Source organism: Caldalkalibacillus uzonensis (assembly GCF_030814135.1).
GTDB classification, from domain to species: Bacteria; Bacillota; Bacilli; order Caldalkalibacillales; family Caldalkalibacillaceae; genus Caldalkalibacillus; species Caldalkalibacillus uzonensis.
This window is the reverse complement of record NZ_JAUSUQ010000004.1, coordinates 1-230686: the sequence shown is the minus strand read 5'-3', so window position 1 is coordinate 230686 and position 230686 is coordinate 1. Positions and strand designations below refer to the sequence as shown.

At 44.5% G+C, this 230686-nt stretch carries 188 protein-coding genes and 6 pseudogenes (1 of these 194 cut by a window edge); 144 read left to right on the top strand and 50 right to left on the bottom strand.

The features are described from left to right. Positions 1–252 carry the 3' end of a DeoR/GlpR family DNA-binding transcription regulator gene (locus J2S00_RS07255; RefSeq protein WP_307337439.1) on the top strand. 534 nt of this gene lie to the left of the window's left edge, so 252 of the gene's 786 nt are visible here — the last part of the coding sequence; its start codon lies off the left edge, out of view; the stop codon is at positions 250–252. A 175-nt stretch (positions 253–427) separates the two neighbouring features. On the opposite strand, the gene J2S00_RS07250 is transcribed toward J2S00_RS07255, so the two are convergent. The 7 genes from J2S00_RS07250 to J2S00_RS07220 all read right to left on the bottom strand — a co-directional run bounded on the left by J2S00_RS07250 (position 428) and on the right by J2S00_RS07220 (position 7630). Further along, positions 428–2032 (bottom strand): amidohydrolase, encoded by a 1605-nt coding sequence (locus tag J2S00_RS07250; RefSeq protein WP_307337436.1) that lies wholly within the window; start codon positions 2030–2032, stop codon positions 428–430. Positions 2033–2064: 32 nt separating this feature from the next. Then, on the bottom strand, positions 2065–3570 hold the full coding sequence (locus tag J2S00_RS07245) for a sodium:solute symporter family protein (RefSeq protein WP_307337433.1): 1506 nt from the start codon (positions 3568–3570) through the stop codon (positions 2065–2067). 4 nt (positions 3571–3574) lie between these two features. Continuing rightward, complete coding sequence (locus J2S00_RS07240; RefSeq protein WP_307337430.1) at positions 3575–3787, bottom strand: hypothetical protein; 213 nt, start codon at positions 3785–3787, stop codon at positions 3575–3577. 193 nt (positions 3788–3980) lie between these two features. Continuing rightward, positions 3981–4466 (bottom strand): hypothetical protein, encoded by a 486-nt coding sequence (locus tag J2S00_RS07235; protein ID WP_307337427.1) that lies wholly within the window; start codon positions 4464–4466, stop codon positions 3981–3983. Further along, positions 4435–5997: a sodium/proline symporter gene (locus J2S00_RS07230; protein ID WP_307337424.1), complete on the bottom strand. Its 1563-nt coding sequence runs from the start codon at positions 5995–5997 to the stop codon at positions 4435–4437. Before J2S00_RS07230 ends, J2S00_RS07235 begins: the two co-directional genes overlap by 32 nt. Positions 5998–6031: 34 nt before the next feature. Further along, on the bottom strand, positions 6032–6199 hold the full coding sequence (locus J2S00_RS07225) for a hypothetical protein (RefSeq protein ID WP_307337421.1): 168 nt from the start codon (positions 6197–6199) through the stop codon (positions 6032–6034). A 171-nt stretch (positions 6200–6370) separates the two neighbouring features. Then, a complete protein-coding gene (locus J2S00_RS07220; RefSeq protein WP_307337418.1) occupies positions 6371–7630 on the bottom strand; it encodes a PucR family transcriptional regulator in 1260 nt (419 codons plus the stop codon). 164 nt (positions 7631–7794) lie between these two features. On the opposite strand from J2S00_RS07220, the gene J2S00_RS07215 reads away from it, so the two are divergent. The 13 genes from J2S00_RS07215 (at position 7795) to J2S00_RS07155 (ending at position 26253) form a co-directional block, all read left to right on the top strand. Beyond that, positions 7795–9255 carry a CoA-acylating methylmalonate-semialdehyde dehydrogenase gene (locus J2S00_RS07215; protein ID WP_307337415.1) on the top strand — a complete coding sequence of 487 codons (1461 nt, stop codon included), beginning with the start codon at positions 7795–7797 and terminating at the stop codon, positions 9253–9255. Between the two features lie 100 nt (positions 9256–9355). After that, positions 9356–10690, top strand: coding sequence for an aspartate aminotransferase family protein (locus J2S00_RS07210; protein ID WP_307337413.1), 1335 nt, complete (start codon positions 9356–9358; stop codon positions 10688–10690). A gap of 346 nt (positions 10691–11036) precedes the next feature. Then, on the top strand, positions 11037–12131 hold the full coding sequence (locus J2S00_RS07205; protein WP_307337410.1) for a Fic family protein: 1095 nt from the start codon (positions 11037–11039) through the stop codon (positions 12129–12131). 295 nt (positions 12132–12426) lie between these two features. Continuing rightward, positions 12427–13632, top strand: a complete 1206-nt coding sequence (locus J2S00_RS07200) for an ROK family transcriptional regulator (RefSeq protein ID WP_307337407.1) — start codon at positions 12427–12429, stop codon at positions 13630–13632. 136 nt (positions 13633–13768) lie between these two features. Beyond that, positions 13769–15088, top strand: coding sequence for an extracellular solute-binding protein (locus J2S00_RS07195; protein WP_307337405.1), 1320 nt, complete (start codon positions 13769–13771; stop codon positions 15086–15088). Positions 15089–15126: 38 nt separating this feature from the next. Further along, positions 15127–16062: a carbohydrate ABC transporter permease gene (locus tag J2S00_RS07190; protein WP_307337402.1), complete on the top strand. Its 936-nt coding sequence runs from the start codon at positions 15127–15129 to the stop codon at positions 16060–16062. A gap of 1 nt (position 16063) precedes the next feature. Continuing rightward, complete coding sequence (locus tag J2S00_RS07185) at positions 16064–16906, top strand: carbohydrate ABC transporter permease (RefSeq protein WP_307337399.1); 843 nt, start codon at positions 16064–16066, stop codon at positions 16904–16906. Positions 16907–16942: 36 nt separating this feature from the next. After that, the gene (locus J2S00_RS07180) at positions 16943–17752 is read left to right on the top strand and encodes a carbon-nitrogen hydrolase family protein (RefSeq protein WP_307337397.1); all 810 of its coding nucleotides are present in this window, start codon (positions 16943–16945) and stop codon (positions 17750–17752) included. Positions 17753–17833: 81 nt separating this feature from the next. Then, positions 17834–19897: a glycoside hydrolase family 125 protein gene (locus J2S00_RS07175; RefSeq protein WP_307337394.1), complete on the top strand. Its 2064-nt coding sequence runs from the start codon at positions 17834–17836 to the stop codon at positions 19895–19897. 47 nt (positions 19898–19944) lie between these two features. Next, positions 19945–20874 (top strand): ROK family protein, encoded by a 930-nt coding sequence (locus J2S00_RS07170; protein ID WP_307337391.1) that lies wholly within the window; start codon positions 19945–19947, stop codon positions 20872–20874. Further along, a complete protein-coding gene (locus tag J2S00_RS07165) occupies positions 20871–21848 on the top strand; it encodes a type I phosphomannose isomerase catalytic subunit (protein WP_307337388.1) in 978 nt (325 codons plus the stop codon). The genes J2S00_RS07170 and J2S00_RS07165 overlap by 4 nt, the downstream gene beginning before the upstream one ends. 32 nt (positions 21849–21880) lie before the next feature. After that, positions 21881–25024: an alpha-mannosidase gene (locus J2S00_RS07160; RefSeq protein WP_307337385.1), complete on the top strand. Its 3144-nt coding sequence runs from the start codon at positions 21881–21883 to the stop codon at positions 25022–25024. A gap of 314 nt (positions 25025–25338) precedes the next feature. Further along, positions 25339–26253 carry an ROK family protein gene (locus tag J2S00_RS07155; RefSeq protein WP_307337382.1) on the top strand — a complete coding sequence of 305 codons (915 nt, stop codon included), beginning with the start codon at positions 25339–25341 and terminating at the stop codon, positions 26251–26253. A 128-nt stretch (positions 26254–26381) separates the two neighbouring features. Here J2S00_RS07155 and J2S00_RS07150 read toward each other — a convergent pair whose 3' ends face one another. Continuing rightward, positions 26382–27752 (bottom strand): glucoamylase family protein, encoded by a 1371-nt coding sequence (locus J2S00_RS07150; RefSeq protein ID WP_307337379.1) that lies wholly within the window; start codon positions 27750–27752, stop codon positions 26382–26384. A 296-nt stretch (positions 27753–28048) separates the two neighbouring features. Here J2S00_RS07150 and J2S00_RS07145 point away from each other — a divergent pair, with 296 nt between their 5' ends. The 8 genes from J2S00_RS07145 to J2S00_RS07110 all read left to right on the top strand — a co-directional run bounded on the left by J2S00_RS07145 (position 28049) and on the right by J2S00_RS07110 (position 38011). Beyond that, a complete protein-coding gene (locus J2S00_RS07145; protein WP_307337377.1) occupies positions 28049–29050 on the top strand; it encodes a LacI family DNA-binding transcriptional regulator in 1002 nt (333 codons plus the stop codon). An 82-nt stretch (positions 29051–29132) separates the two neighbouring features. Then, positions 29133–30476 carry an extracellular solute-binding protein gene (locus tag J2S00_RS07140; RefSeq protein ID WP_307337373.1) on the top strand — a complete coding sequence of 448 codons (1344 nt, stop codon included), beginning with the start codon at positions 29133–29135 and terminating at the stop codon, positions 30474–30476. Positions 30477–30695: 219 nt separating this feature from the next. Further along, entirely contained in the window at positions 30696–31478 is a 783-nt protein-coding gene (locus J2S00_RS07135) for a carbohydrate ABC transporter permease (protein ID WP_307337370.1), read from the top strand. 11 nt (positions 31479–31489) lie between these two features. Next, the gene (locus tag J2S00_RS07130) at positions 31490–32311 is read left to right on the top strand and encodes a carbohydrate ABC transporter permease (protein ID WP_307337366.1); all 822 of its coding nucleotides are present in this window, start codon (positions 31490–31492) and stop codon (positions 32309–32311) included. 12 nt (positions 32312–32323) lie between these two features. Next, complete coding sequence (locus J2S00_RS07125; protein WP_307337364.1) at positions 32324–32854, top strand: hypothetical protein; 531 nt, start codon at positions 32324–32326, stop codon at positions 32852–32854. 21 nt (positions 32855–32875) lie between these two features. Beyond that, positions 32876–35239 carry a beta-galactosidase gene (locus tag J2S00_RS07120; RefSeq protein WP_307337362.1) on the top strand — a complete coding sequence of 788 codons (2364 nt, stop codon included), beginning with the start codon at positions 32876–32878 and terminating at the stop codon, positions 35237–35239. 2 nt (positions 35240–35241) lie between these two features. Then, entirely contained in the window at positions 35242–37350 is a 2109-nt protein-coding gene (locus J2S00_RS07115) for a glycoside hydrolase family 2 protein (RefSeq protein WP_307337359.1), read from the top strand. A gap of 49 nt (positions 37351–37399) precedes the next feature. Then, positions 37400–38011, top strand: coding sequence for a DUF624 domain-containing protein (locus tag J2S00_RS07110; RefSeq protein ID WP_307337356.1), 612 nt, complete (start codon positions 37400–37402; stop codon positions 38009–38011). An 88-nt stretch (positions 38012–38099) separates the two neighbouring features. Here J2S00_RS07110 and J2S00_RS07105 read toward each other — a convergent pair whose 3' ends face one another. From J2S00_RS07105 to J2S00_RS07095, 3 genes are all read right to left on the bottom strand, one after another. Beyond that, the gene (locus J2S00_RS07105; protein WP_370875850.1) at positions 38100–38870 is read right to left on the bottom strand and encodes a carbohydrate ABC transporter permease; all 771 of its coding nucleotides are present in this window, start codon (positions 38868–38870) and stop codon (positions 38100–38102) included. A 54-nt stretch (positions 38871–38924) separates the two neighbouring features. After that, positions 38925–39812 carry a carbohydrate ABC transporter permease gene (locus J2S00_RS07100; RefSeq protein ID WP_370875849.1) on the bottom strand — a complete coding sequence of 296 codons (888 nt, stop codon included), beginning with the start codon at positions 39810–39812 and terminating at the stop codon, positions 38925–38927. A 222-nt stretch (positions 39813–40034) separates the two neighbouring features. Continuing rightward, the gene (locus tag J2S00_RS07095; RefSeq protein ID WP_370875845.1) at positions 40035–41369 is read right to left on the bottom strand and encodes an ABC transporter substrate-binding protein; all 1335 of its coding nucleotides are present in this window, start codon (positions 41367–41369) and stop codon (positions 40035–40037) included. 506 nt (positions 41370–41875) lie between these two features. Between J2S00_RS07095 and J2S00_RS07090 the strand changes: the two genes are divergently transcribed. Then, on the top strand, positions 41876–42295 hold the full coding sequence (locus tag J2S00_RS07090) for an IS110 family transposase (RefSeq protein WP_307337350.1): 420 nt from the start codon (positions 41876–41878) through the stop codon (positions 42293–42295). After that, on the top strand, positions 42255–42635 hold the full coding sequence (locus tag J2S00_RS07085; protein WP_307337347.1) for a transposase: 381 nt from the start codon (positions 42255–42257) through the stop codon (positions 42633–42635). The genes J2S00_RS07090 and J2S00_RS07085 overlap by 41 nt, the downstream gene beginning before the upstream one ends. A gap of 375 nt (positions 42636–43010) precedes the next feature. Here the strand turns inward: J2S00_RS07085 and J2S00_RS07080 are convergent, their stop codons facing one another. Beyond that, positions 43011–44603: a response regulator gene (locus J2S00_RS07080; RefSeq protein WP_307337343.1), complete on the bottom strand. Its 1593-nt coding sequence runs from the start codon at positions 44601–44603 to the stop codon at positions 43011–43013. Further along, positions 44567–46093 carry a sensor histidine kinase gene (locus tag J2S00_RS07075; RefSeq protein WP_307337340.1) on the bottom strand — a complete coding sequence of 509 codons (1527 nt, stop codon included), beginning with the start codon at positions 46091–46093 and terminating at the stop codon, positions 44567–44569. Before J2S00_RS07075 ends, J2S00_RS07080 begins: the two co-directional genes overlap by 37 nt. Before the next feature lie 387 nt (positions 46094–46480). On the opposite strand from J2S00_RS07075, the gene J2S00_RS07070 reads away from it, so the two are divergent. The 20 genes from J2S00_RS07070 (at position 46481) to J2S00_RS06975 (ending at position 73962) form a co-directional block, all read left to right on the top strand. Continuing rightward, complete coding sequence (locus J2S00_RS07070; RefSeq protein WP_307337337.1) at positions 46481–47809, top strand: ABC transporter substrate-binding protein; 1329 nt, start codon at positions 46481–46483, stop codon at positions 47807–47809. Positions 47810–47842: 33 nt separating this feature from the next. Beyond that, complete coding sequence (locus tag J2S00_RS07065) at positions 47843–48730, top strand: carbohydrate ABC transporter permease (protein ID WP_307337336.1); 888 nt, start codon at positions 47843–47845, stop codon at positions 48728–48730. 20 nt (positions 48731–48750) lie between these two features. After that, positions 48751–49566, top strand: a complete 816-nt coding sequence (locus J2S00_RS07060; protein ID WP_307337334.1) for a carbohydrate ABC transporter permease — start codon at positions 48751–48753, stop codon at positions 49564–49566. Positions 49567–49609: 43 nt separating this feature from the next. Then, positions 49610–50911, top strand: coding sequence for an alpha-glucosidase/alpha-galactosidase (locus J2S00_RS07055; RefSeq protein ID WP_307337331.1), 1302 nt, complete (start codon positions 49610–49612; stop codon positions 50909–50911). Positions 50912–51036: 125 nt separating this feature from the next. Continuing rightward, complete coding sequence (gene galT, locus J2S00_RS07050; protein WP_307337328.1) at positions 51037–52017, top strand: galactose-1-phosphate uridylyltransferase; 981 nt, start codon at positions 51037–51039, stop codon at positions 52015–52017. Beyond that, entirely contained in the window at positions 52014–53243 is a 1230-nt protein-coding gene (locus tag J2S00_RS07045; RefSeq protein ID WP_307337325.1) for a galactokinase, read from the top strand. The genes galT and J2S00_RS07045 overlap by 4 nt, the downstream gene beginning before the upstream one ends. Continuing rightward, positions 53228–54214, top strand: coding sequence for a UDP-glucose 4-epimerase GalE (galE, locus tag J2S00_RS07040; RefSeq protein ID WP_307337322.1), 987 nt, complete (start codon positions 53228–53230; stop codon positions 54212–54214). Before J2S00_RS07045 ends, galE begins: the two co-directional genes overlap by 16 nt. Before the next feature lie 133 nt (positions 54215–54347). Next, positions 54348–55568 (top strand): ROK family transcriptional regulator, encoded by a 1221-nt coding sequence (locus J2S00_RS07035; protein WP_307337320.1) that lies wholly within the window; start codon positions 54348–54350, stop codon positions 55566–55568. 15 nt (positions 55569–55583) lie between these two features. Next, positions 55584–56666 (top strand): M24 family metallopeptidase, encoded by a 1083-nt coding sequence (locus tag J2S00_RS07030; protein ID WP_307337317.1) that lies wholly within the window; start codon positions 55584–55586, stop codon positions 56664–56666. A 193-nt stretch (positions 56667–56859) separates the two neighbouring features. Then, on the top strand, positions 56860–58875 hold the full coding sequence (locus J2S00_RS07025; protein WP_307337314.1) for a beta-galactosidase: 2016 nt from the start codon (positions 56860–56862) through the stop codon (positions 58873–58875). Between the two features lie 130 nt (positions 58876–59005). Further along, positions 59006–60325 (top strand): ABC transporter substrate-binding protein, encoded by a 1320-nt coding sequence (locus tag J2S00_RS07020; RefSeq protein ID WP_307337311.1) that lies wholly within the window; start codon positions 59006–59008, stop codon positions 60323–60325. Between the two features lie 55 nt (positions 60326–60380). Continuing rightward, positions 60381–61277, top strand: coding sequence for a carbohydrate ABC transporter permease (locus J2S00_RS07015; protein WP_307337308.1), 897 nt, complete (start codon positions 60381–60383; stop codon positions 61275–61277). A gap of 1 nt (position 61278) precedes the next feature. Continuing rightward, a complete protein-coding gene (locus J2S00_RS07010; RefSeq protein WP_307337304.1) occupies positions 61279–62109 on the top strand; it encodes a carbohydrate ABC transporter permease in 831 nt (276 codons plus the stop codon). Between the two features lie 61 nt (positions 62110–62170). Then, a complete protein-coding gene (gene ebgA / locus J2S00_RS07005; protein ID WP_307337301.1) occupies positions 62171–65344 on the top strand; it encodes a beta-galactosidase subunit alpha in 3174 nt (1057 codons plus the stop codon). A gap of 89 nt (positions 65345–65433) precedes the next feature. Then, positions 65434–66582: a galactonate dehydratase gene (gene dgoD / locus J2S00_RS07000; protein WP_307337298.1), complete on the top strand. Its 1149-nt coding sequence runs from the start codon at positions 65434–65436 to the stop codon at positions 66580–66582. An 83-nt stretch (positions 66583–66665) separates the two neighbouring features. Further along, positions 66666–67613 carry an aldo/keto reductase family protein gene (locus J2S00_RS06995; RefSeq protein ID WP_307337295.1) on the top strand — a complete coding sequence of 316 codons (948 nt, stop codon included), beginning with the start codon at positions 66666–66668 and terminating at the stop codon, positions 67611–67613. A 276-nt stretch (positions 67614–67889) separates the two neighbouring features. Beyond that, on the top strand, positions 67890–69260 hold the full coding sequence (locus J2S00_RS06990) for an MATE family efflux transporter (protein ID WP_307337292.1): 1371 nt from the start codon (positions 67890–67892) through the stop codon (positions 69258–69260). A gap of 273 nt (positions 69261–69533) precedes the next feature. Further along, on the top strand, positions 69534–71036 hold the full coding sequence (locus tag J2S00_RS06985) for an alpha-N-arabinofuranosidase (RefSeq protein ID WP_307337288.1): 1503 nt from the start codon (positions 69534–69536) through the stop codon (positions 71034–71036). A 103-nt stretch (positions 71037–71139) separates the two neighbouring features. Next, a complete protein-coding gene (gene arfA / locus J2S00_RS06980; protein WP_307337285.1) occupies positions 71140–72657 on the top strand; it encodes an arabinosylfuranosidase ArfA in 1518 nt (505 codons plus the stop codon). Positions 72658–72723: 66 nt separating this feature from the next. Next, positions 72724–73962, top strand: coding sequence for a sn-glycerol-1-phosphate dehydrogenase (locus tag J2S00_RS06975; RefSeq protein WP_307337283.1), 1239 nt, complete (start codon positions 72724–72726; stop codon positions 73960–73962). Here J2S00_RS06975 and J2S00_RS06970 read toward each other — a convergent pair. Beyond that, entirely contained in the window at positions 73957–74898 is a 942-nt protein-coding gene (locus J2S00_RS06970; RefSeq protein WP_307337280.1) for an ArsR/SmtB family transcription factor, read from the bottom strand. The two genes, J2S00_RS06975 and J2S00_RS06970, sit on opposite strands and share 6 nt — an antisense overlap. Positions 74899–75335: 437 nt before the next feature. On the opposite strand from J2S00_RS06970, the gene J2S00_RS06965 reads away from it, so the two are divergent. The 4 genes from J2S00_RS06965 (at position 75336) to J2S00_RS06950 (ending at position 80504) form a co-directional block, all read left to right on the top strand. Beyond that, entirely contained in the window at positions 75336–76655 is a 1320-nt protein-coding gene (locus J2S00_RS06965) for an ABC transporter substrate-binding protein (protein ID WP_307337276.1), read from the top strand. 82 nt (positions 76656–76737) lie between these two features. Beyond that, positions 76738–77676: a carbohydrate ABC transporter permease gene (locus tag J2S00_RS06960; RefSeq protein WP_307337273.1), complete on the top strand. Its 939-nt coding sequence runs from the start codon at positions 76738–76740 to the stop codon at positions 77674–77676. Between the two features lie 4 nt (positions 77677–77680). Beyond that, positions 77681–78523: a carbohydrate ABC transporter permease gene (locus J2S00_RS06955; RefSeq protein WP_307337270.1), complete on the top strand. Its 843-nt coding sequence runs from the start codon at positions 77681–77683 to the stop codon at positions 78521–78523. A gap of 55 nt (positions 78524–78578) precedes the next feature. Further along, entirely contained in the window at positions 78579–80504 is a 1926-nt protein-coding gene (locus tag J2S00_RS06950) for a glycoside hydrolase family 127 protein (protein ID WP_307337656.1), read from the top strand. 62 nt (positions 80505–80566) lie between these two features. On the opposite strand, the pseudogene J2S00_RS06945 reads toward J2S00_RS06950, so the two are convergent. Continuing rightward, positions 80567–80917, bottom strand: a pseudogene (locus J2S00_RS06945) (HAD family hydrolase); the annotation flags it as partial. Between the two features lie 308 nt (positions 80918–81225). On the opposite strand from J2S00_RS06945, the gene J2S00_RS06940 reads away from it, so the two are divergent. The 4 genes from J2S00_RS06940 to araA all read left to right on the top strand — a co-directional run bounded on the left by J2S00_RS06940 (position 81226) and on the right by araA (position 86327). After that, positions 81226–82323, top strand: a complete 1098-nt coding sequence (locus tag J2S00_RS06940; RefSeq protein ID WP_307337268.1) for a GntR family transcriptional regulator — start codon at positions 81226–81228, stop codon at positions 82321–82323. A 73-nt stretch (positions 82324–82396) separates the two neighbouring features. Continuing rightward, positions 82397–83083 (top strand): L-ribulose-5-phosphate 4-epimerase, encoded by a 687-nt coding sequence (araD, locus tag J2S00_RS06935; protein ID WP_307337265.1) that lies wholly within the window; start codon positions 82397–82399, stop codon positions 83081–83083. Between the two features lie 23 nt (positions 83084–83106). Continuing rightward, the gene (locus J2S00_RS06930; protein WP_307337262.1) at positions 83107–84786 is read left to right on the top strand and encodes a ribulokinase; all 1680 of its coding nucleotides are present in this window, start codon (positions 83107–83109) and stop codon (positions 84784–84786) included. Positions 84787–84836: 50 nt separating this feature from the next. After that, positions 84837–86327 carry an L-arabinose isomerase gene (gene araA / locus J2S00_RS06925; protein WP_307337257.1) on the top strand — a complete coding sequence of 497 codons (1491 nt, stop codon included), beginning with the start codon at positions 84837–84839 and terminating at the stop codon, positions 86325–86327. Positions 86328–86402: 75 nt separating this feature from the next. Here the strand turns inward: araA and J2S00_RS06920 are convergent, their stop codons facing one another. Next, entirely contained in the window at positions 86403–87035 is a 633-nt protein-coding gene (locus J2S00_RS06920) for a YesL family protein (protein ID WP_307337254.1), read from the bottom strand. 121 nt (positions 87036–87156) lie between these two features. Here J2S00_RS06920 and J2S00_RS19890 point away from each other — a divergent pair, with 121 nt between their 5' ends. The 18 genes and pseudogenes from J2S00_RS19890 to J2S00_RS06830 form a co-directional block, all read left to right on the top strand. Then, the gene (locus J2S00_RS19890) at positions 87157–87324 is read left to right on the top strand and encodes a sugar-binding protein (protein WP_370875848.1); all 168 of its coding nucleotides are present in this window, start codon (positions 87157–87159) and stop codon (positions 87322–87324) included. 238 nt (positions 87325–87562) lie between these two features. Beyond that, positions 87563–88897 carry an extracellular solute-binding protein gene (locus tag J2S00_RS06915; protein ID WP_307337250.1) on the top strand — a complete coding sequence of 445 codons (1335 nt, stop codon included), beginning with the start codon at positions 87563–87565 and terminating at the stop codon, positions 88895–88897. 85 nt (positions 88898–88982) lie between these two features. Next, the gene (locus tag J2S00_RS06910) at positions 88983–89864 is read left to right on the top strand and encodes a carbohydrate ABC transporter permease (protein WP_307337247.1); all 882 of its coding nucleotides are present in this window, start codon (positions 88983–88985) and stop codon (positions 89862–89864) included. A gap of 90 nt (positions 89865–89954) precedes the next feature. After that, the gene (locus J2S00_RS06905; RefSeq protein WP_370875847.1) at positions 89955–90746 is read left to right on the top strand and encodes a carbohydrate ABC transporter permease; all 792 of its coding nucleotides are present in this window, start codon (positions 89955–89957) and stop codon (positions 90744–90746) included. A 123-nt stretch (positions 90747–90869) separates the two neighbouring features. Next, positions 90870–91967 (top strand): Gfo/Idh/MocA family protein, encoded by a 1098-nt coding sequence (locus tag J2S00_RS06900; RefSeq protein ID WP_307337245.1) that lies wholly within the window; start codon positions 90870–90872, stop codon positions 91965–91967. 43 nt (positions 91968–92010) lie between these two features. Further along, positions 92011–92421: a VOC family protein gene (locus J2S00_RS06895; RefSeq protein ID WP_307337242.1), complete on the top strand. Its 411-nt coding sequence runs from the start codon at positions 92011–92013 to the stop codon at positions 92419–92421. Between the two features lie 128 nt (positions 92422–92549). Continuing rightward, positions 92550–93704, top strand: coding sequence for a Gfo/Idh/MocA family protein (locus J2S00_RS06890; protein ID WP_307337240.1), 1155 nt, complete (start codon positions 92550–92552; stop codon positions 93702–93704). A gap of 83 nt (positions 93705–93787) precedes the next feature. Continuing rightward, the gene (locus tag J2S00_RS06885) at positions 93788–94873 is read left to right on the top strand and encodes a Gfo/Idh/MocA family protein (protein ID WP_307337651.1); all 1086 of its coding nucleotides are present in this window, start codon (positions 93788–93790) and stop codon (positions 94871–94873) included. A gap of 12 nt (positions 94874–94885) precedes the next feature. After that, a complete protein-coding gene (locus J2S00_RS06880; RefSeq protein ID WP_307337237.1) occupies positions 94886–96001 on the top strand; it encodes a M24 family metallopeptidase in 1116 nt (371 codons plus the stop codon). A gap of 23 nt (positions 96002–96024) precedes the next feature. Next, positions 96025–98094, top strand: a complete 2070-nt coding sequence (locus tag J2S00_RS06875; RefSeq protein WP_307337234.1) for an alpha-glucuronidase family glycosyl hydrolase — start codon at positions 96025–96027, stop codon at positions 98092–98094. A 43-nt stretch (positions 98095–98137) separates the two neighbouring features. After that, positions 98138–98821 (top strand): GntR family transcriptional regulator, encoded by a 684-nt coding sequence (locus tag J2S00_RS06870; protein ID WP_307337231.1) that lies wholly within the window; start codon positions 98138–98140, stop codon positions 98819–98821. A 352-nt stretch (positions 98822–99173) separates the two neighbouring features. Continuing rightward, entirely contained in the window at positions 99174–100514 is a 1341-nt protein-coding gene (locus J2S00_RS06860; protein WP_307337228.1) for an extracellular solute-binding protein, read from the top strand. A 77-nt stretch (positions 100515–100591) separates the two neighbouring features. After that, positions 100592–101758: an ABC transporter ATP-binding protein gene (locus J2S00_RS06855; protein WP_307337226.1), complete on the top strand. Its 1167-nt coding sequence runs from the start codon at positions 100592–100594 to the stop codon at positions 101756–101758. Next, the gene (locus J2S00_RS06850) at positions 101755–102618 is read left to right on the top strand and encodes an ABC transporter permease (protein ID WP_307337221.1); all 864 of its coding nucleotides are present in this window, start codon (positions 101755–101757) and stop codon (positions 102616–102618) included. Before J2S00_RS06855 ends, J2S00_RS06850 begins: the two co-directional genes overlap by 4 nt. A 17-nt stretch (positions 102619–102635) precedes the next feature. Further along, entirely contained in the window at positions 102636–103511 is an 876-nt protein-coding gene (locus tag J2S00_RS06845; RefSeq protein ID WP_307337220.1) for an ABC transporter permease, read from the top strand. A gap of 34 nt (positions 103512–103545) precedes the next feature. Next, positions 103546–104808, top strand: a complete 1263-nt coding sequence (locus J2S00_RS06840; protein ID WP_307337217.1) for a glucuronate isomerase — start codon at positions 103546–103548, stop codon at positions 104806–104808. 17 nt (positions 104809–104825) lie between these two features. Further along, a pseudogene (locus J2S00_RS06835) lies at positions 104826–105020 on the top strand (mannonate dehydratase); the annotation flags it as partial. A gap of 9 nt (positions 105021–105029) precedes the next feature. Further along, positions 105030–105341 (top strand): annotated as a pseudogene (locus J2S00_RS06830) (SDR family NAD(P)-dependent oxidoreductase); the annotation flags it as partial. A gap of 63 nt (positions 105342–105404) precedes the next feature. Here the strand turns inward: J2S00_RS06830 and J2S00_RS06825 are convergent. Then, on the bottom strand, positions 105405–106610 hold the full coding sequence (locus J2S00_RS06825; protein WP_307337215.1) for an ROK family transcriptional regulator: 1206 nt from the start codon (positions 106608–106610) through the stop codon (positions 105405–105407). 261 nt (positions 106611–106871) lie between these two features. Here J2S00_RS06825 and xylA point away from each other — a divergent pair, with 261 nt between their 5' ends. From xylA to J2S00_RS06740, 17 genes are all read left to right on the top strand, one after another. Then, the gene (gene xylA / locus J2S00_RS06820; protein WP_307337212.1) at positions 106872–108185 is read left to right on the top strand and encodes a xylose isomerase; all 1314 of its coding nucleotides are present in this window, start codon (positions 106872–106874) and stop codon (positions 108183–108185) included. 90 nt (positions 108186–108275) lie between these two features. Continuing rightward, positions 108276–109766, top strand: coding sequence for a xylulokinase (gene xylB, locus J2S00_RS06815; RefSeq protein WP_307337210.1), 1491 nt, complete (start codon positions 108276–108278; stop codon positions 109764–109766). A 44-nt stretch (positions 109767–109810) separates the two neighbouring features. Then, positions 109811–112159 (top strand): glycoside hydrolase family 3 N-terminal domain-containing protein, encoded by a 2349-nt coding sequence (locus J2S00_RS06810; RefSeq protein ID WP_307337207.1) that lies wholly within the window; start codon positions 109811–109813, stop codon positions 112157–112159. Positions 112160–112246: 87 nt separating this feature from the next. Next, on the top strand, positions 112247–112768 hold the full coding sequence (locus J2S00_RS06805) for a D-lyxose/D-mannose family sugar isomerase (RefSeq protein WP_307337205.1): 522 nt from the start codon (positions 112247–112249) through the stop codon (positions 112766–112768). 98 nt (positions 112769–112866) lie between these two features. Beyond that, positions 112867–113841, top strand: a complete 975-nt coding sequence (locus J2S00_RS06800) for a Gfo/Idh/MocA family protein (RefSeq protein ID WP_307337202.1) — start codon at positions 112867–112869, stop codon at positions 113839–113841. Positions 113842–114199: 358 nt separating this feature from the next. Then, positions 114200–115264, top strand: a complete 1065-nt coding sequence (xylF, locus tag J2S00_RS06795; RefSeq protein ID WP_307337648.1) for a D-xylose ABC transporter substrate-binding protein — start codon at positions 114200–114202, stop codon at positions 115262–115264. Between the two features lie 80 nt (positions 115265–115344). Next, positions 115345–116856 (top strand): xylose ABC transporter ATP-binding protein, encoded by a 1512-nt coding sequence (locus tag J2S00_RS06790; protein ID WP_307337200.1) that lies wholly within the window; start codon positions 115345–115347, stop codon positions 116854–116856. A gap of 1 nt (position 116857) precedes the next feature. Then, positions 116858–118039: a sugar ABC transporter permease gene (locus tag J2S00_RS06785; protein WP_307337198.1), complete on the top strand. Its 1182-nt coding sequence runs from the start codon at positions 116858–116860 to the stop codon at positions 118037–118039. 236 nt (positions 118040–118275) lie between these two features. Then, entirely contained in the window at positions 118276–119409 is a 1134-nt protein-coding gene (locus J2S00_RS06780) for a response regulator transcription factor (protein ID WP_307337196.1), read from the top strand. Between the two features lie 8 nt (positions 119410–119417). Further along, a complete protein-coding gene (locus tag J2S00_RS06775; RefSeq protein ID WP_307337194.1) occupies positions 119418–121163 on the top strand; it encodes a cache domain-containing sensor histidine kinase in 1746 nt (581 codons plus the stop codon). 124 nt (positions 121164–121287) lie between these two features. Next, positions 121288–122976 (top strand): ABC transporter substrate-binding protein, encoded by a 1689-nt coding sequence (locus J2S00_RS06770; protein WP_307337191.1) that lies wholly within the window; start codon positions 121288–121290, stop codon positions 122974–122976. Between the two features lie 126 nt (positions 122977–123102). Continuing rightward, positions 123103–124086: an ABC transporter permease gene (locus J2S00_RS06765; RefSeq protein ID WP_307337190.1), complete on the top strand. Its 984-nt coding sequence runs from the start codon at positions 123103–123105 to the stop codon at positions 124084–124086. An 11-nt stretch (positions 124087–124097) separates the two neighbouring features. Continuing rightward, positions 124098–125048 carry a carbohydrate ABC transporter permease gene (locus J2S00_RS06760; RefSeq protein ID WP_370875843.1) on the top strand — a complete coding sequence of 317 codons (951 nt, stop codon included), beginning with the start codon at positions 124098–124100 and terminating at the stop codon, positions 125046–125048. Further along, positions 125045–125698, top strand: coding sequence for a YesL family protein (locus J2S00_RS06755; protein WP_307337187.1), 654 nt, complete (start codon positions 125045–125047; stop codon positions 125696–125698). The genes J2S00_RS06760 and J2S00_RS06755 overlap by 4 nt, the downstream gene beginning before the upstream one ends. A 64-nt stretch (positions 125699–125762) precedes the next feature. Further along, the gene (locus tag J2S00_RS06750; RefSeq protein ID WP_307337184.1) at positions 125763–127274 is read left to right on the top strand and encodes a GH39 family glycosyl hydrolase; all 1512 of its coding nucleotides are present in this window, start codon (positions 125763–125765) and stop codon (positions 127272–127274) included. A gap of 51 nt (positions 127275–127325) precedes the next feature. Next, on the top strand, positions 127326–128504 hold the full coding sequence (locus tag J2S00_RS06745; protein WP_307337181.1) for a family 8 glycosyl hydrolase: 1179 nt from the start codon (positions 127326–127328) through the stop codon (positions 128502–128504). A gap of 44 nt (positions 128505–128548) precedes the next feature. Continuing rightward, on the top strand, positions 128549–129067 hold the full coding sequence (locus J2S00_RS06740; protein WP_307337178.1) for a hypothetical protein: 519 nt from the start codon (positions 128549–128551) through the stop codon (positions 129065–129067). A gap of 120 nt (positions 129068–129187) precedes the next feature. Here J2S00_RS06740 and J2S00_RS06735 read toward each other — a convergent pair whose 3' ends face one another. Then, positions 129188–130366 (bottom strand): ROK family transcriptional regulator, encoded by a 1179-nt coding sequence (locus J2S00_RS06735; protein ID WP_307337176.1) that lies wholly within the window; start codon positions 130364–130366, stop codon positions 129188–129190. Between the two features lie 367 nt (positions 130367–130733). Between J2S00_RS06735 and J2S00_RS06730 the strand changes: the two genes are divergently transcribed. From J2S00_RS06730 to J2S00_RS06695, 7 genes and pseudogenes are all read left to right on the top strand, one after another. Next, complete coding sequence (locus J2S00_RS06730; protein ID WP_370875842.1) at positions 130734–131984, top strand: ABC transporter substrate-binding protein; 1251 nt, start codon at positions 130734–130736, stop codon at positions 131982–131984. 78 nt (positions 131985–132062) lie between these two features. Then, on the top strand, positions 132063–132947 hold the full coding sequence (locus tag J2S00_RS06725) for a carbohydrate ABC transporter permease (protein ID WP_307337172.1): 885 nt from the start codon (positions 132063–132065) through the stop codon (positions 132945–132947). 1 nt (position 132948) lies between these two features. Then, the gene (locus tag J2S00_RS06720; RefSeq protein ID WP_307337169.1) at positions 132949–133767 is read left to right on the top strand and encodes a carbohydrate ABC transporter permease; all 819 of its coding nucleotides are present in this window, start codon (positions 132949–132951) and stop codon (positions 133765–133767) included. A 57-nt stretch (positions 133768–133824) separates the two neighbouring features. Next, the gene (gene yicI, locus J2S00_RS06715; protein ID WP_307337166.1) at positions 133825–136146 is read left to right on the top strand and encodes an alpha-xylosidase; all 2322 of its coding nucleotides are present in this window, start codon (positions 133825–133827) and stop codon (positions 136144–136146) included. 634 nt (positions 136147–136780) lie between these two features. Continuing rightward, positions 136781–137393: pseudogene (locus J2S00_RS06710) on the top strand (mannonate dehydratase); the annotation flags it as partial. 230 nt (positions 137394–137623) lie between these two features. After that, positions 137624–139855, top strand: a complete 2232-nt coding sequence (locus J2S00_RS06700) for an FIMAH domain-containing protein (protein ID WP_307337163.1) — start codon at positions 137624–137626, stop codon at positions 139853–139855. Between the two features lie 97 nt (positions 139856–139952). After that, entirely contained in the window at positions 139953–141206 is a 1254-nt protein-coding gene (locus J2S00_RS06695) for an Nramp family divalent metal transporter (protein ID WP_307337161.1), read from the top strand. 67 nt (positions 141207–141273) lie between these two features. Here the strand turns inward: J2S00_RS06695 and J2S00_RS06690 are convergent, their stop codons facing one another. Further along, a complete protein-coding gene (locus tag J2S00_RS06690) occupies positions 141274–142671 on the bottom strand; it encodes a GGDEF domain-containing protein (protein ID WP_307337158.1) in 1398 nt (465 codons plus the stop codon). Between the two features lie 551 nt (positions 142672–143222). Here J2S00_RS06690 and J2S00_RS06685 point away from each other — a divergent pair. The 7 genes from J2S00_RS06685 to J2S00_RS06655 all read left to right on the top strand — a co-directional run bounded on the left by J2S00_RS06685 (position 143223) and on the right by J2S00_RS06655 (position 150489). Next, complete coding sequence (locus tag J2S00_RS06685) at positions 143223–144239, top strand: NAD-dependent epimerase/dehydratase family protein (RefSeq protein WP_307337156.1); 1017 nt, start codon at positions 143223–143225, stop codon at positions 144237–144239. Between the two features lie 3 nt (positions 144240–144242). Continuing rightward, positions 144243–145316, top strand: coding sequence for a dihydrodipicolinate synthase family protein (locus J2S00_RS06680; RefSeq protein ID WP_307337153.1), 1074 nt, complete (start codon positions 144243–144245; stop codon positions 145314–145316). 54 nt (positions 145317–145370) lie between these two features. After that, complete coding sequence (locus tag J2S00_RS06675) at positions 145371–146645, top strand: AGE family epimerase/isomerase (protein ID WP_307337150.1); 1275 nt, start codon at positions 145371–145373, stop codon at positions 146643–146645. 643 nt (positions 146646–147288) lie between these two features. Then, complete coding sequence (locus J2S00_RS06670) at positions 147289–148578, top strand: sugar ABC transporter substrate-binding protein (RefSeq protein WP_307337149.1); 1290 nt, start codon at positions 147289–147291, stop codon at positions 148576–148578. Positions 148579–148665: 87 nt separating this feature from the next. After that, the gene (locus tag J2S00_RS06665; protein WP_307337672.1) at positions 148666–148857 is read left to right on the top strand and encodes a hypothetical protein; all 192 of its coding nucleotides are present in this window, start codon (positions 148666–148668) and stop codon (positions 148855–148857) included. Positions 148858–148873: 16 nt separating this feature from the next. Continuing rightward, positions 148874–149638: a carbohydrate ABC transporter permease gene (locus J2S00_RS06660; RefSeq protein ID WP_370875841.1), complete on the top strand. Its 765-nt coding sequence runs from the start codon at positions 148874–148876 to the stop codon at positions 149636–149638. 239 nt (positions 149639–149877) lie between these two features. Continuing rightward, complete coding sequence (locus J2S00_RS06655; RefSeq protein ID WP_307337145.1) at positions 149878–150489, top strand: carbohydrate ABC transporter permease; 612 nt, start codon at positions 149878–149880, stop codon at positions 150487–150489. Here the strand turns inward: J2S00_RS06655 and J2S00_RS06650 are convergent. Next, positions 150479–151894: an extracellular solute-binding protein gene (locus J2S00_RS06650; protein WP_307337142.1), complete on the bottom strand. Its 1416-nt coding sequence runs from the start codon at positions 151892–151894 to the stop codon at positions 150479–150481. The two genes, J2S00_RS06655 and J2S00_RS06650, sit on opposite strands and share 11 nt — an antisense overlap. Before the next feature lie 130 nt (positions 151895–152024). Between J2S00_RS06650 and J2S00_RS06645 the strand changes: the two genes are divergently transcribed. The 16 genes from J2S00_RS06645 to J2S00_RS06570 all read left to right on the top strand — a co-directional run bounded on the left by J2S00_RS06645 (position 152025) and on the right by J2S00_RS06570 (position 171549). Then, on the top strand, positions 152025–153056 hold the full coding sequence (locus J2S00_RS06645) for a Gfo/Idh/MocA family protein (RefSeq protein ID WP_307337138.1): 1032 nt from the start codon (positions 152025–152027) through the stop codon (positions 153054–153056). Positions 153057–153123: 67 nt separating this feature from the next. Further along, a complete protein-coding gene (locus J2S00_RS06640; RefSeq protein ID WP_307337136.1) occupies positions 153124–154032 on the top strand; it encodes a Gfo/Idh/MocA family protein in 909 nt (302 codons plus the stop codon). Positions 154033–154079: 47 nt separating this feature from the next. Next, positions 154080–154955 (top strand): sugar phosphate isomerase/epimerase family protein, encoded by an 876-nt coding sequence (locus J2S00_RS06635; RefSeq protein WP_307337134.1) that lies wholly within the window; start codon positions 154080–154082, stop codon positions 154953–154955. Between the two features lie 16 nt (positions 154956–154971). Further along, on the top strand, positions 154972–155766 hold the full coding sequence (locus J2S00_RS06630) for a glucosamine-6-phosphate deaminase (RefSeq protein WP_307337131.1): 795 nt from the start codon (positions 154972–154974) through the stop codon (positions 155764–155766). Further along, positions 155750–157012: an N-acetylglucosamine-6-phosphate deacetylase gene (locus tag J2S00_RS06625; RefSeq protein ID WP_307337128.1), complete on the top strand. Its 1263-nt coding sequence runs from the start codon at positions 155750–155752 to the stop codon at positions 157010–157012. The genes J2S00_RS06630 and J2S00_RS06625 overlap by 17 nt, the downstream gene beginning before the upstream one ends. Further along, the gene (locus J2S00_RS06620; RefSeq protein ID WP_307337125.1) at positions 156984–157994 is read left to right on the top strand and encodes a zinc-dependent alcohol dehydrogenase; all 1011 of its coding nucleotides are present in this window, start codon (positions 156984–156986) and stop codon (positions 157992–157994) included. The genes J2S00_RS06625 and J2S00_RS06620 overlap by 29 nt, the downstream gene beginning before the upstream one ends. A gap of 134 nt (positions 157995–158128) precedes the next feature. Then, positions 158129–160891 carry an FIMAH domain-containing protein gene (locus J2S00_RS06615; RefSeq protein WP_307337123.1) on the top strand — a complete coding sequence of 921 codons (2763 nt, stop codon included), beginning with the start codon at positions 158129–158131 and terminating at the stop codon, positions 160889–160891. A 605-nt stretch (positions 160892–161496) separates the two neighbouring features. Then, the gene (locus J2S00_RS06610; protein WP_307337120.1) at positions 161497–162903 is read left to right on the top strand and encodes a sugar ABC transporter substrate-binding protein; all 1407 of its coding nucleotides are present in this window, start codon (positions 161497–161499) and stop codon (positions 162901–162903) included. A gap of 76 nt (positions 162904–162979) precedes the next feature. Next, positions 162980–163894, top strand: coding sequence for a carbohydrate ABC transporter permease (locus J2S00_RS06605; protein WP_307337117.1), 915 nt, complete (start codon positions 162980–162982; stop codon positions 163892–163894). A 19-nt stretch (positions 163895–163913) separates the two neighbouring features. Then, complete coding sequence (locus J2S00_RS06600) at positions 163914–164813, top strand: carbohydrate ABC transporter permease (RefSeq protein WP_307337114.1); 900 nt, start codon at positions 163914–163916, stop codon at positions 164811–164813. After that, complete coding sequence (locus J2S00_RS06595; protein ID WP_307337111.1) at positions 164810–165946, top strand: ABC transporter ATP-binding protein; 1137 nt, start codon at positions 164810–164812, stop codon at positions 165944–165946. Before J2S00_RS06600 ends, J2S00_RS06595 begins: the two co-directional genes overlap by 4 nt. Positions 165947–166074: 128 nt before the next feature. Further along, positions 166075–166515, top strand: a complete 441-nt coding sequence (locus tag J2S00_RS06590; RefSeq protein WP_307337108.1) for a MarR family winged helix-turn-helix transcriptional regulator — start codon at positions 166075–166077, stop codon at positions 166513–166515. A 21-nt stretch (positions 166516–166536) separates the two neighbouring features. After that, entirely contained in the window at positions 166537–167970 is a 1434-nt protein-coding gene (locus J2S00_RS06585; protein ID WP_307337105.1) for an MATE family efflux transporter, read from the top strand. 164 nt (positions 167971–168134) lie between these two features. Continuing rightward, a complete protein-coding gene (gene pdhA / locus J2S00_RS06580; RefSeq protein ID WP_307337102.1) occupies positions 168135–169220 on the top strand; it encodes a pyruvate dehydrogenase (acetyl-transferring) E1 component subunit alpha in 1086 nt (361 codons plus the stop codon). Further along, entirely contained in the window at positions 169208–170188 is a 981-nt protein-coding gene (locus tag J2S00_RS06575) for an alpha-ketoacid dehydrogenase subunit beta (RefSeq protein ID WP_307337098.1), read from the top strand. Before pdhA ends, J2S00_RS06575 begins: the two co-directional genes overlap by 13 nt. 26 nt (positions 170189–170214) lie before the next feature. After that, the gene (locus J2S00_RS06570; protein WP_307337095.1) at positions 170215–171549 is read left to right on the top strand and encodes a dihydrolipoamide acetyltransferase family protein; all 1335 of its coding nucleotides are present in this window, start codon (positions 170215–170217) and stop codon (positions 171547–171549) included. A 109-nt stretch (positions 171550–171658) separates the two neighbouring features. On the opposite strand, the gene J2S00_RS06565 is transcribed toward J2S00_RS06570, so the two are convergent. After that, the gene (locus J2S00_RS06565) at positions 171659–172759 is read right to left on the bottom strand and encodes an SEC-C domain-containing protein (RefSeq protein ID WP_307337092.1); all 1101 of its coding nucleotides are present in this window, start codon (positions 172757–172759) and stop codon (positions 171659–171661) included. A gap of 247 nt (positions 172760–173006) precedes the next feature. Between J2S00_RS06565 and J2S00_RS06560 the strand changes: the two genes are divergently transcribed. After that, positions 173007–173498: a MarR family winged helix-turn-helix transcriptional regulator gene (locus J2S00_RS06560; protein WP_370875840.1), complete on the top strand. Its 492-nt coding sequence runs from the start codon at positions 173007–173009 to the stop codon at positions 173496–173498. A gap of 24 nt (positions 173499–173522) precedes the next feature. Continuing rightward, positions 173523–175697: pseudogene (locus tag J2S00_RS06555) on the top strand (MMPL family transporter); the annotation flags it as partial. Here J2S00_RS06555 and J2S00_RS06550 read toward each other — a convergent pair. The 6 genes from J2S00_RS06550 to J2S00_RS06525 form a co-directional block, all read right to left on the bottom strand. After that, entirely contained in the window at positions 175694–176269 is a 576-nt protein-coding gene (locus J2S00_RS06550) for a Uma2 family endonuclease (RefSeq protein WP_307337637.1), read from the bottom strand. The pseudogene J2S00_RS06555 and the gene J2S00_RS06550 overlap by 4 nt on opposite strands. 35 nt (positions 176270–176304) lie before the next feature. Further along, a complete protein-coding gene (locus tag J2S00_RS06545) occupies positions 176305–177276 on the bottom strand; it encodes a carbohydrate kinase family protein (protein ID WP_307337089.1) in 972 nt (323 codons plus the stop codon). 38 nt (positions 177277–177314) lie between these two features. After that, positions 177315–178817, bottom strand: a complete 1503-nt coding sequence (locus J2S00_RS06540; RefSeq protein WP_307337085.1) for a glycoside hydrolase family 32 protein — start codon at positions 178815–178817, stop codon at positions 177315–177317. A 47-nt stretch (positions 178818–178864) separates the two neighbouring features. Then, complete coding sequence (locus J2S00_RS06535) at positions 178865–179749, bottom strand: carbohydrate ABC transporter permease (protein ID WP_307337081.1); 885 nt, start codon at positions 179747–179749, stop codon at positions 178865–178867. Continuing rightward, positions 179749–180633, bottom strand: coding sequence for a carbohydrate ABC transporter permease (locus J2S00_RS06530; RefSeq protein WP_307337079.1), 885 nt, complete (start codon positions 180631–180633; stop codon positions 179749–179751). Before J2S00_RS06530 ends, J2S00_RS06535 begins: the two co-directional genes overlap by 1 nt. Positions 180634–180699: 66 nt before the next feature. Further along, complete coding sequence (locus tag J2S00_RS06525) at positions 180700–182016, bottom strand: ABC transporter substrate-binding protein (protein ID WP_307337076.1); 1317 nt, start codon at positions 182014–182016, stop codon at positions 180700–180702. Between the two features lie 321 nt (positions 182017–182337). Here J2S00_RS06525 and J2S00_RS06520 point away from each other — a divergent pair, with 321 nt between their 5' ends. Continuing rightward, the gene (locus tag J2S00_RS06520; protein WP_307337073.1) at positions 182338–183327 is read left to right on the top strand and encodes a LacI family DNA-binding transcriptional regulator; all 990 of its coding nucleotides are present in this window, start codon (positions 182338–182340) and stop codon (positions 183325–183327) included. 202 nt (positions 183328–183529) lie between these two features. Here the strand turns inward: J2S00_RS06520 and J2S00_RS06515 are convergent, their stop codons facing one another. Beyond that, positions 183530–184762, bottom strand: a complete 1233-nt coding sequence (locus J2S00_RS06515) for a dicarboxylate/amino acid:cation symporter (RefSeq protein ID WP_307337070.1) — start codon at positions 184760–184762, stop codon at positions 183530–183532. Positions 184763–184999: 237 nt separating this feature from the next. Between J2S00_RS06515 and J2S00_RS06510 the strand changes: the two genes are divergently transcribed. Beyond that, on the top strand, positions 185000–185740 hold the full coding sequence (locus J2S00_RS06510; protein ID WP_307337068.1) for a metallophosphoesterase family protein: 741 nt from the start codon (positions 185000–185002) through the stop codon (positions 185738–185740). 235 nt (positions 185741–185975) lie between these two features. Then, the gene (locus J2S00_RS06505) at positions 185976–187589 is read left to right on the top strand and encodes a gamma-glutamyltransferase family protein (protein WP_307337066.1); all 1614 of its coding nucleotides are present in this window, start codon (positions 185976–185978) and stop codon (positions 187587–187589) included. Positions 187590–187639: 50 nt separating this feature from the next. Here the strand turns inward: J2S00_RS06505 and J2S00_RS06500 are convergent, their stop codons facing one another. Then, the gene (locus J2S00_RS06500) at positions 187640–188089 is read right to left on the bottom strand and encodes an Lrp/AsnC family transcriptional regulator (protein WP_307337063.1); all 450 of its coding nucleotides are present in this window, start codon (positions 188087–188089) and stop codon (positions 187640–187642) included. Positions 188090–188338: 249 nt separating this feature from the next. Between J2S00_RS06500 and J2S00_RS06495 the strand changes: the two genes are divergently transcribed. From J2S00_RS06495 to J2S00_RS06460, 8 genes are all read left to right on the top strand, one after another. Then, complete coding sequence (locus tag J2S00_RS06495) at positions 188339–188974, top strand: chromate transporter (RefSeq protein ID WP_307337061.1); 636 nt, start codon at positions 188339–188341, stop codon at positions 188972–188974. A 56-nt stretch (positions 188975–189030) separates the two neighbouring features. Continuing rightward, a complete protein-coding gene (locus J2S00_RS06490; protein WP_307337058.1) occupies positions 189031–189561 on the top strand; it encodes a chromate transporter in 531 nt (176 codons plus the stop codon). A gap of 304 nt (positions 189562–189865) precedes the next feature. Further along, on the top strand, positions 189866–191428 hold the full coding sequence (locus J2S00_RS06485) for an ABC transporter substrate-binding protein (RefSeq protein ID WP_307337055.1): 1563 nt from the start codon (positions 189866–189868) through the stop codon (positions 191426–191428). Positions 191429–191587: 159 nt separating this feature from the next. After that, a complete protein-coding gene (gene nikB / locus J2S00_RS06480) occupies positions 191588–192541 on the top strand; it encodes a nickel ABC transporter permease (RefSeq protein ID WP_307337053.1) in 954 nt (317 codons plus the stop codon). A gap of 1 nt (position 192542) precedes the next feature. Beyond that, positions 192543–193445 (top strand): ABC transporter permease, encoded by a 903-nt coding sequence (locus J2S00_RS06475; RefSeq protein WP_307337050.1) that lies wholly within the window; start codon positions 192543–192545, stop codon positions 193443–193445. Positions 193446–193462: 17 nt separating this feature from the next. Further along, the gene (locus J2S00_RS06470) at positions 193463–194503 is read left to right on the top strand and encodes an ABC transporter ATP-binding protein (protein WP_307337047.1); all 1041 of its coding nucleotides are present in this window, start codon (positions 193463–193465) and stop codon (positions 194501–194503) included. Then, positions 194460–195452 (top strand): ABC transporter ATP-binding protein, encoded by a 993-nt coding sequence (locus J2S00_RS06465; RefSeq protein WP_307337044.1) that lies wholly within the window; start codon positions 194460–194462, stop codon positions 195450–195452. The genes J2S00_RS06470 and J2S00_RS06465 overlap by 44 nt, the downstream gene beginning before the upstream one ends. A gap of 87 nt (positions 195453–195539) precedes the next feature. Continuing rightward, positions 195540–196475 (top strand): acetamidase/formamidase family protein, encoded by a 936-nt coding sequence (locus J2S00_RS06460; RefSeq protein WP_307337040.1) that lies wholly within the window; start codon positions 195540–195542, stop codon positions 196473–196475. Between the two features lie 199 nt (positions 196476–196674). Here the strand turns inward: J2S00_RS06460 and J2S00_RS06455 are convergent, their stop codons facing one another. Further along, on the bottom strand, positions 196675–197226 hold the full coding sequence (locus tag J2S00_RS06455) for a GNAT family N-acetyltransferase (protein WP_307337037.1): 552 nt from the start codon (positions 197224–197226) through the stop codon (positions 196675–196677). Between the two features lie 158 nt (positions 197227–197384). Between J2S00_RS06455 and J2S00_RS06450 the strand changes: the two genes are divergently transcribed. Both J2S00_RS06450 and J2S00_RS06445 read left to right on the top strand, forming a co-directional pair. After that, positions 197385–197645, top strand: a complete 261-nt coding sequence (locus J2S00_RS06450) for a hypothetical protein (RefSeq protein ID WP_307337033.1) — start codon at positions 197385–197387, stop codon at positions 197643–197645. After that, on the top strand, positions 197623–197922 hold the full coding sequence (locus J2S00_RS06445) for a hypothetical protein (protein WP_307337030.1): 300 nt from the start codon (positions 197623–197625) through the stop codon (positions 197920–197922). Before J2S00_RS06450 ends, J2S00_RS06445 begins: the two co-directional genes overlap by 23 nt. Before the next feature lie 148 nt (positions 197923–198070). On the opposite strand, the gene J2S00_RS06440 is transcribed toward J2S00_RS06445, so the two are convergent. The 5 genes from J2S00_RS06440 to J2S00_RS06420 all read right to left on the bottom strand — a co-directional run bounded on the left by J2S00_RS06440 (position 198071) and on the right by J2S00_RS06420 (position 200280). Beyond that, positions 198071–198280, bottom strand: coding sequence for a YvrJ family protein (locus J2S00_RS06440; protein ID WP_307337028.1), 210 nt, complete (start codon positions 198278–198280; stop codon positions 198071–198073). Between the two features lie 102 nt (positions 198281–198382). Beyond that, positions 198383–198601: a DUF2922 domain-containing protein gene (locus J2S00_RS06435; RefSeq protein ID WP_307337025.1), complete on the bottom strand. Its 219-nt coding sequence runs from the start codon at positions 198599–198601 to the stop codon at positions 198383–198385. Positions 198602–198621: 20 nt separating this feature from the next. Further along, the gene (locus tag J2S00_RS06430) at positions 198622–198849 is read right to left on the bottom strand and encodes a DUF1659 domain-containing protein (RefSeq protein ID WP_307337023.1); all 228 of its coding nucleotides are present in this window, start codon (positions 198847–198849) and stop codon (positions 198622–198624) included. A gap of 72 nt (positions 198850–198921) precedes the next feature. Continuing rightward, complete coding sequence (locus tag J2S00_RS06425; protein WP_307337020.1) at positions 198922–199470, bottom strand: sigma-70 family RNA polymerase sigma factor; 549 nt, start codon at positions 199468–199470, stop codon at positions 198922–198924. 264 nt (positions 199471–199734) lie between these two features. Continuing rightward, positions 199735–200280: a hypothetical protein gene (locus J2S00_RS06420; RefSeq protein ID WP_307337017.1), complete on the bottom strand. Its 546-nt coding sequence runs from the start codon at positions 200278–200280 to the stop codon at positions 199735–199737. Between the two features lie 560 nt (positions 200281–200840). Between J2S00_RS06420 and pgsB the strand changes: the two are divergent. From pgsB to J2S00_RS06390, 6 genes and pseudogenes are all read left to right on the top strand, one after another. Beyond that, positions 200841–201974 (top strand): annotated as a pseudogene (gene pgsB, locus J2S00_RS06415) (poly-gamma-glutamate synthase PgsB); the annotation flags it as partial. Between the two features lie 203 nt (positions 201975–202177). Beyond that, positions 202178–202630 (top strand): poly-gamma-glutamate biosynthesis protein PgsC, encoded by a 453-nt coding sequence (gene pgsC, locus J2S00_RS06410; RefSeq protein ID WP_307337015.1) that lies wholly within the window; start codon positions 202178–202180, stop codon positions 202628–202630. Between the two features lie 13 nt (positions 202631–202643). Beyond that, positions 202644–203822 carry a CapA family protein gene (locus tag J2S00_RS06405; RefSeq protein ID WP_307337013.1) on the top strand — a complete coding sequence of 393 codons (1179 nt, stop codon included), beginning with the start codon at positions 202644–202646 and terminating at the stop codon, positions 203820–203822. Continuing rightward, on the top strand, positions 203815–205521 hold the full coding sequence (ggt, locus tag J2S00_RS06400; protein WP_307337008.1) for a gamma-glutamyltransferase: 1707 nt from the start codon (positions 203815–203817) through the stop codon (positions 205519–205521). Before J2S00_RS06405 ends, ggt begins: the two co-directional genes overlap by 8 nt. Positions 205522–205540: 19 nt before the next feature. After that, complete coding sequence (locus tag J2S00_RS06395; protein ID WP_307337007.1) at positions 205541–205765, top strand: hypothetical protein; 225 nt, start codon at positions 205541–205543, stop codon at positions 205763–205765. 147 nt (positions 205766–205912) lie between these two features. Then, positions 205913–207475, top strand: a complete 1563-nt coding sequence (locus J2S00_RS06390) for an SGNH/GDSL hydrolase family protein (protein ID WP_307337004.1) — start codon at positions 205913–205915, stop codon at positions 207473–207475. 42 nt (positions 207476–207517) lie between these two features. On the opposite strand, the gene J2S00_RS06385 is transcribed toward J2S00_RS06390, so the two are convergent. After that, the gene (locus J2S00_RS06385; protein WP_307337001.1) at positions 207518–208423 is read right to left on the bottom strand and encodes an LCP family glycopolymer transferase; all 906 of its coding nucleotides are present in this window, start codon (positions 208421–208423) and stop codon (positions 207518–207520) included. Between the two features lie 168 nt (positions 208424–208591). Between J2S00_RS06385 and J2S00_RS06380 the strand changes: the two genes are divergently transcribed. Continuing rightward, positions 208592–210802: a S8 family serine peptidase gene (locus tag J2S00_RS06380; RefSeq protein WP_307336998.1), complete on the top strand. Its 2211-nt coding sequence runs from the start codon at positions 208592–208594 to the stop codon at positions 210800–210802. 48 nt (positions 210803–210850) lie between these two features. On the opposite strand, the gene J2S00_RS06375 is transcribed toward J2S00_RS06380, so the two are convergent. Genes J2S00_RS06375 through J2S00_RS06340 form a run of 8 tightly spaced genes read right to left on the bottom strand, consistent with a single transcriptional unit; the run spans position 210851 to position 217783 of the window. Next, entirely contained in the window at positions 210851–211570 is a 720-nt protein-coding gene (locus J2S00_RS06375; protein ID WP_307336995.1) for a glycerophosphodiester phosphodiesterase, read from the bottom strand. Between the two features lie 55 nt (positions 211571–211625). Continuing rightward, positions 211626–212624: a CDP-alcohol phosphatidyltransferase family protein gene (locus J2S00_RS06370; RefSeq protein ID WP_307336993.1), complete on the bottom strand. Its 999-nt coding sequence runs from the start codon at positions 212622–212624 to the stop codon at positions 211626–211628. A 28-nt stretch (positions 212625–212652) separates the two neighbouring features. Beyond that, on the bottom strand, positions 212653–213381 hold the full coding sequence (locus tag J2S00_RS06365; RefSeq protein WP_307336990.1) for an ABC transporter ATP-binding protein: 729 nt from the start codon (positions 213379–213381) through the stop codon (positions 212653–212655). Next, positions 213382–214152, bottom strand: coding sequence for an ABC transporter permease (locus J2S00_RS06360; protein WP_307336985.1), 771 nt, complete (start codon positions 214150–214152; stop codon positions 213382–213384). Positions 214153–214163: 11 nt separating this feature from the next. Beyond that, on the bottom strand, positions 214164–215261 hold the full coding sequence (locus tag J2S00_RS06355) for an iron-containing alcohol dehydrogenase family protein (RefSeq protein ID WP_307336982.1): 1098 nt from the start codon (positions 215259–215261) through the stop codon (positions 214164–214166). A 20-nt stretch (positions 215262–215281) separates the two neighbouring features. Next, positions 215282–215992, bottom strand: coding sequence for a phosphocholine cytidylyltransferase family protein (locus J2S00_RS06350; protein WP_307336979.1), 711 nt, complete (start codon positions 215990–215992; stop codon positions 215282–215284). Between the two features lie 22 nt (positions 215993–216014). Beyond that, positions 216015–216770 carry a CDP-alcohol phosphatidyltransferase family protein gene (locus J2S00_RS06345; RefSeq protein ID WP_307336976.1) on the bottom strand — a complete coding sequence of 252 codons (756 nt, stop codon included), beginning with the start codon at positions 216768–216770 and terminating at the stop codon, positions 216015–216017. After that, the gene (locus J2S00_RS06340; RefSeq protein WP_307336973.1) at positions 216770–217783 is read right to left on the bottom strand and encodes a glycosyltransferase family 2 protein; all 1014 of its coding nucleotides are present in this window, start codon (positions 217781–217783) and stop codon (positions 216770–216772) included. Before J2S00_RS06340 ends, J2S00_RS06345 begins: the two co-directional genes overlap by 1 nt. 190 nt (positions 217784–217973) lie before the next feature. Here J2S00_RS06340 and J2S00_RS06335 point away from each other — a divergent pair, with 190 nt between their 5' ends. From J2S00_RS06335 to J2S00_RS06320, 4 genes are all read left to right on the top strand, one after another. Then, positions 217974–219353 (top strand): sugar transferase, encoded by a 1380-nt coding sequence (locus J2S00_RS06335; RefSeq protein WP_307336969.1) that lies wholly within the window; start codon positions 217974–217976, stop codon positions 219351–219353. A 23-nt stretch (positions 219354–219376) separates the two neighbouring features. Further along, positions 219377–220300, top strand: a complete 924-nt coding sequence (locus tag J2S00_RS06330) for an NAD-dependent epimerase/dehydratase family protein (protein WP_307336966.1) — start codon at positions 219377–219379, stop codon at positions 220298–220300. 70 nt (positions 220301–220370) lie between these two features. After that, complete coding sequence (locus J2S00_RS06325; protein WP_307336963.1) at positions 220371–221309, top strand: LCP family protein; 939 nt, start codon at positions 220371–220373, stop codon at positions 221307–221309. Positions 221310–221570: 261 nt separating this feature from the next. Then, positions 221571–222860 (top strand): nucleotide sugar dehydrogenase, encoded by a 1290-nt coding sequence (locus J2S00_RS06320; protein WP_307337634.1) that lies wholly within the window; start codon positions 221571–221573, stop codon positions 222858–222860. 59 nt (positions 222861–222919) lie between these two features. On the opposite strand, the gene J2S00_RS06315 is transcribed toward J2S00_RS06320, so the two are convergent. The 6 genes from J2S00_RS06315 to J2S00_RS06290 are packed head-to-tail and all read right to left on the bottom strand — an operon-like array spanning position 222920 to position 229943. Further along, positions 222920–223663: a WecB/TagA/CpsF family glycosyltransferase gene (locus J2S00_RS06315; protein WP_307336960.1), complete on the bottom strand. Its 744-nt coding sequence runs from the start codon at positions 223661–223663 to the stop codon at positions 222920–222922. Between the two features lie 15 nt (positions 223664–223678). Next, positions 223679–224794 carry a polysaccharide pyruvyl transferase CsaB gene (gene csaB, locus J2S00_RS06310; RefSeq protein ID WP_307336956.1) on the bottom strand — a complete coding sequence of 372 codons (1116 nt, stop codon included), beginning with the start codon at positions 224792–224794 and terminating at the stop codon, positions 223679–223681. Position 224795: 1 nt separating this feature from the next. Next, positions 224796–225938: a glycosyltransferase family 4 protein gene (locus J2S00_RS06305; protein WP_307336954.1), complete on the bottom strand. Its 1143-nt coding sequence runs from the start codon at positions 225936–225938 to the stop codon at positions 224796–224798. Beyond that, a complete protein-coding gene (locus tag J2S00_RS06300; RefSeq protein WP_307336951.1) occupies positions 225938–227158 on the bottom strand; it encodes an O-antigen ligase family protein in 1221 nt (406 codons plus the stop codon). Before J2S00_RS06300 ends, J2S00_RS06305 begins: the two co-directional genes overlap by 1 nt. Before the next feature lie 37 nt (positions 227159–227195). Continuing rightward, positions 227196–228776 (bottom strand): murein biosynthesis integral membrane protein MurJ, encoded by a 1581-nt coding sequence (gene murJ / locus J2S00_RS06295; RefSeq protein WP_307336948.1) that lies wholly within the window; start codon positions 228774–228776, stop codon positions 227196–227198. A 12-nt stretch (positions 228777–228788) separates the two neighbouring features. Next, the gene (locus tag J2S00_RS06290) at positions 228789–229943 is read right to left on the bottom strand and encodes a glycosyltransferase (protein ID WP_307336945.1); all 1155 of its coding nucleotides are present in this window, start codon (positions 229941–229943) and stop codon (positions 228789–228791) included. 505 nt (positions 229944–230448) lie between these two features. On the opposite strand from J2S00_RS06290, the gene J2S00_RS06285 reads away from it, so the two are divergent. Then, positions 230449–230649, top strand: a complete 201-nt coding sequence (locus J2S00_RS06285) for a hypothetical protein (RefSeq protein ID WP_307336942.1) — start codon at positions 230449–230451, stop codon at positions 230647–230649. Positions 230650–230686 lie beyond the last annotated feature (37 nt).

Genomic DNA, 230686 nt, shown 5'->3' with positions numbered 1-230686 from the left:
GGCATCAGTGAATCTAACGAGTTGCAGGCCCTGGTCAAAAGGAAAATGATTGATATTGCTGACCGGGTTTATCTATTGGCCGATTACAGTAAATTTGGGGTTCAGGCTTTCACCCTCTTGTGCGACCTTGACAAGATAGAAATGATCATCACTGATTCCAAAACAGACCAGGCGCTTATTCAACAATTTGAAGATGTATCTGTACAAGTGACACGTGCCAAAGAAGTATATCGTAAGCAGGAAGGAGAGTGAAAGCATTTAGTTATTGGCCATGATCAATTGAACCTGTGCTGGGCCAGTAGCCCATGTAGGAATGGTCAGATGGTGCTGATACAGAATCCTAATCTAGGGTACAAACGGTTCAACGAGGGGGTAGCCACGTAAGTGGTTACCTCCTCTACTTTTTTAACAATTTTGACTCTGATTATCAATCAGCGTGATAAACAATCTCCCCATCCACCATGGTCATATCTACTCCAACATCCTTAATTTCCTCAGGTGGCACATCGAGAATAGGTTGATGAAGAACCACCAGATCTGCTAGTTTGCCCGGTTCTATACTGCCTTTGATATGTTCGTCAAAACTGGCATAGGCGCCGTTCCAGGTATACATACGGATCGCCTCCATCACACTGACAGCCTGATTTTCTCCGGCTTTTACCCCTGACTGGGTCACCCGGTTGACGGCGGAAAAGATGCCCATCAGCGGGTTATAATCAGTGACAGGACAATCTGAACTGCCGGCGGCGATGATGCCCTGATCAATAAAATCACGGGCCGGAAACATGTGGTTTACCCTCGCTCCATAGTTGGTGATGTATCCATCGCCGTATTCATAGATGAACGGAGGATTGGGAATAGGGACCACGTTCAGCTTTTTCATGCGCTGGATCAGGTCAGGCGTTGACACTCCGGCATGTTCAATGCGGTGACGGTGGTTTGTGCGCAGATGCTTCTTCAAGGCTTGCTCAATGCAGTTCAGCAGCATCTCGATCGCGCGGTCTCCCTGGGCATGGGCTGTGATTTGATATCCTTTTTCATGGGCCGTGCCCAAAATCTCATTCAGTTCTTCCTGGGAATAATAAAGGATACCGTAGTTATCCGGATCACTGGTATACCCTTCCCGGGTAGCAATGGTCGGTCCGCTGCTGCTGCCATCAATAAACACTTTGGCTGGTCCGATCTTAAACCGTTCATCTCCGCAACCGGTCAGGATTCCTGCGTCAATCATGCGCTGCACAAATAGGTCAGAATTGTTAAGGGAACAGATCATGGCGTAGACACGGACTTTTACGTCCCCGTCTTGGATGGCCTGCTGTAAAACACGCATGTTTTCCGGCCCATAGCCGCCGGCATCATGCACACTGGTGATGCCGGCGGCAATAAAAGCGTCAGAGGCCAGTTTCATGCCTTGGCGTAGCTCTGCTTCTGTGTACTGGGCTTTTTCAAACATAGCCATATGGGCTGTTTCGACTAACACCCCAGTTGGAATGCCACTGGCATCCCGTTCAATTTTTCCTCCGTCTGGGTCAGGTGTATGTTCATTGATTCCGGCGATCTCCAACGCTTTACTGTTCACAGCAGAGATATGGCCGCAGGTACGGATAATCATGATAGGGTGCTCAGTGGAGATCTGATCCAATTCCCAGCGGGTCGGATAACGCTTCTCTTTGATCTTGGTGTTGTTAAAGCCCCAGGCTCTTACCCATTGGCCGGGAGGAGTCTGAGCCGCTTTTTGCTTTAAGGCGGTAAGCAGGTCGCCAATTGATTCGATGTGGGGATCCTTGCAGCTGACAGCCAGTTGGTTTGTCCCGTGCAAGGTCAGATGCAAATGGGCGTCAATGAAACCGGGGAGCAGACTGCGCCCGTTAAGATCGATCACTTCAGTGTGTGGTCCAATGAAGGTTTTGATGTTGGCAGTGCTTCCAGCGGCCAGGATACGGTTGCCTTTCACAGCGACTGCCTCAACAACGGTGTTGCGCTGATCCACAGTGATCACTTGACCATTGATAAAAACAAAGTCTGCTGACAATATGATCACCCTCCCTCGATGGTTACATTGGTTTAAATTTTGACCACTTTCCCTCCGTCAGTGTATACCTCTTTTTCGGCATCCACATACTCATTGACCAAGTCTGCTGACTGTGGTTTGGTTAAATAACTGACCGTTATCAAAACGGCAACATTGACGATCAGCCCGAGAATACCTGCATGGATATCTAAGGGTGTGACGGGATTAATGATTTGGTAGTAAAAATTCACAACGAATCCTGCTGCCATCCCCGCAACAACACCTGTGGGAGTTGCCCTCTTCCAGTACATTGCGCTATAGACGGCTGGTGCAAACTGGACAATGGAACCATACGCCCCGGCCAGAAGGGCAATCAGTCCTTGTCCTCCAAAAACGGCGACAAGATAAGCCAATGCACCGATGACAACGACAGCAGTACGCATCACAATCAAAACCGTTTTTTCCGACAGTTTGGTCCAAATATTTTTGATCACCCCATCTGTAAACTCAAGTGAGGCACTGTGGGTGATCACGTCTGCGGTCGACATAGCCGCAGCCAGTGCACCGGCCCCAACGAGACCATACAACCAACCCGGCATCTGCAGTACCGTTGTAATGAGGTAAGGCAAGATGGTATCCGGTTCATTCAGTTGCCCCGGGTCCACTAAACTGATCCCGGCAAAACCGACCAACAATAAAGGTACGACAAATAAGGCAAACAGCGGATAGGCGATCACTGTTCTTTTGATGGTCAATGCATTGGAGGAATAAGATCTGGAAAACAGATGCGGCCACATGAGGAAGCCAATGGCTGATACTAAGATCAGGGTGGTGTAAGCCATTTTGGACATTGTCGAGCCTTCATTTCCAATTTCCAAAAAGCCCGGATTGGCTTGGGCAATGTTTTGAAACATTTCAGCTATGCTGCCGTGGATTTGGAAAACAATTGCCAGTCCAACCGCCCATGAAATCACAAGCATTAACATGCCTTGGAACACGTCTGACCAGGCAGCAGCTCTGAGTCCCCCTGTGGCAACGTAGATGACAACGATAGCATAGGCCATGAGTGCACCTAACCACAAAGGTATGCGTCCTTCGGTCATAATATTGAAGATGATGGCCATGCCCTTCAGCTGTGTAGCCAGGTATTGAATGGATGCAAAAAAGACGATTAATCCAACCAAAATGGCCAGGGATTTGATTGGATAACGCCCTTGTAAAAATCCGACGAGAGAGTAAAGCCCTCGTTTACGGCCAATGCGGCCAATTTTTGGTCCAATCACATACCAGGGCAAAATAGCGAAAGCGGTATAGGCAGTGATGTAAAATGCGGGGGCACCGCGGGAATAAGCCCAACCTGGTGCGCCTAAGAAGGTAAAGGCGCTGAATATGGCCCCACCCATAAGAAACCAGGTCACGAACAAACCTAAGTTTCTGCCTGCTACTGTAAATTCATCAAGGGAAAGCTTTCCTCTTCCTCGTCCGGCTAGGATACCGATCAAGAGTGCCACGCCTAAATAAGCGATCATCATAACCATTGCAATTTGCCAGTCAAGCATGCTTCTACTCCTCCTTTTTATCAGGGTCAAGACGGTGCAGGATAAAGACGATGAGGAAGGTAATCACGATCCACATAATCACCCAAAAGAAGCTGAAAGGTAAGCCAAGAGTGATTGGGTAAGCTTTATTGCCTAGTTGGAAAACGGGAAATAAGACAGTTAAAAACAACACAATGATTGAAAGGAAATAAATTTTTCGAAATTTACTTTTATCCAAGGCTTTACACCTCCTTTGTCATGGCACCGTGCGATGAATAAAGCACCAAGAGGGCGCAAGCGGCCGCCTGCGCCAAAGGACACTTTGCTAATGCCTCAATCCGATTTTGCAGACGGTCCGGATTAATATGCAATCCTTTTTCACCTCTTGCTCATCATAAGGTTGGTATGACAGCTCATACCTTATGAATGGATTATAACGGGTGATATTTACCCGTAATAGCGTCCACAATAAGATGATGCTCTTTGCACTTGGTGTGATGGCGAACGATCCAATAAGGACGATGAAACAATTTACAACTTAAACGCTTCAATTTAGGTGTGGTAAAATATTTGACTTTTTGAATGGCGGTGTTGTACACAAAGCTTTCCGCTTGTTTAATGGCCTCATCTTCCATAAGACGAACCGGTAATGTTTTCAGGGGTTCAGGGGGCGCCTGTCTCCATTCCGGAGGAGCATCCACCAGCGCCCCTTGGCCACTGATCCCATCAATGGTACAGGCCACTTTCCCTGTGAGACGTAAGAGCGCCTTTGCGTTAAGTTGATATTGTAAAAAATAGTAGGGGTAATAGACAAGTTCTTCGGGAATAACACGTGCTTTTGGGTCTAATTTAGTCAGGAGTTGGATCACCCCTGAGTGGTTGAGTTTATGTGGCTGGATAAGGGGCTGAGTGGTCATCAGTTTCCCCCTTTTGAGCATTCGGTTTAAGAGAGTGGAAGTAGTAGGTTGAAATATTCTTGGCTTCTGGTGCAAGATCCTGGGAAATGTTTTTCTCCATGGCACTGGTGAAAGAGCGCAACCCTTTTGCTTCGTCAAAAGCTTCCTGGATACGTTGGGATGGTGTTTGCCCAAATTGATTGCCGATTACCATGCCCAAGATGGAAACGAGCAAACCAGCAATGAAGGGATGAATGGCCGTTGCGCTTTCCAGTTCCAAAGAGGTCCACAGAATGTTGGTTACGGCGCCACCGATCATGGCACATAAGGCACCCATGGCATTGGCTTTTTTCCAATAGACAGAAGCCACGTAGGGGACAATAAAGCTGTTGCCCAGAACCCCAAAGGCGAAAATGACAAGGGCAAAGACGGTAGGGGGTTCAAAGACAGCAACAATGATCCCCACGACCCCGCCGATCAGAATGCACAACCGGGACACTAACACCATTTGTTTCGGACTGGCATTGGGGTTGATAAAACGCTGATAGACATCGCGGGACAGCGTTGTACCAGCTTGCATGAGCAGGGAGTCTGACGTAGACATGATGGCAGCCATCACAGCAGAGAGAAAGATGGCAGCTAACACGGCCGGGAAGAACGTAAAGGCCAGTTCCGGGATCACCATCTCTGGATCAGACAAATTAGGGAGAAGCACGATACCGATCAAGCCCAGCAGGTAAGGAGTGAATACGAAAAACTGGTTCCAGGTGGCGGCCACCAAAATCGCATTTTTTACTGTCTTGGTGCTTCTCATTGACATATGGCGAACCACGATATGCGGCAGGCCCATATAACCGATGGCATAAATGAGAATGGCACCAAGTACGACACCCCACTGACCATAGTAGGCGAGATCTTTCCCCCATAAGCTCAGGTAGGTGGGATCAATGGAGGAAAGTTCCGCATTGAGACCGGAAAGTCCTCCCACATAAGAAAAGGCCATGATTCCAATCAGCACGACACAGACAACCATAATAATCCCCTGGACAAAATCGGTGTAGACGACGGCTAGATAACCCCCTGCCACTGTATAGGCAACAATAACACCTACACCAATGATCAAGGCCCATTCATAAGAAAAACCGGTCAGAGTAGCCAATGCTTTACCTGAGGCAATAAACTGGGCAAAGACATAGGAAAAGAGAAAGATGATGGAAATGACGGAGCCCACAATTCTGACAGCGGCACTCTCATACCGTTTCTCCAAATATTCTATGGGGGACAGGGCACCTAAGATTTCAGACAACCGCCGCATTCGTTTTCCGAGTACGGAAAGATTAATAATTGCTCCGCCTGCGTCCCCGATGGCATACCATAAAGCGTACCAACCTTGTTGAAAGGCAAAAGCAGGCCCTCCCATAAACATATAACCGCTCATTGAACTGCTTTGCATGGTCATAGCCGTGACAGCAGCCCCAAAACGTCTGCCGCCTAGGAGATACTGATCAGTCGATTGGGAAGCAGTCCGGGTGTACCACATCCCAATGATCAATAATATAAGTAAGTAAATAACAAATATAACACCGCTAAGATTCAAATCGTGTCACCTCTTTTTGGTCAATGGTGTTGTTCTGATGCTGGCCTTCCCGTTCATCCTCCCGTTTATGTTTGAAATAAAGAATAATGGCCAAAGCCATCCAGATCAAAGGCCAAGGGACTAACCACCAAAACGTCTCAGCAGGCAGATTAAACACCGAATAACACACCTCCGATCATTATTATATTTACAAGTTTTAAAAAATTAAAAAACAAACAAAGTTAACACGAGACCTCTATTAACATCATAGTGTACAAGGAACGGGGATAGAAGTGACACATTGTTAAAACAAGACAAGTTCATATTTAACAAAATGTCTGAACATAAATTAAATTGTGCATTGTAACTCATGAGCTAGCAAGGCACATTCAATGGCTACCCGTCTTTCAAAGGACATAAAGTCCTTGCCCAGCAATTCTTCCAATTTGTTGAGCCGGTGGTAAAGGGTTTGGCGGACGATGTAGAGCTGCTGTGCCGTCTCCTGCTTGGAACCGTGGCAGGCTAAATAGGTTTTTAATGTAGTGAGCAACTTGGTGCCATGTTGCCGGTCATAGGCGATCACTGCTCCGATGTGGGTCTCGATAAAATCGTGCAGATTATAATGCTGTTCCATCATTGACAGCAAAGGATAGATACCGAAATCATCATAGGAGATGATATCATAACGGTTTAACTGTCTCTGCAGTTTTAGCGTTTGTTCAGCTGTTTTCAAACTGTGGGCAAGTTGTTCGGCACAGTCAAAAGGCTGGCCCGCCCCGATTTGCAATGGCAGGGGGGCAGCTGTGTCCAAAATTTTTTTACAAGTTTGCTGCAGAAGGTGTTTCCAGCCCGCTGTTCCATTCGGCGTCACATCCTCGTTCTGATTCACTATCTCTTGCCGGTAAAAGAGGATAAGAACGATTGTCTCTTGGCGCTCCAGAGAGAGAACGGTCCAGCCCAGTTGTTCAGAAACAGAGCGGGTCGTCCACAGCATGGAGGAGCGCCAGTTTTCGGTATGAGTGTGGGCAAATTCACATTTCAGCCGCTTTGCTTCTTTTTCCCCTGCCTTAGGTTTGACTATGATCACCACACCCAGCCAGTTTTCCTTCAAACCAAGGGTGTTACTCAGATACTGATTCACTTCATCCTTAGTGTGCTTGCCTTCCAACCAATCCAGCAGCCATTGTTTTTGGGCTTCCTTTTGTTTGGCGTACTGGATCAACCGGGTGTGCAGATCACGGGTAATATCCACAAAGCGCACTTCCCGGGTGAAGACAATCAGCGGCAAGTGGTGGCGGTTGGCCAGGTCGATCAGTTCTTTGGGAATACGGTCAAAATAGGTGTAGAGCTCGATACAGACCGCCGAGGTTTGATGATCAATAAGTTGCTGGAGAAAAGAGAGTCGCATCTCTCGGCTCGCTCCCCAGCCCACTCCAGTGGTCAGGATCAGTTCCTGTCCATTAACGAGATGGCTCACCTGAGGCAGTTCTATGATATGCACCCACTTCACCACTCTGTGTAATCCTTGTTTACCGGCGATCACCTTGGCATATTTAAAATGGCGGGTTTGCAACACATCTTGTACTGTCATGTGCGATGGTTGAAGCATACGCAGACCCTCCTTTGACAAAATGTCCAATTCAATGTGGTAATTATTTTACAGTTTGAAGGATCAAAAAATAGTATTCTATTCTTACAATTAAAGAAAGTCTTATGGAAATGTTGAACAGAGCGGGGTTATTGTCATTTTATAAGATTGGGGGAGGTTTGAGAATGGGACTGGCAATAAAAGAGGGTGAGAAGTTGAAAAATTTTGTGAATGGTCAATGGGTAGAAGCTCAAACAAGCCACTATCTGGATGTGCCCAACCCGGCCACGGGCGAAGTTTTGGCACAGGTCCCCATCTCTACCAAACAAGAGGTGGATGAAGCGGTTCAGGCGGCTAAAGCAGCGTATCTTTCCTGGCGTAAAACACCTGTTCCCAAGCGGGCGCGGATTTTTTTCAAGTATCAGCAGTTACTGATGGAGCACCAGGATGAATTGGCCCGGTTGATCGTGCAAGAGAACGGCAAAAGTTACAAAGAAGCCTATGGTGAAGTGCTGCGAGGAATTGAGTGTGTGGAGTTTGCTTCAGGTGCGCCTTCATTGTTGATGGGTGAGTCTTTATCCACGATCGCCGATGATATGGATTCAGAGCTGTTCCGTTATCCTCTGGGTGTGGTGGCCGGGATCACGCCGTTTAACTTTCCTATGATGGTGCCCTGCTGGATGTTCCCCGTTGCCATTGTGTGCGGCAACACCTTTGTCTTAAAACCCTCCGAACGGACGCCACTCTTGGCCAACCGTTTGGCCGAGTTGTTGCAGGAAGCGGGATTGCCGGATGGCGTGTTTAATGTGGTCCACGGGGCCCATGATGTGGTGAACGGTTTATTGGAACATGAGGAGATTAAAGCGATCTCCTTCGTCGGTTCTCAGCCGGTAGCCAAATATGTGTATGAACAGGCAGCTGCTTCCGGCAAAAGGGTCCAAGCCTTGTCCGGAGCCAAAAATCATCATATTGTGATGCCGGATGCGGATGTGGACACCGCTGTGCAAAGTGTTTTAAGTTCCGCTTTTGGCAGTGCCGGCCAGCGTTGCATGGCCTGCAGTGCTGTGGTGTTGGTAGGTGAGCAGGAGGCGTTTGTCCAGCGGTTGAAGGAAAAGGCGGACCGCATCAAGATGGGTTACGGTCTGGATGATGATGTGTTTCTCACGCCGGTGATCCGCCGGGAGCATCGGGAAAAGGTGTTGGGTTACATTGAAAAAGGGCTGCAGGAAGGAGCCGTTTTGATCCGTGATGGACGGCAAGAGATGGACAAACGGCCGGAAGGCTATTTCTTAGGGGCCACCATTTTTGATCATGTCAAGCCGGAGATGACCATTGCCCGGGAAGAGCTGTTTGCTCCGGTGCTTAGCCTGCTCAGGGCTGCTACCTTGGATGAGGCACTGGCCATCGTGAACCGTTCCCGTTTCGGCAATTCAGCAACGATCTATACCTATGACGCCAGAGCCATCCGCCAGTTTAGGGAGGAAGCAGAACCAGGCATGTTGGGTGTTAACGTGGGCGTTCCTGCTCCCATGGCCTTTTTCCCTTTCTCTGGCTGGAAAGATTCCTTCTATGGGGATTTGCACGCCAATGGCAAGGATGGGGTGAACTTTTTCACCCGCAAGAAGATGATTACTTCCCGGTTGTAAGTCAGGGGTACTGAATCTGTATGGCAGAGCATATTGATCTTAAACAGACGTTTAAACGTTTTGAACAAGTGTATAAATTTAGTGGAAATGGGGGAGAGTTATGCAGATCAAGCATAGTGAAACGTTGAAAAAGAAGGACGATAAGTATATTTGGCACGCCATGCGCCCTTACCAGCCTGAGGCCACCATGGTTATTGAACAAGGAGAGGGAGCCTGGATCACAGATATTGAAGGCAACCGCTATTTGGACGGGATGAGCGGGTTATGGTGTGTGAATGTGGGCTACGGGCGGGAGGAGTTGGCCCAAGCGGCCTACGAACAGCTCAAGCAGTTAAGTTATTACCCTATGACCCACAGCCATGTCTCAGCCATTCGTTTGGCGGAAAAACTGAATGAGTGGCTCGGCGGCCAAGATGAGTACGTTTTCTTTTTTTCCAACAGCGGCTCTGAGGCCAACGAAACAGCTTTCAAGATTGCCCGGCAGTATCATAAGCAGCGGGGAGAACATGACCGGTATAAATTTGTGGCGCGCTACCGGGCTTATCACGGCAATACCATGGCAGCATTGGCTGCCACAGGACAGGCGCAGCGCAAGTATCGCTATGAGCCCTTAGGCACAGGCTTCTTGCATGTCACACCTCCAGATCTGTACCGGGGACCGGGCCTGGAGGCGGCAGAAGAGCTGGAGAAGGTACTCGCCTGGGAACTGCCGGAAACAGTAGCTGCCGTCATTATGGAACCGATTATTACCGGGGGCGGCATCATTATGCCTCCCGATGATTATTTGCAGGCTGTACGGGAGATTTGTGACCGCTATGGTGTATTGCTCATTATTGATGAGGTGATTTGCGGATTTGGGCGGACAGGTGAACGCTTCGGTTTTATGCATTATGGCATCAAACCGGACATTATTAGCATGGCCAAAGGGATTACCAGCGCCTATATTCCCCTCTCCGCCACAGCTGTGAAGAGAGAGATCTACGAGGCTTTCAAGGGAGCGGATAACTATGAGTATTTCCGTCACGTGAACACCTTTGGCGGCCATCCGGGGGCCTGTGCTGTGGCGGTGCGCAATCTTGAGATTATGGAAGAGGAACGTTTGGTGGAGCGTTCCCGGGAATTGGGGGAACGTATGCTGAATGATCTAAAAGGATTGGAAGAGACCCATCCCTATGTGGGGAATGTGCGCGGCAAAGGGTTGTTGGTGGGCATCGAACTGGTGCAGGATAAAGAAACAAAAGCCCCCCTTGGGGTTGAACAAGTGAACAAAGTGATCGCAGCGTGCAAGAAGAGAGGATTAATTATCACTAAAAACGGCGATACGGTGGCCGGTTACAATAACGTGATCGCTCTGGCTCCGCCGTTATCGATTACGGACGATGATTACGCCTTTATTGTAGAGGTGTTGAAAGAGGGATTGGCGGAGATTGGGTAGAACCAGCCAAGGGAAACGCGATATTGAGAATAGATGCTCTCCCGCTTGTGTATAAACGGGAGGGAGCCTCTTTCTTGTATGGGGTTATGCTTGTGCAAAATTTTGACGGCTAACATGATGCCGTCTTTTTTTCGTGCGACGGGCAGTCGCATTTACTGCATCATTAACTGCAGTGGCATGTGATTAGAGAAAGCGTTCACGTTTCTGAGGTATTACGCTATCTTAACAAATAAGTCATGTAAGTGTATAATTAAATTCAAAAAAAGAAATAAATGATTGTAAATGACATACATTGTACTGTTAAAGGTCAATATATAATAAATATGAATGTAAGGGATGATAAGTCATGAGATTAAAACCTTTCGTTCCTTTAATGCTACCATTGAAGGAAGAGATCATAAATCAGATTGAATTTATTCATGAGTTAATCGAAGCGAATAAGAATATTGTGGAATACCAAACTATGTTAAAAAACTCTAAGTTGCCTCCTCAGTTCCTGCTAAGGCCAGTCATGCTTAAGGAAGCGGTTCAATCTACAAAAATTGAGGGTACACAGGTTACATTAGACGAAGTCATGGAGGCGGAGGCTCAAACCAGGAAAGCAAATAAGGATACTCAAGAGGCACTGAATTACTATACAGCATTAATTGAGGGAATGGAGGCTTTAAAAACTTATCCGATTTCTACGCGTCTTTTTAAATTAATGCATAAAATATTGTTATCCAATAATGTAAGGGGCTCTAATCGTTCGCCTGGAGAGTTTAGGAAAATTCAAAACTTTGTTGGGCCTGAAGGCTGCACGATTGAGACAGCTACCTATATTCCTCCAGAACCACATCTTGTTGATGAATATATGTCCAATTTAGAAAAATATATCAACGATCCTCAAGATAATTATGACGAATTGATAAGAGTTGCAATTATTCATGCACAATTTGAAACTATCCATCCGTTTCTTGACGGAAACGGAAGAATAGGTAGGATTCTAATACCTCTTTATTTATTCAATAAAGGTGTCATAGACTATCCAAATTTCTTTGTTAGTGATGTATTAGAAAGAGATAAGCATAAATACTATCGCTATCTAAATGACACTCGTTATCGAGGTGATTGGACACAATGGATTAAATTTTTCTTAGAATGCATGAGTATTCAGGCCAAGAAAAATGTCCGCTTAATTGAAGAAGTGAATAAATTATATGAAGATGATTTGGCAAGGGCAAGTTCCATCATTAATAGCAGTCATATTCGTGCTGTAATTGATGTCATGTTCCAAAGACCAATATTTACTTCAAAAAACTTATCTAACCTAACAGGCTTGTCAGAAGGAACTATTAGGAGATATTTAAACAAATTGGAAGATCAAAGAATAATTTTTTCAGATGGAAGAATTCGCTCCAAAACATATTACTACTATAATCTTCTGGATAAACTTCGCTAAGAAAAAAACCGAGTATCCTTACAGACGGGGCTGGTAGCGGGGATATGCTGGGGATCACAGATGTGAAGGGTATCGATGTATTTGAAAGGGAACTTCCAGAGGAACAACGCTTATTTCAGTTGGACAAATAGCCCATGTATAAGGGGCTGTTCAAAGATTAATCTGAGGCAGCCCACTTAATTCTCCTAGATAATGGTTAAATATTTTTAGATAATTTCATATTGAAATAAAGATAAATATCTAGTATAGTAAACTTATCGACCGATAATTCAAAACATTAACCGAGGAGCAAAAAATGAAAGCGGTTCAATCAAGCAGAGAAATAAACACAAAACGGGTGATTAAACTCATTCGGGAAGAAGGCCCCCTTTCCAGGGTGGAAATTTCTGAGCGGATGGATATTCCCCAACCGACAATCACACGCATTATTGAAGAACTTTTAAAGGAAAATGTGTTAAAAGAAGTTGGTTTGGGTGTTTCAAAGGGAGGAAGAAGGCCAGTCCTATTAGGGTTTAACCATCAATGCTACTATGCATTTGGTGTAGAGCTGGGAAGGTCAAAGATTAAAGTTGCTTTAACCGATTTAGAAGGCAACTTTCTTTCATTAAGAATGAAAGAAACCCAGCCCACAGAAAAAATATCAAGTATCCTTGATTATATTCATCAAACTTTAGAGGCTATTTTACAAGAAACAAGCGTTGATCGTCACAAAATTCTGGGTGTTGGTGTGGGTTTGCCTGGACCATTGAATGAAAATGAGCAGGGGTGTATTTCGCCACCTAACTTTTACAACGAAAAGGAAATCCCTTTAAGAGCTATGCTGCAGGATATTTTGCAATTCCCAGTTATCATTGACAATGATGCCAATGTTGCTGCACTGGCGGAAAAGTGGTTCGGCCAGGGAATCGGGGTCAACAATTTTATGTATATCATGGCTGATGTGGGCATTGGCAGCGGTATTGTCATAGATGGGGAGCTACATCGGGGATTGTTTGGTGAGTCAGGAGAGATTGGTCACTCTACCATTGATGTGTATGGAGAAAAATGTTCATGCGGAAATTACGGGTGCTTGGAAACCTTCTCCTCATTGCCAAAGGTGGTGGAGCGTTTCAGGAAGAAATTGAAACTGGCTATGCCTGATGAGCCAACCCTTGTTGCGGATGTCGATCCAGAAACAATCCACTTTGAAGATATTGTTGCTGCTGCTTGTAATGGGTCCCACCTGGCCCAGCAAACCATACAGGAAGCAGGTCAATATCTCGGTGTTGGTATTGCTAATGCTGTCAATTTATTAGCACCGGAGTTGGTTATTGTGGGAGGGAAATTGAGTGAGGGCAGGCAACTTCTGCGCGATGCCATTCAGTCAACTCTTAGAGTTCGTGCACTAGGTATTTCAGGGAAACGCATTCCCGTCGTGCTGTCCGGTTTTAAAGAAGGTGTTGTTTTAGGGGCTTCAGCACTGGTGATTAATGAAACATTCTCCTTGTTCTCCAATTTGTAAACCGCTGTACACACAGTTACATGACCACTTAAAGGGGGTGAGATAGGTAAAAGATTAGCAAGAGAGGTTATTAAGATATATACCATTTTATTTCTTTAAACGTAAAAGCTTTAAACATTAAAAAGGGGGAGTATACATGCGAAGATGGAAAATGTTACTGGCCCTGATGTTGGGGCTGGTCGTGATCGCAGGTTGCGGTAACAATGGTACCGTAGAAGAGACAGATGAAGTTGAAGAGAATGAAAAAGCAACGGGAGAGGTAATTGAAATTGAATGGCTGGCGCACCCGGCATATTCATTACAATCACCAGGTCCTGAACGGGTGGAATACTTACAAAATCAAATTGATGCATTTGAAGCCGAGCATGGTAATGTGAAAATTAAGCCGGATGTTCTGTCTTCCAATATTTCTGAAGCGATGGCACGCTTGATGGAGCAAGCGGCTCAGGGACGTGCGCCAGCTATAGCACAAATCGATTCTTATATTTTACCTCGTTTTTATGATTATTTACAACCTTTGGATCCTCTATTTGAACAAGCAGGATTGGATATTGAAGATTTCTTTCCGTTTGCTCAAGACATTATGAGAGGTCCTGATGGACAAATTTACGGCATTCAATTTACTACAGATACACGGGTGTTGTACTACCGCACTGATGTGGTAGACAGTCCTCCTGCTACTTGGGATGAGCTGTTTGCCCTAAGTGAACAGTTAAAAGCTGATGGCTATGAAGCTTTTCTGTTTCCGGGAGGACGTGGTGAAGGAACCATTGTCACCTCTGTGTTACCTTTCTTCTGGGCTCAAGGTGGTTCTTTGGTGGATGATCAAGATCAACCAGCCTTTGGAACAGGTGAGAACAGGGAGTATATGTTAAATGTATTGACCTTCCTGCACGATATGGTGCAAAAAGGGTATAGCCCGCAACGGTTAGCCAATTATGGTTCGGAAGGGGATTTGAACTCTGAGGTGGCAAGCGGAAATGTGGCCATGTTCATCGGTGGAAATTGGCAGGTCAACCAATTGGCTGAAATTCTGAGTGAGGACGACATGGCTAAATGGGCCGTCGCTCCATTGCCGCAGCGGGAAGCTGGTCAACAAGCAACGACGGCAGGTGGCTGGGCCTGGGGTATATTTACCGATGACCCTGTTAAACAGGAGCTTGCTTTTGATTTTCTGATGCGGACATTTGTCGGCGATGAAGGAATGGCCTCATGGTGCACATTGGGCGGCTACTTGCCAACGCGCCATTCGGTTTATGAACATGAAGCATATGAAGGAAATGAATTTACCGATATCTTTAGAGAGCACTTGGCTGAATTTGCACGGATGAGACCAGCAGCCACAGTCTATCCGGAAATCTCTACACAGTTACAGATTGCTGTATCAGATATCGTCTCCGGAAACAAGTCTCCTGAAGAAGCTCTAGAAGAAGCTTGGAATGCAGTGGCTAAATAGGTCGTTAGTTAATCTTAAGGTATAAGGAAGAGGGTAACATGACAAACCTGAAACTTGATTATCAACAGACTTCGTCAGCAAAAGTGTCTATCTTCAAGGTGCTGGGGAATTCCCCGGTACCTTGGTTATTTCCTTTGGCAATGATACTAGTTTTTGTTTTTCTGTATCCCATTGTGGATATGATTCGCCTCAGCTTTACCAATGCCAACTTAATTAGTGCTGAATATGACTATACCTTAAGTTCATATCTCACCTTGTTTACCTCAAGTGGATTCTCCCGTATGATCTTGATTACTCTGTTTTTTGTTTTCTTTAGTGTTCTCTTTCAAATGTTGCTGGGTTGTCTCATCGCTTTGCTTATCGATCAGGGAGTTAAACGTGGTTTAACTGGCACAGTCATGGTCCGTACGTCTGTCTTGTCCGCTTGGGCCATTCCAGGGGTGATTATAGGAATCATTTGGAGTATGTTGTATAACGAATCCCAAATTGGTGTCATCAATTATATGCTTCACTCTTTTTTTGGATGGAGTTTGCCTTTCTTATCCGACCCCAATGTTGCTTTAATCTCGGTTACTTTGGCTAACATTTGGAGGGGTACCGCATTCAGTATGATCATGATTTACGCTGGCTTGCAAACGTTGCCCAGGGATATAATTGAAGCGGCCATGATTGATGGAGCCAATGCTATTAAGCGCTTAGTTTATGTGGTGATTCCCACTTTAGCCCCTCTCTTACTGATTAACCTGATCATTATCACAGTAGATACGTTCAATACCTTCGATATGGTGATGGCTTTGACTGGAGGAGGTCCGGGGCAAAGCACAGAGGTGATTGCTCTGAGCATCTACAACCGTATTTTCCGTGAATTTGAATTGGGGCAAGGAGCAGCAACGGCGGTGGTTCTTCTGGCGATCAACACCTTGATGACAATAATCTACTTCCACTACATGGAGAAGAAGCAGGTGGTGGCTTAAGATGAGTAAACATCATAAGGAACGTTGGATTAACAGCGGCATCTACTTGGCTTACGTATTTGTCTTGCTATTCTTTTTGTTTCCGATTTTTTGGGTGTTGTCACTATCTCTGAAATCCGTACAGGAGCTGTTTGCTACACCATTAATTTGGTTTTCAACTGACCCGCAGTTTGCTAACTATTTGCATGTATTTCAAAATACTAACATTGTCAATTACCTGTATAATTCGGCCAAAATTGTGCTGTTAACGGTATTATTTACTTTGCTCGTGGCCATTCCTGCTGCATATGCATTTTCTAGATTTAACTTTAAATATAAAAAAATCTCCTTGTTTGCTGTGATCATGTTTCAAATGATTTCTCCTGTGGTGATTGCCATTCCATTGTATCGTTTCTTTGTCCAGGTTGATTTGATCAACACCCATGCCAGTTTAATTTTGGTTTATGTGGCTATTCAGTTACCATTTAGCACATGGTTTCTGAAAGGATTTTTCGATACTATTCCCCAAGCCATAGACGAAGCAGCCATTGTAGACGGCTGCACCCGATTGCAAACGTTGCTTAAGGTGATCCTCCCTGTGAGTGTTCCGGGAATTGTGTCAACCTCTATTTTGGTTGGTGTTCAAAGCTGGTCCCAATTTGTGATTCCGTTTATCCTGCTGGACAACAACGAGTTATACCCTGTCTCCGTCGGATTGGTCAACCTGCAATCTACAATAGATGCCATAACAACCCATTACCTTGCTGCGGCCAGTATGCTGGCCATCTTACCGGTTATGTTAGTGTTTATTCTCCTGCAGCGTTTTATTGTTGGTGCGCTAACCAGTGGAGCGGTTAAGGGATAAGGTTATTTCAGTACTTAGATGAGGGAGGTGGAATTAATGTCCCAATTAACAATTGGTGTTGTACAGATGGATTGTACATTAAAAGACAAAGAGAGTAACCTGAGCAAAGCAGAGCGTTATTTCGACCAAGTAGGTGCCGAAGTGGATCTCGTGTGTTACCCTGAATTATTTACAACCGGTTATCATTTAGAATTAATCAGTAAGGATTTTTACGAATTGGCAGAGACAATCCCAGGACCGACGACAGAACGGTTGGCGCAAAAAGCCTTGGAATGGGAGACAGCAGTGGTGGCCAATATTGTTGAGCGGGATGAATTGCAAGAAGGCGTTCTTTATGACACCACCTTTGTTCTTAATGGAAAAGGCGAATATATCGGTAAGTATCGCAAAGTTCATCTCTATCCTACGGAGCATCAATTTTTCAGAAGCGGGTCCACTTTTCCGGTTTTTGATGTTCTGGGTATCAGGTTAGGCACCGCAACTTGCTACGATCACGCTTTCGGGGAGATATTCAGGATTTTGGCTTTGCAAGGTGCACAGTTGATTGTCATTCCCTCTGCAGTACCTAAAAATTATGAATATCTTCTTCATTTGCGGACCCGTGCCCGGGCGCAGGACAATCAATTGTTTACCGTCGCCGTTAACAGAGTGGGAACGGAGCAAAATATAACTTATTGTGGGCACAGTATGGTGGTTAATCCGCGGGGAGAAGTGCTTGCTCAAGCAGGTGATGGGGAGGAAGTCCTCGTTACAGCAATTGACCTTTCTCAAATTCTTACAGAAAGACAGCAAGAGCCTGTCTTACGCAGCCGCAGACCGGAGTTGTATAAGAAATGGGGATTGTAAATTTGAAACAGTGGGTAAGAACGTTAATCCATCGTTAGGATAATGGTATTTCTAAAAAATTGACAGAATAGGGTGTTATCAGTGAGAGAATGTGACCAAAACAAGGAAAAGTCAGCGCCGGAACTGATTCCGGTACTCAATGTACCCAATAAGAAACCCCTTGATATTGGTAATGGCCGCATCACAGTCAGCATTGGCATGAATGGTCGGATTAGTTCCATCAATGCACCGCATAAAAAGCATGGCTTTATTACCTTAACCCCACTGGCTCAATTCCCTGATGATAAGTGGTACGACAGTGTTTTTGTGCGGCAATATCGCCGAACATTGGTCGATTTGGCAGAGAAGCATGGTGCTGACGGCGGATTTGGCGTTGAGGTTGGTGATCCGAATGTGTTCAAACAGATATATATTGTTGATGGAGAGCAAGTATTAATCTCTTATAGGAGTGGTCATTTACACTATTGCTCATATTTCTCAGTTGTGGAGATAGCTCAGCAGCCCTCTATTGTACACACATTGAAAGTATACAACAAGGGAGCGGAAAAGGTTGTCTTGCCCTTCACTGTAGGAGGTAAGTTGAGCTTAAATCGATGCAGTTATGGGCAGCTTACCGAAGGAGGTCCTATTCCCATCCCACCGGTGGAAAATATATGGACGGCAGCGGGAGGGCAGTTGCAACTGTTCAACCCTAACCTACAGGCCAGGGCATATATATGGGCTTATCTTAATCAGTGTCCCTTGACACTTAAAACCGGCAAGGGGGAATCTGGGCAACCTGTGGAATATACGAGTTTCCACGAGTTGGTCTTGCAGCCTGAGGAAGAAGCAGTGATTCAAGTCTTGTATACCCTAATGGATACCAGCGACAGTGACAATATTACGACAGTATCCGGTGCTGAATGGGAAGCGAGAAGAGTGGCCTGTTTGACTGAGGAGCTGGACCGCCTTAATACGCTGATTAACAACTATGCAGAGAAAATTTTGGCAGAAGGGCGCGATCAACCAAGTTCAGGGTCACAGAAACCGTCTTTACCCGCTCATGTGACAGACTTGATCATCAAGCGCAACTTGGCCTATATTTTAGGTTGTTGCAAGGTACCGGTTTCTGCCGAGCATCATTGTATTATGACTGATCATCAGCTGTTGCCCTTATCGTGGAATCGTGATGCATATTATATGCTCTCCTTTTTGTTAGCAGCAGATCGGCAGATAGAAAAGCTGTATCCAGGGGCAAAAAGCACTATTTTAAGAGATCACATCCGAGACACAATTAAAGGTCATTTATTGTGGATGTTTGAGATGGCTGAACGCCCACAAGGATACTGGGGCAGGGCTTATTTAACCAATGGCTATTGCAAGGACCACGTCTTCCAGTTAGACCAGCAATGTTATCCTCTTTTGGAGCTGTGCGACTTTTATTTCACCTATGGTGACCGCAATGTGGTTGAACGGGTTGGGCCCAAGATTAAAGCTGTTTTACAGATGTTGCTGGAATGTAAAGCCAGTGAGCAGTGGTTGTTTAAAACAGGAGAGACACCGGCTGATGATAAGGTAGATTATCCCTATCATTTTTCCAGCCAAGTGTTGCTATGGTACACGTTTGAGCAGCTGGCCCGCCTTAACCATGAGTTTAAGTTTTGTGAGTGGAATTTGGCTGAGTGGGCTGAGCGGGTTTGGAAGGATTGTTGGCACAGTTTTAAGACGCAACATGGGGACAAAACCCTTTTTGCCTATTTGACAGATTTAAACGGACGTTATCAGTTTTATCATGATGCCAACGATTTACCCACCGTTTTAGCTCCTATGTGGGGGTTTTGTACAGCCGACGACCGGACTTGGCTTAACACGATGAATTTTGCTTTCAGTAAGGACAATCACGGCGGATATTATACCGGCCAATATGCTGGTTTGGGCTCCGTACACACACCACATCCCTGGCCTCTTGGGGATGCCCAGGAGTTGCTTTTCGCCCGCCTTATCAAAAATAAGGAGCGGGAAGAGAAGGTGTTGAAAAAGCTTTGTACTATAGTACAATGGGACGGTATGTTCTCAGAGGCCGTAGATGAGCATGAGGGACATGTCACTTCACGCCACTGGTTTTCCTGGCCCGGCGCTTTTATTGGGTATGTTTTATTAAGCTAACAGAGTAGACATGATGTTGCATCAGTGGTCGAAAGGGAGAGAAACATATGAAACATGCAATAGGGATTGATATTGGGGGAACAAAGATCGCAACCGGGATTGTAGATGCATATGGTCAGGTAGGACCATATCAGATGATACCCACCGATACGACAGCTTCCCCTATGGCTGTGATCAATGAGATAGAGGATATTATTAAAGAGTTGCTTACAGAAGGAGATTATTCCCCAAAAGATATTTTGGGGATAGGCGTTTGTGCTCCAGGGCCGTTGGAGGCAAGACAAGGGAGGATTACGTGCCCACCCAATTTGCCTAAATGGAAGGATATTCCTATAGTGAATCTTTTACAAGAGAGGCTTTCAACACCAGTGATCCTTGAAAATGATGCCAATGCAGCTGCGTTGGCAGAAAAATGGATAGGAGCAGCCCAAGACAGTGAACATTTTATATACTTGACTATAAGCACAGGAATAGGGGCAGGACTGTTTCTTCATGGACGTTTGGTGACCGGAGCACGGGGGAATGCCGGAGAAGTTGGACATATGGTCATTGATCCAACACAAGGCATATGTCGTTGCGGGCAACGTGGATGTCTGGAATGGTTAGCTTCAGGAACAGCCATTTCACGGATGGCATCAGAAGTGATGAACCGTGATTTAACGGCGGAAGATGTCTTTGTGCTTTACAGGCAAGGTCATGAGCAGATAGTGCCACTCATCGATCAGGTTTTCACATATATAGGTATGGGCTGTGTCAATTTAATTAACCTCTTTGATCCTGAAAAAATCGTGATTGGCGGAGGAGTATCACAAGCAGGACAGCCATTGTTCGATGCGGTGCGGAATTATGTGCACCGTTATGCCTTAAACCCTTCCGGACGAAAAACAGAAATTGTGCCGGCTCAGTTGAAGCAGCACGTTGGCTTGATTGGAGCAGCGGCGTTAATTTTTCACCATAGAGAGGAAGAACCGGTATGAAAATATATCCTGTAAAATTTAAGCCCATTCCTCAAGAACGGATTTGGGGCGGCCATCAGTTAAAAGAATGGTTCGGTGTCAAGGATAAGCACCCAATTGGGGAGTATTGGGTGCTTTCCGGTCATCCCCATGGCTTAAGTGTCGTTAGTGATGGTCCCTTGGTTGGTAAGACGCTACAGGAATTAATAGACATGGCACCGGAAGCCTATCTTGGGCAGTCACCACAACCACGGTTCCCTTTGTTGATCAAATTTTTGGAAGCAACCAGCGACTTGTCTGTACAGATTCATCCCGATGATACGTATGCCCAAAGAGTGGAAGGAGATTATGGCAAAACTGAAGCTTGGTATATTCTTCACACCAAGCCTGACGGAAAAGTGATTTACGGTCATACATTTCCGGATCGCGAGGCGTACTTTCAAGCCATTCGAGAACAGCAGGTGCACAAGTATCTCAACTATAAACCCATAAAAAAGGGTGATGTCGTATTTGTTCCTTCCAGAACACTTCACGCTTTATTGGGAGGAACGATTGTATTGGAAATACAACAAACATCTGATATCACTTATCGAGTATATGATTGGGACCGTGTTGATGAGCAAGGGCGGGGCCGAACACTGCATGTAGACAAAGCAGCTGATGTGATGCAATATGGACAGGATGTACACAGGGAAAGCGGCCAGGTTGAAATTAAGACCGTGTTTGTTGATGAGCGCATCACTCACCACCGTTTGGTGAGCTGCTCCTATTTTACAATGGAAAAGATAGAACTGACAGCAGGAGAATATACCCTGACAACAGGAAAAACAAGCAATCCGGATATTCTGATTGTGGTAGATGGAGAAGGGAACTTAGAAACGGGCGATATGACGATGCCATTAAAACGGACTGATACAGTGTTGGTACCGGCTCAGTTATCTGCATATCGCCTTAAAACAACCAAACGTTTCACTCTCATCAGGGCATTTTATTAAATGCTATTTTAGTTTGAGTGGGAGGTTGGCACATGTTTTGGACTGAAGAAAAGTTGAGAAACAGAATAGAGGAAATGAGTCAATATCGTTATTGTGATCGTATCACAATTAAGTCACTTAAGATGCAGACTGATAAGGAGGGGGGTGTTGGAACTCGTCCTCCGCAGTCCGGAAGATGGGATCAAATTAAAATAGGAGACTATTGGACAGGGCGTGATCTGTATGTTTGGATTGCGGCGGAAGTGGAGATTCCTAGGAAATGGCAGGATAAAACGGTTGTAGGTCTTTTTGATTTTGGGAAAACCGGTAGTGGGAATAACTCGGGATTCGAGTCGATGCTGTATGTCAATAACGAACCCTATCAAGGTGTTGATTCTAACCATAAAGAGGTTTTCCTCTCCAATACGCTTGTCGGAACAAAAGTGTCTTTGATGTTCCGATTATGGTCCGGGTTAGAAGGAGGGGGACAACCTGAGGCTCAAGAGCATAGAATCAGACAGGCTGAAATCGCGTGGTTAAACGAAGCAGCGGATGATCTTTACTTTACCAGTAAGGCAATTCTGGACACTGTGAATGTGTTAGATTCATCAGCGCCTGAAAGACATCAATTACTCCGGTTGGTGGATAATGCATTTAAGAAAATTAACTGGTCAAGTCCGGGTTCTGTTCAGTTTTATCGTTCCGTTGAACAAGCCAGGCAATATCTTAACAATGAACTTAATGAATTAGAAAAACGTTCCCCGATTGTTATTTGGTGTATTGGCCATACCCATATCGATGTGGCCTGGTTATGGCGTTTAAAGCATACCCGAGAAAAAGCAGCGCGATCATTTTTGACTGTTTTGCGTTTAATGGAAAAATATTCAGAATACATTTTCCTTCAAACACAACCTCAATTGTATGATTATTTAAAACGAGATTATCCAGAGATCTATCAACAGATATGTCAGCAGATTCGGGAAGGACGTTGGGAAGTCGACGGTGGGATGTGGCTTGAAGCGGATTGTAACATTCCGTCCGGAGAATCGTTAGTGAGGCAAATTTTAATAGGTTCCCGCTTTATTGAACAGGAATTCGGTAAAAAATGTAAATATCTTTGGCTGCCTGATGTGTTTGGATATAGTTGGGCATTACCGCAAATTCTCAAAAAATCAGGTATTAAGACATTTATGACGACTAAAATTAGTTGGAATCAATATAATCGCATGCCACATGATACATTTATATGGCGGGGGATTGATGGAAGCGAAATTTTAACCCATTTTATTACGACACCCAAACCCAATACGGAAGGGTGGTTATATACCTACAATGGGGAAATAAGAGCAGACACCATCAAAGGTGCGTGGGATGCTTACCAAGATAAGCATATAAATCAGGAGTTATTAGTTTCGTATGGCTATGGGGATGGCGGAGGGGGTGTTAACCGTGAAATGCTGGAAATGCGCCGGAGATTGGACAGGTGTCCTGGAATGCCGCATGTAAAGACAGGGCGGGTGGATCAATATTTCGAACGATTGCACGATAGAGTGGAAAAGACAGACCAATATGTGCATACCTGGGACGGAGAATTATACCTGGAATATCATCGTGGCACCTATACCAGTCAGGCTTATAATAAACGGATGAATCGTAAGCTGGAACTGTTATATAGAGAAACAGAGTGGTTAAGCGCTTTGGCCAGCATAAAAAAAGGCTGGGATACTTACCCTCAACAACAACTAAATGAAGGATGGAAAATTATTTTACGAAATCAGTTTCATGATATTATTCCCGGCTCTTCCATTGCTGAAGTTTATGAAGATAGCCGGGAAGAATATGACCAAGCACAGCAGATTGGTCAAGGATGCTGGAAAAAGGCCGCAAACTTATTGATCCAATCTGATCGTGAAGCTCACGCATTTACAATCTTTAATTCCTCTTCCTGGCAACGGGATGATATCGTACGGATACCGGCAGGAGATGATTTGTTAAGTGGGAAATGGTATGATATGGACGGCAATTCACTAACCTCTCAACTGATAGATGGGGAATGGTGGGTCAAAGTGACCAATCTCCCACCTCTTGGCTATACATCCATTCGGTTTATCCCAGATGAGCCAAATAAACATCAACAAGAGCCTGTGCCATTTGAGTATTCTTTATCTGGCATAAAAACCCCTTATTATGAGATTGAATGGAACGATAAAGGCCAACTAGTTCGGATATATGATGTGGAGGCCGAAAGGGATGTATTAGCACCCCAATCAAAAGGAAATTTACTTCAGGTATTTGAGGATAAACCACTGCGGTATGACGCATGGGATATTGACCTTTACTACCAGGAGAAAGTCGAAGAAGTTTGTGAATTGAAAACAGTAAAATTGAAAGCTGTGGGCCCGTTGGCTGCTGTCATCCGGTTTGAATGGCAATACATGGAATCCACCATCAGTCAAGACATGATCGTTTATGCTGATCATAAGCGGATTGATTTTGCTACAAAGGTAGATTGGCACGAACAGGAAAAACTATTGAAAGTGGCTTTTCCGGTAAATATAAGGGCCACGGAAGCTACCTATGATATTCAATTTGGAAATGTGAAGCGGCCGACACATTGGAATACCAGTTGGGATATGGCCCGTTTTGAGACAGTAGGCCATCAATGGGTGGATTTGTCAGAAAATGGGTATGGTGTGAGTTTGTTGAATGATTGTAAATATGGACATGATGTTAAGGATAATGTACTGCGTTTGACATTGATTAAGTCGGCCACCTATCCTGATCCTCAGCAGGACCAAGGTGAACACCTGTTTACCTATGCCTTGTTCCCTCATGAAGGAAACTGGTATGAAGGGCAGACTGTTCAGCACGCATGGCATCTGAATAATCCTTTAACATTCGCTAAGGGTAAAGCGGAAAAGAATATGATGTCTATGTTCAGATCATCGGTTACAAACATCATGATCGATGCAGTCAAAAAAGCAGAAGACCATAACAAACTTATTTTGCGTCTTCACGAATATACAGGGTGGAGAGGTAAAGTATGCCTGACCAGTGATCTCCCTATTCTCTCATGGCAGGAAGTTGATTTAATGGAAAATCCTTGTGGTGAAAAGAAACAAGGCCAAGCGTTGGAATTTACAATTAACCCTTATGAGATTAAAACGTTTATGATAGATTTTGTGATTAAAAGTTAGTGTAACACATAAGTTGTACCATTGGGACATATATAGGAGGAACCAAAACAGCGGTTGGTATGTTAATAAACATGAACATGTACTAAAGCATAAGATGATTCTCATTGAAATGACTGTCTCTTCCCTTGTAATGATGAAAGGATAAAAGAAGTGATCGAAGGACTGTTAAGCTACACGGTATTGGAAGTACAAGACATTCAGGGCATCGGGGGTTGCACTTCTGGACCATTGGACGTAAGCTAGAACAATGACCTGCCCGCCAAATTTACCAATTTGGCAAGACATTCCTAGACAGCATAGTGGGAGGAGTAATGATGTTCATCATAGGAGTGGATCTTGGAGGCACATTAATTCGGGCTGGTTTGTTTACAGAAGCAGGAGAGATGCTTGACAGAGAAGAAAGAGACACACTTGCCGCTGAGGGTCCAGAAGCGGTGATTAGCCGTATTAAGGAAGCTGTTTTTCATGTGTGCGACCGGCAAGGTATCGATGTACGACACGATCAAATCATGGGGCTGGGCATTGGCTGTCCCGGCCCTCTTAATCCGTATCCGGGGGTTGTTTTATCCCCGCCTAATTTGCCGGGATGGGAGCATATCCCTTTACGCGACATCCTGAGCGAGGCATTTAACGTGCCTGTCTATTTGAATAATGATGCGAACGCTGCTGTGTTAGGAGAATACTATTACGGCAGTAGCAAGGGAACGAACAACCTGATCTACATGACAATCAGCACAGGTATTGGCAGCGGTGTGTTGATTGATGGACGCTTACTTTTAGGAGAGAACGGGAATGCCGGAGAAGTGGGGCATATGGTGGTTGATGTAAATGGGCCTGTGTGCGGATGTGGCAACAAAGGCTGTTTGGAGGCGATTGCCAGCGGTACTGGCATTGTGAAACGGACCAAGGCTAAACTGACACAGACGGAGCAAGCATCGCCCTTGAGGGACATTGATGGATTCACTGCCAGACATGTTTTTGAGGCTGCAAAAGCAGGCGATCCGCTAGCCATGGAGATTGTCGAAGAAACCCGTTATTATCTGGGCGTTGGCATTGCCAACATCATTAACTTATATAATCCTCAAAAAATCGTATTTGGCGGCGGTGTCAGCAAAGCGGGGGACTTTCTATTAAAACCGCCATTAAAATCGCCAGACAGAAAGCATTGCCAGGTGTTAGTGAAAGGATGCAGTTTGAGCGGACCAGTCTGGGCGGCGATGTGGGGTTAGTGGGTGCTGCGGCACTGGTGAAGTATTATGGAGAAGTAAATAATATCTGGGTGTAAAATACTTTTCATCGTAAAGCAAATAAATCCCCCTGGCTCCCCAATGGGCTGATAGGGGGATTTTTGGGTTGTTTAGTCGAGGATAGAAAATCTCTCGCGATATAAGAGGTGTTCAGGGATTTTACCAATAGAGTCTTGATGGAAATAGTTGCGTATGACTCCATCCAACAGGTAGTTAGCAATAGCAACAATGGTCATACCCTGATCTAGGGCAAGGTATGTTTTTGCAACGACACCGGTCTCCATATTCACTGAGTCATAGAATCCAAAAGGACCGTAGGCATTCAATGATCTCAAGTATTTAATATTTTCCCAAACTTTATCTGGGGCATGGTCTAAGGCCAGGAAAGTGGCGTGGGGCGTCACAGTAGCTTTGTCATCGTACCCCCAAGTTCCCAGCTCGGCTACGCCAAACTCAGAATATCCATTTGGTATTGCAGCAGGAGAAAACCCCCAGGCAGGGTATCCTTTTTCTTCAGCATAGGCAATTTGCAACTGGACATGGCGTTTGTTATTTATACCAAGTGCCTTTGTGCCTAGTTCGTTCTCCTTAAGCACGAGACTTGGCATAAGTGCTTCGAACATGCTGCCTCCCCAGCTGGGGACGAATTTAACGCCTTTGTACTCATAATGTCCTTGAAAGACCTCTACTCCATCATAATATTCAAAATATCCTTGAGGAATTTGGCGTTGCCAGTCCCACTCTTTGGGAAGAGTTCGATACATACGCCACCAGTGTTCTACGGGAACATCTCCTTTACCGATAGCTATATAACTGGCCACTCTTGGTTCAGTATAAAACATGCCATAATGAAACTCAGTTAGCGTTTGACGAAGCACATCATATCCACCGTGAAATTGACCCACTTGCTGGTCATATAGATGGGAATAGTCCATGGCGTTGATCAAGGGGACTGTAAGTTCTTGAAGCTCCGGATAGGCTTGCCCAACTACAATTAAAGCGGCCGTTAACCACCCATTGTCTACAGTGGAAATGAATTTCCCCCAATCTGTTTTTAGAGAGCCGTCACTTGTGTAATACCAGTTATAAAATAATCCGTTCCAGGTATCTTGCTGTTCTAGGGTTTGGAGTGTTGTTTTGATCTTTTCTTTTGCTTCTGCTTCTGAAATGATTCCAAGTTCGGCAGCTGAAATGGTACTGAGTAAATACATGCCAATGTTGGTAGGTGAAGTGTGAGTATACTCTACAACAGTACCGTTTTCCAGGTCGATTCTGTCCAAAGTAAGACCAGTCTCTGGGTCTGTGAACGTTTCAAAGTATTTATATGTTTGCTTGGCGATGGCAAACAGTTGCTTCTCTAGAGCCTTTTTCTGCCCTTGGTTTAATTCTGTAGTTACGGAAGCTTGAGCGTTCTGGGTGTAAGGTAAGAACAGTGCCGCAATAAGAACGATGATAAGCACGCTGATCAGAACTTTCCTCATATGTATTCCCTCCCTATGGAAATTTAGAGTGTTTAATAGAAGGCGAGACGACAGATTTCACCACCACCTCCTTCTAATTAGTTATTGAAACGTTTCGATTACAAACTAAAAAATGAAAGCGCTATCTTACTTGTGTTTGTTTTTATAATAGTAAATAGTTCTTTATTTTTCAAGCGTTTTTAGAGGTGTTTTTTGAATTGGAGTGCAATTTAATATTGACTTATGTGATTTAATCAATTATTCTATAAGTGTAAAATCGAAACGTTTCGATACATATAAACGTACAGGTGATCGAAATGACTACCATCAAAGATGTGGCAAAGCTCGCAGGAGTCTCTGTCTCCACTGCTTCTTACGCTCTAAATGGCAAAGGAAACGTGAAACCTGAAACAAAAATGAAAGTATTGGAAGCTGCCAAGCAATTAAACTATCAAAAAAATGGCCTAGCCATGGACTTGAAAAAGAGCAAAACCAAAACAATCGCACTGATATTAAGTGATCTTTCTGGTCCGTATTATTCGGAATTAATCAAAGGTGTTCAGGAAGTCACGATGGCTAATGGCTATGACTTAATAGCATGCAGTTCTATTGGAGGCAAAGACTCAACAGCGATTAAATTTTTAACGGAAAAAAGAGTGGATGGCGTGATTATCCTTGCCCATAACATCTCAGATGAGGTTATTATGGCCTCCTCTCGCGATGGATTTCCAATCATTGTACTGGACCGTTTTTTAGAGGATCAGCATATTATTAGCGTGCTCGTCAATAATACCCAAGGTGCTTATCAAGCAACAAAATATCTCATTGAGCAGGGACACCGAGATATTGCTTTTATTAGCGGTCCGTCTAATTCAGTAGATAGTATTAATCGCATGAAGGGTTACCAGCAAGCCCTTGAAGAGTATGATATTGCCTATCAGTCCAAGTGGACCTTCACGGGTAACTTTACCCGTGAGGGAGGTTATCACGCGACCAAACTGCTGATCATGCAGGGGGATTTACCGACGGCTGTCTTTTATGCTAACGACGAGATGGCATTGGGTGGATATCAGGCGTTTGAAGAAATGGGGATTAAGATTCCTGATGACATTTCTGTCATGGGGTTTGATGATATTCAAATTGCCCAGTATCTTAATCCTCCTTTGACCACGGTTAAACAACCTAAATATGAGGCAGGTACATTAGCCGCCCACCTCTTGTTCCAAGCTTTTGACAATCAAGAGATTAATAGACGCTATGACCTGAGCACGGATTTAGTCATCCGAGGGTCTGTTGCCAAGCCGCAAAATCTAATCTGAGCAAACCCAAGGGAATGAGGGGGCCAGCCCTAATGGGCAGGCGTCCTTTCCAAAATAACATAAAAAGGGGGATTTTTTAAACATGAAAAAGCTTATGTCAGTTTTAGCGCTGCTGTCTGCTCTTCTGCTTGTTGTCGTTGCCTGTTCAAACAGTGAAGAGCCAGCACAACCTGATACTGGCGAAAATGAAAGCGCCACCAATGAAGAGGAAAATGAATTGTCAGGGGAAATTACGATTATGGTTCCGGCAGGAGGTTATTACTATGATCATACCCGGAACTTTTTGGCCAAAAAATTTATGGAAAGACATCCGAATGTCAAAGTCAATGTGGAGCAGGAGCCTGATGGCGGGCAGCTGACAGCTCGCTTAGCTGCAGGAGATATCCCGGATATTCTGGTCGGGGTGTTTGGCTATCAACCAGCCAAATTTGCCCAGCAAGGGATGATTGTCAACTTGGCAGAGATGCCAGGAGCTGATGAGTTGTTTGACAGAGTGAGTGAACACTATGTTCAAGAGCATTTTGGCGGTAAATATTATGTTCCTTGGAATGCGACCACACAAATGATGATTTATAACAAAGCATTGTTTGAAGAAGCGGGACTAGATCCTGACAATCCGCCTACAACGTTTGAGGAATACTTGGCCGCTGCTGAAGCGATTCACAATTTGCCTGACCGTGAGGATGGATCCAAAGTATTTGGAAATGTATTCTGGAATGAAGCCCTGGCTTGGGGCGGTTGGTATTGGACAATGAAAGCTCAAATCTACTATAACTTTAATGATGGAAAGTATGGGTTGTTTAATGAGTTAGGAACGGATGTGGTGTTTGACGAAGAAGAAGCTGGGTTTGCCGATTTCTTGACATTTATGCGTCAAGCACAAGAATACGCACCTGAACAAATGGAAAACAATGATTTCTTCAGCCGGAATGTAGGGATGTGGCTGCAATTCGGTTACGGATGGAAAGCCAATCTGGCTGAAGCAAAAGATGGGCCGATGGTGATTGGTGAAGATGTCGGGGTGGCGCCCATCCCTGTCCGCCAAAAAGGGGATACCCACTGGTCCACGCTTGATGGTCGCTCTCTAATGATTTTCAAAAGCAATCCGGAACAAGAACGGCTGGCCTTCGAATTTATCAAATTTATGATGGAAGATGACATTAACCTGGAGTCACTTAAGGCTTTGGAACAATTACCCACATTGAAAAGCCTGCAAAACCATGAATATTTTCAGGCCGAAGATATTAAGCCTTTCGTAGAGCAACTTGAACATGCCATTATCAATGAACCCGTAGCTGAGTTGGATGATGTTAGCAATATTATCTTGCAGTATTACATTGAAACTGTGATTCACCACAACTTGACACCTGAAGAGGCCGTGGAACGTGCAGCAGAAGAAGCTCGCCAAATTTTGCATCAAAACTAGTATAAACGAGAACGGAATAGCTTGTATCGCCGTGATACAAGCTATTCTGTTACGTCATGAAGGAAGGGAATAACATTGCAAATTAAGCTGCGCCCAGTAACAAGCATACCTTCGAGGTTAAGGGTGAATTCACAAACTTTATACGGGTATCTGTTTTCTTTACCCTGGATCTTGTATTTTATCATTTTTCTTTCAGTGCCCATATTTTTGGCTTTTAAAATGAGCTTTCAAGATATCAATGTCTTACAACCCGAAAGAGCGCGCTTTGTAGGTATTGAGAACTGGATCAATGGCATTCAAGATCCACTGTTTTGGAAAGCGCTGTTCAACATTCTTTACAATCAGTCTATTTTCATCGCCCTTACCTTTGTTATTTCTTTGGGGATGGCTTTGTTGTTAAAGGAAATTACAGCAGGTGCAGGCATCTTTAGGACCATCTATTTTTTGCCAGTCATCACCTCCATTGCCGTGGCTATGATTATTTTTGAGTTTTTGGCCAGTCCCAATGGGCCGGTACAGCGCATCATGATGTCGGTGGGACTCTTAGATGGACCCGTGTTCTGGACCTTTTCAAAATGGTTACCTATGCCGCTCTTGGCCATTTTTAACAGCTGGAAATGGTTTGCAGTACAAATGATGATTTTTCTTGGAGGCTTATTAACCATTAATAAGGAGCTGTATGAGGCAGCAAGGGTCGATGGGGCCAGCTGGTGGACTCAGTTTTTTAGAATTACCCTCCCCCTGCTTAAACCTCAAATTTTGTTTGTGATGACCATGAACGTCATTAATGGAATGCAAATGTTTACTGAAGTGTTCATGATTTTTGATTTACAAGGTGGTCCCTATCATGCGGGACTAACACCTGTTCTCTATTTGTATAAAACTGGATTTGATGACATGTCGATGGGTTATGCAGCAACGTTAGGACTGTTGCTTGCTGTGGTGATACTCATTTTAACCACCATTCAGTGGAAATTGATTAACCGCCATGGAGAAAGTTAGGGGGTAGCCTCATGTTCAACATCAGGTGGTCCAAAATTGCAATATACAGTGTACTTATTTTAGGGTCAGTCATTGTCATGTATCCTTTTTTCATTATGGTGATGAATTCGTTTAAGCCGGGGACCGAAATTATGCACTATCCGTTGTCGCTGCCCCAAAACTGGACGATTTCGGGTTATGTGAAGGTGTTCACCACATTAAACATGGGCGTGTTGTTCAAAAACAGCCTGATTATTTCTGTCAGTGTAACGATTTTAAACGTCATTCTAAACGCTATGGTGGCTTATGCTTTAGCCAAGCTGCATTTTCCTGGACGGGATATCATTTTTAAAGTGGTCCTGGGTTCAATGATGATTCCAGCCATATTATTACTCATTCCCACGTATACCATGTTGTATAACTGGGGATGGGTGAACACCTACCGTGTGATGATCATCCCGGTGGCTGTTAGCGCCTACAACATATTTCTCATCCGGCAGTTCTTAATCCAGATTCCCAATGATTATTTGGAGGCGGCGCGTATGGATGGCTGCAACGAAATTCAGGTGTTTTACAAAATTGTGCTGCCGATGATTAAACCGGTATTGGCTACGGTCGGCATCTTAACCTTTATGCATAGTTGGAATGATTTGTTTATGGCTCTGTTGTATTTAAGGGATGAATCCATGTATACCCTTCAGCTGGGGTTATACCAATTCAAGGAAGTGATTCCTGGGCGGTTTCTCGAGCAACTGTGGGCAGCCACTACTTTAGTGACTGTGCCAGTTGTGATCGTGTTTTTCTTCTTGCAACGTTATTTCATCGAAGCCTTTACCGGTGTGGGCTTAAAGTAAGGAGAGAGCTTGATGAAAAAAGTGCTTTTAGTTACCATTTCTGTCATTTTGTTTGCTAGCGGTGTCTATGCCTATGTTTGGTTTGAAACCTATCAAAATGCAAAAAAATTTATGGAACAAGCGGATGCCAATTTTGAGCGGGGTGATTATGGGAAGGCCTTAAAGGGTGGGGAAGTCTACGACGAACAAGAGCAGGCCTACGTCTTTACAGGTGGGTATGAACATGTGTTAATGCTGTGGTCCAGCCGGTGGGCGATTCCTAAACCAGGAATTTATTATGAAGCCAAAGAAAAAATAGATGTGATTATATATGAAAAGTTATCAGCTGATGAAGGCTTTGCCCTTTTTCAACAATATTTCAATCTCAACAACCGCCATCTGCCGGAGATATTGTTGCAGAGCGGACGCTTATACATCGAAGCAGGAGAATATGAAAAAGCTAAAGCGATATTTGAATTGGCCATTGATGCTTTTGGTTCACGGGAGTGGGTAAGAGAAGAAGCCGAGGCCCAATTATTGAAAATTGAACAGCTAGAAAACTAAGAATCAATGGAGGCAAAAACGATGACAGTCACATGGAGACAAGGGAAATTTATCATTAATGGTCAGGAAACGTTTCTATATGGTGCTGAATTTCATTATTACCGCGTTCCGCAGGCGGAGTGGAGCCAGCGTTTGGATAAAATTATTGAAGCAGGCTGCAACCTGGTGAGTACCTATGTGCCGTGGATTTGGCATGAATATGAGGAAGGCGCCTTCGATTTTACCGGAGAGACGAGAGGTGAACGTGATCTAAAATCGTTTCTTAAACTGGTTAAAGATAAAGGGCTGTACTGTATTGTCCGCCCTGGCCCCTATGTCATGGCAGAGGTAAAGAATGAAGGCATCCCTGGTTGGCTTTTGGAAAACTATCCGCAGGTCATTGCCAAACAACGGAGCGGAGCTGATCATCCTACGCGAGTCGTCTCCTATCAACATCCTTTATTCTTAGAGAAAGTGAAGAACTGGTACAGTGCAGTTAACAAGGTTATTGCCCCCATGCAGATTAATGAAAACGGAAGCGTCATCATGTATCAACTTTGCAATGAGATCGGCATGCTGCATTGGGTAACCAACACATCGGACTACAATGAAGATACTTTGCAAAAGTTTGCAGTTTATCTTGAGGGGCAATATCAAACCATAAGTGCCTTTAACACGAAGTATGGTTTATCTGAATCGTCATTTACTGATTTTGTCAATATATTTAAAGCTGGATTACCCGCCCATTATCCTTCTTTTCATTTTGAATGGCGCCGGTTTTGGCGGGACTATATTAAAGATTATGTCAATCATTTAAGATCATTTGCCAAGCAAACAGGAATAACGGTCCCGTTCATTGTGAATGTACATGGGTTTAAAGATTTTTCTATCTACAGCCGTGGTGTAGATTACCCCATTGGTTTGTCCCAGTTATATAAAACGGCTGAACTAGATGATGTTGTTGTGGCAGGTGACTTTTACCCTGGACATATCGGTTATGACACTTATCATGACTTAATCCTGAGTTGTTCGTTGACTAAATCCATATCTCATCCCGAACAGCCCTTATTTTCAGCTGAGTTTCAATCAGGACGGTTAGCAGACCGGCCGCGGCTTTACCCACAAGATCTGGATTTAAATACCCGTACCTGTGTAGCCCATGGTATGAACGCTTTAAACTATTATATGTTTGTTGCCGGTGAAAACTATGAACAGATTGGCTTGTTTGGCAGACGCCATGAATGGCAGGCTCCCATTGATTCCAAAGGGCAGGAAAGGCCCAATTATGCTAAAGCCAAACATTTGGGACATCTGTTTCGAACGATCGGACAACGTTTGTTAAGTGCTTCCAAACACATACACACTTATATCGCCTTTAATCCTGATGATTATATGACTGAGGTGACAGATGAGCGGGACCGGGATATGGTGAATGAGCTGGCTGCGAAGCGGGAAACCTTTGCCTTTGATGGTATTCAGCGTTTATTGGCCGCAGCCAACATTCACTATGAAGCGGTTGACTTGCTAAAAGAGTTAGATGTGGAGAAAGTGCCCACTCTATGGGTATTCTCCAGTGCGTATATGAACGAAGATATTCAGCGTAAGCTAGCAAACTATGTGCAGGCTGGGGGAAGGCTGGTCTTGTATCCAGAGATTCCGACACATGATTTGTATGGCAAGCCATGTACGGTCCTTGCTGATCAACTCCAGTTAGGAGAATGGGAGGTTGTGCCTGGCATTAGCCGGGTAGACGTGTTAGGCATTGACTCGGTTAATGTGAAGCAGCGGCTCAAGTTTTCCCAATATGACGGCGAAGTGATAGCGGCCTTTACAGAAGGGGCAAAACCAGAAGTTGCTGCCTATACAAAGCGAGTGGGGAAAGGTCAAATTTTGGTACTCGGTATAGGGATGGGGCATGATTACCATTATCAGCTTGAGGTGATTAAAGCACTGGCAGAGGTTGTGGGTGTCAGACCCCATCTTACAGCAAGTGATCCGGACCTTTCCCTTGTGGAACGGACCAATGGGAGTGATTCTTTTATCTTTATTAATAATTATGATGAGGTAGAGAAAACAGCTGTCATCTATGAACACGGTTCCCCGTTGTTTGACGGTGAAACCATTACCTTGCCCCCCAGGTCCGGTGCGGTTTTTGTCCGTTATTACCGCCTAAATGATGATATCACGATACGCTATGCCACCGTCGAGCTGACTGATCTTTATCAAGAAACAGGAAAGATAGAGCTCCGAGTTATCCCCATTGGCCGGCAAGGGTCAATAGCGCTTACGATGGAAGGAAAATGGAGGTCAAATCTGGAGGAGCAGCCCATCCATGGCAAATTAAAAATCGAAGGGATTACGGATCCCTTGACCTTAATCTTAACCAAGGATAGAGAGGATGGCTGATCGTGAAGCTTTCTCTTAATGGCGAATGGGCTTTTTCCTTGAAGAGTTGCCGTTTTGAAGAACTAACAGAGCAGGACTGGCAAGGGACCATGAAGGTCCCTTCCAACTGGGAAAAACAAGGGCTCCATAACTATCATGGCTCCGTGTGGTTGAAGCGTTTGGTTACCCTTGAGACACTTCAACCTGCTGACCGCTATTGGCTTCAATTTAAAGGGGTTGACTATTTTAATGAAGTTTATGTTAACGGCCATAAAGTGGGGGAACATGAGGGCTATTTTCAAACGCATGAATTTGAAGTGACGTCCTTATTAAAACAAGGAGTTAATGAGTTTGTATGCAGGGTAACGTCTCCTTTAGAAACACCGGGGACGGTATGGCCTAATAAAAAGCAATTGATTAAAGGCGTTTTAAATCATCACGATGCGCGTCCCGGTTCCTGGGATGAGGAACGGGGGCAAGATCAAAATACGGGCGGCATTTGGCATGATGTGTGGCTCTATTCAACACCTCAAGCTAAAATTGACAGATGTAAAATTACGCCTCATTTACGCCAAAACGAAGCAGTGCTTACGATTGAGACACAGGTGAATGTGTCTGAGCGGTGTCAGGCGGTTCTTCACTATCACATCCAGCCTCATAACTTTGCTGATAACGTCTATTATGAATGCTCCCAAGAAGTCATGCTCGATAGAGGCACTCAAAAAATGTATACAGTTGTAACCATTGCTGAGCCCCGGTTGTGGTGGATATGGGATCAAGGAGAACAGGCCTTGTACCAGCTAACAGTGACATTAGAAATAGAAGGGATAGAAACACAGTACCAAATACAAGAAGTGTTTGGTATCAGAGAAGTGTTCCAGGATGAACAGGGACGCATCTATTTAAACGGCCGCCAAGTGTTTATCAGGGGGACCAATTATATTCCTACCCAATGGTTGAGTGAATTCACATGTGAACAGATTGCACAGGACATTAACCTGATGAAGGAAGCAAACATTAATGGGGTTCGTGTTCACGCCCATGTTACGCGAAAGGAGTTTTTTGAAGCTTGCGATCGGGAAGGAATATTTGTGTGGCAGGATTTTGCCTTACAATGGTCGTATGAAGAGAGCGATCGCTTTACCGCAAATGCCGTTAAACAAATTAAGGAGATGGTTAATCAATTTTACAATCATCCCTCAATTATGATTTGGTGTTGTCATAACGAGCCCAGTACCAACAGGGATTATCTTGATCCCCTTCTTTATTGGGCGGTCAAAGAGGAAGATGCCAAGCGTATTGTTAAAGAAGCTTCTGATTTTACCGAGCATGTGTATCCTGGATGGTATCATGGTTCCTATCAAGAGTATACAGGATTGCCAGGAGCACCATTTGTCACTGAATTTGGAGCTCAGGCTTTGCCCAACCTGAAGATGATGCGGGATATGATGAAGCCGGAGGAGCTGTGGCCGCCCAAATGGGAAGTATGGGCTTATCACGATTTTCAATATGATGAGACATTTAATGTTGCGGGGATTAACATGGGAGACTCCTTGGAAGAATTTATCGCCAACAGCCAGCAATACCAAGCGGACCTTCTGAAGTTTGCCATTGAAAATTACCGGCGGAATAAAGGAAAAGTGACCAGCTTATTTCAATTTATGTTTGTCGATTGCTGGCCAAGTATCACCTGGTCCGTGGTTGATTATCACCGCCAGCCTAAAAAAGGATACTACGCATTAAAACAAGCCTATGCACCGCTTTTAGTCTCTATTGAGATGTTACGTAAGAAAGTCAATCCCGGGTATCCTTTGTTTAAACAAATTGTAGTGGTTAATGATTACCCTTATTCATTTGAGGATGTCTCATTAAAAGTCATGATTACTGACAAACAAGGCCAAGTGTACTTTAATTATGTTAGCGATCATACTTGGAATATTGCAGCACAATCTGTCTGTCCTATAATAAAATTAGGACTAGGAGCCCAACCTTTCTGGAAAGTACCTGAAACCTTGGAACCAGGCACATATGACATTGTGCTGGAGTTAAGACAAGGAGATAAAGTACTTACAGCTAATCAGGAGCAATTTGAAGTGGTAGCTGCTGTACAGCGCTTTGATCAAAAGTTCTGAATGAACCTCATGTTAAGGATTCAAAGTTTTTATTTCAAGGATGAACACAATGCAAGGATTTTTTGAATCGTCTTTTAAAGACAAATTGGATACAGTTACTGATTTTTGGTTTCTCAATCTGTTGTGGTTGCTCCTTTGTTTGCCAATAATAACACTTCCACCGGCAACCTTTGCTTTATTCCATGTGTTATACCAATGGGTGACGGGCAGAAGGATTGGAGTGAGCCGTTCCTTTTTCCAAGGTGTAAAACAGTATTGGATCCAAAGTTATGGCTACGCTTTGTTACTCGGTATCCTGCTTGTTTCAGTGTATGCCTACTACAGCCTGTTGCTCATGGGTCTGAGTGAAGTCATGGAAATATTAACATTGGGGCTCATGCTCGTGGTAGTCAGCATAGGACTGGTTTTGCACATTTACTTTATCCCATTAACGGTGATGCTTGATGTTTCATTTTGGAAGCGGATCTTATTGTCCTTCGTCTTGGCAGCTCGGCAGGTGGCTCTAACGCTTGTGCTGCTTTTGGTTAATGGTATTGCGGTTTTAATTGTAGTCTTCTATCCCTATCTTATTGTCTTCGGTGTCGTTACGGTTGTAATATATTTCCACAATAAACTGATATATCAAAAGGTACAGGGTTATATGGATGAGGTTCAGGGCTAGTTGCACAATATAATCGCCCCGTTCTCATGATTGAGGTCGGGGCGATTTTTTAGTGCATTAAATATTGTTAGGCTATACCCTGTCCTTCCTAGCCTTTAACCGACCCGGCCAATAAGCCCCGGACAAAATATTTACCAACCAGAATATAGACCAGCAAAGTGGGCAAAGCGGCAATCAGGGCACCCGCCATTTGCACGTTCCAATGGACAATCTGGCTGCCGGACAGATTTTGCAAGGCGACCATGATCGGCTGGGAACCGGAGCTGGTGATACTGACGGCAAACAGAAATTCGTTCCAGATGTTGGTGAATTGCCAGATGCAAACCACCACAAACCCGGAAACTGAGAGGGGCAGCATGATATGGCGGTAAATACCCAGAAAATCTGCACCGTCAATTTTGGCTGCTTCAATCAGTTCGGTTGGAATGGCCGCATAAAAGTTACGGAAAATCAGGGTTGTGATGGGAATGCCGTACACCACATGGACCAGGATCAAGCCGCCGATCGAGTTGTACAAACCAATTTGGCGCAGGAACTCAATGAGCGGGATCAAAATGCTTTGGTAGGGAATGAACATGCCAAATAACAAAAAGGTAAACACCCACTCCGAACCTTTAAAGCGCCACTTGGACAAGACATAGCCATTCAAGGAACCCAACAGGGCTGACAGGATCGTCGCCGGAACCACGAGATAAATGGTGTTTAACAGGTTAGGAGCCAGCCGTTCATAAGCATATTTATACGATTCAAAAGAGATAGAGGTGGGCAGCTGCCACATGCGGTCCAAGGAAACTTCGTCGATGGGTTTTAAACTGGTAATCACCATCACATAGACAGGCATGATAAAGACGACAGCCATGGTGGTCAGCACCAGATAGAGAGATAGACGGCTTAAGCGGATTGCTGGCATTTGTTAATCCCCCTTTCTGTTAGCTATGAGGTACGGAACGATAAATATAGCAACGAAGATGAGCATAATCATTGCGATGGCTGCCCCGTTGGCATAAAAGTTGCCGCGAAAGGTGGTTTCAAACATGTACACCCCTGGGACATCAGTGACGAAATTCGCTCCCGGTCCGGTCATGGCATAGATGAGGTCAAAGATTTTCAGGGAGATGTGCGCCATGATGATGGTAATGCTAATTGTAATGGGCAGCAGCATGGGGAAAATAATTTTACGGTAGATTTGGAACTCAGTTGCACCGTCCACACGAGCTGCCTCTTTCAATTCATCTGGAATGGCCCGAAGACCAGCCAAGTACATAGCTAAGGAGAAACCGGTCATCTGCCACACGGCAGCGATCACCACGGCAATTATGGCGACCGGAATACCAAATTCGATATTCCCAAGGGGGAAGCTAAAGGCAATGGAAGTATCAGTGTACCACCTGGGTAAGTTTTCCATACCCAACTTGGCTAAAATGAGGTTAACACCTGTGCTGGGATTAAGCAGCCACTGCCATACCACCCCTGTCACGACAAAGGACAAGGCCATAGGAAACATAAAAATATTGCGGAATAAGGACTCTTGCCGGATGTTTTGGTCAATCAATACGGCCAGGAGAAAACCCAACCCTAAAGTGCCAAAGATAAAGAACAGGGTAAAAAAGAGGGTATTTCTTAAATCTGACTGAAAGCGGTAATCATTAAATAGGAAGATGTAATTTTTCAAACCGGCAAATGATAAATCTTTGACCAGGGTATTCCAGTTGGTTAGGGATACGTAACCGGTCCAGCTGATAAAGCCGTATACAAAGATGCCAACGGCTGCAATAGAGGGCATGATGAACAGAATAGCCATGATTTTGTCCCGGTTTGGCTTGGGTCTGTTGATAGCGGATACCATTTCACTTTGATTGTTGACAGTTACGTTAGTGCCATTCACTGTATCTCCCCCCTTATGTCAAACAAGATGCATACTATAATGGCGATGTCTGTCCAGCAGTAGCTAGTTATCCAGCTGCAATCAAAACAGAATGAAAGAAAAAGGTGGTAGGTTCACTACCACCTACCAAACATCAACTTACTGGTTGATATGCTCATCTTGGGCCGCTTGGACAGTTTGGATAAACTGGTCCACATTGCGAGAAGAAACAAAGATGTTCACAGCCTGGTTGAACTGTTGCACAAAGCCGGCTGGTGCAGCAGAGTTATGGGCCAAGCTTGGCGTTAAAGTGCTTTTTTTGAATTCTTCAATCGTTTGTTGTCCGTATTCGTTATATTTAGATACATCGGCGTCCACACGAGCCGGAATGGACCCTTTGAGCGGATTGAAGACATCCTGACCTTCAACAGAGCCAAGTACTCTTAAGAAGTCTTTGACAACTTCAGGATCTTCCACACCTTTAGGCAACCCAAAGGTATCGGTGACCACCATGAACATGCCTTCTGTTCCGGGTGGCGCCACCCAGCCAAAGTCTTTGTTCGGTTCAAGGTTAAGGTCTGTGGCGAAGTAACCGGCTGCCCAGTCGCCCATCACGTTCATGGCAGCATCTCCATTAGCTACCATTTGGGAAGCATCTTGCCAGTTGCGGGCAGCATGATCATCATTAACGTAGTCCAGCATTTGACTGAACGTTTCCATCACATCTGTGAATTCAAGGCTGTCAAACTTCAATTCACCGGTCCACAGCTGGTTATACTTTTCGGCACCCAGCTTGCCCAGCATCACTGACTCCAGAAGATGGGAGGCCGTCCAGGGTTCACGGTCGCCCAGTGCCAGTGGTGTGACGCCAGCTTCTTGTAAAGCCTCAGCCACTGCAAAAAATTCATCGAAGGTGGTCGGCGGTGTCAAGCCGTGCTCTTCAAAGATGGCGACGTTATACCACAGGACGTTGCTGCGGTGAATGTTGACAGGGACGGAGTAGATATCGCCGTCACTGGTGACCAGTTCGATCAAATCTTCAGGGAACTTGTCGTACCAGCCTTGTTCCTCGTACAAGTCATTCAGCGGCTCCATTTTACCAGCTGCAGCCCAGCCAGTGTTTAAAGCTGCACCGCCATGAATCTGGAAAGTACCCGGCGGATCGTCACCTTGCATGCGGCTGGCCAAAACGGCCTGGGCATTAGTGCCAGCCCCTCCAGCTACAGCAGCATTGATCACTTCAACATCGGGATGTTTTTCTTCGAATAACTCAATCAGGGCTAACAAGCCTGCTTCTTCACCGGCACCTGTCCACCAGCTGAAAATTTCAAGTGGCTTTTTACCTTCAGCAGGTGCTTCACTGGCAGGTGCTTCAGCTTCATTTTCAGTGTCTGCTTCACCAGCGTCGGTTTCTGTCTCTGATCCACAAGCAGCCATGAAAATGCCCATTAACAATAACAAAGCGGATAAAATGGCTAAATGTTTGAATTTCACCTGATTTCCCCCTTGTATATTATGTTTAAGCCTTCATTTGAAGGTCTTTCAAACCTAAAACTGTTCCTTGAAAATTGAATAAAGATTCGTTTTGGTGATGGAGGACATAGCTTCGTAATGAGCGTTTGCTTGCGAAGCAAGCGAACGCGAATGAGAAGCAAGCAAGCGTAAGCGCGCTAGTCATTATCCAGTTCATTTCGGTGTTTACGATCTTGGGCTGTCTTTGGGAAAATAGCCTTAGGTGTCTACCAAGGGAATGTTCCGATTTCCCCCTGTTGCCCCTTTATAGGGTGTCTTCCGAAAAAAGAGTGTTCCCCTGGCCCCATGATATAGACCTACACGCTGACTGTTTCCCAGCCGATCATCCCTCCTCGAAGCAGAGGGAGGCACGTGCACCGATGATCCCTGGTGTATTCCAATAGCTCGCAAGGCTGTCGTTCATGGGTTTCCCAGGGACATCCCAGGATCGTAGGCACTGTGATTTTCATGAGAAGGAGGTGATCGATATGACTTCCCCCTTGTTTGTCGGAATCGATGTAGGCAGCGAAAGCAACGTGGTTTGCTGTCTGACCCGGGACGAGGAGAAACGGCCCCTCAGCCGGTTTAGCATCACCAACAATCGCCCCGGTATCCTGGAATTACAAGAGCGTATCTCTAAACTTGTGCAAAAGCATGGCTTTGAGCAGATTCTGTTTGGCTTGGAACACACGGGATGCTATTCGACTCACGCGGCCATGTACATCCATCGTCACTTGAATTTCGGTGTCCAAAACAAGAACGTCTATGTCTTTAATCCCAGTCTCATCAAGGAATTCAAGAAGGCACATTACTTGGACGCCCCCAAAAACGATCGGGTGGATGCCTGGTTCATTGCCGCCAAGCTTCGTGCCGGTCATCTCCCCCATCCCTTCCGGCATTCTGGCTGAAGTGGACATCAACCAGTTTAAAAGCCATAAAGAATTGGCGAAGTATGGCGGCCTGGCCTGGACGGAACACCAGTCTGGGAAATTTACAGCAAACCGAACCCGGCTCATTCGTTCCGGCAACCGCTATCTCAAGTACTACCTGATCGAAGCGGCAAACAGTGTCCGGGTGCACGACCCTGTTTTTGCTGAGTACTATGCGAAAAAGAAAGCGGAGCCGAAAGAATTTGCCGAGAAACGTGCCCTTGCGCTTACAGCCCGTAAACTGGTGCGGTTGGTCTTTTATCTGCTGAAGACCAATCGACTTTACGAACCGGAAGGGGTGACCCGACAAAGAGCTTAGATTCACTTTCTCTCATCACCAATCCCACCAGTTTCTAGTTTAATAGGAAATATATGAAAATCTAGGTAGGGTGGGCTTAGTTTCCTATTGCCTTTTTTCGCTACACCTCCGTTAAAGCAGCGATTTTGTTCAAATTAGTCTCTTGACATCATACCGCTGCTCTTTTTCGATTTGTAATCGCTTCCATTCTCTATTAAAACATGAATACCTGTCTAGTCAGTGGGGAAAAAGCTGTTGTTTTTTGTTTTTTGCTGGAGTTTATTGAGTTAGGGTGGATGCCGTTTTCGAATTGGTGATGACATAGCAAAATATTGTTATAGAACAGCATAAAATTGTTATGGTTTAACGTACAACAAACTGCAACCGTTTATTGTCTTACTTTTTTCGGTACACCCGGCGACGAAATTGTGAAGGTGTGATCCCTTCGCTTTTCTTAAAGACCCGGCTGAAATAGTTTGGATCACGGTAGCCGACTTCAAAGCAAATTTCTTTGACACTCAAATTGGAGGTCAACATCAGTTCTTTAGCTTTGTCAATTCTAAGCTGGGTGAGGTAATCGATAAAATTCATGCTCATCTGCTCTTTAAACAATTTACTGAAATAATAGGGACTTAGGCCAACATGACGGGCCACCATGTCTAATGAAATATCTTCATTGTAATGGTCATGTAAATAGGATTTTGCTCTGTTAAGGATATCTTCACTATGGTGGTGTCCCTCTTTGTTGATCTGAGCCAATATGAGTTGTAAACGGTACAAGGCCGTTTCTCTTAATTGTTCGACAGAAGCGGCGTGGAGAAAAGAAGTTAACTCCTGCGTCAGCATTCTTGCTTCTTCGCTGATACGGGTTAGGATAATAAACAGCTCCGACAGATAGCGGCTGACCTCAACCAACTGGTTTTGAAAGCCAACGCTCACTTCATCCATAATCTCGTTCAAGATCTGAACTGCGGATTCCGTTTGGCCGTGTTGCACCGCTTGCAGTAACCGCTTTTCTTTTTCAAAGGGGATATGGAGATCCTTTTCATTCAGGAGCAGATCATCATAAAAGCGGATGTTTCCTTTCACGGACCGGCCCCTGACGGCCAGCATCGCTTCATGGTAAGACTGCTTAAGGCTTGCCAAAGTGCGAGAAGGGCGGCCCACACCGGCAATCAAATGGCAATCAGTAAGGATATTCTTGGCAGACAATTGCTGGAAGACGTTACGCAGGCTGACAACAATATGGCTCCTTAAGCTGACAGACATCCCATTCCCATCCATAAAAATAAACACGGGTATATGATCGCCAGTCATAGGGCCAACTAGGCATTGCATCTGCTTTTTGAGTTGGTTTTTGACAGTCTGGTACACTGCCTGTCTACAAGGGGCGTCCCCTTTGGGTTGACTGGCTGCATTGGATTTAGGTTGCACATAGACAATCACACCCGCCCCATAAGTAAAATGAATCCCTAACAGGTCAGTTAGTGTTTCAAATGACAGGTCGTGGATTTGGTCATAAATGAGGGTGGATACCCACTCAATCTCTGCCAGTGTGCTCATATGGCCAAGTTGGTCTTTCAGTTTTAATTTTTCCAGACGTTCGGCCCTGTCCCGGTCAATTTGCTGACATGCCCGGTGGACCTTTTCTTTCAGTTCTGCACGTTTATAGGGTTTCAACACATAGTGTGTGACGTTGAGCTCAATTGCTTTTTGGGCATAATCAAAAGCATCATAGGCTGATAAGACGATAAAACGGGCATTGGGATGGATGTTTTTAATTTCTTCAATGGTTTGAAGGCCATCCATGCCGGGCATTTTTATGTCAATGGTAATGATGTCAGGATGAAGTGCTTCGGCCAGTTCGATTGCTTTCCTGCCATTTTCAGCTTCTCCAACCACGTCAAGGTCATCGAACATGCTTTCTAACATGCTCCGTAAGGCTTGTCGCTCTAAAGCTTCATCCTCAACAAGTAAGACCTTATACATGAGCTGCCACCTCCTTGTATGCCCTTTGTTTGCTTGGGTAGTTTGAGTATTATGCGGGTCCCCTCACCCGGCTTCGACCTGATGTCAACAACATCTTCTTGGTCATAGAACAAGGAAAGGCGCTTGATCACGTTGGTTAAGCCAATTCCTGTGGTGTGACCGTGCTGGTCGTCTAAGTGAAACTCAGCTTGTTGCCTCCACAGCAGCTGTAAAACATCTTGGTCCATGCCTGCACCGTTATCGTAAACTTCAACATGAACATGAGTGGTGGTTTCCTCCACTGTGATGCCTATTTCGCCTCCGGATTCCAGCGAATCAATACCATGGATGAAGGCGTTTTCGATTAAAGGTTGCAGTGTCAATAAGGGAACGGGCTGAGTTAAGCATGAAGCATCAATATCCACTTTAATCGACACTCTTTCCCCAAAACGGTTTTTTTGTATGTCAAAATAATCACGTACATGTTTAAGTTCATCAGCCAGCGTCACCGGTTTGTCTAGTGAGCGCAGATTATAGCGCAACAGATTGGAAATGGAAACAATTAAGTCACTTGTTTTTTCAGCACCTTCTATATAGGCCAGCTTCGATACCATGTTTAAGGTATTGAATAAAAAGTGAGGATTCATTTGGTTTTGTAAGGTGCGCAGTTCCATTTCTTTTAAGAGTTGGTTCATTTTTATATTTTTAATGGTCTGTTCGTGCAGTTTAGCTTCTACAGCGGCTTTTTGCTTAATTTGTTTGATTAAACGGTGAATATCTCTTTTCATTTGATTAAAGGTGCGGGTCAACAGGCCAATTTCATCGTTTGTGGTGACACGAAGGTCTTTAATTGAAAAGTTTCCGCTGGACAATGCTTTGGCCTGACCTGCTAATAACCGGATGGGATCAGTAATTTTTTTGCAGAACAGGTAGGTAAATAACAGAGAGACCTTAAACAGGATAATAGCCGTGACGATACCCATGGTTAAGTAGGATTGGGACTGAACCAGCAGTTCACGATGAAAAGTGTGGTAATCGGTCAATTCGTGATTAATAAATCTTAAAGTGGTCTCGTTAATCCAGGAGGACACTTTGTACACATCTTCCCGGTATTGGAAATGCTCACGTGTGTTTGGCTGCCCGTAGGTTTCAAAAGCCAGTTCCATGCGGTTAAGCAGGTAAGACAACATGTGATAGTAGTTTTTGCTCATAGAGCGTGTGCTGTCAGTGGCAACCATCTCTTCAAACTGCTGTTGATAGTCAAGCAAGTGTTGCCTATGGTATTCAAATTGGGCCAGCTGCTCATCAGAAGGTACAAGCACATAGCGGGTAAAAAGCGTTTGCAGTTCATGATTGGTCTGAGCAATTTCATTTAACAGCAAAAAGCGTTGTAATATCTCATCATATTGGCTAATCGATTGTTGCCCGCTTTGATAAATAAAGAAACTGACGGCACTCATAAGGATGATGAGCACAAAGAAAAAGGCAATGAGCTTGTTTTGGATGGTCATCTTCTGTCCCTCACTTTACTCGATGACAATGTGATCGGTAGTAACCACATATTTATGTGCTTAAAGTACTTTCTCTTCAATTGTAATCATACCAAATTCGTAAAGTGTATAATTGGAAGAAATATTTTTAATTTAATTTATTAATTATGAGGAATAATGGATCCACTACCTTCATAACTATGCAGTAAGAAGTTTGGCAACAAATTATTTTTAGGGATGATTTAAGTGAATGATCTCCCGTTTTGACAGGAAGTATATTAGGATGTATAACATCATTTTAAAAATTTAGTAAATTAAGTTAAAAAAGTCGAAAGTGAAAAGGAGGGGATGTATGGGACACCATGCTTAACTTCTGAGTTTATTACATGAACCAAAGGAGGATAGAGAATGATGAAAAGTAATCGCCATTTTTTAACCACTCTTTTTATTGTCCTTTTACTAGGTTCACTTGTTATGGGATGTGCAGCCCAAAAAGAGAGCGGTTATTCATCTGGTGATGGCTCAAATGGCATGGAAGAAAGTAAACAGACGACCATCGAATTTGTGTACTGGGCCTCAGCAGGAGGAGAAGAAGAGGGGTTTAACAAGTTGATTGAGGCTTTTGAAGCTGAACATCCCGATATTAAAGTCAATGCCCAGCAGGTTCCCTCCGGTACTGAATACCATACCCGAATGCGAACTCGTATAGCTGGGAACGATGCTCCTGATGTGTTCCGGGTACAGTACCAACGAATCGGAGAGTATGCCAGCCAAAACGCTCTGTTGGATATCACAGATATCATGGAAGATGAATTAGAGAATTTTAACCCTAGTCTTTTGTCAGCAGTAACATTGGAGGACCGCATATATGGTTTACCTCATCATACGGATACCTTGGCAATCTTCTATAACAAAACATACCTTGATGAATTAGGTATTACTCCCCCGGACACTTTAAACGAAGCATGGTCTTGGGAGGAGTTTCTGGATGTGGCTAGTCAAATACAAGATGCTGGTTTAGCTGAGTATGGGATTGCCTATAACTGGGTGGAATCAAGTGCTTACCGTGCCCTTCCGTTTTTATATCATAATGGGGCATCTTTACTGACCGATGATCTGAGTGAGGCCAATCTTCAAACACCTGAAGCAATTGAAGCCATTACCTTCCTACAGGATATGTATACCAATTATATGTCTCCAGGAAACAGTATGCGTGGAAGTGACGATTTTAACCTGCTATTTACTACGGGTACAGCCGGAATGCTTGTAACAGGAAATTGGATGATACCAAGATATGAAGAAGAGATGGATCAATATGAGTGGGGTGTCACATATATGACCATGAGAGAAGAGGCTGCATCAGATCTGGGTGGGAATGCACTGGCCATCCCTTCCAATGCTAAAAATATTGAAGCCGCCAAAAAATTTGTAGCTTTTATGGGTGACAAAGAGAACATGAAAGCGTTTGTTGAGGATGGGTTGTTCATCCCAGCTAGATTAGATATTGAAGAACCTATTCATTATAACATGGAAAACCCGGAACTTATGGAGCTCTTTATTGAGCAGGCCTTAACAGTCCCGGAAGAGCTTGCCAAAACGGTGACTCACCCTAATTTTGCTCGCATCAACCAAGCGTTGGCTGAAGAGTTAGAGGAGCTCTTTGTGATGGGTAAAACACCCGAAGAATTTGCCAACTCCTTAACAGATAAGATTAACACGATTTTGGATAGTCATTGATACCCTTTATCTGAGTTTCTAGGAGGATCAATCATGTCCACCCTTATTAATTGGTATCAAAAAAATCGAATTAAAATAGCTCCCTATCTCTTTATCTCTCCCAATCTGATTTTATTCTTTACTTTTATGATTTTTCCTATCATATTCACCTTCTACATTAGTTTTCACAACTGGGCCATTATCGGAGATATCACATTTGTAGGACTCGAAAATTATGTAAACGTTTTTAAAGACGTTGTGTTCTGGACCGCACTTGGAAATACCTTTTATTACACTGCTGGCTCAGTTCCCATTAGTATGATTTTAGGTTTAACCGGAGCGGTCTTGCTAAACCGCAAGATCCCCCTCCGGTCATTTTTTAGAGGGGTTTTCTTTGCACCGGTTGTCGTTTCTTTAGTTGCTACTGGATTGATCTGGTCCTGGATGTTCAACCCAAATTACGGTTTGATCAATTACGGACTTAATGCGATTGGTTTAACGGGACTTAACTGGTTATCGTCAACCACTTGGGCGATGCCAGCCATTATCATGACGACTATTTGGGTCAAGACAGGCTATTGCCTTGTTATTTACCTGGCAGGACTTCAGAGTATTCCGGATTCTATTTATGAAGCAGCTGAAATTGATGGTGCCAACAGCTGGAAACAATTTTTGTATATTACGCTCCCATTACTTAAAAATACGACGGTTTTCGTTCTTGTCATCTCTGTCATCAATGGTTTTATGGTTTTTGACTTAATTTATACGATGACAAACGGAGGTCCCGGCTATTCAACTACTGTATTAGTTCAATATATTTATCAAAAGGCTTTTGTAGAAGGCCAGATGGGATACGGTTCAACGGTGGGAACGATTCTCTTCTTTATCATCATGTCTTTTAGCGCCATGATGTTATGGCTAGGGAGGGAACAAACCTCATGAGATACTTGATACACCAAAAGATGGACCTTAAGACAACGATTATTTTTCTAATTCTCTGTTTTGTATCTATATTATATCTTCTACCGTTCATTTGGATGCTTTCCACCGCTTTAAAGAGTCCGGCTGAAGCCGTATCCGGTGAGCTCAACATCATCCCAAAAGAGATTGTTTGGCAAAATTTTCCTTATTCCTTAAGTGTTGTTCCTTTTATGGGCTACGTAGGGAACAGCTTAATCGTAGCATTTTTTGCAGTTATTCTGACCGTATTTATTAATTGTCTAGCCGGGTATGCATTTGCTAAATATCATTTTAAAGGTCGTAATCTTTTGTTTTTATTAGTGCTTAGCACATTGATGATTCCCATTCATATCATCATGGTTCCAAACTTTTTTATACTTAAGGAACTGGGTTGGATCAACTCATATGCCGGGTTAATTATCCCTCGTGCTGCAGAAGCTTTTGGACTTTTTTTGGCAAGACAATATATGTTAAGCATTCCAAATGAACTAATCGAAGCGGCTAGAATCGATGGTGCAGGTGAATTTAAGATCTTTTGGAAAGTGGTGCTACCCAATGTCAAACCTCTTATTGCGGTACTTATCATATTTACATTTATGTGGCGTTGGAACGATTTGATCTGGCCACTCATCGTAGTATCTGATAGCAGCATGTACACAGTTCAACTCGGTTTGGCAATTGCCAGAGGTGAACACTACATTGACTGGCCTATTTTAATGAGTCTAACCTTGATGTCAATTATCCCTATACTTATTGTATTCTTTATTTTTCAACGTTATTTTGTACAGGGGATTGTCAGTTCTGGTATGAAGGGTTAGGTCATGATAAATATTGACAAATATGATAAAGGAGAGATGGATGATGCCCAAAATTACATTCTTAGGAGCTGGAAGCACGATTTTTGCTAAAAGAATTTTAGGTGATTGCATGTTAGTCCCTAGTCTAGAGGGATCGGAGTTTACTTTGTTTGATATCGACCATCAACGTTTAAAAGAATCAGAAAGCATGCTGAATAATCTTAAAGCCAACTTAAACAGTAATGTAAGTATTAAAGCGTATATTGACCGGAAGGATGCCTTACGTGGAGCCAAGTATGTCATTAACGCCATTCAAGTTGGAGGATATGACCCGTGCACGATTATAGACTTTGAAGTGCCTAAAAAGTACGGCTTACGCCAAACAATTGGGGATACATTGGGGATAGGAGGTATCTTTAGAAGTTTAAGAACAATTCCGGTCATGTTGGACTTTGCCCGGGATATGGAAGAGGTATGCCCTGACGCCTGGTTCCTCAACTATACCAATCCCATGGCAGTCCTGACTGCTACCATGATCCGTTATGGCCATCCTAAAACAGTGGGACTTTGTCACAGTGTTCAAGTGTGCGCTGAGAAACTGTTAAAATCTCTTAATATGCCAACAGATCATCTTCAGTGGAAGATTGCCGGTATCAATCATATGGCCTGGCTGTTGGAGATCACGCGAAAAGGGGAGGATCTGTACCCTGAAATCAAGCGCAGGGCAGCCGAGAAACAGAAGGAAAAACATGATGATATGGTGCGTTTTGAGATGATGCTTCGTTTCGGATACTACGTAACAGAATCTTCGGAGCATAACGCCGAGTATTTGCCGTATTTTATCAAAAGCCGGTATCCTGAATTAATTGAGCGTTTTAATATCCCCCTTGATGAATATCCCCGTCGCTGTATTCGGCAGATTAAAAACTGGGAAACAATGCGAGATGATATAGTCAATAACAAAAAACTGGAACACGAGCGCTCCATTGAGTATGCCTCTTATATTATGGATGCAATGGAGACGGACCAGCCTTTTAAGTTTGGAGGCAATGTTTTGAACAGTGGGGGATTAATCAGTAATTTACCTGAGAAAGCCTGTGTGGAGGTTCCTTGTTTGGCTGATCGAAGTGGAGTTACACCGTGTTATGTGGGTGAATTGCCTGAACAATTAGCCGCTTTAAACCGGACCAATATTAATACACAGCTGTTAACCATCGAAGCAGCTATGAACCGGAAAAAAGAATATATCTATCAGGCTGCCCTACTTGATCCTCATACTTCAGCAGAGCTGTCCATTGATGATATTGTCTCATTATGTGATGACCTTATTGAAGCCCATGGTGACTGGTTGCCGGAGTTTAAATAGGACCGCCAGGGGATTAACTATTTATTATTCCCTCATTCATGATTGCTATTTGTCTATTTTTACGGTAAGATAAAATCATAAATTAATTAATTAAATTAAATAACTAGACTGAAAGGGGTGCCGTGATGGCAGAGTTGCGCTACAACCCACTGCTCAGAGACTGGACCATGGTGGCCTCTCACCGCCAGCACCGTCCGCATCTGCCCAAGGATTATTGTCCTTTTTGTCCAGGCTCAGGCAAAGTTCCGGATCACTATGATGTCTTAAAATATGATAATGATTTTCCAGCCTTGTCCCAAATCCCGCCCGAGCCGGATGATGTAGGCACAGGGTTATATAAGGTCAGGGAAGCTTATGGCAAATGTGAGGTCATCCTATACTCACCAGAACATTCCACGACTTTGCCTGAACTTTCCGTAGACCACATTGTCAAGCTGGTTGAGCTTTGGACGGAACGGTTTGCTGCATTAGGCAATGACCCCAAAATTGACTATGTGTTGATCTTCGAAAACCGGGGGGAAGAAGTGGGCGTGACCATGCCTCACCCTCACGGCCAGATTTACGGCTATCCGTATATTCCTTTAAAACTGCGGATAGAGCTTGAGGCATGCCAAGCACACCACGAACAGACGGGACGCTGCCTCATTTGCGACATGAACCGGGAAGAGCAGCAGTTTGAACAGCGCATCGTGATGGAAAATGAGCATTTTGTGTGCTATCTGCCCTTCTTTACCGATTATCCTTACGGCGTGTTTATTGTCAGCAAAAGTCATCAAACGGCCTTGACTGACTTCAGTTCAGAGGAAAAAAGGAGCCTGGCCCAGATCCTGAGAGATACAACGGGTGCCATGGATACGCTGTTCGACCGTCTGTTTCCCTATATGATGTGCTTGCACCAGCGGCCGACGGATGGAGGCTATTATGAAGATTATTATCACTTCCATATTGAGTTTTATCCGCCGTTAAGGGCTAAAGATAAATTGAAATTTAATGCATCCTCTGAAACGGGAGCATGGGCGCCGTGTAATCCCATGGCTGTGGAGGAGACAGCAGGACATTTGAGAGAAGCATATGCCAGATTTAAACAGAAAGAAGGAAGAGGATGATTGTGGAAAATAGAATGATCCCAGAACAGGAAGTGACACATCAACAATTAATCCAGTTGTTTGTGGACCAGTTTGGAGGGACGGGTGAGGATACACGCGTTTTTTTTGCGCCAGGACGGGTCAATCTGATTGGCGAACATACAGATTATAATGGAGGGTATGTATTTCCGGCTGCCTTATCCTATGGGGTGTGGGCCATTGCTCGTAAGAGAAGTGACCTTACACTACGACTTGCTTCTCTTAACTTTGATACACAAGTGGAAGTTCAGTTAGATCATCTTGTCTATGACCCGGCACATGAGTGGGCCAATTATCCTAAGGGTGTCATCCATCTGTTGCAACAGGAGATGGAACCCTTGTGCGGCCTGGACATTTTGTTTTACGGTAACATTCCGAATGGCGCCGGATTATCTTCCTCAGCGGCCATTGAATTGGTGACGGCTCTGGCCGTAGCCTGGCTAAATGGAAAGAGTGCCGATCCCGTCAAATTAGCCATGCTGTGTCAACAGGCAGAAAATCAATTTGTCGGCGTTAACTGCGGCATCATGGATCAGTTTGCCGTTGCGATGGGGAAGAAAGACCATGCCATTCTGTTAAATTGCCAAACGCTGGAGTATGAACACGTACCGGTTAAAATTGAGGGCTATAAGCTGGTGATCACCAACACCAATAAGCGGCGCAGTTTGGCTGATTCCAAATACAATGAACGCCGGGCCGAATGTGAACAAGGCTTGGCTATGCTCAAGCGCTATCTGCCACAGTTTAACTCTCTGGGGGAACTGAGTCCTGAACAATGGCAACAAGTCAAAAAGTATATCCCCTGCGGGAAAGTCAAGCAGCGCATAGAGCATGTTGTCTCAGAAAACCACCGGGTTCTTGAAGCAGCACAGTTGTTGAGAAACAATCAAATCGAAGCTTTTGGGCAACTGATGTATGCCTCCCATGAATCGCTGCGGGATTTGTATGAAGTAACTGGCAGGGAACTGGACACACTGTACGACATCGCCCGCCAGCATCCGGCATGTATTGGCACACGCATGACAGGGGCAGGATTTGGAGGTTGTACCGTCAGTTTGGTTGCAGAGGAACAAGTGGAAGATTTTCAGCACGAGGTGAAAACCAAATATCAGCAACTCATCGGCTATGAACCAAGCTTTTATATTTGCTCAATTGGAGAAGGAGCAAGAGAAATCAAAGAGGGGGATGACCTATGGCCGTTCTCATAACGGGAGGAGCCGGGTATATCGGCAGTCATACCGTAGCGGAATTTTTGGCACACGGGGAAGAAGTGGTGGTACTGGATAATCTGCGCCAGGGACACCGGGCTGCTGTTGCTGACAGTGTTTTTTACGAGGGGGATCTTCGTGACCAAAGCCTGTTGCATCAGATTTTTACAAACCATGAAATTGAGGCGGTGATTCACTTTGCAGCCAACTCCCTTGTGGGTGAGAGTGTAGAGAAACCCCTGGAATATTATGAAAACAATGTGATCGGAACTCATGTCCTGGTCAAAGGCATGCTTGAACATGGCGTGAAGAAGATTGTTTTTTCTTCCACGGCTGCTGTTTATGGAGAGCCACAGCATATTCCGATCAGGGAAGATGATCCGACGGTACCAGCCAATCCTTATGGGGAGACAAAACTGGCCATCGAACGGATGCTGCACTGGTGTGATCAGGCTTATGGATTAAAATCGGTCAGCCTGCGCTATTTTAATGCGGCAGGTGCCCACCCTGAGGGCAAAATAGGGGAAGATCATCATCCTGAAACCCATCTGATTCCGATTATTTTACAGGTGGCCTTGGGTCAGAGAGAAGTGATCAAGATTTTTGGCGATGACTACAATACCCCTGACGGCACCTGCATACGGGACTACATTCATGTGATGGACTTGGCCAACGCCCACTGGCTGGCCCTGGAATATTTGCGGCAGGGAGGTTCCAGTACCGCTTATAATTTGGGCAACGGCACAGGCTTCTCGGTGAAGGAAGTGATTGAAGCTGCACGGCGGGTGACGGGCCATCCCATCCCAGCTGAAGCGGCTCCCAGAAGGGCTGGAGATCCAGCGGTTTTGGTGGCTTCGTCTGAACGTATCCAAAGAGAATTGGGATGGAATCCCAAGTATCAAGATTTAGATGTGATTATTGAAACAGCTTGGAAATGGCACCAAGCCCATCCACAAGGTTATGCACAGTAATGCTGCAGTCTTTTTTTCGAGAGGCACCCAGTTTACTGACATGTCCCATTTGGCCAGGGGATAATAGACCAGATGTAAAATCATCTGTTATAATTTGTTTATTAAATTAATTTAAAAGGACTGGGTGTTGGTGATGGATAAAATCGTAACCGGCAGTTTTCAACTGATGAAAAAAATTAATCGCACCTTAATTTTAGATATCATCCGTCAGCATGGGCCCATTTCAAGGGCAGAAATCGCCAAGATGACCAAACTGACTCCTCCCACGGTGACGAATCTGGTCCGTGATTTGCTTAAGACCGGCATTGTGGTAGAAGGAGACCGGATGAGTTCATCGGGTGGGAGAAAAGCGATTGAGCTGAAGATTAACCCCAGGGCTTATTACGTCATCGGGGTGGATGTGGGCATATCCAAAGTGCATACCGTTGTCACTGATTTGGAAGCAAAAATATTACAAGAGGTCTATATCCCGCTTAAACCTGAGGACTATCCCGGCATTATCGACCTCATCATCCGCTCAATTGAACAAGTAGTTAATCAGTTTAAAGTAGACAAGGAAAAGCTGATCGGCATTGGTGTCGGCATGCACGGTTTGGTCAACAGCCGGGAGGGCATAGCGGTTTTTGCGCCCAACTTTAATCTCCATGATGTTCCTGTCAAAGCATTGATTGAAGAGAAATTGGAAATTCCCACCTACGTGGACAATGATGTGCGGGCCATGGCCCTGGGGGAAAGCTGGTTTGGTCATGGTCAGGATGTGGGCAATTTTGTGATGCTCAACGTGGGCTATGGGATCGGCGCAGGGATCGTTTTTAATCATGAGGTGTACCACGGTGTCAGTGAAAGCGCTGGAGAGATTGGGCATACCACCGTTGTGGATGACGGGCCGCGCTGTAATTGCGGCAATTATGGCTGCCTGGAAGTCATGGCAGCCGGTCCTGCTATTGCCCAAAGAGCGATTAAAGAGATTAAACGAGGGGTGCTGACGAGTTTAACCCATCGAGCTGGCGAGGATCTGGAGCACATTACGGCGAAGATGGTTTACGAAGAGGCTAAACGTGGTGACGAATTGTCCTTGCGTATCATGGAAGACACAGGCCGCTATTTAGGGATTGGCGTTGCCAATTTGATTAATATTCTCAATCCAGAGAAGGTGGTCATTGGAGGAGGCGTGGCCCAGGCAGGTGACATCCTGTTTGAGCCCCTTGTGCAAACGGCTATGATGAGAGCGATGGAAGTCCCTGCCCGGTCAGTGCAGATTGTGCCCAGTTTGTTAGGGGAAAAAGCTGGCGTAATTGGTGCGGCTACTCTGGTTTTGCGCCAGTTGTTTAAGGTAACTAAGGTGGAGGAGTAAGGAGTGGAAATTGGGATGACAATAGAAAAAGTACTCTCTTTATTGGCTGAAGAGGAGTTTGACGGCATTTTATTGCGCAAACGCAACAACTTTTCGTGGGTCACGGGCGGCAGGCATAACCATATCGTCCAAACAACACCTGACGGGGTGGCTGATCTGGTTGTAATGCCAGACAAGGTGTATGTAGTGACTGTGAATATGGAAGCGGCCCGGATCATGGAAGAAGAGCTGGCGGATGTTCCTTTTGATTTTGAACTGGTGACAGACGAATGGTTTAATGGGCACGATCATCTTTTGCTAAAAATTGGGGAGGGGAAACGAATGGCCACAGACGCCCCTTTCCACGATTGGATGGATGTCAGCCCGAAATTGAGCTGGCTGCGGTCTCAATTGACGGAAGATGAAATGAACCGTTACCGTCAGGTTTGCCAGCAAGCGGCTGACGCTATTGAAGAGACTTGCCGACAGCTTCAACCCGGGCAAACGGAACACGAAATCGCCTCTGTCTTAGCCCAAAAAGTGATGGCTCAAGGGATGAATGTCCATGTGCTTCTGGTGGCGACCGATGAGCGGATTTATAAGTACCGCCACCCTATTCCGACTGGGAAGCGTATGAAGCGTCAAGCCATGCTGGTATTATGTGCTGAACGGGGCGGACTGGTGGCCAATGTGACCCGGCTTGTCCATTTCGGCCCTCTACCAAAACAACTGGAGGAGTGCAAACAAAAGCTGGCTTACATAGATGCTTGTATGAATGCATCGACACGGCCAGGGATCAAAGTGGGAGACATTATTAACACAGCGATTAGGGAATATAAACAAGCCGGTTATCCTGATGATTGGAAAAAGCTGCACCTCGGTGGTCCTACGGGTTATGCCACCAGGGAGTATTTAGCCACATCTTCATCTTCGGATACGGTTCGCGTCAATCAGGCTTTTGCCTGGAACCCGGCCCTTCCTGGAGTAAAATCGGAAGATACCATCTTAGTTACAGAAAACGGCATTGAGATTCTGACTGAGACAGGGAAATGGCCTTATATTGAAGTAGAGTGTAATGGTATGATCCTTAGACGGCCGGATATGATGGTCCGTGATTAAACCACGGGCCAGACTGACTGTGATCTTTGGCAGATACAATCAAGGGTTTGAAAGAATATATAAAAGAAATCAAAATTATATCTTGACTCTTTTCTGAAAATAAGCTATTCTTTAATCAAATAATAAATTAAATTAATTAAGTATAGATCGTTGACCGTATCAATTAGACCAACATGGATTTAGGGGGGCGTTCATGAAGAATATCAATGTGTTGCCTTCAATCTGTTATGGAGGCGATTACAATCCGGAACAGTGGCCAGAAGAGGTTTGGTATGAAGATGCGCAGTTGATGCAAAAAGCAGGTGTGAACCTGGTCTCAGTAGGGATTTTTAGCTGGGCAAAAATTGAACCTCAAGCAGGAATCTTTGATTTTGAATGGCTGGATAAAGTGATCAACATCTTGTATGACCATGGGGTTCATGTCAATTTGTCTACAGCTACTGCTTCAACTCCTGCCTGGTTTGTCAGGATATATCCCGATTCATTGCCTGTTGATGAGAATGGAACCCGTCTTTCGTTTGGGAGCAGGCAGCACTACTGTCCTAACCATCCCCACCTCATTAAGCATATCAAGAAACTGGTGCGGGCCATAGCGGAGCACTATAAGGATCATCCCGCGCTGAAAATGTGGCATGTCAATAACGAGTATGCTTGTCATGTTTCCAGGTGCTATTGTGAAAACTGTGCCCAGGCATTTAGAAAATGGCTAAAAAAACGGTACCACACAATTGATGAATTAAATGAACGCTGGGGTACCAATTTCTGGGGACAGCGGTATAACGACTGGGATGAAATCAACCCGCCCAGGAAAACGCCCACTTTTGTAAACCCGTCCCAGGAACTGGATTATTACCGGTTTATGAATGACTCGATCTTCAATCTGTTTTTGGCCGAAAAAGAAATCTTGCGTGAACTAACACCCGATATTCCTATTTCCACCAACTTTATGGCCTCATTTAAACCATTGAATTACTTTCAATGGGCAGAAGAAGTGGATATTGTCACCTGGGATTCCTATCCGGATCCACGGGAAGGGTTGCCTGTTAACCATGCGATGATGAATGACTTGATGCGCAGTTTGCGTCAAGGCCAACCTTTCCTGCTCATGGAACAGGTGACTTCACATGTCAATTGGCGGGACATTAACGTACCCAAACCACCGGGTGTGATGCGTCTGTGGAGTTATGCTACCATCGGGCGTGGCGCAGACGGCATTATGTTTTTCCAGTGGCGTCAGAGCCGGGCGGGAGCAGAAAAATTCCACGGGGCTATGGTGTCCCATTCTGGAGATGAACACAGCAGAGTATACCGGGAAGTTAAGGAACTGGGGCACGAACTGAGCCAATTGGATGGCCTGGTGGGAGCACGGATCAAGGCAGAGGTGGCAATTCTCTTTGACTGGGAAAACTGGTGGGCCGTTGAACTGGCATCGAAACCCCATAATAAGCTCAGTTATATTGCGATTGTCGAACATTACTACCGTGAATTGTACAAACGGAACATTGCTGTTGACTTTGCTCGTCCTGGAGATGATTTATCAAAGTACAAAGTGGTGATTGCGCCCCTGCTGTATATGATCAAAGAGAGAGAAGACGAGAATCTTCACCGATTTGTTAAGAATGGGGGCACGCTGTTGATGTCCTTTTTCAGTGGCATTGTGGATGAAAATGATAAAGTTCACCTAGGAGGATATCCGGCTCTTCTGCGCGATATATTGGGCCTTTGTGTGGAGGAATTTGTGCCGATTGCAGAAGGACAATCCAACTTGCTTCAGGTCGGCGGTGAGACGTTTGAGTGCACGACTTGGGCTGATATGATCCGATTGGAAGGTGCCCAAGCACTGGCAGTGTATGGGGAAGATTGGTATGCAGGTCATCCGGCAGTGACCGTTCACCACTTTGGTCAAGGTAAAAGCGTTTACATTGGCACCCATCCTGAATCGCGTTTTGTAGGTCAGCTTCTGGAAAAAGTCTTGGCTGAACACCATATTACTCCTCCTCTGGAGGTACCTGCAAAAGTGGAAGTTCAGCGAAGATATACTGAAAATGAAGAATATCTAATTATTGTCAATCATAATGGACACGATGTTCAGCTGACACTGCCCAAGGACAGGAATTATCAAAATGTACTTAGCGGAGAACGTTTGCATGGCGTGAAGTTAACTGTAAAGGGGATTGATGTTGTGGTGTTGAAAGAGGACAAAAACTAACATCACACACTGGTCTTGGTAGGTAATATTTATGGGAGGTGGTGTAAAGAATTTGGAAGAATAGTGATTAGTAAGGGTTAAGCGTAATTCGAATGAGTTCTCAAACATTAATTCAAGGGGGGATATTTTTGTGCCAAAGAAATATTTATATGTTAGTTTGATTGCTGTATTTGTGATTTCTTTGTTAAGCGCTTGTGGAGGGAATCAGACACATCAGCAGGAACCAGAGCAAGCGAGTAACGGCACCGAAGGTGATGGTGTGTCAGGTGAAATAACCGTAGCAGGGTGGAATTTAGCCGCAGATGCTATGGTTGAAACGGCTGAAAAATTTATGGAAAAATATCCTGATGCAAACATTAAAGTTGAATATGTAACGAGCGATTATGATAGCATCATTCCTCCGTTAACGGCAGGTAGAGGAGCTCCTGATGTCATCCAGATACAGCAAAGGGACTTTCCAAACTTTTTAGAAGTCTTTCCGAATCAATTTGTAGACATTACGGATCGGTTGGATGGCAGGGAAAATGAATTTGCGGAAGTAGCCATGAACTTAGCGCAACAAGACGGACGTGTCTACGCACTTCCGTGGGATCTTGGTCCTGCTGCTGTATATTATCGTAAAGATTTTTTTGAAAATGCGGGTATTGACGCTGAGTCTATTACTACATGGGACAAATTTATTGAGGCAGGTAAAAAAATACAAGAGGCAAATGAAGGGGTCAAAATGCTAGCCCTTGGTTACAGTTCTAATGACGTTGCGGAGCTATACAGAATATTGATGAATCAACTTGGGGCACAATATTATGATGAGGAGGGCAATATTCAATTTGTCAGTGAGGAAAATATAAAAGCTATTGAAATGTATAAGAAAATTGTTGATGAAGGTATCGTTATGGATGCACCAACCTGGGATGACCGAATTCGTGCCTTTGTCAATAACCAAGTGGCCGCCGTTATATATCCTGTTTGGTATGCTGGTACTATTAAAACACAAGCACCTGATCAAGAGGGTTTATGGGGATTGATGCCGTTGCCTGCATTTGAAGAAGGTGGTCCTAATCAGGCACATTCAGGTGGTTCTGTTCTGGCAATCTCTACTCAATCTGAAAATGAGGAGCTAGCTTGGAAGTTTATTGAGTTTGCTTTGATGACCGAGGAAGGCCAAGATATCCAAATGAAATATGGTTTGTTCCCATCATGGCAACCATATTATGAAACCGAACAGTTTAAGGTGATCGATGAATATTTTGGAATAGCCTTATCAGACTTTTTCGGCCAATTGTCTACAGATATACCACCACTAGATTACGGTGCTCATTTTATGGATATAAACAATGCTATAATTGATGCCTTAGGAGCAGTAATGCTTGATAATGAAAATATTGAGGATGCCTTAAGAAGAGCAGAACAACGGGCTGCTAGGGATACTGGCCTTAATATAGCAGAGTAATATGACACTCCCCTTGGTATATGACCAAGGGGTGTCAATTTGGAGGTGATTTAAAATGGTATATGTTAATAAATTGAACAGAAAAGGGAAAATCTCTATGCAGGACGTAAGTCCATACTTGTTTATATCTCCATTTTTTATTTTGTTTGCTGTCTTTATGCTGTATCCTCTTGTTTATTCCTTAGTACTTAGTTTTAGTGAATGGAGAGGAGGTGAAATCAATTATGTAGGTTTGGCAAATTATCAACAGCTTTTCACTGATCCGTTATTTTGGCAATCTCTATATGTTACTGGATTAATCTTAGTTATACAGGTTCCTATCATGTTATTATTGGCAACCGTTTTAGCCACTGTATTAAATTCCAACTTGTTAAGGTTTAAGGGGATCTTTAGACTAGCTTTTTTTATGCCAGTACTCATTGATTTAGTTACCTACTCCCTCGTATTTTCGCTTATGTTTAATGAAAACTATGGAATGATTAATCAATTTCTTGGTTTGTTTGGTATTGAACCTATTCGATGGTTTGCAGATGGATTTTGGGCCAAAGTTTTGATCATTGTAGCACTAACTTGGCGGTGGACAGGTTACAATACAATTATTATTCTATCAGGTTTGCAAAATGTTCCTAGGGATTTATATGAATCGGCCAATATTGATGGAGCGGGCCCAGTGACTAGTTTTTTCAAAATTACTGTACCTATGCTCAAACCGGTAATCTTGTTTTGTGCAATCCTCTCAACTATAGGGACACTACAACTTTTTGCTGAACCTTATGTGCTTACTGGAGGAGGTCCAAGGAACGAAACGACTACAGTGATTCTATATTTGTATGACAAAGCTTTTGGATCTTTTAATTTTGGGCTAGCTTCTGCAGGAGCCTATGTCGTAACCACTATTATAGCCATCTTGTCCTATCTTCAGATTCGTATGTCCAAAGGAGGGGAAATATAACATGCATATGAGACAAGAATTTAACAAATTGTTGTTACTCATTGTAGCAATGGTTGGTGTAACTATATCAATATTTCCCTTCTATTGGATGTTTACGGCGTCAACCTTAACAGAATCACAAATTTTTAAAGTCCCTCCTACATTGGTGCCCGGGACCAACTTCTTTGAGAATTTAGATAAATTGCAGAATGCCTGGCCGGTCTGGAAAGCTTTGTTTAACAGTATTTTCGTTTCCGGTATCACAACAGTAACGACTGTATTTTTTTCAGCTTTGGCTGGTTTTGCCTTTGCCAAATATCAATTTAAGGGTCGCGAGCTTCTGTTTTTTGCCGTTTTATTAATTATGATGGTACCAACTCAAGTGATGCTTGTCCCGATGTTTATCATTATGATGAATTTTGATTGGATTGACACCTATTACGCGTTAATCATTCCATTTCTGGTTACGCCGTTTGGAGTGTTCCTGATGAGGCAGCAAATGCTGGGATTTCCGACAGAGTTAATTGAAGCTGCCCGTATAGATGGATGTAAAGATTTAGGCATTTTTTTCAAAATTGTGTTACCAACGATGAAGCCCGCTTGTGCAGCACTTGGCATCGTGACTTTCATGCAGCAGTGGGGAAATTTTATATGGCCGTTGGTCGTCATCAACTCAAGAGAAATGTATACATTGCCGCTCATGTTGGCGATGATGGTGCAACCAGGACAAGTTGTTCAATATGGTCCAGTTATGGTTGGTGCTGTCCTTGGGCTAATCCCAATGTTGCTGTTATTCCTTCTATTCCAAAAACATTTCGTTTCAGGTGTCTTTAGCGGATCTGTGAAAGGATAGAAAAAAATGGTTCAGCAGTATACATTATACACAAATTTATGCTGATGGAGGTCTGATCTATATGAGTAGACAGAGGGATTGGGAAAACTTAGAGGTTCTTCATAAAAATCGATTGCCGGAAAGATCATATTATATTCCTTACAAAAGTGAAACTTCGGCTTTAACTTATGAAAGAGGCTATGCGGAAGGATTTAAATTGTTAAACGGAGTGTGGAAGTTTCATTATGCTGAATCTCCTCAACTTGCTCCTGCACATTTTTATGAAGAATCTTTTGACACAAGTGAATGGGATGACCTTCCAGTGCCAGCCAACTGGCAAATGCATGGTTACGGTAAACCCCATTATACCAATGTACAATATCCATTTCCGATAGATCCACCTCACGTTCCTACTGAAAATCCGACAGGTTCGTATCGCCGGGAGTTTTATATCCCTAAGGAATGGATGGATCAACAGGTTTTTCTTCGCTTTGAAGGAGTTGACAGCGCATTTCATGTTTGGATCAATGGGCAGGAAGTAGGATATAGCCAAGGCAGCCGTGTCCCTAGTGAATTTAATGTAACGCCGTTTATACGAGAAGGGAAAAACGTGATTGCCGTTCGGGTCTATCAGTGGTCTGATGCGAGTTATATCGAAGACCAGGATATGTGGTGGCTAAGCGGCATCTTTCGCGATGTCTACTTGTTAGCTAGACCCCATGTTTACATCAGAGACTTCTTTGTACGAACTTATCTGGATGAATACTATGACAACGCGGTGCTTCAACTAGATGCGTATATTACAAACAGCCTGAATACTGCCGTTTCCAACTACCAGCTTCATGTTAAATTGGTTAATGCATCCTACCAAACTATAGTAAATAAGACTATGATTGAGAATTTAAACATCTCTGGTGCGATTGAAACCAAGCAAACTACTAAAATTCCGGTAGAAAATCCAGAAAAATGGTCAGCTGAAAATCCGTATTTGTATCATCTGCTACTGACATTAAAAGATGAAAATGGACAAACGGTAGAAGTAATTCCTGCCAAAGTGGGATTCCGTTCTGTCGAAATTAAAGACGGAGTTCTGCTCGTCAATGGCGTTCCAATTATGCTTAAAGGTGTTAACCGGCATGAACACGATCCTGACCTTGGCCGTGCTGTGTCACTAGAGTCGATGATTCAAGATATTAAATTAATGAAACAGCATAATATTAACGCGGTACGTACGGCACATTATCCAAATGATCCGCGGTTTTACGAGCTGTGCGATGTCTATGGATTATATGTGATTGATGAAGCCGATCTAGAATGTCACGGATTTGATCTCATTAACAACATCAATCAAATAAGTGATGATCCGGCATGGAAAGAGGCATATGTTGACAGGATGGAACGTATGGTTGTGCGTGACAAAAACCATCCGTCTATCATCATGTGGTCTTTAGGAAATGAATCTGGATTCGGAACCAATCATGTGGCCATGGCTGAATGGGCCAGAGCTTACGATCCAACAAGGCCGCTTCATTACGAAGGGGAATGCAGAGCGCTTATGATGGAAAGTAATGATAATCCAATTGATGAACCGGTTTGTTCTGATGTGTTTACGACTATGTATACATCGGTTGATGTCTTGGATACTCTCGGAGAGCGGACAGATTTAACAAAACCGCATATACTTTGTGAATATGCCCATGCCATGGGCAATGGTCCTGGAGGATTTAAAGAGTATTGGGAAACGTTTTATAAACATAGAAGGTTGCAAGGTGGGTTTGTTTGGGAATGGTGCGATCATGGTATTCGCCAAACCACAGAGGATGGAAAAGAATATTTTGCATACGGGGGTAATTTTGGTGAGACCCCCCATGATTCTAATTTTGTCATTGATGGGTTAGTATATCCAGACCGGAGACCGTCTCCAGCCTTGATCGAATACAAGAAAGTGATCGAGCCTGTCAAAGTAGAAGCCATTGATTTAGCAAAGGGAGAGATGAAAATAACTAATCTATATGACTTTATCTCTCTCGATCATGTTACTATTGCCTGGTCCATTGTTTCAGAAGGTAAAGTGATTGATAAAGGGACATTACCTGTTCCTGAATTGGCTGCAGGTAGGACAGGACACATTAGGATTCCTTATTCTCTTCCGGAAAAGATACTGTCCGGTACCGAATACTTGTTAAACGTCAAATTTCTCCTTGCAGAAGATACATTGTGGGCTCAAGCAGGACATGAAATTGCCTGGGCTCAATACCAGTTGCCTGTGGTTAATACCACTCCCTTGGAAACTAATCCGATCATGTACCCGCTAAGTATTAAAAATGACAATAATACACTTATGATAATGGGCGATTCTTTTTCTATTGCTTTTAACAAAATTTATGGAATAATCGAATCTTGGTCGTATGAAGGAATTCAATTGCTAAAAGAAGGGCCGCAATTAAATGTCTGGCGGGCACCTACCGATAATGACAGACTGGCCAATGCCAATTGGAAATCAATAAGTTCTGAAGAAGAGTGGAAAAGATACGGATTACATACGATGCAGCACCGGGTAGTTCGAGTAGATTATGAGCACTCATCAGATGGAAAAAGAGTTGATGTTTTTGTCACTGTCCGCATGGCACCTCCTCGTTTAGCCTGGGGAATTGTAACCAATTATCATTATGCTATTTATGGAAGCGGCGATGTGATCCTCAGTGTTGTTGGAAATCCGGAGGGGGACACGCCTGAAACTCTGCCCAAGGTCGGCTTACGGATGAAACTCCCTGTCTATTTTGATCAAGTATCATGGTATGGCAGGGGACCAGGAGAAGCATATGTTGACAGTAAATTGGCCAACCGTTTTGGAATGTGGTCAAAACAAGTAGAAGACCTTTATACGCCTTACGTGTATCCGCAAGAAAATGGCAACCGTCATGAAGTGAGATGGGTGTCGTTAACAGACAAACGTGGTATCGGCATTTTGGCTGTCGGTATGCCGACACTGGATTTCAGCGCCCACCTGTATTCCGCTGAAAATATGGAAAACGCCCGACACAAATATGACTTAGTTAAGCAAGATGCCATTCACTTTAATCTTGATTATCGACAACATGGGCTTGGTTCGGCAAGTTGCGGTCCTGACGTCCTTGACAAGTATAAGCTGAAAACGGCACCGTTCCGTTTCCAATTCCGATTAAAACCTTATTCGAAGGATCAGCTTTCACCTGAAGCCGCAAGTAAATTTACAGTAGGTGAGCTAGTTGAATAGCAGCTGTGTAGCTATTAGACCAATATTGTGGTAGATTGAATATAGAGTCATCATCTGTTCATCATCAATGATACGGGGTGAATACTCATATGAAAATTACAAGTATGGAGTGTTTTATCGTACCGCCGCGCTGGCTATTCTTAAAAATTGAAACGGATGAAGGCATTGTAGGATGGGGAGAACCTATTGTCGAAGGAAAAGCTTATACCGTGAAAGCAGCAGTAGAAGAAATGAGTGATTATTTAATAGGGAAGGACCCGTTGAGAATAGAAGATCACTGGCAAACACTCTATCGTGGCGGGTTTTATCGGGGCGGTCCAGTTTTGATGAGTGCCATCGCGGGCATTGACCAAGCTTTATGGGATATTAAAGGAAAATTCTATAACGCCCCAATTTACGAATTACTAGGAGGGGCGTGCCGGGATTCGGTCCGGGTCTATTCCTGGATAGGCGGTGACCGTCCGAGCGAGGTGGGACAGGCGGCAAAAGAAAAGGCAGAGGCTGGATTTACTGCCGTTAAAATGAATGGTACTGAGGAGTTGCAATATATTGATTCCTATAAAAAGATTGATCAGATTTTGGAACGGGTAGCTGCCATTCGTGAAGCGGTTGGCGATGATTTTGGAATTGCCATTGATTTTCACGGACGTGTGCATAAACCGATGGCCAAAATATTAGCCAGAGAGCTTGAACCGTTCCGTCCGATGTTTATTGAGGAACCTGTATTACCGGAAAATAATGAAGCGTTACGGGAAATAGCCCGGGTAACGACGATCCCAATCGCTACAGGTGAGCGCATGTTTTCACGTTGGGACTTTAAAGGCTTACTGGCAGATGGTTACGTAGATATTATTCAGCCCGATCTTTCCCATGCAGGCGGAATTACTGAATGCAAGAAGATCTTCTCCATGGCAGAAGCTTACGATGTAGCCGTCGCACCTCATTGTCCCCTTGGTCCTATCGCATTAGCGGCATGTCTTCAAGTTGATGCTACGGCTTACAATGTATTTATTCAAGAGCAAAGTTTAGGTATTCACTACAATCAAGGGAACGATATATTGGATTATCTTGAAGACCCCACCGTATTTGAATATAAAAATGGATATGTAGATATCCTTAAAGGCCCCGGACTGGGTATTACCGTTAATGAAGAATTTGTTAGAAAACAGGCTCAGATTGGACATAACTGGAAAAATCCTGTGTGGAGGCATCAAGACGGAACGATTGCGGAGTGGTAAAGGTGAGTTGAAAAGCTAAGCCGTGTCTTGAAAGCAGGAAGTTTGTTTGACATGTATTAAACTTTAACTGAGAGGTGTTGATCATGAACTACCGCCGGTTGGGCCGTTCCGGGTTAAAGGTGAGTGAGATCAGCCTGGGAAGTTGGTTGACCTTTGGCAAATCAGTCGATAAGGAAACGGCTGTCAAAACCATTCAAAAGGCCTATGAATTGGGTGTCAACTTCTTTGATTCAGCCAACGTATATGAACGTGGGGAGGGGGAAAGGGTGATGGCGGTAGCTTTAAAACCCTTTCCCCGGGAGTCCTATGTCATTACCACCAAGGCATTCTGGCCCATGGGAGACGGGCCGAATGACAGGGGCTTGTCCCGGAAGCATGTGTTTGAGCAGGTTCATGCCAGTTTAAAGCGGATGAAGCTGGATTATATTGATATATTCTACTGCCACCGCTATGATCCTGAGACACCGGTGGATGAAACCTTAAGGACAATTGATGATCTGATCCGGCAAGGCAAAATCTTATATGCCGGGGTGAGTGAATGGACGGCAGCTCAAATCCGGGAGGCGCTTCATGTGGCGGATAAATACTTGCTTGATCGAATCGTGGTCAATCAGCCTCAATATAATATGTTGTACCGGTACATTGAAGAAGAAATTATTCCGTTGTGTGAGGAGAATGGCATTGCCCAAGTGGTTTTCTCGCCTTTGGCCCAAGGGGTGCTGACCGGCAAATACAAGCGGGGACAAATTCCCCAAGACAGCCGGGCTGCCAAGGATGACATCAATATGTTTATCGGCAAGTTTTTGGAAGAGCAAGTATTGGAAAAAGTGGAGCGGCTGGAGCGAGTGGCCAAGGAACTCAATATGAGTTTGTCCACATTGGCGCTTGCCTGGGTTTTACGTCAGGACAACGTGGCTAGTGCTTTGGTTGGGGCCAGCCGTCCCGAGCAGATTGAGGAGAACGTAAAAGCATCAGGTGTACATTTGTCACAAGAAGTGATTGAGAAAATTGAAGAAATTCTGGCCAGTTAAGTGGCGAGGAGATAACGCTTTGCATCCAATGATGCTGGCAAGCGGGGGCGTCCTGCTTCCGCTTCGAGCTATTTCTTTGTATCACTGGGGAATGAATATATGCTACCGCCCTATGACATTGCCTCTGGAACAATTCCGGGTTTACCGCTATTTTGGGCATGAATATATACCTGCCTTTCATACTGAAACACTTCATTTTTTGCCAAACACTTGAAAAGTCAGGTCTGTATCATTAGAATATCACGAGAAAAATCATACTGTAGGGAGTAAGGCCAGATGAAACAACCTAAGGAAGAAGGGCGCGGGTTAAGCCTGGTTGCTTTAACCTGGCCCATTTTTATTGAAATCTTATTGTTTATGATGGTGCAGTTTGCCGATATATTCATGCTCAGCTTTATTTCCGATGAAGCCGTCGCTGCGGTAGGTGTAGCGAATGACCTGATGGTCATCACTTTTATCTTATTTAACTTTGTGGCGGTTGGAACCGGTGTGGTCGTGGCCCAGTACCTGGGGGCCAAGAAGAAGGCTGAAGCGTCCAAGATTGAGGCCAATGCACTGGTCGTCAATGTGGTCTTTGGGCTTATGGTCAGCCTGGTGCTGGTGATCTTCAGACAGGAACTGCTGGGATTGTTTAGCCTGGATCCAGATGTGAAGGGCTATGCCAGCGGTTATATGCTGATTGTGGGCTGTACCTTGTTTACCCAGGCCCTGCTGTTTACATTAGCCGCCATCATTCGTTCCAACGGGTTTACTCGGGATGCCATGTATGTTTCCTTAGGAATGAACGTGGTAAATGTGATTGGGAATTATCTGTTCATCTTCGGCGCTTTGGGCGTGCCCCAATTGGGCGTTACAGGGGTGGCCATCTCGACTGCGGCCAGCCGCATATTGGGCATGATCACCCTGTTTATCCTGCTGTACCGCCGGTTAGAGGTGCGCATTGAATGGCAGGATTACTTGACCCTCAACAAAGGTTACCTGAAAAAAATCCTGCAGGTAGGGGCGCCTGCCGCCGGGGAGCACATGGTCTACCAGGTTCAGCAGCTTGTTTTTACCTTTTTTATCTCCATGTTGGGCACGGCTGCCCTGGCTACTAAAGTATACACATTCAACCTGATGATGTTTATCTTGTTGTTCAGCCTTTCCGTTGGGCAAGGTATGCAGATTTTAATCGGCCATCTCGTTGGTGCGGGGCGAATGGAGGAAGCCTACCGGCGGGCATTTAAAAGCTTGAAAGTCAGCATGCTGATCACGGTCAGCATGGCTGTTGTGTTTGCGGTGTTCCGGGAGTCCCTGATCAGGATTTATACGGATGATCCCCATATTATCTCTCTGGGCGCCACCCTGTTGCTTATTTGTTTGATCTTGGAACCGGGGCGCACCTTTAACCTGGTGCTGATCAGTTCCTTGCGGGCAACCGGTGATGCGCGCTTTCCTTTCAAGATGGCCGTTGTTTCCATGTGGGGCATCAGTGTCCCACTCGCTTATGTGCTGGGTATTCACTTCGGCTTGGGTTTAATCGGGGTGTGGGTCGCCTACACAGTGGATGAATGGTTCAGGGGCCTGATCATGCTCGGCCGGTGGAGAAGCCGCAAATGGGAGAGTAAAGTGTTAGTAGAACAGCATGGGGAACAGACAGTGATCTGAGTATGTTACCCGTAATTGGATACTCGACGAGTGGCAAATGTTTGCTATTTTCATATGGGGTGACGGTGGTTTACACTGCCGGCACCCCATTCTGTTAGCATTGAATATTCAAAAAATAGTTGACGTTAAAGACAGTATTGCGTTAATATAAACATAAGGCATTAATAATTAATATATATATTAATCACTAAACAAAAGGGACTAATTTTTCAATTATTTATAAAAATTGCATATATTATACAAGCATTAAGATTTGATTGGGAGGTGCAGCAGATGGAAAACCAGGTGGTGATCAATACGGATATCACCAAGGGTAAAATCAGCCGGTATATTTACGGACATTTTGCTGAACATTTGGGACGCTGTATCTATGAAGGCATTTGGGTTGGTGAAGACTCTCACATTCCCAATACATACGGCATCCGGCAGGATGTTGTTGAGGCGTTGAAAAAAATAAAAGTCCCTGTTTTAAGATGGCCGGGTGGCTGTTTTGCCGATGAGTACCATTGGAAGGATGGGGTGGGGCCCAGGGAAAGGAGAAAGAAAATGATCAACACCCACTGGGGAGGTGTTGTGGAAAATAATCACTTTGGCACACACGAGTTTATGTTGCTTTGCGAAATGATCGGTTGTGAGCCCTATATATCCGGCAATGTTGGCAGCGGGACTGTCCAGGAAATGTCGGAGTGGATAGAATACATCACCTTTGATGGCACATCTTCCATGGCCGACTGGCGCAGGGAGAATGGCAGGGAAAAACCGTGGCGCCTGAAATACTTTGGCATAGGCAATGAAAATTGGGGTTGCGGAGGGCACATGCATCCCCAATATTATGCTGACCTTTACCGGAGATACCAAACCTATGTGCGTAACTATGGGGATAATCGCCTTTACAAGATTGCTTGTGGCCCCAATACTGACGATTATGAGTGGATGGAAACGGTGATGCGTGAAGCGCATCAGTGGATGGACGGCATCAGCCTGCATTATTATACGGTCCCTGGAGACTGGTGGACCGGAAAAGGATCAGCAACAGACTTTGATGAAAAAGAATGGTTTGTCACTTTGAAAAAAGCACTGAGGATGGAAGAATTGATCACGAAGCACACCAACATCATGGATAAGTATGACCCAGAGAAAAGAATCGGCCTCATTGTTGATGAGTGGGGCACCTGGTATGATGTGGAACCGGGGACAAACCCAGGGTTTCTCTATCAGCAAAACACCATTCGTGACGCACTAGTGGCTGGCGTTACGTTTAATATTTTCAATCACCACTGTGATAGGGTGCATATGGCTAATCTTGCCCAACTGGTTAATGTTCTTCAGTCAGTGATGCTGACAGATGGGGAAAAGATGATTCTCACCCCCACTTACCATGTGTTTGACATGTATCAAGTTCACCAAGACGCCTGGCTGTTGGATACCTATCTTACCAGTGCCAATTATGAACACGGCGGTGAACTTCTGCCGCAAATCTCGGTATCTGCGTCCAAAGACGAGATAGGTCTTATTCATATCAGTTTATGCAACCTCAGTCATGAATCAAGCGCAAAGGTTCACATTCAGTTACGTGGTTCGGACTCGGCTCATTTTGAGGTGAAAGGAGTAGAATTAACCGCCCAAGATATGCGGGCCCATAACACATTCGAAGAGCCTGACGCTGTTGAGCCAACGGAGTACCGGCGTTATACCGTCACTGACCAGGGGATTGAAGCCATGCTTTCGCCAATGTCAGTAACGGTTCTTGAATTAAATCTGAAACAGGAACAATAAGCTGGCACGCCAAGGGAAAACCGTTTCTTATGGAAATGATGTTAATAGATATGTAATACAATAATATATTTATAAATTAATTGAACTAGAGAGGATGAATGCCATGACCAATTCGCTAAAAGCTAAGATGGTGATTGACAAGGATTTCCGAATCTCTGACATTGATCCCCGTATCTATGGTTCTTTTATCGAGCATTTGGGCAGAGCCGTTTATGGAGGTATCTACGAACCGGATCATCCCCAGGCAGACCAGAATGGGTTTCGCCGGGACGTGATGGAACTGGTCAAGGAATTAAGGGTGCCCATAGTCCGCTATCCAGGCGGCAACATGGTTTCAGCATATAACTGGGAAGACGGTGTCGGTCCCGAGGAACAGCGGCCGCGCCGGCTAGAACTGGCCTGGAGAACAATTGAAACCAATGAATTTGGGACCAATGAGTTTGTCCAATGGGCCAAGGAGGTTAATGCTGAGGTCATGATGGCGGTGAATCTTGGCACCCGTGGCATCGACGCTGCCCGAAATTTTATTGAATACTGCAACCATCCAGGAGGGACCTATTGGAGCGACCTGCGCAAAAAACATGGCTTTGAGCAACCTCATCACATTAAAACATGGTGCCTGGGGAATGAGATGGATGGCCCTTGGCAGATTGGGCACAAAACACCAGAAGAATATGGCCGGTTAGCTGTGGAAACAGCCAAGGCGATGCGCTTAGTGGACCCAACCATTGAATTGGTCGCCTGTGGCAGTTCTAACTCCAGCATGCCCACATTTCCGGAGTGGGAAGCCATTACGTTGGAGCATACGTATGAGCAGGTCGATTATATATCGTTACACACCTACTATGGCAACAGGGAAAATGATACGGCAAATTTCTTAGCCAAGTCGCTGGATATGGATCATTTTATTAAAACGGTGATATCGACCTGTGACTATATTAAAGCAAAGAAGCGCAGCAAGAAAACAATCAACCTCAGCTTTGACGAGTGGAATGTGTGGTACCATTCCAATGAGGCAGACAAAAAAATTGAGCCTTGGACAATTGCACCCCCCCAATTAGAAGACGTTTATAATTTTGAAGACGCTTTGTTAGTCGGGTGCATGCTGATCACGTTATTAAAGCATGCTGACCGGGTCAAAATCGCGTGTTTGGCCCAATTAGTCAACGTCATTGCGCCCATTATGACGGAGAATGGGGGACGCTCTTGGCGGCAAACCATTTATTATCCGTATCTGCATGCCTCCCTTTTTGGACGGGGTATTTCCTTGCAGCCTGTGATCTCATCCCCCGTTTATGACAGCAAGGATTTTACCGATGTTCCCTATTTGGAACCTGCCGTTGTTTATAACGAAGAGCAAGACGAATTGACCATTTTTGCAGTTAACCGCCATCTTGAAAAATCCCTTGAAGTGACTTGTGATGTGCGCAGTTTCGAAGGATATCGGATTGTAGAACACATTGTCCTTGAGCACGACGATTTAAAAGCGACAAACACGGCTGAAGTGGAACGGGTCAAGCCGCATACATCTGGAAAATCCATATTAAATGACGGCCTGCTCCAAGCCAGCTTATCCAAGGCATCGTGGAACGTGATCCGTCTGAGGAAGGAACACAGATAACTTGCCAGTAGAAGTGGTTAAAAAGCTGATCCCAATCCTAAATTCCTGCAGAGGGAGAGGAAAGGCATGCTTTCCTTTATCGCCAAGATTAATTCACAGGCACAATCGTGCAGCTGCGGGCACCACCATGCCCAGATTACGCTGGATGGCACCATTGCCTCAGGGGCTATTCGCCTCGTCCCCGGTTATATCGGCGCCAAAGGCCTAAATACTGTTTGCGTGGTAGCTGACCGGAATACTGATCAGGCTGCTGGAGAAGAGTTGCGTCATTTGCTCCAAAAAGCTAACTTTCAGGTTCAACAATGTCTGCTTCCTGAAAATAAACACGGTGATGTGGTAGCAGATGAATGCGCTGTGGTTCAACTCTTGCTGAGCGTGACAAACGAAACGGAGCTGCTTTTAGCTGTAGGTTCCGGCACCATTCATGACATTGTGCGTTTTGTCTGCGCAAAAACGGGTAAGCCTTTTCTGTCAATCCCCACTGCGGCTTCAGTGGATGGCTTTACATCCGCTGGAGCCCCTTTGATGATTAATCAAGTGAAACAAACGGTAAAAGCCATTTCCCCTCTGGCCATTTTTGCAGATTTAGACATATTGGAACAGTCTCCCCGGGATATGACAGCGGCAGGTTTTGGAGATATGCTGGGTAAATGGACATCTTTAGCCGATTGGCGCTTCTCCAAAGCAATGGCCAATGAGCCATTCTGTCCCCTTGCTTTCCGTCTGACAGAAGAATCCCTGTTGATGTGCATCCAACATGTGGATGAGATTGCGTCAGGCAGTAAAGAGGGACTGCGGATTTTAATGGAGGCCCTCATCAAATCGGGATTGTCCATGCTGTTAGTGGGACATTCACGGCCGGCCTCCGGAGGGGAACACCATTTGTCCCATATGTGGGAAATGGAACATCTTAGGGCCGGTCGACCACAGCGGTTACATGGTGCCAAGGTGGGGGTAGCTGCGGTGATCATCTCAAGTTTATATCGCACATTGGCCCACATAGAACGCAGAGAACCGTTTAGTGACTATTTGAAGCTTCCGGAACCAACACAATTGGCCAGGTGGCTAAAAACCGTCGGCGGCCCCAGCACGCCCGAAGAACTTGGCATTGAAAGGAAGAACATGGTTCAGACTTTAAAAGCTGCGCCAGATTTAAGGCCAAGAATGACAGGACTAAGGTACATTCGGGACCATCATCCCCGTTTATTGGCAGAAGTTGTACAAGATATGACGACACAGCCGCAGATTGAGGTTAATCACGGCTGTGTCGCTGTCAAGAAGGAAAAGGAGCAAGGAGGCTTATGAGTTTGTTGTCCCATTCTCAACAGGCTGGGGGACGGGGGAGTAATAGAGGCGGAAGATAATATCCTGGTTATAGTTGCCGAAGCCGGTTCCATAGATGGTCACGCCACCGACATGCTGGGCATCCTCATGAACGGCGATGCGAAAGGTCCACTGTGTCTCGCGGATCCCAATATCAAGAAGGGTGACTTCAGATAATTTGATGCCGTCCATGTAAGTGCCCTTCTCTGTAATGCGCAGGTGTTTGAGCAGGCCATACTGATTCACCACGCTGGGCCACCATTCAGGTGTGTATTTGCCCCGTTTGTCCCCGAAATCTCCTGGGCTGGTCCAAGTGCCCAAATGGACACCGTTTAAATAAAAGGCAATATCTGAGGGCCAATTGTTATTGGTAAACGGTGCTTCCGAAGATAATTCCAGCGAGATCTCAAGTTCCTCCGGTTCCTGGCTGGCCAAAAGGAAGTTAGGCACCTTGTATTCAATATAACCTTGCCCAAACCATAAGATCTTGGCGTTAACCCTTTCTGGATCGAGAAAGTAACGGGGATCGTCAAATTCACCAATGATTTTCTCAGGTGTCGCCAACCCGCAGGTCGGCTTGATATTAAAATCTGTAAAATGGCCGACAGAGACATCAACTTGGTGAAATTCTCTTTTGTTTTCTTGTTTTGATGGAAATATAATTTCGATTTTGTCTACATTAAGAAAGCATAATTTCTGTAAACCTGCTTTGCCCGGGATCATTTTAGATTCGATAATGCCCGCTTTCTCCAGCTTTTTGACATGCATGGTCATAATCGCGTTGCTTAAGCCCACTGCTTGAGCTAATTCCCGGATATTCATGGGCTGTTCAGCCAGAAGGTGTATCACTTTTAGCCTGATTTGGCTGGCTAATGCCTCAAAAACAGGCAATGATTGTTCAGAAATGTCCACTTTCATCACACTAAGTCTCCTATCTTTATTATTTGTGATTTAATTAATGTATTTATTAATAAGGATACGAAACTAGGGTTGAAAATACAACCTGTGGATAATGATATTGAAACACCTTTAAGAAATAGTAAAAAGCAAACTTTCTTTTTTATACAATTGAATTTAAAGTTGAACTTAAAGAAAATGTAAATACAAAATAAATAAATTAACTAAATTTGTATTGACAACTAAAAATACTGAATATATAATAAATTTCAGATAAACTACAAACATAAGCCAAAGTTAGAAGTAGATTTATAGTTCTGAAAGGAGTGAGCGAGGGTCAAAAAATTATGAGGAAACATGAAGTGGGTCAGCACTTGAATTAGAATCAAAGGAAAGTATTTTCTTAAAAATCTACAATTTGTATGTAACAATTATTCTTGAGAAAAGGGGGGCTTAACATGCTAAAAAAATATTCTCTGTTATTTGCCATCCTTGTGATGGTACTACTGTTATCGGCTTGTGGTGGAGGCGGGGAAACCACAAATGAGGGAGATACTGAAATTATCGGATCTGAAAGTGACGATGCAGTTGAGTTAACATTTTGGACATTTCAAGGGTTGCATATCGATTTCTTTGAAGATGCGGTATTACGATGGAACGAAGAATATCCAGACCGCCAAATCAGACTAATAGCCCAAGCTTATCCCTATGATAACATGCATAATAACTTGTTACTTGCTTTACAGTCAGGAACGGGTGCTCCCGATTTAGCAGATATTGAAATCAGTCGGTTTTCTAATTACTTACAAGGTGATGTTCAACTTCTTCCACTCAATGATGTGCTCGAACCTGTAATAGAAAACTTTGTACAATCAAGACTAGATATCTATGCAGCCAATGGCAATTACTATGGGATGCCTACCCATGTTGGTGCCACAGTAATGTATTACAATATGGATATTATGAATGAAGCAGGGATTGACCCAGCAGACATTGAGACGTGGGATGATTTTGTAGAAGCAGGCAAGCAAGTGGTTGAAAGAACTGGAAAGCCTATGTTAACAGTAGAAACAGGTGAAATTATGGGCTACTGGTCTATGTTGACACAACGCCAAACAGACTTTTTTGATGAAGAAGGTAACATCACTGTAGATAGTCAGGATGCAATTGAAGTATTACAGTTTTTACATGATTTAGTGCATGTAAATAACATTGCCCAACTTACTCCTGGTGGAGGACATCATGCTGAAGAATACTATGCCTTTATGAATGATGAAGGTGCTGCAGCTGTTCTGATGCCTATGTGGTACATGGGCAGATTCTTGGATTACATGCCTGACCTCGAAGGGAAAATGAAGATTTATCCCTTGCCGGCTTGGGAACCAGGGGGTTATCGTTCAGCCGGAATGGGTGGAACAGGAACAGTGGTGACGAATCAGACAGAACATCCAGAGTTAGCCAAGGAATTTCTTGCTTTTGCTAAGGCAACTTCGGAAGGGAACATTAAGTTATGGCAAGTGCTTGGTTTTGATCCACCCAGATGGGATGTATGGGATTCTCCAGAGTTAAGGGAAGATAATAAATATTACCAATACTTCGGTGATAACATCTTCGATGTACTTCTTGAAATTAGGGAAGAGATTTACCCAGTTAACATCACACCAAATACACCAGAAGTGAATAGTTTGATTACATCAAATGTACTGCACAACGTATTGCGTGAACAAAATCAGACACCTGAAGAAGCACTGACAGAACTGGCTAATCAGTTCCGTTAAATGTAAGCGCTTAATAGTTGGAGTAGTATGTAAAGGGGAGAGATCTTCTCCCCTTAGATTTTAAAAATTGGAGGTCATAACTATGGAAGTTGAGTATGGCAAAGTTGCCCCTAAAAATAAGAATATGAACCGAATAACACGTTCTATATTATATTCGCAAAAGATAGCCCCATATATATTTGTACTCCCTTTTGTCATTTTATTCGTATTGTTATATGGGTATCCATTTATTCAAGCCTTTATTATGAGTTTCCAACAAATATTGCCAGGTCAAGTGCAGTTTATTGGATTGGCTAACTACGAAAGGCTACTTGTTGATTCGAGATTTTATAAAGCTTTGGCCAATTCTGCCCAGTATACATTTTGGACATTGGTATTACTTATTCCCCTTCCTATGTTGTTCGCCGTCTGGTTAAATTCGAAACTCATGTATTTGAAGGATATTTTTAGAGCGGCCATTTTTATACCAGCCTTAACATCTGTAATCGTTGCAGGTGTTATTTTCCGATTGATGTTTGGTGAGACTGAGCAATCCTTTGCTAACCAAATCTTAGGCGTCATTGGAGTGGGACCAGTTGAATGGCGTTTTGGAGCAGGTACTGGCATGTTTTTAATGGTTATTCTTGCCTTTTGGAGATGGATGGGTGTAAATACTCTTTACTTTTTGGCTGGTTTACAGAATATACCTAAAGATCTGTATGAAGCAGCTGAAATTGACGGAGCAGGGGCTATCCAAAAGTTTCGCTATGTCACTCTTCCCCACCTTAAACCGATCACGATTTATGTAACGACTATTAGTATTATCGCCGGGTTTCGTATGTTTGAAGAAAGTTTTGTGTACTGGCAAACTAACTCCCCTGGAGATATAGGTTTGACTGTAGCCCTCTATATTTATGAGCAAGGGATCCAGACCAATAACATGGGGTATGGTGCTGCTGTGGGAAATGTTTTACTATTCATTATATTAATTACCTCACTTATTTACTTGTGGTTTATAGGTGCTTTTAAAAGGGAGGATTAAATCTATGAACTTACAGGCAAAACAAAAACTTGTTTCAGCTATATTAATTTTCTTCTTCATTGTATTGGCTATTTTTGCAATTTTTCCATTGTTGCTTATTACTTTGTCGTCTTTCAAGCCTTCAACGGAACTTATGAGGCATGGGCTTAATCTCTCCTTTAGTTTAGATAATATGAGTTTCAAAAACTATGTTTATATTTTTACTGATGGCCAGGTCTACCTGCGCTGGTATTTAAATAGCATGATCATTACCGGTTTAGTCATCGTCTTGTCGCTGTTTTTTTCATCGCTGGTCGGCTATGCCATGGCCATCTATAACTTTGCCGGAAGGTATGTTCTTTTTGTTTTGGTATTGTTTTCGCTGATGATTCCATTTGAAATACTTATGTTGCCCCTTTATCGGCTTATGGTATCCTTACAACTGATTAACACTTATTTTGGGATTATGTTGCCGATGATCGTCTCTCCTGTCGCTGTGTTTTTTTTCAGACAATTTGCCTTAGGTTTGCCTAAGGAATTGTTGGATTCAGCCAGAATAGATGGATGTACAGAATACGGGATTTTTTTCAGGATCATGGCCCCTCTTATGTTGCCGGCTTATGCGGCCATGGCCATTTTAACTGGTTTGTTCAGTTGGAATAACTTCTTATGGCCATTAATTGTGATCCGTTCCAATGATCTGTTTACCTTGCCTGTTGGTTTGGCGACGTTATTAACACCGTACGGAAACAATTATGACTTGCTGATTTCTGGATCCGTATTAAGCATTATCCCTATTATTATTCTCTTTTTTATCTTTCAGAGATATTTTGTCTCAGGTCTAGCTGCAGGGAGCATCAAAGGATAATAATTTTAAATTAGGAAACTAAAGCATGTAAGAAAGGAAAGTCTGTATGAAACACATGAAACCCATTTCATTAAAGGATGTACAGATCAATGATTCATTCTGGTCCAAGCGGCAGCGTGTGGTGCGAGAGACGGTTATTCCCTACCAATGGGATGCCTTGAACGATAATATCCCTGGAGCAGAGAAGAGTCATACCATTGAAAACTTTCGAATTGCAGCCGGAGAAACTGAAGGCCAATTTTATGGCATGGTTTTCCAAGATAGTGACCTGGCCAAATGGCTGGAAGCCGTGGCTTATGTTTTGGTTCATCAAAGGGATGAAGATTTAGAGAAACTGGCCGATGAAGTGATCGATTTATTAGAGCGGGCCCAACAGCCGGATGGGTATCTTAATACTTATTTCACCGTGAAAAAGCCAGAGGGCAGATGGACTAATTTGAGAGATGACCACGAGCTATACTGTGCAGGCCACTTGATCGAAGCGGCCGTGGCGTATGATGAGGCTACGGGTAAAAGAAAATTTTTGGACATCATCTGCCGTTATGCCGATTACATTGCTTCTGTCTTTGGCACTGAACCAGGAAAAATACGCGGATATGACGGCCATCCGGAAATTGAACTGGCCTTGGTTAAGTTGTATAAAGCTACGGGACAGCGGAAGTATTTGGAACTCAGCAAATACTTTGTGGAGGAAAGGGGCAGGCAGCCGCACTTTTTCGACCAAGAAGCTGAGCGAAGAGGAGAGAAGGAATGGTTCATTAGCCATGAATATTATCAAGCCCATCTTCCAGTAAGGCAGCAAAAAACGGCGGAGGGACACGCGGTCAGAGCAGTCTATCTCTTTAGCGCCATGGCCGATCTTGCTGCAGAATATGGTGATCAACGATTGTTTGACGTATGCAAGACGCTGTGGAACAACGTGACCCGAAAAAGAATGTATATTACTGGAGGCATTGGTTCATCCCACTATTTGGAAAGGTTTACCGTTGATTATGATCTGCCTAATGACCGATCTTATGCCGAAACTTGCGCTGCCATTGGTTTAGTATTTTGGGCCCACCGGATGCTCCAAATCGAAGCTGACAGCCAATATGCCGATGTGATCGAGCGGGCACTGTATAATGGTATCTTAAGCGGCATTTCTCTGGACGGAAAAAGCTACTTTTATGTCAATCCTTTGGAAGTGTGGCCGGCCACCGCCAATCACCGCCATGACATGAAGAGTGTTAAAATCACCCGACAACCATGGTTCGGTTGTGCCTGCTGCCCGCCTAATATTGCCAGGCTGCTCGCCTCTTTAGGACAATACCTCTATTCACAATGTGAGCCCCTGAAGCAAATATTTGTTCATCAATATATCAGCAGTGAAGCGGAGGCAGAAATAAACGGGGAACGGGTGAAGCTGGTGCAAAGTTCAGGATTCCCATGGGATGGCCAGGTGAAACTGGTGATTAGTCAGAACAAGCCCTTAAAATGGACTTTGGCGCTGCGCCTTCCCGCCTGGTCTGCCCGGACCGAGGTTAAAATTAACGGTGAAAAGCTCCAGACCCAAGGGAAGACAGCCAAGGGGTATCTATACATTGAGCGAATGTGGCAACCGGGAGATAGCCTTGAAGTGTTTTTTGCCATGGAGATTCAGCGTATGAGAGCACACCCTGAAGTCAGGGCCAATGCCGGCAAGGTGGCCCTGCAGCGGGGGCCGGTGGTTTTTTGCCTTGAGGAAGCAGACAATGGCCAAAATCTTCAAGATATCGTCCTGCCTGAGGCGGCTAAACTGGCCGGGCAATTTGATGCAACACTGCTTGAAGGGGTATATGTCATTAAAGGATGGGGTGTGCGAACAGATATGGAAGGTATTGGTGATGAACTGTACTCCCCGCAAGCGGTGAGCAAAGTGCCGATAGAGATCAAAGCCATACCCTATTATGCCTGGAGTAACCGTGATGCAGGTGAGATGCTGGTCTGGATTAGGGAATATTAACTTTAAAGTGGGATAGCGTTTGCGATGGAGGTATAAGCTTTTGTCGTTCATAAGCGGGGTGGTTATCCGACCCGCATTGTGTTAAACAGAGGCAGGATTGAATCCAACCGGGCCACTTCCAGCAAGGGCTTGTGGTGTGATTCAGCCTTTTTTTTGCGGTGATTAAACCACACAGTGTGCCACCCGGCCCGAATGGGAGCCATCACGTCATTTGTCCAGGAGTCACCCACATAGAGGAGTTGGTCAGGCGGATATCCCACTCTGTTTTGTGCTTGTTCAAATATCCCCGGATCAGGCTTCGCCACGCCCACTTCGTCGGAGACCAGAATAAGCCGGGGATGGAAAAAAGGGGTTAAGCCCAGAATATTCATTTTTTTCCGCTGGTGGGCGCCGGGGCCATTGGTAATCATACCAAGGGGAAGTTTGAGAGATCACTATAATATCTGCCGTTTATACAGTTTTTCTACAGGGAGAATATCAGCTAAATGGGGAAAAAGTTCTGCAAATGCTTCTTGGAAAGGAAGCAATTGATCATATAACGTATCATCTATCCCGAAAAAACGGCTTTGATCTCCATGCTATCCGCTCCCATATTGTTTATAATGAATTGTAACAAATGTACGCTACATCTGGGAAGCAAGCCAAGAATGATATACGTACAACTAAGATTTGCCAGTAGTACATTTGCTATAGATACCATTTTGTTTAATAGAGGTGAACTATGAAGCAGAAACAATTACCCAAATACTTGCAGTTGAAACAGGAGATACTGTCCTGGATCCACACAGGGAGATTAAAGCCAGGTGACCAAATGCCTACAGAGCATGACATTGCTGACCAGTTTGGCATGAGCCGGCAAACTGTCAGACAAACGTTGGGGGTATTGGAGCAAGAGGGTTGGCTCAAGCGGATACAGGGTAAAGGGACATTTGTATCCCAACCGCTTCCAATCCGCGAAAAGAAAAATAATCATACCATAGGCATGGTCACCACCTATATTTCGGATTATATTTTCCCTCACATTGTCAGAGGGGCTGAGGCGGCTTTGCGCAAAAAAGGATACCATTTGCTCCTGGCCAGCACAGATAACAACAAGACTGAAGAACGGGCCAGTTTACAGAAGATGTTGGAGCAGCCCTTAAGCGGACTGATCATCGAACCGACGAAGAGTGCTCTCGGCAACCCCAATCTCCACTACTATTTGTCCCTGGAACAGAACCATATACCCTATATCATGATCAATGCCCGTTACCCGGAATTGAATTGTCCCAGCGTGGAAGTGGATGATGAGCTGGGCACTTTTCTGGGCACAGAGCACCTGATTCAACTGGGGCACCGCAAGATCGCCGGCTTTTTTAAAACGGACGATGTGCAGGGTGTGCGCCGGTTAAAAGGCTTTATACGGGCCCACCAAACATACCACATTCCGCTGCATCCCGAATCCGTGATCCAGTATCAGACGGAAGAGAAGTGGAGCAAACCCTATGAGACAGCCCTCTCTTTGTTGTCCCAACCGGAGGAAAGGCCGAGCGCACTGGTTTGTTATAATGACGAACTGGCTGTGCACCTGCTTGAAGCGGTGAGAAAGGTTGGGCTGGACATTCCCGGGGATCTGTCCATTGTTGGCTTCGATGACTCGCCCTTGGCAACGGCTACGGAAGTGAAATTGACCACTTTGACCCACCCAAAAGAAGAGCTGGGTTCCAAAGCGGCTGAAATGCTGCTCAACATGATTAACCGGCAAGAAAAAATGGATGCTGAAACAGTCGTTTACAAGCCTGAGTTGGTTGTCAGGGAATCAACCAAAAAAATCAATTAGACAAATTGTACGTACAAAATTATAATATATTTATGAAATGTATTTACTTTTGGTTGAGGGAGGGGTGTTTAGCATGTTAGACAGGTTAAAGGAAGCGGTGCTTAAAGCCAACCAAGCGCTGCCCAAACATGGCCTGGTTACTTTTACTTGGGGAAATGCCAGTGGCATAGACCGTGAAAAAGGGCTTGTTGTCATTAAACCGAGCGGTGTATCCTATGAGGCCTTAAGCCCGGATGATCTGGTTGTGGTTGATTTAGACGGAAATGTGGTGGAAGGGAAGTTGAAGCCATCCTCAGACACGCCCACCCATTTAGTCCTGTACAAGGCATTTCCGCAGATCGGCGGTATTGTGCACACGCATTCACCATGGGCCACCAGCTGGGCACAAGCGGGGCGGGGCATCCCCGCTTTAGGCACCACCCATGCCGATTATTTTTACGGTGAAATTCCGTGTACAAGGAAGATGACCACAGCGGAAATAGAGGGGGCTTATGAGCGTGAAACAGGGCATGTTATTATCGAAACCTTCCGTCAACTGGATCCGCTACAGGTTCCCGGTGTGTTAGTCCATGGCCATGCACCGTTTACCTGGGGCAAGGATCCGCACAGCGCTGTTTATCATGCGGTGGTCCTGGAAGAAGTGGCCAAGATGGCAGCCAGGACCTACAGTTTAAATCCTGAAGCGAAGCCAATGGAGCAGACCTTACTGGACCGGCACTTTTTAAGAAAGCATGGAGAAAACGCTTACTATGGACAATAAACAGTGTTGGGAGGGTGATCGTCATGTCAAGTAAATTTGCCATCGGCATCGACTTTGGCACCGAATCAGGCCGTGCGGTTCTGGTTGATCTGTCAGATGGAACAGAATTGGGCGAACACGTTACCCCCTATCCCCATGGTGTCATTGACGAACAACTGCCGGGCTCCGGTGTGAAATTGGAACCGGACTGGGCCTTGCAACATCCGGGGGATTATATTGAAGTCCTGAAACAATCCGTTCCGGCCGTCATCAAACAGTCTGGCGTAAACCTCGCTGATGTGATCGGCATCGGCATCGATTTTACGGCGTGCACGATGCTGCCCGTTGATGGGAACGGTGAACCGCTGTGTTTCAAAGCGGAGTGGAAAAACAACCCCCACAGCTGGGTCAAGTTGTGGAAGCATCACGCGGCCCAGGATGAAGCAAATGAGCTTAACAGCATAGCAGAACAACGGGGGGAGAAGTTTCTGCCCAGATACGGCGGAAAGATTTCCTCGGAGTGGATGATCGCGAAAATTTGGCAAATCTTAAATGAAGCGCCTGAAGTTTATGAACATACTGATCTTTTTCTGGAAGCCACGGATTGGGTGATCTTTAAAATGACCGGCCATATCCTCCGCAACAGTTGCACTGCGGGTTACAAATCCATCTGGCATAAGCAGGAGGGTTACCCGAGCCGGGCATTTTTTAAAGCTCTTGATCCCAGATTAGAGTATTTGACCGATACCAAACTGCGCGGCGATATTGTTTCGCTTGGAACCAAGGCCGGAGAATTGACTGGAGAGATGGCTGAGCTTATGGGGTTGAATCCGGGAACAGCTGTTGCCGTCGGCAATGTTGATGCCCATGCTGCAGTCCCAGGTGTCGGTGTGGTCACACCAGGCAAAATGGTGATGGTGATGGGCACCTCCATCTGTCACATGCTGCTTGGAACAGAAGAAGTGCATGTTGAAGGCATGTGCGGTGTTGTGGAAGATGGCATTATTCCTGGTTATTTTGGTTACGAAGCAGGCCAGTCTGCGGTTGGCGATATCTTCGCCTGGTTTGTGGAACAGGCGGTTCCGGCCTACGTGCAAGAAGCCGCAGCACAAGAAGGGGTCAGCGTACACGACTGGCTGGAGCAGAGAGCTGCTGCTTATAAACCGGGGGCAACCGGTTTGCTCGCTTTAGATTGGTGGAATGGCAACCGGTCCATTTTAGTTGACACGGATTTGACCGGTTTGCTTATGGGCTGCACATTGCAGACCAAGCCGGAAGAGATTTACCGTGCTTTGCTGGAAGCCACTGCTTTTGGCACCCGTAAAATTATTGATGCCTTCCAAGCGAAAGGTGTTTCTGTGAACGAGCTTTATGCTTGTGGCGGTCTTCCCCAAAAGAACAGCCTGCTTATGCAAATCTATGCTGATGTCACCAACAGGGAAATCAAGGTCGCCGCGTCTAAGCAAACACCTGCTGTGGGAGCCGCTATGTTTGGGGCGGTGGCTGCGGGTAAAGAAAAGGGAGGCTATGCCTCTATTGTTGAAGCAGCCCAAAAAATGGCCAGGGTGCGGGAAGAGACATATAAGCCTGTTCCTGAACATGTGGCTGTCTATGAAAAGTTATATCAGGAATACAACAGGCTGCATGATTATTTCGGCCGTGGTGAAAATCAGGTGATGAAACGGCTGAAGGCCATTAAAGAGGAAGTTTGGCAAGGGAATTGACAGATAATTTAAAATGAATGCACCAATAAGGAATGATGGGAGGATAAGACATGCTTGAATCAAAACCATATGAATTCTGGTTTGTAACCGGAAGCCAGCATTTGTACGGACCGGAGGCGCTTGAAGAGGTTGAGGCCCATTCCCGGTTGATCGTAGAAGGATTAAACCAAGATCCGCAGATTCCTTTTAAGCTTGTGTTTAAGCCTGTGTTAACCACGCCTGATGCCATACACCGCTTATGTGTGGAGGCCAATGCCGATGAGACTTGCGCAGGGCTGATCACTTGGATGCATACGTTTTCTCCTGCCAAGATGTGGATAGCTGGTCTCAATGAGTTAAAGAAGCCGTTGTTGCACCTGCACACCCAATTTAACCGGGACATTCCCTGGGACAATATTGACATGGATTTCATGAATTTGAACCAAGCGGCCCATGGTGACCGTGAATATGGTTTTATCGGTGCCCGGATGGGTATGGCCCGCAAAGTCGTTGTCGGCTATTGGGAGGACGCTCAAGTCCGCAGCCGTCTTGGTGCGTGGATGCGTACAGCTGTCGCTTTTACAGAAGGACGACATCTCAAAGTGGCCCGGTTTGGGGACAACATGCGGGAAGTGGCCGTGACTGAAGGGGATAAGGTAGAAGCCCAGGTACAATTTGGCTGGTCGGTTAATGGTTATGGCGTAGGGGATCTTGTGGCCCGCATCAAAGATGTATCCGCAGCTGAGGTCAATCAATTGCTGGATGAATATGAAACATTGTATGATATTGTTCCCGAAGGGCAGAGAGAAGGGTCGGTCCGGGAAGCGATTCGTGAACAGGCCCGGATTGAGCTTGGACTGAAAGCCTTTTTAGAGGAAGGAAATTTTCAGGCCTTTACCACAACCTTTGAGGATTTGCATGGTTTAAAACAGCTCCCAGGCCTTGCCGTTCAGAGATTGATGGCTGCTGGTTACGGATTCGGCGCCGAAGGGGATTGGAAAACGGCAGCTTTGGTTCGCATCATGAAAATCATTGGGGCAGGTGAGGGGACCTCTTTTATGGAGGATTATACCTATCACTTAGAACCCGGACATGAGCTTGTGCTTGGCGCCCATATGCTTGAAGTGTGCCCAACCATTGCCGGACACCGTCCCAGGCTCGAAGTCCATCCTTTGTCCATAGGGGGCAAGGAAGATCCTGCACGCCTTGTCTTTGATGGAAGAGAAGGGCCGGCAGTGAATGCATCCCTTATTGATTTGGGCCACCGTTTCCGGCTAGTCATTAATGAAGTGGATGCCGTCAATCCGGGGAAAGCGATGCCCAAACTTCCTGTGGCCAGAATATTGTGGAAGCCCCACCCGTCGTTCCATGAATCTGCCGAAGCATGGATTTTGGCTGGTGGTGCTCATCATACCTGCTTCTCTTTTGCCGTGACGACAGAACAACTGGTTGACTGGGCTGAGATGGCGGGAATCGAATATGTGATCATAGATAAACAGACACAACCTTTAAAACTGCGCCATGAACTAAGGCTGAACGACATGGCTTGGCGGTTGCGTTAAGACAATGATGTGATATTTTATTAGAAAAATAACAAGCCCCGGAATGCTGTGCTGATCATGCATTCGGGGCTTTGATTATGCATTTTTATTTTCTTGTTTGTTTCGAAGCCTGTCAAAAGACAGCATGGCGATCCACATGAGCAAATAGCTCAACACACTCATACTGAAAAATGGAATCAGGCCGTGAAAAACGGTTAGCAGATAGTACACAGCTGCTACTGCAGCTGCCATCAGCACGGCATGAAGCGGACTGGACACAGCGATGATAAAGGCGTATTTAACAAACTGCAAAACTTTTAAATCGTAATGAACGAAGACCGGCATGATAAACAGTAAGGTCATAAGATAAATGATACCCAGCATGATGGTTAACACCGTCAAAATGATGCTTAAGGACCCTTCCATACTCTGAAACAAAAATAGATAGAAATACAAGGCAAACCCGATAATTCCCATAATATATCCAACGGCATTGGCCGTGAAAAAATCATTTTTGTAGATCTGCCAAAAATGTTTAAAGATTGGGATTTCCGTTTGTTTCATTATCCATTTGCGTGTGACAGAAAACAAAGCGGCAGTAGCAGGAAAAAAGCCCAAAACGCCTAAACCGGCAAGGGTGAATATCAGCCATAATAACTGAGCATACGCCAATCTCATAATCCATTCGCAGATGCGAAACAAGACACCCATAAATCCGGTTAACTCCATTGGTCTCTCCCCATTCTAGTTAAATTAAATTCTAAATATGATTATAAAATAATGAGCGGAGATTGGGTTACATCTTTAACAATGAGCAAAGTTTTGGGGGAGCCGCCGTGCTGATAAGTTTATCACAGCGACAAAGATCGTTGAGGGAGGTTATATCGTCGAGGCTGCGATCCGCTTAGATGCCATTCAGCCGGAAGAAGGCACCGTTATAGGCTTTGATTTTCAGGTGAATGATGATGCTGACGGGAATGGGGTCAGAGATGCTGTGGCAACATGGAACGATCCATAACGATGGCAGGAAAAACTGAGGATAATAAGAAGGGGAAAATTGACAAAGCCAAGAGGGGACGGCTTTGCTTCCCCTTTTGAGGTTTCAAAATATTTTACGTTTTTGAAGGCTAAAATGAATTACTATATTGACAGCTATCAAACGATTACTTATATTAAAAATTGAAAAGATAATTTGTTTGATAAACAAACTAATTATCTTTTTGCTGTAGAGTGATCACCAAAAAGGAGGGCATTACATGTTGATGATCCGTTGGTCAAAGCTGGTCTTGTTTCTGAGCGTTTTAGTGGCGTTACTTGCGGGGTGTTCGGGTAATAGTGAAAATGCTGTTGAAAATGGAAGCGCTACCGAAGAAGGGTCTGGTTCAGACGGAAGTATCACCATTCATTTTATGCATTTATGGCCGCAAGGGAGTTCAAAACAACATAATATGATCGTTAATGATATTATTGACCAGTACCAACAAGAAAACCCCCATGTGACAATTGTCCAGGAAGTACTGGAAAATGAACAGTACAAAGATAAATTAAAAGTACTATCTGCTTCCAACCAGTTACCGGATATAGGCATGACATGGGCAGCCGGATTTCTGAAGCCGTACGTTGAGGGAAATCTGTTTGCGCCGCTCGATGATATCCTGGCCGAAGGGTTAAAGGATATGTTTGTTCCTGGGACGACAGAAGCTTATGCTGTTGGTGAGCATACCTATGCCTTGCCTTTGGAACTTAACATTGTACCTTTATATTATAATAAGGCCATTTTTGACCAGTATGGACTGGAGGAGCCAGAAACTTACGAGGATTTCAAACATGTTGTTCAGACGCTTGCTGAAAATGGGATAGCCCCTGTCGCATTGGGGAACAGGGACCGTTGGACAGGATCTTTATGGTATATGTATCTGGCTGATCGCATCGGTGGACCTGAAGTGTTGAATAAAGCCATCAACCGCAGCGGATCTTTTGAAGATCCAGCTCTGGTTGAAGCAGCCGAAAAAGTTCAAGAGTTGGTTCAAATGAATGCCTTTGTGCGCGGGTTTAACGGGTTAGCAAATGATGAAGCCAAATCGGAGTTTATCAATGAACAAGCAGCGATGTACTTAATGGGAACGTGGGAGCTGCCTGACTATACGACAAATGAATCTGTCCCCCATTCATTCAGGGATAGTGTCGGGTTCTTAAAATTCCCCTTGGTAGAAGGTGGAAATGGGAACGTGAACAGCTGGGTTGGTGGGCCTGGTGTCGGCTTATTCGTTGCAGAGAATTCCCAGGTGAAGGAAGAAGCCAAAAAGTTTGTGAGATTTTTTGTTGAAAAATGGGGAGAACAGTCAGTAACAGAGGCAGGTGTCATCCCTGCGACAAAAGTAGACACGTCCCAAATGGATTTGCCCCAGCTTTATATTGATGTTTTGAATGAGCTGAATCAGGCAGAAAATATCACTTTGTTTGCCGACGTGCAAATGAGTCCCGGGGTAGCCGATACCCATTTGAATCTGATTCAATCGTTGTTTGGGCTGGAAGTGACACCCGAAGAATATGCCAAACAGCATGAAGAAGCGTTAGCCCAAGAGGAATAACATGCAATAGGCCCAACCGAAAAAGGACATATGCTGTTACATATGTCCTTTTTCACTGCACCACCAGATAGGGAGCTGAACTGCGATGGAGAAAGTGATGTCAAACAAAAAAATAATTGCCATATATGTCCTGCCAGCACTGACACTCATTTTGGCCCTTGTCTATATCCCCATTGTGATGACAGGCTATTACGGGTTAATGAAGTGGAATGGCATTGGTAGCATGGAGTTTATTGGTTTAACCAATTATGCCAAATTAATTAAGGATCCCATGTTTTGGACGAGTGTACGGCATTCCTTTTTGCTGGCTTTATTTTCAGTGCTGAGCTTGATTGGATACCTGCTTGTTGCCCTCGTTCTTGCCGGACAAATTAAGGGTGCAAATCTGTTGAGAAAGATATATTTAATTCCCATGCTGTTGTCTTCGGTGGCCATTGCCCAGCTGTGGCTGAAGATCTATCATCCAACCAATGGAGTACTTAATCGTTTTCTTGCTTCTCTGGGCATAGACAATACGCCAGAGTGGCTGGCTAATCCTTCACTGGTCTTGTATGCCATTTTTATTCCAATCTTATGGCAATATGCCGGATTTTACATTTTGATTTACTATGCTGCATTGAAAAATATTCCTTCCTCTCTGATAGAAGCAGCCCGGATCGATGGGGCCAACCCGTTGCAAATTGCTCTCAAAATAAAAATTCCTTTGATTGCCGGCGTAATTAAAGTGACCGTGATTTTAGCCGTTATTGGGTCACTGAAATATTTTGACTTGATTTATGTGATGACAGGAGGAGGACCAAACGGAGCCAGTGAGGTTGTAGCCTCTTATATGTACAACCAAGCGTTTAACCGTTTGGATTTTGGATATGGAAGTGCGATTGGTTTCTTCTTATTGTTGATGTGCCTGGTACTGACTTGGCTGATTCGGAAATTATCCGCATCCGATGAAGAAACCCAGTATTCGTAAATATGGGAGGGGAAAGCGTTGAAACAGGAAATGGCATCTTCGCGGACTCAGCTGTACTGGAAACGGTTGGGGCTCGGTCTTTTATATGTGATGTTGGTCTTCGTAGCAGTTGTTCAGGTTCTCCCTTTAGTCTGGCTATTCTTTTTTTCCTTAAAGAATAATCAGGAAGTTTTCCATTTGCCCCCCTTTGCCCTGCCGGAAGATCCGAAATGGGAGAATTATGTCAAAGTATGGACAGAAGGGAATATTGGCGTTTATTTTTTCAACAGTGTTTGGATTACAGTGGTCTCTGTTGTGTTAACCGTTTTCCTGGCCAGTTTGGCCACCTTTGCCATCACACGTATGAAATGGAAATTGAAAAAGCCAGTCCTCGGCTTATTCATGGTGGGCTTGATGATTCCAGTGCATTCCGCACTTATTCCCCTGTTTAGCTTGTTTTTAAAAATCAATTTAATTAATCATCCCTTATCCATAATCCTGACTTACACGGCTTTTAATTTGCCGCTCACCATCATGATTTTGTTAGGGTTCTACTACACCATACCACGGGAACTGGAAGAAGCGGCCATTATGGATGGATGTTCGGTTCATGGCCTGTTCTTTCGCATCATTTTGCCGATTACCACCCCAGCCATGGCAACGGCGGCCATTGTGAATATGATTTTTAATTGGAATGAATTTGTTTTCGTCAACACGTTTATCAGCTCGGATGAGTATAAAACATTGACTGTTGGTATTCAAAATTTTGTAGGCCAATATACAACGGACTGGGGAGCAATTGGAGCAACACTTGTCATCAGTATCCTGCCCATTTTGATTGCCTACTTGATCCTCAGCGACCGCATTGTTGAAGGGATTACGGCAGGATCTGTCAAAGGCTAGGATCTATCGCGGTGAAAGGAGTGAATCGGATTGAGTTCTCAAATGTAGTAATATTCTAATGAAGTCACATTTTAATATACAAGTCTTCAAGCTTTGTTCATATTATTGCAAAGGGTGACTTATGTGATAAAGGTAGCCATTATTGGCTCAGGCGGGATCTCTCTCCCCCATATTGAAGCCTATCTCCAATTTCCCGAGCACTGCCGGCTGGCAGCTTTATGTGATGTTTACCCTGATAAAGCGCGACAACGAGCTCAACAATACCATCTTCATGTAGATATTTACGATAATTACAAAAAGTTAGTGGAGCGGCCAGACATTGATTTGGTGTCAATCTGTACGCCTCCTTATACACATGCTCAAATTGCAATTGACTTTTTAAATGCCGGCAAACATGTACTGGTGGAAAAGCCAATGGCCTCATCCCTGGCAGAATGCGATGCAATGAATGAAGCTGCTTTTCGAAACAAGAAGGTGTTGTCTGTTATTTCCCAGAATCGGTTTAGACAATCTGTGATGAAAGTCAAAGGGGTGTTGGAGGCCAATTTGATAGGGCCTGTTGTTCATGCACAGGTTGATTCGTTATGGTGGAGGGGATCCAGTTACTATGATGTATGGTGGCGAGGAACGTGGGAAAAGGAAGGTGGCGGTTGCACTTTAAACCATGCCGTTCATCATATTGATCTGTTTTTATGGTTAAAGGGGATGCCATCTGAAGTTGTTGCAGTGATGAGTAACGTCGCGCATCATAATGCGGAAGTCGAAGACATTTCCATTGCCATCTGCCTTTATCCGGATGGATCCCTGGCCCAAATCACGAGTTCAGTCGTCCATCATGGTGAAGAACAACAATTGGTTTTTCAAGGCCAATATGCCCGGGTGTCGATTCCTTGGCAACTATGTGCTTACAAAGCGAGAGAAAACGGTTTTCCCGCAAGAGATTTTGAGCTGGAAAGAAAAATTCGACAAACATACAATGAACTGCCGGATCTTCAATATGAAGGACATATTGGACAAATCTATGACGTCTTGCTGGCTGTTGACGGGCAAAAAGATGTATTGGTTAACGGCTGTCAGGGCCGCCGGACCCTTGAGATGATCACAGCTATTTATCAAGCAGCTAGCACAGGGCGGCCAGTGAAATTGCCGTTGTCAGCTGACAGTCCCTTTTATACACGGGAAGGTATTTTAGCTCAGGCCAAGTACTTCAATACCAAGTAATAGAGGATGGCCCATGTTGTATCCTTTTAACGAACAAAAGAGATTGGAGTGGTTAAGTGTGATAGAAGTGGAGCGTTTCCATCATGTCAGCTTGTCTGTAACCGATTTAAATAAGGCCAAACATTTTTATGGTACTGTTTTAGGTTTTACTGAAATTAAACGGCCTGATTTTGATTTTCCTGGCGCATGGTACCAGATAGGGGATACACAACTGCACCTTATCGTCTATCCTCAATCGGAAACGTTGCGGACCAACCCAGATATCCAAACCAAAGAGGGTCATTTTGCTATCAGGGTAAAAGACTACTATAAAACACTCGAATACTTGAAACAGAAAGGTGTTCCGCTTTTAGAAAAACCGCGAAGCAAAAGCGGGTTTGCTCAAATCTTCTGCACAGACCCTGATGGTAATCTTATTGAATTCAATGTTGACCAAAGCGATTTAAACCTTTAATTTTTAACTCTTTCAACAAACGAAAAATTCTAAAATGATTGACATCTACAAACAAAAAATGCTAGTATACAAGTGTGTTAGGATGCCAGAATATTGACAGTCTCTTTTGTAAGGGAGGAACATGATCAATGTTAAATGTGGCCATTATCGGGACAGGCGCCATTTCACCTGCCCACATTGAGGGGTATTTGCAGTTTCCTGAAAAGTGCCGTATTGTAGCGCTTTGTGACATTTATCCGGACAAAGCACGGCAAAAAGCAAACCACTATCACCTTGATGCAGAGATTTACGCTGATTATACTGACATGTTACACCGCACTGATATTGATCTGGTCTCGGTCTGCACCCCCCCGTATACCCACGCTCAAATTGCCATTGATTTTTTAAATGCAGGAAAACATGTGCTGGTTGAAAAACCGATGGCTTCTTCTTTGCAAGAGTGTGATGCTATGATTGGAGCCGCTGGAAAAAATCAGAAAATCTTATCTGTCATTTCACAAAATCGGTTCAGAAACCCAGTCATGAAATTGAAACGTGTGCTTGAGACGAACTTGATAGGTCCGATTGTACATACCCAAGTCGATTCGTTGTGGTGGAGAGGATACAGTTACTATGATTTATGGTGGAGGGGGACCTGGGAAAAAGAAGGAGGAGGTTGTACTTTAAACCATGCCGTGCACCATATCGATATGTTGTTGTGGATGAATGGCATGCCTTCCGAAATTGTGGCCGTGATGGGTAATGCGGCTCATCAGAACGCAGAGGTTGAAGATATATCCATTGCCATCTGCCATTATCCCCATGGTGGTTTAGCCCAAATCACAAGCTCGGTCATCCATCACGGGGAAGAACAACAGCTGGTTTTTCAGGGCAAGTACGCTCGCGTATCTGTCCCTTGGAAGGTTATTGCCTCCAAGGCAAAAGAAAATGGCTTTCCGGAAACGGATCACGAATTAGAAGCTAGAATCCAGCAAACCTATGCTGCGCTGCCCGATATTCAATACGAGGGACATACAGGGCAAATTGATGATGTTCTGCAAGCTTTAGAGGGGAAAAAGGATGTGCTTGTTGATGGACACCAAGGCCGGCAGACCCTCGAGCTGATTACAGCGATATATCAATCGGCCAGTTTGGGTCAGGCTGTCCCATTGCCGTTAAGGCCAGACAGTCCTTTTTATACGAGAGAAGGCATTTTGAAAAACGCGAAATACTTTTATACAAAGGAAAAAAGCATCGATAATTTTACTGTTGAGGAGATTACAACAGGCGGCAATTATGAGTGAGGCAGCAGATAGGTGTCGGAATTGATCTAATCTTTATAGTTTTGTACACCGTTTAGCAAGAAAGGCGTGAATGAATGATGAATGTGAATAAAAGCGATGGCATGAATTATGCACCCCAGGGTAAGTCAAATGCGGTTGTGAGTCACGGTGAGTTTCCTTTTGCGGCGCTAGGTTTAGACCATGGTCACATTTATGGTATGTGCAACGGCCTGATGGAAGCGGGAGCTACTTTAGCAGCTGTTTACGATTCAGACCCCGAGAAAGTGAAACAATTTACTGCTAGGTATCCAGGTGTTAAGGTAGCCTCTTCGGAAGAGGAAATTCTCCAAAACCCGGATATCAAACTGGTTGCTTCTGCTTGCATTCCTGTAGACCGGTGCGACCTGGGGCTGAGGGTGCTTGATCATGGCAAACACTATTTCGCCGACAAACCTGCTTTCACTCGGCTGGACCAACTGGACAAAGCCAGAAAAAAGACGGCGGAAACAGGTTTGAAATGGGCGATCTACTACAGTGAACGGCTGCATGTTGAAAGCGCCATCTTTGCCGGAGAGCTGATTAAATCCGGTGCGATTGGCAGGGTTGTGCAAGTCATAGGCACAGGCCCTCACCGGGCTAATGTGAACAGCCGGCCTGCCTGGTTTTTTGATCCCGCTTATTACGGGGGCATCTTATGTGACATCGGCAGTCACCAGATCGAGCAATTTTTATATTACGTTGGCGCCAAGGATGCCAAAGTGTTGCATAGCAAAGTGGCCAATTATCATTTTAAACAGTATCCAAAATTTGAGGATTTTGGCGATGCTACGCTGGTGGCAGACAACGGGGCTACATTTTACTTTCGTGTCGATTGGTTCACGCCAGACGGATTAGGCGCCTGGGGAGACGGACGCGTCATGATCTTAGGCACAGATGGTTATATTGAGGTTCGGAAATACATTGATATTGCCCGTGACAAATCGTCCGATCATGTCTACTTGGTCGATCATGAGGGAGAAAAATATTTTAACCCGTCGGGACAAGTGGGCTTTCCCTTCTTTGGCCAACTCATATTGGATTGCTTAAATGGAACGGAAAATGCCATGACACAGGAACATGCCTTTAAGGCAGCGGAACTGAGCATAAAAGCACAGCAACAAGCTTTGCGCATAGAAACACCTAACGATTGAGGAGCGTGCAAGATGAGTGCAACTGAAAGATACATGGATATGGAAATAAAGCTGGCCAGAGTCCGCCAGTTTTTGGGAGAAACAAAATTTGACGCTGTTTTCTGCCAACGGCAAGACAATTTTGCCTGGCTGACGAGCGGGGGCCATAATGGCATTCCGTATAACAGTGAACGGGGAGAATGCGGACTGCTGGTGACGCAGGACCAATTCTATCTGGTGACTAATACCATTGAAAAACCGAGAATCGTAGACGAAGAAGTAGCCTCACTACCGATTGAGGTGGTGGAGTACCCTTGGTATGAGGATATCAGTGTCGCCATCCGTAAGCTGGTTGATCCCGGGCACGTGATCACTGACGTGCCAATGGAGGGGCAAATGCACTATGCTGGAGAAAAATTGTCCCGTCTCCGTTTCTCCTTAACAGAAGTTGAAATGGAAAGGTACCGTTATTTAGGAGAAACGGCAGCAGCAGTCATGGAACAATACTGTATGCATATTAAGCCTGGGCAGACGGAACTGGAAATAGCGGCAGGGCTTAATGAGAGATACCTGGCCCAAGGCTTCCTTCCCACCGTGACTCTGGTGGCTTGTGACGAACGTTTGGACCGGTACAGACATCCTGTGCCAACACATCATCGGTTTGAAAAGAAATGTATGGTCGTTTCTTGTGTCGCCTATAAGGGGCTCATTGTGGCCTTAACCCGCCTCATTCATGTTGGCCAACCGTCCCAAGAGATGAGCGAGAAGTTTAAGCGGACAGTGCAGATTGATGCAGAATTAATGGCCGCTTCTCGGGTTGGTGTGCACACCAAGGACATGTTTGAGTTCATCAAAAAGCAATATGCCGCAGTGGGTTATGATGGCGAATGGAAACTGCATCATCAAGGCGGGGCTATTGGCTATCAAAACAGGGATTATATCTTGACACCCTCTGTGGATTTCCATATTGTGGAGAACCAGGCTTTTGCCTGGAACCCGTCCATACAGGGCACCAAGTCAGAGGATACGATTATAGTGAGAAAAGATAAAACCGAAATCCTCACTGTATCCCGCAGCGGTTGGCCTCAGCTTACCGTTCAAACCCAAAATGGCACAATGCTGAAGCGGCCAGATATTTTTGTCCTATGAACATCAGACAGGAGGTGTGATCATTGAATCATTACCATTGTTGGTTGCAGTACCGTCCAATGACAAACCAAAGCTTAAGACAATCTTATCAGCAATGGCTGCGTTGCGTCTCATTACCGGGAGGTCATCCTTCTCCCCTTCTGCAATCAATCAGGGATGAACTCAACCGGGGTATTGGGGCCATGCTGCAAATGCCTGTCGATTTTGTGGAGGGCTCTTCCCCACAAAACTATTTGACGGTGATTGGCAAACCGAACCAACCGCTGGTCCGGGAATGTTTAGGTCCAAAGCTTGTGGAAGACCTCTATCAGATGAAGGATGAGGCCTATTGTATACGGACGGTGGCCCAGGCAGAGGGCGGCCGTATCGTGATCACCGGACACACTGACAGGGCTTTGTTGTACGGTGTCTTTCACCTGTTAAGATTAATGCAAATGAATGAGCCCTTGGAACAGCTGGATATCCGTGAGACTCCCCGCAACCCGCTGCGAATGCTGAATCATTGGGACAACATGGATGGCAGCGTCGAACGCGGTTACGCTGGCAGCTCCATCTTTTACGAGCATGGCCGGATCACAACCAATGAGCAACGTATTCGCGACTATGCACGCCTCTTGGCTTCTGTGGGAATCAACAGCATTGCGATCAACAACGTGAATGTGCACGAAACGGAAACGAAGCTGATCACCCCGGCATTTTTGCCCGATGTGGCCAAGATCGCCGGCATCTTTCGCAGCTATGGGATCCAGATCTTTTTAAGTATCAATTTTGCCAGCCCGGTGGAGCTGGGGGATCTGGATACGGCAGATCCGCTGGATTCTGCAGTGCGTCAGTGGTGGAAGGAAAGAGCCAAGGACATTTATCAATACATCCCTGATTTTGGCGGATTTTTGGTCAAAGCAGACTCTGAACACCGACCCGGTCCGTTTACTTATAACCGCACCCATGTAGACGGAGCCAATATGCTGGCTGAAGCTTTGCATCCCTTTGGCGGCATTGTCATTTGGCGCTGTTTTGTCTATAACTGCATGCAAGACTGGCGGGACCGTCAGACAGACCGGGCCAAGGCCGCTTATGATCATTTCCAGCCGCTGGACGGCAAGTTTTTGGATAACGTCATCTTGCAAATCAAAAATGGCCCGATGGACTTTCAAGTCCGCGAACCGGTTTCACCGCTGTTTGGTGCGATGGAACAAACCAATCAAATGATGGAGTTTCAAATTACGCAGGAATATACGGGACAACAACGTCATTTATGCTATCTCGTCCCACAGTGGAAAGAGGTGCTTGATTTTGATACCTATGCTAAGGGTGAAGGTTCAACAGTTAAAAGAATCGTTGACGGTTCTTTGTATGGGTTCAAACATAGCGGCATCGCGGGTGTGGCTAATGTGGGGAGCGATGAAAACTGGACTGGGCATACCCTGGCCCAAGCCAATTTATATGGTTTCGGCAGATTAACATGGAATCCCGATTTGTCAGCTGAACAAATCACCGAAGAATGGATCCGCTTAACCTTTGGCCCTGATCCACAAGTCATTGAGACCATTGCTCATATGCTGCTCTCCTCCTGGCGGATTTATGAAAATTATACGGCCCCGCTGGGCGTGGGCTGGATGGTCAACCCGGGCCACCACTATGGGCCCAACGTTGATGGGTACGAGTATTCACGCTGGGGAACCTACCATTATGCCGACTGTTTTGGGATTGGCGTGGACCGGACAATGAAAACAGGAACCGGCTACACAGCCCAATATTTTTCTCCCAACAGGGAAATGTATGAATCGCTGGACACTTGTCCGGATGAATATTTATTATTTTTCCACCATGTTCCGTATACGCACCGCTTAAAGTCTGGAGAAACGGTGATACAACATATCTACAATACCCACTTTGAAGGCGTCGAACAGGTGAAAGGATTAATTGAAAAGTGGAAGAGGCTAGAGGGGAAATTCAACCAACAGACCTTTGACCACGTCTTAAGCCGGTTGATGGAACAGCTTGAGCATGTCAAAGAATGGAGAGATGTGATTAATACGTATTTCTATCGCAAATCGGGAATACCTGATGAAAAAAACAGAACCATCTACTAGCAAGTGGTATAAAAACCTGACACGACTAAGGAGTTGCAGGCCAATGAACATAAATGCCAACTTTCCTGCCCATGTTTCTGTCCGTTCAAGTGTGTATCAAACGATTAAAGATGAAATTATGACTCTGGCTTTGCTTCCAGGCCAAAAAGTGACGGAAAATACGATTGCCGGGCGGTTAAATGTCAGCCGGACCCCGGTGCGGGAAGCCTTTTTAAAATTGTCACAGGAAAAGTTAATCGAGGTTTATCCACAACGAGGGTCATTTGTGTCCCTCATTGATCCGGAACACGTCGAGGAAGCCAGATTTATGCGCAAGCATCTGGAAATCGCGACGGTCAAATTAGCTGCTGAAAGCTTCCCGGATGAGTACCTGCTTCAATTGAAGAATAATGTGGAAGCACAAAAAAATTGTGTGCAGAGCAAGGCATATAAGCAGCTGTTTGAATATGACCAGCAGTTTCACCAACTGATTTTCACCGGTTGCAACAAACAGCGTATTTGGCTGGCTATTCAAGATTTTATGATTCATTTTAACCGGAGCCGGCTGTTAAGTTTAGCGTCAAACGAAAACTGGGGGCCCATCCTCACCCAACACGAACAGATTGTACAGGCCATAGAAGCGAAAGATCCCCAACAAGCAGAAAAAGTGATGAGCGAGCATTTAAAAATGCATGTTTTCGATATCCAAGCATTAATGGAGAAGTATCCCGATTATTTTAAACGGTAAGGGAAGGTGGTTGTACATGGTGGCTGAATCATCCCCATAGTCATTCCTCAGGAATCCTGCAGGCTTTCACAAAATGCTTACCAAGATAATAGAGAGGTTGAAGATATATCCATTGCCATTGGCCGCTATCCCCATGGTGGTTTAGCCCAGATCACAAGCTCGGTCATCCATCACGGGGAAGAACAGTAGCTGTTTTTTAAGGCAAGTACGCTCGCGTACCTGTCCCTTAGAAGGTGATTGCTTCTAAGGCAAAAGATGGCTAAGTTCGTTTAAAATCATCAGCTAGAACAAATGGAAAAAAGGGAGACTTAGGAAACAGCTTAAATAGGCTGACATATTTAATAGCTGCATTTTGAAAGCGGTATCTTTGGGATCGATTGAATGGATCGGGGATCATTTGCCAGTTAGTGCAGATTTTTCAGTAGAATCGTTTTTGGTTTGGAAGCCTTCAAATAAAGGCTTAAACATAAATACTATGTATACAAGGGGTGATACCATGAAAAGAAATTTTTTTTCGTTGTTGCTGGTGGTTTTTATCATTGGGATTATCAGTGGTTGTGGAAGTAAAGAAGGAGGAACAGATTCGTCACAGACAAGCACAGATGCTGCAGCGGAATTACAGGAGGAACGGATTACGATCACATTTTACAGTGTGGCCGGTGGGGATGAGTATTACAATGATATTTTGATTCCATTATTCGAGGAACAAATGAGCGGAAAATATGAAGTTTTATATGCTCGAGCTACTCCCCAGGAAATCATAAGCAAAATTAAAGCCCAGGGCCAAAATCCCAACATTGATGTTGTGGTCACAGGTTTGGACGGTTTACCTATGGGGATCAATGAAGGAGTATGGAAACAATTGATTCCAGAATTTGAGGAAGAAGTGAGATTTGAAGAACTGAATGATATCGCTCGAACTTATGTGGAAAAGTTCAACGGTTATGGCGTTCCTGTAACGGTGGGACCGGGAGGTCCTGTACTTGCCTACAATTCAGACAAAGTTGAACAACCTCCAACTACGTTCGTTGAACTAAAGTCATGGATTAGTGAAAACCCGGGTAAGTTTATGTATGCGGCCGTTTCATCAAGTGGACCAGCGCGTGGCTTTTTCTTTGGCTTAATTCAAAGTTTGGGTGAAGATATGAACGATCCTCAATCTCTTACACAAACGTGGGAATATCTTTCAGACATTGGGCAAATGATCGACTCTTATCCATCAAAAACTTCAGATACTTTTAACTTCTTATACGATGGCACAGTGGACATCATTCCGCATTCGCCGTTCTGGTATGCTTCATTGAAAGCGGAGGGTATTGTTCCTCCGAATATCCAAGCCGTTAAAATGGAAGACGCCAAGCAGATCATTGATGCTCACTTTTATGCCATGGTCAATAACTTGCCTGAAGAGAAGGAAAAGGCCGTTTTGGAGTTTATCAACTTTGCTATGTCTAAGGAAGCTCAGTCACAGATGCTATCTCGTGCGATGACTCCGGTCAATGAAAACGTATCAGCGGATCTTATTTTACCTGACTACCAAGAAACCTATCAAAATGTTCTCGAATTCGCATTGCCAGATTTTAAAGATGGAGATCAGTTGATTATTCCCGAAGGTGAGTGGGTGCTTTTTCCAGATATTGATATTATCAATGACCTTTACACCCAATGGGAAGAAAGGATCCTTGCTCAATAAACTGGTTTCAGAATATCGGCCTTGACTTATCAAGGCCGATATCTCACAGAAGAAAGTTTTGAAAGGAGAAATACTGAATGAGGCAGGTCATGCTTTCTGAAACCAATAGTGGGGTTCAAAGGGAGAATAACAGTGTAACCGCCACTGGGCAACGCCGATCTGGGACAAGTGTACGTCTTGAGAATTTAAGTAAAAAATTTGGTACCACCACCGCGGTACGCCAGGCTAATCTGGAAATTGACCACGGAGAATTTATGACTTTACTCGGACCGAGCGGGTGTGGAAAAACGACAATCCTGTCTATGATTTTGGGGATCCTGGAACCCAGCGAAGGCCACATTTATTTTAATAATCAGATGATAGACGCTTTACCAATGAATAAAAGGGATGTCGGTATGGTCTTTCAAAATTATGCTTTATTTCCCCATATGACAGTAGCTAAAAATGTTGGATTTGGTTTGGAGATGCGTAAAGTGCCTAAAAAGGAAAGGGAAAAACGGGTCCAGGAAGCCTTGGAAATGGTCCAACTGAGCGACTTTGCCGACCGTTTTCCAAAAGAATTGAGTGGTGGTCAGCAACAGCGTGTCGCTTTGGCCCGTGCCCTGGTTATTCGCCCCAAAGTGCTTCTGCTTGACGAACCGCTTAGCAATCTAGATGCTAAATTGCGCAAAGAGATGCGCATTCAGTTAAAAAAATTACACAGCGAGTTAAAGATTACCACGATTTATGTGACCCATGATCAGGAAGAAGCTTTGTCTTTGTCCACCAAAATAGCAGTCATGTCTAATGGCGTCATTCAACAAATCGGTACCCCGCAGCAAATTTTTCTACGGCCAAAAAATTATTTTGTGGCTAATTTTATTGGCTACGCCAATTTTATAGAAGGAACGTTAGTCGATGAAAAAGGGGGACGGTTTCTATTTAGATCTGAAAGCGGAAAAGAGTTGCTTGTCCAGAAGGATGAACATCACCGGATTGGTCAAAAAGTGATGTTAACGATCAAGCCTGAAAATCTGCGCATTGTCGATCAAGATGCAGGTGAGTCAAGTGTCAATGTCTGTCCGGGAAGGATACTGGTCAGTGATTATGTGGGTAGCACGACAGAGTATCAAATTAAGGCAGAAGGTGGAGACATTTTTAAAGTGAGTGTACTTGGCTTAAAATCTTACACACCAGGACATGATGTTTGTCTTTATTTTGATCCGGATGCTCTGATCATTATCGATAAGGAGTTGAAATCATGAATCCGGAGGCTGTTTCGAGTAAGAAAGATTACTTATTGCTGTTGCCTTCTTTGATTCCATTGTTGATTATCTTTGCCTACCCTCTGTTAAGAGGGATAATCCTCACTTTTCAACCGTATGGTGATACAGGGTTTACGTTTGAAAATTATGTACGTTTTTTTACTGAGCCAAATTACTACATGACCATTTATCGCACGTTGTTACTTGTCGTCCCTGCCGCTGTACTGGAAATGGTAGTTGCCTTCGCCATTACGTACTATTTGCGAGGAAGGATGAAAGGAAAAGGTCTGATCATTGGTTTGATTATTTTTCCCTTAACTTTAGGTTCAATCCTTGTAGACATGGGAATTATCGCCTTTTTCAAGCCGAACGGATGGTTCAATCAAATCCTTTTAAACTTGGGTTTAATCGATGAGCCCTTAAGATTGCTGTATAACTTCTGGGGCACGTTTATTGCCTTGTTTATATTAGGGGTTGCCTTTATTTCCTCTAATCTAGCTGGCATGATGGACTCCACAGATCCGCGTTTGGAACAAGCAGCCCGTTCCTTGGGGGCTAGTGAGTGGGCGACATTTCGCCGAGTTTTCTTTCCTTTAATTCGGTCCAATGTCTTAACCGTTTTTGCTCTTAACTTGATCATGCAGCTTGGGGTTTACACGTCGGCCATCTTAGTCGGAAATCCGTCTTCGGAAACCCGTACTTTTGCAGTTGTCGCTTTTGAAGAAGCGATGCGACATTTTAATTATAATATGGCCAACACCGTAGCTATGGTGATGGCACTCACTCAGCTCACGTGCCTGCTCATTGTCTTCTGGATTCGCCGACGAGGGTATGTTGGATCGGCGACGACATTCAAGTAAGTTGGAGGGACTATTATATGCAAACTTCAATATCCAACGAGGTGGAGAGTGTTTTACAAAGTCATAAACATAAATATAGAAAAAGGTTATTCAATTATTTAAAAGCTCTGCCCTTTTGGCTATTAATCATTAGTTTTATCATGATCATTTTAGGCATGACATTATCCGTTTTTTTCAGTGCTTTTGGCACGGAATGGTTTGGGACATTTTTGCCCGAGGGGTATACGTTCGAATGGATGAAACGGGCATGGGTTGCTTATGATATCGGTTCTTATTATAAGATCACACTGAAAATTGTAGGAGTAGCCACAATTATTTCATTAATTTTGAGTATTCCCAGCGCTTATGTGCTGGCTCGCAAACAATTTCCATTTAAAGATGCCTTGATTGGTTTTTATCAATTGCCGTTTACGCTTCCAGAACTCGTTTATGCTATTCCGATCGCCTCTATTTTTTATTCAATAGGGTTAGCGGAAACCATCCCTGGTCTGATTATTGTCAATCTCATTATTGGTATTCCATTCTCCGTGTTCATTCTGATTCCGTTTATTGAATCGTTAGATCCACGCCTGGAGTGGGCAGCCCAATCCTTAGGGGCGAACAAATGGCGTATGTTTACACGTATCGTCTTTCCTCAACTTATTCCAGGGATAACCGCAGCGGCGATTAATATATTTATTCGCATGTTCAGTACGTTTATCATCATTCTGTTGATTTCAGGACCTAAAACACAGACATTGCCGGTTATGGTCTTTAGCGTATTAAGCAGTGCTGGTAATCAACCACCACCTATGCTGGATGCGCTCGCCTTAACGTTAATGTTCCCTCTTTTACTTTTCGCCTTTATCAGTTTATGGCTTTCCTCATTAACCCAGAGAAGGCTTGGACAATAACACAGCCATTAAAAACGAAAGAAAGGTGGTTTTCATGCAAACTGAACAACCCATTACCCAGCCCAACGAGATAGAAAAGATTGTGGATCATGCCTTAAATCAAACGAAAATCATTGACATGCATACACATTTGTTTCCACCTTCGTTTGAATCGTTATGTTTAACAGGCATTGATCAATTATTAAATTATCATTATTTGGTTTCGGAAACCTTTCTGTGGTCTGATCTGCCTTATGAAACCTTTTGGCGCTTGTCTGAAAAGGAACGGGCCGAATATGTGTGGGAAACATTGTTTGTCCACAACAGCCCGGTCAGTGAAGCGGGGCAAGGCCTGTTAACCATTTTGCAGATGTTGGACGTGCCAGTCAGCAAAGATTTGAATCAGATTCGCCGCTGGTTTAACCAGCAACGCGATGTTCACAAATACATTGACCGGATTATGGACATGGCCAATATAGACCGAATTGTGATGACCAATGATCCCTTTGATCCTGTGGAAAGGAAGTTGTGGAAAAAGCAGCATCCGGATCAACGCTTTTTGCCTGCCTTGCGGTTAGATCCCTTGCTCAATCACTGGTCCGACACTTACCCGCTGCTGCAAAGCATGGGCTATGACGTCATGGAAAAGCTAACCACGCAAACCGTGGAACAAGTGCAACGTTTTATCAGGGATTGGATTGCCGTCATGAATCCCGTCTACGTGGCGGTGTCATTGCCCTATTATTTTAACTATCCGCAGGACAGTGTCAGCACAGCATTGCTAGATCATTGTTTATTACCGGTTTGTGCTGAATACCGTTTACCGCTGGCCCTGATGATCGGCACCAAAAGACGGGTTAATCCAGACTTGCAGCTGGCTGGTGATATGGCCGGACACGCAGAGTTAACTTCTTTAGAACATTTGTGCCGGAACTATCCGCAGCAAAAATTCCTAGTCACCATGTTATCCAGAGAAAATCAGTACGAGTTAGTGACGCTGGCTCAAAAATTTAGAAACATGATGGTGTTTGGCTGCTGGTGGTTTTTAAACACCCCTCAGCTAATCGAGGAAATTTCACAGATGAGGTTTGACCAATTAGGCAACCGGTTTATCTTTCAGCACTCAGATTGCCGCATTTTTGAGCAGTTGCTGTATAAATGGGCGCACAGCAAGCAAGTGTTGAGAGGCATGTTGGTAAAAAACTATCAGGCCTTGCTTGAGCGGGGATGGCAGCAGACCGCTGCCGATATCAGGCGTGACATCGACAAGTTGCTCTGCCGGAATTTTGTTGACTTTGTCCAGTTGCCATCATCGTGATACCAGTTGTCCAACTCGGATCTTTAGATATTTATGGCATCGTCAAAGCTTATCACGATATTGGCTATATAGGTTACGTCCGGCCGGACCATGGCCGGCATATTTGGGATGAACAATGCCGCCCCGGATACGGCTTATATGACAGGGCGCTTGGGATTATGTATTTGTGGGGTATTTGGGATACTTTGGAACGAGAAAAAATGCGGAAGTGAGGGAGAGAGATGCTGCCAATCATTGAGAATCTGCGAGGAAAAGTAGCTGTGGTGACAGGCGGTAGCGGTGTGCTTTGCGGGGCAATGGCCACGTGCTGGACCGGCAAAGTGTGGAGCAGGCCGGTCTGGACATCGAAGGGTTTGGCCAGGTGTTTGACCTCAATCTGCTGGGCACCGTTCTCCCCACCCAAATCTTTGCCAAAAGGATGATCGGGAGAAAAGGGGCTGTCATTATTCAATATATCCTCCATGAGTGCCCCCTCTCCCATGACCAAAGTGCCTGCCTATAGTGCTGCTAAAGCAGCTGTGGAAAACTTTACATAATGGCTGGCCGTTTATTTTGCTGAGGCTTATATATTTTCCATTGGTCAACATGTTTTCCTTTCAGGGGTTAGGGACGGCCATTTGGGTGCCATTGAAGGAAAAGTGTTGGGTTAAGATACTGGACACTGCACCGATCACACATGCTTTGTCACCCAGGTTGGACAGTTTAACCTGGACGTGTTGTCTGGAAAAGGGCAGTGTTCTGCTGTTAATCACTTTTTCAATAGGGGCAATGATCCAGCGGTCGGCTTGGGACAGTGTATTGCCAATAATGACGCAATCAGGATTAAAGGCATTAATAATATTGGAGATGCCAATGCCAAGATACTCACCAATGTCGTGTAAACTGGCAATCACTTGGTGATGGCCGGTTTCAGCTGCTTGTAAAATGCTTTGCAGAGGATCTGTGGAAGATAACGGAAATTGGATCTCTTCCATGCGCATATACAGCGATTTTTCAGATGCATACATTTCCCAACAGCCACGGTTACCACATGAACATTTTAACCCATTTTTCTCTATGATCATGTGCCCCATTTCACCGGCAAACCCATTGGCTCCCCGGTACACTTGGTTATCCAAGACCAGGCCCACGCCAATGCCGATGCCAACGCTGATATAGGCAATGTGTTGGTAACCGGCACCGTTGCCAAACATTTTTTCTCCTAAAGCACCCATATTGGCCTCGTTGTCAATCACAACGGGAAGGGAAAAACGCTGTTCCAGCAGATCCTTTAAGTTCACATCTTTCCACTGCAGATTAGGGGCAAAAAGGACAATGCCGCGTTGATGATCCGTAATCGCCGGTATGCCTACCCCAATCCCCAGTATGCCGTGGGGCGTTTGGGGGGCGTGTTCAATCGCTTCCCCAATAAGCTTGTACAGTTTATCCAGTACGGATTGAAAATCCTCTGCAGGAGACAGGAAGACTTTTTTGGACCATTTAATGTGGGAACTCAAATTTGTTAAGACAACCAGGATATAATTGACGCCCAGGTCGACACCGATAACAGAGCCGGCTTCAGCATTAAAGAGAAGCAAAACAGGACGTCTTCCACCGGAGGAATGGCCCGCCCCAATCTCTTTGACCAAATTTTCATTAATCAGTTGTTCTACAAGGGAAGAAACGGTTGCTTTATTCAAGGAGGTATCTTTGGCAATTTCAGCTCTGGAGATCGGCCCGTATTCTTTGATATGATTCAAAACAATGGAACGGTTTAAGCGCCTGACATATTCTTGGTCTCCTGTTTGTGGTTTTTGAATCATGAAGTACCACTCCAAACAAAAATAATATACACTTAGAAAGTTTACTACCGAAACTAATACACCACCTATCATAATATGAAATAGTTCTAAAATTCAACACCAATTTGACGGTAAAATCACAATTAAAGGATTTTGGGGATTGGAAATCTTGGCGGTTTACATCTTTGAAATTTTGATTGACTCTTATCTAATAATTAACTATATTATAAATTGAAGAAGATAATTTGTATGTTAAACAAACAAATGAAAGGAGCATCCGGGATGGCTTACTTCGAACACATTAAGCCTATTACATATGAAGGGCGTGATTCGAACAACCTTCTGGCTTTTAAGCACTATAATCCCACTGAAATGGTTGCCGGGAAAACAATGGAGGAGCATCTCAGATTTGCTGTGGCCTACTGGCACACCTTCACGGGCAGCGGTGCCGATCCTTTTGGCGAACCGAACATGATCCGTCCTTGGGACCAGTATACGGGCATGGATTTGGCCAAAGCCAGAGTAGAAGCTGCCTTTGAATTTTTTGAAAAGTTAAACGTTCCGTATTTTTGTTTTCATGACCGTGATATTGCCCCTGAAGGGGACAATTTGAGGGAAACATACAAAAATTTAGATGAAATCGTCGCCATGATTAAAGAGTACATGAAGACCAGCAAGGTGAAGCTGTTATGGAATACCGCCAACCTGTTTACCCATCCCAGATATGTCCATGGCGCCGCCACATCATGTCATGCAGATGTCTTTGCCTATGCGGCGGCCCAAGTCAAAAAAGGGTTGGAAATTGCAGTAGAACTCGGGGCAGAAAATTATGTCTTTTGGGGAGGGAGGGAAGGTTACGAAACGCTGTTAAACACGGATATGAAGCTGGAATTGGACAATTTGGCCCGGTTTTTGCAAATGGCCGTTGATTACACTAAAGAAATTGGCTTTAAAGGCCAGCTGTTGATCGAGCCCAAACCGAAAGAACCGACGAAACATCAGTACGATTTCGACGCCGCCACCACCATTGCCTTTTTGCAAAGCTATGGATTAAAAGAGCATTTCAAATTGAACATCGAAGCGAATCACGCCACATTGGCCGGACACACCTTTGAACATGAATTGAGGGTAGCCAGCATTCACGGCATGTTGGGATCCATTGATGCCAACCAGGGAGATTTGTTGCTAGGCTGGGATACCGATGAGTTTCCAACAGATTTATATTCGGTTACCTTGGCCATGTATGAAATTTTGAAAGCCGGCGGATTTACCACAGGCGGTATCAACTTTGACGCCAAAGTGAGAAGGGGTTCCTTTGAGCCGGAAGATTTATTTTATGCCCATATCGCCGGTATGGATACTTATGCCAGAGGATTAAAGGTGGCTGCTAAGCTGATTGAAGACAGGGTTTTAGACCGGTTTATCGAGGAACGTTACAGCAGCTTCAAAAGCGGGATCGGACTGGAGATTGTCAGCGGCAAGGCCAATTTTCATACCTTAGAACAACATGCGTTGCAGAACCCTGTCATCCGCAACCAATCTGGCAAGCAGGAAAGGATTAAAGCACTCCTTAATGAGTATATATTCCGGTATTGATATGACAACACAGCCCAAGCTTGAACAAAAGTAATAAGGACGCGATTGAGGAGCACAAATTTACTTTGGGCGGGATTTAGGAGGATTTCTATGCCTTATGTCATCGGTATTGATCTTGGGACCAGTTCTGTGAAGGCCTTATTGGTGAATCAAGCAGGAAGGGTGGTGGCTGAAGCCACGAGACCCTACCCGTTGCTTCAGCCCCGGCCCGGGTTTAGCGAACAGGACCCAGAGCAATGGGTGCAGCAAACCATATCCGTTTTACAGGAATTGACCACGCACAGCCAAGTGGATCCGGAGGAGATAGAAGGCCTCAGTTTTTCTGGACAAATGCATGGTCTTGTATTGCTGGACCAACATTTCCAGGTGTTGCGCCCTGCAATACTTTGGAATGATACCCGTACGACAGAAGAGTGTCAGGAGATTCGAAACAAGCTGGGGCCTAGGTTGCTTGACATTACGAAAAATGATGCCCTAGAGGGATTTACACTGCCAAAGTTGTTGTGGGTCAAGAAACATGAACCACACCTGTTTGAGCAGGCCCGTTTCTTCCTGTTACCTAAAGACTATTTGCGGTTTCGCTTAACGGGTGAGGTTCACATGGAACTCTCCGATGCAGCGGGTACGCTGCTCCTGGATGTTATTGGCCAGGAATGGAGCCAAGATGTCTGTGCGGCTTTTGGTCTTGACCGGTCATTCTGTCCTCCTTTGGTTCAGTCACATCAGTGTGTCGGAACCCTGTTACCTGAAATAGCTGGGCAGACAGGGCTTAAAACCACTACCAAAGTCTTTGCCGGCGGTGCGGACAATGCTTGCGGAGCGGTTGGTGCGGGCATCTTAACACCGGGGGTCACCCTGTGCAGCATTGGCACCTCCGGGGTTATTTTGAGTTATGAGGATCAGGATCGGGATTTTGGAGGGAAAATCCACTTTTTCAACCATGCTAAGCCTGATGCCTATTACACGATGGGTGTCACCTTGGCTGCCGGATACAGTTTAAGCTGGTTCAGGAAAACCTTTGCCCACCAGGAAAGCTTTGACACCCTGTTACGAGGTGTTGAGCAAGTCCCCCCCGGTTCACGCGGATTGGTGTTTACCCCGTATTTAGTAGGGGAACGGACGCCCCATGCTGATGCCGTTATCCGGGCCAGCTTTATCGGTATCGATGGTTCCCATACCCGGCAGGATTTTGTCCGGGCGGTGTTGGAAGGGGTTACATTTTCTCTGCAGGAGTCTATACAGTTATTCAGGCAGGCAGGGAAGAGGGTTCATACGGTTGTCTCCATAGGCGGCGGGGCCAAAAGTGATGTATGGCTCCAAATGCAGGCCGATGTGTTTGATGCCACCGTCGTGAAGCTGAATCATGACCAAGGGCCGGCTTTTGGGGCGGCCATGTTGGCTGCAGTTGGATGTGGCTGGTTTTCGTCGCTAGATGAGTGCAGCCAGCAGTTTGTTCAGTATGAAGCGCAGTTTACCCCGATACCTGAAAACGTGCACAAATACGAAGAGCTGTTTAAGATTTACCAGCAGGTTTATGCCCAGACCAGAGCCTTAAATCAGGCTTTGCTGCCTTTCAGATAAGCCCTGTGTGGGGTGAACAGGAAATTCAGGAAAGGAGAATATCCATGGCAACATTATTGTATCAGGACAAGGAGCAGCCTCTTCAGAAACGGGTTGAAGATCTGCTTTCACGCATGACCTTGGACGAAAAGATAGCCCAACTCAGTGGCATTTGGGTTTACGAGGTGTTAGATGATTCGCATTTTTCAGCAGAAAAAGCAGCTGCAAAAATGGGCCACGGCATCGGTCAGATCACCCGGATTGCCGGGGCCAGCAACCTTGACCCCGAATCTTGCGCCCAAATAGCCAATGAGATTCAGCGCTATTTAATCGAAAACACCCGTCTCGGCATTCCTGCCATTGTCCATGAGGAGTCTTGCAGCGGTTTTATGGCTAAAGGCGCGACTTGTTTTCCGCAAGCCATTGGCCTGGCCAGTACATGGGACCCGGAACTGGTTAAGGCTATGGGAGCAGTGATTAAGACACAGATGAAGGCGGCTGGAGCCCATCAGGCCCTGGCCCCGCTGATGGATGTCACCCGGGATCCCAGATGGGGCAGGACGGAAGAAACATTTGGTGAAGACCCCTATTTGGTGGCCCGGATGGGTGTAGCCTATATTCAAGGCTTGCAAGGGGAAGGGCCCCATAATGGTATTCTGGCAACCGGAAAACATCTTGTGGGTTATGGCATTTCTGAGGGGGGGATGAACTGGGCCCCTGCCCACATTCCTGAGCGGGAGCTGCGTGAAGTTTATCTATACCCATTTGAGGCCGCTGTCAAAGAAGCGCGTATTGCTTCTATCATGCCAGCCTACCATGAGCTGGATGGCGTGCCCTGCCACAGTTCGAAAAAGTTACTCACAGAGATTTTGCGCGACGAATGGGGTTTTAACGGTTTGGTCGTCTCTGATTATTTTGCCATCAACATGCTGTACGAATATCATAAGCTTTATCCGGATAAAAAGCTGGCGGCCCAAAAAGCGCTGGAAGCCGGAGTGGATATTGAACTGCCCAGCACGGATTGTTATGGTTCACCTTTAAAAATGGCTGTGGAAGAAGGCCTTGTTTCCGAAGCGATGATTGACCGTGTGGTGGCCCGGATACTCGCACATAAGTTTCAATTAGGACTGTTTGAACAGCCCTATGTTGAACCGGCCAAAACAAAAGAAGTGTTTGATATTCCTGAGCAGCGCAAGCTGGCCTGCCAGATTGCACAAAAATCAATCGTGCTGTTGAAAAACGAAAATCAGCTTTTGCCTTTGAACAAAGATATCAACGCCATTGCTGTCATCGGCCCCAATGCCCATAACACACGCCATATGATCGGTGATTATGCTTACCCTTGTCATATTGAATCGTTAGCCCTGATGAACGATGCCTTTGATACGGCAAAACCGGACCATTTGGATCCCACCGGGGTGGAACAGTTTGTGCCGATGATCAGCATTGTGGATGGAATCAAAGCAAAAGTGTCTGCGCATACCAAAGTCTACTATGCCAAAGGCTGCGAAGTGACAGGAGAGGCAACAGACGGGTTTAGAGAGGCGGTTGAGGCAGCTCAGAAAGCGGATGTGGCCATTGTTGTTGTTGGGGATAAATCCGGTTTGGTTCCTGACTGCACGTCTGGTGAAGCCAGAGACAGGGCCGACTTGAACTTAACAGGAAAACAAGAGGAGCTCATCAAGGCGGTTTACGCTACTGGAACACCGGTAGTGGTTGTTTTGGTCAATGCACGGCCGCTCTCAATCAATTGGCTTGACGAACATGTTCCAGCTATAGTGGAGGCATGGCTGCCGGGAGAAGAGGGAGCAAGGGCCGTAGCGGATGTCTTGTTTGGTGATGTCAATCCAGGTGGCAAGTTGCCCATCACCTTTCCCAGAACGGTTGGTCAAGTGCCTGTCTACTATGCCCACAAGCCCTCAGGAGGACGTTCCCACTGGTTGAGTGATTATGTGGAGTGTAGTACAAAACCCCTCTACCCATTCGGGTATGGATTAAGTTACACCACCTTTGAATACAGCCATTTGCAAATCACCCCTGAAAAAGTTGGTGTGGACGGGACGGTTCACATCCAAGTTGATGTGACCAATACGGGTCAACTTGAAGGGGATGAAGTGGTTCAGTTGTACGTCCATGTCCAGGCTGAAAATGTCACCAGACCAGTTAAAGAGCTGAAGGGGTTTAAACGGATTACCCTTAAACCAAGTGAAACGAAAACGGTCGTGTTCACATTGGCTGTTGCTCAGCTGGGATTTTACGATGAACATATGAATTTTGTGGTGGAACCAGGCAAAATTGATGTGATGGTGGGCAGCTCCTCTGAAGATATCAGGGTTGAAGGGCAATTTGAGATCAGTGGTGAAAAGACGGTTGTTACAAATAAAAAATTTATGACAGAAGTGACAGTCAAATGAATCTGTAAAAAGGAAAAGGATAGGTGTACATCCATGACAACAGAACTACGTGTTCACATTTAACTGAGAACAAGGAGGGGGAAAAAGATGGAGCGCAAACAAGCTTTGCAAAAGACTTTAGAAATGCTGGAAAAGGCCAATATTGTGCTGACGGAAGAAGAAAAAAGTAAAATTGAGATTACCGATATGGGCCTTGGACATTTGGAAGTGGAAGGTTTGCAGCTGTTAACTTATATCAATACGGACCGCTATTGTGCCAAAGAGCTCGTACTTTTTCCCCGTCAGACGTGTCCGGAACATTTACACCCCCCGGTTTTTGGAAAGGACGGGAAGCAAGAGACGTTTCGCTGCCGCTGGGGAACGGTTTACTTATTTGTAGAAGGAGAAGAAACCGATATCTACTGTAAGCCGCCTGCTGGGAAAGAGCAGTGGTATACGGCTAAGCACGGAATTGTGTTAAAACCTGGAGAGCAGTACACCATACCGCCAAATACAAAGCACTGGTTTCAAGCCGGGGATGAAGGAGCGGTCATATCTGAGTTTTCTAGTACAAGTCGTGATGAATACGATGTGTTTACCGATCCGGCTGTTGTTAGAGTGGGAGATTAATCATAACTGAAGGGTGCGATTACGTATGTAAGAGCAACGCTCATATAGTGAGACGGAGAAATACTCGATGAATAAAAAATAATTAAAGGAGAATGGCAATGAAAAAAGTGAAGTGGGGCGTATTAAGCACGGCGAACATTGCAGTTACTACCGTTATTCCGGCTCTACAACGGTTAAAAAATGGGGAAGTATATGCCATCGCAAGCAGCAGCGGAAAAGCAAAAGAGGTAGCTGAATCGTTAGGCATTCCTCGTCATTATTCGTCATACGAAGCTTTGTTGAATGACCCAGATATTGATGCGGTCTACATACCGTTACCGAACAGTATGCACTATGAATGGACAATTAAAGCAGCTGAAAGGGAAAAGCACGTGTTGTGTGAAAAGCCTGCCGCATTAACAGCTGCTCAAGTACAAAAAATGCTGGATGCCTGCCATAAGTACGGTGTTCAGTTTATGGAAGCATACATGTATCGTTTTCATCCCCAACATGAAAAGGTGCGTTCCCTGATTAATGAAGGGACGATCGGCGACGTGAAACTGATGAAAGCCAGCTTCTCTTTTGACATTGGAGACGGGAAAGGAAATATTCGCCTAAATCCAGACTTGGGCGGTGGGGCTGTCTACGATATCGGAGGATATTGTATTAATGCCATTCGGTGTATTTTAGATGCGGAACCGACACAAGTGTTTGCCTACGGTGAGTTTGAACAAGGAGTAGACACAACGGCTTACGGACTGCTCCGCTTTGCTGGAGGGATCGATGCTTTATTTGATTGTAGTTTCCGTATGGCCAAGCGGAATGAATATGAAGTGATCGGCACGAAAGGCATAATTAGAGTGCCCCAAGCTTATCGCCCTGATGAAAATGGTGGAATAGGTGTCGTAGAGGTAACTGTTGGGCAGGAGAAGACAGTTTACACACTGGAAGCGGATCAATATTTCAATGAAGTTGAACATTTTTCAAATTGTGTACTTCACGGGCAAGAACCGGCTTACACTGGTGAGGATACATTCAATAACATGAAAGTAATTGATGCGGTGTACAACTCAATGCAAAAACAAAACCGTTAACGTCATTAGACTCGCACTGCCCGCAATAGCTTTGTTCATTTCTCCAACAAACTTCTGATAACGATTAACGGGTTTGAGTACCATTATCCAGTTGAAATGGCCAAAGCCATTGTTATACAAACATATCCGTTTGAGCAGCCCCCCTAAACGGACCGAGCAGCTGAGATCATTTGAAAACGCTTCAAATAAAAGCGGTGTTTATCTTGATTGATCTGAATGATTATAAAGCTCATCAAACGCTGAAGGGGGCGATGCCTACCAAAAGTGTGCTAACCAGATGCTGTGTGTGTATGCTTTTAATCTAAATAATCTAAATATTTAAAAGGGGGAGAATGTGTTGAAACGGTTGCTGTTGTTTATGGTTGTAGCTGGTTTGTTGTTAGTTGCACTCGTCGGGTGTACGACAGAAGAGCCTGCTGGTTCAGAGCCTACTGGTTCGTCTGAAGGAAGTTCAGCTGACAGCGATACCATTAAGATTGGTTTATCTTTAGCAACATTGCAAGAAGAAAGATGGCAACGTGATCGTGACAGCTTCGTAGAGCGTGCAGAAGAGTTAGGAGCCGAAGTGCTTGTTCAGTCGGCCAACCTTGATGAAGCCACACAAATTTCGCAAGCAGAAAATTTATTAACACAAGGTGTGGACGTATTAGTCGTTGTTCCAATTAATGCAGATACAGCTGCAGCGATCGTTGATTCCGCTAATGAAGCCGGAGTTCCGGTTATTGCATATGACCGTATGATTAACAACTCCGATGTTACGGTATACATGTCGTTTGACAACTTTAGAGTTGGACAAATGCAAGCCGAATACATTACGAATTTAGTTCCTGAAGGAAACTATGTCCTTATCGGCGGAGCACCAACAGATAATAATGCACATTTATTCAGAGATGGGCAAATGGACGTATTGCAACCTTTTATTGACAGTGGGGCTATCAAGATTGTTCATGATGAGTGGGCTGATAACTGGCAACCAGAAAACGCATTAAACATTATGGAAAATGCTTTGACAGCTAACAACAACAATGTCGATGCAGTTATTGCTTCCAATGACGGAACAGCCGGAGGTGCAATCCAAGCCTTGGAGGCTCAAGGGTTAGCCGGTAAAGTGCCGATTTCCGGTCAAGATGCCGAATTATCTGCTGTTCAACGTATTGTTGAAGGAACACAATCGATGACGGTCTACAAGCCTCTGAATCTATTGGCTCATCATGCAGCTGAGGTCGCTATCGCTTTAGCTAAAGGTGAAGAGCTTGAATATGATACGACAATAAATAACGGAAAAATTGATGTCCCTTCCATTTTGTTGGAACCTATAGTTGTTGATGCTGATAACGTATATGAAGTTATCGTTAAATCTGGTTTTCACAGTTTAGAAGATGTATATCGTAACGTTCCGAGAGAGCAATGGCCTACAGACTAACTGAAAAATGGAGGATTACAAGAGGATCCCTCTTGTGATCCTCTGACTTGAGTATCTTGTGGCTGGGTGGGGAGGATGCTATGGCTGAATACGTACTAGAGATGCGCAATATTACGAAAGAGTTTCCCGGCGTTAAAGCGTTGGATAATGTCAGCTTTAAAGTGAAAAAAGGGGAGATTCATGCTTTATGTGGAGAAAACGGAGCTGGAAAATCTACACTAATGAAAGTGTTAAGTGGTTTATACCCTGAAGGTATCTATAAGGGTCAAATATTAATAGATGGTATAGAACAGAAGTTTAAAAACATTCGTGAAGCAGAAGAGGCGGGAATTGCAATCATCTATCAGGAATTAGCCTTAGTCAAACAGATGACCGTTGGTGAGAATATATTTCTGGGTGTTGAACCTGGGAAGTATGGGCTTATCAATTGGGATGAACTTTATTCCGAAACCAAAAAGTGGTTGGCCCGCGTCGGTTTAAAAATCAATCCGATGACGAAAGTGGATGACTTAGGTATAGGACAACAGCAATTGGTAGAGATAGCGAAAGCGTTGTCCAAAAAAGCTAAAATCCTCATACTCGATGAACCCACGGCAGCTTTAACTGAAGGTGAAGTTGAAATACTGATGGACATTTTGAACAATTTGCGCAAAGAAGGTGTTACTTGTATTTATATTTCACATAAATTGAATGAAGTGTTTCAAATCTGTGATACCGTTACTGTATTAAGGGACGGCAAATCAATTTCGACAACTCCTATATCGGAAACAGATGAGGACACTGTCATTGCTCAGATGGTCGGACGTGAATTAACGGAGCGGTTTCCTTCTGTAAAACATGAACCGGGCGAAACCGTATTAGAAGTGGAAAATTTAAGAGTTTTCCAGCCGGATGGAACCGAAGTAGTCAAAGGCGTGTCTTTTCAAGCTAGGAAAGGTGAAATATTAGGTATTTCAGGTTTGATGGGTGCCGGTCGGACCGAAGTGGCGATGGCTTTATTTGGGGGATATCACGGAAAGTGGGAAGGCAAAGTTAAAATTGACGGGAAAGAAGTCAAAATCAAAAATCCATACGATGCGATAAATAAAGGATTGGCACTCGTATCAGAAGATAGAAAGCGTTATGGATTAGTGTTAGATATGGATGTTAAACAAAATATAATGCTATCCAGCTTGAAAAATATTACAAATTGGTTCATGTTGAATTTTAATGAGGAAATTAAATCGAGTGAACATTACAAAGATGCTCTTCGCATCAAGATACCATCTTTGGAGACGAAGGTGCGCAACTTAAGTGGAGGAAATCAACAAAAAGTAGTATTTGGCAAGTGGTTGATGACAAGGCCGAAAGTGCTCATTCTGGATGAACCGACGCGAGGCATCGATATCGGGGCCAAATATGAAATATATAACATTATGCATCGGCTTGTTGACGAGGGAGTCGCTGTGATCATGATTTCGTCTGAGCTACCGGAAATATTGGGAATGAGTGATCGAATCCTCGTGATGAACGAAGGCAGAATCGTTAAAGAATTATCCAAGCATGAGGCCACGCAAGAAAAAATTATGAAGGCAGCAACGGGAGGGGAATGAAATGAACTTGCCGCTTAAACAAAACAATGTTAATAAAGAGACCGGCAGCAAACTTTCGTTTTTTATGAAAATGGATATTAGAGCTTACGCAATGATTTTTGCCCTCGTTGCTATATGGTTATTTTTTGCAATATTAACAGATGGAGCTTTTTTATCTGAACGAAACCTATCTAATTTATTCAGACAAATGTCTGTGACCGCGATCTTAGCGATCGGTGTTGTTTTGGTCATCGTATCTGGGCAGATTGATTTATCTGTCGGTTCGGTTGCCGGATTAACGGGCGGTGTGGCAGCTGTATTAAACGTATGGGTCGGCCTTGATCCGTTTCTTAGCATAGCTGTTGCGATTGGGCTCGGGATACTTATCGGGATATGGCAAGGGTTTTGGGTTGCATACATGTCAGTACCTTCTTTTATTGTAACGTTAGGTGGGATGCTCATCTTTCGGGGTATTTTGCTTGGCATCACCAAGGGTAATACGATTGCACCATTGTCAGAAGGTTTTAGAACCATCGGTCAATCATATCTATCGGTCAGTCTCGGGTGGATATTAGCTGCTATGGCAATTGTTGCCGTTATCCTCTTTACATTGAACAAAAGACGTTCACGTATAAAATATGGCTTTGAGGTTGCTCCTTATTCGATTGAATTGTTAAAAGTGGCTGGGATCAGCATGCTCATTATCTTATTTGTGGGTACGATGAACGCCTATGCCGGCATCCCGATGCCGATCATGCTGGTACTAGTACTAGGTCTCATTTTCACGTTTATTGCAAAAAACACTTCCTTTGGCCGCCAAATTTATGCCATTGGCGGAAACCCTGAAGCGGCGCGTCTTTCCGGTATTAATATTCGTCGGCGTGTGATGGCCGTCTTTATTCTTAGCGGCTTTATGGCTTCAGTGGCCGGGGTTGTTTTAACTGCTCGTTTGAATGCAGCCACTTCTTCAGCGGGACAAATGTTAGAACTTGATGCAATTGCTGCAGCCGTCATAGGCGGGACGAGCTTAATGGGTGGTACTGGTACGATTATCGGGGCAGTCATTGGAGCATTGATTATGGCTAGTCTGGATAACGGCATGAGTATGATGAACGTTGAAGCCTTCTGGCAATATATCGTTAAAGGCTTGATTTTAATTCTTGCCGTTTGGGTTGACGTCACAACGAAGAAGAGAAGGGGTTAGAGTAACAACATTTGAATCATGACCGATGTGCGAGGCTTTATAAGATTTGTAACAACACCTATTCACAGCTATTTTATCTGGTCCTTCGCATATCATGATCATGCGACATGTGAACGGTTTCATAGTGAACTCAAGACCGTGATCTTTGTCAGTGCAAAAAATCTGCTCTAAAAACAGGTTGTCTTGAAAAATGAAAACGCTTGCTTAAGAGGAGAGGCGTGAAAGGGGGATCAGGCATGCACACAGTGGTCTTGGTGGATGATGAATTTTATATTAGACAGGGCCTGAAAAAGATGATTAACTGGGAAACTTATGATTTTAAAATCAGTGGCGAGGCGGAAGATGGCGAACAGGCCTGGCAAATGATACAGGACACAAATCCGGATGTGGTCATTACGGATATTTGTATGCCCGTTATGGATGGCATCAACTTAATCAAAAGAATAAAAGAGTCACAGGTTTACCCATGCAAATTCATCATCATTAGCGGGTACGGAGAGTTTAAATATGCCCAGCAAGCCGTCCGTTTTGGCGTCCACGACTTTCTCCTCAAACCCATTGAACAAGGAGAATTAACACAAGCTTTGGAAAGACTGTCAAAGATCTTGGAGCAAGAAAAGAATACCTGCCTCACCCATCAGCAATGGTTGGATCTTCTCCAGGATGTCCGGCATGATGCATCAAATGATGGAGAGTTGGACACTTCATGGGACACCATCTTGTTAGAACAAATTGAGGAAAACAGACTTGAGGAAGCTCAGCAAACGATTACCAGGATGTTTCGGGAATTTCAAGTACAACGACTGGCCCCTGAAGCCGTCCGGGTATCATTATGGCGCAGTATTCAAAGGGTGTTAAATGTCATCCGTTCGATGGACGGGGATGAACAGAATATGAAAACTTTATCCCAGTTGATGCGGTCCCTTGATTGCCAGGTCACGTTAACAGAACTGCGCCGGTTGTTCCTGGTCTTTGTCCAGGAAGCGGTGCAGGTGATCGATCAATTGCGCCAGAACAAGCATCGGGGAGAGATTGAAAAAATCAAAAGATATATTGACTTAAATTACCATCAGCATATCAGTTTAAAGCATATTGCCAATAAGTTCTATCTCAATCCCATTTACCTTGGCCAATTATTTAAGAAGACATACGACGTTTACTTTAAGGAATATTTGTTACAGATTCGCATTAATGAGGCGAAAAGATTGTTGCGTCAGTCAGATTTGCGTGTCTACGAAATTGCTGAAAAAGTGGGGTTTAAAAGTGTAGATTATTTTGTAACCAAATTTGAGGAGCGGGAAGGAATGACCCCAACGGCTTACCGGAACCGCCTGCTCGGCAGGTCAAAACGGGTGCAGACAGCAAAGTAGGCGATACCATGAAGCGGTTAAGCTTTCACAATTTGAAATTGAGAAATAAATTTTTGATTCTCTACCTTTGTGCTGTGTTTATTCCCATTTTGTTGACTAATTTATTTTTTTATCAAGTGATTACGAAACGGGTCTATGAACAAAAAATGGAAGATGTGACCTTAACATTTAAGCAAATTCAAAGTGATTTTAGCCAGGTGGTAGATGAAGCAGTCGGAAGTACAACTGTCCTGTATACCGATGTCCGGCTGTATGACTACCTGGATCGGGAATATGCCCGGTTGGCCGATTATATCGCTGTCTACGATCAATATCTGCGAGGACTCTTAAACAAATACGGGCCAATCTATCACTCTGTATACGCCATTACCCTTTATTCCGATAATCCAACGCTGTCCTATTCAGGCGGGGTTAACAACCTTACGGACGAGGTCAAGCAAAGTGATTGGTATCAAGAACTTAACCGGTCCCGTTATTCAATTCCCCTCTTTATACGCACCCCTTATGATGGTGGAGATACCTTCAGCGTCATCCGTCTCCTTAATTATTACAAAGCTTATGACAAATGGGAGAAAATTCTCAAAATAGACCTCAACATGGACACCATAAGACATATTTTTTCAAATGTCACTTTTCCCGGCTACATTTACCTCTTGGATGACAGTGGAAGAATTCAGTACAGTACCGATCCTGGCGTTGATTGGCACAGCGGAGAGATCATATTTTCATCCCGGCAACTTTCACCAGATATGATTGTTTTAACCGAGTCATTAAATAACAGAAATTATTTTCAGAATTGGAAAATCGTTGGGGTTATTCAAGAAGCGGTGTTGTTGGATGAAGTGAGAAAAAGCGGACGTTTCATTTTTTACATGGCTGCTGCCAATCTGCTGATTCCGACCTTCATCATTGTTCTAATCAGCCGGTCCCTGCATGCGCGCCTGGCCCTTATTGTCCAGTATATAAGGAAAGTAAAAAATCAACAATTTGACACCATCGACCGGCATGAGGAATACAGGGATGAAATTGGCGAGATTACGCGGGAGTTTAACCGCATGACCCGGCAAATTAACAAACTGATCAATGAGGTGTATGTGGCCAGCATACAGAAAAAGGATCTGGAACTGAAAAAAAAGCAAGCCCAATTGAATGCCTTGCAAAGCCAGATCAATCCTCACTTTATCTTTAACGCCTTGGAAACGATCCGCATGAGAAGCATGATTAAGGATGAAGCGGAAACAGCCGAGATGATAGCCAATCTGGCTAGAATTTTAAAGAAATCGTTCATCTGGGGAAGAGATTGGGTCACCTTGCAGGAAGAGATGGACCTCATCCTTTCCTTTCTGGAAATCCAGCAATACCGTTTTGAACAGCAATTAAATTATGAAGTTGACGTTCATCCCTCCGCTTATCCTTGCTTGATACCTAACATGATCTTATTGCCCTTTGTGGAAAATGCTTGCTTGCACGGCATTAAACCGTCCAAACAAGGAGGGACCATCTGGATCAAAGTCCAAGTGGTGTCCGGGTGGTTGCAGGTAGGTATTGAAGATAATGGGGTAGGCATCGCACCGGATAAGCTGAATCAAATCAAGCAGTCGTTAATGGCGGATGAAGAGATGGGTGAGAGTGTGGGCATTAAGAATGTCTTTATGCGCTTAAACATGCACTATGGACAGCAGTTTAATCTAGACATCCACAGTCAGGTTGGACAAGGGACTGCAGTCCATCTGTCCATTCCAGCCAGAGGATAAGAAGAGGGGATATAAAGTTTTCTCAGTAAATGCTAAAGTTTGCATGGTCAACAACCGGTGAGGTGACCTCTTATAATGAAAATACAATTGAATAAAAAAATCAGGAGAAAGGGGTCAAAAATGGATGAGAATCAAGAAAATTTTGATTCTGGTCCTGGCTTTGCTGCTGATGACGGCCATGGCAGCCTGCTCGCCAAGTGAAGAAGCAAGCCAGGAACCAAGTGAGGACAACAAGGATTCGGAACAAACCGAAGAATCCTTGGAACCGGTCACCTTTACCTATTTTAATGCCGGCACCTCCTTAAAAGACATTGAAGCCAACCAAACAAGAATCGGGCAAATTTTTGAAGAACAAACAGGTGTAAACTGGAAAATGGAATATCTCGTTGGGGATATCAATACCAAGATCGGTGTCATGATTGCCAGCGGAGAATATCCTGATGTGATTGTCCCTGATGCCGCCATTGACCAGCTATTGGATGCCGGTGCCTTCATACCATTAAATGATTTGATTGAAGAACATGCGCCTAATCTGAAGCAATTATATGAACCCTATTTGGAAATGATGAAGCAGCCCGACGGCAACATTTACTGGATTCCGTTTGGTGCCACCCACGATTATATGCCCAATCCCGATATTGACCAGGGCGCCTTTTGGATCCAGCAGGATGTGTTAAGGGAATTTGGCTATCCTGAAGTGAAAACTTTAGACGAATATTTTGATCTGATCATTCGTTATGCAGAAAAATATCCTGAAATCAACGGCAGCAAAACGGTCGGCTTTACCGCATTAACATACGACTGGCGTTTCTTTGCCTTTACCAATCAGCCCAATCATTTGGCGGGATACCCCAATGATGGCGGTGTCATTGTAGACATGGACACCTATGAAGCCGAGGTTTACGCGGACAAAGAAATCACCAAACGCTGGCTCAAAAAGTTGAATGAGATGAACCAGCTGGGCTTGTTTGACCAAGAGGCCTTTGTCGCCAACTATGACGAGTATTTGGCCAAACTAAGCTCCGGCCGGGTGCTCGGTTTCTTTGACTATGGCTGGCAAGTGGGCCAAGCTTTCAACGCCATTGAAAGCGCCGGTTTAGACAGGGAATACAGACAATATGTGCCCCTGCCGATCGTATTTGATGAAGAAATTAAAGACCAATATCTTGACCCCCCTGGGTTCGTCACGAACCGTGGTATTGGCATTACCGTCAGTGCTGAGGATCCGGTCAGGATTATCAAGTACATTGACAATATGGCCAAAATTGAGAATCAGAAGTTGATCATGTGGGGGATTGAAGGCGAAACATATGAAGTGGATGACAACGGAAGATACTACCGGACGCCTGAACAAATTCAACTGACGACTGATCAAACGTTCCGTGAAGAGTTTGGCTTTGCTTACTTTGAATGGCACTGGCCCCGGGGCAATGGCACCTTCCCTGACGGCAATGCCTGGGAGCCGAGACGCCAGCCGGAGGTCGCCCGCATGTCTTATACAGAGATAGACTTGGAGTTTTTGGATGCTTACGGATTGGAAGTTTATGCTGACTTGTTCTCTGCTCCTGATGAGCGACCGTGGTTCCCTGCCTGGAGCGTTAACATTGAACAGGGTTCACCGGCTCAAATTTTCCAACAACGGAGCGAAGATTTGCAGCGTCAGTATTTCCCGCAACTCGTGTTGGCCTCCCCAGATCAATTTGATTCATTGTGGGATGAATTCGTGACTGAATATAGAAAACTAGATGTTGAGGCCTATGAACAAACCATAATAGAAGGGGTTAAAGAAAGAGTCCTGCTTCAAAGCCGTTAAGCGGGTCTGAGATTTGGTATGAATAGAAGGAGACCGAAATCCGAGCAGTCAGGTTGTTCGGTCTCCTCTCTTTTTGATCACCCTGTGAACATTAAACAGCATGGATAAAGGGGGTTCCCCAGCCTGATGAGAATAGAAATGCCAACGATTGAACGCAACGTCAACAAACAGCCAATTTCCAAGCGAAAACGTACTGGAATCAAGGAATTCCTCTATCAATTGAAACAGCAAAAAACGTTGCTGCTGATGTGCGTGCCCTTCATCATATGGCTGATTATTTTCAAATACTTGCCCATCTGGGGATGGGTCATTGCCTTTCAGGACTTCAAGCCGGCCCGTGGCATTTTCGAGCAGGAGTGGGTGGGGTGGGAGCATTTTAAATTTCTGTTTACCGCTCCTGAATTTTACCGTGTGCTAAGAAACACGCTGGCCATGAGTATTATCAATATGGTCCTGGGTTTTGTCACGGCCATCAGCTTGGCCATTCTGTTTAATGAAATCCGCAATATGCCCTTTAAACGTGTGGCCCAGACCATCAGTTACATGCCCCATTTTTTATCCTGGGTTGTGGCAGCAAGCATCGTTTCTCACGCATTGTCCCTTGAGTATGGGATCATTAACACTGTTTTATTAAAATTGGGGATTATCCAGGAGCCCATTCTGTGGCTGGGTGTCGGTCATTATTTTTGGGGCATTATTGGGGCTGCCGAGGTATGGAAAAATGTAGGTTGGAATGCCATTATCTATTTGGCCGCCATCGCCATGATCAATCCGCAGCTGTATGAAGCGGCAGAGATAGATGGAGCGGGAAGGTTGCAGCGCATATGGTATATCACCTTGCCTGGCATGAAACCTGTCATTGTCATTTTGCTGATCATGAACATGGGTTATATTTTGGAGTCAGGCTTTGAGCCTCAGTATTTGTTGGGTAATCCGATGAACATTCACTATTCAGAAAACCTGGATATATTTGTCTTACGATATGGGATATCGATGGGGAACTTTTCATTAGCCACTGCAGCGGGAATATTTAAAACGGTTATCAGCTTCATATTCCTCTTTGCAGCGAATCATATGGCTAAACGGCTGGGACAAGCAAGACTGTTTTGAGGAGGAGCAGCATGATTAAAACAAAAGCACTGCCATTCCGCTTAAAGAAAAAGATTTCTAAAAGGAAGCTGACCACTGAGGATATCATCTTTGACACATGCAACTATCTGTTTATGATTTTGTTGATCATAGTCATGCTATACCCCATGTTGAACCAGTTGGCGATTTCCCTTAATGATGCGACTGACTCCATCAGAGGAGGCATTTACTTGTGGCCCCGGGAATTTACTTTGCAAAACTACCAGCATGTCCTGGGAGAAGCGCACATTTTGCAGGCTTTATTTATATCAGTTGCCCGCACCCTGATAGGTACGGTCATTTCTGTATTCTGTACGGCGATGGTGGCTTACACCTTAAGCCGGCAGGAGTTTGTGCTGCGCAAGCCTGCCACGATTCTCTTTGTCTTGACCATGTATTTTCACGGCGGTTTGATCCCCACCTATTTATTAATCAGGGAATTGGGTTTAATCGGCAGTTTTTGGGTGTATATTATTCCCAATATCATTGGTGTTTTTAACCTGATTGTGATCCGCTCCTTCATTGATGGTTTGCCAAACAGTTTTATCGAGTCGGCCAGGATCGATGGGGCTGGCGAGTTTACGATCTTTTTACGCATTGTGATGCCGCTCAGCTTGCCTGTATTGGCCACAGTTTCCTTGTTCGTGGCCGTGTGGCAATGGAACAGCTGGTTTGATGTGTTCCTGTATAACTCTTCCCATCCCCACTTAACGACCTTACAGTACGAATTGATGAAAATTTTACAGAATACTAATGCAGCATTGGCTCAACGCAGTGCAGTGGATGCCTTTGCCGGCAGCGAAGCGCAAGGCGGCAATGTGGTCACCCCCATGTCCATCCGGGCAACAATGACCATTATTGTGAGTGTGCCGATCATATTGGTGTATCCTTTCCTGCAAAAGTATTTTGTTAAAGGGATGACGCTGGGAGGGGTGAAAGAATGAATCCGGACGTGAGGGCTTTGGAAAGAAACAGCCTCACTGGTGTCTTTTATGTGGCCTGCTTGTGGATTACCAGATTGGTATATGTTAACACCTTATGGATCCTGTTCACACTTCTTGGCATATGTGTACTGGGCTTTGCCCCGGCTACGGCTGCTCTTTTCAGCGTCATACGCAAATGGATACTGGGGCAACAAGACTTTGCGGTCTGGCGTACATTTTGGCTGGCTTATAAACGGGAATTTATGAAGGCAAATGTGCTGGGCTGGGGTTACGGGTTGTTTATTGTTTTGCTTTATAACAACATTCAGTACTACAATACCCAGTCCACTTTAATGACCCATTTCCTGTGGATCGTGTCTTTGTTCATGTTGATGCTTAGCGCTGTCTCCTTGTTCTATCTGTTTCCGGTTCTGGTCCATTACCAGTTAAAAATTTGGCAGTATGTACGCTCTGCAATGGCCGTCAGCCTGGCCTTTCCGCTCCATACGCTGCTGATGGTTGCAGGTCTCCTTGTTTTCATTGTCATTTTCACCTGGCTGCCAGGTCTCCTTGTGGTATTTAGTATGAGTGTCCCAGCCGTGTGGATCATGAAAGTTGCCGCACATGCTTTCCAAAAGGTTGAGCAGCAACAGGCCCAGGATCATCCATGATGAGGTAGAGTGAAGCTTGATGGACCTTGCTTTTAAAAAAATCTGAACAAAGGGTGGCAATGAGATGAGTCAGATTGTCATCAGTGGAGAAAAAACAACAAAGTTTGAAAAAAAGTTTAAGCTGTGTGTAGGCACTGGGAGATTGGGGTTAGCGTTGCAAAAAGAGTATTTGGATCACTTGAAGCTGGTGCAGGAAAAAATCGGTTTTGCCTACATCAGAGGCCATGGCTTGTTGCATGATGATGTGGGCATTTACCGGGAAGTGGAGATAGAAGGAAAGAAGCAGCCTTTTTACAACTTTACCTATATTGACCGCATATTCGATGCTTTTCTGGCCCACAACATCCGGCCCCTTGTGGAAATCGGCTTTATGCCCAAAGCATTGGCTTCAGGAACGCAAACCATTTTCTATTGGGAAGGTAACGTCACGCCCCCGAAAGATTATAAGCAATGGGAAACGCTAATTAAAGTCACAGTCCGTCATTTTATTGAACGTTATGGTTTGGAAGAAGTGAAACAATGGCCGTTTGAGATCTGGAACGAACCGAATCTTGTAAATTTCTGGAAGAATGCGGACCGAGCGGAATATTTCAAATTGTATCAAGTGACAGCTGAAGCGATCAAAGCGGTGCATCCGGAACTGAAAGTGGGCGGTCCAGCCATATGTGGAGGATCGGATCATTGGATTACGGACTTCCTTCACTTTTGTGAGCGGGAAAACGTGCCCGTTGATTTTGTCAGCAGGCATGCCTACACATCAGCCAAACCCCATAAGACAACTTTTGAGTATTATTATCAAAAGCTGGAACAACCGGAAGACATGCTTCATCAATTCAGGTCTGTGCGTGAACTGATCAATCAGTCACCATTTCCTGATTTGCCTTTTTATATCACGGAGTACAACACTTCCTACAGTCCGGTCAATCCCGTGCATGACACTCCCCTTAATGCGGTTTACCTGGCCCGTATTCTGAGTGAAGCAGGGGATAGCGTCGATTTGTTTTCCTACTGGACATTTAGCGATGTTTTCGAGGAGGCAGACATCCCTAAAGCCATCTTCCATGGCGGATTTGGTCTGGTGGCTTTACATGGCATTCCCAAACCCACCTTTCATTTATTTTCATTCTTTAACCAACTGGGTGAAACATGCTTATACCGGGATGACCGGCTGATTGTGACCAAGAGAGACGATGGGTCCATCGCTTTGGTTGCCTGGAATGTGGTGATGGAGGAAGGGGACGGGTTTGAGCAACAAATCAATCTGAAACTAGCCATCGATGCTAAGGAGGTGTTTATTAAGCGTCAAACGGTAGATGAACAACACGCCAATCCCTGGCGGGTGTGGCAACAGATGGGACGGCCCCGTTTTCCCAAGCCGGCGCAAGTGGACACGCTCAAGGAGGCGGCCATTCCTCTGCTGCGCACGGAGAAAAGGGAGGGTCTGCAAGGCTGGCTGCTCCTATCCTTTACGCTGACGAAGAATGAGGTCACCTTCATTGAAGTGATGCCTGTCAAAGATGAAACACCCACCTACGCCGGATTGGATGACCGTTTGATTATTTCTGAGCACAACTGACTTTTAGCATTTGTTTTTTGAACGGAAATGATGAAGGGAGAGGCTGTGACCATGGGGAAAGGAGCCTTTTATACGGGTGTTTATCCCAATCTTTTTAAGGCATATGGCTACCCGGAGAGCGAGATTGAAACAAAACTGGAAGAAACCTGGCAGGCGCTGCTATATGGTGATGATGAGACAAAAATCTATTATGAAACCGGTGCTGATCTTGCCTATATACTGGATACGGGCAATTTGGATGTCAGGACAGAAGGCATGTCCTATGGCATGATGATGGCTGTCCAAATGGATCGCCAAGACGTGTTCAACCGATTGTGGAATTGGGCCAAAACCTATATGTATTTAAACGAGGGAGAACACGCCGGTTATTTTGCCTGGTCATGCAATCCTGACGGAAGCAAACGTGCCTATGGCCCTGCCCCAGATGGTGAAGAGTATTTTGCCATGGCCCTCTTTTTTGCCTCGCACCGCTGGGGGGACGGGCCGGAGCCGTATGACTACAGCCGCCAGGCCAGGACATTGCTTCACACCTGCTTGCACCAGGGGGAAAATGGGCGGGGCTACCCCATGTGGAACCGGGAGAACAAATTGATTAAGTTTATACCGGAATGTGAGTTTACCGATCCCTCTTACCACTTGCCCCATTTCTATGAATTGTTTGCCTTATGGGCCAATGAGGAAGACCGGCCGTTTTGGAAGGAAGCGGCTGAAGCGAGCCGCCAATACCTCCATTTGGCTTGCCATCCTGAAACAGGCTTGGCCCCCGAGTATGCCTTTTATGACGGCACACCGAACAACGAGCGGGGATACGGACATTTCTTCAGTGATTCGTACCGAGTGGCAGCCAATATCGGCCTGGATTATGCCTGGTTTGGCAAAGATCCTCAGCAGGTGGAGATTGCCAATAAGATTCAGGCATTCTTTGCAGATAAGGACCCAGAAGATTACCGCCGGTACACCATCGCAGGCGAGCCTTTTGAAGAAAAGGCGTTGCACCCGGTCGGCTTGCTGGCCACCAATGCCATGGCCTCCCTTGCCGCTGACGAGCCCCATGCCAGGAAGATGGTTGACCTGTTTTGGAACACACCGCTTAGAACAGGAAACAGGCGCTATTATGACAATTGTTTGTATATGTTCAGCCTGTTAGCCTTAAGCGGCCGGTACAAAATTTGGTTTCCTGGAGGTCACGACGGGCCCAATGATAGCCACCATACGCCAGGAAAGGAGTAACATACTGGCTGATGATGATAGGGAGAATAGCATTCTTTAAATTCGTGCTGATACTACTAGCCGTGTTGTTGCTGGCCTCATGTACTGGGCTTGTGCACAAGGAAAGGGAGCAGGTTCACATTTATATCTATTCCGAAATCGTCGCCGATTGGGAAGAACCATTAACAAAGGTATTAGCAGCACAAATTGAAGCTGTCCCCGTTCAAGTGAAGGTGTTTCCATTTGCCGAGGCATTAGTGACCACCCATATGGTGGCTGCAGAAGCAGATGTTTACCTCGTACCCTATGAATTCTGGCATCCGTTGCTTGACGAGCTGGGGGTAGCTCCCTTGAATGAGTTATTCCCCAATAGTGACATACCCCAGCATTTAGGTGATTATGTACGTTTTAACGCAGAAACAGGAGCAGCTGAATTGTTGGCTCTGCCTATTGATGGGGAACACCATTGGTTCAAAACGGCAAAAATTGAAACTTGGGAAAGTTGGCTGGCCATACTACCCTTTACTTATCAAAATCAAGAATATGTGCTGGAGGTAATGAGATTTCTGGCAAATCAACCTTGAGAAGTTGACGGTAAGGGGTAAAGGTACATGAATCAACCTCAGGAAAAAGGGCACGGGTTGGAGCCGTTTGCTTTAACCTGGCCCATTTTTAATTAATTTAACAGCTTCGTTCAAGCGTCCTTATTCCACAATGACTTTTTCTTTGTCGAAGAAACTGGAAACGGCAAAAGCGGCTGAGCCCAAGGCACAGGAATAAATGCCAAGTTCGGAAAATGTAACAGAGCAGGCTTCACGCTGGAATGGCGGCAATCTTTGTTCTAACACCCGGTTAATAGGGTTCAAAATCCAGTTCTTTAGTAGAGAGAAGCGGTTACCGATGATGACCAAATGTGGGTTAAAGGTATTGATAACATTAATTAATCCAATGCCAATATATTCTCCTAATCTGTCAAACAAACTAATCACATCTCTGTTACCTTGGTTAGCTTTCTCAATGAGATCCTCAATGCCGATGTTTTCAGCATTCCGAAAAACGGGTATTTGTTTTGCAAGCTTACGCAAGGCACTTTCAGAGGCATATAATTCCCAGCAACCTTTATTTCCACATCGGCATTTCATTCCTTTTAAATCAATAGTTTGATGCCCCATCTCTCCAGAAATGCCGGTTGCACCTTTAAATAACTTGTTGTCAATAATAATGCCTGTTCCAATGCCGATTCCAATGTTTACATACACAAGATTGGATATATTTTTTCCGGCCCCGTATATATGTTCTCCGTGTGCACCCGAATTGGCATCGTTTTCAACAATGACCGGCAAATCAAATTCTTTCTTAATCTCCTCTTTAATATTTATATTTCTCCAATTTAAGTTAGGCGCAAACAAGATCGTTCCTTCTCTGTTTACAATCCCAGGAACGCCAATCCCAATTCCGATAATGCCATATGGACTCTTTGGTGTCTGTCTGAATAATTTATGGATAATTTTTATAACCTCATTAATGACATAAGGATAATCTTGCTTGTTCAATGACACAAAAATCTTTTCAATGATATGACCTTTCAAGTCGGTTAATACGCCAAGAATGTAATTTACTCCTAAATCGATGCCGATCGAGTATCCGGCATTTTGATTAAAATATAACATAACGGGTTTGCGGCCACCGTAAGATTGTCCGGTGCCTATTTCATGTACCAAATGTTCTTTGATTAATTCAGTGACTAGAGAGGAGACAGTCGCTTTATTCAAACCAGTTGCTTGGGAAATTTGTGATCGTGAGATGGGACTTTTGGTTTGAATGGTGTGCAAAACGATGCACTTGTTGATTTTTTTGACTAAATTTTGATCTCCAGTTTTCATGAGCTATTCTCCTTGTTATTGATGATATGTAAAAAGGGAATCTATTCTCTTTTATAGAATCCTGCCTTATGCAAGAAGATTTTTTGAGAATGGTGCTAGTATTCAATTAAATTTGTTTATCCAATAAACATAATAACATATTAGCAGCAAAATACTAAAGTGTTTTCTAATTAATTTATTGACAATTCAATCTAAATGCAGTTATACTTAATTCATCCAATAAACTAACTAAATAGGTGTAGGGAGGTGTAAATAAAGAAAGGTTAAAAATGAAATGAAAACGATGACATTTTCTTCATCTTGAATCTATTTTTTACTTCAATATGCTGGTAGGGTTTCGAATCAAAAAGTATACTAAATAGTCGGGGTGTTGAACTTGAAAATAGGGAAAATATTTGGCTTAGCGTTAATTTTATTGTTGTTGTTAACGGCATGTGGACAGGACACCGACTCATCCTCTGGCGAAACCAGCAATGGAGACAGCACGGAAATTAAGGTGTGGCATTACTTTACAGGAAAACAGCAAACAGAGTTTGAAAAACTGGCAGAAGAGTACAACAAACTTCAGGATAAAGTGAAAGTTGTTATGGAATATGTGCCTTTTGATGAAACGAAGAAGCAGCTTTCCATTGGGGTTGCTGGAGAAACGTTGCCCGATATTGTCTTTATGGATGGTGTCGATAACGCTTCTTTTGCAGCCATAGGAGTTCTTGAGGATTTAACCGATCGCATTCAAGAATGGGGACAAGCAGAAAATTATTATGAAGGGCCTCTGAATTCGACAAAATATAATGGCCGCTATTATGGCCTGCCCTATGAGAGTAACACTCTCGCTTTGTTTTACAACAAGGATATGTTTGAAAAAGCAGGTATTGAAGAACCTCCTGCAACTTGGGAAGAATTAAGGGAGACTGCAAAGAAATTAACGGACAATGAACATTACGGTTTTGCAATTTCTGCCGTAAGATCGGAAGAATCAACGTTTCAGTTTTATCCTTTCTTAATCTCTGCTGGAGGAGACTACCAGAACATAAATTCACCGGAGGCTGTTAAAGCCATCACACTGTTTGAGGATCTCTTGAAAGATGGTTCTATGAGCAAAGATGTTGTCAACGCAACCCAGGATGATATAGCCAAGCAATTTGCAGCTGGAAGAGTAGCGATGATGATAAACGGGCCATGGAATATTACACGTATTAAAGAAGACGCTCCTGATTTGAATTTCGGTATCGCTATGATCCCGAAGGATGTCAAAAGCGCTTCCGTACTCGGAGGTGGCAACCTAACCATTGTTAAAGGAAAAAATGTCGACGAGGCTTGGGAATTTTTAAAATGGCTGCAAGATCCAAAACAGTTGGAGCCCTTTGCCTCAAGCACTAATATTTTCCCTCCAAGAAAAGATGTATTAGAAACATCTGAATATTGGAAGGGAGACCAATATCTGAGTGAATTCATTCCAATTATGGATGTTGCAGTGCCACGTGGACCTTCTCCTGAGTGGCCGGAGATATCTTCGGCAATACAAGTGGCCATTCAGCAAGTTTTGACTGAATCCCAATCTCCACAAGAGGCTTTCGATGAAGCAGCAGTGATCATTGATAGTATTATTGGCAAATAACAAACAACAGCGGTCTTCCTGTCGCAATGGGAAGACCCTTCCCCACAACATATTTATAGTAATAAGGGAGATATTCATATGTCCGGAACAAGAAATCGTATCGGCTATCTGTTTATTCTTCCCGCCATTATTTATATGTTGCTATTAATCGGTTATCCATTGATCTACAATATTATCCTGAGCTTTAAAGATTCCAACCTCATGAATTTGGCGACTGCGGACAGTCATTTTGTTGGCTGGAGGAACTACAGGGAAGTTATTAATAGTGAAGTTTTTAGAATTTCCCTGAAAAATACCTTTATCTATACGGTGGCCAGCGTGTTTTTCCAATTTGTGATCGGTTTTTTACTCGCACTGTTTTTTAATTTGAAATTCCGCTTGGCTTCTCTTCTCCGGGGCATTGTGATGGTGAGCTGGCTCATTCCGATGACCATTACAGCTCTTTTATTTAAATTCATGATGGGAGGCGAAACAGGGGTTGTTAATCATATCTTTTTATCACTAGGAATCATTCAACAGCCGATCGAGTGGCTGACGAATCCGAAAATGGCCTTGTGGGGCGTTATTATAGCTAATATTTGGGTTGGTGTTCCGTTTAACATGATTCTGTTATCAACCGGCTTGAGCTCATTGCCTGAAGATGTGTATGAAAGCGCTAGTCTGGACGGAGCGAACGCCTTGCAAAAGTTTTTTTACATCACAATTCCTTTATTACGGCCGGTCATTATGGTGGTCATGGTTCTAGGTTTTATTTATACATTTAAAGTGTTTGATCTCGTGTATGTCATGACGGGCGGAGGACCGGTCAATTCAACTGAAGTGCTCTCTACCTATGCATATACGTTATCCTTCGACCACTTTAACTTTGGCCTTGGTGCCGCTGTGGCAAATATCTTATTTCTTATTTTGTTAATCATTAGTTTGATCTATCTATGGATGATCCAGAAGGATGAGGTGATGTGATTTGTCACGGCACAAACAGTTGACGTTAAACCTGGTTGCCATACTCATTGTTCTAGTGTTTTTGTTCCCGGTTTATTGGATGTTTATCACTTCGATCAAAACGCAGAGTGAAATCTTTCAGTTTCCACCAACTTATTGGCCTCATCATATAGATGGGAAGGGTTATGCCGACATTTTTTCCTCTGGAGTATACCGCAATCTTTTCAACAGTTTGTTGATTTCATTTTTTTCAATGATCATCGTCATAGTTTTATCCGTTCCGGCTGCTTATGGATTGGCACGGTTTCGTGTTTCCGGGATGAAACTTTTTATTCTGTTTTTTCTGGTAACCCAAATGTTACCTCCAACCGTGATTTTGACACCGCTGTTTATCGTATTTAGCAAACTTGGGATTTTGAATTCCTACCTAGGACCCATATTAGCAACGGCTACATTAGGCATCCCCTTTTCAGTTTTGGTTCTCAGAACTTATTTCCTGGGCATTCCCAAGGAGCTTGAGGAAGCGGCACAAATCGACGGGTGTAGCCGTATTTTCTCTTTTGTCAGAATTATACTTCCTATCGCGTTCCCAGGTATTATTGTCAGTGCTGCTATCTCTTTTTTGTTTTCATGGGGTGATCTGATCTACAGCTTAACATTCAACCGCGATCAGGCGTTGTGGCCCTTGACCGCCAGTATTTACAATGCAATCGGGCGTTACGGCATTCAATGGAACAGCCTCATGGCATTTGCGACTATTACCGTGCTTCCGGTACTGATTCTCTTTATCTTACTTCAAAAGCAAATTGTCAAAGGATTGACGGCAGGGGCGATTAAATAACCAGATTGTATTTTGAAAGTAAATGATATGAAATCGCAGATCAGGAGGCTGGTATTGATGAAATTTACCAACGGTTATTGGCTGATTCGCGAAGGATATACGATCCACAACCCTGAATCGTTACATGATTGGCAAAAAGACAGCAAATCTTTAATCGTTTATGCGCCCTGCAAAGCTGTCCGGCATAGGGGGGATACGCTAAATATTCCGATGTTAACAATTCGTTATTCTTCTCCCATGCCTGGTGTAATTCGTGTGCAGCAATACCATTTTAAAGGAGAAAGGAAGCGCAGACCTGAGGGTTTTATCAATCCTGAGGAGGTACCGGTTGATATTCTTGAAGATGAGGAGGTACTTTCTTTAAAAAGCGGAGATTTAATGCTCAAAATCCCTAAGAAAGATAAATGGTCTGTGAATTTTTACTGGCGCGATAAGCTTTTGACCAGAAGCGGTTATAGACACCTCGGATATATCGTCAGCGATGACAAAGAGACTTTCATGAGAGAACAACTAAGCTTAAGCGTAGGTGAATGTGTGTATGGCTTGGGTGAACGCTTCACACATTTTGTCAAGAATGGCCAGCAAGTTGACATCTGGAATGAGGATGGGGGTACCAGCACAGAACAAGCATACAAAAACGTCCCTTTTTATTTGACAAACAGGGGATACGGCGTCTTTGTCAATCATCCGGAATGTGTTTCATTTGAAGTTGGTTCGGAACATGTGTCCAAAGTTCAGTTTAGCGTCCAGGGGGAATATCTGGATTATTTCATCATAGGTGGCCAGGAGCCGAAAGAGGTTTTGGAAAAGTACACAGCGCTGACCGGCAGGCCGGCGTTGCCACCAGCCTGGTCGTTTGGGCTATGGCTGACAACATCCTTTACTACTGATTATAAAGAAGAAACGGTGACACATTTTGTCGATGGGATGCTGGAACGCGATATTCCGCTTCAGGTGTTTCATTTTGATTGTTTTTGGATGAAAGAGTTCGAGTGGTGTAATTTTGAATGGGATAAGGAGGCCTTTCCTGAACCCGAAGCGATGTTAAAAAGGTTAAAAGACAAAGGAATGAAGATTTGTGTTTGGATCAATCCCTACATTGCCCAGAAGTCAAAGTTGTTCGACGAGGCCATGGAAAAAGGCTATCTGTTGAAGCGTCCAAACGGGGATGTCTGGCAGTGGGACCTCTGGCAAGCCGGGATGGGGATTGTTGATTTTACGAATCCCGATGCCTGTAACTGGTATGCCGATAAACTCCGTAAACTTGTGGATATGGGTGTCGATTGTTTTAAAACGGATTTCGGGGAAAGAATCCCTGTAGATGTGGTCTACCATGACGGCTCTGATCCACAGAAAATGCACAACTATTATACCTATCTTTACAACAAAGTCGTCTTCGAAGTTTTGCAAGAGAAGAAAGGTGAAGGGGAAGCGGTTGTCTTTGCCCGTTCTGCTACAGCCGGAAGCCAAAAGTTTCCTGTCCATTGGGGAGGGGATTGCGAGGCCACATATGAATCAATGGCAGAAAGTTTACGCGGTGGCCTTTCTTTGGCGTTAACTGGATTTGGCTTTTGGAGCCATGATATTGGTGGCTTTGAACAAAAGGCAACGCCAGATTTGTACAAACGCTGGACGGTATTTGGCTTACTTTCGAGTCACAGCCGGCTGCATGGCAACTCCTCCTACAGGGTGCCATGGCTGTTTGATGAAGAGGCTGTAGATGTGATGAGGTACTTTACTCACCTGAAATACCGGCTCATGCCTTATTTGTACGCGGTGGCCTGCCAGGCGGCGGAAAGGGGTATCCCCATGATGCGCCCCATGATGTTAGAGTTTCCGGATGACCGTGCATGTGACTATTTGGACCGTCAATACATGCTGGGTGATGCGATTTTGGCAGCCCCCATTTTTAGTGAAGACGGAGAAGTTTCCTATTACTTGCCTGAGGGAACGTGGACTCATCTTCTGTCTGGCAAAAAAATGGCCGGAGGGCGGTGGTTAAGGGAAACCTATGATTATATGAGCTTGCCCCTGTTTGTTCGTGAAAACACGATTTTGCCCATAGGTAACAGTGTGTCTGCAGCAGACTATGACTATGCCGATCATATTACTTTTCAAATTTATGAATTACAAAATGGTCAGACTGCTTCTGCAACGGTTTATAACACCAAGGGCAAAAAAGAGCTTGAAGTGACAGCAAAGAGAGAAGGTTCTACGATAAAAATTGCTGTGCAAGGAGCAACCAAACCATGGCATGTACTATTAGTTAACATCGCAGGAGTAGAAGCGGTGGATAACGGCAGATGGGAGAAGCGGCCCATGGGAATCTATGTGTCACCACATGAAATAAATAAGGAAGTGACCGTTAAGATAAGTTAAACTTTCTGATGGAACATACGATGAAAACAATTATTACCGGCCGGTCCGCTTTGATTTGCTGTGCAGTCTTCTCAACCAATACAGCAAAGGAACTGGAATAAGCGCTGCCATTTTTCAATTTAATACGTTATTCAATAGATCCCATCCTCGTTTTTGAAGGATGGGATCTTGGTTGAAAAAGCCTCTTTTTTGAATCAAAACGTTCAGGGGTTTTACCATGATGAGGAAAAATTAAAAGGGAAACATGGTCCCCGTTTCCTTGTCTAAAACACTGATTTATAGACAATTTAGAGACATTTAATAGACATTTTATAGTCTTGCTTTAAGCTAATAGTGGGTCATAAACTAAAATTAAATAAATATTAAATTTCTTTTTAGATGCAAGATACCGTAAATATTTAAATAATAATTAATAATATTAAAGCAATAAAATGGTCAGGCCATTTTTCTGCAGAGTGCGAACAATTATTTCAATTTGGAGTAGCCAACGGGTAAGAGGAACAAGGGGATCTAAATAGATTAACTATTAAAAATAATATGAATTATATTATTTTTTAGTCTTGACAGTAGAGGCAATTAGAATTCACTCCTAAAGGAATGTTCGGTTAAATCAGTAAAATAATAATGTACATGTGATATTAAACTTGGTTTACCCACCAGAGATAAGTATATTGCCAACTACCAAGCGACATAGCGAAATCTGGCCAAAGCGGGAATTAAGGTTGTTTGTTACAACTTTATGCCCTGTCTTTGACTGGACACGCTCCCATTTAGAGTACCAAATGCCTAATGGTTTAACCACCCTGGTTTACGAGGATGAAACCATACAAAAGATGAACCCGCTGGTGGGGGATTTAGAACTTCCGGGATGGGATGTCAGTTACAGAAAAGACGAGTTAAAAGTATTAATTGATCAATATCAAGGCGTATCAGAAGAAGACTTATGGCATCACCTGCAATATTTCTTAAAACAAATTATAGCCACGGCTGATGAAGTAGGTGTTAAAATGGCTATTCACCCTGATGACCCGCCATGGTCCATTTTCGGTTTGCCCCGCATTATCACCAACCAAGCAAATTTAGAACGTTTATTCAGCCTGGTCGATAGTTCCAACCACGGGTTAACGTTTTGTACAGGTTCATTAGGAGCAGATCCTGACAATAATCTTCCAGAGATGATCAGATACTTTGGCAAAAAGGGACGCACTCACTTTGCCTACTGCCGGAACATTAGGATTACAGGAGAGACAAACGTGCCTTAATGGCAGCGAGAGAGGAGATTCATACTCATTTAGGATCATGTGATATTTTGATTAACTGCGCGGGAGGTAATCATCCGAAAGGGACAACAACCCAAGATTACCCTTGGCCTGATGACCTTGATGGTGTTGCTGAAGAAGTGACCACTTTTTTTGACTTGGATCTATAATTGTAAAGGGGTGATAGTATGAAAAGTTGTTGGTTAAGAAAAGTTGTTATGACAATTATGATTATGATTGTGAGTTTCGGATTTTATAATAAGACGGTTGCAGAAGATATTGAAGAACGGATTGAACACTTAGGCACAGCTATAAACTCTGTTGTGATTCCCCATGCTGCTTACGGGAAAGGGCCTAATGGTGAAAACTGGATGTATGTCGTTGCTAACGGTTCCCCTCCCAATCTCAACATTATTGGCGTTGAAACTGGAGAAAGGGTAGACAATTTCCCATTGGAAGGAGCACACACTTCCTGGGGATTAACCGTGGCCCCGGATGGTACACTGTATATTGGTTCGCAGAGGAACGGTAATTTATATCGCTATATCCCGGGCATGGATAACATAGAAAACTTAGGGAGGCCAATCAGTTCAGAGACACACCTTTGGAGATTAGTAGCGGATGATAAAGGAAAAATTTATGGAGGCACCTACCCCAATGGTAAGGTGTTTCAATATGACCCTGAAACAAATCAGTTCAGGGATTACGGGCAAATGGTTCAATCTGAATGGTATGTTCGTAGCGTAGCTTACGGTAATGGAAAAATTTACGCTGGTACGGGTAACAGGCAAGCACACTTAGTCGAATTGGATGTAGAAACAGGGGAAAAAGAAATTATACCCTTGCCGGAAGAGTACAGTAGTGATACAGAGGTATATGACATGTCTTATGTGGAAGGATTTCTTTTTGCACGTGTGACACCCAGCAGCACAATGCTGGTCTACGATACGAAAACAAGAGAATGGATCGATGCATTCAAAAATGCTAACGGCTGGGATGCTTCTCCGTTAGGACCTAGTAATAAAACGTATTTTAAAGTTGATAATAAACTTTATTACTTTGACGTCGTGACAAAAGAGTCAGGTCCGACAGGATTCTCTATATCTGGAACGGACCGCAGCTATGGATGGTACAAAATAGATGACGATAATTTTCCGGGACTCAGTTTAGTGAGTACTAATTTAAGAGGTCGCTACTATATTTACAATCCGGAAACCGGGAACAACAAGATTATACAGGGAGACGTTCTTGGGTCACCCGTAGATATTCGCTCGATCCATTTAGGTCCAGACGGTAATATTTATGTTGGCGGATACTTATCACCTGGTGCTATGGCGAGGATCGATACGAGTACAAAACAAATTGAAATGTTATACGGTCCCGGACAAATCGAAGCGATGGCTACCTATCAAGGAAAGTTGTACACCGGAAATTATCCAGACGGACAAATTTGGGAATATGACCCCTCTGAACCGTGGAATTATGGAAAGAATCCTAAACAAGTCGCAGAGTTAAGCAGTAACGGCCAGGATCGACCTTTCGCTTTTGCGGATGCAGGTAACTATCTGGCTATAGGGACGGTTCCCAAGGGAGGAAGTCTGGAAGGAGCTTTAAGTTTTTACGACCCAGAAACAGGTGAAACAGAAGTCTTTCGTAATGTTGTTGAAAATCATAGTGTGATTTCGTTAGCTTACAAAGACGGGCTTATTTATGGAGGGACATCCATATACGGTGGGATTGGCATTAATCCTGTGGAAACAGAAGGAAAGCTATTTATTTGGGATGTTGAGAAGAAAGAGAAAGTATGGGAGGGTTCGCTTATCCCTGGCGAACAAGCAATTTCGGCATTGGCCTTTGATGAGAACGGAATGTTGTGGGGACTGACCTATGGATACATTTTCAAATTTAATCCAGAGACGAGAGAAGTTGTGCAGTTAAAAGAATTATATCCGTATGAATGGGGCACTACGTTCTGGGCAGGAGGGTACCTCAATTTCCATAAGGACGGTTATTTGTACGGAAGAGCGGTCAACAACATCTTTAAACTTGATCCGGAAACTTGGGAAGTGGAAACACTAGTGGATGGTGCATCGTATTTTGCCCAAGATTACATGGGTGACATTTATTTCTCTCAAATTGCTACACAATTGTACGTCTATAAGCTGAAGTATGAAGATGAACCGGTAAGCTCTGAAACGGTTATGCAACTTGTTGAGCTTTATAAGAAGACCGGTAACTTGGAACCCCCTTTATACACTCAACTGAAAAACAGTATCAAGCAATCCATGTATCATGAGAAAGAAGGGAGAGTTACACAGGCTATTAAACATTTGCGTAGATTCCTTAATCATTTGAATAACCCGGCCTTAGACAAATATGTTTCCCAAGATGCGAAAGATACCCTGAATATGACCGGGGAAACACTACTGCAGGAGTGGGAAAATAGATAAAGAAACGACTGTCCGCCTGCTCCACGCAAACGGACAGTCGTCTCATCAGTTGTTTTGGGTTAATCGAGGAGGAGATTAAGAGATAGGAGGAAAAGATATGGCTAGTACTGAAAAACATACTGTCAAAGAAGGTGTTGACACACAACCTACACACTCAGTTTTTGCTCACTGGTTACATTCGTTGGGGCCTGCAGTTATCACAGCTGCGTTAGTGTTAGGCCCTGGAAGCTTGACAGTTTCTACAAACATTGGAGCCCTTCATGGGTACCAATTAATTTGGGTGCTTGTAATTGCTACGATCTTCATGATGGTTTTTACTGAAATGAGTGCCAGGATTGGAATGGCTACTGATCAGACCTTGTTATCTACCATTCGTGACAAGTGGGGGCAAACCGTTACGTCTATTATCGGTATAGGGGCATTTCTGGTAACTGCATCGTTTCAAGCTGGAAATGCTATAGGATCGGGTGCGGCATTTGGCGTATTAACAAATACATCGTCGATCATCTGGACGCTAATATTTACATTACTGGCCATTGTTTTGCTATTTGTGAAGAACTTGTATAAAGTCTTAGAGAAACTGATGCTCGTGCTGGTCGCGCTTATGCTAATGTCATTTCTGATTACCTTGTTTGTAGTAAAACCAAACCTATCATCCTTATTTCGAGGTTTTGTTCCGAATATTCCGCATGGTTCGATGTTGCTCATAATTGCATTGTTTGCGACAACGTTTTCAGTTGTTGGAGCGTTTTATCAGTCTTATTTTGTGCAAGAAAGAGGTTGGGACAGGAAAAACGCCAAAGACGGGATTATAGAAAGTTATTCAGGCATATTGATTCTAGGTTTAATCTCAGGTATGGTAATGGTTTGTGCTGCAAAAGTCCTACTTCCTCAAGGAATTACAGTTAATTCAGTGGTTGATTTGGGAAAAACCATTGGGCCACTTTATGGAAGTTGGTCAACGGTTATCTTCATGCTTGGTCTATGGGGAGCTGCTTTTTCTTCACTTACTGCTAATGCCACCATTGGTGGAGCGTTGTTAGCCGATGCTTTAGGGCTAGGCCGTAAACTGAGTGATAAAGGCGTTCGCTATTGTATTATCGCCGTTATGGTCATTGGAGCAGGAGTAGCGATCTTTTTTCAAGGTTTACCTATTCAACTCATTTTATTTGCTCAAGCTATTACGATTGTTGTTGTGCCTTTAATCGGGATCAGTCTTTATGTAGTAGCTAATGATAAAGAGATTATGGGAGATCTTAGAAATTCAACTTTTAAAAATGTTATTGGAATCATAGGGCTGTTGGTGCTTTTAGTTTTAGCAGGAAACACGATCAAAAATTTATTCTTCTAGTAGATTAATAGAATAACTGAAAATTGAAAAAGCTTGTGATTTAAGAATATGGGGGCACCCACTTCTCCTATCTGTCTTCAAAATTATATTTGTCCTTGTGTTTTCTGTTTCTTTGTTCATCCATGAAGGTGAATCGGTATATTTGTCGCGGGCGTCCCCGATGAGAAAATTTTTCTTCTCCGACAATCTCTACAAGTCCGGCATCCATCCATTGAACGAGGATACGATGTGTACTTCTCACAGTGATTCCGAGAACGGATGCGAGTTCCTGCGGTGTATAATCGATTTTGCCATATCGGGTTACTTGGGCCATCAACCGGCTCATATAGGTTGCTGACATACCGGCTTTTTTTGCTTTTTCAAGTAAATGGTTGTCAGTGACAGAAAGTTCATAAATCATCGGATCGGTCATCTCCACTGGTCCGATGACGCTTCTATCTTCCCTGACAATAAAACAAACATTGCCCCCTGTATCCTTCGATTGACGCAAAGCCATTCTCGCGTGCATCCCTGCATCGGTGGCAGTCCGTCCAAAACCAATTCCGATACTCAGGGAATGACCTAACAGTTTTTGTGTATCATTCAATAACGGGATAAATTTATACCCGCGTGTTTCCCTTTCAAAGACACCTCTAGTAGTAAAAAATAAAAATTCCTCTCCATCCAATTGAATAAGGTGGCCGTCCAATTGTTTGACATAATCTAAGAGAATACGATATATTTCTAATTTTAATGTCTGAGCTTCATGTTGCGAAGTGCTTTGATCCATCAGCTTTCGGTATTCATCTATGTGGATGATGCCGACAACAATTTGCGACTCTTTATTACGTCGAGTCTCGGTGGACAATAATGCCCGTTCAAGTGAAACGATGATATCCTGACGGGTAGGCAAAACCCATTCATTAGGAATACCGAGCCGTGTTAAGCCTTCGGCAACCGTTTTGATGCCTGTCAGGCAAACGGAACATTTTTCATTTTCGTAATTTTCTTTATGAAATGCAATAACTTCGTCAGTGGACAGTTGGATAGAATGGCCGTAAAAATGCAAAGCAGTTACTGACTCCCCTAATTCTTTCAGAATTTGTTGCACATATTGTTCTGTCAGAGAATCGACAGAAAGGCTTTTCAGATCATAGCAGTTTTTGATGCGATAGATGGATCGGTAAAGACCGGTTCCCATAAGTGGAATATAATGAGCAGGAATCTTGAGCTGCATTGCTTCTGTAGCATGTTTGTAGGCAGGATAATCAGAAAATAACAACACTTCTACGTGATCAATAATATCTTTTGTTTTTTGTGGTACCTCCGATTCGTTTTCATATTCCCGGAACACGGGAATAAATGAAGGAAAAGCCTTCAGGGCATCACGTATTAGGCGAATGATCTCAGCAGGCCCAATCACGCCGATAGCAATCCCGTCTTTATCCTGATGCAAGGCGTTAGTTTGAACGGCATCTGAACACACACGCATTCCTCCCATTCACACTCGCCAAATTAAAGACAATTAAAAGACTTGTCTTTTATTATACGTCACTATATGATGGTAAGTAAAGCATCAATAAATGTTTTACCAAATTAAATTGATTCTAAGCAGATAGGGTAAACGATAGGTTGCACTCTTGCAAAGTAGGGAGCGGCATGTGGAAGTTCGTAAAGCCGGAGAGAGTGGTCATGAAATACCGTGGTGTAATTGACATTATTTGATGTTGTTGTAGCAGGATTACTGGGCTTTGATACTTTTGATATACGGATAAACATTCTCTGGAAATTGCCGATGTATATAATCACAATATTTTGAAAATTAATATAAGAGATAAACATCGTACAATGTGTTTGGAAAATCGATTGGAAGAGGAAATGTCGGAATTGTCAATATCAATGATTTTGACATCCGATTTTCCACTGTTTCTCTGTACTTGTCGTCTTTCATGAATACCGGTATGGAGTGGTTGCTGCAATATTCAAGGGTTACACCATAGGTTTGGAATAAATAAATGTAAAAGGAGGATCTTTTCCATGAAAACGATTCAAGAGCTAGAAAAAAAATTGGCTGACCCATCCCCCCGTTTGGTACAGGATATGGCAGAGATAGAAGGGGATATCATCATCCTCGGAGTGGGAGGGAAAATGGGTCCCAGTCTGGCTAAATTGGCTCAAAATGCCATAAGAAAAGCTGGCATAAACAAAAAAGTCATTGGAGTTTCACGTTTCTCTTCCAAGGAACTGCAAAAAGATTTGGAAAATCACGGTATAGAGACCATTGCTATTGATTTGTTAGATGATGAACAGTTGCAACTTCTTCCTGAAGTGAAGAACGTTATTTACATGGCAGGTAATAAATTTGGAACATTAGGAAGAGAGTTTTACACTTGGGCCATGAACGTCTATTTGCCAGGCCGGGTAGCGGAAAAATTCAAGCATTCTCGCATCGTATCTTTTTCATCAGGTAATGTATATCCTTTAACACAGGTTCGATTGGGAGGGGCATCGGAAGAACATCTGCCAGGCCCCATAGGTGAGTATGCACAATCTTGTTTAGGAAGAGAAAGGGTTTTTGAATATTTTTCCCATAAATATAACATTCCGATTGTACAGTTTCGTCTTAACTATGCTATTGATATGCGTTATGGGGTTTTACTTGAAATTGCTAAATCCGTGTATGAACAAAAACCCATTGATCTGACCATGGGCCATGTCAATGTCATATGGCAAGGAGATGCAAATGAGATGGCCTTACGTGCACTAAAAATTTGCACTTCTCCACCGACCGTCCTGAATGTTACAGGACCTGAACTGGTGTCAATCCGCTGGTTAGCGGAACGGTTCGGAGAAATGTTTGGTGTCCGTCCGGAATTTGTAAACGAGGAAGCTGATACAGCTTTGTTAAGTAATGCATCCAAGGCCCACCGTATTTTTGGCTATCCTCGTGTCTCATTAAGACAAATGATGGAATGGACAGCCGAATGGGTGCATGCCGACGGTGAGATCTATAATAAAATGACAAATTTCCAAGAGAGAGAAGGGGTGTTTTGATCCATGGGGAGTGTGCAGATAAACCCGAAGACCAGAAAATTATTGCACGAAGGGACAGTGATCCCTGCTCACCCTTTAGCACTTAATGAATGGAGGGAGCTGGATGAACGTCGGCAACGGGCACTGACCCGTTATTATATCGCATCAGGGGCAGGAGGGATTGCCATTGGTGTGCATACGACACAGTTCGAAATTAGGGACTCAAAAATTAATCTGTTTGAAGATGTTCTGCGGCTGGCTGCCGAAGAAGTAAACGAGGCAAACTTGTCAAGACCATTTATCAAAGTGGCCGGAATCTGTGGTCCAACAAAACAGGCGTTAAAGGAGGCTGCTTTAGCTGCAAGTCTGGGTTATGACCTTGGGCTGTTGAGCATGGGAGGGCTTGAACATTTATCGGAAGAAGATCTGTTGAAAAGGACAGAGTCAGTTGCTGAAGTGATACCGGTGTTCGGGTTTTACCTGCAGCCTTCCGTAGGAGGAAGGGTTTTCAGTTATGATTTCTGGCAAAAATTTGTCGAAATTCCGGGTGTTATGGCTATAAAAATAGCACCATTTAATAGGTATCAAACCATTGATGTGGTGAGAGCTGTTTGCCACTCTTCAAGAAGGGATGAAATTGCCTTATATACTGGCAATGATGACAATATTGTTATCGATTTGCTAACAACTTATCGCTTTCAGGTCAATGGCAAAACGGTGGAAAAGCAAATCGTTGGCGGTCTATTGGGACATTGGGCTGTTTGGACGAAAAAAGCCGTTGAGCTATTTCAAGAAATCAAGAACATTCGCAATGCCCATAAGCAGATTCCTGCCGCATTGTTGCAACGTGCCGTGGAAATAACAGATGCCAATGCTGCGTTATTTGATGCTGCCAATCAGTTTAAAGGCTGTATTGCTGGCATTCACGAAGTATTGAGAAGACAAGGTTTATTAGAAGGAATATGGTGTCTGAATCCAAAAGAGACATTGTCACCAGGTCAAAAGGAGGAAATTGAGCGGATATACAGGGAATACCCCCATTTACATGATGATGATTTTGTCCGGAAAAATCTTGATCATTGGTTAGCCGGGTCATAATTCACAACAGGTTGATTTTAACTACAGGTTGATTCTAACTAAAGGGGCGATTCGATGAAGTTTGTTATGTCAACCTGCCGTAATGAGGAGTTGGAGTTTTACAAATCACATCTGCAAAATGTGATTATGCCCTTCTGGACGAAAGCTTTCGATCACAAGCACGGAGGCATTTATACCTGCTATAATAATGCAGGTACAGAACTTGTCAGTAAAGACAAATACGTCTGGTCACAAGGAAGACTAATCTGGATCTGGTCCAGGCTGGGCCGTCTCATGCAAGAAGGAATCATCGACGGTGATGGAAGCCTTTTTTTAGATCAAGCATATCAGACTGTGCGTTTTTTACAGCATAATGCTTTTTTGGAAAATGGAAACTGTGCTTTTTTGCTTTCGGAAGAAGGGGAAAAAAAAGAAAGTATCCCCGGGAAAGGAATGGACATAAGTATTTACGCGGACTGTTTCGTCATCCTGGGTTTTACTGAATATGCCGGTGTTAGTCGGGATGAACAAGTATTGGACGAAGCCCTTCGTCTATACGACCATCTCAGTGAGAGGTTAAGGCGTGGTGATTACAGGACAGAACCCTACCCCATTCCAGAAGGCTACAAAGCTCATGCGGTAGCAATGATTATGCTCAATGTTACGCAGGAATTAGGGCGGGTATTGAAAACTTTTCGACACGAACGAAGGGAGGAACTGTTAGAGGCTAGTGGCAGGTATATGTGTATTGTTATGGAAGAATTTTATCGTGCGGATGGCAGTATAGCCGAAATAATCGCGCAAGATCCAGAAAAAAACGAAGATGAACTGTTGACGCGGCATATGAATCCAGGACATGCGATCGAAAGCATGTGGTTCGTCATGACGACAGCGGAAGAGTTGGAACGGGAGGATTATATTCATAAGGTATGTATAGCCATCAAAAAGGCCTTTGAGCTTGGCTGGGATGAACTTCACGGCGGACTGCTTCGCTTTGTTGACAAAGAAGGAGGACCGCCGAAAGGTGTGACCAACGGTAACCCCTTTGAAACTCTCATTCTTGATACGTGGGATACTAAATTGTGGTGGCCACATTCTGAAGCGTTGTACGCTACACTGCTCGCTTATGCTTATACCAGAGACAATGAATTCTTGCGACTGTACAAACAAACCAAACGATATGTATTTGATACATTCCCGAACGAGAATCAACCTGGTGGAGAATGGATTCAAATCCGAAACCGCAAAGGTCACCCTGTAGAAAAGGTGGTTGCCCTTCCTGTCAAGGATCCGTATCACATTATAAGGAACTTTTTGTTGATCATAGAACTTTTATCAAAACAAATTTGAAATACGATTAATCTTTAATACGTTAAATTACTGACCGCATCCTTAATTGTGGAAGAGGATGCGGCTTTTTATGTAGGTCTGGTATTGGATGTTCTATATAAAGGAAAGATTCAGTGGTTTAAATCTGGTTCATATTAACACAAATATGAAGATCGAAAGTAACGATCAGAAATTTTAGACAAAAAAAAGACCTTGTTTTTTGCCCTTATAACACATAGTATTATTAATGACATGAGATTAAATTCCCTTTTTAAGCGAAAAACAGAGAAAAAGAAAATATATACTAGAAATAGACTAGATGGCGTTGTGAAGTGAAGTGTTATACATCCCTTTGTTGTATACCTGTAGTTTTTAGGTGGCAAAAAACTGGTCTTGATCACATATATACATGCGCTCTTTAACAAAAACGATACATACTGTACGGAGATCTAGGGGAGATGTGTCTAAATAATGAGAGTGATTTTGGATTTATTTTTTGTAATAATTACATTATTTATTATAGTTTTTAAATTTATATTATTTATTAAATAAAAGCAAAAGGGGGTATTATATCGAGATAAGTCGTAGTGTACGGTTACAAAACCGTAAGTTGAGATTTTGGCATGTATGTTTAATGAATGAAGACAATAAGGAGGGAATGCACGTGAAGTTCAAAGCGGGATGGATTGTTATTTTCCTAGTGTTAGGTTTGGCTTTGATTGGTTGCAGTGGAGAGAATGTTGGAACCAGTGAAAGTGAAGATAACGAAACATCTGTTGGTGATAATGGGCTTTCCGGAAGAGTCCTTGTTTGGGTTCACCCTTATGCTGATCCACAGTTAATGAATCCGGTGTGGGAAGAAATGAAGAATACTTTTGAGGAACAGCATCCCAATGTGGAGATTGTGATTGAAGAAATTCCATGGCAAAACAGGGAACAGAAGTTGCTTACAGCGCTTGCAGCAAATCAGGGACCAGATGTTTTTTATCTTCTTCCAGACCAGACACCGCTTTTTGCACAGCAGGGTATTCTCGAACCAATAAGCAAATATGTAGATGAAGCGTTTATGAGCGAATTCAATGAAGCTTCATTGAATGCCGCCAGATACCAGGGAGAACTTTATGGTTTGACCATACTAGGGACGGTTGTTTCACCTTATTACAATTTAGACATAGTAAAGGAGATAGGAGAAGATCCAAATAACTTGCCTGCGACATGGGATGAATTTAAAGAATGGGCACAAAAAGCGAAAGAGAAAGGTTACTATGCTTTTACATTCCGGGTTGCTGATGGAGCCGTCAATATGGGATTTTATCCATGGATTTGGCAAGCAGGAGGCGATATTATTGATGACAATGGAAATGTGATTGTGACTGAGCCCGAAGCTATGGAAGCTCTACATTTCATTAACACAGCCTTTCAGGAAGGATGGATTCATCCGGATGTGTCTCAAGATGCCCAGAATGAAGCATTTCTAAACGGACAAGTGATGGTCAATTTTACCAGTAACATATTCATTGCTAATCAGGAAGCTGGTATCGATAAAGTTGACTTTGAATGGACGGTTGGTCCGCTGCTTGAAAATAAGCGGAAAGCCACATATTCCGCTGTAGGGATGTTCGCTGTGCCTTCCAATAGCGACAATAAGGATGCGGCGGTTGAATTCGTAAAATTCATGACAAATGAAGATAATCAGCGCTTGTTCAATAAGGCAACGTCCTATATTCCTTCTCGTCCGGCAGCGGCAGATATTTATGACGGACATCAGCTGATGGAGATTGTAGTTGAACAATCCGAATTTACCCTTCCTGGAGTAAAAGACCCTGTGGGACGTTTAATCATTCCTCATGTAACGGCAGCGATTCAATCCATGTTGAACGGAGATTTCACACCTGAGGAAGCAGCGGAACATATAGCCAAGAAGATTGAAGAAGAGAGGGCAAACATACAATAACGGGTGAACAATATGTGTGGTGGGCAGGTAGCAGTTTTCAACTGTTGCCTCTCTTCTCCCACCTCACATTTTCCAGGAGGTGAATAGTTGATTGAACCCTATGTCACAGAAATCCATACAAAAGGATGTCCGTGTGGGAGAGTTAAAAACAAAAGAAAAAAAGGGCACGTTCGTGCAAAGATTAAAGAGATCCTGGCAGGAGAACAAAATCGTATACATTGTGCTTACACCGGTACTTATTCATTTTTTGATCTTTCAGTTATTCCCTTTATTGTTTAGTTTTATATTAAGTTTCATGAACTGGCCTATTATCGGAACGCCAAAGTTTGTCGGGTTGCAGAATTGGAAGAATTTGTTGCAGGATCAAATGGCGTGGAGGGCTTTATGGAACACAACGCTGTTTTCGCTGTACTACATTCTTCCTACGATGGCGTTAGGACTGATATTGGCCTTGTTGATCAATTCTGGAGCAAAAGCCTCTGGACTTTTTAAAGGAATTTATTTTCTTCCTGTAGTGACCTCGTTTGTGGTCATTTGTGGTATATGGGGTTGGCTGTTCCGCAGTTCTGATACTGGGTTGATTAATCAAGTAATCGGCTTTTTTGGGATTCCTCCACAGGCCTATTTTCAGGATCCACGGTTAGCGCTTCCGGTACTCGCCCTGCTCAGTATATTTAAGGTGTCTGGTAGCATCATGGTTTATTATTTTGCCGGACTGAAGTCTATCCCATCTCATTTGTATGAGGCAGCAAAGATTGATGGTGCGTCAGGATGGCAATGTTTTTGGTCGATCACCTTTCCGATGTTAAAGCCGATCCATTTCTATGTAGCGATCATCACGACGATAGGGTCGTTCCAAATCTTTGATTCAGCTTTTATTTTAACATCTGGAGGTCCCAGTTATTCAACAACGACTCTCGTTTTTTATTTATATGAAGTTGGTTTTACAGGCTTGCGCTTAGGCTATGCCAGTGTGCTGTCGTATATGCTGTTTGCGATTATTTTAACGCTCACCCTGATCCAGAGGAAATACCTGGGCAAGGAAATTAATTACTATTAAGTCAAGAGGGGAAGAATATGCGCAAATTTAAAGAAATGAGATGGTATAAAAGAATCATGATATATATCTTGTTCGTTTTACTCTCTGTTGTGTTCTTCGGCCCCTTTTTAATTATGATTGTCGGTTCATTCCGGCCGATGAGTACGTTTTACTTACATCCAAATTTTTTGTTACCAACAAATTTATCTCTGGACAATTATATATACATTTTCACACGCGGACCGGTTCTACGTTGGTTCATGAATTCGATGATCATCACCGTCATCCCGGTCCTGACACAAGTATTTCTTTGCACTTTGCTAGGCTATATTTTTGCTAAAAAAAGATTCAAAGGAAAAGAGGTGATTTTTTGGCTCATGATGGCCATGGTCATGGTTCCTAAACAGCTTTTAATTATTCCGAACTATATCTTGTACAGCTGGTTTAACTGGATCAATACGCTCTATCCTATGATTGTGCCTGAATTATGGGGCATTATGGGGGTCTTCCTATTGAGGCAATATATGCAGTCCATACCAAGAGAATTGGAAGAGGCAGCTTATATGGATGGGGCCGGAGATTTTCGTATCTTTTTTTCCATCATCATGCCTTTGTCTGCTCCGGCCATGGCGGTCGTGGGGACGTTTGCATTTATCAGTAACTGGAATGACTTCTTTACCCCACTCATTTTTACGACACAAGAGCACATGTTTCCTTTGACGGTCGGTATGGCCTCATTATTGGACAGAGAAGGAAGTTTTGGGGTTCAGATGGCAGTGGCCACGGTCTCCTTTATACCATCATTTTTGATTTTCCTATTCTTTCAAAAGTATTTCACGGAAGGGATTTCCCTGTCCGGAATCAAGACTTAACTTTTATGAGGGAAACTGATGGGCTGCGAAACAGATCTTCAAGCTTCTGGCAGATGTCATTAATATCTTCCATCCCCGCCAGATACAGCTGTAGTTCGGATCTGATAATCTCCAGATCTTTCGTCCCCACGTTTAGATCCGTGTATTTTCTAAATGTGGGGAAAATCTCACGAAACAGATAGTAACGGAAAGGACGGTAGACATTGCTTTGTGTTGACTCCGCTGCTATTTTGTTAGCCGGAATACTCAGGGTGTTCTGCTTGATCTTTAATTGGGTTTGCCGGCTGATCATATAATTAACAAACGTTTTGGCAGCTTCCTTGTGAGCAGAATATTTGTTGATGCCCAGTCCGATGACCAGCAAAAGTGTGCTGGGTTCATACAAATAAGGAAGTGGTGCGATGTCATAGTCAAAGGAGACATCTTGTAAGTGGTTTAAACTGAAATAAGTGGTCATGATCATGGAGACTTTCTCCATTGCGAAAAGCTTTTCTGCATCTGCGTCCGTCTCCGATAAATAATTGGCTTTAATGATTTGTGACTGAAGGAGCTCTTTGTATACCTCAATACTTTTTACGACAGGAGTATTGCAAATCTTGATACGCCCCTTATCATCTGTTTCAAATGCATGTCCGCTCTGTAGTAAGAACACAGGCCAACGGTTGAGAGACAAGGGGTGAAAATAGAAGCCGATGCGTTTATTTCCATGTTGTTTCATCAAGATGGATGAAGCCTGTATAACCTTCTCCCATGTCCAGCTGCTGTCCGGTTCCATTAATCCAGCTTCTCGAAAATGCTTTTTATTGTAACAAAGAATGACTGGAGAAAAAATTAATGGCTGCACATACTGTTTTCCATTGTGGGTAAATGTATCGTTCAAAAATGGATATGTCTCTTCGTGGGCTGTTACTTCTTCCAACAGATCTATGACATTGTGGTCAATGAGGTCGCGATAATTGGTGTAATTCACGGTAACGACATCCAAGAGTTTATTTTCCATATATGCAGCTACCGTTTGGTGATAGTTGCCATAGTATGGCATGGATGAGACTGTTTGCACACGAATGTTCGGGTATGCAGCTTCAAAATCAGAAATTAATTGTTCTAATTGAGCTTCTTTTTCAACTGAAGGGTGATAACCAAATGTAATAGTAGTTATTTGTTTGACAGAAGGCTGACTGACAATGGTTCCCACACGCGGTTTTTTGGTGATAAGACCTTCTGCCAAGAGGATATCCAACCCTTTTCTAACAGAATTTTTACTCAGCCTGAATTGTTTTGACAGTTCAAGCTCAGAAGGCAGAAACTCACCGGGAGCCCGCTTGCCGGTAATAATTTCGTTTCGCAATTCTTCAACAAATGCATTCATTCTGGCCTGAAAGGTAGAACGGCTCATTCTAGACATAACGGTTCTCCTTTTAATTTTTTTGATAGGTGAGGATGATCATTGAGGATGATTGTCATTATATCATAAAAAGTAGATATAAACCACAAATAAACCACAAGATCATATTCTGATCAAGGAGGAAAGAAAAATGTCAACCAAACTTAAGTTTGGCCTTGTTGGTACCGGGGTAATAGCCCCACTTCATGCTAAAGCTATTGCTCAAAGTTCTCAGGCAGAGTTGGTAGCTGTAGCTGACATTAACAAAGAAAAAGCGGAGGCTTTTGCCAAAGAATATAAAGTGGCAAGGGTTTATAGGGATTATACGGACATGTTCAGACTGGAAGATCTGGATGTAGTATCCGTTTGTACGCCTAGCGGGTTGCATGCGGAGGTGACCATTGCTGCAGCAGAGTCGGGTATTCATGTCTTATGTGAAAAGCCTCTGGAAATTAATGCCGAGAAAATGACCAAAATGATTGAAGCGTGTCGGCGTCACAAAGTAAAACTGGGATGTGTATTTCAACGCCGGACACTTCCAGCCGCCAGGCTGACTCGTCAGGCCATACAGGAAGGAAAACTAGGCAAACTGGTATTGGGAGATGCTTATCTGAAGTATTTCCGTAGCAAAGAATACTACCAGAGTGCAGATTGGAGGGGAACATGGGCATTTGATGGAGGTGGTGCACTTATGAACCAGGGAGTTCACGGAATCGACCTGATACAATGGATGGTCGGTGAAGTAGAGTCCGTGACTGCATATACCGGCACACTAGTGAGAGACATAGAAGTAGAAGATACCGCGGTTGCACTCGTGAAATACAAGAACGGGGCCTATGGTGTTATCCAGGGCACAACGTCGGTCTATCCCGGCCAGGAAACACGTTTTGAAATCCATGGTGAAAACGGCACCATCGTTTTTGGGGACAGCGGTATCAAGCAATGGTCATTCCGTCATGGGGAGGAAGAGATTCCTTCTGTTGAGAGGGATATTAGCGCTAAAAGTGACCCGCGTAAGCTTTCCCAATCCGGCCATTACATCATTGTGGAGGATATGATCCAGGCCGTTAAATATGATCGGGAACCGATGATCCCGGGGGAAGAAGCACGTAAAGCTGTTGATTTAATACTGGCCATCTATGAATCTGCACGTTCCGGCAAAGAGGTTAAAGTATTTACTTGATGCTGAACATGTGAGGACAATTAAAGTAGAAGGGAAATCAGTAATCTAAAAAATGGAAGGTGAAATGATGTCAGGGGAGATTAGAATCGGAATTGTTGGTTTGGATACTTCCCATGTAGTCGCTTTTACACAGTTGCTCAACGATTCTGACCATGAATATCACATTCCCGGTGGACGCGTCACAATGGCTTACCCGGGAGGCTCTCCCGATTTTGAATTGAGTATTTCGAGAGTAGAAGGATATAAAAAAACTTTACAGCAAGACTACGGTGTACAAATCGTTGATTCTATTACAGAAGTAGCCAAACACACAGATGCAATCCTGTTGGAATCTGTTGATGGGAGAGTACATTTGGAACAGTTTCGTCAGCTGGCACCATTCCAAAAACCAGTGTTCATTGACAAACCTCTGGCCACTACATATAAAGAGGCATGCGAAATTTGTGAAATGGCTTCCCAATACAATGTTCCGCTGATGAGTTCGTCTGCTCTGCGTTTTGCACAGGGGTTGACAAACGTTCTTAAGGAAAAGAGTAAAGGGAACGTGATCGGGGCAGATTGTTATGGTCCGATGACACTTGAACCGACACAACCCGGTTTGTTCTGGTACGGTATTCACAGTGTTGAAATGCTTTTTGCAGTACTGGGCCATTCGTGTGTCAAAGTGCAGGCCATCGCCAATCAAGACCATGACCTTGTCATTGGTGAGTGGGAGGACGGCCGTATCGGAACGGTGCGGGGAAACAGGATGGGAAACAGGCAATTCGGAGCGATGATTCATTTTGAACAGGGAAGCCAATGGGTAGATATCTCTGCCGATGTAAAACCTTATTACGCCAGTTTATTGGAAAAAATTATGCAGATGTTTACTTCCCGAAATCCTATTATCGAAATAAAAGAGACTTTACAGATTATTCGGTTTATAGAAGCAGCCAATCAAAGTCGCCAGTCGCGTTTCCCTGTAGTTTTATCATAAAGTGATGGCCTAATGAGGATGTTGGAGAGGGAGGGGGAGTTTGTAATATGAAACGGCCATTTCCGCTAGGGATAATTTCCGATGAAGTATCGCAAGATTTGCAAGAGGTTATTCAGTTTGCCCGAAAATTTGACCTTGATGCGCTTGAATTAAGGTCGGTCAATGATAAGGTCATTCATCAGTTGACCCACGAGGAGATTGATAGGATTGACCAACAGGTGAAGGCGGCTGGACTGCGTATTTGTGCACTATCTACCCCTCTGTTCAAATGTGAACTGAGTGAAAAGGAAGTAGGGGAACATCTGGAGATGTTACACCGTATAGCTGAAATTGCCCAACATTTGCAAGCCCGGATCATTAGAGGATTTAGTTTCTGGTCTCGGAAGGAAGTGGATTGGTCCAGGGCATTTGACAGGATTATCAGGCACTTTGAACGGGTCGTGCCTGTTCTTGAAAAATATGGTTTGATTATGGCTTTAGAATTTGATCCAGCTGTCTATGCCCACAATGCCCGTAAAGTGAGAAAGATCATCGATTCCATAGATTCTCCGCACATACAGGGACTATATGATCCGGGAAATGATATTTGGGATCCGGAGGGGGAAATTCCCTTCCCGGACGGGTATGAGCATCTAGCAAACAAGATTTGCCACATTCATTTGAAAGATGCCGTCAAATCTCCAGAAGGAGTTCAAGCGGTGGCAATCGGAAAGGGTGAGGTTGATTATCGCGGGTTGTTTAAACGTCTCCAAGCTGATCGGTATAAGGGGTATCTTGTCGTAGAAACGCATTACCGCTTGAAGTCCAAGTTAACCGAAGAACAGCTTAAGCGGCCTTCAGGAAACAGCTTTTCCGAGGGTGGTTATGAAGCTTCTACAGAGTGCGTACAAAGTTTGGATCAACTTTTAGCCGAAGTGGTATAGGAAAGGAGTGGGTTTAATGCGAAAGAGTATGACAGCAGTTATACAAAAACGTATCGATCTATTGACTGTGAACGTTTATGCGAATCGACAAGAGATGGGAGAGGATGCCGCCCGTGATGTTGCCGGAAAAATGAAGCAAATGATTGCCGAAAAAGGGAGAGTACGCATGGTTTTTGCCGCAGCTCCTTCTCAAAATGAATTTTTAGCAGCCTTATCCGGTGAGGACGGTATTGATTGGCAGAGCGTAACCGTATTTCACATGGATGAGTATATCGGTTTGCCGCAGGGTGCTCCACAAAGTTTCGCTCGTTTTTTACGTCAAAAGCTGTTTGATTTGGTCAGCCCGGGAAGAGTACACCTTATAGATACCAGCGCACCTCCTGAAAAAGAATGTGAGCGTTACTCCCGTTTGCTGAAGGAAGATGACATTGACATTGTCTGTTTTGGGATAGGGGAAAACGGTCATCTTGCCTTTAATGACCCGCCGGTTGCAGATTTTGAAGATCCACAGGTGATGAAAGTTGTCACCCTGGATCAAGTCTGCAGGCAGCAACAAGTGAACGACGGGTGTTTTGACCGGTTGGAAGATGTACCATACAAAGCTTTGACCCTAACCATTCCGACATTATTAGATGGTAAAAATCTGTATTGCATCGTACCCGGAAAAAGAAAACAGGAGGCCGTCCAAAAAACATTATACGGCGAAATTTCTACCAGTTGTCCGGCTTCCATTCTTAGAAGACATCCCAATTGTACGTTATATCTGGATTTTGATTCATTTGGGGGGAGCAGAAATGGCTTCCAGTCATGAAGGATGTGTGATAGAAGGTCTGCATTATGGGACGAAGAAGAAAATTTCCATACATGTCAGAAAGGGAAAAATTCACCAAATTGAGTGCAAAGGACCTGCGGAAGCCGACGAGAGAACTCCTATGCCTTTGATTGGACCTGGTTTGGTCGATCTGCAAATCAATGGTTACCGGCAATTTGATTTCAACACTGTTCCATTGTCAATGGAACGGATGATGAACTTCACCAGATCATTATGGAGAGAAGGTGTCACTTCCTACTGCCCCACAATCATTACGAACAGCAATGAGGCCATTGAAGAAGCACTCAAAGTCATTCTAGCTTCATGCACCAGAGATCCGGTCATGGACCAGGCTATTCAGGGCATTCATTTAGAGGGGCCATTTATATCCCCAGAAGACGGCCCAAGAGGGGCACATCCCCGAAAACACGTCAAGGCTCCGGATTGGCAACTTTTCCTACGTTGGCAAAACATTGCCCAAGGGCGTATAAAAATCATTACCTTATCTCCGGAGTGGGAAAATGCCCCGGATTTTATCAGCAACTGTGTTCAATATGGGGTGAAAGTTGCCATCGGACATACGGCTGCTACACCTGAACAGATTCGTTATGCTGTTGCAGCTGGTGCGACTATGTCAACTCACCTCGGAAACGGTGCTCATGTAAAGTTATCTCGTCATCCGAACTATATCTGGGAACAACTGGCTCAAGATGACCTTTGGTGTACTTTGATTGCTGACGGATTTCACTTACCTGACTCGGTTTTGAAAGTAATGCTGAGGGTGAAAGGCACAAAAGCCATTCTGGTAAGTGACTCAGTATCGTTAAGCGGAATGCCTCCAGGGGTGTATGAAACCCATGTGGGTGGAAAAGTGGTATTGACCCCTGAGGGGAAGTTACATCTTGTTCATGACCCAAATTTATTGGCCGGCTCTGTTCAAATGCTCCTAAAGGGAATGGAACATATGGTGCGCCTTGGATTGGTTTCACTCAAGGAAGCCTGGGAGATGTGTTCTGTCCGGCCCTTCCAGTTTTTGAACCCTTCAGGCATTTACGGTTTGAAAATAGGAGCACCTGCGGACATTATCTTACTGGAAGAAGAAAAAGGAACTTATCGAGTGGTCAAAACCTATAAAAACGGAGAATTGGTTTACGAACATCCTTCTACTGGTGAAAATAAGGAGCGCATTGTTATTTCATTCAGAGAGGAGGTCACTTATGAAGGTAGTAACCAGTCTCGACGGTGAGATTAAAATCATGGACCTCCCTCCCCCGGTGATTAAAGATAACCATGTCATTGTTAAAACGGAATATTCTGCCGTAAGTCCAGGGACTGAATTAATGTTGCTCAGAAAAAAACATCAAGTACCCATGCCGCTTGGTTATAGTGCCAGCGGCCTGGTCATTGAGACTGGCAGGAATGTTGATCATGTCCGGATCGGGGAAAGAGTGGCCTGTTACGGTGGACCTTATGTCAAGCACGCTGAATATCTGCTCGTTCCTAAGAACCTTGTCGTGTCTGTACCGGATGGAGTTGATATGAAAGAGGCCTCGATGATCGGACTGGGGGCCATTGCCATTCATGCATTACGGCAGGCCGGGCTCAAGTTTGGTGAATCAGTAGTAGTCGTTGGCTTGGGTATATTGGGGCAGCTCATCGCCCAGATTGCGCATTGTGCGGCCTTTAAAGTCATCGGCTATGATCTTTTGGAAGAACGTTGTCAAAAGCTTAAAGACTGCGGTATAGATGCAGTAGGCCAGACCCTTGAAGAAGTACAAGAGCTGGTAAACATAAAAACCCAGCATATGGGGGTTGACAGCGTCCTGTTATGTACGAATGGAAACAGCGAAGGTTTGATAGACCATGCTCTGACTTGGATCCGTGACCGGGGAAATGTGGTCATTGTCGGTGACCTCAAACCAGTATTCTCACGCACACAAATGTTTCGTAAAGAAGCGGAGATTCTCATCTCCAGGGCAGCCGGTCCCGGACGCTATGATCCGGACTATGAGACAAAGGGTTTTGATTATCCACCTTCTTTCGTGCGCTGGTCAGAAGGAAGGAACATGCAAGAATATATACGTCTGTTGGCCGAAAAGCGGATCAATGTGGCATCTCTGGTTACCCATACCGTGTCTATCAATCAATTATCCCATATCTACCGTTCCCTGATGGATCAACCTCAAAACATGCTCGGGGTGCTCATAGACTTTGGGTTAACCCATTAAACGAAAGAGATGTTGCCATAAAGGTGGTGATAAACAGACATTTATTTCCGTCCAAATACCAGGGTGTCACCAAATCTCATGCATTGCGGCATGTTGGGCAGGATCGTGTTAATTTTTTGGGGAGGAGAGGTTAAATGGTCAATAAATTAAAATTCTTATTTACGGTTGCCGTTATCATTTTGCTGGGAACTGTTATTTTTTTCGGTACGACTGACTCTGATGCACCATACGCTGCCTCCGAAATGATAGATCTTAAAAACCCGGGATTTGAGGAATCACTGAATGCTGACGGCACCATTCCAGGCTGGCGAGTGGCTTATGGAAGTGACGATAATTTTGTAGTGACTGATGAGCTCAGTCACAGCGGAGATTACAGTTTAAAATTAATGGATGAAAGCAGTGAGCGGTCGGCAGGACTCATTAGCGACCCTGTTCCGGTTGAAGCGCAAAAGATGTACAGAGCATCTAGTTATATTTATATTCAGCAGGGGACTTTGAGTCTTTATCTTCGTTTTTATGACAGTGAGGGACGGCAATTGGAGCAAACGTCTGCCTCCATTGCTTCCCCCAAGGAAGAATGGATCAAACTTGAAGTATCGGCTACAGCTCCCGAGGATGCAGCATCGGCTGCTATTTTGCTTTACTCAAATGTGGTACAAATCTCTACGGCTTATTTTGATGACATCTCCTTGGAGATGGAAGAAATGAACCAGGATGGTGAGTTTATAAACCTGGGTACACAGGTCAGAAATGTAACCAATCACTACGCGGATTTTGGTATTGATGAAAACGGGCGCCATGTGGTCTATACCGGTGTGGTAGGAGACCCGGCTAAACTGATCAAAATTGACGTAGAAACGGAACAAATACTAAAAATATTCGATCTACCCGGGGCATCTGGGGTGAGAGGAGTTGCCGTAGCATCTGACGGTAGTGTATACGCAGGAACTTATACAAACGGACACCTGTATCGTTATATTCCAGGGTCGGATGGAATAGAGGATTTGGGGAAAGCGGTCGGGGAAACCCATATTTTTAACCTTGAACCTGGACCAAATGGCGAGGTTTACGGTGGAACATACAGTGCAACTGCGGGAGCGAAACTTTTCAAATATCATCCGGACAGCGGGTTCACCGATTATGGCCGCATCCTCGAAACAGAGAGATATGTCCGAACGGTGGTGTATGACGACAAGCAGAATATATTTTATTTGGGTATCGGATCCACACCGCATATTATTAAATTTAATCCCGAAACTGGAGAGAAGAAAGACATTTTACCAGACAAGTACAAAGAAGGTTATACTTTCGTGGACAATATCACCAAGGTGAATGATTATTTGTTTGCCAAGCTGGTACAAGGCAACAAAACGCTTGTGATCGATACCAAAACGGACGAAGTTGTCAATGAAATAGAAAAGGTTGACTCATTTACAGTTTCACCCCAATCTCCTTACGGAGAAGAAGTGTATTATACATTGGGTGCAAAGCTGTACAAATATGATCTCAACACACATGAAAGTAAAGATTTGGATCTCCATGTTAACGGCAACCCGCTTAAATTTAAATTTCTTGAACTGCAAGAGGAAGGACCGGGTTATACACTTGTCGCTCTCGTCCGCAGAGGAATGATGTTTAAATATAATTTAGAGACTGGTCATCTGAAAACTATTGATCTTGATCTGCCGGGCCAACCCACTGATATTTGGGCCATGGCCAAGGGACCCGACGGACGGATTTACACCAACGGATATCTCGCCGGAGGCCTTAGTTATTATGATCCTCTGACCGGAGAAACACACCAGTATGACGGCATTGGTCAGATAGAAAAAATGGACCTTTTTGGCGACACCTTCTATCTAGGGGGCTACCCGCGAGCGGAAATATATGCTTACGATACGACCAAACCGTGGGTGCGCGATGCAACGGCAAAGGAGCCCAATCCGAGACAATTGTTTAGTCTTTATGATTTGGGGCAGGACCGTCCGATGGCTGTACTGGCCGTTGAGGAAGAAAACAAAGTATTTTTGGGCACCGTTCCTGCCTACGGTCAACATCAGGGTGCCTTGACCATCTATAATGTCGAAACAGGGGATGTCCGAGTGGAGAAAAACATCATAGAGAATCAAGGGGTTGTTTCCCTGGCTTATAAAGATGGTCATGTCTTCGGTGGAACAACCATCTGGGGAGGATTGGGAGATGATCCCCTAGAAAGCGAAGCAAAATTTTTCATCTGGGACGTAGAAATAGAAGAAAAAATATATGAAACAACGCCTGTTCCTGGAATGAAGGCTATTACTGACTTAATTGTCGGCCCAGATGGAAACATTTGGGGTATGGCAGAAGGGACCTTGTTTATCTTCGATCCAGAAGAACGAAAGGTCGTTTACAGTGACGAAAAGTTCACTCTGGATTACGATCGCCATGTCTGGAGAGATGCCTTTCTGGAGATTGGCCGTGACGGAAATGTATATGGGACTATCCGTGGCAGATTTTTCAAAATTGATGCACAAAGTAAAGAGGTGACAGTTCTAAAAGGAAGTGGAGCGTCCAGAATTGCACAGGATGACTTTGGAAACTTTTATTTTGCTGACGGGGGTGACTTGTGGAAATATACTCACCCGGATTTACAGATGACGGGCTTTGATGCGCTGGTAATCAAAACAGAATTATACTACAAAAACGGAAAATTGGAAAAGCCACTATACGCCCAGTTGGAGAAAACACTTGAGCAAGCTAAGCATCATCAGAAAGCGGGGAGATTAGAGCAGTTTGAACATCGCTTAATGAAGTTCAAAGAGCACCTCAATAAAGAATCGATGCAGAAGTTTATTTCCACCTCTGCCAAAGAAGATTTGAATCAAGAAGTGGATCATTTACTTCAAATAGGGGAGTAGATCAGGTAGCAAGTTTCAGTAGATAGGGAGCGATTCAGCTCCCTTTTTTACATGGAGTTTTAACCTCGAACCTTAGGTTACATGGATCGGTGGCTCTCGATTCAGGTACTTATTGTCCTGTTTATTAAGCCGGTTAAAAGCTAGCATTGCTATCCACATGAGCATGTAGCTTAACACACTGATGCCTAACAATGGAATAAAAACTGGGAAAAGTGTTAACAGAAGATACAAAGCTGCAACTGCAGCCACCATGAGAATCACGTAAAGCGGACTGGAAAGGGCAATGATAGGCTGAGTGACGATACAAACTACACTCCTGTTTAATTAAACTGCGACCAAACTCTTACAAAACTATATATACAATTATATCCACAGTTCAACCCCATTTATATTGAAAAACGTATATGCTATAATATTCGATTGGGGTAAAGTACTTAATGCAGTGAGCCCCCCATCTTTCTATCTGTCTAATCATGCATATGGGTTTACTCAGCTACAGGAGGTGAGGAAAAAGATAAAGTATGGATCAAAACTGAAAGTGTTTTAAACCATGGTTCATACTTTGATTCTTTCACAACCTAAAATTTTGCGGAGGTGGATCTTTGATGGGGAAATTACAACACTGGTTGATCATTGTTCTCTGTTTAGGATTCACTTTCACCGCTTTAGCAGGATGTTCAACAAGTGAACCAGCGGCTGGAGATCAACCAGAGGTGCAGAAAAATGATGAGGTTGACGTTGTCACAATCACTGCACAGGCTCCAAGTCCTGAAACCACACGGGTGGATAATCTGGTCCGGGCAGCGGAGATGTTAAATGAAGAATTGGAAAAAGAAGGGCAAAATATCCGGGTAGAAGTGGAAACCCAAATGTTTGAAGGCAGCTGGGAGGATTACGCCAGACAATTTATGTTGGCCTTCCAGTCTGGTAAGGAACCTGACATCTATGTCGCAAGTCATCCCAATACTGGCTGGCTGGCAGACGGTGGCTACATTCAACCTTTGGACGAGCTAAAAGAATCTGAGGCCTACGCCGATGTTTACCCAGTCCTGTGGGATGCGGTCACCTACAAAGGACACGTTTGGGGAGCGGTCCAAGACACGGAAGCGCGTCCCGTCTTCTATAACAAAAATATTTTAAGAGAATTGGGCTGGAGTGAAGAAGAGATTGAGCGCCTGCCTGAAAAGGTCAAAATTGGTGAGTTTACACTTAATGACTTGATTCAGGTTGCTGAAGAGGCGGTTTCAAGCGGGACCGCCAAGTATGGCATTGTGCACCGACCCGTTAACGGCCCCGATTTTCAGGTCATGCTCTACAATTTTGGTGGGACATTGTATGATCCCGAAGAAAACAAGATCGTCTTTGATAAAGAAGCTGTTCTTAAGCAACTGAGCTTTTTCCATGAAATCGCCCAGAAAAAACTGATCCCCGAAGGATTGCTGTCTATGGAATGGTCCAATATCCATTCCATGGTGGTCAATGGTGAGGTGCTCTTCTACTTTGGGGGCATTTGGAATATCTTCAACTGGGGAGAAGATAATTTCCACAAGGAATTGGGTAAAGTTGACCCTGAATGGGTGATGGAAAACTTCGGGATGATGCTGTATCCCGCTGCTGAAGAAGGCGGACAAGCCCTGACACTGTCGCATCCCTTTGCCTACTTCGTCTCCGCCAACGCAGAACATAAAGAGCTGATTATCCGGCTGTTGGAGCATGTCATCCATCCAGATCTGCAAACCACTCATAATGTAGAAACCTATCATTTGCCCGTGACAGAAAGCGCGGCCAACCATCCAGATTATCAAGCGAATATCACGCTGGGTGAAATTGCCTATATGACCCAATATACCACCTTCTTACCTAATCATGAGGGATATGAGCCGTACAGCAATGCCGTCTTTAAGGCCATAGAAGCTGTTCAGCTGGGCAGACAAACGCCCCAAGAGGCTCTGGAAGCTTTGGAAGTCCAGTTAAAGAATGACTTGCGAGATCAACTAAGTATTGTAGAGTAAGTCCTTCCTGCAAAGGCAGCAACAAGCTCCCTGTCCAAACAGGGGGCAACCTCACAATGAGGAGGGAGAAGGGGTTATGGATAAAGCGCAGCGGTTCGCTGTAAATATGCAAAAATGGGGCTTGCCTGCATTTATGCTCAGCCCTTTCTTTATCATGGTTACAATATTTTACTTCTTACCTGTTGTTTTAATTGTGGTGTTGTCATTTACCAGCATGGGCTCAGCGATGAGATGGGATTTTGTTGGTTTTCAAAATTACAGATTCCTTCTTGAAGATCCCACTCTTCCGGCCATCTTGACCAACACGTTTGTCTACGTCTTTTTCACCCTGGGCATTAACGTCCTCTTTGGCCTGGCCCTGGCCTTGTTCACCACCTACTTTATTCAGAAAGAATCAATCGGATTATTCTTCAGAACCATCTGGATGCTGCCCAGGATGTCACCACCCGTTGTCTATGTCTTATTATGGCTGTGGTTTTTTGACCCCAGCAGTTACGGGGTTTTAAACAGCATCAGGGAACTGATGGGGATGCCGCCCACCATGTGGCTGGTCAATTATCCCATGACAGCCATTATTTTGGCCAATGGCTTAATCGGCGCCTCTTTTGGCATGATTATTTTTTCATCCGCCATTAAGTCGATTCCCCAGGATTTGTTCAAAGCGGCCAAAGTAGACGGAGCCGGCCATTGGTCGATCATCAAGGACATTATCCTGCCTGCCTTGCGCTGGCCGGTGATGTTTGTCACCATTTGGCAGCTTTTGTCATTGCTTACCTCCTATGAATACATTTTGCTGTTAACCAATGGAGGACCCGGTTTTGACAGTACGGTGCTGGCCCTCTATTCTTATCACAAAGCCTTTCAATATTTTGAGTTTGGTTACGGGGCAGCAGTTTCTGTTGTCCTTGTCGCAGTGGCCATTGTCCTGACTGTGATCTTATGGAAAGTGTTCGGTATGAAAAAGATGGAAAGAGGAACGCGGATAGAGTAGGCATCAAGGGGGTTGAGGCATGGAAGCTGTGTACAGATCAGAAACAGAAAGAAATGTTTCCTTTGCCAAAACGTCAAGATGGAAACGGCGCATGCCCTATGTAGTAGCTTTCTCCATCTTGTTCATCACGACCTTGCCCGTCATTCTGATGTATGTGTGGCTGCTTTTAAATTCCTTTTCCAGCCAGATGAAGCATGGTTTTATACCGGTCGGCTTTACCCTGGACAACTGGCGTTTTTTGTGGACGAACGTGGAAATTGCCAGCTCGGTTTACCCGAGTATTTGGCTGGCCACATGGAACTCTTTAGTCTTTGCCGGTGTGTTGACCATCCTGGAGGTCATCATTGGCGTGATGGCCGGATTTGCCCTGTCCCGCTTAAGGTTTCCCGGCCGTCAAGGATTATTAAAGATAACGTTGATTTTACATGCCTTTCCAAGTATCGCCCTGCTGATTGCCGTCTTCTATATCCTCAACTTCTTGGGCCTGTTTGACACGTTATGGGGCGTAGTGCTGGTGAAAACAGCGCTGCAAATCCCGCTCACGGCGTGGATTATGAAAGGATTCTTCGATGATGTGCCTTGGGATGTGGAATGGGCCGGCTTAATCGATGGCTGCAACCGGTTTAAGGTGTGGTATACCATTGTTCTTCCCTTGGTTAAGCCCGGGATTGCGGCTGTAAGTATCTTTTCATTCTTGTCCGGCTGGTCGGAGTTCCTCTTGCTATACACCTTTATCATCAGTGACAGCAACATCACTTTAGCCACCTATTTGCAGAAGCTGTTGAGCGATCCCAATGTAGTGCCCTATGGTTTATTGACAGCTGTTTCGGTCTTCTATATGCTGCCTGTTATCGCCTTTTTCATTCTCACCCAAAAATCGCTCATGCAGATTCATGCGGGAGGAGGTAAGGGAGTATGAAAATAGAGTTAAGAAACGTGTACAAACGCTTTGAAAAAGCACATGTGATCGAGAATCTCAATTTGGTGATAGAGGACGGTGAATTTGTGGCTTTGCTGGGGCCAAGCGGCTGCGGCAAGTCGACCACCTTGCTCATGCTGGCCGGGATTTATAAGCCAACCGAGGGCGACATTCTGTTTGACGGTCAGCTTGTCAATGAAGTGGAGCCTAAAGACCGGCACATCGGGATGCTGTTTCAGAGCTACGCCTTATACCCGCACATGACTGTGCTGGAAAACATTATGTTCCCGTTAAAACAAATGAAAGTGCCCAAGAAAGAAAGGATTGAACGGGCCAAAGAAGCAGCAGCACTGGTCAAACTGGAGCACCTGTTGGACCGCCTGCCCAGCGAACTGTCCGGCGGCCAGCAGCAACGGGTCGCCCTGGCCCGTGCTGTTGTGAAAGAACCGAAATTGCTTCTGTTGGATGAACCCCTTTCAAACCTGGATGCCCGCTTAAAGATTGAGATGAGAGAGGAGATTAAGCGGATTCAACAGGAATTGGGGATAACCACTGTCATGGTCACCCACGACCAGGAAGAAGCCTTAACGATGGCAGACCGGGTTGCCATTATGAAAGATGGGGAATTAGTCCAATACAGTAAGCCCCTTGATTTGTATCATCACCCCAAAAACTATTTTGTTGCCCATTTCATTGGCAGCCCGCCCATGAACTTTTTGAAAGGCCGCTTATCTGTGCAAGATGATCAGCTTCAGTTTGCCGCAGAGGGCACAAAGATCAACTTGGGCCGCTGCCTCAAGGAATTTAACGTCCATGACGGCCAACATGTCTACCTGGGGGTACGGCCCCATGATTTAAAACTGGGCAAAAAGGGTCAGATTTCATTAACAGGGGCCGTCAATCTGCTAGAGCCTCTGGGTCATTCCACCTTGGTCAATGTGACGGTTGGCAGCTCATTGTTCCGCTTGTTTAGTGACAAAAAATTGATAGCAGGTTTGAGAGGCAAAGTGGAAATATCTTTTGACAGACACGCCCTGCATTTGTTTGATGCTTCGACTGGAGCATCGCTCAGCAGGCAGCACTTGGCTAGTGATCAGAGTGAAACGGCAAGCAATGTGGTTCTCCCTGTGTGAGAAATCCCCCAAAAACGTATTTTTGGGGGATTTTTAATACAATTATCGTTGCACAGTCAACCAGTGTAAAGTTATAATAGCTGTGAGTCATTGTTGCATTTGCAACTAATAGGTTGGAAGGGATCAACATGGCTAAAGAGTCAATTGGCAGATGGATTTCATTGCTGTACCGCTACAGTCAAATCTATGTGTCCAAAAAGCTGGAACCATACAATATTGGCACAGGACAGTTTTTGTTTCTGTTGGCCTTGTATCACCAAGACGGGCTGCCCCAGGAAAAATTGGCCCACTACTTAAATATGGATAAAGGGACAACAGCCCGCGCCATTGATAAGTTGGAAAAGGCAGGTTACGTCATTCGCAAAACCAATGAACAAGACCGGCGTTCCAACAAAGTGTTTCTGACCGAACAAGGGCTAAGCTTTAAACCCACTCTGTACTCCATTTTGCAGGAATGGACAGAAATTATTTGTAAAGGTCTGACTGAAGAAGAAGTAGAGCGTACGTTACATACATTAATACGGATGGCTGAAAATGCCGCTGACTACATTCATCAAAAGTGCAAATAGACGGACAAGGGAGAGGTATTGATGAAAATACAAAGTGAGCGTTTGGGTAAGGAGCCCATCCCCAAATTGCTGGCCAGTTTGTCCATCCCGGCTATGGTAGGCATGTTTGTCATGGCTTTATATAACGTGGTAGATGCCATTTTTATTGCCAGAAGTGTAGGGACGATAGGGGTAGCGGCTGTTTCGATCGCCTTTCCCGTCCAAATGATCGTCATGGCCATAGCCGGTGCGATTGGTATTGGCGGTGCTTCGGTCATCTCCAGACGGCTGGGCGCTGGTGAATCGGATGAGGCCAACCATGTGTTTGGCAATGTGATCAGTATTGTATTAATCGTTAGTGGGATCGGTGTGATTGCCGCTTTAAGTTTCATTGAACCGCTGTTGTATGCCTTTGGTGCCAGTGAGACCATTTTGCCTTATGCCAGGGATTATCTGGGCATTATTTTATACGGCACAGTCTTTTTTGCTTTTGGGTTTTCTATGAACAATATTATCCGCTCTGAAGGCAATGCCAAGATGGCGATGTTGACCATGGTCATCTCTGCGGGCTTAAATATGCTGCTTACCCCTCTGTTTATTTTTGGTTTCGGTTGGGGCATCAGGGGAGCGGCAGGAGCAACCGTTTTAGCCCAAGCCATAACGGCGGTTTACCTGGTCTATTATTTCAAGTCGGGAAAAAGCAGCCTTACTTTCAAGCCGGCTTATTTGCGTCCCAACTTGACTATTCTCAAACAGATTTTGGCTATTGGGTCATCTGCTTTTGTGCACCAGGTGGCGGGAAGCATCATGTTCGTTGTGGCCAACCACATGCTGATCAGCCATGGCGGTGACTTGGCTGTGGCCGTGTTTGGCATTGTTCACCGCATCATTATGTTTACCATTCTGCCTATGCTGGGCATTATGCAAGGCACTGCACCCATCGTGGGTTACAATTACGGCGCCCAGTTGTATCAACGTGTCAGCGAGACGATCAAGCTGGCCTATAAAGTGTCGACATTGATGGGATTGGTGATTTTTGTCCTGGTCATGGCTTTTCCCAAGTTGTTTTTATTGATTTTTACCAATGATACGGAAGTGCTGGAGATGGGTTCCACTGCACTCAGGTTCATGTTTGCCCTGTGCATGACAATTGGCATCCAGATGGTAACAGGAGGCGTCTTCCAAGCTTTGGGCAAGGCCAGGGCCGCATTGATTTTATCCATGGCCCGCCAGGTGCTGTTTCTGATTCCCTTGCTGTTTATCTTACCGCCCTTCTGGGGTTTGACCGGCATATGGTTAGCCTTTCCTCTGGCTGACTTGTTGGCCTTCTGTTTAGCGCTGTTCTACCTCTACAGGTACAAAAATCTATTCTTTAACCAGGATCAGGAGCCCCCGGCAGGTCATTTGCAACATCAAGGGTCCCCTGCCGATCTGCACAAGGGTACTGTTCAGAAGCCCTCGGTGCCCTCCGCTTAAGTGTAAGGCCACATTCTTCCATTTGCCTGACATGTGCTGCTCCGTTGGGGCAGTACATTGCTGTTTGTTTCAGATTATTTATGATATATTAAAAATACGGAACATTAAACGTGGGTATTCTGGTTTATAAAGGTATGTTGATTTTGTATGAGGGGGTTGAAAGGATGGGAATTTGTGAGGCGGGGTTAGTCCAGGTGCTGAATGAAGACGGAAGAGTGGTAGGAGAGCAACCCCAAAATTTATCAGACGCACAGCTGAAAGACCTGTACAGACGGATGCAATGGGCCAGGTTATTTGATCAGAGGGCTGTGCGGCTGCAGCGGCAGGGACGTATCGGCACTTATGCACCTTTAGAAGGACAGGAGGCCGCCCAAGTGGGCAGCTCTTATGTGCTGGAAAAGGGGGACTGGTTGTTTCCTACATACCGGGATTTGGCCGCCTGTTTTAACTTCGGCCTTTCCTACACATCAGCTCTGTTGTACACCATGGGGCATCTGGAAGGGGGAAGACTGGAGGAGGGGTACAATTTGTTCCCTATCTCCATTATGATTGCCACCCAGCTTCCTCAGGCAGTGGGTGCAGCGTGGGCTTCCAAACTGAAGCAGGACGGCCGGGTGGCGCTGGTCTATTTTGGAGATGGCGCTACTTCGAAAGGGGATTTTCACGAAGCCCTCAATTTGGCCTCTGTGTTAAAAGCACCGGTCGTATTCTTTTGCCAAAACAATCAGTGGGCCATCAGCGTGCCCTTGAGCAAGCAGACGGGCCACACGGTAATTGCAGATAAAGCCCAGGGTTACGGACTGCCAGGTGTCCGGGTGGATGGGAATGATGTTTTGGCCGTCTGCCAGGTGGCCAAAGAGGCGGTGGAGCGGGCCCGGAGAGGAGAAGGTCCCACCTTGATTGAAGCGCTCACCTACCGCCTGGGTCCCCATACCACGGCCGATGATCCCACCCGCTACCGTCCGGCGGAGGAGCTTGAACAATGGAAACAACAGCGCGATCCCCTCAGGCGTTTTCGTCTGTTCCTGGAACGTGAAGGCTTATGGTCAGAGCATGAAGAGGAACAATCAGCCGCTGAATTTAAGACTGTCATGGACGAAGCACTCAAGAAAGCAGAACAAACACCAAGGTCACAGCTTCATCAAGCGTTTGATTATGTGTACACCAATCCCCCCCAAGACCTGCTGCGTCAAAAAGAAGAGGTGTTGTCCTGGACACAGAGAAAGGGGAGTGTTTCATGGCACAATTAACCATGATCCAGGCCATTAATCAAGCTTTGGCCCAGGCATTGGATCAGGATCCGGCTGTGATCGTCTTTGGGGAAGATGTGGGCAAAAATGGCGGTGTGTTCCGGGCCACTGACCAGCTGCAGGCCCGTTTTGGCGAGCAGCGGGTTGTGGATACCCCTTTGTCCGAATCGGCGATTATTGGCTCAGCCATTGGTCTGGCTGTAAACGGGATGAAGCCGGTGGCTGAGATTCAATTTATGGGCTTTCTCTATCCAGCGATGGATCAACTGGCCTCACAAGCTTCACGCCTGCGTTTCCGTTCAGCGGGACGGTACGCTTTGCCGCTGGTGGTACGGGCCCCCTTTGGTGGAGGGGTGCGTACCCCGGAATTGCATGCGGACAGTCTAGAAGCGTTGTTCACCCATACCCCAGGCCTCAAAGTGGTCATTCCCAGTTCTGCCTATGATGCCAAAGGGCTGTTGCTGCAAGCGATTGATGACCCCGATCCGGTACTGTTTGCCGAGCCGATGAAGCTGTACCGGGCCATCAAGGAAGAGGTGCCGGAAGCACCTTATCGCATTCCCCTGGGCCAGGCCAGGGTGGTGCGCGAAGGAAGGGATGCCACAGTACTCACTTGGGGGGCACCTGTCTGGCTTGTGCACAAGCTGGCCGGGCAACTCCAGCAGGAACGGGGCATTTCACTTGAGGTGATCGACCTCAGATCACTGATTCCACTGGATGAGGAGACCATCATGCACTCGGTCAGCAAGACAGGGCGGGCCTTGGTTGTCCATGAAGCGGTCAAAACAGGGGGATTCGGGGCTGAGCTGGCCAGCCGGATCATGGAAAAAGTCTTTCTCTATCTCCATGCCCCGGTGATGCGCGTGACCGGTTATGACACCCCTTACCCTGTTCCTCAGGTTGAAGATGAGTGGCTGCCCCATGAGGAGCGGATATTACAGGCCGTCCATGAGCTGTTGGACTATTAATTAGATAAGGGAGGGAATGGCGGGAGATGCTGGTTGAATTTAAGTTGCCTGATGTGGGTGAAGGAATCACAGAAGGAGAGATTGTCAGGTGGTGTGTCAGTGAGGGGGAGATGGTTGAAGAGGATCAGGTGCTGGCCGAAGTGCAAACAGACAAAGCGGTGGTCGAACTTCCCTCACCTGCAGCCGGGAAGGTTAAGCGCCTCTGGGCTGAAGCAGGTGATGTGGTGCCAGTGGGCGCGGTACTGGTCACCATCGATTCCGAACAATCTGCAACAAAACAGCTTGAAACGGAACAGCATCCACAGATGGACCGAAATACTGAAATCCACAAAGGAGAGCACAACGCTTCGTCAGCGGAGCTGATTGCCCCCGCTCCGGGACGGGAGACTGAGCAGCAAACGGCGCATAAATTAAGATCGGGAGTGCCCCTCGCTGTCCCTTCGGTTAGACGGCTGGCCCGCGAACTGAAAGTGGATCTGAGAGAAGTGGCAGGGACCGGTAAACAGGGACGTATTACGGAGGAGGATGTGCGCCGCTATGCCCAGGCCAGGGAGCAGCTGGCCGCTGAACAGGAGTTGGCCCCCTCCCAGATGCACAAGTCCGGGCAGCAGCTGGTCCAAGCCATACAAACAGCAGAGGAAGCTGATCAAGAACGGGTACAGCTCAAAGGCATCCGCCGGGCGATGGCCCGCAATATGAAACTGTCTCTGGCGACCATTGCCCATTGCACCGGTTTTGATGAAGCAGATGCAACCGGTATGATCCGCATGCGGGAAAGTATGCAAGCGTCGGCAACAGAGGAAGGGGTGCGGCTGACGTACCTGCCTTTCATCACGAAGGCAGTGGTCTATGCCTTGAAAAAACACCCTCTGTTCAATGCCACATTTAATGAGGAACGGGACGAAATTCTGTTTAACCGGGAGATCAACATCGGCATCGCTGTGGATACGCCCCAGGGGCTGGTTGTTCCGGTCATTCCACAAGCCGGTCAAAAAAGCATCCTTGAACTGGCCCGGGAAATCCAAGGGCTGTCAGAGAAGGCCCGGGAGCAAAAGCTCACCTTAAGAGAGATGCAAGGGGGCACGTTTACCATCAGCAATATCGGCTCCATTGGAGGCATGTGGGCCACACCGCTTATTCAACCGCCACAGGTGGCCATCCTGGGTGTGCATAAAATCTATAAAAAACCGGTGGTGAAGGAGGATCCTCTCGAAGGAGATCAAGTGGTGATCCGCCGGGTGATCGGGGTGTCGCTCAGTTTTGACCACCGCATCATTGACGGGGCGCAATCAGCCCGGTTTATGCAGGATGTGATCAAGTATATTGAGAGCCCTCACTTGTTGCTTCTTGAAGCCCGCTAACGACAGGTCGCTAATCACTTGATATACCGCAATGAGGCGAAAAACGTGGACATTGTCTCTGTAATAAAAAACTTTATGTTTGCTGTTGACACTGCGTGGCAGGTGTGGTTCATTGTTCCAGAGTGTCCAGCAGGTCACGGGCGGCCTGCCAGGTCTCCTCATCTATGTTCTCCTGTGCTGCAACAAGTTCTTTTAACAGGGAGACAGCTTCCGCTTTGCGGCCTATATGTTCCAGGAAGGAGGCATAGCGGTACCGGCCATATTGCCAGTTGGGCATCGCCTTGAACAGATGCTGGTATTCTTCCTCTGCTTGAGCCACCTGGCCGGCATCTGCCAGGATATCCGCTTTGTCACACCAATAATTGCCCCGTTGATATTCATCTTCAGCCAGATCCATTAATTCCTCAGTGACTTCTAACGCTTGTTGTTCGTAGCCAGAGTGGTTCTGGTAAAACATTTGCAAATCTTGTAGGGCATTATTGAGATAACTCAAATGATCCATTTTCCGGGCTTGGCGTACATTTTCTTTTAGCGCCAGTTCAGCTCCTTTCATATCTCCTGCCTCTTTAAAGTAATGGGCAATATGAGCCCTGTTTTCCAGTTGCAAGAGGGGATCAAGGGGGTCTTTTGCGATCAATGCTGGTGAGCCAAAGTAATAGGCGCCTTGACCCAGACATAACAAACCGGCCATCGGATCAATCTCTGCCAGAACAGGAACATTGTTCTTCACCGGCATACAGCATCGTTTGTATTTGCGCCCGCTGTCGCAAGGACAAGGGTCGTTCCGGCCGGTTTTTTTCCACTTGACCCCTAATAGGCGCACCGCAGCATGATAACCTTCCGTGTCGAACGGTTGCTTAGATTTTAGTGTTTGATAAAAAAAGTGAATAAAGACCCGCACAATATTGGCCCGGGCCGCATGGTCACTTAAGCCCATGTCCCTGAGCCGGCGCATTGTGATCTGCAAGCTTTCCAGCTGGGGATCGGCCAGCTGGTTTTCAACAATGCCTTCCATATAGACATGTAAAATCGGATTCACGCCATTAATAACCACCTGATCAGGCAAGTGGCTGCGCCGTTCCATCAGCAGCTTCACCTCAGGATGCTCGTCCAATATATGTTGTAAACCAGGATCATGCTCATCTATGCCATCAAGCTGCATCAGTATATTCTGTTCTACAAGCTGAGCCCAATCCGGTTTAACGTTCACAGGAACCACCTTTCCATCGTTTATTTTAAAACAATTGTAGCATATTTGAACACTTCCTCCACTTAAATTCTAACGACTCTTGAAGAACAATTCGCTCAAAACGCATCGTATGCTGGTGAACCCTTGTAATCCTTAATAGACACGCGCTTGACAGAAATCCGGCCATATAGTTAAACTGTTTAATAGTTAAATCATTGAATCAATTGGTTGTAAAAGATCGTTGAGTACGGATTGAGCAAGGAGTTGCGTGTATCGAGGATCTCGTGCCAGAAGGGAAAGTGAAATCGTGCACCAGGAAAGCATCCGACACCTCGTCGACCGTTATCTGTCCATCTCTTTCTTCGTAACGAAAAGGGCAGCCACCCTGGTCAAATCAGAGCTGGATCAGGATATGACAACTGATCAATTTTTTTTGCTGCGTTATATCCAACGGTGTGGCCAATGTACATCAACGCAGTTGGCAGCCGCCTTTGTGGTTAACAAAAGCGCAATTACAGCCATCACCAACAGGCTGGTGGATAAAGGTTTTCTGGAACGGAAACGCGATCCTCGTGACCGCCGTCTGGTCTATCTTGAACTCTCACCCGCCGGAAAAAAGTGGCTGGCTGCAACTGAAGAAAAAATATACAAGCTGGTCAAAAAAGTGATCACTCATTTTTCACAACAGGAGATCGAAACCTTTATCAACACATATGAAAAACTGAATCACATCTTACGGGAGATGGAGGAAAAAGCATGAGAGGCATACTGAAAGACAAGTGGCCTGATCCGCCAGGATAACCGTACCGAGGCGGTGGCAGCCACCTACCGTACGGCAGGAAAAACGGTTTTGTACAGCGGTCTGGCAGTGATGATCGGCTTTGCCACAGTCGGTTTATCCACTTTCCAACTGTATCAATCGGCGGTAGCTGTGGCTGTCGGAGTGGCCATCCTGTTGTTGGCCTTAAACACCCTTGTTCCAGTGTTTATGGGCCTCATGGGTCCCAGGCTGTTTTGGCCGGTCAGGGGCCAATTGGAACACCGTCCCAGTAAGCTGTGGGATGCCGCCGGCCGCTTTGCTCTGGCCCGGCCGCTCATCGCCCTGGCCGTTGTTGCTCTGATTACCGCGCCTGTTCTGCTCGCGTATGACGGACAGATCTCCTTTGACCTGACAGAAGAGATCGGAGATGGCTATCCTTCTGTCAAAGGCTTTCACATCATCAGCGAACGTTTTGGACCCGGTGAAGCCATGCCTGTCCAGGTGGTGCTGCGGCACCATGCACCGCTGGACGGACCGGACCATCTGGTGCTGCTTGAAAAAATCAGCCGGGAGCTTGCCAAAGTGGATGGTGTAGAGCAGGTGCGTTCTGTCACCAGACCATTAGGGGAACCAGTCGAGGGATTCCTGGTCGCTCAACAAGCGGCCACACTGCAGGAAGGTTTGGAACAGGGGCGGGACGGGATTGAGGAAATCAGCTCTGGCCTGGGTGAAGCCAACGCCCGCCAGCTGCAGGCAGGGGCTGAACAACTGCTGCAAGGCTACCAAACAGCAGAGGAAAGCCTGGCTTCTGTCGCTGAACAGTATCGCCAGCTCCAGGTAGGATTGGCCCGTCTGGTGGAGCAACTGTCTCAGGTCCATCAGTCTTTGCAACGCGTGGAGGAAAGGCACCCCCAATTGCAGCAGGATGAAGAGTACCAGCAAACGAAGCAGGCCACAGCTGTCTTGCTCCAGCAAGGGCAGCAGCTGGCCGCCGGGTTGGAGCAGTTGAATGCGGCCTTGGCCCAGATCAAAACAGGTTTAGCCGAGGCCAATGCCGCCCTGTCCGGCGTGGCTGGCGGCCAGCAAGCTTTACTGGCCGGTTTGGATCAACTGATCACCGCCCTTGAAGAGTTGGAAGATGGTTTGAACGAGTTAGCGGATGGCCAGCAGCAGATCACCGGTCAGCTGCCCTCTTTGTCTGGCGGACTGGACCGGGTGAATAAAGGACAGCAGGAACTGCTGTTGGGCTTTGAACAACTGGGGGGACAAATGGATGCCTTGATCAGCGGTTTGGATCAAAGCACAGCTGGCTTGCATCAAGTGGCGGACGGCTTGGCCCAGGCAGAACATTATCTGGCTGAACTCTCTGCTGTCGTTGACGAGGAAATGGCCGGCTGGCATGTGCCCCAGGAGGTGTTGGACAGCGCTGAGTTTCAGCAAGCGCTGGAGGCTTATCTCTCTGCCGATCAGAGGATAGCCACCTTTGATGTGATCCTGGCCGACAATCCCTACGCTATACAAGCGTTGGCCATGATCCCACAACTCGAGGAAGCTGTTCAACGGGCGGTCAAAGATACAGAACTGGAAGGGGCTCAACTGGCTGTGGGCGGTGTGACCAGCACCTATGCTGATTTGTACCACATTTCCAGTGAAGACTATGCGCGCACAGTGGTGCTGATGCTGTTGGGCATTGCCCTTATCCTGGTCGTTGTGCTTCGTTCCCTGGTGATGCCCATCTATTTGATTGCTTCCCTTGTTTTAACCTATTATACGTCCATGGCGGTCACAGAACTGATTTTTGTCAACGCATTGGGGTATTCGGGCATTAATTGGGCGGTCTCTTTCTTTGCTTTTGTGATGCTGATCTCCCTGGGGATCGACTACAGCATTTTCTTGATGAACCGCTTTAACGAATACCGGCACCTGTCGGTCAAGGAAGGCATATTGCTGGCCATGGGCAATATGGGCACCGTGATTATCTCTGCTGCTGTCATTCTAGGTGGGACGTTTGCGGCCATGTACCCATCAGGGGTCCTCTCCCTGATGCAAATTGCCACTATCGTCCTGAAGGGGCTGTTCCTTTATGCTCTGGTGGTGCTGCCCCTCTTTGTACCAGTCATGGTCAGGATGTTTGGCCAGGCCAATTTTTGGCCGTTTAAGGAGACACCTTCCGCCAGTGAAGAGCAGCAGGTGCTTTAAGGAGTCTTGTCCTGTTCAAACTGGAAAACGGGTTTTAAATTAATCGTTAGATCTTTAAAAATAAACGACCTTAATTGGCCTTCCTTGCCGAAGGCCTCTTTTGTGCGGTAATAACCATCCTCGAGTCCCAGTACTTCGACCATTTTGTAGCCGGGATCCACAATCCAGTACTCTTGGACACCAAATTGCTGGTAAAGCTTCAACTTTTCGTTCCGGTCTTTCAATGCTGTTGCAGGTGATAGTACTTCCACTACCAGCGTTGGGGGGCCGTAACACCCTTTGGAAGCCAGTTGATTGGGATTACAGATGACAGACAGATCAGGCTGCAGGACATGATCGGGATGGTCATAATCTTCTTTTGCGCTTAAATACACATCAAAAGGAGCAACCGCCACATAGCAGGCTTTGTTGCCAAAATACGCCCGCAAAGCAAAATGAAGTTCGCCAACGATATACTGATGTTCCCAGGATGGAGCAGGTGTCATGTTGTAGGGTTTGCCGTCAATCAGTTCCCAGCGTCCTTCCCATTTCAGCCAGTCTTGATAGGTGTAACGGCCGGCTTGATTCGGCATTTTCAAGCCTGTCATCCCCTTTGCTTTTTTATTCATTATACCACTTTCATGACCTCATCATAGCTCGGCAAGGCAGCCATGGCGCCGATTTTGGTGCACACGAGGGCCCCCACCCTATTGGCAAAAGCGACGATCTCCTGCATTTGTCCCATATCGCCTAAGGCCTGTTGGGGATCATCCAGGCGGGCCAACTGAAACAATACGGCTCCCACAAAGGCATCACCCGCCCCTGTGGCATCCACCGCTTTAACCGGGATGCTTTCCACCAGGGTTTGTTGCTCCCCGGCAGAGAGGAATGTTCCTTGCTTGCCAAGGGTGACGGTTACAGCCTGGGGGCCTAACTGATGTATTCTTCGCACACCTTGGGTTGGCTCGGATGTTCCGCTTATCACTTCCAGTTCCTCGGCACTGACTTTGACGAAATCAGCCTGGCTTAGCGCTTGGCGGGATAAGTGGGCAAACTCCTCTATTCTGCCCTTCCACAGGTCCCCGCGGTAGTTGGGATCAAAGGAAACCAGCTGTCCATTTTCCTTGGCTTCTGCCATGAGGCGCAAGTAGGTGTCCCGGAATGGATTGTCCAGCAAGGCGGTTGCCGAACCGAAATGAATCACTTTTGCTTGGCGGATCTTTTCCAGGTCTAACTCATCATAGTTTAATAGGCCATCCGCTCCCCGGTTAAACACAAAGTCCCGTTCCCCCTCTTTGGTCAGGGAAACAAAGGCAAGGGTGGTGGGAGCGTGCTCATCCATGACCAGCATGGAGGTATCCACCTGTTGCTCATCCAACACCTGTTTTAAAAAGGTGCCAAACGGATCATGGCCCACTTTGCCGACAAAAGCAGCCTGGCCGCCCAGTTTGGCTACGCTTGCGGCCACGTTGGCCGGCGCACCGCCGGCCTGCTTTACAAAGTGGGTGCCCCGGGTCAAATCCACGTCTACATCGGTGCAAAAAAAGTCAATCAAAAGCTCGCCGATGGTGACAACCAGCGAATCGGCTGAGGTTTTCATGGTTTAAACACTCCTTGTCTGTTTGGCAAAAACTTTAATTAATAATTAATTATAGCATGTTTTAAGTCCCACTTTTTCAGGTTGATGATTTGAACAGGCTGATCGGCAAAAAAGCGGATGCCGGTGGCCCCTTCACTGGGATACACACGGGCCGTCATCACTGTTGTCCCGCCGTTGATAAAAATTTCCACAGACGATTTATCAATAAAACAGCGCAAGTGGAGCTGGTTATTTTCCAAGGGGACTTCTGCCTGGCGGATGCCGCCAGGACCTTGACCCGAGCGGTTGCGGTCCAGGCTCACGAGGCCGTCATCTTTGGTGTAAGTCAGGACTGTTTCTTCCCCTCTCTCTTCATTCACTCTTAGTTTCAACCCAAAGCGGGAAGCGGCCTGGGCATCGATGACGAGCTCCAGTTCTACGTGATCCCCGCTGATTCCCTCCAAGGCAAGCTCACCTTCCACCGTCACCTGTGTATAAGCTACTTCATTTTCCCTCAACCGTTCTAACTCTGGTACAGGTATTGAGACAATCTGTCCATTTTCGATCCTCAGCAAGCGGGGCAGCGTCATCGCTCCAGCCCAACCATGGGTTTGCGTAGGCATGGGGCTCTCCCACATGTCCATCCAGGCGATGAGGATTCTTCTTCCTTTGTTGTCAATTGTTGTTTGAGGGGCATAAAAATCAAAGCCATAATCCAAGAGCTGAAAAGGGCCGTGGGAAAGTTGCCCTGTTTCATAGTTTAACGTGCCGATGACATAACCCGATTGATGCAGGTTATGGTAATAGATGCCTTCCGGTTTCATGCCTTGGGGGGACATGACCAGCACATCTTGACCGTCTAAATGGAAGAAATCGGGACACTCCCACATGAAACCGAAGTTTCCTTCCCCTTTGGCCATGACATTGACAAATTCCCAGTTGATCAAATCAGGCGAACGGAACAACAGGGCCTGGCCTTGGTTGGTTTTGGTTTTGGAGCCGATCACAGCATAGTACTGCCCTTCATGCTCCCAGACCTTTGGATCTCTGAAATGGTGGGGGTGTATGTCTCCTTCCGGTGCAGCAGCAATCACCGGGTTCTCAGCCAGTTTGGTAAACCGCACCCCATTGTCACTCACGGCCAAAGCCTGGGTTTGCTGCAGATCTTTATCATGATTTGGTCCTGTCCACACATTACCGGTATACATGAGGTATAGTTTGCCGTCTTTTTCAATAGCACTGCCCGAAAAACAACCGTCCCTGTCATAGGCTTCGCCCGGCGCCAGGGCAATGGGGAGGTGTTGCCAAAACACCAAATCCTTGCTCTTCACATGCCCCCAGTACATCGGGCCCCATTCGGGGGAAAAGGGATGGTGCTGATAAAACAGATGATACTCCCCATTAAAGAAACAGAACCCATTGGGGTCATTCATCCAATTGGCCGGAGGGGCCACATGATAAACAGGACGCCAGGGGTGGTGGCTGGTCTTTTTTTTCATTTCATCCACGAATTGTTGAGCTGCATCAAGTTTATTGTCCATTTGATTGAGTATCTTTTTCATTTCACTCCACCTTTGATCTATTTTCTAGTTGCCGTGTTGTGTCTTAATTATTTAATAGACCCTTCCAATACCCCTTTAATAATTTGTTTTTGCATCAGCAAATAGAAAATGATGACCGGAATGATGGCTAACACCAGGGCGGCCATTGCGGCGCCGTATTCAGAGGTATAATGGCCGAAGAAGTAGAACGTGGACAGGGGAATGGTCCGGTTGCTCTCATCAATGAGCACCAGAGAAGGCAACAGGAAGTCATTCCAAATCCACAGTACATCCAAAATGGCAATGGTAATGGTGATGGGTTTTAACAGCGGGAAAACCACATACCAGAATACCTGTAGTTTAGATGCACCATCAATGTAAGCTGCTTCTTCCAATTCTTTGGGAATATTTTTAATAAAGCCGTGATACATAAATGTGGCCAAACTGACTCCAAACCCCAAGTAACAAAAGATAAGGGTCCATTTGCTGTTTAACAGGCCTAAGTTTCCATATACTGAAACAAAAGGGATCATTAAAGCCTGGAAAGGAATAATCATGGAAGCCACCAACATAAACAAAATGAAGTGATTCATTCTCCACTTCCACCGTACTAAAAAGTAGGCCAACATGGAAGAAAACACAATAATAATCACTACGGAAAAGACAGTAATGATAAGGGAATTGATAAAAGCCGCTGGAAAGTTCATGGTTTGGTAAGCCCATATGTAGTTTTCCAGACTAAATTGCTCCGGCAGTGAAAAGGGATTTTGCACAATATCCAGACGTTCCTTAAAGGAATTTAACACCACGAGGGCAAAGGGAAATATATACAGGACAAACAGGATGCTGGACAGCAGAAACAGTATGATCCCTTTCCGCTTCTGCTTCAGCGGATGCGTTTTGAGGAGCGCATTGCTGTCCGGCTTGACCACAGTCGAAGTTTTGTGCTGCATCAGGCCTCCACCTCCAACTTTTTCATGGCCCTGACCTGGATGATGGCAATGGTTGCCACAATCAAAAAGAGAATAAAGGCTTTGGCTTGACCAGGTCCAAAGTTTTGATATAAAAAGGCTTCATTATAAACGTGCATAGAAAGTAACTCTGTGGAACGGAATGGTCCGCCGTTGGTTAGCGATAAGTTGACTTCGTAGACCACAAAGCTGCGTTGCAAGGTTAAAAACACACTAATGGTAAAGGCAGTAATCATCAATGGCACTTTAATCCGGATTAACTGCTGCCATTTCGAAGCGCCATCAATCTCGGCCGCCTCCAGCAGGGATTTGGGGATTCCCGTTAAACCGGCGATATAAATCAGCATCATATAGCCGGATGATTGCCAAACACCAACGATAACCAGAGTCCAAAACGCTTTCTGCGGGTCAGCCAGCCACGAGGAAGAAAACATTTGCAAGTTTAAGACTTCGCCTAGATAAACGATAACGCGGGAAAAAATAAACTGCCAGATGAAGCCCAAAATAATGCCGCCGATCAGATTGGGTGTGAAAAAGCCCATGCGAAAAAAATTTTGCCCCTTCATCCCACTGGTGACAAGCAAAGCCAGGCCAAAGGCAATCACATTGGTCAACACCAGTGTATAAAGCACATATCTAAGCGTTATAAACAGGGAAGCAACAAAATTGGGATCACTAAAGGCAATTTGGTAGTTTTCTAATCCTTTAAATGTGATTGAGGTGGATACGCCAGCCCAATCTGTGAAAGTCATCACAACTCCAAGCGAAAAGGGGATCATGACGACCGCTGTAAACGCAAAAAGCGGAATAAAGGCAAACAAGGAAAAAACCTTAACTCTCTCCAATAGTGTACGTTCCCCGTACATGCAGGCTCCTCCTAACATCATGGTGTAAAAAGTGGGATAAGACGAAGCTTACCCCACTCTGTTTCATTACTTGACACTATTCCAATACAATTCAAGTTCGGCAATTAATGTATCTTTGTCAATATGATCAGCTAAATATTTCTGCAGGGATGCACCCATTGAGGGCCAAGCATCAGCAGGGTAGTACGAGTTCATCCACTCCAGGGTATTTCCAGATTCCATGTGCTCCATAATGGAGAGGGAGAGAGAATCCTCAGGTTTAATCTGGAAATTGTCAAAGACCGGGATCAAGTTTAATTTGTTTACAGCATACTCCTGACCTGTTTCATCCAAGACGAGCCAGTTCAAAAATTGAAGTGCTGCCTCCTGTTGTTCAGGTGTGGATCTGGAATCATCCACCACCCAGTAGGAAGGAACCCCTACGGAAATGTGACTGTTACCATAATCATCAGGATTGTCACTGACCGGTACAGGGATAAAGCCGTATTCCCCATCAGGGTCTAATTCTTGCAATTGGGGATAAGCCCAGTTACCCATAAACCACAGGCCAACTTTGCCGCCGGCCAAAGCAAGGGGGCCGTCATCGTAGTTTGTCCCCAAAGGAGAATGTTTTTCAGAATTATATTCCTTCATGAGATCAAAGGTTTTCAGCCAGCCGTTAAACACCTTGTTGTCAGCCAGACTGACATTGCCGTCTTTTAAGTCTTGCATAAATTGGTGACGTTCTTCACGGTTTTCAGATTGGGCGGCAAAGAAAGGATTGGTCAAGTGTGCACCCAATGACCAGTCCATGGGAGAAACGTGGATGGCTTCAACACCCTCCAAGGCAGCCAGCTGCTTAAACAGGCTCTCCAGGTCCTGGTGTGTTTTAACCGTTGAAGGAACGAACGCTCCCCCGATGGCCTCTTCCACGACAGCTTTGTTATAAATAAAGCCAAAAGCTTCCACTGTCACTGGCATGCCGTAGATTTTGCCGTCAACAGTTACAAAATCTGTCATTCCAGGTAGGACATGTTCCACCCAGGGTTGGTCAGTTAAATCTAAAAAGTGGCCCTTAAAGGTGTCAAATTCCTGGGAAACCATCATAATCGTGGGCGGGTTGCCGGAAGAATATAAGGACGACATTTTTTCAAATGGCGTTTGTCCGGCCAAAGGTATTACAGTTACTTTAACGTTGTGTTCCTCTTCAAAACGTTTCACGGTTTCCTCAAAAGGTTTAGCAATTTCAGGTTTGCTTAATAAAATAGAAATCTCAGTGGGCGCAGACCCGCCACGGGCTTGTGAGTCACCATTTTCTGAATCGTTTTGAGATGCGTTTTCCCCGCAAGCCGTTAATACCAAGGCAAGCAGCAGAGTTAAGCAAACAATCCAAAATTTTTTCATTGTTCTCCCCCTTATCTTCATTATGTAAGAGTTTTCAATGCTATTCTACTATCACCCCTTAATTTATGTCAAACGTTTTCATATATTTTTATAAAATTATTCTGCTAATATTTTTTGACTTCCTATATATAGTGATTAATCAAGGTGTTTATAGTAAGCAAAACAACTTATCGTTTGTGGTAACGTTACCATAACTGTGTTATACTTGCTCCTAGATTTACCGTATAATGATGGTAGGTAAGAAACTGTTATCCCAATCGTAGAATCCACAGACCGGCTGTTGATGATAGCAAGCCGGGTAGCGAGAAGGGAGGAAGCACCATGCCCAGTATTAAAGATGTGGCTAAAAAAGCGGGCGTTTCTGTGACCACCGTTTCACGGGTGCTAAATAATAGGGGGTATATTAGCAAAGAAACACGCCGGAAAGTGGAGCAAGCGATGGCAGAAATCGATTATCATCCCAATCAAATCGCCCGTGCCTTGCAAAAAAGCCAATCATACTTGCTTGGGGTGATTGTTCCAGATTCCAACCATCCATTCTTTGCTGAACTGATTAAATATATTGAAATATATGCCCATGAACAAAACTATAAGATCTTAATTTGTAACTCCTCCGACGATCCAGACAAAGAGGCAAAGTATATCGCCATGTTGCGTGAAAACCGGGTAGACGGGATTATCATGTGCAGCCATACTCTAGACATTGAGGAATACAAAAAAGTGAAGTTACCCATTGTTTCATTTGACCGAATTATATCAGAGGAAATTCCTTATGTCGGTTCGGACAATTTTCTGGGTGGGGAATTGGCAACGGAACACCTCATAAGCAGGGGGTGCCAGCGGTTGTTGCATATTTCTGGCCCTCTGGAACTGGATATGTTGCCTAACAGGCGTGCCGATGCGTTTAAGTTGAAGTGTATGCAGCACAACATTCCCTTTAAAATTGTCGAGTGCGAATTTAACCGCCTCACTTTTGATTACTATCGGGATCTGATTACCCATGAGGTATCCAAGTATCTGAACGATTTCGATGGTATCTTCTGCAGCAATGATCTGGTGGCCTATGCCCTGTATGTATATGCCGCCCAGCAAGGAATTAAAGTGCCTGAACAACTGAAAATCGTCGGCTATGACTTTCACAGCTTTACCCGCATGCTCCAATTGCCTAAACTGACAACCATTAAACAGCCCATCGACAAAATTGGAAAAGTACTATGTTCAACGTTGATCAAAATGGTAGGCGGCCATGAAGAAGACATGATCAGTAATACCATTGTGAGTGTTGAACTTATTAAGGGGGATACCACTTAAGTTCACACGGGTTAAACTTATATCGCCTTAACGATTTAAAGCCACCTTTGCCAGGTGGCTTTAAACTTATGCTATGGGTGCTTATTTATCTATATTACCGAACGATCCAGTTCGGCTACTGAACGGTTTAGGAGGGGCAGATATGAATCAAGCGCCTTATATCATTCTTATGAGCACAATAAGAAATTAAAAGGAATGATATTCAACCTGTCATCCCTTGGTCCTGTCCATCGGCGTATTGACCAGCGTAACGTTGTTCAGAAGCATCGACCACCACAGCAGCAGAAGCATCACCCACAACGTTAACAGAAGTACGGAACATATCTAAGATGCGGTCAATGCCGGCAATCAGGACAATTCCCTCTAAGGGCATGTTCACCGAGGTCAATACCATGGTCAGCATGATCAGTCCTGCTCCGGGGACTCCCGCCGTTCCAATTGAGGCAAATGTAGCCGTCAGGACGATGGTAAGCAACTGTGTGAAAGTCAGTTCCAAACCGAAAAATTGAGCAATAAAAATGACAGCCACCCCTTGATATATAGCAGTCCCATCCATGTTAATCGTGGCACCTAGAGGCAACACAAAGCTGCTTGTGCTGTGGGAGACACCCAGATTTTCACGGGCATTCTTAATCGTGACAGGCAATGTACCCGCACTGCTGGTTGTACTGAAGGCCACAATTCCTGCCGGAGCAATTCCTTTTAAAAACTTAAGCGGACTCATTTTACCCAGTGTTTTGACCAGAATGGAGTAGGTGATCAGGACATGCAGCAGGCAGGCCAGTCCAACGGCCACAATGACTTTCAACAAGGGCAGCAAAACAGAAAGACCGTGTTGTCCTACGACCGGAGCGACCAAGCCAAAGACACCGATGGGAGCCAAAACCATCACGATGCCCGTCAAGCGGTACATGATCTCAGCCAGACCGTCAAAGAAATGGTAAACCGGATTGGCCCGCTCTCCAACCAGCGTGATACCCAAACCTAGACAGATGGCAAAGAAGATGATTTGCAGAATCGCCCCCTCAGCCAAAGCAGCTAAAGGATTAGTAGGAATGATATTGAGCAGGGTTTGGATAAAGCCTTCTGTTTCTCTTGGTTCGGGTGCTTCTACTTGCTGAGGGATATCTACCCCGCCTCCCGGTGAGAGAATTATGGCGATCGTGAGACCGATGGTAATGGCAATCAGGGTGGTGCCCAGATAATACACAATGGTTTTGCCACCAATACGGCCCAGTTTTTTCGGATCACCTGTGCTGGCCACACCTACAACAAGACTGGCCAAGACTAGCGGAACAATGATAAACTGAATCAGTCTCAGAAACAGATCGCCCAGGGGTTTGACGACCTCAATGGCAGATCCGAAAAGTGCGCCACAGATGATGGCAGCCACAAAGGCGAAGAGAATAGCCGTCAGGATATTCATTTTTTTCATGTTGTGTAACCTCCTTTATTCTTCCAGCCCATAGACTGCAAGTGATATGGTACAGAATTATACCGAATTGAACCAAAGTATCAAGTTTATAGGGAATGTACCTATTATTATGTGTATTCAAAAGATATCTATTTCTTTCATTTATGTGGGCTAAGGTGGTCATGGTATAATGGTGATGGTGATATTATAAGATATCGGTAGTTGTCTCTGCTTTCAGACTGTTTGGGAGGGTATGGCATGAAAATAGCTTTTCTGTCAGATATTCACGGCAATGCAGTTGCTTTGGAAGCCGTGCTGGAAGACTTAGAGCAGAATAATGCAGACCAAGTGGTGGTTTTAGGTGATCTGTGTTTCCGTGGCCCGGAACCAAAGCGTGCGTTGAAACTTGTGCAACAACTGGATGCCAAGGTGATTAAAGGTAATGTGGATGAATGGACCGTTCGCGGCGTACAGCAAGGGGAAGTGCCAGAGGCTTTTGTGGAGGTCATGAACCAGGAGCGGGAGTGGTGCCTACAGGAATTAACTGATCAAGATCTGGACTACCTGGCCCGATTGCCGGAGGAAGTGCACCTCACCTTGGGTGAACAGTTGAAGATTCATGGTTTTCATGCTGTGCCGGACAGCTTGTTCGATGTCGTCTGGCCAGATTCAACCCCACAAAAACTGGAAGAAGCGTTAATGAAGGACAAAGAAGCACACATTTACGTGTATGGCCATATTCATCTGCCCTTTGTTCGCTTTCTCCAGGGTAAATGTGTGATTAATACGGGTAGCGTGGGACTGCCCTTTGACGGACTGCCCCTAGCTTCTTATGTGCTTGTGGAAACGGATGGGCCGGGTTACAGCGTCTCCATTCAGCGGGTGCCTTATGATGTGGAACGTGTTGTTCAGCTGTATCAGACTAAGGGTTACCCTAATGCAGAGTTGATGATTCGTATTGTGCAGGAGGGAAAAAGTCCCTTTGAAATCAACAAATAATGCAATTCCCTTTAAGTATGCCGCCCACTCGGGGCGGTTATTTTATTTTACAAAAAGAAAGTCACTTGCCTGAAAGTTTCACAAAAGGAATAAAAATAACCTTATTCAACTTCATTAATGTTCTGTATTACTTGATTTCAAAACCATTTTTAAATATAATAAAACCATTCGGAAAATAAATGAAAAAGCGCAATATTAGCGGTGAAAGCACAATCGCAGATATGGAGGAAAATGTATGGTACATTACGATCCGTTATATCACCCGTATCCGTCCCGGCGGATGACAGTATACGCTAAGCGGGGGATGGTGGCTACCTCACAACCCCTTGCTGCACAGGCGGGATTGGAGATATTGCAAAAAGGGGGCAATGCGATCGATGCAGCCATTGCCACCGCGGCCAGCTTAACAGTACTGGAACCAACCTCAAACGGGATTGGCGGGGATGCCTTTGCCTTGGTGTGGACCCAGGGGAAGCTGCACGGTCTAAATGCCAGCGGTCCGGCACCGCAAGCGATTTCCATTGATAAACTAAAACAGGCAGGTCACGAGTCTATACCCACCCACGGCTGGATCCCGGTGACCGTACCTGGGGCACCTGCAGCCTGGGCAGCGCTGTCTGAGCGCTTTGGCCGGCTTCCGCTGACAGATGTTTTGGAACCGGCTGTCCGCTATGCAGAAGAGGGGTATCCGCTCACCCCCACGCTGGCTTATTTCTGGCAGCGAGCCTTTAACCAATTCAGCGACAAATTGAAGGGAGTAGAATTCCGTCCTTGGTTTGAGACGTTTGCCCCAGAGGGACGAGCACCACAAGCTGGGGAAGTGTGGCATTCTCCAAATCATGCCCGCACGCTCCAGGCCATTGCCGAAACCAAAGCGGAGGCCTTTTACCGGGGAGAGCTGGCCGAAAAAATAGAACAGTTCTCCAAACAACATGGCGGTTACCTGCGCCAAGAAGATTTAGCAGCCTACCAGCCGGAATGGGTGGATCCCATTAAAGTCAACTACCGGGGTTATGATGTGTGGGAGATTCCGCCCAATGGCCAAGGCATTGTTGCGCTGATGGCGCTCAACATTTTAAAAGGTTTTCAGTTTGAAGCCAAGGACAGTGTGGATACCTATCATAAGCAAATTGAAGCCATGAAGCTGGCCTTTAGTGACGGATTAAAATATATCACCCAGCGCGATCAGATGAGCGTAGCGGTTGAAGCCCTTCTGGATGATGCTTATGCGGAACAAAGATGCAGTCTGATCACGGAGACGGCCTTACAACCAGAGGCAGGAGAGCCACCCAGAGGAGGCACGGTTTATTTGGCAGCCGCTGATGGGGAAGGTAATATGGTTTCCTTTATCCAGAGCAACTACATGGGCTTTGGATCAGGTATCGTGATTCCGGGCACCGGTATAGCCATGCAGAACAGGGGTCATAACTTCTCCATGGATCCTGAGCATGATAACGCATTGGCACCAGGTAAAAAGACCTACCATACCATTATCCCTGGCTTCCTGACCAAAGGGGATCAGCCGGTTGGCCCGTTTGGGGTTATGGGCGGGTTTATGCAGCCCCAAGGCCATGTGCAAGTGATTATGAACACCATTGATTTTCAGCTCAATCCTCAGGCTGCCTTGGATGCGCCCAGATGGCAATGGATCAAAGACAAAGTGGTGGAAGTAGATCCGTTATTCCCGGAACACATCGCCCAGGCTCTGGCCCGAAAAGGCCATCAGATACAGCGGTCCTTGGACCATGGCGGCTTTGGCCGGGGACAAATTATTTGGCGCGACCCGGATACGGGTGTCCTGGCCGGTGGTACCGAACCGCGCACAGACGGCCAGATCGCAGCCTGGTAGTCGCAGTAAGACTCTCACCTTTTAAGGTGGGAGTCCTTTAACATCTTGCACTACAATTTTAAGCCTGTCCGGCTTTTGAAACGGCGTAAAAGAATGTGGCTTTCCACACGGGTAATGCCTTTTAAGGCATACAGTTCTTCGTTAATAAACTTTTCCAGCTTTTCAAAGTCTTCCACCAAAACATGCATGTGCAACGTACTGGGGCCTGTCATTTGATAGCAACTGGCTACAGCAGGGTTTTCCACCAGTTTTTCGGCCACTGAAACAAGAGCAGAAGGTTCACAATCCACCTCAAAGAAAGCGGATACTTTTTTGCCTACTTTTTCGGAGTTGATCACCACGCTAAATTTCTCGATCACGCCCGCTTTCATCAGTTGGTTAATCCGTTCGCGGACAGCAACGCGAGATAAGCCCAGTTCTTTGGCCAGGTCTACATAAGACATACGGCCATGTTCGCTAAGAATGTTCAGAATCTTTAAGTCTGTACTGTCTATCTTCATCATCTCACCTGCGCTCGATGTAAAATGTTATGTTTCCATTATAACTGAAATTTCCTTCCTTGTCATAAATATTGAATTTTCGGCTAAATAGTCATGCCCTCTGTGCTGCTCTAAACAACAAGGAACCCAAAAGTATATTTGTTCATCTAATTTATAAGTTATTGACAAATTATTATAACTAAATGTATATTTAATTCAATGTTTTGCTTACATTTTGTCAAGAGATGGCTGGGGAGGTATTAATACAAGGTGGACTTAAAAACGCATCGAGATCTTTTTGTTGGTTTTTTTCGAGCAGGTATGCTGGGCTACGGAGGAGGGCCTGCTTCAATCCCCCTTATCCACAAAGAGGTTGTGCAAATCTATAAGTGGATGACGGACGAGGAGTTTAACGATATTTTGGCCTTAGGCAACACCTTGCCGGGCCCCATCGTCACCAAAATGGCTGGATACATCGGTTACAGAGTGGCGGGTGTCTTGGGACTCATTAATGCCATCGTGGCCACTGTGCTACCCACCGTCATCTTAATGATCGCTTTGATCGGATTTCTGGCTTCGTTTCGCGATTCTCCTGTTGTGCAAGGGATGACCAAGGCCATAGCACCAGTTGTTGGGGTCATGTTGCTGGCTTTGGCCTATTCTTTCTTTAAGCACTCTCAGCAGGGGTTGGGCTGGTCTGTTTCCATCGTTCTTGGTGTAGTGAGCCTTATTGCCTATCATTTTTTGCATGTACATCCCGCTCTATTAATAGGCGGACTAATTGTATATGCCCTGTTTGGAAAAGAATACGTTTCTGCTGAGAAGACTGGCTCCGCGGGGGAAAAAGGGGACCAGGGGACTGTTGGGCGTCAAGGTGAAGACAAACAGAAAGACATTTCAGTTTAAGCGATATTTGAGTTTATTTGAATTGACGGCAACAAGACAAAAGGGGGCAGGCATAATTGGTTTACTGGCATCTGTTCTTAGCTTTTTTTATACCTGGGACCGTGGGTTACGGCGGCGGACCGGCTTCCATACCGCTCATCCAGAAAGAAGTGGTGGATCGTTATGGCTGGTTAACCATGGAGGAATTTGGCGAACTCCTGGCGCTTGGCAATACGCTTCCAGGTCCCATTGCGACCAAAATGGCCGGTTACATTGGGTACGAAGTGGGAGGGCTATTTGGAGCTTTTGTGGCTTTATTTGCTACAGTAGCCCCGTCCTTGATTGCCATGATCTTTCTGCTTGGTTTGCTTAATAAGTTTAAGAACTCACCAAAAGTGAAGCGTATGACAGCATTGATACGGCCAACCATTGCTGTTTTACTGGGTGTGTTAGCTTATCAGTTCTTTGTCACCAGCTGGGAAGGGGTAGGGATGGTGCAAACGGTATTTCTGACAGGCGCCAGTTTTTTATTGTTGGAAAAGTGGAAGATCCACCCTGCTTATGTGATTCTTGGGGCGCTGGTTTATGGCGCATTGTTTCTTTCCTGAGCTTATGTTATGACTAACCGGCAGGATTTTTGCTTTTTGAGTTATCATCATCGAATAAGTTATTTAAATTATGTATTGACATGATGAAAACATCTGTCTATAATTTACTTCAATATGTAAGAAAACTAGCAATTATAATAGTCTTTTTGCTATATCTTTTGTTAAGAGGGAGGTCATAATGGATAAAAGTAAAAGAATAGGGCAGCTGAGAGAAAATTGTCGGAAAGTTCCTTTTCCTTTGTTGATTCGGCCATTATGAATTTGAGTAATATTACTATAACAACATGAAGTGGAGGTAAACAAGATGAGAGGAACGTTTAAACTTTGTTTTCTGTTGGCTGTGACCTTAATGTTGATCAGTGCCTGCGGGCAAGCGGCACCAACAGAGAGCCCGTCTGAGGGAGAGCAGGAAGCAAGCGAGTCTGCTGGTCAATCAGCGGACAAAACAACACTGGTTGTAGGCCTGGACGATGATCCGCCGCAGCTCGATCCCCATTTCTCCACAGCAGCGGTTGATCGTCAAGTGTACCAAAACCTTTATGATAAGCTGGTTGATATTGATGAACAACTGAACTTCGTCCCCCAGTTAGCAGAGGATTGGGAGATTTCTGATGATGGCACCGTATATACCTTTTATCTCCGTCAAGGAGTGACCTTCCATGACGGCACACCGTTCAATGCCGAAGCGGTTAAGTTTAATATTGAGCGGATGATGGATCCAAACAATGGGTCACCCCGTGCCGCTGAATTACAATCTATCGATACCATTGAAGTGATAGATGAGCATACACTAGAAGTTCATTTGAAAGAGCCATTCAGTCCGTTTTTGGCTGTTTTGAGTGACCGGGCGGGTATGATGGTTTCCCCGACAGCGATTGAAGAAAAAGGAGAAGACTTCAGAAATTCACCAGTGGGAACCGGGCCCTTTAAGTTTGTGGAACGGGTCCGTCAAGATCGTCTGGTACTTGAACGGAATGAAGATTACTGGGGTGAACAGCCACAGCTGGAAAAAATCATTTACAGACCTTACAGCGATGAAAACGTACGTTTGACCAACCTGCTTTCCGGTGAGCTGGATATCATTAACAAAGTGCCTCCAAAAGACGTGGAAAGGTTAAGAAATGAAAGCGGCATTGTCTTATCTGAAAGCGGTGCGCTTGGATTTCAGGGATTGTACCTGAATAACAAAGATTTTCCATTTAATGTGAAGGAGCTGCGCAATGCTCTTGATCTGGTTATTGACCGGGAAGCAATTGTCAACGTTGCTTTGCGCGATGCTGCTATTCCCTCAGCAGGGGCAATTCCACCTGGTTCGTGGGCGTATGATGAAAGCATTCAGGTCAAAGAGCGTGATGTGGAAGCAGCCAAACGTTTGATGGCTGAAGCCGGTTATCCGGATGGGTTTTCATTTACCTTAAAAATTAATCCGCGTCCGGTGGAAGAGCAAATTGGCCAAATGATCCAATCCATGGCTGCTGAAGCGGGGATAGATGTTGAACTGGAAATTGTGGAATTTGGCACATTGATCGATCAATTGGATAATTTTGAGTTTGAGGCCGCACGTTTGGGGTGGAGCGGGCGTGTTGATCCTGACGGAAACATGCATCCCCTGTTACATTCCAATGGTTCTATTAACTATGGCTATTCCAACCCTGAAATGGACGAGCTGCTTGATCGGGCCCGGGCGGAAACAGATCCCGAGGTGCGAAAAGAGCTCTACCGTCAAGCTGCCGAACTGGCCCAGGAAGAATCACCTTACATTTTCATTTACCATGAACTAGATTTTACAGCTTATAAAGATAACTTGAAGGGTTTCAGACACCTGCCTGACACCATGATGCGCTTCCATGATGTTTATTTTGAATAAGGGGATCCCCATGTGCTGACCGTTCAGGGCTGACAGAGCGGATTCATGCTGAACAGATGAAGTGTAAAGGTGAGCTTTACACTTCATTTGTTCCATTTAACGCTCATTCTTGAACAACGATACCAATGAGCAAATCTAACAAAAGTGAGGTGAAAACAGGTGATTGTCTTTATTTTGCGCCGCTTGGGACTTATGCTGGTTATTCTTTTTTTAGTCAGTGTCATTGTGTTTTCCCTGGTACACCTGACCCCCGGGGATCCGGCACGCATGATGCTGGGTCAGGAGGCCACGCCTGAAGCGCTGGAAGCTTTGCGAGAACAACTGGGGCTTAACTTGCCCCTCTATATCCAGTATTTCAATTGGTTGACAGGTATTTTGCAAGGTGATTTTGGCGTCTCCTTAAAAGATAATACCCCTGTCTTATCCATTCTGCTTGAAAAACTGCCGGTCACCATTCAGTTAACGGTATTTTCCTTTATCATAGCCCTCTTAATCGCTATCCCTGCTGGTATTATAAGCGCAGTACGCAAAGGAACCAAATGGGACTATGTGGGGACCATGTTTTCTTTGGGCGGGGTCTCCATTCCTCCTTTCTTCTTGGGGATTTTGCTTATCTTCATATTTGCTGTCTCACTGGGCTGGCTTCCGCCCTCGGGATATGTGGAACCATGGGTTGATTTTAAGCAAAGTATGTTACTGATGATTTTGCCTGCTTTAACCATTGGCGTGCGCCTATCAGCAGAGTTGACGCGCATGTTGCGCTCCAGCTTGCTTGAAGTGCTGCAAGCAGACTATATCCGCACGGCGTATGCCAAAGGGGTGATGGAAAAAGGTGTTATCTTCGGACATGCGCTGAAAAATGCCTTGATTCCCGTTGTCACAGTGAGTGGTTTGCAGTTGGCCACATTTTTTGGGGGAGCTGTGATTACTGAAACCATTTTTGCAGTCCCTGGTCTGGGCCGCCTGATTGTGGATGCCATATTAACCCGTGATTTTCCAGTGGTGCAAGGAGCCGTGTTGTTCATGGCTGTCGCTGTTGTTGTGGTTAATTTTATCATTGACATCTTATATTCCATACTTGATCCCCGTATTAAATTGACAGGAGGACAGTAAGATGGAAGCAAATAAAGTGGCAACACAACAGGTCCAGTCCATGTCCAAGCAACCAAAACCCAAATTGAACATGTTAAAAGCGATGCTGGAGAGATTTGTACAAAACAAACTGGCTGTTTTGGGTGCAATTTTTCTTTTATTACTGATCACCATGGCCATCTTTGCTCCGCTGTTGGCACCCTATGATCCGACTGAGCAGGATTATGCCCGCTTTTTAATGTCTCCCAATGCCGAGCACTGGTTTGGCACCGATGAATTGGGCCGTGATGTGTTCAGCCGGGTTATGTACGGAGCACGTGTATCCTTGCAGGCAGGCTTAATTTCTGTTGCCATTGCCTTAAGTGTGGGGATTCCGGTGGGACTCATTTCCGGATATTATCGAGGTATCATTGATGAGTATATCGTCATGCGCTTTACTGATGCCTTGCTATCTTTCCCTCCGCTGGTGCTGGCCTTATCATTGGCAGCTATTTTGGGAGCCGGGCTGCAGAATGCTATGCTGGCTATTGGGATTGTCTTTGTTCCTAATATTATCCGCCTGATCAGGGCTGAGGTGTTAAGTCAGCGGGAGCGGGAATATGTAGAAGCGGCCAAGGCTTCGGGATTAAGCGACCTGCGGGTTATCTTTGTGCACATTTTACCTAACTGCATCCCGCCCATTTTGGTGCAGGCCACTTTAATGACGGCAGCGGCCATTATTGCTGAAGCATCATTAAGCTACTTGGGCTTAGGCACACAACCTCCCACTCCCAGCTGGGGAGCCATGTTGTCCATGGGCCAGGGGTATCTGAATGATGCACCTTGGATCGCATTGTTCCCTGGGCTGTTTATCTTTCTGACGGTACTTTCTATTAATCTGTTTGGGGACGGATTGCGTGATGCACTGGATCCCAAGCTGAAATAAGGAGGACAAGAGCTGATATGGACGAAGTGTTATTAGATGTCCGCCACCTCCGTATCACTTTGCACAACAAAAAGCAGCAGTTCCACATTGTAGACGGATTAAGTTTCCAAGTTGAAAAGGGAAAAACATTATGCATTGTCGGAGAATCAGGGTGTGGCAAAAGTTTAACCTCTCTGGCTGTCATGGGACTTTTACCTAAGGTGTTGCGGATCACAGATGGAGAGATCTACTTTAAAGGAGAACCGTTAACTGGAAAAAGTATGCGAGAGCTAAGTAAGCTCAGGGGTAATGAGCTGGCCATGATATTTCAGGAACCCATGACTTCCCTTAACCCTGTTCAAAAGGTGGGCAAGCAAATTGCCGAACCGATCATGTTACACAAAAAAGTGAGCAAAAAAGAAGCATACCGGCAGGCAGTGGACATGCTTAGACTGGTCGGCATTCCTGCACCCGAAGAACGGGTTCATGCCTATCCCCACGAGTTGAGCGGAGGCATGCAGCAACGGGTGATGATTGCCTTGGCGCTCAGTTGCCAACCGGAATTATTAATTGCTGATGAGCCGACGACTGCTCTTGATGTGACCATTCAGGCCCAAATTCTGGAGTTGATGAACCGCTTGAAAGATGAGCTGGGCATGGCCATTATGATGATTACCCATGATTTGGGGGTGGTAGCTGAGATGGCCGATGATGTGCTGGTCATGTACGCGGGAAAAGCGGTTGAATATGCCGCCAGAAAAGATCTGTTTACAAGGCCATTGCATCCCTATACACAGGGACTGTTAAACTGTATTCCCAAGTTGGAAGATGAAGAGAAGCGCGAGTATTTGCACATCATTAAGGGTTCCGTGCCTAGTCCGGATCAGATGCCGCCTGGCTGCCGGTTTGTCGATCGTTGTCCCTTTGCCCAGCAAATGTGTTTGGAAGTAGCACCGCCACTGGTGCAAATGGATGACCAACAGGTGGCTTGCTGGAAGTATACGCAAGATTGGGACCCGAAAAAGGAGGGAGAGTATGTCAACGCAGGCAATGGCGCCATCCAGTCAGACACTGCTTGAGGTCGAGGGGTTGAAAAAACATTTTCCTGTTGGTAAAAAAGGGCTGTTCTCCCGTCACAGGAAAGTGGTCAAAGCGGTTGATGGCGTAACCTTTGACATTAGGCGCGGAGAGACTTTGGGGATTGTTGGCGAATCGGGTTGTGGCAAATCAACCATGGGCAGAGCGATCTTAAGGCTGCATGAGCCCAGCGCAGGAACGATCCGCTTCGAAGGCGAAGATATGATGCAGCTGTCCCGACGGGAGATGAGGAAGAAAAGAAAAGAGATGCAAATGATCTTTCAGGACCCCTACGGTTCGCTCAATCCGAGAATGACGGTAGGTGCGATGCTGTCTGAAATTGTGCGCAATCATCGTATTGTGCCGCTTAAGGAGACGGCAGATTATATCTATCAGTTGTTGCAAGAGGTGGGCCTGGGTCCCCAGCATTTTCACCGTTTTCCCCATGAATTTTCCGGTGGACAGCGGCAGCGCATCGGCATTGCCCGTGCCTTGTGTGTGAACCCTAAACTGGTGGTTTGCGATGAGGCTGTCTCTGCCTTGGATGTTTCGGTTCAATCTCAAATTTTGAACTTGCTGGTCCGTCTCAGAAAGGAACATGACCTCACTTATCTGTTTATTTCCCATGACTTGAGTGTCGTAAAGCATATCAGTGACAGAGTCGGGGTGATGTACCTGGGCCGAATGGTTGAGTTGGCAGACAAGCAAGCGATCTATGCTAACCCCAAACATCCTTATACCCAAGCCTTGTTGTCAGCCATTCCCTCCACAGATATTGATAAGAAAAGGGAGAGAATCATTTTAAAAGGAGATGTGCCAAGTCCCCTCAACATTCCTTCAGGGTGCCGTTTCCATCCCCGCTGCCCTGTGGCTACGGATGAATGCCGGCACCAAGAACCGGAGTTTCGCCAAGTGGGAGAGCAGCATTATGTCGCCTGCCATCTGGTTTAAGTTACAATGAACATACAAGGCTGTAGTCAGCAAGGCATATATTTTGTGAAAGAGAACAAACGATTATATTTGGGGGAGGGTTTTATCATGCATAATTGCAAGCACACCATTCACCGTCACCAGCACCACCATGTGTGGGACAACAGCTTGGAACCGGTGTTAAGTGTTGAGCCAGGGACCAGTGTCAACTTTGAAGTTTTTGACGCCTCAGGGGGGCAGTTATCCGCTCAATCCACAGCCCAGGATGTGGCCCGTTTGGACTTTGAGCGGGTCAATCCGGTGGCTGGCCCTGTCTATATTGAGGGCGCTGAACCGGGGGATACACTGGAAGTAGAGATTGAGGGTTTTGGCCAGCCCAGTTGGGGATGGACGGCCATTATCCCTGGTTTCGGCTTGTTGAGTGATCAGTTTACACAACCTTACCTTAAAATATGGGACTTGACCGACAAACAGACAGCTGTGTTTGCTCCCGACATTGAGATTCCCATCCGTCCTTTTCCTGGTACAATCGGGGTAGCCTTGCCTGAACCAGGACAACATAGTGTGGTACCGCCCCGCAAAAATGGAGGGAATATGGATATTCGTCACCTGACACGGGGGACCCGGTTGTTTTTGCCGGTTTGGGTAGAGGGGGCACTGTTCTCGGTTGGAGATACCCATGCTGCCCAGGGAGATGGTGAAGTATGTGGAACAGCGATCGAAGCAGGGATGGATATCCAGCTCAAGTTTAAGCTGCACAAGGGCAAACAAATCCAGGAACCTCAATTTATCACACCAGGTCCGTTAACCACAGGTGTGGATGAAAAAGGGTATTACGTCACCACTGGCTATGGTGAGGATTTAATGACAGCGACCAGAAAAGCAGTTTCCTACATGATTGAACACCTTGAACAAGATTACGGCCTTTCCGCTCAAGAGGCGTATGCCTTATCCAGTGTGGCCGTCGATTTGAAAATCAGCGAAGTGGTCGATGTGCCCCATTATCTGGTGTCCGCCTATTTGCCGCTCGCTATTTTTAAGTAACCAGCAGTGTAAAAGATATAAACAGCCACATGTTTCCCGGACAGTGTCACTATCCCGCAACAAAAAGCACCTCCCGTCAAGGTTGTCAAAACCTGAGCAGGAGGTGTTTGTATTTGACAACAGATTGATTGAAAACTGTTAAATCCACTGTTTTGTCGTCACTTTTTCCCGGGAAATGTTGTCGAAATCGGCAAGTTTATCACCGGTTGACAGGTTTCCATTCCCTGTCCAGCATCCCGTAAACCGCATGATCCACATAGTGGTCATACAGCCACTCCGCTTCCCGAATAATGCCTTCAAATACAAATCCCAGCCGTTCTGGAATCGCACGGCTTTTTTTGTTTTCCACCGCGCAACGTATCTCAATCCGATGAAGTTTCAAGTGGGTAAAGCTGTGGTCCACCATCGCCCGGCATGCCTTGGTCATGATGCCTTTACCGGAAAAAGACTTTCCAATCCAATATTCAAGATTTGTATTTTTATTGGCCCAATCAATCTTATGGTAACCGATCAAGCCTGCTAATTCACCGTTATACCAGATACCGCATTTAAATCCGCCATTATGGGCATATTGCTGCAGAGTGGTTTTGATAAAATCCCTGGCGTGTGTCACGGATATCGTAAAATCGAGCCAGGGAAGCCATTTGTGTAGATGTGGACGGTTGCAGTCGGCCAGTCGAAACAGCTCGTCAGCATGATACAATTGCAGTAACCTGAGTTCCAAATCCTCTTCGATTTGATGAAGAAACATATGTATCTCCTTTCCAAAAATCAATGTCAATTCCCGTTTGCAGTGGAACACTTCTCACTATTTCTTGAATTATTATTACCTTTTACACAGAGGAACACTTAAGGTGTCCGTTTGATTGGAATATGGTATAATATAGAAAAAGTAAAGGACGAAAAGCAATGAGAGAACTAACGTTGGAACAGATAAAAGAGAGGGTCCAAAAGAGAAGAGTGGACGTGGATAATGCTGTCACTAAGTTTAGGATGCGCTCCAAAGCACAAGGCTGGAAAATGAAACGTAACCGTCCTCGTCATCCGGATGAGACCAGAGTGCTGGATCAAATCGCCAAGCGGATGATGGATGAGGCACGCAAGAGCGCAAAAGTTGAGTATGATAAAGAAAGCAGGGTGCTGAAGATTGATAAACTTACAAGAGGCTAGGCAGGAGTTGCTCAAGCTGAAGGGTAAGCCAAAATTTGAGCGCATGTTGACGACGGATGCCATTCTGACGGAACTTCTTGAACAGCAGCAGATTAGGCCGATTATCGTTGGCGGTCTTTCGATTGAAATCTATACCTTGCAACAATACACAACGCATGATATCGATCTGATTATCAATGGGTCAGCACAGGCCAGTGACGTCATTAAGGCATTGGGGTTTGAAAGGACAGGAAAAGACTGGCTTCATCCAGGGTATACAAAAGAAACTGGTCACTGATCAGGAAAAAAGAGAGTTCAAAGAATGGATAAGAGAAAAAGAAGCCCGCACCTGAGGTGAACAACCCCCTGTCTGCTTGACAGTCAGCCCAAGGTGGTTAGGGCTTCTTTAAGAATGTCTTGCGGGTTCAGTTTAACTCCGTATCACTTTATGTTACTCCCCTGTTTTTCGGAGAGTCTGAGGTGTGGTGGAACGGTTTATCTGAATAACTTAATCCAACAGTCTTGCTGCTGACCTCCCGGGTGAGAGATTGGATGGAGAAAGTGAGCTGCTCCAGCTTGCTTTCGATCCGGGTTAACAGGTAAAAGGTGACCAGAATAGGAAAGCTGATCTCCGCCACTAACGCAACCCAATCCATCCCTTTGCCTCCTTTCCATCATAACAAGTAAGCTAAGGGAGAGGGCGACACATTAGTCTCTCCTCTCCCCATTGGTTTTAGCCTGCTTTCCTTCAGCGTTTATTACGGAAGCTCAATGTCTTCCACATAACGTTCCACAAGGCGTGCTCCCCGCTTTTGGACAAGGTCACCGCCGGATGAATCAAACACATTTTTGGCAATAATCTCGTCCATCACTTGAGAGATAAGGGCCGGGTCGGCTGGCTCCACCGGGGATTCCAGTGTCAGGCGTACCACCCGTCCTTCCATATTTTCGAAAATTAACTCCAATGTTTTGGCCATTATGATTCACCTCCTCTACATTATTCGATATTGATCAAGGTGGCCCGGTCAGATCGTTCGGTCTCAACCAGGGTGTACGTTTGCAGACTAGCTAAAGCTTGAGCCACCTCGTACAAATCCACATCAGCAGCTGTTGGCTTAACCCGGGAGAACGTTTTGCTGCGTTCAATCGGGTTGCCTTCTTCATCATCTCCCACATAAAAGATCAGGGTTAGCCGGGTGTCAAAGGGATTGCTCATCACAGCCATTACTACAACCTCCTTTTACCTTTGATTTTTGAAACTCTCATCCCGGGATGCACTCTCTATATACACGATTGGTCAGAGAGTGGGGGACAATGCCCGGCGGATTTTTTTCAGTGCCCGTTTTTTCCACGTTTTGACCGTATGCACGGAGACTTGTTCTCGGGCAGCCAAGTCACTCAGAGACATGTCATGCAGAAGATGCTCTTGAAAAATCAGTTGTTCCCTAGGTGACAGCAATTGCGCGACCATCGCCAGCAGTTCTTGCCATTCACAGCTTTGATAAAGCTCTTCAGATGCCGGATCCGGCCATTCCACTTCCTGTTCTTCATCCTCTGTACGTATCGCACTGAAGGGAACAGTCATGGCCTGTTTATGTGTTCTATTCAGGTAATTGAGGATGCGACCCCGGACATAACGGGTAGCATAGGCAGCAAAAGCACCTTGCCTGGGATCATAATTAACATAAGCTTCCCACAGTGCCAGGCGGCCCACCTGCAGTATATCCTCTCTGTCACGGTAAATGTGGTATTTTTTCAATGTGCTGTAGAGCAGCGGCTGAAACTGGTCATATATGTGCTCAAAGGGAGGCAAAGTTGCTGGCTCCCTGTGTGGGGTTTTTCCCATTTGCTTCTCCTCCTGGGTGGAGGAGCCGGCTCCTCGTGTTATTTGCGCACCTTTACTTTACGCTGTTAGCTAAGATCAGGACAAAGAGCAGGCCAATCGCTTGTCAGGTGCAAACAGGTGTTACGAAGCCGGTAGCAATGATTTTAGTACAAACAAAAAGTTCCTTTCCTCCTCCCGGGAAAGTTGATGTCACACTGACATTGGAAGGGGCAAGGAACAAGGTCTGCGGTCGGATCAGGCGTATTGTATGTTGCTAGATAAGGGTTATTTTAAGTCACTTTTAAATGGTTCAATACAGCGGGAATAGGGCCACGGATGTTCTTTCACTACCGGCCGGCGCTGGTGGAGCTGGTCGAATTCGAGCTGGACCAGGCGGGCGCTGCGCAACTGCTGCTGACAGAACAATTTGGAATGATAAACCATCACCGTATAGTGGTGGAGCTTCAGTTCAGACAAGGTAGGTGCATGCTCCTGGACCTCTTGTACCGCTTCGGTCAGGATCCAGCCTGTCCGTGACTGGCGGCCGATAGGACGGCGGGTGTTGAATGGGGCGAGCACCCAGCCGCTGGACAGGGGCAAAGGAATCATTTTCTTTTTACCGATTACTTGACCGTAACGGCGGCGCAACGTGTGCAAATCGGTCCCAAAATAGGTGAGCAGCTGTTTCAGAAATGTTTGGGCATGCACCCCGACATAGTACTCCTCTCCCTGGTGATCCACCAGCATGACGATATCCCCTTCTCCCGGTACGTTAACGGGCAGAATCGCCTGTCCTCTGGCAACAAAAAATTCGAGCGTTTGCCATTTCATGGTACTTTCCTCCTTGGCACACATATCCGTATAGACCAGTATAAACGAACATATGTTCTTGGTCAAGTTTTCCAGGGTGATCCACTGTTCCTAATTTGGACCTGCTGAAGTCCTGAATCAGAATTTGACCCCCACTTTTAACAAAAAAGTGTCGGAATTAATTTGTGTCTGTCATGAAAATAAATTAATAAAAAAATGTGTCACAATTAGTAAAAGTGGATTTTTATTCTTCATCCTGATATTAACGTTATTGCCAATATTTACTTTTAATGTTAATATTTATAATGTAATCTTTACCTGATCTTAACACTGGGTTAACAATTCAGCAGTACAATGGGCAGTGAAAGCTGATACATTGCTCAAGGGAGAGATGAAGATGGAGGTGAGTTGACGTTAGCAGTCATTGATGGCATTGTTCAAAATCTGCTAGTGACCATGAGGCGGCTTCAATTGCCACGGGCCTATGGAAGGAAGGATATATGCAAATAGTAAATAAGAACTATTACGAAAGAAGAAGGAGAAACTAAAGGAAGGATTAATCGAAGAGGGAGAGTGACGTCATGTTCTATATCCTTCTATTTTTAGCAATCTTATTGGGCTTGGGTATATGGGAAAAACGGCGCCATCAAAAAAATTTGGACGCCATCCCCATCCGCGTTAATGTTAACGGAGTGAGAGGCAAGTCGACCGTCACCCGATTGATCACAGGGATATTAACCGAAGCAGGCTTGAAAACGGTCGGTAAAACCACAGGGACTTCGGCCCGTATGATTTACTGGTTTACCGATGAAGAAAAACCGATTATACGGCGGTTGGAAGGGCCCAATATTCGCGAACAAAAAATGGTGGTGGCTGAAGCGGCTGAACTGGGAGCGGAAGCTTTGGTCAGTGAATGCATGGCAGTGCATCCGGACTACCAGATTACCTTCCAGCAGGATATGCTGCAGGCCAATGTTGGGGTGATCGTCAATGTGCTGGAAGACCATATGGATGTGCTCGGCCCTACACTGGATGAAGTGGCCCAAGCTTTTACGGCCACCATTCCCTATGATGGCCACCTGGTTATTACGGATGGTCCTTATCGGTCTTATTTTGAACAGGTAGCTATGGAAAGGAATACCCAGGTGATTGTGGCTGACCCATCTAGAATAACGGAGGATTATTTGCGCCAGTTTACTTATGTTTGCTTTCCGGATAATGCAGCAATCGCCCTGGCAGTGGCTCAGGCCCTTGGTATAGATGAAGAAACAGCCAAACGGGGCATGTTGAAAGCCCATCCTGACCCGGGCGCCTTACGTGTGCTGCCATTGGGAGATCACAGCTTTTTTGTCAATGGATTTGCAGCCAACGATGCTGCCTCCACACTGAACATCTGGCAACGGATCCAGGAGCTGGGCTATCCCACGGCTGACCCCATGGTGATCATGAACTGCCGCCCTGACCGGGTAGACCGGACCGAACAATTTGCCGCTGACGTTCTGCCCCATATCGAAACGGATATCCTGGTATTGGTGGGGCAAAGCACAGGACCAATCAGGCGGGCCTATGAAGAAGGAAAAATTCCCGCCCGACAGATGCTGGATCTGGACGGCTGTACAACTGAGGAGGTGATTGAACAAATTGGGGACAAGCTGGCCGGCCGCGTTATCTATGGCGTTGGCAACATCCATGGCACAGGGGAGCCGCTGATTGAATGGTTTGAAGCCTTGCACCAGCAAGCCAGACAGGCTCAAATCACACAAGATGAAGCCCAGAGCGAAGCAGCAGTGACTGTTGACTCTCATCAACAGGAGCAAAACGGACATACCGGACAAGCATTTGAGCAAACAGCAGAAGAGAAGGAATCTGCTTCTCAAGAAAAAGACAAGGTCATCATCATGAGCTAGGAGGGTAAACAGTGTTAGGAAGCGATTTGTATATGTCACTGATTATTGGTATCGTTTTAAGTCTCATTTATGCAGAAAAAACGGGTGTGTTGCCCGCAGGATTGATTGTTCCCGGTTATCTGGCGCTTATTTTTGACCAACCGGTTTTTTTGGTTCTTGTCTTTTTGATCAGCTTTTTAACGTACTTAATTGTGGCCAAGGTGCTCAGCCGCTTTACCATCTTGTACGGAAGGCGTAAATTTGCGGCCATGATGACCGTTGGCATCACACTTAAGCTGTTGTTTGATTATTTTTATCCACTGGTTCCCTTTGAAGTTCATGAACTGACCGGTATCGGTGTGATCGTTCCAGGGCTGATTGCCAATGGCATTTTCAAGCAAGGTGTGCTTCCCACTGTAGGCAGCACCCTGTTGATGAGCGCTCTGACCTTTGTGTTCATGCTGGTCTATCATGTGATCATGTAAGAGGTGAGACCTTATGGCAAAACAGCTAAGCTGGAAGCAACGGTTTATCAAATGGATCAAGCAGCAAAAAAGACAGGCGGTGAAGCACAGCCTGGTTGCCCTGGTGGCCACTGCCGTGGTGATTCTGGCTGTTCAGCTCCCTGGCGATGCAGAATATGAACACCAGCAGGACGGAGCAACAGGCGAAGTGAAACAGGAGCGAGATCCGCAACTGACTGCGGTCTTAGTCGGGGATGTCACCTTTGGCCGTTTCGTTCAGGAAGTCACCAGCAAGCAAGGCTATAACTACCTGTTCCGCTATGTGCAGTCTTATTTTGAACAGGCTGATTATGTCACCGGGAACTTTAACCAGGCGATCCTGTTGCATACGGAAGACAAAAAAACCGATCCGTCGCTCAGTGTCACCCATCACCGGGAGCCTGTCAGCGTACTGGAGCGGATGAATTTTAGCGTGGTCAATTTGGCTAACGCTGGTGTTCTGGAAGGTGAGCAACAGGGCCTGACGGATACAGTGGAGGCATTTCGCTTCTCCAGGGTGCAAACCGTCGGGGCCGGTCAAAACATTGAGGAAGCGCAGCAGATTGCTTTAGAACACGTGAACGGTATGACTGTGGCCACGTTGGGCTTTACGGATGTGTACGAGGCAGGGGATATTCCCCACGTGCAACGTCCCGGTGTACTCCCGGCAGACCCGGCCTACTTTTTGGAGCTCATTCATGAAGCGGCTCAACAGGCTGACCTGGTTGTGGTACATGTCCATTGGGGACAGGCCTTTGACGGAAGTGTTCATCCCCGGCAAACAGAATTTGCCCGGGCTATGGTGGAAGCGGGAGCAGATGTCATTATTGGCCACCATCCCGGCGTGCTGGCCCCAGTTGAGATCTATCAGGACAGTGTGATTTTCTACAGTTTGGGTAACTTTATTGCTGATCAGGGCTGGACCCTGACCAGGGAGAGTGTCATGGTCCAGTATCAACGTGATACAGAAGGAAACACCAGAATTGAACTGATTCCCGTGCTCATCCGGGAAGCCACTCCACGTCCTTTGACCGGAGCCCTCGGTGTTTACCATCGGGAACGGATATTCAGACAGCTGACCAAAATGATCGACCAAGACTGGCAGCGGGACGGGAATAAGCTGGTTCTGGAGCTGCCCACCATTCCTTCACAAGGAGCCGGCAACCGTGAATAATACCAGATGGTTGCTGGGAGCCGTGTTCACCTGTTCTCTCTTCCTGGCGGCAGTCATAGGGGGTGAAGATGTGCTGACCCTGTTTCATGCAGACTCTGATGTGCGGTTGGAGCGAGCCTCTTTTGGTACAGAGACCCGGATACAGCAAGAAGCCGGAGCAGGGGAGAAAAGTGAAGAGAATAAGGAACAGGGTGGGGGCTTCGGTGTCAGTGCCGCCCATCCCTTAGCTGTTGAAGCAGGTATGAACATTTTAGAGCAGGGAGGCAATGCGGTCGATGCCGCTATCGCGGTTTCCTATGTCTTAGGGGTTGTGGAGCCTTATGGATCAGGCATTGGCGGTGGCGGGGTCATGCTGGTCCATCCGGCAGATGGGCGGGAGCCGCAAACCTTCCATTACCGGGAAGTGGCTCCTTTTTCCGGAAATATGCCAAAACAGGGGGTTGGCATTCCCGGATTGGTCCAAGGCATGGAGCACGTGCATCAGGCGTACGGTTCAATGCCCATGGATGAGTTGATGGAGCCAGCCATCCGCCTGGCTGAAGAGGGCTTTCAAATTGACCGTCTCCTGGCCGAACGCCTGGCTTTGTACCAGTCCTATCTTTCCGGGGAAGATTTGAGCCATTTTTACCCCGCTGGGGAGCCGCTAAAAACCGGTGACACCCTCAAACAGCCCGAACTGGCCGCCACATTAAAGCGGATCAGGGATGAAGGTGCAGAAGCCTTTTATGAAGGGGAGACCGCCGAGCATATTGCCAAGCGGATACGGGGCATCACCGCTGCTGACTTGAAGCAGTACCGCGTCCGGGAAGGGGAACCGGTGCAAGGCACCTTTGGGGAATACGAGGTTTTGGCCACCGATTCCCCTACAGCTGGCATTACCTTGATTCAGGCGCTGCAAATGGCTGAAGCGTTTGATCTGGATCAGCTGCTTAAAGAACAGGAGAACTATATCCATCTCTTGGGTGAGATCGCCCACCAGGTGTATGCGGACCGGCTGCAATATATTGCCGATCCGGCATTTGTTGATGTACCGGCTGAGGAGTTGATCAGCGACGATTACGTCTCTTATTTGGTCCAAGGGATCACCAAAGGTGAACTGTCCTCTTATCCGGCGGATCAGACACCTGCCGATCAAGAAGATCATCAGAACACCACCCATTTTGTCATTGTCGATCAGGACGGCATGATGGTCTCGGCTACCCATACCCTGAGCCAGTTTTTTGGCTCAGGGGTGTATGTGGACGGCTTTTTCCTGAATAATCAGCTCAAAAATTTCAGCGAAAATGAAGCTTCCCTCAATGCACCCGAAGCTGGCAAAAGCCCGCGGACGTATATAACACCGGTGATAATAACTAAGGAAGGAAAGCCGGTACTGGGTATCGGTACGCCGGGAGGGAAGCGGATTCCCTTGATGTTGGTGCAGGTGCTGATCAACTGGCTGTATGGGGGCCAGCACTTGCAACAAGCGATTGAACAGCCCCGCTTTTACGTGGAAGACCAGGTCGTCTATGTGGAAGAACATATGGCCAGAGAGGTGATTTCGGCCTTGCAAAACAGGGGTTATAACATCAACTACCGTAGGATGAATTCCCCCTTTTATTTCGGAGGCATTCAAGCCCTATACGTTGATGAAGGAGGCCAGGTTCACGGCGGGGCAGATTCTCGCCGGGGCGGCTCCTGGCAAGCAACGAATATGTGAAATAGGAGGCTGATCATTCATGAAAAGGGGACTCGGTTTCGCTTGGCCAGTGGTGATACTGGCCGCAGTGATGGCTTTTATGATTATTTTGAAGCCGGTTCAAACCGTGTCGGAGGAGGAAGCTTACACCATTGAAGTGATCAAGGCCCAGCTGGAACAGCAGAAAACCCATACAGAGCTGGAAGAGGAGAACAGGAAGCTTTTTCAAGATGAGGGTGAGTTACCTGTCCTGGACATTGAGTAAATAAGAGAACGATCATAAGTAGCGGGTCTTGAGCAAGGGATCTTATGCCCTTGCTTTTTTTCGTTTAAATAAAGGGAAGAATCTAGGAAACGGTGCATAGTAGTGTATAATAGAAGGAAAATGATAGAAGGGAGAAAGGATGTAAGTATGCTAGAGAAATTAAAAGGGGCCTTGCTTACAGTATTAATATTATCTATTCTAGCCCTCCTGATATATGGAAAGTTTTTTTGGCCCCCTACTCCATTGACCGCATCTACTGCCAGTACGGAAACGGCTAAACACATGGGAGCAGACACGCACCGGGACACCTACGCTGCAATAGAAGAAATTGTAGGGTTTAACGTTGAAGAAGAGCACAGTGAAGGACTTCATGTGGTGCTTAGTGAGGGGAGCATTGTGTTTGACACTGGTGACACCATAGTCATAGATCAGAGCAGCGTAGAAGTAGCAGACAATGGCGATACATACATTATGCTGGATTTAAACACTTTCTCCTTACATACGTTTACAGCTCCTATACATCGAGGGGGTGTTTTACTGGCCACGGTAAAAGCAGAGGGAGGTGATGTCCGGGAGGTGATCCAAGCCGGGGAGCTGGATATCCCCACAACCCGCATTCCAGAGAGTAAAGAAAGGTTATGGCTGAACAACTCGGGCCTGCGCGTCGCCGTATTTGGCCCGGGATTGTTGCACCCCGGCGATGATGTGGATTGGGCGGATATGATCTTTAACCCCGCCTACAATTATGATTATCTTGATCTAAATTTGTCTAAACCAAACCTTGTCGTTCATCATTATACCAGCGTCAGTGCCTCTCTTCATTTTGGGCTGGTACAGTTGGGTCTGGGAATAGAAGAGGATGGAGGAAAAAGGAATTTGTTTGATCCTGCTTATGACTTGGCAATTATTGGTTATGATGCAGATCCGGACCAATTGGCTGCAGTAGAAAATCTGATCAGGCAGTTGCGCCAACAAGACATTGAAGTTATCCTCGTTAATGTTGCCCAATTCACAAGCCAGTCCGAAAGTACAGCGTCAGTTTATCAAGTACTAAGTATGTTGGCTGATACCTGGGGAACTGAGCTGGTGGATGCCCGCGGCTATCTGGAAGCTGGAGATGTGAACCGCATAGCAGATGCAGATGAACACTTAACCCTTGAAGGCCATCAGGCGTTGGCCTATGCCATACGCTCTGTGCTTAATAACCGCAAGCAAGAAGCTGAAGTGATAGAATTGCCTGGGGATCGTTACCCAGTAGCTCAAAATCATGGTCATGTGTTGGAACGTAACCCTGCTCAAGCTGAAGTGATGTTTGAGCCTCTTGATCATACTGGGCAACGGGCCGGGGGACAGGTGGATGATCCCTACCGTAATCCCGCATTGCGTGTTGGGGAATATAGTGTGTCGAACTATATCATTGAGCTGACACCGGGAGAAGTGGCCCATTTTAAGCATCCCCGCGCCATGGCTGTTGATCTTTTGGTTGATTTGTCTTCTGAGTTTACTGCTGATCTTAAGGTAGCAAGCGATGGGGTCATTCTGGACAGTATAAGTGCGGGAGAGGACGGACTGCATGAAATTGGTTTGATCAAAGGGGTCAGTAGAGAGCGGTACAGCCAGTTTCCGTATCTCTACGAGATTGGCTTTAATATTGAAGTGACAAGTGGAACGATGAAGTTGATAGGCACTGTGTTTTATACGGAAGAGTAAGTGCAACCCCCGGGAGACACCAAGCTGCCCGGGGGTAAGCTGTTAGTTCAACTGCATATGATCTTTTAAAATGGACTGGATACGCTGCCGCTCGGTGTCGTCGACGATAAAGTAATAAACACCATTAATCGTTTGTCCCTGTCCGCTCAGGGTGAGCGATTCTAAATTACGGGCAGCATCCAGATAGTGTTTGCTTAAGCGGTTAATATCTTCCTGATCTTTGTTGGTACGGACATTATCTTCGATCACTTCCATGATGTCATCCACTTTCCATAACGTTTTGACAGAAGCCGCTTCGCTAATCAGTGCTTTAATAATTTGGCGCTGCCGGTCATTGCGCCCAAAATCACCACGGGGGTCCTGTTTACGCATGCGGGAATAAGCCAAGGCCGCTTGCCCATCCATGGTCATTTCCCCTTCACGGAAGGAGTGGCCGTCATAATCAAAGTTTTGGGTCACATCAACAGTCACTCCGCCAAGAATATCAATGATGGAGACGAACCCTTCCATATTGACCAGCGCATAGTAGTCGATCGGAATATCCAGGAAATTCTCCACGGTGTCAATGGTCATGTCAATACCGCCAAAGGCATAGGCATGGTTAATTTTGTCTTGAACCCCCCGCCCAATAATTTCAGTGCGGGTATCTCTGGGAATACTTAACAAATAGGCATTTTTTTGCTGAGGATTAATTGTCATCACCATGATCGTGTCTGTTCGTCCCCGTTCACCGGGCCGGGCATCAACGCCGAGTAATAGAATTGAGATCGGATCATCTTCATCTGGCTTTTTTTCCCTCAGTTTGGATGTTTCCCCCCGTTCCAGAGGTTCGTAGATGTTTTCTGTGGTTTTGTTCAAAGAGCTGTACAATGAATAACCGTAAATGCCAACCCCAAGCACTGCTGCGGCAATAACTGAAATAATGATGATGATGACTTTCTTTGTCATAAGTCGACTCCTTTCCCTTCTTAAGAACAATAATAGGAAAAAATCTACATGTTGTAAATCTTTTTTTAAGTGTTTTTCACTGTGATGTAAAGTTCTGGTTAGCATTTTTTAGCCATCTAGTGTACAATAGACATAAATGCCTATAATAACAAAGGTTAGGTGCTCATCATGACACATCCGCTCAATAAGAAATGGGGCGTGTTATGTCTCATAGCCGTCCTTTTGTTTACATATATTCCACAGGCTAATGCGGACGAGAAGGGGGACCTGGCCGGTCAGTTGGCACCCCTCTATGGCACGTATGATCTGTTTAGTCCCTCCTCTGTCACGGTTATTGTCGAAATTGAGTCTCCTTCTCTCGTAGAAGCGAAACACATGGGCATCTCTCAAACACGGGAGTATTTGGCCAGTAAGCGTCGCCATGTCATCACTCACATTCAAGAGGCTATTCCTAAAGCACAGGTCAGGACAGAATATGAGTATCTTTTCTCGGGCATGGCGGTTACCCTGCCAGCCAATACTATTCCCCAGCTTCTCGTCACCCCAGGGGTCAGGGCTGTGTATCCTAATGTGACCTATACAGTTGACATGGACCTGGATAAGGGGCTGATTTATGAGTACGATCCTGAGGTGATGGATGCCCCGTCGCTGAGAGGACTTGACCGGGTCAGGGATGAATGGGGCTATACAGGCAAAGATGTGAAAGTAGCCGTGGTGGATACGGGTGTGGATTACACCCACCCCGACCTGAAGAATGCCTTTGATGAGTATAAAGGCTGGGACTTTGTGGACAACAACGATGATCCGCAAGAGACCACAGTGGGCAACCCGGGTGGAGAGCCGACGACACATGGCACCCACATTGCGGGCATTATTGCTGCCGATGGTGCCCTGAGCGGGATTGCTCCTGAAGTAACTCTGCTCGCCTACCGGGTCATCGGACCGGGTGGAGCGGGTACGACAGAGCGTGTCCTGGCTGCCTTGGACCGGGCTGTGCAGGATGAAGCTGACATCATCAATCTCTCCCTTGCCGGGGCAGAACCGGACTGGGCGTTGGGTAAGGCCTTGCACTGGGCCCAAGCAGAGAACACGTTTGTGGTAACATCTGTTGAGATGAGTGCACCGGTTGACCCTGCCACCTTGGCCACTGAAACAGCTTATGTACCGATAAAGGTCGGCTCGGTTCCACTGTCATTGATTGAGTATGAGGCGGACATTGTTTTTTCCGATTACGTTTATCTCAATAATATTGATGTTGTGGGCTACAGCAGTGATGAGGATGTCAACAAGCTGGCAAACAAACAATATGATATTGAGTATGTTGCTTTTAAAGAGCTGGAAGACATAAAAAAACTTAATATCAAAGGTAAAATTGCCATTATGAATGATCAACAGGTTCCCTATATTGACTATATTGAAGCCTTAAAAGAAGCAGGAGCCGCAGCAGTTATTATTTATATGACAGAAAAGGGTGAGGTACCTTCCCTTGTGATCCCCGGCCTTCCCTTGCCTACCTTCGCTATATCTTATGAACAGGCCTACGCAGTTTACCAGGCCCTTAAAGATGGGGAAGATAAAATATCTATTGATATGAAGCTAATCAACTTAGCAGACCATGCTGTCATGGAAAACGATGAGCAGGAGGATAAGGCTGATCAAGCAGATCTTTTGGCGCCAGGACAGAGAATATTAAGCACCATCAGTACTCATCAGCTTGAATATCCCCATGGTTACGCGGTAACGGATGGAGCCCAAAATTCTGCTGCTCATGTGGCAGGCGCCTTAGCTTTATTACTTGAGGCGCAAGAGGATTTGAGAGATTCGTTAACTGTAGATGAACTGCAGGACTTGTTACGAGCAACAGCAATACAGACAGACCGTTTGGAGTATGACAGCGGATTGCATCAAGATATGAGCACAGGGGAAAATGAGCCAGGGCGGTTAAACCTGTGGCAGGCGTTAAAAAAGTTGCAAGAACATGTGGATAAAGATGAGGATATTAAAGCAGATGAGGATGCAGGTCAGCAGCGTGAAGCAAGCACAGCATCAACTGAGCAATCATTTTTCTCCCTGGAGCGCAAAGGTCCTCGCCTATTTGAGTTGAAGTTGGAACTGGAAAATGATGCAGACCTTGTTCAGTTTTGGATTTTCTCTGATGAACATCAGTTTATGGGGTCGATAGGAACATATGTGGGTGTAAGTGACAAAGTGAAGCTTGAACACTGGAACGGGGTCATTAATCAACAGCCTTTAGAGGAAGGTGAGTATTATTTAATTGCTTACGTGGAACAAGGTGGCCAAAGTGAGTTTGTTTATGGGGGAACATTCACTTATTCACAGGAACATATGACCTGGGCTCTCTCTGGCGTTGATGATTAAAAAGCTTCTCCTTCAGATAGGGGAAGCTTTTTTCGGCTCAAAAGCTGGTCAATTATTATTAGCTTCGTTCCTTAAACTTACGAGTAGCTTTCCAAGCTTATCAGGGAAATCTGTAATAATACCAGAAACTTTATTATCTATTTGTTGTTTCATATCCTCTATTCGGTTAACAGTCCAGGTAAAAACTTTAAGACCATGTGTGATGGATTCATGTATTTGGCTCTCGGAGATTGTCCGATAATGAGGATGCAGGGAATATATTTGTTGATTAAACAGCTGTGTATAACGGTAATGATTAATTAAGTTTACTTTATATAGCAAACCGATCTTGAGGTCAGGTGCCATTGTCTTGATATTCTGCAGGCAGTGATGGTCAAATGAAATGATAATGGAACTGGTTATTCGGTTTGTATTAATAAGGACATCAATTAGTTTTTGTTCTATTGTTTCATATCGGTGGGGGATATTTTTAATTTCGATGATTAAATTTACATCGAGAGGCACGATATCAATAACCTCTTCTAAAAGTGGAATTTTTTGTCCATAAAGTTCATCACTAAACCAATAACCAGCATCATATTGTTTTAATTCTTTAGCAGTCAAATCCTTAATTAATCCTTTCCCATTGGTAGTTCGGTTGATAGAAGGATCATGGCACACAATAAGTTCGTGATCAGCTGAGAGATGAACATCAAGCTCTATGGCATCACAGCCTTGTTCAATAGCCAGTTGAAATGCAGTTCTCAGGAGCATAACCGGATGCGCCACGATGAGCAACAACAATTGGGAACGGTTTTATCATAAGAGGGTCCTCCGCGTACCGTTATACTTCGCTTAACTCCATTTCCTGAAGCTCATCATACTTTTCTTGAAGGCTTTTCATCTGCCGCTCATAATCATTTGTACTTAGCCATAGTTTATAGACAATAGGTATTTCAAATAATAATAGTAAAACACAGCTTACAATGATTGTTTCCTTGAGTATACCTAATAAGGGAGCAACGATAAAAATAAACATCTGGAATTCAATACCACTAAACAGATGGGGACGAATGCGATATCTTAACAAGAAATCGCGAACTGAAAGATACCACTGGAATTTAGCTTTAAATCTTGCTTGTAAATCAAACTTTGCTTTCTTAGGCAACATATGATCTTTTATCTCTTCTACCACATGTTCTGCTTCCTGTCTATTCTTTTCAGTAGACTCGTTCACTGAAGTAGGTTGATCTGACGTCATTTCTTTTCCTTTTTGGTCCAGTTCTTCATTTATTTGTATTTTTAATAGCTTATTAATTTTTCGTTTCATTTTATTTAGCTTTTTCATCATTTCCCGTCTGATTTTATAGATATGAAGGGCATTGATATGACGGATGAAATAGACAACAATTAAAAAAGTGGCCAAGTATAAATACGTAATATCATCTGTACGGTTAAATTGGCCAAACGTTAAGGCTAGAGCACAAAGTACAACACGAATATGATCGAGGCTGATATCCAAGACCATCCCAAACATGGAGCCGCTTTTCTTTAATCTAGCGATCTTTCCGTCCATACAATCAATGATGAAACTGATATGATAAAGAATGGCACCGACGATAAGAGCAGCTGCCGAACCGATGAAAAAGCTATAGGCTGCAATCAGGCCAATGATAAACGAAGTAATTGATAGTTGATTGGGGGTAATATTTGTGTAATTCGCCACTGGAAGTGCAAGCCTGGAGGCAATAGGATCTACAAGAATGACAGTCCACCAAGCGTCTTTTTTCTTGTAAGTTCCCTTCATATCTTCCATTGTAAATAGTTGTCGTTCTCTTTCCATATATATCCCCTTCTCCGTATACATCTTACTAAGATGAAGCTTTTTGTTCATACTTCTCTAACATATCATCAATATCACCAATATCAACTACTTTTCCTTTTTCTAAAATGAGGGCACGATCACATATTGTCTTTAGTGATTTTAAACTGTGGGAAACAACAACAAGTGTTTTGCCTTGCTTTTTTAGTTCCTTCATTTTTTTATTACATTTCTTCTTGAAAGGCTTATCACCGACAGCCAGTACCTCATCAATTAAGATAATATCAGCATCAATATGAACGGCAATGGAAAAACCTAAACGTGCTTTCATACCTGATGAGTAAAATTTAACCGGCACATTGATAAACTCCCCTAGCTCAGCGAACTCAATAATGTCGGGAAGCACTTCATCAATTTGTTTAGCATTAAGTCCAAAAATCGCACAATTCAAGCGGATATTTTCTTCTCCCGTTAAGTCACGATGTAAGCCCGCACTTAACTCGATTAGAGGTGCGATAGTACCGTTGATTTTGATCTTGCCTTGATCGGGAAAGATAATTCCGCTTAATATTTTAAATAAGGTACTTTTACCCGCGCCATTGTTTCCGATAATGGCAAATCCTTCTGATTGCTTTACTGTAAAGGAAACATCTTGAAGAGCGCTAAATTCCTTATATCTCTTTTCACCTTTTAATAGGGATGTGAGATGACCTTTTAAGGTTTTATCGTAAGGTTTCCTAAAATTTTTGGTCAGATGTTGAACTTCAATTGCATTCATTTAAATCACTTCCCCTACTCTCCGGTTCAAACGGTTAAAAATAAACCACGAGAACAAGATAAAAATAGATATAAACAACAGAAGATAAAGTACATAGCTCATTGGTACCATTTCATGCCCCATGAGAGCAGTTCTATACATTGAAATAATAATTGCCATTGGGTTCAACATGTAAAGATTTAAATACTGCTCTGGTACAAGATACACTGGGTAAATAATAGGTGACAGGTACATCCACGCCCTAGAGATTAAATTAAAAACAAACTCGGTATCCCGATAATAAACGTTGGAAATCGATAACAGTAAGACGATGGCAAGTACGAAAAGTGCATGGATAAGTATTATAAAGGGCAGAAGCAACAAATTACCCCACAGTAAATTCACATTCATGATGACGGCAAAAGCCAAAACGAGAAAAAGGGCAGGAATAAAGTTAACCAAGTTAGCCAATATGATCGTAATAGGGAATATTTGTCTAGGAAAATATATCTTTCTGATCAATGAAGAATTATTGGTTAAAGATTTAGTTCCACGGTTAATCGATTGGGTTAAAAACATCCAAGGAATTAAACCGGAAAGAACAAATAAGGCGTAGTTCTCCACTTCAAAGCGTAAGATAATGGAGAAAACAATGGTGTAAATGACCATCAAACCTAAAGGCTCTAACAAAGACCACAGAAATCCAAATAAAGAGTTACGGTAACGAACGCGGATTTCTTTATGGACTAAGAAATAAAGTAGTTCTTTATACTTTAGTATATTTGCTAACATGATAATCCTTCCTATCTTCCAGTGAAACCGAAGGCTGTTTTGGCTTTGCTTGTTTCACCAAACTCAAACACATCATGAATGAGCTGATTGAGTTGTTTGTCGTTTAAGGAAAACTCATTCAAGATTGTATAACGATTGCGCATGTTAGGAGCCTTGGATATGGCCAGTTTAATTTCTTCTTTTGTATAGCCCAAATCCTTAAAGTGCATTGGCAATCCTAATTGTTGAAAAGCAGGTGTTAAATCTTCTTGGTTACCGTACTCCTTTTGTAAGTATTGAGCAATCAGTACGCCTAAGGCAACCTGTTCTCCATGCAATGCTTTTCCACCACAATAGTAGTCCAAAGCATGGCTGATTAAATGCTCTGCTCCACTACATGGTCTGCTTGAACCAGCGACTGACATGGCTATACCACTCATCACCAAAGATTCAGCAGAGACACGTAGTAGTGTTTCTTCGGATAGTGATTGATTATTAATGACATTTAGAAAGGCCTCTACTGCGTTGTTTGCCATCAGACTGGCAAAGGTATCCATAGTATCCTTATTGGCTTGATGAGCCAGCTTCCAGTCAAAAATCGCTGTTTTGTTTGAAAGTAAATCGCCAAAGCCAGCAATGCATAAACGGTTAGGACTTGATACCAAAATGTCAAGGTCAATTAGTACGGCTTTGGGCATGCTAACACCCAAACTTGTCTTTTTGTCTTTAAGTTTAATCACAGCCACCGGTGAGCATATAGCATCACTGGAAATGGCTGTCGGTAAAAGGATAATTGGAGCTTTTAGGCGTGTACCAACTACCTTGGCTATATCTAATACTTTTCCTCCACCAATGCCAATAATCACTTCGGTTCCCGATTCTAGGCATTGTCTTTCCAATTGGTTAATGACATCTAGCGAGTTATCATGGCAATGTAAAATATGGTACAGTAAGGGATCAAAGGGAACCTGTTCCAATACTTTGTCGGTAACGGTTCTTGTTTGACTGTTACCCGTAATGACGGTAATTTTTCGTCCTTTTATCCAGGAATAAATATCAGGAGAGCTAAGATGGTGAATTGCTCCCCGTTCAATCCTGAGGTGTGCAGGGATATCGATGCTTTTGGACATATTTAACTCCCCCAAATGTTTTAAAGGATAGCATGGGCAATCTGTTTGGCTGCAGCTAAATCATTGAAGTCATCAATTTCAATCCATGGATAACCTTTTGTGTCCACTGGACGTATGGCAATTTTCTGAGCACATGCTTCATATACATTTTCGTACCAAGCATTTGTTTGGCCTTGGTCTATCATCTGCTCTGCTTTTTGGTATAACGTTTGTAACTCATTTTTCCCTAGCTTAGAAATGCCAATATACTCTCCATCAGCTTCACTAAGAGGTATTTTTTTATTGATTAATTGAATGCGGTTATCCGCTATTTTTACCCGCATTGCTTCTTCTGTTAATGTCTTCTGTTGGTCAACCAGAATAGCAGTAGGGTTGGGATCCTCCAATAATAAGGCGATCATTCGCTGATCATAAAAGTCATCAGAATTGATCAATAGAATGTTTTCTCCAATTTGTTTCGTAAGTAAAAATGAATAAATATTGTTCATGGATTCATAGTGTTCATTATAGATGTAGTTGATGTTTGTCCCAGAAAAATATTCCTTAATTTTGTCAAACTGATAACCACCTAGCACGTATATATCTTCGTAGCTAAATCCTGCTTTAAGTACACTATCTACTTGGTAATGAATGAGCGGTCTATCCTTAATACTAATCATTGCCTTGGGTTTATCAGCGGTTTCCGGATACAGACGGCTGCCAATACCTGCAGCTAGGATAACAACTTTCATATTTATACACCTCTTCTTTTGATTAAATGTTTTGGTATGTGACATACAAACGAATGAGGGTCTTGATCAAAAATATCAACAGAAAGCCACCCAAAAAGAGGGCCGCAACGGTGAAGGTTGTCAGGTATTGTAGCAACATGGCCAGTGGCAATATTGTAAAAAAACCTGGTAACCCAGTGAAAAAAGCAATCCACTCGTTCCTTTTTGAAGCTGTCCTCATTTTACTAACTGGATCTTCTTCAATATTGTTTACAATGCTAAAATGAAAAGACAGGGGAACAAGTAAGGCTAACGTGGCCAAGGCAGAAGTGACATAGATAATGATAGACTCTAAAGTGTTGATGGATAAAAACAGGGTCTGTTTGACGAGAGCAAGTCCCACCCCTGTTACGATTGGGATACTCATGGCCCGGATTAACGTATCAAGGAATACGCCTCTTTTTGATGTTACATTCTTTAGTCTAGCCAGTTCACCATCAATACAATCGCATAAATAGGCAAGGTAATAGGCTACCACAGCTACTAAAAATGACCAAGGCGTAGCAACAGCGACCAAGATGCCGGTAGCAAAGAACAAAAGAACGCTGCACCAGCTGACGTGGTTGGGAGTAACCCGTGTTTTGGCAAGCATATATGTTATATAAATAGAAAATCTTCGCAGGATAAACCATGATAATACTTCTTCGTGTTTGCGTGTTTTTTGGCATCTTTCTCTAAGAGCGAGTATCTCTTTTGAATCAAATGGAAGTATAGGATAAAGATACTTGTTTTCCTTCATCAGTTCGACGATTTCCTCCAATACTCCGGGCTTAAGAAACTTAACATTGAACCTAAGCCGCGAGTAAGATGTAAAATGAAAAAGGCCAGCATGGCAGGGAAATAGTAAGCCCATCCATGCTCTCTAATGATTTTTATAGCTGACACAGCCACTAGTAAAAAGTATATCATACTAAGGCCAAGAAAGAGCAAAAGAAAAGTTTGGCTAAGAATAGACATCATAGCTAAAGTTAATCCTGACAGGAAAGCGAGTAAGGGAATGTAATGCCGTAAACGTAGTACCCCTTCACTCTTCCGAGCAGCAATAAAAGTCCATTTGCCATCACCAAGCGATTTTTTTATTAGCCCCCATAACGTATCACGAGCAAAGTAGACTGACTGGATGGTTGTGGAAAGATAAAAATTGCCACCTTGATTACGAATCCTAGCATGCATTTCAAGGTCTTCATTTCGCTGAAGATCTTCCCTAAAGTAACCAACTTGATCAAATATATCCCGGCGATAAGCCCCGTATGGGACAGTATCAACATAACCTTCCCAATGAGTGTTTAACGTCCGGAACTTTGAATTTCCTACTCCGAAGGGATGGGAATAGACATACGCATTAACTTTTCCCCAAAAACCTTTCCCTTTGGTTTTAATGATCCCTCCCACACAAGCAGCATCAGGGACTGTTTGTATAACAGCATATGTTTTAGCTAAGAAATCCTTGGGTATTTGACAATGACCGTCTACTCGTATTACATATCTTCCGTTTGAATTTTTTATCCCTATGTTCCAACCAGATGGAAGAGTTTGCTTAGGATTTTGGAAGCAGCGGATCCGTGACGGGTATAGTTTGATATATTTATCAATAATATCAGGTGTTCGGTCCGATGAAAGACCATCTACAATAATAATTTCATACTTTGAAGAAGGGAATTCTTGATTCAATACCGATTTTAGCAGGTTTTCAAGGTATTTTTCTTCATTACGTACAACTAGGAGGAAAGAAAAAGTGGGTTTTGTGAACATCATCATCTACTCCCGCACGTTCAAAAAATTGTCGTTTTATGCGTATTGATTAATGTATTGACATCGGCTTATTTATTCGACATAATCTTAATTTAGTACACACTAGCTGACAAGTGCAATGACAAATTTGTGAAACCATGTCTGAAGTGGCTATATGTTTATGAATCTTAAGGTTCGGGGGAGATGCCCGATGCGAAATCAGTATTTACATAATCTGAAAAAACACAAGTTCATTATATTAATGGTAGACCTGGTAATAATCGGTTTAGCTTATGTTCTTTCTTTTAGTTTAAGATACAGTGAAATTCCTCAAAGAAACTGGGATTCATTTCTTGCTCTATTACCATGGATTCTCTTAATTGGTCTGTTTTTCTTATCAATTTATGAATTATACCAATTGGAACGGAAAACAAATTGGGATATTGTCACAGGCGTATGTGTAGCTGTTACTTTTATGGCTTTTCTCACCATGGCCTCATCCTTCCTGTTCCGTGAATTTGCCTTACCCAGATCAATTATTTTGATTGCCAGCTTGTTTATGATCTTAGTGTTGATCTTATGGAAAATTAGCTATCGATCCCTGGTTTTTAATAGAAAGTTGAGTAGTGTTCTGTTGGTTGGTACGGATGATGAAGTCAAAAAAGTGATATCACATCTCAAACATCCCTTGCTTAGAGCAACTAAAATAAAGCATGTCCAACCTAACACATCTATAGAGAAAATTGATGACCTGTTAAAGAATGTTGACTATGTGTTTATATGTCCCAGTATTTCCAAAGAGAAAAAGTCAGAGATCATTTATCACACAATTGAAGCAGATAAAATTGTGTATGTGATTCCCACGTTGTATGAGCTGTTAATGACAAGGGCAACAATCACCTCATTGGATGATACTATGGTTATGTCTGTTCAACCCTTTGGTTTAACATGGGATCAGCAGCTGATCAAAAGAATATTTGATATTGTCTTATCAACTGTGCTGATCGTTTTATTGTCACCTTTGCTATTTTTGGTCGCCATTCTGATCAAATTAGAGGACCCTAAGGGGAGCATTATCTATAAACAGAGGCGGATAGGGCTTCATAACAAAGAGTTCACGGTTTATAAATTCCGCTCCATGATCGAGGGAGCAGAGGATAAAACTGGTCCAACATTAGCAGCCAAAAATGATGAACGGATTACAAAAGTAGGTAAAGTGATCCGGGCCATGCGGTTGGATGAACTTCCCCAGTTGTACAATGTTTTAAAAGGAGATATGTCCATTGTAGGGCCCAGACCTGAACGTCCTGTATTCACCAAAGAACTGTCTCGAAAGTATAACAATTACTCCTACCGCAGTACAGTTAAACCTGGAATTACTGGTTTTGCTCAAATTATGGGCAAATATACAACCGATGTCGAAGATAAGTTAAGATATGATCTTTATTATATAAGAAACTATTCTTTATGGCTGGATTTAATTATTTTGTTACGTACTATTATTGTACTTTTAGATAAAACAAAATCCGAGGGAGAACAGCTTGAAACTAGACATATTAACTATAAGCAAAAGGAAGACATCTCTCTATAGAACTCAATAGAAAGTGTGGTACGATGAGCACAGTCTTGGTTACAGGAGGAGCGGGTTTTGTGGGCTCCCATGTTGTTGATCAGTTACAAGAAAAAAACTATAACGCTGTGGTGGTGGACAACCTCTCGTCCGGTAAGCTTGAGAATATTTCTGAGGATACTGCTTTTTATACCTTGGATATTGTTTCTCCTGATTTAGAAACGGTTTTTGATAAGCATCGGCCTGAGGTTGTGATTCATCTAGCCGCGCAAAGCCATGTGGGGGTGTCCCTGGAGGACAGGAAAGGGGATGCGCAGGTTAATGTGATGGGAACCATTAACCTGTTGGACTTGTGTAAAGCATATGAAGTAAAGCATGTTATTTTCTCATCTACAGCCGCAGTATATGGTGATCAAGAACAACTTCCAATCACTGAGGAAGCTCCGCATCATCCGCTATCACCATACGCATTGTCTAAATTAACTGCTGAAAGGTATATACAGCTTTATGCTGGCTTATATGGATTTGTATACACCATACTCCGTTTTTCCAATGTCTACGGTCCCCGGCAGGCCAACGCAGCTGAATCTGGAGTTATTACAAAGTTTGCAGAGAGACTCTTAACTAACCAATCCCCCATTATTTATGGAGACGGAACACAAACCCGAGATTTTATATTCGTAAAAGATGTTGCGGCCGGTATAGTAAATGTGTTACAAAATGAGAGTGAGGGAATTTTTAATTTAAGTACCGCAAGTGAAACCAGCCTTAAGGAAATATTGTCTACAATGTATGAATTGATAGGAAAACAAATCGAGCCAACCTATTTGCCCTTTAGAAAAGGGGACATCTACAGAAGTTGTTTATCTAACAGCAAAGCCGAGAATGCTTTGGGCTGGACCCCCCAGACGTCACTACGATCTGGGATCAAGGAAACTTTGCAGTATTTCAAAAATAAACTTGATTAGCTTATATCTTCTGTTTTCTAACACGGAAATACTACCCTAGGGAGGGACTTTTTGAGTGTCTCGTTTAAAAATGTTTCTACTCATCATTCTCTTGACCGCTTTGGTAGCAGTAACTGGCAGTGTGGTTTATTTTGGTACCCAAGCCCAGCAAGTTTGGAATCAGATTCATGAAGAACGGGATGATGAAGCAGACAGTGAAAAAAAAGAAAAACCAGCTATGACCGAACCCTTTACCCTCCTGTTGTTGGGTGTTGACAATGAAGGTGGACGCCTGGAGGGGCGTTCCGATGTCATTATGCTGGCTGTTATTGATCCTAATCAGGATCAAATCAATTTGTTGTCCATCCCTAGAGATACGTATACTTATTTTCCTACTCAAGGGCGATATGACAAAATTAATCATGCTTACGCTTTTGGTATAAATACGGCCATAAAAACAATTGAACATTTTGTTGCTGTACCCATTGACTATTACGTCGCACTTAACTTTGATGCCTTTAGGGACTTTGTAGATTTAATAGGCGGCGTTAAAATTGATGCTGAACGGGATATGTTTCATCAAAACTCTAGGGTCACCATTGACATTCGGCAAGGTGAGCAGTTTTTAAATGGTGAAGAAGCATTGTTCTATGTCAGGTTCAGAAGAGATGCGGAAGGTGATTTTGGGCGTATGAGAAGGCAGCAGCAAATGGTGCGTGCTCTCCTGGATCAGACTTTAAACTTGAGGACTGTTGGAAATGCAAATCAGATTCTAAGTATTATAGGTGAAAACGTTCGGACTGACATTCCTTTCTCTCAATTGATCAAGCTGATTCAACAGTTTTCAAATATTACCGGTGATAATGTGAAGTCTATGACAGTAAATGGCGAAGGAGAAAGAATTGATGGGATCTCGTATGTAATAGTGTCTGAAGAGGAACAGAGGCGTGTACAGCAAGAAATGAGAAGGCTTTTAGGTCTAACTGAAAATGTTCAATACCATTCTACCTTTGATCAACAATTACACTGATCGTCTATGGGCAATACAGAGTTAAACTTCTTCTGATTGCAGAAGAAGTTTATTATATGTCTACATGCTGTTAATTACTAATGAAAAAGACAATAGTTTCTAAACAATAGGTGTTTTACAGTTTTTGGACTAGACTCTTCAAACCCTAAAAAGGTATCATGATAGTTAAGGTCCAAGTATTGTAATGTTATTTGTGAGAAAAAGTTTAATCAATAAATGAGATCATCTGGGAGCTGATTTGTAGTGAAAAAGCTGTGTGTCATGGGTCTAGGATATATTGGCTTACCTACGGCTGTAATCTTCGCCAAACATGGGTTTAATGTACACGGAGTGGATATAAACCCCTCTGTTATTAACAAATTGAAAAATAAAGAACTGCACATTGAAGAACATGGTTTAAAAGAAATGTTAATTGAAGTAATAGAAACGGGAAGGTTGACTTTTTCGACAGAGCCAGTTAAGGCAGACGCCTTTATAATTGCTGTACCCACCCCGATTAATAAAGATAAAACAGCAAATCTCAATTATGTTAAGACTGCGACGGAGATGATTGTACCTAATCTCGAAAAAGGTAATCTTGTAATTTTAGAGTCAACAGTACCACCACGTACAGTAGAGCACATTATGATCCCTATTTTAAAAAAATCAGGATTATCTATAGGGGATGAGTTATTTGTATCACATTCTCCTGAAAGAGTTCTTCCAGGTAGGATAATAGAAGAACTTATATTAAACGATAGAATCGTCGGGGGAATTAATGAGAAATCAAGTCAGCTCACAGCTGAGCTTTATCAAATATTTGTAACAGGAAAAATTCATATAACTGATGCAACGACCGCAGAGATGGTAAAATTAATGGAAAATATTTATCGTGACGTAAATATTGCTTTGGCTAATGAGTTTGCTCGTATTGCAGAAAGGGTAGGGTTTAATGTGTGGGAAGCAATCGAGCTGGCTAATCAGCATCCAAGAGTTAATCTTCATATGCCTGGTCCAGGAGTTGGAGGACATTGTATAGCGGTTGACCCATGGTTTGTTATTGAACATGCTCCAGAAGAATCAAAGTTAATCTCATTGGCACGAAAGATCAACGATTCAACCCCGTTCCATGTAGCTAACGTTATTGAAAAGTATGTAAAGGACATAGAAAAACCGATTATATCTTTGCTTGGACTTGCCTTTAAAGGTAATGTTAACGATATTCGTGAAAGCCCATCTTTAAAAGTTATTGAACTGTTAAGAAAAAAAGGGTTCCAGCTTAAGATCTATGACCCATATATTAACCAACATATTGAAGGTAAAGTGAATGATGTAAAAGAAGTTGCTAAGGGATCTGATTTATTGGTTATTTTAACTGACCATCATATTTTTAAAGAGATAGACTTTAAAATGATCAAAGGGCTTATGAGACGGCAGGTTGTGTTTGATACCAGACATATTTTAAATAAAGGTCAATTAGAATCAGCAGGATATCATTACATTGAATTAGGCTCCCCGCTGTCGATGTATAATTGTGATAAGCAAATATGTTTTTCTCTAATTGATCATTAATTACGAAAAGCCCTCCTGTTGGTAAAAAATATAATTACCGAGGAGGGTTAGTCTTTTTATTAAATTGATCTTGTGAATTTATACCTAATAACTCTCCATAAAAAAAGCGGTAACCTTAACATTCTCCTATACCTTGACGGTTGTTTATAAAGTCTGTATAACCATTCCAGTCCAATTTTCTGCATCCATTTGGGAGCACGTTTTACATATCCTGTAAGAACGTCAAATGATCCTCCTACTCCCATTGCTACATAAACAGGTAAATTATCAAAATACTTGGCTATCCATTTCTCCTGTCGTGGCGAACCTAATGCTACGAATAAAAAATCTGGTTTTACTTCATTTATTTTACTCAAAATCATACCATGGTCTTTCTCATATCCATGTTGATGTCCTGCAATAATTAAATTAGGGTACCTTTGGGAAACTACTTTAATCAAACGGTGATTGACCTCTGGTTTACCTCCGAAAAAAAATACTCTCTTTCCCTCTTCATTGGCATAATCCAAAAGCTTCTCAAATAATTGTATTCCTGTTACCCGTGATAATCTGCTTTCTCCTAAGATTATAGCAGCGATTATTAAACCAAAACCATCAGGTATTAATAAGGTTGCTTTATGTTTAAGAATTATTGCAAGTTCATTGTCTTTCAAGCCAGCAATAATCTTTTCTGGATTTTGAGCCACAATAAAATGCTTGTTTTTATTTTCGCATTCTTTAATAATAAGCTTAAGGGTTTGATCAATGTTAAGATTATCTATAGGAAAACCTAAAACGTGAATTCGTTTTGGCTTTCTAGACATCATAATCCCTCACAATTAAAAAGTTGATAGCAATTCTTTTACAATTTCAACATTGCGCATATTTCTTTTTTGTAATATTGGTATGTTTACCTCCAATTGGGTCTTTACATATTGCTTGGTTTCCCACCAGGTCTCTAATGAAGATGTTAATTTTTCTTCATTTGTAAGGTCAGCTGTTATATCGAAGGTATGTTTATGCAAGTCCAGTTGTGACATAAAATGATACACCTTGGGGTCATATACTAATCCAAAACAAGGTGTAAATGAAATGGCACTTAAAATTAAAGCGTGGAGTCTCATGGCAATTACTCCATTAGTTTGACTAATCATGGCAGCGATTTGTTCTGGTGTATAATGCCCCTTGATGATAAAACTTTTATTGGGATCAAGGCGTCCTATCATCCGTTTACATATTTTTTCATCAACTTGTTTTTGAAATGGAAAAAAGATATAATTTAAGTCATATTTCTGTTGCAAGTACGATAACGCCACTTGCAGTACAGGCAAGTATTTATAGTCGTTATACCATGGCCTTAATCCAACGCCGACAAAATTCTTGTGACAATTAATTGGGATACCTTCATTTCTTAAGAGATAATTTCCATCAGAGTGGATCTCAATGCCTAATGCCGGGTCTGCAGTAAGTTCAATCTTTGTTTTATCTATTCCTATAGTTTGGAGTAAATGAAGTGAATTTGAATCTCTTACTGTAATATAATTAACTTTATTTGAGATCTTTTTAACCAGCCAACGTGAAAATTGAGTTTGTAAAGGTCCTATGCCCTGAGCATAGTACATAATCGGTGTTCCTGCTTTTAGAGCTAGTATAACTCGGCTTAGCCAAAAAGGTACAACCCTTTTAGTGTAATCTTGTAATAGACCGCCACCGCCGAGAATAAATAAATCTGTGGATTTAAGAGAGCGATAAATGTTATTTAACCCTTTAAACTTTCTTCCGATATAGATGCTTTTGACATTATGCATTTGCTCTGTTTTTTGGGGACTTTTACTTAATACAGTAACATTATTAAACCCATTTTGAGATAATGAATCAATGATTCCAGTTAAGATTGCTTCATCACCTAAATTATCAGCTCCGTAATATCCTGCAACCATAATCTGTTTATCCATGCTATTTAATGCGCTCCTTATATGCTTTTTGTGTGCTTTTTAAAATTTGATGATAAACATTGAGAGTATTAGTTACAAAAGTATTTTCTGTGAAATACTTTTTAAAGGCAAAATAACCATTTTCACCTAATAATTTTCTTTTATTATTATTTGAAATGAGATCGATGATTTTTTCACAATACATAGGAATATCACTATTGGGTACTGTCTCACCATTATTAGCCAGTTCTACGACCTCAGGGATTCCTCCTACAGCAGAAACCACTACGGGTGTTTGTGCAGCCATCGCTTCTAATAACGTAATTGGTAATCCTTCCATTCTTGAAGTAAGAAGGAAAATATCTGCTTGTTCTAATAGATTTTGAATATCGTTTCGGAAGCCAAGGAAATGAATTTGTTTATCCAGTCCCAGTTTAGTAACCTCATTTTGCAAATCAGTTTTTAAGGGTCCATCCCCTGCAATAATAGCTGACACTTTTACATCCATTTCTTGAAGCCTCTTAACGATGTGAATAAACAGCTTTTGATTTTTTACAGGCTCCAGTCGGCCGACTGTAATTAAAAGGGGGAGATGCGCAGGGATATTTAACTCTTTTCTTATATCCCTTTTCTTGTCACTATTAAGCAAATCATCTGAAATACCGTTATATACCACTGATACTTTATTTGGGGCTACACCATCATTTATTAATTCATGTTTTAATGATTTTGACACAGTAATAAACTGGTCAGTTAAAGGCCTAGTCCATTGCTCAATTCGATGATAAAACCATTTTTTCAGCAATGTTGAATAATCATAATAAATAGAACTGTGAACAGTAGTAACAACCGGTATTTCTAAGTTATATGCAGCAAGTCTGCCAATAAAATTTCCACGAACACCATGTGTATGAATGATATCAGGTTTTAATTTAGTTATTAGTCTTCTTAACGAAAAGATTGCACGCATATCTATAATACTATTCATAGGCAAATAGTAACAGGGGATTTTATATTTTTGAGCATCCTCCATAATCGGCCCATTAATAAAACATACAATTTCAGATTGAATACGCTCATTACGGTTTAAATTTTTTGTAAGAGTAATAAGGTGATTCCGAGAACCACCTTTTTCTGCCCCTCCAATGACCTGAAGTACTTTCATTACTTGGAAATTTTCTCCTTTCGACTTTGGTATTCTTGCCATTTTAAGCCAAAGATAATTCCAACAATCGCATAGTAGAATACGCCAACAGTTAAAGCTTCCCAAATGCTTGCCGTTACGTTTTGAACAGCAATGACTATAGTTACACTAGCTAGACCAATGTATAGCGATTTAGTAAAGGAATTATTTGCTTGTTTTGCTGAGCGATGTGGTAACCAAAACAGACTAAAGACAAAAACTACAAAAGCTAGTAAACCGAAAACACCAATTTCGGCGCCGATTTTTAAGTAATGGTTATCAACCCAAGTAGCAAAGGGGATTTGATGTCTTAAGGGTACTGAATCACCAAACATTCCTACCCCTACACCGAACAAAGGATTATCTATCATTCTTTCTAATGCTTCTTTCCAAAAGGCAATCCGACCATACTCGCTACTCATTTGATAATATTCTGGATCAAACAGTACCATTATTCGTTGGATGATACTCTTTGGTAAAACAAAAGGGAGTACTAAAGTTGCTATTGGTATGCTTAATAGCCATTTTTTATTGCACATCCAAATAACGTATAGAACCATCATACAAAAAGCAATCCAAGCTCCTCTTGATAAAGTGAATAACAGTGCAATAAAAAGAATCACAGCAATACCGGAGTATATCCACCGTTTCTGTTTATGCATTAAAATCCGAGGAATGAGCATGGCCAGCATCATGTTATAAAATGCAGCTACGGCATTGGGGTTACTGAATATGGAGACTGCTCGAAACTGCTCACTAGGGTGGTTCCATCTTGATGTATCAATTTGAAAAACAAACTCAATAATGCCCAAAAAGGCGATAATTCCCGCACTGATGTACATCCAGTGAAAAAAGCGCTGAAGTAGCATTTTGTTGTCAGATAAATACATAGTAAGCAATCCGAAAAGGATAGGCTGATAAATTACTCTCATGGCGTCAATAGCTACAGCTAGAGGAACAACATGAATAACCATTGAACTTACACAAAAAATGAAATAAAGTAAAAAAGGTATCTTTACATAATTGGGTACAACCACGAATCTGTTTTCATTTTTTTTATATATCCATAGAGCAATTATGATGGCAAATAAAAATAGTTCATCCCACAGGCCACTGATAGAATCAGGAAAAATATAACGTAATAGAAAGTCTAACCATGGAAATAGGATTAGGATCCACAACAATCGCTGCAGTAATAACATGACTGATGTCCTTTCATCCAAAATAATAGATCATTTGTTAATGTGTCTTTCTTTTAGTAAGACGTAGTCGTTCCTTGAGCCAGATAACCTCTTCAGTGTTTAATCTAAACACGAGTAAAAGATAAACAACAGATCCTAATATGAAACTGGACAATGTTCGAACCCACAAATGCCATCCTGATGGATTAGTCAATATTTGTGCTCCCAAGTGGTAAAAGCTGTACACAACAGCTGAAAATATAATGACATTTAATATAATTTGACGCCATGCATTTGTCTGTTGTCTTCCATAATTTTGCATACTTAGCTTTTTGTTAAGTATAAACCTTAATCGAATATATGCAATAAAAGCAGCTAGTGAAGTCGACCCAGCAATTCCAATAATGCCATAGCGTGGGACCAGAATCAACATGAATCCGATATTTAAAGCAACAAGAATAAGATTATTTACTACAGGGGTCCAAGTGTCATGCAGAGCATAAAATGTTCTTGTCATAATATCCCGCATAGCGAAAGAAAACAGCGTCAAACTGTAAAATACTAGTGCGGTGCTGGTAAGGTGAACAGATTGTATGTCAAATTGCCCTCTTTGAAACAAGATGGAAATAATTGGTTCAGGTAAAATAATCAAAACAGCCATGATTGGAAAAAGAACAATGGCGATAAGTCGGTAGCATTGCAATAATAATCTATTTGTACTTTCCATATCATGTTTTGATATTTGTTCAGCTACTACAGGTAATAAGGGTAGGACTAATGCCCCCACAAAAATGCTTTGGGGTAGCTGAGTAACACGCTGGGCATAATTTAAAGCGGCTAAACTTCCTTCATCAAGTGTTGATCCCATCATTCTGTCAACAATAAAATTGACTTGAAAAGCAGCCATGCTCAAAAAAATAGGAAATATAAGTCTCGCAAATTGTTTTAAGTCCTGGTTAATGGTCAAATGTGGCTTAAAGTAATTTTTTTTGTATATGTTCACTACTATTAAAATTAAAAAATGGACGCTTATCCCAACAGCCATTCCCACCATTAAGCTTTGGACCCCAAATTGTGAAGAAAAATACACCAACCCGATAATGATTCCACCGTTATAAAAAAGAGAACCCATTGCAGGGGCCAGATAATGTTGTGATGCATTTAGAATTGCGGACAAAAAACCAATAAGGCCGATTAACACAAAGGCAGGTAAAATAATGATTAGCATCTCTGCCGTTAATGTTAGCCCTTCTGGGGAAAAACCGCTGACATATATCTTGACAAATTCATCCATAAGAAAATAGAGAGAAATCGCTATGGATGTTAATGAAAAGCAGATAAATACAAATACACTGCCTAATAACTTCTCAATTCTGACCAAATGATTTTCAGTTTTTAATTTTATTATGAGTGGAATTAAAGTGGCTGACAAGGCACCACCTATAATTGTTAATAAAAGTGTTGGTATAGTAAAGGCTGCCACAAAAGCGTCTGCTTCCATGCTTGTACCATATTTTGCCGCCATAAACAATTCCCGAATAAACCCCATTAAACGGCTGAATACAGTAACACCCATAATCAAAACTGTGGCCCCAAATATTTTTCTTAGTGGAGATACACTTGATGCTTGGTTAACCATATGACTTTCCCTCTACTTTTGTAATGATTGTATCAAATGCTCAGCATATTGCCAGCGACTATCCCAAGAATTATCCTGACCTACCTTTTGGCGTTTTTCTCTGTTTACATCGTTTATGTTTGAGTCAAGAATTCTGTCAATTGAGACTATGGTTTCCTGTTTATCCTTGGCTATTTCAATAAGTCCTTCAAAATGTTTCACTTCCGGAAGTGGTGTTGAGATAACAGGTTTGCCTGATGACATATATTCATACAGTTTTATTGGATTAACACTCTTTGTCAGTTCGTTGATTTTAAAGGGGATCCAGCAGATATCAAATTTACGCAAGTAATAGGGTAAGTGTTCGTATCTCCTGGGTCCAATAAAATGTACATTTGATAAGGCTTCCAAGAGACTAATATCTGTTGCTATTGGTCCTATAAAGATAAAATTGCAATCAGGGCGGCTGTCGGCAACCTGTTTAACTAAGGACAGGTCAACCCAATCACTAATTCCCCCAATAAAACCAATGGTGGGATGAGATAAATCAGCCACATCAGCAGGAATCTCTTCTTCGGTAATAGATGCAGTTTTTGCAAAAAAATCATGATCAGTTCCGTTAGGAATTAGATAAAAGTTTGGATTCCAGGCTTTTCTGTCACTATACAACTTGTGTGATGTGGCAAAACATATGTCAGCTTGCCTCATTAAATCTTTTTCCATTTCTAAAACTATTTTTTTATCGACAAAACCTGAAAAAGAACCATGATCATCCACACAATCGTAAATGACTGCTTCAACATTTAGATAGGGAAGCATGTCCACAGTGTTAGGTAAGAAAGTGTATAAGGTAACTTTGCTATTAGAGAACGATTGCAATGCTTTTGTTATTGTTTTTGCCATTATTCTTTGATTGATACGATTGATTGTTCGATTCATATTTCCAAACGGAAAAATGGGAGGTAAAGAAAGGAGATATAAAGATTCGGTTTCTTTCCGTAGCCCTTCACGCCAATATTTCCATCGTTCAATCGTTGTCCTATTTTTGAGGGGAGAGATTAAAGTAGCTGGTGGTTCTACATACAGAACAGTCCAATTATTCAGTGCTGCTCTTCTAGCAAAATGATGGGGACGATGTTGAATACCGTCCCACATTCCTGCAGATATGGTAAGTAATATCTTATTCATATCTATTCCCCTTGTATATTATGTTTTAGCCTTCATTTGAAGGTCTTTGAAACCTAAAACTGTTCCTTGAAAATTGAATAAAGATTCGTTTTGGTGATGGAGAACATAGCTTCGTAATGAGCGTTTGCTTGCGAAGCAAGCGAACGCGAATGAGAAGAAAGCAAGCGTAAGCGCGCTAGTCATTATGCAGTTCATTTCGGTGTTTACGATCTTGGGCTGTCTTTGGGAAAATAGCCTTAGGTGTCTACCAAGGGAATGTTCCGATTTCCCCCTGTTGCCCCTTTATAGGGTGTCTTCCGAAAAAAGCGTGTTCCCCTGGCCCCATGATATAGACCTACACGCTGACTGTTTCCCAGCCGATCATCCCTCCTCGAAGCAGAGGGAGGCACGTGCACCGATGATCCCTGGTGTATTCCAATAGCTCGTAAGGCAGTCGTTCATGGGTTTCCCAGGGACATCCCAGGATCGTAGGCACTGTGATCTTCATGCGAAGGAGGTGATCGATATGACTTCCCCCTTGTTTGTCGGAATCGATGTAGGCAGCGAAAGCAACGTGGTTTGCTGTCTGACCCGGGACGAGGAGAAACGGCCCCTCAGCCGGTTTAGCATCACCAACAATCGCCCCGGTATCCTGGAATTACAAGAGCGAGGATCTCACCAGGGAGAGTCATTTCCTCATGACCAACTTGTATCTAAAGTTCAGTGACTATACCATTACTGGACCGTTTCGCAGAAACAAGTTG

Coding starts and splice junctions, on each gene's coding strand:
- J2S00_RS06990 (WP_307337292.1), top strand. CDS start 67,890: ATGAAACAACCTAAGGAAGAAGGGCGCGGGTTAAGCCTGGTTGCTTTA.
- J2S00_RS06890 (WP_307337240.1), top strand. CDS start 92,550: ATGTTAAATGTGGCCATTATCGGGACAGGCGCCATTTCACCTGCCCAC.
- J2S00_RS06595 (WP_307337111.1), top strand. CDS start 164,810: ATGAAAATAGAGTTAAGAAACGTGTACAAACGCTTTGAAAAAGCACAT.
- J2S00_RS06300 (WP_307336951.1), bottom strand. CDS start 227,158: ATGTTATTACTGCAGCGATTGTTGTGGATCCTAATCCTATTTCCATGG.
- J2S00_RS07195 (WP_307337405.1), top strand. CDS start 13,769: ATGCGAAGATGGAAAATGTTACTGGCCCTGATGTTGGGGCTGGTCGTG.
- dgoD (WP_307337298.1), top strand. CDS start 65,434: ATGAAAATTACAAGTATGGAGTGTTTTATCGTACCGCCGCGCTGGCTA.
- J2S00_RS06390 (WP_307337004.1), top strand. CDS start 205,913: ATGCTAGAGAAATTAAAAGGGGCCTTGCTTACAGTATTAATATTATCT.
- J2S00_RS06675 (WP_307337150.1), top strand. CDS start 145,371: ATGAAGTTTGTTATGTCAACCTGCCGTAATGAGGAGTTGGAGTTTTAC.
- J2S00_RS06530 (WP_307337079.1), bottom strand. CDS start 180,633: ATGTACGGGGAACGTACACTATTGGAGAGAGTTAAGGTTTTTTCCTTG.
- J2S00_RS06575 (WP_307337098.1), top strand. CDS start 169,208: ATGGCACAATTAACCATGATCCAGGCCATTAATCAAGCTTTGGCCCAG.
- J2S00_RS06635 (WP_307337134.1), top strand. CDS start 154,080: ATGAAACGGCCATTTCCGCTAGGGATAATTTCCGATGAAGTATCGCAA.
- J2S00_RS06735 (WP_307337176.1), bottom strand. CDS start 130,366: ATGAAAACTGGAGATCAAAATTTAGTCAAAAAAATCAACAAGTGCATC.
- J2S00_RS06950 (WP_307337656.1), top strand. CDS start 78,579: ATGAAACCCATTTCATTAAAGGATGTACAGATCAATGATTCATTCTGG.
- J2S00_RS06800 (WP_307337202.1), top strand. CDS start 112,867: ATGAAAAAAGTGAAGTGGGGCGTATTAAGCACGGCGAACATTGCAGTT.
- J2S00_RS06305 (WP_307336954.1), bottom strand. CDS start 225,938: ATGAAAGTACTTCAGGTCATTGGAGGGGCAGAAAAAGGTGGTTCTCGG.
- murJ (WP_307336948.1), bottom strand. CDS start 228,776: ATGGTTAACCAAGCATCAAGTGTATCTCCACTAAGAAAAATATTTGGG.
- J2S00_RS06905 (WP_370875847.1), top strand. CDS start 89,955: ATGTTGGTCTTCGTAGCAGTTGTTCAGGTTCTCCCTTTAGTCTGGCTA.
- J2S00_RS06790 (WP_307337200.1), top strand. CDS start 115,345: ATGGCTGAATACGTACTAGAGATGCGCAATATTACGAAAGAGTTTCCC.
- J2S00_RS06960 (WP_307337273.1), top strand. CDS start 76,738: ATGGAAGTTGAGTATGGCAAAGTTGCCCCTAAAAATAAGAATATGAAC.
- galE (WP_307337322.1), top strand. CDS start 53,228: ATGGCCGTTCTCATAACGGGAGGAGCCGGGTATATCGGCAGTCATACC.
- J2S00_RS06510 (WP_307337068.1), top strand. CDS start 185,000: ATGAAAATAGCTTTTCTGTCAGATATTCACGGCAATGCAGTTGCTTTG.
- J2S00_RS06610 (WP_307337120.1), top strand. CDS start 161,497: ATGGGGAAATTACAACACTGGTTGATCATTGTTCTCTGTTTAGGATTC.
- J2S00_RS06870 (WP_307337231.1), top strand. CDS start 98,138: ATGAACATAAATGCCAACTTTCCTGCCCATGTTTCTGTCCGTTCAAGT.
- J2S00_RS06965 (WP_307337276.1), top strand. CDS start 75,336: ATGCTAAAAAAATATTCTCTGTTATTTGCCATCCTTGTGATGGTACTA.
- J2S00_RS06615 (WP_307337123.1), top strand. CDS start 158,129: ATGGTCAATAAATTAAAATTCTTATTTACGGTTGCCGTTATCATTTTG.
- J2S00_RS06505 (WP_307337066.1), top strand. CDS start 185,976: ATGGTACATTACGATCCGTTATATCACCCGTATCCGTCCCGGCGGATG.
- ebgA (WP_307337301.1), top strand. CDS start 62,171: ATGAGTAGACAGAGGGATTGGGAAAACTTAGAGGTTCTTCATAAAAAT.
- yicI (WP_307337166.1), top strand. CDS start 133,825: ATGAAATTTACCAACGGTTATTGGCTGATTCGCGAAGGATATACGATC.
- J2S00_RS06320 (WP_307337634.1), top strand. CDS start 221,571: ATGGGTCTAGGATATATTGGCTTACCTACGGCTGTAATCTTCGCCAAA.
- J2S00_RS06785 (WP_307337198.1), top strand. CDS start 116,858: ATGAACTTGCCGCTTAAACAAAACAATGTTAATAAAGAGACCGGCAGC.
- J2S00_RS06325 (WP_307336963.1), top strand. CDS start 220,371: ATGTTTCTACTCATCATTCTCTTGACCGCTTTGGTAGCAGTAACTGGC.
- J2S00_RS06360 (WP_307336985.1), bottom strand. CDS start 214,152: ATGTTAGCAAATATACTAAAGTATAAAGAACTACTTTATTTCTTAGTC.
- J2S00_RS06520 (WP_307337073.1), top strand. CDS start 182,338: ATGCCCAGTATTAAAGATGTGGCTAAAAAAGCGGGCGTTTCTGTGACC.
- J2S00_RS06545 (WP_307337089.1), bottom strand. CDS start 177,276: ATGAAAACCTCAGCCGATTCGCTGGTTGTCACCATCGGCGAGCTTTTG.
- J2S00_RS06930 (WP_307337262.1), top strand. CDS start 83,107: ATGTCAAGTAAATTTGCCATCGGCATCGACTTTGGCACCGAATCAGGC.
- J2S00_RS06470 (WP_307337047.1), top strand. CDS start 193,463: ATGGACGAAGTGTTATTAGATGTCCGCCACCTCCGTATCACTTTGCAC.
- J2S00_RS06500 (WP_307337063.1), bottom strand. CDS start 188,089: ATGAAGATAGACAGTACAGACTTAAAGATTCTGAACATTCTTAGCGAA.
- J2S00_RS06345 (WP_307336976.1), bottom strand. CDS start 216,770: ATGAAGGAAAACAAGTATCTTTATCCTATACTTCCATTTGATTCAAAA.
- J2S00_RS06780 (WP_307337196.1), top strand. CDS start 118,276: ATGCACACAGTGGTCTTGGTGGATGATGAATTTTATATTAGACAGGGC.
- J2S00_RS06770 (WP_307337191.1), top strand. CDS start 121,288: ATGAGAATCAAGAAAATTTTGATTCTGGTCCTGGCTTTGCTGCTGATG.
- J2S00_RS06695 (WP_307337161.1), top strand. CDS start 139,953: ATGGCTAGTACTGAAAAACATACTGTCAAAGAAGGTGTTGACACACAA.
- J2S00_RS06970 (WP_307337280.1), bottom strand. CDS start 74,898: ATGAAAGTGGACATTTCTGAACAATCATTGCCTGTTTTTGAGGCATTA.
- J2S00_RS07145 (WP_307337377.1), top strand. CDS start 28,049: ATGACTACCATCAAAGATGTGGCAAAGCTCGCAGGAGTCTCTGTCTCC.
- J2S00_RS06765 (WP_307337190.1), top strand. CDS start 123,103: ATGAGAATAGAAATGCCAACGATTGAACGCAACGTCAACAAACAGCCA.
- xylA (WP_307337212.1), top strand. CDS start 106,872: ATGGCTTACTTCGAACACATTAAGCCTATTACATATGAAGGGCGTGAT.
- J2S00_RS06425 (WP_307337020.1), bottom strand. CDS start 199,470: ATGGGAAAAACCCCACACAGGGAGCCAGCAACTTTGCCTCCCTTTGAG.
- J2S00_RS06750 (WP_307337184.1), top strand. CDS start 125,763: ATGAGTCAGATTGTCATCAGTGGAGAAAAAACAACAAAGTTTGAAAAA.
- J2S00_RS07010 (WP_307337304.1), top strand. CDS start 61,279: ATGCATATGAGACAAGAATTTAACAAATTGTTGTTACTCATTGTAGCA.
- J2S00_RS07215 (WP_307337415.1), top strand. CDS start 7,795: ATGGGACTGGCAATAAAAGAGGGTGAGAAGTTGAAAAATTTTGTGAAT.
- J2S00_RS07090 (WP_307337350.1), top strand. CDS start 41,876: ATGACTTCCCCCTTGTTTGTCGGAATCGATGTAGGCAGCGAAAGCAAC.
- J2S00_RS06440 (WP_307337028.1), bottom strand. CDS start 198,280: ATGGATTGGGTTGCGTTAGTGGCGGAGATCAGCTTTCCTATTCTGGTC.
- J2S00_RS06685 (WP_307337156.1), top strand. CDS start 143,223: ATGAAAACGATTCAAGAGCTAGAAAAAAAATTGGCTGACCCATCCCCC.
- J2S00_RS07070 (WP_307337337.1), top strand. CDS start 46,481: ATGATGAAAAGTAATCGCCATTTTTTAACCACTCTTTTTATTGTCCTT.
- J2S00_RS06420 (WP_307337017.1), bottom strand. CDS start 200,280: ATGAAATGGCAAACGCTCGAATTTTTTGTTGCCAGAGGACAGGCGATT.
- J2S00_RS06625 (WP_307337128.1), top strand. CDS start 155,750: ATGGCTTCCAGTCATGAAGGATGTGTGATAGAAGGTCTGCATTATGGG.
- J2S00_RS07030 (WP_307337317.1), top strand. CDS start 55,584: ATGACAATAGAAAAAGTACTCTCTTTATTGGCTGAAGAGGAGTTTGAC.
- J2S00_RS06655 (WP_307337145.1), top strand. CDS start 149,878: ATGAATTCGATGATCATCACCGTCATCCCGGTCCTGACACAAGTATTT.
- J2S00_RS06910 (WP_307337247.1), top strand. CDS start 88,983: ATGGAGAAAGTGATGTCAAACAAAAAAATAATTGCCATATATGTCCTG.
- J2S00_RS06600 (WP_307337114.1), top strand. CDS start 163,914: ATGGAAGCTGTGTACAGATCAGAAACAGAAAGAAATGTTTCCTTTGCC.
- J2S00_RS07170 (WP_307337391.1), top strand. CDS start 19,945: ATGAAACATGCAATAGGGATTGATATTGGGGGAACAAAGATCGCAACC.
- arfA (WP_307337285.1), top strand. CDS start 71,140: ATGACCAATTCGCTAAAAGCTAAGATGGTGATTGACAAGGATTTCCGA.
- xylB (WP_307337210.1), top strand. CDS start 108,276: ATGCCTTATGTCATCGGTATTGATCTTGGGACCAGTTCTGTGAAGGCC.
- J2S00_RS07075 (WP_307337340.1), bottom strand. CDS start 46,093: ATGACCATCCAAAACAAGCTCATTGCCTTTTTCTTTGTGCTCATCATC.
- J2S00_RS07140 (WP_307337373.1), top strand. CDS start 29,133: ATGAAAAAGCTTATGTCAGTTTTAGCGCTGCTGTCTGCTCTTCTGCTT.
- J2S00_RS06855 (WP_307337226.1), top strand. CDS start 100,592: ATGAGGCAGGTCATGCTTTCTGAAACCAATAGTGGGGTTCAAAGGGAG.
- J2S00_RS07180 (WP_307337397.1), top strand. CDS start 16,943: ATGTCCCAATTAACAATTGGTGTTGTACAGATGGATTGTACATTAAAA.
- J2S00_RS07125 (WP_307337364.1), top strand. CDS start 32,324: ATGAAAAAAGTGCTTTTAGTTACCATTTCTGTCATTTTGTTTGCTAGC.
- J2S00_RS07035 (WP_307337320.1), top strand. CDS start 54,348: ATGGATAAAATCGTAACCGGCAGTTTTCAACTGATGAAAAAAATTAAT.
- J2S00_RS06650 (WP_307337142.1), bottom strand. CDS start 151,894: ATGTCTAGAATGAGCCGTTCTACCTTTCAGGCCAGAATGAATGCATTT.
- J2S00_RS07165 (WP_307337388.1), top strand. CDS start 20,871: ATGAAAATATATCCTGTAAAATTTAAGCCCATTCCTCAAGAACGGATT.
- J2S00_RS07220 (WP_307337418.1), bottom strand. CDS start 7,630: ATGCTTCAACCATCGCACATGACAGTACAAGATGTGTTGCAAACCCGC.
- J2S00_RS06940 (WP_307337268.1), top strand. CDS start 81,226: ATGAAGCAGAAACAATTACCCAAATACTTGCAGTTGAAACAGGAGATA.
- J2S00_RS06845 (WP_307337220.1), top strand. CDS start 102,636: ATGCAAACTTCAATATCCAACGAGGTGGAGAGTGTTTTACAAAGTCAT.
- J2S00_RS06540 (WP_307337085.1), bottom strand. CDS start 178,817: ATGAAAAAGATACTCAATCAAATGGACAATAAACTTGATGCAGCTCAA.
- J2S00_RS07100 (WP_370875849.1), bottom strand. CDS start 39,812: ATGGCTATTCTGTTCATCATGCCCTCTATTGCAGCCGTTGGCATCTTT.
- J2S00_RS06330 (WP_307336966.1), top strand. CDS start 219,377: ATGAGCACAGTCTTGGTTACAGGAGGAGCGGGTTTTGTGGGCTCCCAT.
- J2S00_RS06725 (WP_307337172.1), top strand. CDS start 132,063: ATGTCCGGAACAAGAAATCGTATCGGCTATCTGTTTATTCTTCCCGCC.
- J2S00_RS06340 (WP_307336973.1), bottom strand. CDS start 217,783: ATGTTCACAAAACCCACTTTTTCTTTCCTCCTAGTTGTACGTAATGAA.
- J2S00_RS07025 (WP_307337314.1), top strand. CDS start 56,860: ATGAAGAATATCAATGTGTTGCCTTCAATCTGTTATGGAGGCGATTAC.
- J2S00_RS06435 (WP_307337025.1), bottom strand. CDS start 198,601: ATGGCCAAAACATTGGAGTTAATTTTCGAAAATATGGAAGGACGGGTG.
- xylF (WP_307337648.1), top strand. CDS start 114,200: ATGGTTGTAGCTGGTTTGTTGTTAGTTGCACTCGTCGGGTGTACGACA.
- J2S00_RS06525 (WP_307337076.1), bottom strand. CDS start 182,016: ATGAAAAAATTTTGGATTGTTTGCTTAACTCTGCTGCTTGCCTTGGTA.
- J2S00_RS07135 (WP_307337370.1), top strand. CDS start 30,696: ATGAGCTTTCAAGATATCAATGTCTTACAACCCGAAAGAGCGCGCTTT.
- J2S00_RS06315 (WP_307336960.1), bottom strand. CDS start 223,663: ATGTCTAGAAAGCCAAAACGAATTCACGTTTTAGGTTTTCCTATAGAT.
- J2S00_RS07150 (WP_307337379.1), bottom strand. CDS start 27,752: ATGAGGAAAGTTCTGATCAGCGTGCTTATCATCGTTCTTATTGCGGCA.
- J2S00_RS06385 (WP_307337001.1), bottom strand. CDS start 208,423: ATGACAAAGAAAGTCATCATCATCATTATTTCAGTTATTGCCGCAGCA.
- J2S00_RS06620 (WP_307337125.1), top strand. CDS start 156,984: ATGAAGGTAGTAACCAGTCTCGACGGTGAGATTAAAATCATGGACCTC.
- J2S00_RS06550 (WP_307337637.1), bottom strand. CDS start 176,269: ATGCCGAATCAAGCCGGCCGTTACACCTATCAAGACTGGCTGAAATGG.
- J2S00_RS06985 (WP_307337288.1), top strand. CDS start 69,534: ATGGAAAACCAGGTGGTGATCAATACGGATATCACCAAGGGTAAAATC.
- J2S00_RS06465 (WP_307337044.1), top strand. CDS start 194,460: ATGTCAACGCAGGCAATGGCGCCATCCAGTCAGACACTGCTTGAGGTC.
- J2S00_RS07080 (WP_307337343.1), bottom strand. CDS start 44,603: ATGTATAAGGTCTTACTTGTTGAGGATGAAGCTTTAGAGCGACAAGCC.
- J2S00_RS07015 (WP_307337308.1), top strand. CDS start 60,381: ATGGTATATGTTAATAAATTGAACAGAAAAGGGAAAATCTCTATGCAG.
- J2S00_RS07110 (WP_307337356.1), top strand. CDS start 37,400: ATGCAAGGATTTTTTGAATCGTCTTTTAAAGACAAATTGGATACAGTT.
- J2S00_RS07200 (WP_307337407.1), top strand. CDS start 12,427: ATGAAAGCGGTTCAATCAAGCAGAGAAATAAACACAAAACGGGTGATT.
- J2S00_RS07055 (WP_307337331.1), top strand. CDS start 49,610: ATGCCCAAAATTACATTCTTAGGAGCTGGAAGCACGATTTTTGCTAAA.
- J2S00_RS07065 (WP_307337336.1), top strand. CDS start 47,843: ATGTCCACCCTTATTAATTGGTATCAAAAAAATCGAATTAAAATAGCT.
- J2S00_RS06640 (WP_307337136.1), top strand. CDS start 153,124: ATGTCAGGGGAGATTAGAATCGGAATTGTTGGTTTGGATACTTCCCAT.
- J2S00_RS06460 (WP_307337040.1), top strand. CDS start 195,540: ATGCATAATTGCAAGCACACCATTCACCGTCACCAGCACCACCATGTG.
- J2S00_RS06585 (WP_307337105.1), top strand. CDS start 166,537: ATGAAAATACAAAGTGAGCGTTTGGGTAAGGAGCCCATCCCCAAATTG.
- J2S00_RS06955 (WP_307337270.1), top strand. CDS start 77,681: ATGAACTTACAGGCAAAACAAAAACTTGTTTCAGCTATATTAATTTTC.
- J2S00_RS07105 (WP_370875850.1), bottom strand. CDS start 38,870: ATGGCTGTCGTCTTTATCATGCCTGTCTATGTGATGGTGATTACCAGT.
- galT (WP_307337328.1), top strand. CDS start 51,037: ATGGCAGAGTTGCGCTACAACCCACTGCTCAGAGACTGGACCATGGTG.
- J2S00_RS06430 (WP_307337023.1), bottom strand. CDS start 198,849: ATGGCTGTGATGAGCAATCCCTTTGACACCCGGCTAACCCTGATCTTT.
- J2S00_RS06570 (WP_307337095.1), top strand. CDS start 170,215: ATGCTGGTTGAATTTAAGTTGCCTGATGTGGGTGAAGGAATCACAGAA.
- J2S00_RS06825 (WP_307337215.1), bottom strand. CDS start 106,610: ATGATTCAAAAACCACAAACAGGAGACCAAGAATATGTCAGGCGCTTA.
- J2S00_RS06840 (WP_307337217.1), top strand. CDS start 103,546: ATGCAAACTGAACAACCCATTACCCAGCCCAACGAGATAGAAAAGATT.
- J2S00_RS07185 (WP_307337399.1), top strand. CDS start 16,064: ATGAGTAAACATCATAAGGAACGTTGGATTAACAGCGGCATCTACTTG.
- J2S00_RS06975 (WP_307337283.1), top strand. CDS start 72,724: ATGCTTTCCTTTATCGCCAAGATTAATTCACAGGCACAATCGTGCAGC.
- J2S00_RS06700 (WP_307337163.1), top strand. CDS start 137,624: ATGACAATTATGATTATGATTGTGAGTTTCGGATTTTATAATAAGACG.
- csaB (WP_307336956.1), bottom strand. CDS start 224,794: ATGGATAAACAGATTATGGTTGCAGGATATTACGGAGCTGATAATTTA.
- J2S00_RS06680 (WP_307337153.1), top strand. CDS start 144,243: ATGGGGAGTGTGCAGATAAACCCGAAGACCAGAAAATTATTGCACGAA.
- J2S00_RS06810 (WP_307337207.1), top strand. CDS start 109,811: ATGGCAACATTATTGTATCAGGACAAGGAGCAGCCTCTTCAGAAACGG.
- J2S00_RS07060 (WP_307337334.1), top strand. CDS start 48,751: ATGGACCTTAAGACAACGATTATTTTTCTAATTCTCTGTTTTGTATCT.
- J2S00_RS06645 (WP_307337138.1), top strand. CDS start 152,025: ATGTCAACCAAACTTAAGTTTGGCCTTGTTGGTACCGGGGTAATAGCC.
- J2S00_RS07155 (WP_307337382.1), top strand. CDS start 25,339: ATGTTCATCATAGGAGTGGATCTTGGAGGCACATTAATTCGGGCTGGT.
- J2S00_RS07190 (WP_307337402.1), top strand. CDS start 15,127: ATGACAAACCTGAAACTTGATTATCAACAGACTTCGTCAGCAAAAGTG.
- J2S00_RS06775 (WP_307337194.1), top strand. CDS start 119,418: ATGAAGCGGTTAAGCTTTCACAATTTGAAATTGAGAAATAAATTTTTG.
- araD (WP_307337265.1), top strand. CDS start 82,397: ATGTTAGACAGGTTAAAGGAAGCGGTGCTTAAAGCCAACCAAGCGCTG.
- J2S00_RS06760 (WP_370875843.1), top strand. CDS start 124,098: ATGATTAAAACAAAAGCACTGCCATTCCGCTTAAAGAAAAAGATTTCT.
- J2S00_RS06880 (WP_307337237.1), top strand. CDS start 94,886: ATGAGTGCAACTGAAAGATACATGGATATGGAAATAAAGCTGGCCAGA.
- J2S00_RS07235 (WP_307337427.1), bottom strand. CDS start 4,466: ATGACCACTCAGCCCCTTATCCAGCCACATAAACTCAACCACTCAGGG.
- J2S00_RS07205 (WP_307337410.1), top strand. CDS start 11,037: ATGAGATTAAAACCTTTCGTTCCTTTAATGCTACCATTGAAGGAAGAG.
- J2S00_RS06475 (WP_307337050.1), top strand. CDS start 192,543: ATGGAAGCAAATAAAGTGGCAACACAACAGGTCCAGTCCATGTCCAAG.
- J2S00_RS06395 (WP_307337007.1), top strand. CDS start 205,541: ATGAAAAGGGGACTCGGTTTCGCTTGGCCAGTGGTGATACTGGCCGCA.
- J2S00_RS06605 (WP_307337117.1), top strand. CDS start 162,980: ATGGATAAAGCGCAGCGGTTCGCTGTAAATATGCAAAAATGGGGCTTG.
- J2S00_RS06335 (WP_307336969.1), top strand. CDS start 217,974: ATGCGAAATCAGTATTTACATAATCTGAAAAAACACAAGTTCATTATA.
- J2S00_RS07210 (WP_307337413.1), top strand. CDS start 9,356: ATGCAGATCAAGCATAGTGAAACGTTGAAAAAGAAGGACGATAAGTAT.
- J2S00_RS07130 (WP_307337366.1), top strand. CDS start 31,490: ATGTTCAACATCAGGTGGTCCAAAATTGCAATATACAGTGTACTTATT.
- J2S00_RS07160 (WP_307337385.1), top strand. CDS start 21,881: ATGTTTTGGACTGAAGAAAAGTTGAGAAACAGAATAGAGGAAATGAGT.
- J2S00_RS06995 (WP_307337295.1), top strand. CDS start 66,666: ATGAACTACCGCCGGTTGGGCCGTTCCGGGTTAAAGGTGAGTGAGATC.
- J2S00_RS06630 (WP_307337131.1), top strand. CDS start 154,972: ATGCGAAAGAGTATGACAGCAGTTATACAAAAACGTATCGATCTATTG.
- pdhA (WP_307337102.1), top strand. CDS start 168,135: ATGGGAATTTGTGAGGCGGGGTTAGTCCAGGTGCTGAATGAAGACGGA.
- J2S00_RS06365 (WP_307336990.1), bottom strand. CDS start 213,381: ATGAATGCAATTGAAGTTCAACATCTGACCAAAAATTTTAGGAAACCT.
- J2S00_RS06355 (WP_307336982.1), bottom strand. CDS start 215,261: ATGTCCAAAAGCATCGATATCCCTGCACACCTCAGGATTGAACGGGGA.
- J2S00_RS06285 (WP_307336942.1), top strand. CDS start 230,449: ATGACTTCCCCCTTGTTTGTCGGAATCGATGTAGGCAGCGAAAGCAAC.
- J2S00_RS06485 (WP_307337055.1), top strand. CDS start 189,866: ATGAGAGGAACGTTTAAACTTTGTTTTCTGTTGGCTGTGACCTTAATG.
- J2S00_RS06370 (WP_307336993.1), bottom strand. CDS start 212,624: ATGGAAAGAGAACGACAACTATTTACAATGGAAGATATGAAGGGAACT.
- J2S00_RS06590 (WP_307337108.1), top strand. CDS start 166,075: ATGGCTAAAGAGTCAATTGGCAGATGGATTTCATTGCTGTACCGCTAC.
- J2S00_RS06745 (WP_307337181.1), top strand. CDS start 127,326: ATGGGGAAAGGAGCCTTTTATACGGGTGTTTATCCCAATCTTTTTAAG.
- J2S00_RS06660 (WP_370875841.1), top strand. CDS start 148,874: ATGAACTGGCCTATTATCGGAACGCCAAAGTTTGTCGGGTTGCAGAAT.
- J2S00_RS06915 (WP_307337250.1), top strand. CDS start 87,563: ATGTTGATGATCCGTTGGTCAAAGCTGGTCTTGTTTCTGAGCGTTTTA.
- J2S00_RS06455 (WP_307337037.1), bottom strand. CDS start 197,226: ATGTTTCTTCATCAAATCGAAGAGGATTTGGAACTCAGGTTACTGCAA.
- J2S00_RS06290 (WP_307336945.1), bottom strand. CDS start 229,943: ATGAATAAGATATTACTTACCATATCTGCAGGAATGTGGGACGGTATT.
- araA (WP_307337257.1), top strand. CDS start 84,837: ATGCTTGAATCAAAACCATATGAATTCTGGTTTGTAACCGGAAGCCAG.
- J2S00_RS06350 (WP_307336979.1), bottom strand. CDS start 215,992: ATGAAAGTTGTTATCCTAGCTGCAGGTATTGGCAGCCGTCTGTATCCG.
- J2S00_RS06535 (WP_307337081.1), bottom strand. CDS start 179,749: ATGCAGCACAAAACTTCGACTGTGGTCAAGCCGGACAGCAATGCGCTC.
- J2S00_RS06805 (WP_307337205.1), top strand. CDS start 112,247: ATGGAGCGCAAACAAGCTTTGCAAAAGACTTTAGAAATGCTGGAAAAG.
- J2S00_RS07245 (WP_307337433.1), bottom strand. CDS start 3,570: ATGCTTGACTGGCAAATTGCAATGGTTATGATGATCGCTTATTTAGGC.
- J2S00_RS06450 (WP_307337033.1), top strand. CDS start 197,385: ATGAGAGAACTAACGTTGGAACAGATAAAAGAGAGGGTCCAAAAGAGA.
- J2S00_RS07120 (WP_307337362.1), top strand. CDS start 32,876: ATGACAGTCACATGGAGACAAGGGAAATTTATCATTAATGGTCAGGAA.
- J2S00_RS06920 (WP_307337254.1), bottom strand. CDS start 87,035: ATGGAGTTAACCGGATTTATGGGTGTCTTGTTTCGCATCTGCGAATGG.
- J2S00_RS07045 (WP_307337325.1), top strand. CDS start 52,014: ATGATTGTGGAAAATAGAATGATCCCAGAACAGGAAGTGACACATCAA.
- J2S00_RS06850 (WP_307337221.1), top strand. CDS start 101,755: ATGAATCCGGAGGCTGTTTCGAGTAAGAAAGATTACTTATTGCTGTTG.
- J2S00_RS06515 (WP_307337070.1), bottom strand. CDS start 184,762: ATGAAAAAAATGAATATCCTGACGGCTATTCTCTTCGCCTTTGTGGCT.
- J2S00_RS06755 (WP_307337187.1), top strand. CDS start 125,045: ATGAATCCGGACGTGAGGGCTTTGGAAAGAAACAGCCTCACTGGTGTC.
- J2S00_RS06380 (WP_307336998.1), top strand. CDS start 208,592: ATGACACATCCGCTCAATAAGAAATGGGGCGTGTTATGTCTCATAGCC.
- J2S00_RS06405 (WP_307337013.1), top strand. CDS start 202,644: ATGGCAAAACAGCTAAGCTGGAAGCAACGGTTTATCAAATGGATCAAG.